General features: G+C 70.2%; 208 protein-coding genes and 3 tRNA genes (1 of these 211 cut by a window edge). 92 read left to right on the top strand and 119 right to left on the bottom strand.

Features of this window, described 5'->3' with window-relative positions:
- Positions 1-31, top strand: the 3' portion of a protein-coding gene (locus ACZ5J1_RS18525; RefSeq protein WP_464561204.1) for an MFS transporter. 1445 nt of this gene lie to the left of the window's left edge; 31 of the gene's 1476 nt are visible here — the last part of the coding sequence; the start codon falls outside the window, past its left edge; its stop codon occupies positions 29-31.
- A 137-nt stretch (positions 32-168) separates the two neighbouring features.
- Here the strand turns inward: ACZ5J1_RS18525 and ACZ5J1_RS18520 are convergent, their stop codons facing one another.
- The 8 genes from ACZ5J1_RS18520 to ACZ5J1_RS18485 all read right to left on the bottom strand — a co-directional run bounded on the left by ACZ5J1_RS18520 (position 169) and on the right by ACZ5J1_RS18485 (position 9156).
- The gene (locus tag ACZ5J1_RS18520; RefSeq protein ID WP_464561202.1) at positions 169-1509 is read right to left on the bottom strand and encodes an NAD-dependent malic enzyme; all 1341 of its coding nucleotides are present in this window, start codon (positions 1507-1509) and stop codon (positions 169-171) included.
- A gap of 203 nt (positions 1510-1712) precedes the next feature.
- The gene (locus ACZ5J1_RS18515; protein ID WP_464561200.1) at positions 1713-2807 is read right to left on the bottom strand and encodes a hypothetical protein; all 1095 of its coding nucleotides are present in this window, start codon (positions 2805-2807) and stop codon (positions 1713-1715) included.
- The gene (locus tag ACZ5J1_RS18510) at positions 2804-3256 is read right to left on the bottom strand and encodes an HtaA domain-containing protein (protein WP_464561198.1); all 453 of its coding nucleotides are present in this window, start codon (positions 3254-3256) and stop codon (positions 2804-2806) included. Before ACZ5J1_RS18510 ends, ACZ5J1_RS18515 begins: the two co-directional genes overlap by 4 nt.
- A 113-nt stretch (positions 3257-3369) precedes the next feature.
- Positions 3370-4818: an NAD-dependent succinate-semialdehyde dehydrogenase gene (locus tag ACZ5J1_RS18505; RefSeq protein WP_464561196.1), complete on the bottom strand. Its 1449-nt coding sequence runs from the start codon at positions 4816-4818 to the stop codon at positions 3370-3372.
- Between the two features lie 35 nt (positions 4819-4853).
- Entirely contained in the window at positions 4854-6236 is a 1383-nt protein-coding gene (locus tag ACZ5J1_RS18500) for an NAD(P)/FAD-dependent oxidoreductase (RefSeq protein ID WP_464561194.1), read from the bottom strand.
- A gap of 20 nt (positions 6237-6256) precedes the next feature.
- Positions 6257-6580 carry a 2Fe-2S iron-sulfur cluster-binding protein gene (locus ACZ5J1_RS18495; protein ID WP_464561193.1) on the bottom strand — a complete coding sequence of 108 codons (324 nt, stop codon included), beginning with the start codon at positions 6578-6580 and terminating at the stop codon, positions 6257-6259.
- A gap of 12 nt (positions 6581-6592) precedes the next feature.
- The gene (locus tag ACZ5J1_RS18490) at positions 6593-7852 is read right to left on the bottom strand and encodes a cytochrome P450 (protein ID WP_464561191.1); all 1260 of its coding nucleotides are present in this window, start codon (positions 7850-7852) and stop codon (positions 6593-6595) included.
- Positions 7849-9156 (bottom strand): alpha/beta fold hydrolase, encoded by a 1308-nt coding sequence (locus tag ACZ5J1_RS18485; RefSeq protein WP_464561190.1) that lies wholly within the window; start codon positions 9154-9156, stop codon positions 7849-7851. Before ACZ5J1_RS18485 ends, ACZ5J1_RS18490 begins: the two co-directional genes overlap by 4 nt.
- Positions 9157-9305: 149 nt before the next feature.
- Between ACZ5J1_RS18485 and ACZ5J1_RS18480 the strand changes: the two genes are divergently transcribed.
- The 5 genes from ACZ5J1_RS18480 to ACZ5J1_RS18460 all read left to right on the top strand — a co-directional run bounded on the left by ACZ5J1_RS18480 (position 9306) and on the right by ACZ5J1_RS18460 (position 16738).
- Positions 9306-9968 carry a TetR/AcrR family transcriptional regulator gene (locus ACZ5J1_RS18480; RefSeq protein WP_464561188.1) on the top strand — a complete coding sequence of 221 codons (663 nt, stop codon included), beginning with the start codon at positions 9306-9308 and terminating at the stop codon, positions 9966-9968.
- A gap of 1018 nt (positions 9969-10986) precedes the next feature.
- Positions 10987-13599 carry a MobF family relaxase gene (gene mobF / locus ACZ5J1_RS18475; RefSeq protein ID WP_464561186.1) on the top strand — a complete coding sequence of 871 codons (2613 nt, stop codon included), beginning with the start codon at positions 10987-10989 and terminating at the stop codon, positions 13597-13599.
- 232 nt (positions 13600-13831) lie between these two features.
- The gene (locus ACZ5J1_RS18470) at positions 13832-14056 is read left to right on the top strand and encodes a helix-turn-helix transcriptional regulator (RefSeq protein ID WP_464561184.1); all 225 of its coding nucleotides are present in this window, start codon (positions 13832-13834) and stop codon (positions 14054-14056) included.
- Positions 14057-14115: 59 nt separating this feature from the next.
- On the top strand, positions 14116-15279 hold the full coding sequence (locus tag ACZ5J1_RS18465; protein ID WP_464561182.1) for a tyrosine-type recombinase/integrase: 1164 nt from the start codon (positions 14116-14118) through the stop codon (positions 15277-15279).
- Positions 15263-16738: an ATP-binding protein gene (locus ACZ5J1_RS18460; protein WP_464561180.1), complete on the top strand. Its 1476-nt coding sequence runs from the start codon at positions 15263-15265 to the stop codon at positions 16736-16738. Before ACZ5J1_RS18465 ends, ACZ5J1_RS18460 begins: the two co-directional genes overlap by 17 nt.
- A 424-nt stretch (positions 16739-17162) precedes the next feature.
- On the opposite strand, the gene ACZ5J1_RS18455 is transcribed toward ACZ5J1_RS18460, so the two are convergent.
- Both ACZ5J1_RS18455 and ACZ5J1_RS18450 read right to left on the bottom strand, forming a co-directional pair.
- Positions 17163-18107: a 1,4-dihydroxy-2-naphthoyl-CoA synthase gene (locus ACZ5J1_RS18455; protein ID WP_464561178.1), complete on the bottom strand. Its 945-nt coding sequence runs from the start codon at positions 18105-18107 to the stop codon at positions 17163-17165.
- Positions 18108-18162: 55 nt separating this feature from the next.
- Positions 18163-18606 carry a nitroreductase family deazaflavin-dependent oxidoreductase gene (locus ACZ5J1_RS18450; RefSeq protein ID WP_464561176.1) on the bottom strand — a complete coding sequence of 148 codons (444 nt, stop codon included), beginning with the start codon at positions 18604-18606 and terminating at the stop codon, positions 18163-18165.
- 66 nt (positions 18607-18672) lie between these two features.
- Between ACZ5J1_RS18450 and ACZ5J1_RS18445 the strand changes: the two genes are divergently transcribed.
- On the top strand, positions 18673-20082 hold the full coding sequence (locus ACZ5J1_RS18445) for an aminotransferase class I/II-fold pyridoxal phosphate-dependent enzyme (protein WP_464561174.1): 1410 nt from the start codon (positions 18673-18675) through the stop codon (positions 20080-20082).
- A gap of 45 nt (positions 20083-20127) precedes the next feature.
- Positions 20128-20745, top strand: coding sequence for an ACT domain-containing protein (locus tag ACZ5J1_RS18440; protein ID WP_464561172.1), 618 nt, complete (start codon positions 20128-20130; stop codon positions 20743-20745).
- A 70-nt stretch (positions 20746-20815) separates the two neighbouring features.
- On the opposite strand, the gene recD is transcribed toward ACZ5J1_RS18440, so the two are convergent.
- The 7 genes from recD to ACZ5J1_RS18405 form a co-directional block, all read right to left on the bottom strand.
- Complete coding sequence (gene recD / locus ACZ5J1_RS18435) at positions 20816-22513, bottom strand: exodeoxyribonuclease V subunit alpha (RefSeq protein WP_464561170.1); 1698 nt, start codon at positions 22511-22513, stop codon at positions 20816-20818.
- A 7-nt stretch (positions 22514-22520) separates the two neighbouring features.
- Positions 22521-25730: a UvrD-helicase domain-containing protein gene (locus ACZ5J1_RS18430; RefSeq protein ID WP_464561168.1), complete on the bottom strand. Its 3210-nt coding sequence runs from the start codon at positions 25728-25730 to the stop codon at positions 22521-22523.
- Entirely contained in the window at positions 25724-29035 is a 3312-nt protein-coding gene (gene recC, locus ACZ5J1_RS18425) for an exodeoxyribonuclease V subunit gamma (RefSeq protein WP_464561166.1), read from the bottom strand. The genes ACZ5J1_RS18430 and recC overlap by 7 nt, the downstream gene beginning before the upstream one ends.
- Before the next feature lie 56 nt (positions 29036-29091).
- Positions 29092-29838, bottom strand: a complete 747-nt coding sequence (locus ACZ5J1_RS18420; RefSeq protein WP_464561164.1) for a glycosyltransferase family 2 protein — start codon at positions 29836-29838, stop codon at positions 29092-29094.
- Positions 29839-30043: 205 nt separating this feature from the next.
- Positions 30044-30466, bottom strand: a complete 423-nt coding sequence (locus tag ACZ5J1_RS18415; protein WP_464561162.1) for a PGPGW domain-containing protein — start codon at positions 30464-30466, stop codon at positions 30044-30046.
- Positions 30467-30651: 185 nt separating this feature from the next.
- A complete protein-coding gene (locus tag ACZ5J1_RS18410) occupies positions 30652-31056 on the bottom strand; it encodes a DUF805 domain-containing protein (protein ID WP_464561160.1) in 405 nt (134 codons plus the stop codon).
- 112 nt (positions 31057-31168) lie between these two features.
- Complete coding sequence (locus ACZ5J1_RS18405) at positions 31169-33013, bottom strand: phosphoenolpyruvate carboxykinase (GTP) (RefSeq protein ID WP_464561158.1); 1845 nt, start codon at positions 33011-33013, stop codon at positions 31169-31171.
- A 287-nt stretch (positions 33014-33300) separates the two neighbouring features.
- On the opposite strand from ACZ5J1_RS18405, the gene ACZ5J1_RS18400 reads away from it, so the two are divergent.
- A complete protein-coding gene (locus tag ACZ5J1_RS18400) occupies positions 33301-33774 on the top strand; it encodes a cation:proton antiporter regulatory subunit (protein ID WP_464561156.1) in 474 nt (157 codons plus the stop codon).
- A 33-nt stretch (positions 33775-33807) separates the two neighbouring features.
- Positions 33808-35001 (top strand): cation:proton antiporter, encoded by a 1194-nt coding sequence (locus ACZ5J1_RS18395; protein WP_464561154.1) that lies wholly within the window; start codon positions 33808-33810, stop codon positions 34999-35001.
- On the opposite strand, the gene ACZ5J1_RS18390 is transcribed toward ACZ5J1_RS18395, so the two are convergent.
- On the bottom strand, positions 34973-35425 hold the full coding sequence (locus ACZ5J1_RS18390; RefSeq protein ID WP_464561152.1) for a MarR family winged helix-turn-helix transcriptional regulator: 453 nt from the start codon (positions 35423-35425) through the stop codon (positions 34973-34975). The genes ACZ5J1_RS18395 and ACZ5J1_RS18390 overlap by 29 nt on opposite strands.
- Before the next feature lie 37 nt (positions 35426-35462).
- Between ACZ5J1_RS18390 and ACZ5J1_RS18385 the strand changes: the two genes are divergently transcribed.
- Positions 35463-35846 (top strand): hypothetical protein, encoded by a 384-nt coding sequence (locus tag ACZ5J1_RS18385; RefSeq protein WP_464561151.1) that lies wholly within the window; start codon positions 35463-35465, stop codon positions 35844-35846.
- 61 nt (positions 35847-35907) lie between these two features.
- Entirely contained in the window at positions 35908-37827 is a 1920-nt protein-coding gene (locus ACZ5J1_RS18380) for a PKD domain-containing protein (protein WP_464561149.1), read from the top strand.
- On the opposite strand, the gene ACZ5J1_RS18375 is transcribed toward ACZ5J1_RS18380, so the two are convergent.
- Together ACZ5J1_RS18375 and ACZ5J1_RS18370 are read right to left on the bottom strand one after the other, a co-directional pair.
- The gene (locus ACZ5J1_RS18375) at positions 37824-38945 is read right to left on the bottom strand and encodes a glycerate kinase (protein ID WP_464561147.1); all 1122 of its coding nucleotides are present in this window, start codon (positions 38943-38945) and stop codon (positions 37824-37826) included. The two genes, ACZ5J1_RS18380 and ACZ5J1_RS18375, sit on opposite strands and share 4 nt — an antisense overlap.
- A 70-nt stretch (positions 38946-39015) precedes the next feature.
- Positions 39016-39088, bottom strand: a tRNA-Arg gene (locus ACZ5J1_RS18370).
- Between the two features lie 127 nt (positions 39089-39215).
- On the opposite strand from ACZ5J1_RS18370, the gene ACZ5J1_RS18365 reads away from it, so the two are divergent.
- A complete protein-coding gene (locus tag ACZ5J1_RS18365; protein ID WP_464561145.1) occupies positions 39216-40223 on the top strand; it encodes a LuxR family transcriptional regulator in 1008 nt (335 codons plus the stop codon).
- 24 nt (positions 40224-40247) lie between these two features.
- Here ACZ5J1_RS18365 and ACZ5J1_RS18360 read toward each other — a convergent pair whose 3' ends face one another.
- The 10 genes from ACZ5J1_RS18360 to ACZ5J1_RS18315 all read right to left on the bottom strand — a co-directional run bounded on the left by ACZ5J1_RS18360 (position 40248) and on the right by ACZ5J1_RS18315 (position 47006).
- Positions 40248-40385: a hypothetical protein gene (locus tag ACZ5J1_RS18360; RefSeq protein ID WP_464561143.1), complete on the bottom strand. Its 138-nt coding sequence runs from the start codon at positions 40383-40385 to the stop codon at positions 40248-40250.
- A 248-nt stretch (positions 40386-40633) separates the two neighbouring features.
- Positions 40634-41635 (bottom strand): GTP 3',8-cyclase MoaA, encoded by a 1002-nt coding sequence (gene moaA, locus ACZ5J1_RS18355; protein WP_464561141.1) that lies wholly within the window; start codon positions 41633-41635, stop codon positions 40634-40636.
- Positions 41636-41684: 49 nt separating this feature from the next.
- The gene (locus ACZ5J1_RS18350) at positions 41685-41921 is read right to left on the bottom strand and encodes a MoaD/ThiS family protein (RefSeq protein ID WP_464561139.1); all 237 of its coding nucleotides are present in this window, start codon (positions 41919-41921) and stop codon (positions 41685-41687) included.
- A gap of 1 nt (position 41922) precedes the next feature.
- The gene (locus ACZ5J1_RS18345; protein ID WP_464561137.1) at positions 41923-42978 is read right to left on the bottom strand and encodes an ABC transporter ATP-binding protein; all 1056 of its coding nucleotides are present in this window, start codon (positions 42976-42978) and stop codon (positions 41923-41925) included.
- Positions 42975-43814 carry an ABC transporter permease gene (locus ACZ5J1_RS18340; RefSeq protein ID WP_464561136.1) on the bottom strand — a complete coding sequence of 280 codons (840 nt, stop codon included), beginning with the start codon at positions 43812-43814 and terminating at the stop codon, positions 42975-42977. The genes ACZ5J1_RS18345 and ACZ5J1_RS18340 overlap by 4 nt, the downstream gene beginning before the upstream one ends.
- On the bottom strand, positions 43804-44577 hold the full coding sequence (gene modA, locus ACZ5J1_RS18335; protein WP_464561134.1) for a molybdate ABC transporter substrate-binding protein: 774 nt from the start codon (positions 44575-44577) through the stop codon (positions 43804-43806). Before modA ends, ACZ5J1_RS18340 begins: the two co-directional genes overlap by 11 nt.
- Positions 44574-44999 carry a TOBE domain-containing protein gene (locus tag ACZ5J1_RS18330; RefSeq protein ID WP_464561132.1) on the bottom strand — a complete coding sequence of 142 codons (426 nt, stop codon included), beginning with the start codon at positions 44997-44999 and terminating at the stop codon, positions 44574-44576. The genes modA and ACZ5J1_RS18330 overlap by 4 nt, the downstream gene beginning before the upstream one ends.
- 93 nt (positions 45000-45092) lie before the next feature.
- Positions 45093-45182, bottom strand: a tRNA-Ser gene (locus ACZ5J1_RS18325).
- 85 nt (positions 45183-45267) lie between these two features.
- Positions 45268-45960 (bottom strand): response regulator, encoded by a 693-nt coding sequence (locus ACZ5J1_RS18320; RefSeq protein ID WP_464561130.1) that lies wholly within the window; start codon positions 45958-45960, stop codon positions 45268-45270.
- Positions 45957-47006, bottom strand: coding sequence for a sensor histidine kinase (locus ACZ5J1_RS18315; RefSeq protein WP_464561128.1), 1050 nt, complete (start codon positions 47004-47006; stop codon positions 45957-45959). Before ACZ5J1_RS18315 ends, ACZ5J1_RS18320 begins: the two co-directional genes overlap by 4 nt.
- A gap of 104 nt (positions 47007-47110) precedes the next feature.
- On the opposite strand from ACZ5J1_RS18315, the gene ACZ5J1_RS18310 reads away from it, so the two are divergent.
- Positions 47111-49009: an APC family permease gene (locus tag ACZ5J1_RS18310; protein ID WP_464561126.1), complete on the top strand. Its 1899-nt coding sequence runs from the start codon at positions 47111-47113 to the stop codon at positions 49007-49009.
- Positions 49010-49027: 18 nt separating this feature from the next.
- On the opposite strand, the gene ACZ5J1_RS18305 is transcribed toward ACZ5J1_RS18310, so the two are convergent.
- From ACZ5J1_RS18305 to ACZ5J1_RS18285, 5 genes are all read right to left on the bottom strand, one after another.
- Positions 49028-49504: a hypothetical protein gene (locus ACZ5J1_RS18305; RefSeq protein ID WP_464561124.1), complete on the bottom strand. Its 477-nt coding sequence runs from the start codon at positions 49502-49504 to the stop codon at positions 49028-49030.
- A gap of 1 nt (position 49505) precedes the next feature.
- Positions 49506-49590, bottom strand: a tRNA-Ser gene (locus ACZ5J1_RS18300).
- Between the two features lie 63 nt (positions 49591-49653).
- Entirely contained in the window at positions 49654-49899 is a 246-nt protein-coding gene (locus tag ACZ5J1_RS18295; RefSeq protein ID WP_464561122.1) for a biotin/lipoyl-binding carrier protein, read from the bottom strand.
- A gap of 46 nt (positions 49900-49945) precedes the next feature.
- Positions 49946-51376 (bottom strand): hypothetical protein, encoded by a 1431-nt coding sequence (locus ACZ5J1_RS18290; RefSeq protein ID WP_464561120.1) that lies wholly within the window; start codon positions 51374-51376, stop codon positions 49946-49948.
- A gap of 11 nt (positions 51377-51387) precedes the next feature.
- Positions 51388-52197, bottom strand: coding sequence for a carbon-nitrogen hydrolase family protein (locus ACZ5J1_RS18285; RefSeq protein WP_464561118.1), 810 nt, complete (start codon positions 52195-52197; stop codon positions 51388-51390).
- A gap of 48 nt (positions 52198-52245) precedes the next feature.
- Here ACZ5J1_RS18285 and ACZ5J1_RS18280 point away from each other — a divergent pair, with 48 nt between their 5' ends.
- Positions 52246-53229 (top strand): NAD(P)H-quinone oxidoreductase, encoded by a 984-nt coding sequence (locus ACZ5J1_RS18280; protein WP_464561116.1) that lies wholly within the window; start codon positions 52246-52248, stop codon positions 53227-53229.
- On the top strand, positions 53226-53753 hold the full coding sequence (locus tag ACZ5J1_RS18275) for a bacterial proteasome activator family protein (RefSeq protein ID WP_464561114.1): 528 nt from the start codon (positions 53226-53228) through the stop codon (positions 53751-53753). The genes ACZ5J1_RS18280 and ACZ5J1_RS18275 overlap by 4 nt, the downstream gene beginning before the upstream one ends.
- On the opposite strand, the gene ACZ5J1_RS18270 is transcribed toward ACZ5J1_RS18275, so the two are convergent.
- On the bottom strand, positions 53724-56000 hold the full coding sequence (locus ACZ5J1_RS18270) for an MMPL family transporter (protein ID WP_464561113.1): 2277 nt from the start codon (positions 55998-56000) through the stop codon (positions 53724-53726). The genes ACZ5J1_RS18275 and ACZ5J1_RS18270 overlap by 30 nt on opposite strands.
- Before the next feature lie 124 nt (positions 56001-56124).
- On the opposite strand from ACZ5J1_RS18270, the gene ACZ5J1_RS18265 reads away from it, so the two are divergent.
- Entirely contained in the window at positions 56125-56700 is a 576-nt protein-coding gene (locus ACZ5J1_RS18265) for a TetR/AcrR family transcriptional regulator (RefSeq protein WP_464561111.1), read from the top strand.
- 22 nt (positions 56701-56722) lie between these two features.
- On the opposite strand, the gene ACZ5J1_RS18260 is transcribed toward ACZ5J1_RS18265, so the two are convergent.
- Positions 56723-57298, bottom strand: coding sequence for a hypothetical protein (locus tag ACZ5J1_RS18260; protein WP_464561109.1), 576 nt, complete (start codon positions 57296-57298; stop codon positions 56723-56725).
- An 11-nt stretch (positions 57299-57309) separates the two neighbouring features.
- Complete coding sequence (locus ACZ5J1_RS18255) at positions 57310-58065, bottom strand: HAD family hydrolase (RefSeq protein ID WP_464561108.1); 756 nt, start codon at positions 58063-58065, stop codon at positions 57310-57312.
- A 92-nt stretch (positions 58066-58157) separates the two neighbouring features.
- On the opposite strand from ACZ5J1_RS18255, the gene ACZ5J1_RS18250 reads away from it, so the two are divergent.
- The gene (locus ACZ5J1_RS18250; protein WP_464561106.1) at positions 58158-59138 is read left to right on the top strand and encodes a GGDEF domain-containing protein; all 981 of its coding nucleotides are present in this window, start codon (positions 58158-58160) and stop codon (positions 59136-59138) included.
- Here ACZ5J1_RS18250 and ACZ5J1_RS18245 read toward each other — a convergent pair.
- Positions 59122-59940, bottom strand: a complete 819-nt coding sequence (locus tag ACZ5J1_RS18245; RefSeq protein ID WP_464561104.1) for an HAD family hydrolase — start codon at positions 59938-59940, stop codon at positions 59122-59124. The two genes, ACZ5J1_RS18250 and ACZ5J1_RS18245, sit on opposite strands and share 17 nt — an antisense overlap.
- A gap of 2 nt (positions 59941-59942) precedes the next feature.
- On the bottom strand, positions 59943-61226 hold the full coding sequence (serS, locus tag ACZ5J1_RS18240) for a serine--tRNA ligase (RefSeq protein ID WP_464561102.1): 1284 nt from the start codon (positions 61224-61226) through the stop codon (positions 59943-59945).
- A 40-nt stretch (positions 61227-61266) separates the two neighbouring features.
- On the opposite strand from serS, the gene ACZ5J1_RS18235 reads away from it, so the two are divergent.
- The 4 genes from ACZ5J1_RS18235 to ACZ5J1_RS18220 all read left to right on the top strand — a co-directional run bounded on the left by ACZ5J1_RS18235 (position 61267) and on the right by ACZ5J1_RS18220 (position 64645).
- Positions 61267-62826 carry a bifunctional phosphatase PAP2/diacylglycerol kinase family protein gene (locus ACZ5J1_RS18235; protein ID WP_464561101.1) on the top strand — a complete coding sequence of 520 codons (1560 nt, stop codon included), beginning with the start codon at positions 61267-61269 and terminating at the stop codon, positions 62824-62826.
- A gap of 63 nt (positions 62827-62889) precedes the next feature.
- A complete protein-coding gene (locus tag ACZ5J1_RS18230; protein WP_464561099.1) occupies positions 62890-63144 on the top strand; it encodes a helix-turn-helix domain-containing protein in 255 nt (84 codons plus the stop codon).
- A complete protein-coding gene (locus ACZ5J1_RS18225; RefSeq protein WP_464561097.1) occupies positions 63141-63776 on the top strand; it encodes a hypothetical protein in 636 nt (211 codons plus the stop codon). Before ACZ5J1_RS18230 ends, ACZ5J1_RS18225 begins: the two co-directional genes overlap by 4 nt.
- A 23-nt stretch (positions 63777-63799) precedes the next feature.
- Positions 63800-64645 carry a prephenate dehydratase gene (locus tag ACZ5J1_RS18220; RefSeq protein WP_464561095.1) on the top strand — a complete coding sequence of 282 codons (846 nt, stop codon included), beginning with the start codon at positions 63800-63802 and terminating at the stop codon, positions 64643-64645.
- A gap of 12 nt (positions 64646-64657) precedes the next feature.
- Here the strand turns inward: ACZ5J1_RS18220 and ACZ5J1_RS18215 are convergent, their stop codons facing one another.
- Complete coding sequence (locus ACZ5J1_RS18215; protein WP_464561093.1) at positions 64658-65404, bottom strand: hypothetical protein; 747 nt, start codon at positions 65402-65404, stop codon at positions 64658-64660.
- 120 nt (positions 65405-65524) lie between these two features.
- Here ACZ5J1_RS18215 and ACZ5J1_RS18210 point away from each other — a divergent pair, with 120 nt between their 5' ends.
- Genes ACZ5J1_RS18210 through ACZ5J1_RS18200 form a run of 3 tightly spaced genes read left to right on the top strand, consistent with a single transcriptional unit; the run spans position 65525 to position 67460 of the window.
- On the top strand, positions 65525-65893 hold the full coding sequence (locus ACZ5J1_RS18210) for a Crp/Fnr family transcriptional regulator (RefSeq protein ID WP_464561091.1): 369 nt from the start codon (positions 65525-65527) through the stop codon (positions 65891-65893).
- Between the two features lie 5 nt (positions 65894-65898).
- Positions 65899-66867: an adenylate/guanylate cyclase domain-containing protein gene (locus tag ACZ5J1_RS18205; RefSeq protein ID WP_464561090.1), complete on the top strand. Its 969-nt coding sequence runs from the start codon at positions 65899-65901 to the stop codon at positions 66865-66867.
- A 23-nt stretch (positions 66868-66890) separates the two neighbouring features.
- Complete coding sequence (locus ACZ5J1_RS18200; protein ID WP_464561088.1) at positions 66891-67460, top strand: GNAT family N-acetyltransferase; 570 nt, start codon at positions 66891-66893, stop codon at positions 67458-67460.
- A 5-nt stretch (positions 67461-67465) separates the two neighbouring features.
- On the opposite strand, the gene ACZ5J1_RS18195 is transcribed toward ACZ5J1_RS18200, so the two are convergent.
- Positions 67466-68284 carry a glycerophosphodiester phosphodiesterase gene (locus ACZ5J1_RS18195; RefSeq protein WP_464561086.1) on the bottom strand — a complete coding sequence of 273 codons (819 nt, stop codon included), beginning with the start codon at positions 68282-68284 and terminating at the stop codon, positions 67466-67468.
- A gap of 41 nt (positions 68285-68325) precedes the next feature.
- Here ACZ5J1_RS18195 and ACZ5J1_RS18190 point away from each other — a divergent pair, with 41 nt between their 5' ends.
- Positions 68326-69183, top strand: coding sequence for an Fpg/Nei family DNA glycosylase (locus ACZ5J1_RS18190; protein ID WP_464561084.1), 858 nt, complete (start codon positions 68326-68328; stop codon positions 69181-69183).
- Between the two features lie 5 nt (positions 69184-69188).
- Here the strand turns inward: ACZ5J1_RS18190 and ACZ5J1_RS18185 are convergent, their stop codons facing one another.
- The 5 genes from ACZ5J1_RS18185 to ald all read right to left on the bottom strand — a co-directional run bounded on the left by ACZ5J1_RS18185 (position 69189) and on the right by ald (position 73477).
- Positions 69189-70679 (bottom strand): hypothetical protein, encoded by a 1491-nt coding sequence (locus ACZ5J1_RS18185; RefSeq protein WP_464561082.1) that lies wholly within the window; start codon positions 70677-70679, stop codon positions 69189-69191.
- 125 nt (positions 70680-70804) lie between these two features.
- Positions 70805-71200 (bottom strand): arsenate reductase ArsC, encoded by a 396-nt coding sequence (locus ACZ5J1_RS18180; protein WP_464561080.1) that lies wholly within the window; start codon positions 71198-71200, stop codon positions 70805-70807.
- Positions 71197-71886: an aquaporin gene (locus ACZ5J1_RS18175; RefSeq protein WP_464561078.1), complete on the bottom strand. Its 690-nt coding sequence runs from the start codon at positions 71884-71886 to the stop codon at positions 71197-71199. Before ACZ5J1_RS18175 ends, ACZ5J1_RS18180 begins: the two co-directional genes overlap by 4 nt.
- A gap of 2 nt (positions 71887-71888) precedes the next feature.
- Positions 71889-72242 carry an ArsR/SmtB family transcription factor gene (locus ACZ5J1_RS18170; protein ID WP_464561076.1) on the bottom strand — a complete coding sequence of 118 codons (354 nt, stop codon included), beginning with the start codon at positions 72240-72242 and terminating at the stop codon, positions 71889-71891.
- 110 nt (positions 72243-72352) lie between these two features.
- Positions 72353-73477 carry an alanine dehydrogenase gene (gene ald, locus ACZ5J1_RS18165; RefSeq protein WP_464561074.1) on the bottom strand — a complete coding sequence of 375 codons (1125 nt, stop codon included), beginning with the start codon at positions 73475-73477 and terminating at the stop codon, positions 72353-72355.
- A 176-nt stretch (positions 73478-73653) separates the two neighbouring features.
- Between ald and ACZ5J1_RS18160 the strand changes: the two genes are divergently transcribed.
- Both ACZ5J1_RS18160 and ACZ5J1_RS18155 read left to right on the top strand, forming a co-directional pair.
- Positions 73654-74115, top strand: coding sequence for an Lrp/AsnC family transcriptional regulator (locus ACZ5J1_RS18160; protein ID WP_464561072.1), 462 nt, complete (start codon positions 73654-73656; stop codon positions 74113-74115).
- A gap of 22 nt (positions 74116-74137) precedes the next feature.
- Positions 74138-74470, top strand: coding sequence for a rhodanese-like domain-containing protein (locus tag ACZ5J1_RS18155; RefSeq protein WP_464561070.1), 333 nt, complete (start codon positions 74138-74140; stop codon positions 74468-74470).
- Here ACZ5J1_RS18155 and aat read toward each other — a convergent pair.
- On the bottom strand, positions 74458-75147 hold the full coding sequence (gene aat / locus ACZ5J1_RS18150) for a leucyl/phenylalanyl-tRNA--protein transferase (RefSeq protein ID WP_464561068.1): 690 nt from the start codon (positions 75145-75147) through the stop codon (positions 74458-74460). The two genes, ACZ5J1_RS18155 and aat, sit on opposite strands and share 13 nt — an antisense overlap.
- Before the next feature lie 64 nt (positions 75148-75211).
- Here aat and ACZ5J1_RS18145 point away from each other — a divergent pair, with 64 nt between their 5' ends.
- On the top strand, positions 75212-75904 hold the full coding sequence (locus tag ACZ5J1_RS18145) for an EcsC family protein (RefSeq protein WP_464561066.1): 693 nt from the start codon (positions 75212-75214) through the stop codon (positions 75902-75904).
- Here ACZ5J1_RS18145 and ACZ5J1_RS18140 read toward each other — a convergent pair.
- Positions 75865-77013 carry a hypothetical protein gene (locus ACZ5J1_RS18140; protein ID WP_464561065.1) on the bottom strand — a complete coding sequence of 383 codons (1149 nt, stop codon included), beginning with the start codon at positions 77011-77013 and terminating at the stop codon, positions 75865-75867. The two genes, ACZ5J1_RS18145 and ACZ5J1_RS18140, sit on opposite strands and share 40 nt — an antisense overlap.
- A 66-nt stretch (positions 77014-77079) precedes the next feature.
- Here ACZ5J1_RS18140 and ACZ5J1_RS18135 point away from each other — a divergent pair, with 66 nt between their 5' ends.
- Positions 77080-77997 (top strand): glycosyltransferase family 2 protein, encoded by a 918-nt coding sequence (locus ACZ5J1_RS18135; RefSeq protein WP_464561063.1) that lies wholly within the window; start codon positions 77080-77082, stop codon positions 77995-77997.
- 6 nt (positions 77998-78003) lie between these two features.
- Here the strand turns inward: ACZ5J1_RS18135 and ACZ5J1_RS18130 are convergent, their stop codons facing one another.
- A complete protein-coding gene (locus ACZ5J1_RS18130; protein ID WP_464561061.1) occupies positions 78004-80778 on the bottom strand; it encodes a DEAD/DEAH box helicase in 2775 nt (924 codons plus the stop codon).
- A gap of 76 nt (positions 80779-80854) precedes the next feature.
- Here ACZ5J1_RS18130 and ACZ5J1_RS18125 point away from each other — a divergent pair, with 76 nt between their 5' ends.
- The 3 genes from ACZ5J1_RS18125 to ACZ5J1_RS18115 all read left to right on the top strand — a co-directional run bounded on the left by ACZ5J1_RS18125 (position 80855) and on the right by ACZ5J1_RS18115 (position 83591).
- The gene (locus ACZ5J1_RS18125; protein ID WP_464561059.1) at positions 80855-81337 is read left to right on the top strand and encodes a glutathione peroxidase; all 483 of its coding nucleotides are present in this window, start codon (positions 80855-80857) and stop codon (positions 81335-81337) included.
- A 97-nt stretch (positions 81338-81434) separates the two neighbouring features.
- Entirely contained in the window at positions 81435-83015 is a 1581-nt protein-coding gene (locus ACZ5J1_RS18120) for a DHA2 family efflux MFS transporter permease subunit (protein ID WP_464561057.1), read from the top strand.
- A gap of 87 nt (positions 83016-83102) precedes the next feature.
- On the top strand, positions 83103-83591 hold the full coding sequence (locus ACZ5J1_RS18115; RefSeq protein ID WP_464561055.1) for a GyrI-like domain-containing protein: 489 nt from the start codon (positions 83103-83105) through the stop codon (positions 83589-83591).
- Positions 83592-83594: 3 nt separating this feature from the next.
- Here ACZ5J1_RS18115 and ACZ5J1_RS18110 read toward each other — a convergent pair whose 3' ends face one another.
- Complete coding sequence (locus ACZ5J1_RS18110; protein ID WP_464561053.1) at positions 83595-85676, bottom strand: RecQ family ATP-dependent DNA helicase; 2082 nt, start codon at positions 85674-85676, stop codon at positions 83595-83597.
- 84 nt (positions 85677-85760) lie between these two features.
- On the opposite strand from ACZ5J1_RS18110, the gene ACZ5J1_RS18105 reads away from it, so the two are divergent.
- From ACZ5J1_RS18105 to ACZ5J1_RS18075, 7 genes are all read left to right on the top strand, one after another.
- Positions 85761-86333: a hypothetical protein gene (locus tag ACZ5J1_RS18105; RefSeq protein WP_464561051.1), complete on the top strand. Its 573-nt coding sequence runs from the start codon at positions 85761-85763 to the stop codon at positions 86331-86333.
- Between the two features lie 108 nt (positions 86334-86441).
- Positions 86442-87650 (top strand): HNH endonuclease, encoded by a 1209-nt coding sequence (locus tag ACZ5J1_RS18100; RefSeq protein ID WP_464561050.1) that lies wholly within the window; start codon positions 86442-86444, stop codon positions 87648-87650.
- Positions 87651-87704: 54 nt separating this feature from the next.
- On the top strand, positions 87705-89330 hold the full coding sequence (locus tag ACZ5J1_RS18095) for a helix-turn-helix transcriptional regulator (RefSeq protein WP_464561048.1): 1626 nt from the start codon (positions 87705-87707) through the stop codon (positions 89328-89330).
- A 43-nt stretch (positions 89331-89373) separates the two neighbouring features.
- The gene (locus ACZ5J1_RS18090; RefSeq protein WP_464561046.1) at positions 89374-89643 is read left to right on the top strand and encodes a hypothetical protein; all 270 of its coding nucleotides are present in this window, start codon (positions 89374-89376) and stop codon (positions 89641-89643) included.
- 59 nt (positions 89644-89702) lie between these two features.
- Positions 89703-90329 (top strand): hypothetical protein, encoded by a 627-nt coding sequence (locus tag ACZ5J1_RS18085; protein WP_464561044.1) that lies wholly within the window; start codon positions 89703-89705, stop codon positions 90327-90329.
- 41 nt (positions 90330-90370) lie between these two features.
- Positions 90371-90934: a hypothetical protein gene (locus ACZ5J1_RS18080; RefSeq protein WP_464561043.1), complete on the top strand. Its 564-nt coding sequence runs from the start codon at positions 90371-90373 to the stop codon at positions 90932-90934.
- A gap of 67 nt (positions 90935-91001) precedes the next feature.
- The gene (locus tag ACZ5J1_RS18075; protein ID WP_464561041.1) at positions 91002-91532 is read left to right on the top strand and encodes a hypothetical protein; all 531 of its coding nucleotides are present in this window, start codon (positions 91002-91004) and stop codon (positions 91530-91532) included.
- Between the two features lie 3 nt (positions 91533-91535).
- On the opposite strand, the gene ACZ5J1_RS18070 is transcribed toward ACZ5J1_RS18075, so the two are convergent.
- The 3 genes from ACZ5J1_RS18070 to ACZ5J1_RS18060 all read right to left on the bottom strand — a co-directional run bounded on the left by ACZ5J1_RS18070 (position 91536) and on the right by ACZ5J1_RS18060 (position 96047).
- Positions 91536-93497 carry a M13 family metallopeptidase gene (locus ACZ5J1_RS18070; RefSeq protein WP_464561040.1) on the bottom strand — a complete coding sequence of 654 codons (1962 nt, stop codon included), beginning with the start codon at positions 93495-93497 and terminating at the stop codon, positions 91536-91538.
- Between the two features lie 158 nt (positions 93498-93655).
- The gene (locus ACZ5J1_RS18065; protein ID WP_464561038.1) at positions 93656-94720 is read right to left on the bottom strand and encodes a hypothetical protein; all 1065 of its coding nucleotides are present in this window, start codon (positions 94718-94720) and stop codon (positions 93656-93658) included.
- Between the two features lie 109 nt (positions 94721-94829).
- Positions 94830-96047, bottom strand: coding sequence for a M15 family metallopeptidase (locus tag ACZ5J1_RS18060; RefSeq protein WP_464561036.1), 1218 nt, complete (start codon positions 96045-96047; stop codon positions 94830-94832).
- A 76-nt stretch (positions 96048-96123) separates the two neighbouring features.
- On the opposite strand from ACZ5J1_RS18060, the gene ppgK reads away from it, so the two are divergent.
- Positions 96124-96867, top strand: a complete 744-nt coding sequence (gene ppgK / locus ACZ5J1_RS18055) for a polyphosphate--glucose phosphotransferase (protein WP_464561034.1) — start codon at positions 96124-96126, stop codon at positions 96865-96867.
- 21 nt (positions 96868-96888) lie between these two features.
- Here ppgK and ilvA read toward each other — a convergent pair whose 3' ends face one another.
- The 4 genes from ilvA to ACZ5J1_RS18035 all read right to left on the bottom strand — a co-directional run bounded on the left by ilvA (position 96889) and on the right by ACZ5J1_RS18035 (position 102723).
- Positions 96889-98142: a threonine ammonia-lyase IlvA gene (gene ilvA / locus ACZ5J1_RS18050; protein ID WP_464561032.1), complete on the bottom strand. Its 1254-nt coding sequence runs from the start codon at positions 98140-98142 to the stop codon at positions 96889-96891.
- Positions 98143-98162: 20 nt separating this feature from the next.
- Positions 98163-99611, bottom strand: coding sequence for an amidohydrolase family protein (locus ACZ5J1_RS18045; RefSeq protein WP_464561031.1), 1449 nt, complete (start codon positions 99609-99611; stop codon positions 98163-98165).
- Between the two features lie 100 nt (positions 99612-99711).
- Complete coding sequence (gene pntB / locus ACZ5J1_RS18040; RefSeq protein ID WP_464561029.1) at positions 99712-101178, bottom strand: Re/Si-specific NAD(P)(+) transhydrogenase subunit beta; 1467 nt, start codon at positions 101176-101178, stop codon at positions 99712-99714.
- A 12-nt stretch (positions 101179-101190) separates the two neighbouring features.
- Positions 101191-102723, bottom strand: a complete 1533-nt coding sequence (locus tag ACZ5J1_RS18035) for a Re/Si-specific NAD(P)(+) transhydrogenase subunit alpha (RefSeq protein WP_464561027.1) — start codon at positions 102721-102723, stop codon at positions 101191-101193.
- 222 nt (positions 102724-102945) lie between these two features.
- Between ACZ5J1_RS18035 and ACZ5J1_RS18030 the strand changes: the two genes are divergently transcribed.
- Positions 102946-103416 (top strand): MarR family winged helix-turn-helix transcriptional regulator, encoded by a 471-nt coding sequence (locus ACZ5J1_RS18030; RefSeq protein ID WP_464561025.1) that lies wholly within the window; start codon positions 102946-102948, stop codon positions 103414-103416.
- Positions 103417-103419: 3 nt separating this feature from the next.
- Here ACZ5J1_RS18030 and ACZ5J1_RS18025 read toward each other — a convergent pair whose 3' ends face one another.
- Positions 103420-104202 carry an alpha/beta hydrolase family protein gene (locus ACZ5J1_RS18025; RefSeq protein WP_464561023.1) on the bottom strand — a complete coding sequence of 261 codons (783 nt, stop codon included), beginning with the start codon at positions 104200-104202 and terminating at the stop codon, positions 103420-103422.
- 116 nt (positions 104203-104318) lie between these two features.
- Between ACZ5J1_RS18025 and ACZ5J1_RS18020 the strand changes: the two genes are divergently transcribed.
- Positions 104319-104852 carry an RDD family protein gene (locus ACZ5J1_RS18020; protein WP_464561021.1) on the top strand — a complete coding sequence of 178 codons (534 nt, stop codon included), beginning with the start codon at positions 104319-104321 and terminating at the stop codon, positions 104850-104852.
- Here ACZ5J1_RS18020 and ACZ5J1_RS18015 read toward each other — a convergent pair.
- The 3 genes from ACZ5J1_RS18015 to ACZ5J1_RS18005 all read right to left on the bottom strand — a co-directional run bounded on the left by ACZ5J1_RS18015 (position 104849) and on the right by ACZ5J1_RS18005 (position 107803).
- On the bottom strand, positions 104849-106363 hold the full coding sequence (locus tag ACZ5J1_RS18015) for a hypothetical protein (RefSeq protein ID WP_464561019.1): 1515 nt from the start codon (positions 106361-106363) through the stop codon (positions 104849-104851). The genes ACZ5J1_RS18020 and ACZ5J1_RS18015 overlap by 4 nt on opposite strands.
- A complete protein-coding gene (locus ACZ5J1_RS18010) occupies positions 106338-107060 on the bottom strand; it encodes an ABC transporter ATP-binding protein (protein WP_464561017.1) in 723 nt (240 codons plus the stop codon). The genes ACZ5J1_RS18015 and ACZ5J1_RS18010 overlap by 26 nt, the downstream gene beginning before the upstream one ends.
- A 125-nt stretch (positions 107061-107185) precedes the next feature.
- Entirely contained in the window at positions 107186-107803 is a 618-nt protein-coding gene (locus ACZ5J1_RS18005) for a hypothetical protein (RefSeq protein WP_464561015.1), read from the bottom strand.
- A gap of 94 nt (positions 107804-107897) precedes the next feature.
- On the opposite strand from ACZ5J1_RS18005, the gene ACZ5J1_RS18000 reads away from it, so the two are divergent.
- From ACZ5J1_RS18000 to dinB, 9 genes are read left to right on the top strand one after another with little or no spacing between them, the layout of a single operon-like run.
- Entirely contained in the window at positions 107898-108527 is a 630-nt protein-coding gene (locus ACZ5J1_RS18000) for a TetR/AcrR family transcriptional regulator (RefSeq protein ID WP_464561013.1), read from the top strand.
- Positions 108524-109312, top strand: coding sequence for a TIGR03084 family metal-binding protein (locus ACZ5J1_RS17995; protein ID WP_464561011.1), 789 nt, complete (start codon positions 108524-108526; stop codon positions 109310-109312). The genes ACZ5J1_RS18000 and ACZ5J1_RS17995 overlap by 4 nt, the downstream gene beginning before the upstream one ends.
- Entirely contained in the window at positions 109312-111006 is a 1695-nt protein-coding gene (locus tag ACZ5J1_RS17990; RefSeq protein WP_464561010.1) for an acyclic terpene utilization AtuA family protein, read from the top strand. The genes ACZ5J1_RS17995 and ACZ5J1_RS17990 overlap by 1 nt, the downstream gene beginning before the upstream one ends.
- 5 nt (positions 111007-111011) lie before the next feature.
- Entirely contained in the window at positions 111012-112148 is a 1137-nt protein-coding gene (locus ACZ5J1_RS17985) for an acyl-CoA dehydrogenase family protein (protein ID WP_464564816.1), read from the top strand.
- Positions 112145-113728, top strand: a complete 1584-nt coding sequence (locus ACZ5J1_RS17980; protein ID WP_464561008.1) for an acyl-CoA carboxylase subunit beta — start codon at positions 112145-112147, stop codon at positions 113726-113728. The genes ACZ5J1_RS17985 and ACZ5J1_RS17980 overlap by 4 nt, the downstream gene beginning before the upstream one ends.
- Before the next feature lie 5 nt (positions 113729-113733).
- Complete coding sequence (locus ACZ5J1_RS17975) at positions 113734-115665, top strand: acetyl/propionyl/methylcrotonyl-CoA carboxylase subunit alpha (protein WP_464561006.1); 1932 nt, start codon at positions 113734-113736, stop codon at positions 115663-115665.
- A complete protein-coding gene (locus tag ACZ5J1_RS17970; RefSeq protein ID WP_464561004.1) occupies positions 115662-116825 on the top strand; it encodes an acyl-CoA dehydrogenase family protein in 1164 nt (387 codons plus the stop codon). The genes ACZ5J1_RS17975 and ACZ5J1_RS17970 overlap by 4 nt, the downstream gene beginning before the upstream one ends.
- Positions 116825-117577: an enoyl-CoA hydratase-related protein gene (locus ACZ5J1_RS17965; RefSeq protein WP_464561002.1), complete on the top strand. Its 753-nt coding sequence runs from the start codon at positions 116825-116827 to the stop codon at positions 117575-117577. The genes ACZ5J1_RS17970 and ACZ5J1_RS17965 overlap by 1 nt, the downstream gene beginning before the upstream one ends.
- A gap of 31 nt (positions 117578-117608) precedes the next feature.
- Positions 117609-118811 carry a DNA polymerase IV gene (dinB, locus tag ACZ5J1_RS17960; protein WP_464561000.1) on the top strand — a complete coding sequence of 401 codons (1203 nt, stop codon included), beginning with the start codon at positions 117609-117611 and terminating at the stop codon, positions 118809-118811.
- Positions 118812-118895: 84 nt separating this feature from the next.
- Here the strand turns inward: dinB and ACZ5J1_RS17955 are convergent, their stop codons facing one another.
- The 4 genes from ACZ5J1_RS17955 to ACZ5J1_RS17940 form a co-directional block, all read right to left on the bottom strand.
- Positions 118896-120374 carry a DEAD/DEAH box helicase gene (locus ACZ5J1_RS17955; RefSeq protein ID WP_464560998.1) on the bottom strand — a complete coding sequence of 493 codons (1479 nt, stop codon included), beginning with the start codon at positions 120372-120374 and terminating at the stop codon, positions 118896-118898.
- A 262-nt stretch (positions 120375-120636) separates the two neighbouring features.
- Positions 120637-122817 (bottom strand): 3-hydroxyacyl-CoA dehydrogenase NAD-binding domain-containing protein, encoded by a 2181-nt coding sequence (locus ACZ5J1_RS17950; protein WP_464560996.1) that lies wholly within the window; start codon positions 122815-122817, stop codon positions 120637-120639.
- A gap of 11 nt (positions 122818-122828) precedes the next feature.
- Positions 122829-124040 (bottom strand): acetyl-CoA C-acetyltransferase, encoded by a 1212-nt coding sequence (locus tag ACZ5J1_RS17945; protein WP_464560995.1) that lies wholly within the window; start codon positions 124038-124040, stop codon positions 122829-122831.
- A 54-nt stretch (positions 124041-124094) separates the two neighbouring features.
- A complete protein-coding gene (locus tag ACZ5J1_RS17940; protein ID WP_464560993.1) occupies positions 124095-124688 on the bottom strand; it encodes a MerR family transcriptional regulator in 594 nt (197 codons plus the stop codon).
- A gap of 73 nt (positions 124689-124761) precedes the next feature.
- On the opposite strand from ACZ5J1_RS17940, the gene ACZ5J1_RS17935 reads away from it, so the two are divergent.
- Positions 124762-125910, top strand: coding sequence for an acyl-CoA dehydrogenase family protein (locus ACZ5J1_RS17935; protein ID WP_464560991.1), 1149 nt, complete (start codon positions 124762-124764; stop codon positions 125908-125910).
- A gap of 31 nt (positions 125911-125941) precedes the next feature.
- Here ACZ5J1_RS17935 and ACZ5J1_RS17930 read toward each other — a convergent pair whose 3' ends face one another.
- Complete coding sequence (locus tag ACZ5J1_RS17930) at positions 125942-129418, bottom strand: bifunctional proline dehydrogenase/L-glutamate gamma-semialdehyde dehydrogenase (protein WP_464560990.1); 3477 nt, start codon at positions 129416-129418, stop codon at positions 125942-125944.
- Positions 129419-129508: 90 nt separating this feature from the next.
- Between ACZ5J1_RS17930 and ACZ5J1_RS17925 the strand changes: the two genes are divergently transcribed.
- Positions 129509-130417 carry a LysR family transcriptional regulator gene (locus ACZ5J1_RS17925; RefSeq protein ID WP_464560989.1) on the top strand — a complete coding sequence of 303 codons (909 nt, stop codon included), beginning with the start codon at positions 129509-129511 and terminating at the stop codon, positions 130415-130417.
- Between the two features lie 267 nt (positions 130418-130684).
- Here ACZ5J1_RS17925 and ACZ5J1_RS17920 read toward each other — a convergent pair whose 3' ends face one another.
- Together ACZ5J1_RS17920 and ACZ5J1_RS17915 are read right to left on the bottom strand one after the other, a co-directional pair.
- On the bottom strand, positions 130685-132208 hold the full coding sequence (locus ACZ5J1_RS17920; RefSeq protein WP_464560988.1) for a flavin-containing monooxygenase: 1524 nt from the start codon (positions 132206-132208) through the stop codon (positions 130685-130687).
- A gap of 10 nt (positions 132209-132218) precedes the next feature.
- On the bottom strand, positions 132219-133388 hold the full coding sequence (locus tag ACZ5J1_RS17915) for a CaiB/BaiF CoA transferase family protein (protein ID WP_464560987.1): 1170 nt from the start codon (positions 133386-133388) through the stop codon (positions 132219-132221).
- 108 nt (positions 133389-133496) lie between these two features.
- On the opposite strand from ACZ5J1_RS17915, the gene ACZ5J1_RS17910 reads away from it, so the two are divergent.
- Together ACZ5J1_RS17910 and ACZ5J1_RS17905 are read left to right on the top strand one after the other, a co-directional pair.
- Entirely contained in the window at positions 133497-134027 is a 531-nt protein-coding gene (locus tag ACZ5J1_RS17910) for a PadR family transcriptional regulator (RefSeq protein WP_464560986.1), read from the top strand.
- Entirely contained in the window at positions 134024-136081 is a 2058-nt protein-coding gene (locus tag ACZ5J1_RS17905) for an oxidoreductase (RefSeq protein ID WP_464560984.1), read from the top strand. Before ACZ5J1_RS17910 ends, ACZ5J1_RS17905 begins: the two co-directional genes overlap by 4 nt.
- Here ACZ5J1_RS17905 and ACZ5J1_RS17900 read toward each other — a convergent pair.
- Positions 136078-137391, bottom strand: coding sequence for a glycoside hydrolase family 1 protein (locus ACZ5J1_RS17900; RefSeq protein ID WP_464560983.1), 1314 nt, complete (start codon positions 137389-137391; stop codon positions 136078-136080). The genes ACZ5J1_RS17905 and ACZ5J1_RS17900 overlap by 4 nt on opposite strands.
- A 99-nt stretch (positions 137392-137490) precedes the next feature.
- Between ACZ5J1_RS17900 and ACZ5J1_RS17895 the strand changes: the two genes are divergently transcribed.
- From ACZ5J1_RS17895 to ACZ5J1_RS17885, 3 genes are all read left to right on the top strand, one after another.
- Positions 137491-138129 carry a pirin family protein gene (locus ACZ5J1_RS17895; protein WP_464560981.1) on the top strand — a complete coding sequence of 213 codons (639 nt, stop codon included), beginning with the start codon at positions 137491-137493 and terminating at the stop codon, positions 138127-138129.
- Between the two features lie 73 nt (positions 138130-138202).
- Positions 138203-139216 (top strand): helix-turn-helix transcriptional regulator, encoded by a 1014-nt coding sequence (locus tag ACZ5J1_RS17890; RefSeq protein ID WP_464560980.1) that lies wholly within the window; start codon positions 138203-138205, stop codon positions 139214-139216.
- 168 nt (positions 139217-139384) lie between these two features.
- A complete protein-coding gene (locus ACZ5J1_RS17885; protein WP_464560978.1) occupies positions 139385-140833 on the top strand; it encodes an NAD-dependent succinate-semialdehyde dehydrogenase in 1449 nt (482 codons plus the stop codon).
- Positions 140834-140959: 126 nt separating this feature from the next.
- Here the strand turns inward: ACZ5J1_RS17885 and ACZ5J1_RS17880 are convergent, their stop codons facing one another.
- Positions 140960-142774 carry a DEAD/DEAH box helicase gene (locus ACZ5J1_RS17880; RefSeq protein WP_464560976.1) on the bottom strand — a complete coding sequence of 605 codons (1815 nt, stop codon included), beginning with the start codon at positions 142772-142774 and terminating at the stop codon, positions 140960-140962.
- A gap of 437 nt (positions 142775-143211) precedes the next feature.
- Between ACZ5J1_RS17880 and ACZ5J1_RS17875 the strand changes: the two genes are divergently transcribed.
- Positions 143212-143781: a YceI family protein gene (locus ACZ5J1_RS17875; RefSeq protein ID WP_464560974.1), complete on the top strand. Its 570-nt coding sequence runs from the start codon at positions 143212-143214 to the stop codon at positions 143779-143781.
- A gap of 81 nt (positions 143782-143862) precedes the next feature.
- Here the strand turns inward: ACZ5J1_RS17875 and ACZ5J1_RS17870 are convergent, their stop codons facing one another.
- Together ACZ5J1_RS17870 and ACZ5J1_RS17865 are read right to left on the bottom strand one after the other, a co-directional pair.
- Positions 143863-145149 carry an MFS transporter gene (locus ACZ5J1_RS17870; RefSeq protein ID WP_464560972.1) on the bottom strand — a complete coding sequence of 429 codons (1287 nt, stop codon included), beginning with the start codon at positions 145147-145149 and terminating at the stop codon, positions 143863-143865.
- 45 nt (positions 145150-145194) lie between these two features.
- Positions 145195-145698, bottom strand: a complete 504-nt coding sequence (locus ACZ5J1_RS17865; RefSeq protein WP_464560970.1) for a hypothetical protein — start codon at positions 145696-145698, stop codon at positions 145195-145197.
- Positions 145699-145746: 48 nt separating this feature from the next.
- Between ACZ5J1_RS17865 and ACZ5J1_RS17860 the strand changes: the two genes are divergently transcribed.
- A complete protein-coding gene (locus tag ACZ5J1_RS17860; protein ID WP_464560968.1) occupies positions 145747-147672 on the top strand; it encodes a M3 family metallopeptidase in 1926 nt (641 codons plus the stop codon).
- Between the two features lie 42 nt (positions 147673-147714).
- Positions 147715-147957, top strand: a complete 243-nt coding sequence (locus tag ACZ5J1_RS17855; RefSeq protein WP_464560966.1) for a hypothetical protein — start codon at positions 147715-147717, stop codon at positions 147955-147957.
- A gap of 79 nt (positions 147958-148036) precedes the next feature.
- Here the strand turns inward: ACZ5J1_RS17855 and ACZ5J1_RS17850 are convergent, their stop codons facing one another.
- From ACZ5J1_RS17850 to ACZ5J1_RS17840, 3 genes are read right to left on the bottom strand one after another with little or no spacing between them, the layout of a single operon-like run.
- Entirely contained in the window at positions 148037-148939 is a 903-nt protein-coding gene (locus ACZ5J1_RS17850) for a pseudouridine-5'-phosphate glycosidase (RefSeq protein ID WP_464560964.1), read from the bottom strand.
- Complete coding sequence (locus ACZ5J1_RS17845) at positions 148923-149867, bottom strand: carbohydrate kinase family protein (RefSeq protein ID WP_464560962.1); 945 nt, start codon at positions 149865-149867, stop codon at positions 148923-148925. Before ACZ5J1_RS17845 ends, ACZ5J1_RS17850 begins: the two co-directional genes overlap by 17 nt.
- Complete coding sequence (locus tag ACZ5J1_RS17840) at positions 149864-150430, bottom strand: TetR/AcrR family transcriptional regulator (protein ID WP_464560960.1); 567 nt, start codon at positions 150428-150430, stop codon at positions 149864-149866. Before ACZ5J1_RS17840 ends, ACZ5J1_RS17845 begins: the two co-directional genes overlap by 4 nt.
- Before the next feature lie 82 nt (positions 150431-150512).
- Here ACZ5J1_RS17840 and ACZ5J1_RS17835 point away from each other — a divergent pair, with 82 nt between their 5' ends.
- Positions 150513-151925 carry a DHA2 family efflux MFS transporter permease subunit gene (locus ACZ5J1_RS17835; RefSeq protein WP_464560958.1) on the top strand — a complete coding sequence of 471 codons (1413 nt, stop codon included), beginning with the start codon at positions 150513-150515 and terminating at the stop codon, positions 151923-151925.
- Here the strand turns inward: ACZ5J1_RS17835 and ACZ5J1_RS17830 are convergent.
- The 6 genes from ACZ5J1_RS17830 to ACZ5J1_RS17805 are packed head-to-tail and all read right to left on the bottom strand — an operon-like array spanning position 151922 to position 158762.
- On the bottom strand, positions 151922-152728 hold the full coding sequence (locus tag ACZ5J1_RS17830; protein ID WP_464560956.1) for an ABC transporter ATP-binding protein: 807 nt from the start codon (positions 152726-152728) through the stop codon (positions 151922-151924). The two genes, ACZ5J1_RS17835 and ACZ5J1_RS17830, sit on opposite strands and share 4 nt — an antisense overlap.
- Complete coding sequence (locus tag ACZ5J1_RS17825) at positions 152725-153663, bottom strand: ABC transporter ATP-binding protein (RefSeq protein WP_464560954.1); 939 nt, start codon at positions 153661-153663, stop codon at positions 152725-152727. The genes ACZ5J1_RS17830 and ACZ5J1_RS17825 overlap by 4 nt, the downstream gene beginning before the upstream one ends.
- Positions 153663-154472: an ABC transporter permease gene (locus ACZ5J1_RS17820; protein ID WP_464560952.1), complete on the bottom strand. Its 810-nt coding sequence runs from the start codon at positions 154470-154472 to the stop codon at positions 153663-153665. Before ACZ5J1_RS17820 ends, ACZ5J1_RS17825 begins: the two co-directional genes overlap by 1 nt.
- A complete protein-coding gene (locus tag ACZ5J1_RS17815; RefSeq protein ID WP_464560950.1) occupies positions 154469-155407 on the bottom strand; it encodes an ABC transporter permease in 939 nt (312 codons plus the stop codon). Before ACZ5J1_RS17815 ends, ACZ5J1_RS17820 begins: the two co-directional genes overlap by 4 nt.
- Positions 155408-155409: 2 nt before the next feature.
- The gene (locus ACZ5J1_RS17810) at positions 155410-157059 is read right to left on the bottom strand and encodes an ABC transporter substrate-binding protein (RefSeq protein ID WP_464560948.1); all 1650 of its coding nucleotides are present in this window, start codon (positions 157057-157059) and stop codon (positions 155410-155412) included.
- 44 nt (positions 157060-157103) lie between these two features.
- Entirely contained in the window at positions 157104-158762 is a 1659-nt protein-coding gene (locus tag ACZ5J1_RS17805; protein WP_464560947.1) for an amidohydrolase, read from the bottom strand.
- Positions 158763-158833: 71 nt separating this feature from the next.
- On the opposite strand from ACZ5J1_RS17805, the gene ACZ5J1_RS17800 reads away from it, so the two are divergent.
- Both ACZ5J1_RS17800 and ACZ5J1_RS17795 read left to right on the top strand, forming a co-directional pair.
- Positions 158834-159517, top strand: coding sequence for a TetR/AcrR family transcriptional regulator (locus tag ACZ5J1_RS17800; RefSeq protein WP_464560945.1), 684 nt, complete (start codon positions 158834-158836; stop codon positions 159515-159517).
- A complete protein-coding gene (locus ACZ5J1_RS17795) occupies positions 159514-159846 on the top strand; it encodes a cupin domain-containing protein (protein ID WP_464560943.1) in 333 nt (110 codons plus the stop codon). Before ACZ5J1_RS17800 ends, ACZ5J1_RS17795 begins: the two co-directional genes overlap by 4 nt.
- On the opposite strand, the gene ACZ5J1_RS17790 is transcribed toward ACZ5J1_RS17795, so the two are convergent.
- Entirely contained in the window at positions 159836-160456 is a 621-nt protein-coding gene (locus ACZ5J1_RS17790; protein WP_464560942.1) for a TetR/AcrR family transcriptional regulator, read from the bottom strand. The genes ACZ5J1_RS17795 and ACZ5J1_RS17790 overlap by 11 nt on opposite strands.
- Before the next feature lie 71 nt (positions 160457-160527).
- Here ACZ5J1_RS17790 and ACZ5J1_RS17785 point away from each other — a divergent pair, with 71 nt between their 5' ends.
- The 5 genes from ACZ5J1_RS17785 (at position 160528) to ACZ5J1_RS17765 (ending at position 165513) form a co-directional block, all read left to right on the top strand.
- Positions 160528-161466: a sterol desaturase family protein gene (locus tag ACZ5J1_RS17785; RefSeq protein WP_464560940.1), complete on the top strand. Its 939-nt coding sequence runs from the start codon at positions 160528-160530 to the stop codon at positions 161464-161466.
- 26 nt (positions 161467-161492) lie between these two features.
- The gene (gene chrA, locus ACZ5J1_RS17780; protein WP_464560938.1) at positions 161493-162623 is read left to right on the top strand and encodes a chromate efflux transporter; all 1131 of its coding nucleotides are present in this window, start codon (positions 161493-161495) and stop codon (positions 162621-162623) included.
- Between the two features lie 266 nt (positions 162624-162889).
- Positions 162890-163309, top strand: a complete 420-nt coding sequence (locus tag ACZ5J1_RS17775) for a DUF6318 family protein (protein WP_464560936.1) — start codon at positions 162890-162892, stop codon at positions 163307-163309.
- Between the two features lie 275 nt (positions 163310-163584).
- Positions 163585-164112 (top strand): PKD domain-containing protein, encoded by a 528-nt coding sequence (locus ACZ5J1_RS17770; protein ID WP_464560934.1) that lies wholly within the window; start codon positions 163585-163587, stop codon positions 164110-164112.
- A gap of 84 nt (positions 164113-164196) precedes the next feature.
- On the top strand, positions 164197-165513 hold the full coding sequence (locus ACZ5J1_RS17765) for an HNH endonuclease signature motif containing protein (RefSeq protein WP_464560932.1): 1317 nt from the start codon (positions 164197-164199) through the stop codon (positions 165511-165513).
- 12 nt (positions 165514-165525) lie between these two features.
- Here the strand turns inward: ACZ5J1_RS17765 and ACZ5J1_RS17760 are convergent, their stop codons facing one another.
- Entirely contained in the window at positions 165526-166209 is a 684-nt protein-coding gene (locus ACZ5J1_RS17760; protein WP_464560930.1) for a lysoplasmalogenase, read from the bottom strand.
- Between the two features lie 45 nt (positions 166210-166254).
- Between ACZ5J1_RS17760 and ACZ5J1_RS17755 the strand changes: the two genes are divergently transcribed.
- Positions 166255-166743 (top strand): carboxymuconolactone decarboxylase family protein, encoded by a 489-nt coding sequence (locus ACZ5J1_RS17755; protein ID WP_464560928.1) that lies wholly within the window; start codon positions 166255-166257, stop codon positions 166741-166743.
- Between the two features lie 3 nt (positions 166744-166746).
- Here ACZ5J1_RS17755 and ACZ5J1_RS17750 read toward each other — a convergent pair whose 3' ends face one another.
- From ACZ5J1_RS17750 to ACZ5J1_RS17740, 3 genes are read right to left on the bottom strand one after another with little or no spacing between them, the layout of a single operon-like run.
- On the bottom strand, positions 166747-167709 hold the full coding sequence (locus tag ACZ5J1_RS17750) for a hypothetical protein (RefSeq protein WP_464560926.1): 963 nt from the start codon (positions 167707-167709) through the stop codon (positions 166747-166749).
- 18 nt (positions 167710-167727) lie between these two features.
- Positions 167728-170547: a phosphoenolpyruvate carboxylase gene (ppc, locus tag ACZ5J1_RS17745; protein WP_464560925.1), complete on the bottom strand. Its 2820-nt coding sequence runs from the start codon at positions 170545-170547 to the stop codon at positions 167728-167730.
- A gap of 13 nt (positions 170548-170560) precedes the next feature.
- Positions 170561-171895: a cytochrome P450 gene (locus tag ACZ5J1_RS17740; protein ID WP_464560923.1), complete on the bottom strand. Its 1335-nt coding sequence runs from the start codon at positions 171893-171895 to the stop codon at positions 170561-170563.
- Positions 171896-171932: 37 nt separating this feature from the next.
- Between ACZ5J1_RS17740 and ACZ5J1_RS17735 the strand changes: the two genes are divergently transcribed.
- Positions 171933-172820: an LLM class flavin-dependent oxidoreductase gene (locus tag ACZ5J1_RS17735; protein ID WP_464560921.1), complete on the top strand. Its 888-nt coding sequence runs from the start codon at positions 171933-171935 to the stop codon at positions 172818-172820.
- A gap of 7 nt (positions 172821-172827) precedes the next feature.
- On the opposite strand, the gene ACZ5J1_RS17730 is transcribed toward ACZ5J1_RS17735, so the two are convergent.
- Positions 172828-174063 carry a lytic transglycosylase domain-containing protein gene (locus ACZ5J1_RS17730; RefSeq protein WP_464560919.1) on the bottom strand — a complete coding sequence of 412 codons (1236 nt, stop codon included), beginning with the start codon at positions 174061-174063 and terminating at the stop codon, positions 172828-172830.
- A gap of 257 nt (positions 174064-174320) precedes the next feature.
- On the opposite strand from ACZ5J1_RS17730, the gene ACZ5J1_RS17725 reads away from it, so the two are divergent.
- On the top strand, positions 174321-175358 hold the full coding sequence (locus ACZ5J1_RS17725) for a hypothetical protein (RefSeq protein WP_464560917.1): 1038 nt from the start codon (positions 174321-174323) through the stop codon (positions 175356-175358).
- On the opposite strand, the gene ACZ5J1_RS17720 is transcribed toward ACZ5J1_RS17725, so the two are convergent.
- Genes ACZ5J1_RS17720 through ACZ5J1_RS17705 form a run of 4 tightly spaced genes read right to left on the bottom strand, consistent with a single transcriptional unit; the run spans position 175345 to position 178267 of the window.
- Positions 175345-176127, bottom strand: coding sequence for a MerR family transcriptional regulator (locus ACZ5J1_RS17720; RefSeq protein WP_464560915.1), 783 nt, complete (start codon positions 176125-176127; stop codon positions 175345-175347). The two genes, ACZ5J1_RS17725 and ACZ5J1_RS17720, sit on opposite strands and share 14 nt — an antisense overlap.
- Positions 176121-176885 carry an ABC transporter permease gene (locus tag ACZ5J1_RS17715; RefSeq protein ID WP_464560914.1) on the bottom strand — a complete coding sequence of 255 codons (765 nt, stop codon included), beginning with the start codon at positions 176883-176885 and terminating at the stop codon, positions 176121-176123. The genes ACZ5J1_RS17720 and ACZ5J1_RS17715 overlap by 7 nt, the downstream gene beginning before the upstream one ends.
- Complete coding sequence (locus tag ACZ5J1_RS17710) at positions 176882-177655, bottom strand: ABC transporter ATP-binding protein (RefSeq protein ID WP_464560913.1); 774 nt, start codon at positions 177653-177655, stop codon at positions 176882-176884. The genes ACZ5J1_RS17715 and ACZ5J1_RS17710 overlap by 4 nt, the downstream gene beginning before the upstream one ends.
- Before the next feature lie 48 nt (positions 177656-177703).
- Complete coding sequence (locus tag ACZ5J1_RS17705) at positions 177704-178267, bottom strand: dihydrofolate reductase family protein (protein WP_464560911.1); 564 nt, start codon at positions 178265-178267, stop codon at positions 177704-177706.
- A gap of 68 nt (positions 178268-178335) precedes the next feature.
- On the opposite strand from ACZ5J1_RS17705, the gene ACZ5J1_RS17700 reads away from it, so the two are divergent.
- Positions 178336-178938 carry a hypothetical protein gene (locus ACZ5J1_RS17700; RefSeq protein ID WP_464560910.1) on the top strand — a complete coding sequence of 201 codons (603 nt, stop codon included), beginning with the start codon at positions 178336-178338 and terminating at the stop codon, positions 178936-178938.
- A gap of 3 nt (positions 178939-178941) precedes the next feature.
- Here the strand turns inward: ACZ5J1_RS17700 and ACZ5J1_RS17695 are convergent, their stop codons facing one another.
- From ACZ5J1_RS17695 to dnaB, 3 genes are read right to left on the bottom strand one after another with little or no spacing between them, the layout of a single operon-like run.
- The gene (locus tag ACZ5J1_RS17695) at positions 178942-180699 is read right to left on the bottom strand and encodes a YncE family protein (RefSeq protein WP_464560909.1); all 1758 of its coding nucleotides are present in this window, start codon (positions 180697-180699) and stop codon (positions 178942-178944) included.
- Positions 180700-180705: 6 nt separating this feature from the next.
- Positions 180706-181524, bottom strand: a complete 819-nt coding sequence (locus ACZ5J1_RS17690) for a lysozyme family protein (RefSeq protein WP_464560907.1) — start codon at positions 181522-181524, stop codon at positions 180706-180708.
- A 54-nt stretch (positions 181525-181578) separates the two neighbouring features.
- On the bottom strand, positions 181579-182982 hold the full coding sequence (gene dnaB / locus ACZ5J1_RS17685; RefSeq protein ID WP_464564815.1) for a replicative DNA helicase: 1404 nt from the start codon (positions 182980-182982) through the stop codon (positions 181579-181581).
- Between the two features lie 365 nt (positions 182983-183347).
- On the opposite strand from dnaB, the gene ACZ5J1_RS17680 reads away from it, so the two are divergent.
- A complete protein-coding gene (locus ACZ5J1_RS17680; protein WP_464560906.1) occupies positions 183348-184658 on the top strand; it encodes an MATE family efflux transporter in 1311 nt (436 codons plus the stop codon).
- Between the two features lie 10 nt (positions 184659-184668).
- The gene (locus ACZ5J1_RS17675; RefSeq protein ID WP_464560904.1) at positions 184669-185250 is read left to right on the top strand and encodes a DinB family protein; all 582 of its coding nucleotides are present in this window, start codon (positions 184669-184671) and stop codon (positions 185248-185250) included.
- A 61-nt stretch (positions 185251-185311) separates the two neighbouring features.
- Here ACZ5J1_RS17675 and rplI read toward each other — a convergent pair whose 3' ends face one another.
- The 6 genes from rplI to ACZ5J1_RS17645 form a co-directional block, all read right to left on the bottom strand.
- A complete protein-coding gene (gene rplI / locus ACZ5J1_RS17670) occupies positions 185312-185764 on the bottom strand; it encodes a 50S ribosomal protein L9 (protein ID WP_464560902.1) in 453 nt (150 codons plus the stop codon).
- Positions 185765-185777: 13 nt separating this feature from the next.
- On the bottom strand, positions 185778-186014 hold the full coding sequence (rpsR, locus tag ACZ5J1_RS17665) for a 30S ribosomal protein S18 (protein WP_008355445.1): 237 nt from the start codon (positions 186012-186014) through the stop codon (positions 185778-185780).
- An 85-nt stretch (positions 186015-186099) separates the two neighbouring features.
- Positions 186100-186636 (bottom strand): single-stranded DNA-binding protein, encoded by a 537-nt coding sequence (locus ACZ5J1_RS17660; protein WP_464560900.1) that lies wholly within the window; start codon positions 186634-186636, stop codon positions 186100-186102.
- Between the two features lie 83 nt (positions 186637-186719).
- The gene (gene rpsF / locus ACZ5J1_RS17655) at positions 186720-187007 is read right to left on the bottom strand and encodes a 30S ribosomal protein S6 (RefSeq protein WP_464560898.1); all 288 of its coding nucleotides are present in this window, start codon (positions 187005-187007) and stop codon (positions 186720-186722) included.
- A 102-nt stretch (positions 187008-187109) separates the two neighbouring features.
- Positions 187110-189176: a heavy metal translocating P-type ATPase gene (locus ACZ5J1_RS17650; RefSeq protein ID WP_464560896.1), complete on the bottom strand. Its 2067-nt coding sequence runs from the start codon at positions 189174-189176 to the stop codon at positions 187110-187112.
- Positions 189173-189475, bottom strand: a complete 303-nt coding sequence (locus ACZ5J1_RS17645) for a metal-sensitive transcriptional regulator (RefSeq protein ID WP_464560894.1) — start codon at positions 189473-189475, stop codon at positions 189173-189175. Before ACZ5J1_RS17645 ends, ACZ5J1_RS17650 begins: the two co-directional genes overlap by 4 nt.
- A gap of 73 nt (positions 189476-189548) precedes the next feature.
- On the opposite strand from ACZ5J1_RS17645, the gene ACZ5J1_RS17640 reads away from it, so the two are divergent.
- On the top strand, positions 189549-190319 hold the full coding sequence (locus ACZ5J1_RS17640; protein WP_464560892.1) for an MBL fold metallo-hydrolase: 771 nt from the start codon (positions 189549-189551) through the stop codon (positions 190317-190319).
- Positions 190320-190323: 4 nt separating this feature from the next.
- On the top strand, positions 190324-191349 hold the full coding sequence (locus ACZ5J1_RS17635; RefSeq protein WP_464560890.1) for an LLM class flavin-dependent oxidoreductase: 1026 nt from the start codon (positions 190324-190326) through the stop codon (positions 191347-191349).
- Here ACZ5J1_RS17635 and ACZ5J1_RS17630 read toward each other — a convergent pair.
- Genes ACZ5J1_RS17630 through ACZ5J1_RS17615 form a run of 4 tightly spaced genes read right to left on the bottom strand, consistent with a single transcriptional unit; the run spans position 191342 to position 197074 of the window.
- The gene (locus ACZ5J1_RS17630; RefSeq protein WP_464560888.1) at positions 191342-192373 is read right to left on the bottom strand and encodes an alanine racemase; all 1032 of its coding nucleotides are present in this window, start codon (positions 192371-192373) and stop codon (positions 191342-191344) included. The genes ACZ5J1_RS17635 and ACZ5J1_RS17630 overlap by 8 nt on opposite strands.
- On the bottom strand, positions 192370-193497 hold the full coding sequence (locus tag ACZ5J1_RS17625; protein ID WP_464560886.1) for a lipid II:glycine glycyltransferase FemX: 1128 nt from the start codon (positions 193495-193497) through the stop codon (positions 192370-192372). The genes ACZ5J1_RS17630 and ACZ5J1_RS17625 overlap by 4 nt, the downstream gene beginning before the upstream one ends.
- Positions 193494-194750 carry a glycosyltransferase family 87 protein gene (locus ACZ5J1_RS17620; RefSeq protein WP_464560884.1) on the bottom strand — a complete coding sequence of 419 codons (1257 nt, stop codon included), beginning with the start codon at positions 194748-194750 and terminating at the stop codon, positions 193494-193496. The genes ACZ5J1_RS17625 and ACZ5J1_RS17620 overlap by 4 nt, the downstream gene beginning before the upstream one ends.
- 56 nt (positions 194751-194806) lie before the next feature.
- Positions 194807-197074, bottom strand: coding sequence for a transglycosylase domain-containing protein (locus tag ACZ5J1_RS17615; RefSeq protein ID WP_464560882.1), 2268 nt, complete (start codon positions 197072-197074; stop codon positions 194807-194809).
- Positions 197075-197254: 180 nt separating this feature from the next.
- Between ACZ5J1_RS17615 and ACZ5J1_RS17610 the strand changes: the two genes are divergently transcribed.
- Both ACZ5J1_RS17610 and ACZ5J1_RS17605 read left to right on the top strand, forming a co-directional pair.
- Positions 197255-197818 (top strand): PadR family transcriptional regulator, encoded by a 564-nt coding sequence (locus tag ACZ5J1_RS17610; RefSeq protein WP_464560880.1) that lies wholly within the window; start codon positions 197255-197257, stop codon positions 197816-197818.
- On the top strand, positions 197818-198900 hold the full coding sequence (locus ACZ5J1_RS17605) for an inositol-3-phosphate synthase (protein ID WP_464560878.1): 1083 nt from the start codon (positions 197818-197820) through the stop codon (positions 198898-198900). Before ACZ5J1_RS17610 ends, ACZ5J1_RS17605 begins: the two co-directional genes overlap by 1 nt.
- Before the next feature lie 61 nt (positions 198901-198961).
- Here ACZ5J1_RS17605 and ACZ5J1_RS17600 read toward each other — a convergent pair whose 3' ends face one another.
- Positions 198962-199600, bottom strand: coding sequence for a TetR/AcrR family transcriptional regulator (locus ACZ5J1_RS17600; protein WP_464560876.1), 639 nt, complete (start codon positions 199598-199600; stop codon positions 198962-198964).
- A gap of 70 nt (positions 199601-199670) precedes the next feature.
- Here ACZ5J1_RS17600 and ACZ5J1_RS17595 point away from each other — a divergent pair, with 70 nt between their 5' ends.
- The 5 genes from ACZ5J1_RS17595 to ACZ5J1_RS17575 are packed head-to-tail and all read left to right on the top strand — an operon-like array spanning position 199671 to position 204551.
- Complete coding sequence (locus tag ACZ5J1_RS17595; RefSeq protein WP_464560875.1) at positions 199671-200504, top strand: alpha/beta fold hydrolase; 834 nt, start codon at positions 199671-199673, stop codon at positions 200502-200504.
- A complete protein-coding gene (locus ACZ5J1_RS17590) occupies positions 200504-201376 on the top strand; it encodes a metal-dependent hydrolase (RefSeq protein WP_464560873.1) in 873 nt (290 codons plus the stop codon). The genes ACZ5J1_RS17595 and ACZ5J1_RS17590 overlap by 1 nt, the downstream gene beginning before the upstream one ends.
- A complete protein-coding gene (locus tag ACZ5J1_RS17585; RefSeq protein ID WP_464560871.1) occupies positions 201373-202422 on the top strand; it encodes a PDR/VanB family oxidoreductase in 1050 nt (349 codons plus the stop codon). The genes ACZ5J1_RS17590 and ACZ5J1_RS17585 overlap by 4 nt, the downstream gene beginning before the upstream one ends.
- Positions 202423-202438: 16 nt before the next feature.
- Entirely contained in the window at positions 202439-203584 is a 1146-nt protein-coding gene (locus ACZ5J1_RS17580) for a zinc-binding dehydrogenase (protein WP_464560869.1), read from the top strand.
- 52 nt (positions 203585-203636) lie between these two features.
- A complete protein-coding gene (locus tag ACZ5J1_RS17575; RefSeq protein ID WP_464560867.1) occupies positions 203637-204551 on the top strand; it encodes a GGDEF domain-containing protein in 915 nt (304 codons plus the stop codon).
- 15 nt (positions 204552-204566) lie between these two features.
- Here ACZ5J1_RS17575 and ACZ5J1_RS17570 read toward each other — a convergent pair whose 3' ends face one another.
- The gene (locus ACZ5J1_RS17570) at positions 204567-205046 is read right to left on the bottom strand and encodes an SRPBCC family protein (RefSeq protein ID WP_464560865.1); all 480 of its coding nucleotides are present in this window, start codon (positions 205044-205046) and stop codon (positions 204567-204569) included.
- 10 nt (positions 205047-205056) lie between these two features.
- Entirely contained in the window at positions 205057-206532 is a 1476-nt protein-coding gene (locus ACZ5J1_RS17565) for a CCA tRNA nucleotidyltransferase (RefSeq protein ID WP_464560864.1), read from the bottom strand.
- A 75-nt stretch (positions 206533-206607) separates the two neighbouring features.
- On the opposite strand from ACZ5J1_RS17565, the gene ACZ5J1_RS17560 reads away from it, so the two are divergent.
- The 4 genes from ACZ5J1_RS17560 to trxB all read left to right on the top strand — a co-directional run bounded on the left by ACZ5J1_RS17560 (position 206608) and on the right by trxB (position 213202).
- A complete protein-coding gene (locus ACZ5J1_RS17560; protein WP_464560863.1) occupies positions 206608-208719 on the top strand; it encodes a DUF6049 family protein in 2112 nt (703 codons plus the stop codon).
- Positions 208712-210334: a murein biosynthesis integral membrane protein MurJ gene (murJ, locus tag ACZ5J1_RS17555; protein WP_464560861.1), complete on the top strand. Its 1623-nt coding sequence runs from the start codon at positions 208712-208714 to the stop codon at positions 210332-210334. Before ACZ5J1_RS17560 ends, murJ begins: the two co-directional genes overlap by 8 nt.
- A gap of 44 nt (positions 210335-210378) precedes the next feature.
- A complete protein-coding gene (locus ACZ5J1_RS17550) occupies positions 210379-212151 on the top strand; it encodes a protein kinase family protein (protein WP_464560859.1) in 1773 nt (590 codons plus the stop codon).
- Between the two features lie 61 nt (positions 212152-212212).
- Entirely contained in the window at positions 212213-213202 is a 990-nt protein-coding gene (gene trxB, locus ACZ5J1_RS17545) for a thioredoxin-disulfide reductase (RefSeq protein WP_464560857.1), read from the top strand.
- A 70-nt stretch (positions 213203-213272) separates the two neighbouring features.
- Here the strand turns inward: trxB and ACZ5J1_RS17540 are convergent, their stop codons facing one another.
- Positions 213273-214694: an MFS transporter gene (locus ACZ5J1_RS17540; RefSeq protein WP_464560855.1), complete on the bottom strand. Its 1422-nt coding sequence runs from the start codon at positions 214692-214694 to the stop codon at positions 213273-213275.
- Positions 214691-215998 (bottom strand): M20/M25/M40 family metallo-hydrolase, encoded by a 1308-nt coding sequence (locus ACZ5J1_RS17535; RefSeq protein WP_464560853.1) that lies wholly within the window; start codon positions 215996-215998, stop codon positions 214691-214693. Before ACZ5J1_RS17535 ends, ACZ5J1_RS17540 begins: the two co-directional genes overlap by 4 nt.
- Positions 215999-216183: 185 nt before the next feature.
- Between ACZ5J1_RS17535 and trxA the strand changes: the two genes are divergently transcribed.
- Positions 216184-216513, top strand: a complete 330-nt coding sequence (trxA, locus tag ACZ5J1_RS17530; RefSeq protein WP_464560851.1) for a thioredoxin — start codon at positions 216184-216186, stop codon at positions 216511-216513.
- Positions 216514-216534: 21 nt separating this feature from the next.
- Here trxA and ACZ5J1_RS17525 read toward each other — a convergent pair whose 3' ends face one another.
- Positions 216535-217095 (bottom strand): GNAT family N-acetyltransferase, encoded by a 561-nt coding sequence (locus tag ACZ5J1_RS17525; protein WP_464560849.1) that lies wholly within the window; start codon positions 217093-217095, stop codon positions 216535-216537.
- 49 nt (positions 217096-217144) lie between these two features.
- On the opposite strand from ACZ5J1_RS17525, the gene ACZ5J1_RS17520 reads away from it, so the two are divergent.
- Positions 217145-218461 (top strand): aminotransferase-like domain-containing protein, encoded by a 1317-nt coding sequence (locus tag ACZ5J1_RS17520; protein WP_464560847.1) that lies wholly within the window; start codon positions 217145-217147, stop codon positions 218459-218461.
- 68 nt (positions 218462-218529) lie between these two features.
- On the opposite strand, the gene ACZ5J1_RS17515 is transcribed toward ACZ5J1_RS17520, so the two are convergent.
- The 8 genes from ACZ5J1_RS17515 to rpmH form a co-directional block, all read right to left on the bottom strand.
- Positions 218530-219333: a ParB/RepB/Spo0J family partition protein gene (locus ACZ5J1_RS17515; RefSeq protein WP_464560845.1), complete on the bottom strand. Its 804-nt coding sequence runs from the start codon at positions 219331-219333 to the stop codon at positions 218530-218532.
- Between the two features lie 197 nt (positions 219334-219530).
- Positions 219531-220469: a ParA family protein gene (locus tag ACZ5J1_RS17510; RefSeq protein ID WP_464560844.1), complete on the bottom strand. Its 939-nt coding sequence runs from the start codon at positions 220467-220469 to the stop codon at positions 219531-219533.
- A 161-nt stretch (positions 220470-220630) separates the two neighbouring features.
- The gene (gene rsmG, locus ACZ5J1_RS17505) at positions 220631-221353 is read right to left on the bottom strand and encodes a 16S rRNA (guanine(527)-N(7))-methyltransferase RsmG (RefSeq protein ID WP_464560842.1); all 723 of its coding nucleotides are present in this window, start codon (positions 221351-221353) and stop codon (positions 220631-220633) included.
- A gap of 91 nt (positions 221354-221444) precedes the next feature.
- Positions 221445-221951 (bottom strand): Jag family protein, encoded by a 507-nt coding sequence (locus ACZ5J1_RS17500; RefSeq protein WP_464560840.1) that lies wholly within the window; start codon positions 221949-221951, stop codon positions 221445-221447.
- 60 nt (positions 221952-222011) lie between these two features.
- Positions 222012-222950 (bottom strand): membrane protein insertase YidC, encoded by a 939-nt coding sequence (gene yidC, locus ACZ5J1_RS17495; RefSeq protein WP_464560838.1) that lies wholly within the window; start codon positions 222948-222950, stop codon positions 222012-222014.
- Between the two features lie 6 nt (positions 222951-222956).
- Entirely contained in the window at positions 222957-223214 is a 258-nt protein-coding gene (yidD, locus tag ACZ5J1_RS17490; protein ID WP_464560836.1) for a membrane protein insertion efficiency factor YidD, read from the bottom strand.
- A complete protein-coding gene (gene rnpA, locus ACZ5J1_RS17485; protein ID WP_464560834.1) occupies positions 223211-223546 on the bottom strand; it encodes a ribonuclease P protein component in 336 nt (111 codons plus the stop codon). The genes yidD and rnpA overlap by 4 nt, the downstream gene beginning before the upstream one ends.
- Positions 223547-223592: 46 nt before the next feature.
- The gene (gene rpmH / locus ACZ5J1_RS17480; RefSeq protein ID WP_464560832.1) at positions 223593-223730 is read right to left on the bottom strand and encodes a 50S ribosomal protein L34; all 138 of its coding nucleotides are present in this window, start codon (positions 223728-223730) and stop codon (positions 223593-223595) included.
- 332 nt (positions 223731-224062) lie between these two features.
- Here rpmH and dnaA point away from each other — a divergent pair, with 332 nt between their 5' ends.
- Positions 224063-225583, top strand: a complete 1521-nt coding sequence (dnaA, locus tag ACZ5J1_RS17475; RefSeq protein ID WP_464560830.1) for a chromosomal replication initiator protein DnaA — start codon at positions 224063-224065, stop codon at positions 225581-225583.
- Positions 225584-225777 lie beyond the last annotated feature (194 nt).

The raw sequence follows: 225777 nt of genomic DNA, 5'->3' as shown, positions 1-225777 counted from the left end.
GGCTGTCGTCGCGGCAGCGGTCGAGGGCTGACACAGTCCGAAAGCACGAGCAGGGCGATGGCATCGGTTCGATGCCATCGCCCTGCTTGCGTGTTGAACTGTGGGGCCTGGAGGTCCGGGCCCGCGCCGATGGGCTGTTGCCCAGGCTCCGGAGTCGGGGCTCGGTGGTCAGGCGTCGCGGATGGCGGCAGCTACAACGCGGGCGACGTCGGGGTGGAAGACGGACGGGATGATGAAGTTGGGGTTCAGCTCGTCGTCGGTAACAACGGATGCGATGGCTTCGGCTGCGCGTAGCAGCATGGCGGTGGTGACTTCGATGGCGCGTGCGTCAAGGAGGCCGCGGAAGACACCGGGGAACGCGAGTACGTTGTTGATCTGATTCGGGTAGTCCGACCGGCCGGAGGCGACGACCGCAGCGTATTTGTCGGCCTCGGCTGGGTCCACCTCCGGGTCGGGGTTGGCGAGGGCGAACACGACTGCGTTCTGCGCCATGTCGCGGATCCATTCGGCCTTCAGTACTCCGGGGGCGGAGACGCCGATGAAGACGTCGGCACCGTTGAGGACGGTGTGGAGGTCGCCGCGGACCTGGCGTGGGTTCGTCAGCGAGGCGAGCCCGCGGTGAGCCCCGGTCAGCGACTCATCGTCGGACGACAGTGCACCGAGCCGGTCGACGACGATGATGTCGGCCACACCTGCGGCCAGGAGAAGCTTGACGATGGCGGTGCCGGCCGCGCCGCCGCCAGACACGACGACGCGGACGGCTGGGAGCGCCTTGTTGACGACGCGAAGCGCGTTGCTGAGAGCGGCGAGCACCACGATGGCGGTGCCGTGCTGGTCGTCGTGGAAGACCGGGATGTTGAGGCGCTCGCGGAGCTTGGCCTCGATCTCGAAGCAGCGCGGCGCGGCGATGTCTTCGAGGTTGATGCCCCCAAACCCGGGGGCGATGAGCTCGACGGCGCGGACGATCTCGTCGGTGTCTTGGGTGTCGAGGCAGATCGGCCAGGCGTCGATACCTCCGAACCGCTTGAATAGGGCCGCCTTGCCCTCCATTACCGGGAGCGCAGCGCCCGGACCGATGTTGCCGAGGCCGAGGACGGCCGAGCCGTCGGTGACGACCGCGACGGCGTTGCCCTTGATCGTCAGGCGCGAGATGTCCTCGGGGTGCTCGGCGAGCGCACGGGACACGCGGCCGACTCCCGGCGTGTAGGCCAGCGACAGGTCGTCCCGCGTCTTGAGCGGTACTTTCGAGGAGACCTCGATTTTCCCGCCGAGGTGGATGAGGAACGTGCGGTCGGAGACCTTGTACACCTCGACGCCCGCAACAGCGGCGACCGTGCCTTGTAGGGCGGCGGCGTGCTCGGCGTCGCCAGCTGAGCAGGTGACGTCGACGACGAGTCGGTCGTGACTGGAGTCGGTGACGTCGATGGCAGTGACGATGCCGCCGGCTTGAGCAATGGCCGTGGCGACGGCACCGACGACGCCGTGATCGGGGGCGGTGTGCAGCCGCATTGTGACGGAGTAGGAAGAGGCGGTAGCGCCCATGGGTGGGACCTTTCGTGAGGTGGGTGGAGATATGGAAAGGACCTGTGCCTCTGCGGTCTAGTCGCGGGAGGCACAGGTCCTGGTACTGGGGCAGTTCAACCTTGTGAGGTCGCCCCGGTTCGGGTCCGGCCCGGGTGAGGTGTCGGAATCGAATCGGGTCAGCGGTGCACTTAGGACTGCGCTTGAGGCTGCGCTCGGTGGTGGGCCTTGAGTGCGGTCTCGATGTAGGAGAGCTCCATCAGGTGCTCGGCGGTCTTCCAGTACAGATCGAGCAACTGCGGCTGCGGCGTGGCGAAGGTCGAGGGGGCCCATGCGCCATCGGGGAGTTGCCGTTCGATGAACCACTCGGCCATTCGCACGACCCACGGCAGGTGGCCGCCGGTCGGGTCCGCGGTCAGCATCGCGGCGGCACCCCAACCGAACTTGCAGATCTGGACCGAGGTTTGGTCGGTGAATTGCTCCTCGGTGCCGTCGGTAGACAGCCTGAGATAGTCACGGCCGAGCTGGAGTGCGGCCCGGTCACCGGTCTGCTGGAAGTAGCCAGCCGCGAACGCGGCGGCGATGCCGGGGTGGAAGTAGGTCTGGCGTGGAGCGTTGAGGTCGACGACTCGTAGGAACGCCTCGCTCTCGGGGAACTCGGTGATGAGCTTGCCTCCACGACGGGCGGTGTAGAGCTTGCCGGGCAGATGTGGCTGGTCGGCGAGGTTGGTGCTCAGCCAGCGGTAGACGCCGTCGGCCATGTCACGACGCCCGGTGACGAGAGAGGAGATCCCGAGCTGGGCGGTCTTGAGGTTCTCCTGCAGGTCATCGGCTGCGAAGTCGCGGTTGTCGTACACGCCTCCGGTCTCGGGGTCCTGGAAGGACTGGAGCTTGTCGTTGACCTGGGCGGCGGTGTCGTAGCGGGCCAGCAGCCAGGACGCGATGGCAAGCGGGGAGAGGTGGTAAGCGGGACTGGTCGGCCCGGGCGGGGAGTAGGAGCCGGGCCGCAGGTCGCCGTCGTCGGTGAGGGCTTGCCTTTCGGCCCACCCCATCATGGCCGCGGCGACATCGGGGGCACCGGCCACGCACAGCGCCCACGGTGCGCGCCACCACGAGTTCGCCACGTCGTAGCCCTCGGGGGCGCCGTCGTCAGCGACCCGGGCGGTGAGCCAGGTGGTGCCCGCTTGCTTCGCGGAGTGGATGCGGTCGAGTAGAGGCGTGAGGTCGCGCTCGCCCCGGTCGTCGAGCACCGCGTCTGCCGGGTTCGTGGTCGTTGTCTGGGTCACCGTGTCTCCTGTATGTGCGGGTGGTTAGGTTCGGAAAGGACGAGGGTGAAATCGTCGAGCGGCTCACGAGCTGGGTAGACGCTGTTGAAGATGTCGAGGGCGTCGCTGCTGAGCCGGACCGACGTTGCCGTGATCACCTGAGGCGACCCGCTGGCGGGAGGGGCGTCGATGTCGAAGTCGGCGAGAACCAGGCGATCGCCGGTGCCGTCCTCGGGTCCGGGAGTCGCGGCGATGGTGAGGTGTCCGCGGTCGCCTTCGAGGTGCACGACCGGGTCGGTGACGGCGACGAAGAGCATGCCGTGGTGGCCAGCGAAGCGGACGTCACCGCGGCATGTCACGACGCCCACTGCGTGAGCCGAGGTCAGGTCGGTTCGGTCCAGTGTGAAGTGGAACCGGCTGGTGTCGTCGACAGTAGCGCCGTCGGTGGTCGAGCACTGACCGTCGGGCATGCGGGCGATGTACTGCAAGAAGCGGCGCTTGATGCCCCAGTGGAGGCCGGGCTCATGCGCTTGCGAGGCCGGCTGCGTTGATGAAGTGCTGGGTGCGGGTTCCATCCCGGGCCTCAGTGCGCCAGGAGGGTGTACTTGGTGGAGAGGTACTCGTGGATGCCCTCGAGACCGCCCTCCTTGCCGATGCCGGACTGCTTGATGCCGCCGAAGGGTGCAGCGGCGTTGGAGACGACCCCGGTGTTCAGGCCCATCATCCCGGTCTCGAGTTCGTCGATGAGGCGGTGCCCGCGTGCCAAGTCGCGGGTGTAGGCATAGCTGACCAGGCCGTACTCGGTGTCGTTCGCGAGCCGGATCGCTTCCTCGTCGGTATTGAAGGAGGCGATGGCGAGGACAGGTCCGAAGATCTCGTTGCGCAGGATGTCGCTGCCGGGCTGAACGCCGTCAATCACCGTCGGTGCGAAGAACGTTCCGGGCCCGTCCAGCCGCTTGCCTCCGGTCGTAACTCTTGCGCCACGGTCGAGGGCGTCATCAACAAGGGCGGTGACGTTGTCGAGGGCGCGTGCGCTGATGAGTGGGCCGACGTTGACGTCGGCTTCAAAGCCGTTGCCGACCCTGAGGGCGGCAACCCGTTCGGAGATGAGGTCAGCGAACTTGCCGGCGACGGAGGCGTGCACGATGAACCGGTTCGCGGCGGTGCACGCCTGGCCGATGTTGCGGAACTTCGCCGCCATGGCGCCGTCGACGGCCCGGTCCAGGTCGGCGTCCTGGAAGACGAGGAAGGGGGCGTTGCCGCCCAACTCCATCGACATGCGCAGCACGTGCCGGCTCGCCTTGGCCATCAGTTGCCGGCCCACCGGGGTGGACCCGGTGAAGCTGATCTTGCGGAGACGCGGGTCTTCGAGCAGGGCGTCGCTGACAGAGGCCGGGTCGGTGGTTGTGATGATGTTGAGCACCCCGGCAGGTAAGCCGGCCTCAACTAGAAGATCGGTGAGCCGCAACGTGGTCAGGGGGGTCAGGTCGGCGGGCTTGAGGACGGCGGTGCAACCTGCGGCCAGGGCTGGCGCGATCTTGCGGGTGGCCATGGCGAGGGGGAAGTTCCACGGCGTCGCCAGGTAGCAGGGTCCAACGGGTCGGTGGCTGACGACGAGGTCACCGGTACCTTCGGGGTTTGTCCCGTAGCGGCCGGCGATGCGTGGGGCTTCCTCGGCGAACCAACGGAGGAACTCTCCTCCGTAGGCGACCTCGCCGAGTGCCTCGGCGTACGGCTTTCCCATCTCGGTGGTGATGAGGCGCGCGAACTCCTCGCGGCGCTGCATGAGCAGCGTGAATGCGGTGTGGAGAATCTCGCTGCGTCGCCGGGGCGGGGTAGCGGCCCACTCCGCGGCGACTGCTACTGCAGCGTCGAGGGCGGTGACTGCTTCCTTGGCGCCACCATCAGCGACCTGGGCGATCTGCTCGCCGGTCGCCGGGTTGTAGACCGGGAAGTCACGACCGTCCAGGCTCGGGGTCCAGTTACCGTCAATGAACAGGCCCTTCGGCCGGGTAGCTGCTGCGTTCGTCATGTTCTTCTTCCTGCGCAGTTCTCGGTGGTGGCGGGTCAGGAGGCGGCGGTGTGCGCCAAGAGTGCGGCGGCTAGTGCGCGGTCGCCGGGCAGGTCACAAACCGCCTTCTTCAGCGGCACTGCCGGGTCGCAGGCGGTGGCTTGGTCGATGGTTCGTCCGTTGGTGAGGGCGCTGCGCACCGCGAGAAAGTCTGCGGGACTGTTGACGCACTCGCCGGCAATGAGCCGGTCCTTGTCGTAGTAGAGGACGGAGAACTTCTCGGAAGTTACGTCGCCGCGGACTACGCAGTCGGCGGTGGCGCTGACGAGGCCGGCGGCTTGGAGCTTGAGGTCGAACTGGTCGGACCAGAACCACGGCACCGCCCGGTAGGAGTCGTCGCGTCCAGCCAAGGTGGCGGCGGCGGTCTTGGCCTGCTCGATGGCAGTGGAGACAGACTCGAACCGCATCCGCTCGGTGCCGGAGACGGCCGCGACCGGATTGGGAGAGTTGACGCAGTCACCGGCCGCGACAGTGTGCCCGTCGGAGGTGAGGCCACGTTCATCGATGACGATGCCGTTGTCCACGGCCAGGCCTATCTGCTCGGCAAGCTCGGTTCGGGGCGAGGCGCCGATGCCGACGACCACTACGTCCGCCTCGACGCTGGAGCCGTCACTCAGTTCGATGGCACGCACTAGGCCCAGATCGTTGGCGATTATCCGGACTGGGGTGATTGCCAGGCGGATGCTGACGCCGCGTCGCTGGTGGGCGCCGTGGAAGGCGTCGCTGATGTGCGGGCCGACGGCTCGCGCCATGAGCCGGTCGTCGGCGAGGACGACCGAGGTCTGGCAGCCGAGCTTGCGGGCGCTGGCGGCGACCTCGAGGCCGATGAATCCGCCTCCGACGACGAGCACCTTGGCGTCGGGAGTGAGCGCGGCGCGGAGGCGGTCGCTGTCGGTGGCGTCGCGCAGGTAGTAGACGCCGTCGCTGCCGGCACCAGGGATGGGGAGGCGTCGGGGCCGTGCGCCGACGGTAAGGGCGAGGCGCCCGAAGCCGATCACAGTGCCGTGCTCGGTGAGCGCCTCGCCGCTTCCGTCAGGTTCTGTTGCAACTGAGACCACTCGCGTCCCAAGCACCAGGTCGATGCGCTGGGCGGCGTAGAAGTCCTCGCTCCGGAAGTGCAGTGACTCCAGTGCTAGGGGACCGTGGAGGGCGGCCTTCGACAGCGGCGGGCGCTGGTAGGGCGGATGGGTTTCCGCTCCTAGCAGCGTGATTCGGCCAGCGAAGCCTTCTTCGCGAAGCGACACCGCGAGCTGGACGCCGGCCTGGCTGGCGCCGACGATGAGGACGTCGGTGTCCCGGCGCGGCGCGTCGCTGAGTCGATCGCCGTGCCCTTTGCTGGGCTCGCCGTTGGTCTGGGGACGCGAGTGGTCGTTGTTCATGACGGATCAGTCCTGCTCAGTCAGTCCTGGTACTCGGGCAGGGTGACGGCGAAGTCGCCCAGCTCCTCGGAGAGCCTGATCTGACAGGACAGCCGCGAACTCGGCTCGCGGTCGACAGCGGTGCCTTCCAGCATCTCGTCTTCGAGGTCGCTGACCGGGGGCAGCTTGTCCAGGCAGGACTCCTCGACGAAGACGTGGCAGGTGGCGCAGGAGAGCACGCCGCCGCACTCTCCGACGATGCCGGTGACGCCGTTGCGGACCGCGGTGGTCATCACGGAATCGCCGATCTCGCCGTCGATGACGGTGTTTGCTCCGTCGAACGCGGTGTAGGTGACCTTGGGCATGAGTCAGATTCCTTACTCGGAGGTGCCGGCCGTCGAGGGCGTGCCGGGGGTAAAGGTGACGGGGACGCGACCCCAGCCAGAGACCGCACCAGCGAGCGGGTAGGTCTCGACCTCGTCGCGCTTGATCTGGAAGTCACGTAGCCGCTCCGGGATGATGCTGAGCAGCTCGGCGAGCTCGATCTTGGCCAGAGGCGACCCCAGGCAACGGTGGTTTCCGGCGCTGAAGGTGACGTGCTCGTTGGCATTGGGCCGGTCCAGATGCACCGTGTTCGGGTCCGGGAAGCGCAGCGGGTCGCGGTTGGCGCCCGCGAACCACATGAGCACCCGCTCACCCTTCTTGATGGGCACACCCAAGAGCTCGGTGTCCTTCAGAGCGGTGCGTGAGGTGCCGGTCGCCGGAGCATGCATCCGGAGCAGTTCCTCGATCGCATTGCTGCGGAACTGAGCGTCCTCGGCGATGCGCGGGATGTGCTCCCGGTGTTGCTCGAGGTACTGCAGCCCGAACGCGGCGCTGGAAACGGTGGTGTCGAAACCGCCGAAGACTAGGGCGTTCATCATGCTCTCGCCGATGTCGAGACTGAGCGGCTCTCCGTCCTCCGCGGCTGTGGCGATGGCGGAGATGATGTCGCCAGTCGGGTTCGCGGCCCGTTCGGTGAGCATTTCACGGAACCGCACCCGCAGCCGTTCCATCTGCTCGCCCGGGAACTCGGGGTGGCCGGGAAGGAACATGGCGCCCTTGTGGCCGGCGTCGGCAGCGTCGCGCCAGTCGTTGGCGTCGTAGCCGAGGATGTACAGCGTGGTCCGCGACGTCGACGGGATGAGGATGTCGTCGATCAGGTCGGCCTCACCGGACTCGATGACAGCGTCGATGGCCTCATTGAGATGCCGCTGCATGACGGGGCGCCAGTTCCGCAGCGCCTTCGGGGAGAAGAAAGGCGCCTCGAGACGTCGGCGTCCGGTGTGCAGCGGCGGGTCGGACTCGCCGAGCTGGAGCCGGTACTGCATCTGCGGGATTGTCTGTCCGCGGCCGCCGTTCTCGGTGCCGTCCAGGTCGTTGACCGAGGTGAACAGCTCGTAGTCGGAGGCGACGTGGTGGATGGCGTCGATGTCGGCCAGGAGCCAGAACCCGTCATGGTGCTCGGTCCACGCCAACGGGGTGCCGGTGGCGTGGAGGTCGGCGGCGATCTGGGCCCAGTTCTCCTTGTAGAAGGGCGTGTGCTGGTCGAAGTCGATGGTCGGCCGGGCGCCGTCGACGGTCGTGGTGGCAGTCATGCGCTTGCTCCCGCAGGGCTGCCGGCGCCCGCCTTGGCCCGCTCGATGACCTCGTCGAGGATGGGCACGATAGCGTCGTTAAACGAAATCGGGTCGTCGCTCGGGGCGAAGTGGCCCAGGCGCGGCAGGTTGACGTGCTTGGCGCCGGGGATGTTGCGCTCGACAGCAGGTGCGCCGTGCTCCTCGTCATGGAGGGCGCCCTCGTAGTCGCCGGTGATGACGTAGACCGGCTTGGCGAATGCGTCGATCTTGTGACCGTTCTCCTTCAGGTCGTGGCCGTAGGCGAAGTAGTCGTTGTCGCCGGCGTAGACGCCCGGGAAGGAGGACCGGTAAATCCAGTACAGCTCGTGCGCGTTGGGCTCCGGGGCGGTCGGGGCGGTGCCACCGAAGTTGAGCTGTGGGGCGTAGTCGGAACTGATGGCCGGGGTGCGGAACATGTCGTTACTGAAGCCCGCGGGCAGGGACGGGGCGTCGTACCAGCCGTTGAGGGAGATGAACGCGCCGAACCGGTCAGGGTGCTCGGCGGCGAGGTCAAGGGCCATCTGGCCACCGACGGAGCAGCCCATGAAGTAGGGGTTGTCCAGGCCTAGGACGTCGGCCAGGGCGATGGCCCAGTTCATCAGACCGTCGCGGGTGGGGCTGTAGGCCTGCTCCCACCAGCGCACGCCGACCGGCGGGAGCGACTTGCCGTGGTAAGGCAGGTCGTAGGCGTACATGGTGAACCGCTCCTGCATACGCGGGTCAGCCAGCAGGTGGCGGTACTGGCGGCCGTCGGCGCCAGCGGTCGCCTGCAGCATCAACGGGATGGGGCCGTTGCCGGCCGTCTCGTAGTAGACGCGGGATTCCTGGTCGTTGGCGGTGATGTAGACGTAGCGGCCGATTGCGTTGTCGGTCTCGCGGTAGGGGTCGCGGAACGCCGTGCGCTCCACCGGACCGACGATGGCGGCGCGGACGACGATGTACAGGCGCTGCCAGCCGCCGAACCACGGGGCGACGACGCCGGTGAAGTCGCCGCTCAGGCTCAGGCCGCTCATGCCGGCACTGGTGACACTGTCGTATCCGTAACTCGGGGTCCGGGAGGCGAGGCTGTTGTTCCAGAACTCTTCGCTGCCTTCCATGGCGAAGTCGGCCTCGCCCGTTGGGGCCTCGAGGGTGGTCGCGGTGCCGTTCTCAAAGAGCAGGTCGAAGTTCTGCCCGAGGATGCCGAGCCGGACACGTCCGGTGAAGCCGCGCAGTTTGTATGCAAGCTCCTTGTCAGCGCGAGCCGTCTCGAAGATCTTCTGTCCGTCCACGTCAATCGGCATCGCGCCGTCTCCTTTTGATCGGGAGCAGGCCAGCCGGCTGCTCCTAGTTCCTTCGTGTCCGTATGTGACACGAATGTCAGAGTAGGACACGAAACCGTGACGTGCAACACTTCCGGGCGTTGTCTCTTGAGCCCGATAGGGTCTTCACCATGAGCAGCGAGACGCAGGTTGAGGCGGTGCATTCGGCTTTGCTTGAGGCTGCGGAGCGCGCTGTGCGGTCGAGCACGGCACGGCGGGGCACCCTCATCCGAGACACGCGCACGGTCGCATCGCGCCTGGGCGAGTCGGCCATCCGACTCTTCGCCGAGCGCGGCTTCGCGAACGTGACAGTCGCTGACATCGCTGCCGAGGCCGGCGTGACCAGTCGAACGTTCCACCGCTACTTCCCCAATAAAGAAGCGGTCGTGACCGACATCGCTGACGTGACCAACCAGCGCCTGGTGGACCTGATCCGCGCCAGCGACCAGCCGGACATGCTCTCCGCGCTGCAGGAGGCCGTCGCTACGTGGTGGGAAGAGTACGAAGACCTATTCGACTCCATCACCCGAATCACGCAAGAGTCCAACGATCTGATGGGCGCGATACTGCTCAACTCCGCGCTCTGGGAAGACCGAGTCGGGCAAGCTCTGCACGCTCGCTACCCCGAGACCGATCCTGTCGATGCCAGGATCATGGGTGCAGTCATGATGGGCGTTTTGCGGGTTGCAAACGTCGAAGCGGCCGCGCACGAACGCTCCGCACGCCTGGAGACGAACCGCCTGATGAAGCGGATCGGACCCCTCCTAGCGATCGGCGGCGCGGCCGAGCAGTAGACGTATCCGAGAGGCGGGTGTTCGTCCGCGTCGGGCGGTTCGCACCGGCCGCAAACGTAGCTAGTCGGCGCGGCGAGCTGTGCTGGACGTCGAGACCGGGGGGCTCGATGGTGGGCCAGTACCCGACCCACGGCGGATCGCGTTACTGAACGAATACCTCGTCGCCTCGGTCGGTGGTGGCGGTGAGCACTCGTGTCGGCGTCCCCTGACGTGACGATGTTGACTGAGAAGTTTCTCGCTGACGACACCTGGATGCATCAGCGGTCGACTGAGGTTGGCCGAACGAAGTCGTCACCGACGAATGACGATTTCTCGATGGCGGTTCAGCGTGTCCCGTTCGAGCGGGCCGCGCGCCAGGGACCGGGGCCGCGCGCGCATGTCTTCTACCACTTTGCCAAGACGATGGACCGGCGGGCGGCGTGCATTGTTCGGTGTTGCCGGCCCGGACTTGGACATCGTGAGAGCTGACGGAACCAGGTCCGGCATGCCTCCGTGGAAGCCATGCGAGCGTTGAAGCGACGGCTCTCGATCTTCGTCTACAAGTGCATGCTCGATGACGGGATCACCCACGTGGCCGAACGTGCAGCGACGGGCCCAGGAGGGCAACAGGGCAACGAATCTGACTCCACCGCGGTCGGCTCACAGCCCCACTCATCGGACAAGCCACTTCCCGAACTCATCATCGCCAGGCCTAAGACTCCAACTCAGACAAGCTTCTTGACACAGACGTGACGCCAGTCGAGGCGGTTGTCGCGTCGCCAGGTGGACGGGTCCACAGCTTTCGACTTACTGCTCGCCGTGCCAGTCTACTGGGAATCGTTGACTCTCGACGGTCCCCCGAAACGCCTGCCTTGACTGCCCTTGCCGCTCCTCCAACGTCTCCCATTTCTGTCGGCACGCATGCTACGAATGACGTAGATGGGTCGCCCGGTTTCGGGTGGCCCACGCGGCATTTCTAGGGGTCCGTTGGTTATCGACGGACACGCGCGGAGGCGGTGGTCACGGGATGCATGGCGGCGTGAAGTTCTACCGCGGCACAGCACGTGCCGCCCGCGCATATGTCGAGGCCGATCGCTCCCGGGCGGACGACTACTACCTCGCCGAAGGCACCGGTGTCGCCACCCTGCTGACCGCCACCGCGGACGGGCCGGTTGCGAACGCCGGCACCTTGACCGGCGATACCTATGAGGCCTGGGTTGCTGGCCTCGATGTGCAGACGGGCCGGAAGAAGGGGCGGGTCCGGGAGGACGCGAACGCCCTGCGGTTCGTCGAGGTCGTGGTCAACGGACCCAAGACCTGGTCGCTGGCCGCCGCCCTTCATCCGGAGGTCTCGGCAGCGTTGGATGCTGCTCAGGACAAAGCCGCGGCCGAGATCGTCGGCTGGGTCTCCGAGCACGCCACCACCCGGATCGGACCACGGGGACGCCAGGTCCAGGTCCCGGTCGAGGCCGTCGAGGCAGCAGTGATCCGGCACTACACCTCCCGCGCCGGTGACCCCCACCGGCACCTCCACTTGCAGATCAATGCCCGCGTCTGGGCCTCCGGTGCCTGGCGAGGCATCCACTCCGTCGGCATCCGCGATTCGATCGAGGCGATCAACGGGATCGGGCACGCAGCCGTCGCCGCCGACCCGACCTTTCGCATCGCCCTCTCCCAGCACGGGCTCACCCTCGACCCCGAAACCTCCGAGATCGTCCAGCTCAAACCCTTCGCCGGAGCCTTCAGCGCCCGGGCGGCACAGATCCGCCGCAACAGCGACGCCAGCGAAGCAGCCTGGCGGGCCGACCACCCCGGCGAAGAACCCGGCCCCAAACTCCGCGAAGCATGGGACCGGCAGGCATGGGCGAAGGCCCGACCCGACAAAGTCATTCCCAAAGACGGCCGTGAACTGGTGGAACGTTGGAACAGCGAACTCCGGGACCTCGGCTACACCGACCCCGACCGGGCGCGCTCAGGCGGACGGTCAGGTGGGCTCTCGGGTGTCCGGGTGGTCGATATCGACCGCGATGTCTGTGCGGACCTCGCGATCTCGGTCCTTGGGTCGAAGAAGTCAGCATGGAACGCCGCTGATGTTCGAGGGATCACTGAAGTCCTCCTCGCCGAGACCGGACTGATTGCCGGTACCGCCGCCCGCAGCGAACTAGCCGAAGACATCACCGCCCGCGGGGTCGCCCGCTGCACCCGTCTGTTGGATCGGCCCGATGTCCCTGAGCATGTCCGTGCACTGACCTCACCACGCGTCCTCGAGGTCGAGACCGACCTGATCCACCGGCTCGCCCGCCGCGGGACCCACCCTGCCCGACCCTCGGCGACGGCGCGGCGGTTGATGCTACAGGTCGACCCGTCCCGCGCCGACGTCGTCAGCACCCTGACCGGCGAGAGCCCACTGACCGTGATCGAGGGTGCCGCCGGGGCCGGGAAGACCACTCTGCTCCGGTACACCCAGCAGATCATGGCCCGCTTCCGACACCAGATGATGGTGGTCACCCCAACATTGAAAGCCGCCGAGATCGCGGCGACTGAGACGGGTGCGCAGGGACACTCCGCAGCTTGGCTGATCCACCAACACGGATACCGGTGGGACACCGGCGGACAGTGGACCCGCGACCCTGACTCCTTCCCCGGCCCTGCTGCGCAGCTTCGGCCCGGGGACCTGCTCGTGGTCGATGAGGCCGGGATGCTCGACCAAGACACCGCCCACGCCCTCCTCACCATCGCCGACGAATCCGGGGCACGGGTCGCGTTCATCGGCGACCGACATCAACTCCCCGCTGTCGGACGAGGCGGAGTCCTCGACCACGCTGTTGGCTGGGTACACCCCACCGCACTGATGAACCTCGAGACGGTCCACCGGTTCACCGATCCCGACTACGCAGGTCTGACTCTCCGGATGCGGAACGGCGACGACCCCGGAGCAGTCTTCGACCAACTCGTCGACCGCGGAGAGCTCGTCATCCATCCCTGCGACGTCGAACGCCTCGCGGCCCTGGCAGAGGTCGGAGTCTCGGGTGAACTCGTCGTCGCCGACACTCGGGAGCAGGTCGCCGACCTCAACGCCGCCATCCACGACCGTCGTCGCGCTGAGTCCGGTGACAGCCACGTGGTGACAACCAGTCGGGGCGAGCAGATCGGCCTCGGCGACCGGGTTGCGACCCGCCACAACGATCCGCAACTTCAGGTCGCCAACCGGCAGACCTGGACCGTCGCCGGAATCGGGGACGACGGCAGCCTCCTCCTCCACGGCCACGGCCGCGACCAGGGCGTCCCAGCCGACTACGCCAACCTCCACGTCGAACTGGCCTATGCCACCACCGTCCACGGCGCCCAAGGCGAAACCGTCAACACCGCCCACGCCCTCATTGGGGACAAGACCGGAGCCGCCGCCGCGTACGTCGCCATGACCCGCGGCCGGCACAACAACACCGCCCACCTCGTCGCCGACAGCGTCGACCACGCCCGCCAACAGTGGGTCGACGTCTTCAACCGCGACCGCGCCGACCTCGGCCCCAACCACGCCCGATCCAGAGCAGTCGAGGCCATCGATCGGTATGGAAACACCGTCCCTCCACGGCCGCTACCGCCGCCGGCGTACCGCCCACCAGCGCCCGAAACCCGCGGAATCGGGCTGTGACAAGCCCCCGAGACGAAAAAGTTGAACGACTTAGGGAACGCACCCTGACCTGCGGAAACGCAACGTACCCCCAGTTCGTACCCCCTACGTTCCCCCTATTCGTTACCAAATTCCGGTAACGCACCCAGTCCACGCTGACCAACAGACGTCACCACTAGTGCACCGCAACCCATGACAGCGAACCGCTGTCCGTTACCACACCACTCAGTCATCGATCAGCGAGGAGCCAGCCATGGCCACCGACGACGACACCGCACACCCGAACCCCGGCGACCAGATGCTCACCCTTAAGGAGACCTGCGCCTTCCTCCGCGTCCCTGAAGGGACGCTGCGCTATTGGCGCCATCTCGGCTCCGGACCCAAGAGCTTCAAGCTCGGCCGCCACGTGCGCTACTGGCGGACCGATGTTCTTACCTGGCTCGCCGGACAGGCCAATCGTCCACAGGGCGATCGATAAGTGCGACGGTCCGGCGCCCGTCCTACACACCATAAGCCGATCAGGAAAGGAGACTTCCCATGGCGGGAAGCATTGCCAAACGGCCCGATGGACGGTGGCGTGCCCGGTACCGCGACGACACAGGCCGCGAGCGATCACGTCACTTCGCGCGCAAGGTCGATGCAGCCGCCTGGCTCGACGACGTGACAGCGACGCTTCACACGGGAACCTACGTCAATCCACGGGCGGGAAAGGTCACGTTCCAACAGTTCTACGACGACTGGGCGCCCCGCCAACTGTGGCTCCCCTCGACCCGCGCTAACGCCGACCTCGCCGTTCGATCGGTGGCCTTCGGCGAGGTCCCGATGAAGGCGATCAGACGCTCGCACATCGAGACATGGGTGAAGGCGATGTCAACGAGGTGGGCGGCGACGACCATCAAGACGCGGTTCGTGATCGTGCGTTCGGTCTTCCGAGCAGGGGTCGCGGACCGCGTCATCGCCAACGACCCCACCGACGGAGTCCCCCTGCCACGCCGTCGGAAGATCGAGGCAGCGATGCGTGTCCCGACTGTCGCCCAGGTCGGAACGCTCCTCGCTCATGCAGACAGCAACCGCGTCTCGACCCGGCACGGCTTCCGCGCCTACGTCGCGCTCTGCGCGTTCGCCGGACTCCGCAAAGGCGAAGCGGCCGCCGTCCAAGTGGGCGACATCGATGTCGAGGCTCGTCGACTGACGATCTCGCGACAGCTCCAGCGCGACGGCGACACGTTCGCAGTCCGGCTTCCCAAGTACGGCTCCGAGCGAATCGTTCACCTGCCCGACGACCTCGTGTCGATGCTGCAGGCGCACATCGAGACCTTCCTCCCCGAGGAGCCGGCGCCGGACTCGTGGCTGTTCACCGTCGGTGACGGACCGATGTACGACAACGACATCGATTGGCGATGGCGGGCGACCCGGTCGTCAGCCGGACTTCCAGACGTGCGGCTCCACGACCTCCGCCACTTCTATGCGTCTGGGCTGATCGCGGCCGGCTGTGACGTCGTCACGGTGCAGAGAGCCCTCGGGCATTCCTCGGCGACGACCACACTGAATACCTACAGCCACCTGTGGCCAACAGCCGAGGATCGGACTCGGGCAGCTGCGGCTGAGTTGATGATCGAAGCCCTCGGACGCGAACACCCCGTCAGTCCCGCATTCTTGGCCACCGATGCGGGATCATTGGCACGTGGACTGGACGAATGACGACGACCTGCGCGGACTCGCGCATCGCCTCTGTCTGCTCCCAGCTGAGAACGAGTGGGTCGAATTCAAGATCAATAATAAGGATCCCGAGGAGATCGGCCAGTACGTCTCTTGCCTGGCCAATTCCGCAGCTCTGGCTGGCCAAGAGACCGGCTACATGCTTTGGGGCATCAATGACGGCGACCACACGATCGAGGGCACCAAGTTCCGACCCGAACAAGCGAAGAAAGGCAACGAGGATCTTTACCCGTGGATTCTCCGGCTTTTGGACCCGCAAGTGGACTTCTCATTCCATTCGGTCGAGATCGACGGCCTGCCAGTAGTCATCATGCGCGTCGACGCTGCCATGAAACTTCCAGTGAAGTTCAAACACATCGACTACATCCGTGTCGGTTCATACAAGAAGGAACTGGGCAGTTTCCCGGAGCACCAACGTCGACTGTGGAAGGTCTTGGACACCTACTCGTTCGAGGACCGCAGCGCTGCAGTTGGCCTCGACGTTGAGGAGGTCGTCCAACTCCTCGACTATCCGGCATATTTCAGCCTCCACAAACTGCCACTGCCAGAGAGCCGTTCTTCCGTCATCGAGGCACTTGAAGGCGCAGGTCTGATCCGACACAACGTCGAACACCGCTGGCAGATCACCAACGGCGGGGCGCTGTTGTACGCCAAGGACCTGAGCGACTTCTCGAAGTTGGCCCGGAAGGCGCCCCGTGTCATCCACTACGAAGGCACCTCACGGATCAAGACCAAGAAAGAGCAGGTCGGCAGGCGGGGATACGCCGCGGGCTTCCAAGGGTTGGTCGGCTACATCACCGATCAATTGCCGAACAGCGAAGTCATCCAGGACAGCATCCGCATGGATGAGCTCCAGTTTCCGCGCCTTGCCATCCGCGAGTTGGTCGCGAACGCATTGATTCATCAAGACCTTACGATCACCGGCGCCGGTCCGATGATCGAGATCTTCGCTGATCGGCTCGAGGTCACCAACCCAGGCCTTCCGCTGGTCGAGCCGCTGCGCTTCATTGACATGGCGCCGCGCTCGCGCAATGAGTTCATCGGCTCAGCGATGCGCCAGGTCGGCGTCGCGGAGGAACGAGGAAGCGGCTGGGACAAGATCGCTTTCGAGATCGAGTTCCACCAATTGCCGCCAGCGAAGGTCGAGGTGAAGGACGAGCAGACACGGATCACCTTGTTCGCACCCAAGCCGCTCACCAAGATGGACAAGCCCGAGCGCGTCTCTGCTGTCTACCAACATGCGTGCCTGCGTTACGTCAGCAACGAGTCGACCAACAACGCGAGTATCCGAGAGCGGTTCGGGATCCCCGAACGGAACAAGGCACTCGCCTCACGACTCATCAAGGAAGCAGTCGAAGAGAAGCTGATCGCGGTCTACGACCCGTCGGCAGGACCACGGTCGATTCGGTACGTCCCGTACTGGGCCGACCCCGAACGCTGATTGTTGATGGAAACCTACGCAACACCGGCCGGCGGCCGCGCACATGCGCTCTGACCTGCAAAAACACGGTTAGTTCTTTGTTGATGGAAACCCGCAAGCCGGTCCGCTATCGATCGGCTACCCAACGAGAACTGCTGCACGCACTTCGCCGACCCAGCAAAGACTCGACGGACGGGCACACAAGCTGTGAGAGGCAGCAGTCAAGCAAGCCGTTAAGGTGCCAGCCCTGGCATCGAGCTCCGCATTGACGCCCGGGGTGATCTCATCCCTCTCGCCCCGGGTCGCGAAGACACACCTGTGGCGCCCGTCGGCTTCGGTAACCGTCGATCTGGAACGGCCGGCGTCGAAATCTTGCGGACTTATTGCGGACTAGACGCGGATTCTTAACCACCAAATACTGTTTGACCTGCGCAAACGCGCCGGATCAGTAGTACCAGGGGAAGGGACTCCAGTCGGGGTCGCGCTTCTCCAGGAACTGGTCGCGCCCCTCCTGGGCCTCGTCGGTCATGTACGCCAGACGGGTGGTCTCGCCGGCGAAGAGCTGCTGGCCGACCAGACCGTCGTCGAGCAGGTTGAAGGAGTACTTCAGCATCCGCTGCGCGGTCGGGGACTTGCCGTTGATCTTGGCGCCCCACTCGAGCGCGACCTTCTCCAGCTGGGCGTGCTCGACGACCCGATTGACGGCACCCATCCGGTGCATCGTCTCGGCGTCGTACTCCTCGGCGAGGAAGAAGATCTCGCGGGCGAACTTCTGGCCGACCTGGCGGGCGAGGTACGCCGACCCGTAGCCGCCGTCGAAGGAGCCGACGTCGGCATCGGTCTGCTTGAACCGGGCGTGCTCGCGCGAGGCGAGCGTGAGGTCGCAGACCACGTGCAGCGAGTGCCCGCCACCGGCGGCCCAGCCGGGCACGACGCAGATGACGACCTTGGGCATGAACCGGATCAGGCGCTGGCACTCGAGGATGTGCAGCCGAGCCAGACGGGCCTTGTCGATCACCGAGGGCTCCTCGGCGCCGGTGTCGCCGGCGCCGATGGTCTTGTCCTCGTACTGGTAGCCGGCACGACCACGGATGCGCTGGTCACCGCCGGTACAGAAGGCCCACTTGCCGTTCTTGGCGCTCGGCCCGTTGCCGGTGAGGATCACGCAGCCGACGTCGGCCGACATCCGGGCGTGGTCGAGGGTGCGGAGCAGCTCGTCGACCGTGTTGGGCCGGAACGCGTTGAGCACGTCGGGCCGGTCGAACGCGATCCGGACGGTGCCGTGCGCCTTCGCCCGGTGGTAGGTCAGGTCGGTCAGGTCCTCGAAGCCGGGGACCTCGTCCCAGTCCTCCGGGTCGAAGATCTCGCTGACGCCCTCGATCGCACTCATGAACGACGAGGGTAGACGAGAGTGGAGCGGGGTTACTCCGCCGGTTCGAGCAGGCTCAGTTCGCCGGTTCCAAGAGGAACAGCGGGATCTGGCGCTCGGTCTTCTTCTGGTACTCGCCGTAGGTGCTCCAGGTCGCGACCGCGTAGTCCCACCACTCGTCACGCTCGGCACCGGAGAGCTCGCGGGCGACGTACGACTTCTTGACGGCGCCGTCCTGGAGCTCGACGTTCGGGTTGGCGCGCACGTTGTAGGCCCAGACCGGGTCCTTCGGGGCGCCGCCGAGGCTGGCGACGGCGATGTACTTGCCGTCGCGCTCGACGCGCATCAGCGGGGTCTTGCGGACCTTGCCGGTCTTCGCACCGATGTTGGTCACGACGATGATCGGATCGCCGCTGTCGCGCAGAGTGTTGGCGTCGGCGCCGTTGGAGGCCTCGAACGCCTCGACCTGGTCGCGGACCCACTTGGCCGTGCTGGGAACGTACTCGCCCGAAAGTGTCATGCAGGGTCAGCGCCCTCGGCCGGGGGAGTTATTCCGCGCCGACTTCGCTGGTGCGACACTGCCGGGATGGGCGAGACACCGGAACTGCACTCGGACCTGCACTCGGACCTGATGGCCGCCTGGTCGACCTGGGCGACCGACAAGGGCACCCCGTTCTACGTGCCGGGGCACAAGGGCCGTGCCGGTGAGCTGTGGCCCGCACTGGGGGCGGTGAACGCGACCGACGCCCCGATGTACGGCGCGATCGCGCAGATCAAGGCCGCCGAGGGCACCCTCGCCGCTGCCGAGGCCAAGGCCGCCGCGATCTGGGGCGCGGACTGGTGCCGCTACTCCACCGGCGGGTCGACGCACGCCAACGAGTCCATCGCCCTGGCCGTCGCCTCGCCCGGCGACGAGGTGCTGGTCGCCCGCAACGCCCACCGATCCGTGCTCTCGGGACTGATCCTGGCCGGGCTCACCCCGCGCTGGCTGGCTCCCGACGTGGTCGACGACATGCCGCAAGGGATCTCGGTCGACACCCTGACGGCGGCGATCACGGCACATCCGGAGGCCAAGGCGGTCTTCCTGGTCGAGCCGTCCTACGTCGGCACACTCTCGGACCGCCGCGCCCTGCTCGACCTCGCCCACGACGCCGGGATGGCGGTCATCATCGACCAGGCGTGGGGCGCCCACTTCGGGTTCAACGCCGCCTACCCCGAGCACGCGATCGCCCTCGGCGCCGACGCGTTGATCACCTCGGCGCACAAGACGCTGCCCGCGCACAGCCAGGGCTCGATCCTGCTGGCCCGCACCGAACGGCTCGACCCCGACCGCCTCGACCGCGCCTTCGACCTCACCCACACCACGTCCCCCGCCGGCGACATCCTGGCCTCCGTCGACGGCTCGGTGGTGCTGCTGGCCTCGGCTCTCGGGTCCGAGCGGCTGGGCCAGCTCGCCGAGGCGGTCGCCACCGCCCGACGTCGGCTCGAGGCGGTCGGGCTGCCGGTCCTGAACACGGCGGATCCGGCCAAGCTCGTCGTCTCGCTCCCGTACGGCGGCGGGCTGGCGATCGAGCAGGCCCTGATCGCGGCCGGGATGGGTCCCGAGCAGGCCGACGAGACCACGCTGATCCCGATCATCACGCTGGTCGACGAGCCGGCCGACGTGGAGCGGTTCGTGGACGTCGTACTGGAGAACCTGCCGGAGGCCCCCGAAGCACCGCCGGCGGCGGTCGCGACGACCCATGCGCTGCCGCCGATGCGGATGACGCCCCGGGAGGCGTTCTTCGCCGCGACCGAGACCGTCAGCGCGGCCGAGGCGATCGGTCGGATCAGCGCCGAGGTGATCGCCCCCTATCCCCCGGGCATCCCCGTGCTGGTGCCCGGAGAGGAGATCACCGCCGGCACCGAGGCGCTGCTCCAGCGGGCCGCCGTCGCCGGGGTTCGGATCGCCTACGCCGCCGACCCCACGCTCGCGACGTACCAAGTCGTGAAGTGAAGCTGGCGAAATGTGATCGTGATGACAGTCCGGTAGGTTCGAGCGGTGCCTTACCTGCTGCGCGTCGAGCTCCCCGACGTCCCCGGATCCCTGGGCCGACTCGCCACCGCGATCGGTGAAGCCGGTGGTGACATCGAAGCGATCGAGATCGTGGAGAAGTCCCACCAGGGCTGGGCGGTCGACGATGTCCTCCTCGAGACCGCGCCCGGCGCGATGCCCGATTCGATCGTCTCGGCCTGCAACGCCCTCGAGGGCGTGCGGGTCATCTGGATCTCGCGGTACGCCGCGGGCGGCAACCTCTTCCTCGACCTCGAAGCCGTCGAGAGCCTGACCGAGGAGCCCGAAGCGGCGCTCACCCGGCTCACCGACGTCCTCCCCCACACGTTCCGCTCGGACTGGGCGATGCGGATCCACCGCGCCAGTGGTGTCGTCGACCGGACCGAGTCGGCCCCCGAGTCCCTGCCGTTCCTCGAGATCGAGAAGGCCTGTGCGCTCGACGTGGACTCCGACCCGGAGCACCCCGACGAGACCGTTTACGCCGGCGCCCGGATCGACGGCAACGAGATCGTCGTCATCGGTCGTCGTGGCGGCCCCGACTTCCTCGACTCCGAGCTCGCGCGCCTGGGTCACCTGGTCTCGCTGGCCGCCTCGATCAGCGGCTGACCAGACCGGCCATCTCGGCGGGCCAGACCGGCCATCTCGACGGGCAGACCGGCCATCTCGGCGAACAAAGTCAGGACAAACGCGGGATCAGGCCGGTGGCGCGCTGCGCGCGGCGCTCGATCGCGGAGCGGATCATCGCGTCGCTGGCGACGACGGTCACCTGCTCCTGGGCGCGGGTGACCGCGGTGTAGAAGAGCTCGCGAGTCAGGAGCGGTGATTCCTCGGGCGGGAGCAGCACCGTCACCGCACGGGCCTGGGACCCCTGGGACTTGTGCACCGTCATCGCGTGCAGCGTCTCGACGTCGGCCAGGCGGGACGGTGCCCAGCTGATCCCGCGCGGACCGGCGATCCGCACCCGCAGCCCGGTCGGTGTCTCGACGGTGATGCCGGTGTCGCCGTTGAACAGGTCGAGGCCGTAGTCGTTCGCGGTCACCAGCACCGGCCGGCCGACGTACCACTCGGGCAGGCGCGGCAGGTCGAGCGCTTCGGCGAGGCGGCGTTCGATCCGGCGGTTCCAGAACGCCGCGCCGGCCGGGCCGTCGCGATGGGCGCAGAGCAGACGGTGCTCCTCGGCCAGCACCAGCGCTCCGGGGTCGTCGATCCGGCCGGCCTCGAAGAGCGCCAGCGCATGCGCGACGAGGCGGTCCTCGAGCTCGACCATCGCGGTCGCGTCCTCCGGATCGACCAGCCGCACCCCAGACCGGCCATCTCGAAGGACCAGAAGGGCCATCTCGGCGTCGCCTTGGCGCAGTGCGGTGGCGAGCTCCCCGATGTCGGCGCCGAACCGGTGCGAGGTGCGCAGGTGCGCCACGGCGGCGGGTGCCCGGGTCTGCAGTCCTCCGACCAGGTCGGCGAGCACGGCGCCGGCCTCGACCGAGGCGAGCTGGTCGGCGTCGCCGACCAGGATCAACCGTGCGGTCGGGCGGACCGCCTCGATCAGCCGGGCCATCATCGTCAGCGAGACCATCGAGGTCTCGTCGACCACGATCACGTCGTGCGGCAGCGTGTTGCCGCGGTGGTGCCGGAACCGGGTCGCGGAGCCGGGCCGCCATCCCAGCAGCCGGTGCAGGGTGGAGGCGGTGAGGTCCGCGCGTCCGACGGACTCCTGCAGACGCGCTGCCGCCTTCCCGGTCGGTGCGGTCAGAGCGATCCGCAACGGCCGGTCGGACTGTTCGGCGAGCAGCTCCAGCAGTCCGCTCACCGTGGTGGTCTTCCCGGTGCCCGGCCCACCGGTCAGCACCGTGGTCCACTGCCGCGCCGCCGCCATCGCGGCGAGCCGCTGCTCGTCGTAGGACTCCCCGGGGAAGATCCGGGCGGCGCTCTCGGCCAGCCGGGCCTCGTCGACCACCGGCGCGGGGGCGGCGAGCCGGGCGAGCAGGTCGTCGCGGACCTGTCCCTCCTCGCGGTGGTAGCGGTCGAGGTAGAGCAGGTCGCCCTCGATCCGGAGCACCTGCGTGGCCAGCGCCGAGGTCCGGCACCGTTCCCGCCAGGCCGCGGCGTCGTCGATCGGCCAGGGCAGGTCGGGGGCCTCCTCGAGCGGCACCCGCAGGTCGACACAGACCGAGCCCAACCGTGCCGCCCGGACGGCGAGGGCCAACGCCAGCCGGACCGCCTCGTCGGCCTCCCCCACGATCGCGGAGATGCGGGTGGCGACGTGCACGTCGGCGGCGGTGAGGACGCACAGCTGGTTGAACGTCGCCAGCACCCCCGTGGCCGACCGCGCGTAGCGGGCGTCGTGGGCGTCGATCGGCTCCCAGACCTCGATCACCGCGCGATCACCCCGTTCCCTCGATCAGGTCGGCCAACGCCACCACGAGGGCGGCCGGTGGGTGCCAGCTGAAGACCCCGGTCGGATGCCCGTCCACCACCGGCGTCGAGGCTCCGACCATCCCGCGCACGTAGAGGTACGCCACGCCGCCCAGGTGACGAGCGGGGTCGTAGCCGGGCAGACGCCACGCCAGGTAGCGGTGCAGCACCACCGAGTAGAGGATCGCCTGCAGCGGGTAGTGCGAGTGCAGCATCGCCTCGGCGAGCTTGTCCTGGGTGTAGTCCAGCGCCAGGTCGCCGAGGTGGTTGGTCTTGTAGTCGACCACCACGAACCGGTCGGGATCGCGCAGCCGGAGCACGACGTCGATCGAGCCTGACAGGTAGCCGCGGAGCAGCTGGTCCCCCAGCGCCGGGGGCTCCAGCCGGTCGGCGTAGTCGACAAGCGGGTCGTCGGCGGGCAGGTGGGCGCGCAGCAGCGGCGCCAGGTCACGGACCCGCACCGCCCCGCGCGGGCTCTCCCCGCCGGTGAGCGGGATCTCGAAGTCGAGCTCGCGCAACCGGTCGCTCATCGCGATGTCGACCAGCCGCAGGTCAGCGACCAGCGGTCCGAGCGGCGCCAGGTTGAGCGGCAGCAGCCCGTCGGCGAGGTCGTCGACGCTGACCTCGACCGGCCACCAGCGCAGCTGCTCGGCGATCTGGGTGGCCAGCTCGGCCCGCAGGTCCTCGGCCTCCGGGTCGGCGTGCTCCAGCACGGCGTGAACCAGCGACCCGAACGTGGCCCCCGCCGGCAGCTCGGCCATCGGCGAGACCAGTCCGTCGGTCGCCGCCTCGAGCACCTCGTCCTCAGCGCCGAGCTCAGCCGGCTCGTCGTCCTTCCCGGCGACCACGGGTTCCGAGCCGAGCGTCGGCGCGTGCTCCTCGACCCGGATCAGTCCCGAGTACGACGTCCGCCGCCAGGCCTCGTCGACCGACCGGTCGAAGTCCCGCACCGCCAGCGTGGGCGATCGGCGCGCGACCGCGGCCTCGTCGGCGGGGGCGACCGCGGCGAGCTCGTGCGCGGGACCGCCGAGCTGGGCCAGCGCGGTCAGGACGTGGGCGACGTAGTCGTCCTCGCGCGGCTCGATCCGCAACGGGACCTCGGGGGTGCCGGGCCGGCGTCCGAACAGGATCCGGTGCAGGCCGCTGGACGCGGTGTTCGCCGTCGGCGCCCACCAGGTCACGACCTGGGACTGGGCGCGGGTGAGGGCGACGTACAGGTTGCGGAGCTCCTCGCCGAGCGCTTCGCCCACGTGCGCGGCGACGTGGGTGGTCGCGCCGGAGACGTCGAGCCGACGGATCGCCCTGCCGTCCTCGTCGCGGCCGTGGAACCGGACGATGTCGGGGTCGCGCATCCACTTGTCGTAGGCGAACGGCAGGTAGGTGATCGGGTACTGGAGTCCCTTGCTGCCCCAGACCGTGACGATCTGGACGGCAGCCGCGTCGGAGTCGAGCCGGCGGGGTCGCTCCGAGGCGGCGGTGCGACGCCGCTCCTCGCGGAACCACTCCAGCAGGCCGGTCAGCCCGAACCCCTCGCGCACCTGGACGTCGTGCAGCAGGTGACCGAGGTGGCGCAGATCGGTCAGCTGGCGGTCGCCGTCGCTGGTCGCCAGCACGCGTGCGCTCAACCCGCGCTCCTCGGCGACCTCGACCAGGGCGGCGACGCCGCGACCGCGCAGCACGATCCCCCACCCGCGCAGGGTGTCGGCGACGTCGGCGGTCAGCGTCTCCCCGCCGGCGACCAGGTCGGCGGCGCTGGACCCGAAGAACGGGGTCAGGGCGGTGGCGCGGACCAGGTTGGAGCGGTGCGGCGACTCCAGCGACTCCAGCAACGTCATCCACGCGTCGGCGGCCGGGGTCTGGAAGACGTCGCCGCCGCCGGACATCACCGCCGGTATCCCGAGCCGGTGGAGCTCGTCCTGGACCAGCTTGCCGTGGTCGCGGACCGAGACGATGACGGCGATCTGCCGTGCCTGCAGGGGCTTCCCGTCCCAGGTCGCGCCGTCGGCGAGCACCCGAGCGATGTCGGCGGCGCAGTCACGGGCGATGTAGGCCCGGGCCGCGGCGGCGGGGATCAGCCCCTTGTAGAGCCGCTGTCCCTCCCGCTGGACCTGCCGCATCCGCCAGGGCGCGCCGGCCCCCAGCAGGCGGGTGCCCTCGTGGGTCGCACGGATCGGGACCACCGCGATCTCCGGATCGCCCAGCTGCGCCCCGTCGAGTACGACGCCCAGGGGGCGCAGCAGATCGGCGTCGCTGCGCCAGTTGTCGGCCAGGGTGGCCCGCGTGCTGGCCGCGCTCGCGGCGGTCAGGTAGGTCGCGACGTCGCCGCCACGGAAGCCGTAGATCGCTTGCTTCGGGTCGCCGATCAGGATCATCGTGGCGTGCCCGTCGAAGGCGCGCTGCAGCACGGACCACTGCACCGGGTCGGTGTCCTGGAACTCGTCGACCAGCACGATCCGCCAGCGTTCCCGCATCCGCAGCCGGGCCGGGGAGTCCTCGGCGGCGAGCGCCTCGGCGAGCCGGGAGAGCAGGTCGTCGTAGGACAGGATCCCGAGGCGGCGCTTGCGCCGCTCCAGCTCGGTGCGGACCTCGGCCGCGAACGCGACCCGCGCCTGCCCGGCGGTGTCGGCCCCGCCCGGAGCCAGCTCGGCGCACGGGTCCTCGACCGCGGCCCGGCTGACCATCAGTGCGACCTCGCGGGTGAGCGGCGGGACACCGTCGACCTCGCCGTAGTGCCGCAGGTAGAGGTCGTCGACGACCTCGATCAGCAGGTCGTCGACCGACTCGACCAGGGTGGTGGCCGGGTCGCTGTCCCCGGCGACGCCGAGGGAGCGCAGCACGATCTGGCAGAACTGGTGCGTGGTCGCGATGGTGGCGCCGTCGAACCCGGCCAGGGCGTCGGCCAGCCGACGTCGGCCGTCCGCGTCGGGCCACTCCCCGGCGGCGCGCACCAGGTGCTCGCGCACCCGCTCCCGCAGCTCCTGGGTGGCGGCACGACCGAACGTGATGACGAGCAGCTGGTCCAGCGTCGCGGCGCCCTCGGCGACGTACCGGGTGACCAGCTCCGCGACCGCGTAGGTCTTGCCGGTGCCGGCGCTGGCCTCGAGCAGCGTGGTGCCGGTGGGCAGCGGACCGGTCAGGTCGAACGGCGTCGGAGACGGCGTCGGGGTCGGGGTCACCATGAGCCCTGCTCCGCGTCCAGGAGCGGGTTCCAGACCCGGCCCGCCAGCTCAGCCAACCGGGCCGGTTCCGGCAGCGTCCGGGTCTCGCCCCAAGCGCGCACCTGCTCGGGATCGGCGCTCTCCCCGGCGAAGCGGCCACCGGTCCAGTCCTGCCCGGCCTTCATCAGCGCCTCGCGGTCGTCCATGCCGGTGCGCCGGTTGCGGGCGTAGGTGTGCGACGACTTCAGCGGCAGCGGCAGCGGCGTGGTCAGGCCCTCGTCGCGCAGGTCGACCAGGTCACGCAGCAGGGCGCGGGCGGTGTGGTCCAGCGGTCCGAGCTGGGAGCTCGCGACCGCCTGCCCGCGGGTGCCGCCGGCCCGACCGAGGGTGAGCGCGGACCAGGCCCGGTCCTCGTCGGAGGCGGCCAGGGCGAGCAGTCGGATCCAGGACTGGAGCCGGTGGCTGGCGGCGAGACGGCTGTAGTGCACGGTGACGATCCGGTCGCCGTACAGGTCGGTGACGGTGCCCCGCAGCCGCCGTCCGTCGCCGAGGTCGACGTCCACGTCGACCGCCCGCGGGACCGTGCCACCCCGCACCGTGAGCGCCTCGACGGCGATCGGGCGGGCCTTGGCCTCGATCTGGCCGAGCTGACGCCAGCCCAGCCACTTGGGCGGCATCACGCCGCGGCGGAACTCGCGCTGCTTGGCGACGTCGGGCCGTACCCCGCGCAGGATGTCGCCGAGGATCCGGTCGCCCGCACCCCACTTGACCAGGTCGTCGACCTCGACCGGCACACCGTCGGCGAGCGGCTCGACGTCGCGAGGCAGCGCGACGTCCAGGCTCTGCTTGAAGAATCCGCGCACCGGGGAGCGCCAGAAGTCGAGCAGCTCCTCCAGGCTGACGTCCCCGGTCGGTACGACGGCCAGCGGCTCGACCAACAGCGGCGGTGCCGGCGCTCGCACCCCGGCGGCGGCCCGAGCACCGGCGAGCGCGGCCCGGTCGAACGAGAACGCCCGGTCACCGACCAGCGCGCCGGGCTCGAGGTTGCGGGCGTCGAAGGGCTGCAGCGGGTGGTGGACGGTCACGGCCGCGGCGGCTCCGGCCGCGGTCAGGTCGAGGGCGTCGCGCAGCTCGCCCAGCGGCACCGCGGGGGGACGATCGAGCCCGGAGTAGATGTCGGCGCCGGTCCAGGTGACGACCAGGGTGTCGGTCGCCGCGAGGACGGCGTCGAGCAGCAGCTGTCGGTCCTCGGTGCGCAGGTCGCGCTCCCCGGTGAGCGGGGTGCGGGCCAGCAGGTCGTCGCCGTCGAGGGAGCCCACCCGGGGGAAGACGCCGTCGTCGAGACCGAGCAGGACCACGACCCGGTGCGGCACCGAGCGCATCGGGACCAGGGTGGAGACGGTCAGCGAGCCGGTCCGGAAGTTGGCTCGGGTGGGCCGCCCGGCGAGCCGATCGGCGAGCAGGGCCCGGACGTCGGCGAGGCGCAGGTCGCCGCCACCCTCGCTCGCCCCGTGGGCCGCGTCGATCAGTCGACCGAACTCGCGGCCGACCTGGCCGCGCTGCCAGCCCTCGGTGGCGTCGAGCCGGGTGAGGGCGTCGATCCCGTCGAGGAGGGCGGTGAGCCACTGCTCCAAGGGGCGGGTCCCGGTCAGTCCGTCGGCGACCGTGCGGAGCCGATCGACCAGCTCGACCAGCCGTCCGGCGAGGTCGATGGTGCCGCTGCCGACGTCGTCCAAGGGCAAGGTGGCCTCGAGCCAGGCGCCGGAGTCGTCCGACAGCGCGACCCCGCTGAGCAGCCGGTCCAGGCCGAACTGCCAGGTGTTGGCGGTGTAGTCGGCCAGACCGAACGGCTCGCGGTGGGCGGCGTCGAACCCCCACCGGACCCCGGTCCTGGTCGCCCAGTCGGTGAGCTGCTCGAGGTCGTCGTCGCGCAGCCCGAACCGACGGCGGACCGGTTCGGCGTGGGCGAGGTCCAGGACGGCGCCGACCCCGGCCCGTCCGCCCGCGAGGTCGAGCAGGTCGCCGGCGAGGCCGAGCAGCGGGTTGGTCTGGTCCAGGGCTCGGTCGGCGAGGCTGACCCGGAGGCGGTGCGCCGGATGCCCGGCGTCGCCGACGATGTCGTGCAGCCCGAACCCGGCGGCCAGCAGCGGCGCATACGTCTCGATGTCGGGGCACATCACGACGATGTCGCGCGGCTCGAGGGTCGGGTCGTCGGCGAGCAGGCCGAGGATGACCTCGCGCACGACCTCGACCTGTCGGGCCGGCCCGTGCGCGGCGTGCAGCTGCACGGATCGGTCGGAGCCGGCGAGGACCCGACCCTCCTGGGCGCCGACCCGGTTGTGCCGCAGGTCGTCCTGCAACCACCCGAGCAGGGTGGCCGGAGCCTCGATCGGTCCGCCCACGGCCCGGTCGTCGGCCAGGGTCGGGGCCAGCGCACCGAGTGCACGCTGCACCTCCCGCACGTCGCGGCCCAGCGTGGCGAGCAGCGGATGGCCGACCAGCTCGTGGGAGCGGTCCTCGGCCCGGGGCACGACCCCACCGGCGCCAGCAGCACCCCCGGCACCCAAGCCGGCACGCAGCGCGTCCCACAGCTCTGCCGAAGGGTGCGGCAACCAGAGGTGGACCTCGCGGTGCATCCCGAGTGCCCCGATCAGCTCGATCTCCGGGGCCGCCAGTCGGGTGTGACCGAAGAGTGACACCCGGGCCGGGAGGTCACCGGCCGGCCCGTCGGCCAGGTGGGCCAGCACCGCCTCCTGCCGGGCGTGCGGGGGCAGCACCGGCACCCGGGTGAGCAGTCGGCGCCAGAGCTCGGGCTGCCAGGCCAGGTCGGGCGGCACCTCGCCACCGGCGCCGTCGCCCGATCCGCCCGCGGTCCAGTCGGCGAGGAGCTGGGGTCGTTGGCCGGCGTACGAGGCGAAGAGCCGGGCGAGACGGCGGGCCAGGGCCAGGCGACGACCCGCGCGCAGGTCGGCCTCCTCACCCGTCCGGTCGCGGCCCAGGTGGCGGGCGAGGGTGAGGGCCCAGGCCTCGTCGAGCGAGGCGTCGAGGGTGGCCAGGACCTGCCAGGTGAGCCGGTCGGGCGCCCAGGGATCGTCGTCGCCGGTGCCGAGGATCTCGGCGATCAGGGACGGCGGCGTCCGGAACTCGACACCCGCGCAGATCCCGAGCCGATCGGCCAGACGCTGGGAGAGCCACCGCTCGACACCGCGCGCGGGCACCACGACGACCTCGGTCGCGAACGGGTCAGGCAGCGGCACGGCGAGCAGCTCGCCGAGTCCGTCGGCCAACCGGTCCGTGCGCGCGGCCCGATGGAGATGGACGGCCACGGCTGCAACCTACCGGCGCCCGCCGACGCTGTGCCCCGATGAGGGACGCGCGTCGCTCAGTGGGCGAGCGCGGGGTGCAGCACGCCCGCGAAGATCGGGTCGAGGACCGGGCCGCGGTGGGGCTCGACGCTCGCGAGGCGGACCTCCGCCTGGGCGGCCCGCACGCTGCGGACCAGCATCACCAGACCCCGCGCGCGGCGGGCACCGAAGAGACGGTGCCGCTCGACGACGGGGACCTCCACGATCGTGGCGCCGGCCCGCGCCGCGCGCAGCGTGATCGCCAGGCCCGGACCCTCACCGTCGGTCCACGCGGGACGCTCGCCCAGGGCGAGCCGCGGGCGCTGGTCGGCCCAGAAGGCCAGGTAACCGAAGGCCGCGTCGGTGAGCTGGACCCCGGTACGTCGCCGGGCGACCGCTCCGACGACCAGGCTGGTCAGCGAGTCCATCAGGGTCGCCTCGGCCGAGCCGGCACCGGGCAGGAACCGCGAGCCCTTGGCCACGTCGGCGCCGGCCACCAGGGCGTCGACGAGGGTCGGCAGGGTGGCGGGGTCGACGCTGCCGTTGAGCGGGAGGGTGGCGATGATGTCGCCGCTGGCGTGGGCGACGCCGGTCGCGATGGCCTCGGCACGGGACGCACCGACATGGGTGAGGACGACCGCGTCGGGGACCGCTTCGCGGACCAACCGGGGGGTGCCGTCGGTGGATCCGGCGTCGACGACGATCACTTCGTGCACGGTCGGCAGCTGCCGCAGCACGAAGCGAGCCTTGATGGCCTCATTGAGCACCGGTACGACGATGCTCACCCGAGGCCCGAGAGTGTGCCTCATCGGATGTGTCCCTCCTGGGTCGTCCATTCCCGGTCCCCACCGGAATGTTCAACTCATCCAGGGTAAAGGGCCTGCGAAGCCGCCGGGACCGACGTCTCGGCCGGTTTGGGACCATCGGTGCAGGTCAGGAGGCCATCTCGGGACCTTCGCCCTGAGTTCACGCCGGGCGGTGTGAGTGTCGTCACATCATCCGGCGGTCGTGCCGGAACTGCACGATGGAGACCACGATCAGGGTCAGGGCGAGCACGCTGGAGAGCACCAGGCTGACCCCGGTGCCGACTCCGCCGACCAGCCACCAACCCTCGTCGAGGGGCCACCAGTCCGGGGCTTCGGGCCCGACCAGCCAGAGCACGCCGAGTGCCCCCAGGCTCAACGCGCCGAGCACGGAGACGGCGATGCGGGGGACGGTGGCGACACTCTCGTGACCGACCTGGCGGGCACGGATCCGCATCGGTTCGAGGCGCTTCTCGGCCCACTCGTACTGCTGGGACAGGAGAGCGAGTCCGGCGACGAGCATGATCAGCCCCGGGCCCGGCAGCACCAGCGCGGCGAGACCGACGACGACGAGGATCCAGCCCACCGTCTCCAGGACCAGCCGCTTCACAGGAGCGAGGTTAACCCCGGCCGGGTGAGCGGCGGGGCGGAGAGACGTCGTCAGAAATGAAGTGTTCCCCTGGAGTCTCGGGTCTCCAGGGGAACGTGAACGACGATAGCAGCGGAAATTGGCCCCGATACCGACTTCGCAGAATTTTTTTCTGATCTGTTTCCGAGTGCGACGTCGCTCGTGGATCAGACGTTGAAGCGGTCGCCCTCATCCTTCGGCCGCGTGGCGAACCAGGCGATCAGGATGATGAACCCGATGCACGGGATCAAGTAGATCAGCTGCCACCACCCCGACTTGCCGATGTCGTGCAGGCGCCGAGACCCGATGGCCAGGCTCGGGACGACGGTGGCGAGGATGAAGACGAAGTTCAGGATCGCGAAAGCGTCGGCGGCCTGCTCGAGCACGGTCAGCGCGATGCTGATCAGTGTCAGGACGAGGAAGACGTACCAGTATTCCGAGCGACTGGCCCGGCCGGAGAACGTGCCGTACTTCTGGAAGAAGCGGCCGACCGCCTCCTGCAGGCTCGCGGCCCTCAACGGTTGGCTCAGGTCATCGGCGGACGGCGTGACAGGTGACTGCGGAGCAGACATGGGGAGATCTCTCTTCAACGATTGAAATATGGCACCGAAGGTTAGAACAGGCAGAGGCCCTGCGCTCCCAGAATGGGAGTGCAGGGCCTCTCGCGGGGTGCGGTGCTGAAGATCAGGCCTTGTCGAGGGCGTCGGCCACGCGACGGTGGGCCTCCCAGATCTCCTCGGGGAGCGTCTCGAACTGGGCCAGGTGCTCCTCGCGGAACTTCATCTCCTGGCGCCAGCGGTCAGCGTCGATGCTGAGCAGCTTGGCGAGGTCGTCACCCACGAAGTCCATGCCCTCGAGGTTGAGCTCGTCCGCCGTGGGCAGCACGCCGACGGCGGTCTCGACACCGGAGACCTCACCGTTCTTGTACTGCAGCAGCCAGAGCAGCGCGCGGACGTTGTCGCGGTAGCCGTTCCACAGGAAGTGGCCGTCCTGCGGGTCGCGCTGGAACCAGTTGACGTGCGCGAAGATCGGCTTCTCGGTCGCGGCGTTGATGATGTCGAGCCAGTGCTTGGCGTAGTCACCCTCGGCGTAGGCCATGAAGGGGCGCATCGACATCGGGTCGTAGCGCAGCTGGCCCTCGACGCCCTCGGCGGCGAAGGTCGCCTCGGCGCCGAGCGTCAGACCGTCGTAGACACCCTCGGCGACGTCGTTGATCGCGCGGATCAGCGGCTCGCGGTCGCGGGTGCGGCCACCGAAGATGATCGCGTCCACGACCACACCGGCCGGGTCGTTGTAGTCATCGGCAGCGTTCGGGACGTTGGCGATGGTGGTGGTGAAGCGGCTGTTCGGGTGCGCCCACGGGTCGCCGGCCTCGTCGCTGATCCGGTCGGCGATGCGCTCGCCCTTCCAGTCGATCCAGCCCTCGAGGTCGTCGGGGTGGTGCTTGGTCTTGCCCTCCCACCACACCTCCTGGGTCTTCTCGTTGTAGGCGACGTTGGTGAAGATCGCGCCGGAGCCGGGGACGATCGCCTCGACAGCGCCGGGGTTGGTGGCCTCGTTGGTGTCCTTGGCGACACCGAAGACGCCGTTCTCCGGGTTGAAGGCGTAGAGCTTGCCGTCGTCGCCGACCCAGATCCAGGCGATGTCGTCGCCGTAGAAGGTGACCTCGTAGCGGTCGCCGAGGGCGTCCGGGGAGAGCGTCATCGAGAGGTTGGTCTTGCCCGAGGCGGACGGGAAGCCACCGACGACGTGGAACGTCTTGCCGGTCTCCTTGTCCTTGATCCCCAGCAGCAGGAACTGCTCGGCGAGGAACTTGCCCGAGGCGCGGCCGTCGTAGCAGGCCTGGCGCAGGCCGTGGGCGATCTTGCCCAGCAGTGCGTTGCCGCCGTACGACGACCCGTAGTGCAGGATCGTGCGCTGGTCGGCCACGGTGGCGAAGAGACGCTGGTCGTCGGCGGTGCCCTGACCCAGGTTGGGCAGGTCGCCGGTGACGTGCACGGCGCGGACGAACGACTCCGGCTGCGCGAGGTTGTTGATGTAGTCGACGCCGACGCGGGCCATCCGGATCATCTGGTTGACGACAGGACGGCAGTCGGTGAGCTCGACACCCGCGGCGTACGCCTCGAGCGGAGATCCGGCCGGAGCCATCAGGTAGGGGATGACGTACATCGTCTTGCCGGCGCTCGCGCCGGTCATCTTCGCGGTCTGCGCGGCGACGACCTCGTCGGCGGGCTGCCAGTTGTTGTAGGCACCCTTGTCGGCCGGGTTGCTGGTCGCGACGACGGTGCGCTCCTCGGAACGCGCGGTGTCCTTGAAGTACGAGCGGCTGTAGAAGCGACCACCGGAGACGGGGAGCAGCTCACCCGCGTCGAGGGACTCCTGAAGCAGGCGTGCGTCGTCGGAGGCACTGACGACCTCGACCCGCTCGGCTCCGGTGATTCCTGCCCAGTGCGTCACGAACTCGCGGACGTGAGGGTTGGTCAACCCTGCGTCGTCGAGCACCTTCAACACGTTGTCCACGTCCACCATCACATGTCCTTCACAGTCGCACGGCCCCTCGCAAGGGGCCGTGTTCGTTCGCCGTCGGCTGCGAACGTTCCCGGCACGCTACCCGACCTAACGACGCTGTTGGGGGGGCGGTGCAAGGCCCAGCGTGAGGGGTTTATCACGTCGGAAGCGAGTGGATCGATCAAACGTCCACTTAGGTCTTCGGAAGGCCCCGGAAGGCCTTCTGAGCAGGGAAGATTCGGCCTCTGGCTAAGGTTGAACAGAGGTGGTCGCACCCAGCGATCACGCACGGTTGACCAGGAGGATCGGTGGAGGTCGAGGAGACCAAGCTGCCCGGGATCGGGCTGCGCCATGACTTCATGACGGCTGCGGGAACGCGGGTCGGAGTGGTCTCGACCAAGTCCGGCGCGCGGCACCTGGCCATCTACGAGAGCGACGACCCGGACTGCGTGGACTCCAGCATCGAGCTCACCTCCGAGGAGGCGAGCGTGCTCGCCGAGCTGCTCGGTGCTCCCCGCGTGATCGAGCGGCTCGCCAAGCTGGCCGAGCAGGTCGAGGGGCTGCAGACCGCCGGGGCCCGGATCGGGGCCCTGCTCGCCGGCCGCCCGATGGGTGAGGCCGCGATCCGCTCGCGCACCGGCGCCTCGATCGTGGCGGTCTTCCGCGGCGACGACGTGACCCCCTCCCCCGCTCCCGACTTCGAGTTCCGCATCGGCGACAAGGTGGTGATCGTCGGCACTGAGGACGGGGTCCGCAACGCCTCCGCGATCCTCGAGGCGTGACCGCCCTCGTGACCGTCCGATGAACCACGCTTCGTGAACCACACCGCCCAAGTCCTCGTCGAGCTCGGCGCCGTCCTCTTCACCCTCGGGGTGCTCGGCACGCTCGCGGCCCGGATCGGGCTCTCCCCCATTCCCCTCTACCTGCTGGCCGGACTCGCCTTCGGCGAGGGCGGGCTGCTCGACCTGCAGGCACCCGAGGGGTTCTTCGACACCGGCGCCGACATCGGCGTGATCCTGCTGCTGCTCCTGATCGGCCTGGAGTACACCGCGGCCGACCTGGTCGGGACGCTGCGCACCCAGGCCCGCACCGGCGTGGTCGACCTGATCCTCAACGGCCTGCCGGGCGTGCTGTTCGCCGTGCTCCTCGGCTGGGGACCGACCGCGGCCGTGGCGATGTTCGGCGTCTGCGCGATCAGCTCCTCGGGGATCATCTCCAAGGTCCTCAGCGACCTGGGTCGGCTCGGTAACCGGGAGACCCCGACCATCCTGGGGATCCTCGTGCTCGAGGACCTGGCCATGGCCGTCTACCTGCCGCTGGTCACCGCGATGGCCGCCGCGGCCGGCGGCTGGGGCACCGTGCGGGCGGTCTCGATCGCCCTCGTCGTGCTGGCCGCGGTCCTGCTGGCCGCGCTGCGCTACGGCAACCACATCACCCGGCTGGTGTTCTCCGACTCCAACGAGGTGATGCTGCTGCGTCTGGTCGGGCTCGCCCTGCTCGTGGCCGGCCTGGCCGAGGCGGCGCACGTCTCCGCCGCGGTCGGTGCCTTCCTGCTGGGCATCGGACTCTCCTCCGACGTGGCCGACAAGGTGCACACCCTGCTGGAGCCGCTGCGCGACATCTTCGCCGCCGTCTTCTTCGTCTTCTTCGGACTCTCCGCGGATCCGTCCGTGGTGGCCAGCGCCTTCCTTCCGGGCCTGGCCCTCGCCGTCCTCGGTGTCGGCACCAAGCTCGCCACCGGCATGTACGCCGCCCGCCGGGCCGGCCTCTCCCCGCGCGCCGGGATGCGTGCCGGCGCGACCCTGGTGCCGCGCGGTGAGTTCTCGATCATCGTCGCCGGGCTGGTCGGGGCGGCGGTCACCTCTGAGCTGATCCCCACCGTGACGGCGTACGTCCTGATCCTGGCCGTCGTCGGACCGTTGGCCCCGCGCCTGCTCGAGCCGCTGGCCCGCCGGTTGCCCGCCACGTCCGCGGGGTGGACTACGTGGCGGCTGCGATCAGCTTCGTGAGCTGATCGCGCATCGCGGTCAGCTCCTCGATCGGGAGCGCGAGCCGGTCCACGATCGCGGGTGGGATCTCGAGGGCCCGCTGGCGCAGCGCGCGGCCCTCCTCGGTCAGCACCACGGCCAGGGCGCGCTCGTCGCGCGGGTCCCGCTCGCGGCGCAGGTAGCCGACCGCCTCGAGCCGCTTGAGCAGGGGCGACAGCGTGCCGGGGTCGAGCTGGAGCACCGCGGCCAGGTCGCCGACCCGACGCGGCTCGGACTCCCACAGCGCCAGCATCACCAGGTACTGCGGATGGGTCAGGCCCATCGGTTCCAACAGCGGTCGGTAGCAGGCGATCACGCTGCGGGAGGCGACGGCCAGGGCGAAGCAGACCTGCTGCTCGAGGGCCAGGGGGTTCTCCGGGAGCCCGGTCGGTGCACTGGTCGCCATGTTGCGAGTGTACCAATGATTGGGGTACAAAGTATTTGTGTCCTCGGAAGCCCCGGTCCCCGTCACCCCTCCGGTCAAGCCGCCGGTGAAGCGCCCCAAGCACCTGATGGACCCCGACAACCTGCAGCGCCCGGTCAACGACCACCGGCTCACCAACGTCCAGCGCTGGGTGTGGACGATCACCCTGGTGTTCATCGTGACCCACCTCGCGATCGGGCTGGCCGTCGCCTCGATCGCCCTCGACGACGACGCGACCGGCGGGATCATCGGGCTCAACGTGATCGCGGCCGTGATGGGGGTGCTGAGCCTGGTCGCCGGGTTCGCCCTGCACGACAAGAACCCGCTGCACTGGCCGTACTGGCCCTGGCTGCTGCTCGGTCTGCTGCCCGGCGTGATCGGCGCGTACGTCGCCCTGGCCTGACCCGCCTGCGTCACCAAATCAGGCAATGGCGAGGAGGCTCCGAGGCTCGTAGCCTCGAAGGATGCGCCGTACCGCGGCAGTGCTGTTCGCGGGTCTGATCGTGATCGTGTCGACCTTGCTCGGGCCGAGCGCGCCAGCCGTGACGGGGGCCGTCCACTTCACCGCGGTCGGCGACCTCAACTCGACGGCGAACACGTCGTCCGTGCTGACCGGGATCGCCGCGACCGCACCCGACTTCAGCATCGCGCTGGGCGACCTCTCCTACGGCACCACCGGGCAGGAGCAGACCTGGTGCGACTTCGTCACCACCCGGGTCGGCGCCGGCTACCCGTTCGAGCTGATCTCGGGCAACCACGAGAGCAACGGCGAGAACGGCAACATCAACGACTTCACCGCCTGCCTGCCCAACCAGCTCCCGGGCGTGATCGGCACCTACGGCCGGCAGTACTACGCCGACTACCCGAAGTCCGACCCGCTGGTCCGGATGATCGCGATCAGTCCCGCCCTCATGTTCCCCGACGGCACCTACAGCTACACCGCCGGGTCGGCCCGCCTCGCCTGGGTCGCCGCCGCGATCGACTCCGCGCGCGCGGCCGGGATCCCGTGGGTGGTCGTCGCGATGCACAAGCCCTGCCTGTCGGTGGGCAACTACACCTGCGAACCGGGCCCGGACCTGGTCAACCTGCTGCTCAGCAAGAAGGTCGATCTCGTCCTGAGCGGGCACGAGCACTGGTACGGCAGGACGAAGCAGATCGGACTGGGCACCGGCTGCGGGCAGCTGGCGATCGGCTCCTACGACGCCGACTGCGTCAAGGACGGCGACAACGACCTGGTCCAAGGAGCCGGCACCGTCTTCGGCACAGTCGGCACCGGTGGCACCCCGCTGCGTGACATCAACTTCAGCGACACCGAGCTGCCGTACTTCGCCACGACCAGCGGCCTGAACTCCAACCCCACCTGGGGATTCCTCAGCGTCGCGGCCGACGCCGACTCCCTCACCGGCACCTTCACCCGGGCCGCCGGCGGCGACTACACCGACTCGTTCGTGATCCGTCGCGGACCGCCACTGCCCAACGAGCCACCCACGGCCTCGTTCACCTCCAGCTCGACCGACCTCACCGCGACGTTCAACGCCGCCGCGTCCACCGACAACGACGGCACGATCACCGGCTACGCGTGGACGTTCGGTGACGGCACCACCGGCACGGGCGTCAACCCCAGCCACCCCTACGCGACGGCCGGGACCTACCCGGTGACCCTGACCGTCACCGACGACGACGGCGCGACCGCGACCACCAACGGCCAGGTCGTCGTCACCGCCCCGACCGGGCCGACCGTGCTGGCCTCCGACGACTTCGCCCGGACCGTCGCCTCGGGCTGGGGGGCCGCTCCGACCGGCGGTGCGTGGACCACGTCCAGCGGCGCGTCGGTGGCCGCCGGCGTCGGTCGGTTGTCCATGACCGCCGCCGGCAGCACCCCCACGGCGTACCTGCCGTCGGTGACGTCCTCGGCGACCGATGTCCTCGTCGAGACCAGCCTGGACAAGGTGCCCGTCGGCGGCACCACCGGAGCGATCGTCTTCGTCGTCCCACGCCGGGTCACCGGCCAGGGCACCTACCTGGCGAAGGTGTACGTCAATCCGAACGCCTCGGTCAGGCTCCAGCTCTTCCGGACCGCAGCCAACGGCACCGAGACCTCGCTGCTGGCGGTGGCGATCGTCAACGGCATCACCTACACACCCGGGCTCAAGCTCAGCGTCCGTGCGCAGGTGGTCCAGCAGGGCGGCAGCGCCCTGGTGCGGGCGAGGGTCTGGCCGACCGGGACCACGGAGCCGTCGGCCTGGCGACAGTCGATCTCCGACTCGACCGCGGGGCTGCAGGCGGCCGGGGACGTCGGGGTCCGGGCCTACCTGTCGGGCACCAGCACCAACGCGCCGATCGTCGCGTCCTTCGACAACCTCCAGGCGACCGTCGTCCCCTAGACCGACAGCTGGTCCGGCAGTCCCCGACCCAGGTCGCGGCCGACGTCCTCGAGCAGCTCGATCACCCGAGCCATCGCGCGCTCCGGATCGGGCTCGCGCTCGACCAGGGCCGTGCGCGAGACGACGTACGGCGGGAAGGCGGTGCCCGGGGCGATCCGGCCCGCCACCACCGCGACGGGCACCCCGTGCCGACCCGCTCGCTCGAGCACGCGGCTCGGCGCCTTGCCCGCGTCGGTCTGGGTGTCCCAGGATCCCTCACCGGTGATCACCAGCGCGGCACCGGCCACGCGCTGGTCGAAGCCGGTGCTGTCGAGGACGAGGTCCGCTCCGCTGACGACGGTGCCACCGAGGGCTGCGACGACCGCCGCGCCGACGCCACCCGCCGCTCCGGCTCCCGGCACGTCGGGCTCACGGCCGGAGGCCTCGAGGAGCAGCCGCGCCCAGCGTTCCAACCCCTGCTCCAGCAGGGCCACGTCGTGTGCGGACGCGCCCTTCTGCGGAGAGAAGACCCGCGCGGCACCGAGAGGCCCGGTCAGCGGGTTGGTGACGTCCGTGGCCGCGACCACCGCGACGGCGCGCAGCCGCGGGTCCAGACCGGTGAGGTCGAGCAACGTCGCGGCCGCCATCCCGCTGGCGTCGGGATTCGCGGTCTCCCCGTCGGCACCGGTGACCCGGGCACCCAGGGCGAGGAGCAGGCCGATCCCGCCGTCGGTCGACGCACTGCCACCGAGCCCGAGGAGGAGACGCCGGGCGCCGTGGTCCAGGGCGGCGCGGACGACCTGACCCAGGCCGAACGTGCTGCTGGTCCACGGATCGAGGGTTCCGCGAGGCAGGAGCTGACTGCCGCACACCTCGGCCAGCTCGATGAAGGCGACGTCGCCCTGGAGCCCGAACCTGGTGCGGCGCTCCTCACCGAGCGGGCCGCACGCCACGACCGGCACGGCGGTGAAGCCCGAGGCCACCAGTGCCGCCAAGGACCCGTCGCCGCCGTCGGCCACCGGGACCGGGACGACGTCGAGGTCCGGCCGGGCCGAGCGCAGTCCGCGGGCGAGTGCGGCCGCGGCGTCCGGGCCGGAGGCCGAGCCCTTGAACTTGTCCACCGCGACGACGACCCTCACGAAGGATCATGGAAACAGAACGACCCGGGCCCTGGCGAGGGTCCGGGTCGGCATCTCCGAAGAGACTCTGCGCGCCTGTAGGGATTCGAACCCCAAACCTTCTGATCCGTAGTCAGATGCTCTATCCGTTGAGCTACAGGCGCTTGTCACGAGGACTGGATGAGAATAGCCGATCGCTTCGACGATGCCGAAATCGGTGCGCCGCCTTGTCGAGTTGTTCGGTATGGAATCATCGTCACCCGGGGGATCGGACGGGGAGGGACAGACGACGTGGGTGACTTCGGCAGCGACGAGCGGGTCCTGTTCGAATCAGCCGGGATCGCGCTCTACGAGGAGATCGTCGCGATGGGCGGGATCGCCGTCGACGATCCGCGGCTCGCCTCCGACAGCCCTGAGCGCACCACCTTCGACCTGCTGATCGATCTCGGCCTGCTGCACGCCGACGGCGACACCCTGATCCCCGAGGATCCGACCACGGCCCAGGCCCGGGTGGTCAGCCCGATGTCGGCCGAGGGCGCCCGCCTGGTCGATGAGTCCTCGCGGTGGAGCAAGGGGTTCGCGAGCGTCGCCCAGACCTGGCGCAGCTCGGCCACCTCGGAGGAGCGCGGCCCCTTCACCTACCTGCGCGGCAAGGCGATCGGCCCGTACCTGTTGGGGCTCGGGGCCGAGTGCCAGACCGAGCTGCTCACGGCGCAGCCGCAGACCGGCCGGGAGACCGGACAGGCGTACTCCGTCAACGTGACCCAGGTCGAGAAGGACCTGCTGGGCCGCGGAGCACGATCCCTGACCCTGTACCAGCACAGCGCTCGACGCAGCCCGGTGACACGGGAGTACGCCGCCGCCGTGGCGGAGCTGGGCGGCGAGGTCCGGACGCTGGACGAGTTCTTCAACCGGATGATCGTCGTGGACCGCCGGGTCGCCGTGATCCCGGCGCCGGACGACCTCTCGGTCGCGCTGACGATCCGCGAACCCACGGTGGTCGCCTACCTGGTCGACGTGTTCCTGCGCGCCTGGGAGCGGGCACGCCCGTTCAGCTCACGCGACGACAAGGCGATGCGTCAGATCGCGGAGGAGCAGCGCGCGATGACGATGCGGATGCTCATCGAGGGGCACTCCGACCCGGTCTCGGCCAAACGGCTCGGGGTCAGTCCTCGGACGTACGCCGGCTACATCGCCGACCTCAAGGAGGAGTTCGAGGCGGAGACCCGGTTCCAGCTGGGCTACACGATCGGGCAGCACGGCATCACAACCGAGTCTCTCGCCTCCGACGACTCCTGAGTCGTCACCCCTGGTGGGGTCAGCTCACTTGGTCTTGCTGAGCTTCACGCTGTAACCCCAGCTGAGGTCCATCGCGTGCGCCTGCGGTGCGTTCAGACCGATCAGCCCGAGGCTGATCACACCGGAGATAACGGCAGTGGCGGCAATACGAACAAGCTTCATGAGTCGAGGTCCTTCCAACGCGACTGATGTGATTGGCCCCGAGAGAATCCCGCGAGAGACACGGTGGAAACCCTCCCCCTGAACAACATCTCTCAAACCGGAACGACCACTATTCTTGCCGCCCGCGAACGGCACCCGCGACCAGATGCCGGGTCAACTCTGTGCATTGCACAAAACTGCAGTCGCCGAGAGCAAACGAACGCCACCCGAAGGGATCGGCATCCGGATCCTCGATCTGAGGGATTCGATCAGCCGCCGATCGCGCTCATCGAGCGCGATGCCAGCGCGAAGGTCTCGGCCGCGTCGTCGCCGCCGTGCGCGCGGGGTTTGCCCCACATCGCCTCCGCCCAGCGATGCGCGACGGCGAGGTCGTCGGCACCGCTGCGCAGCAGCCCGCGCAGATCGGTCTCGCCGGTCGCGAACAGGCAGTTGCGCACCTGGCCGTCGGCGGTCAGCCGGGTCCGGTTGCAGGCTCGGCAGAACGGCCGGGTGACCGAGGCGATCACGCCGACCGTGGTCGGGCCGCCGTCGACGAGCCAACGCTCGGCTGGCGCGCTCCCCCGGGCCTCGACCGCCGGGGCCAGGGTGAACCGCGTGCCCAGCCGTTCGAGGATCTCCTCGGCGGCGACCAGGTTCTCCCGGCTCCAGAGCCGGTCGGCGTCCAACGGCATCTGCTCGATGAACCGCACCTGGTAGCCGTGCTCGATCCCGAAGGCGAGCAGGTCGGGTGCCTCGTCCTCATTGACGCCGCGCATCAGGACGGCGTTCAGCTTGATCGGCGCCAGGCCGGCGGCCCTCGCCGCCTCCAGCCCCGCCAGGACGTCGCCGAGCCGGTCCCGTCGGGTCAGCTGGGCGAACCGCTCCGGGTCCAAGGTGTCGAGGGAGACGTTGAGCCGGGTGAGGCCGGCGTCGCGCAGGGCCCCGGCGTTGCGCTGCAGGCCGAGACCGTTGGTGGTCAGGGAGAGATCGAGGTGGTCGCCCAGGGCACGCACCCGCCGGATGATGTCGACCAGGCCGCGACGGAGCAGCGGCTCGCCGCCGGTCAGCCGGATCCCTTCGACGCCGTGGTGCTCGACGGCGATCCGGATCAGCCGGACCACCTCGTCGTCGGTGAGCTGCTCGTCGGTCGGCATCCAGGCCAGACCGTCGGCAGGCATGCAGTAGGTGCAACGCAGGTTGCACCGGTCCGTCAGCGAGACCCGCAGGTCGGTCGCGCGTCGGCCGTACGCGTCAAGGAGGGGAACGGCCATACCCCGAGCCTAATCCGGCGTCCCGAGGCCGCGGTTCGGAAGGGCGGGATCAGCCGCCAGCGAACGGCGGCAGGACGTGCACCTCGGCCCCGGCCGGGATGGGTGCGTCGTCGTCGGCCTGGCCGCCGTCGACCAGGAACGAGGAGGCCAGGCAGATCGCCTCGAAGCCCTCGCGGCCGGCGAGGATCGACTTCACCTCGCCCAGGGTCGCTGCGTCGACCCGTTCGAGCTCGGTCCCGGCGGCGGCACGGGCCCCGGCGAAGTAGCGGATCGTCACCTGCGGCACGTCACGCAGGATATGCCTCCAGGTCGGTGGCCTTCACGCTGAGCCAGATCGGTCGGCCGACGATCAGCCCGAGCTCGGCCACGGCATGGGCGGTGACGTCGACCTGCAGGTCCGGTGGCCCGGCCACGCTCACCCGGACCCGGTCCCCCAACGGCGCCAAGCCGGTCACGGTCCCGGCCCACCGGTTGCGGGCGCTCGAGTCGATCGGTTCGTGCAGGTGGAGGGTGATCGCCGAGGGCCGCACCGCCACCAGCACCGGCCCGTCGGGCGCCCCCGGGACGAGCACGTCGCCGCCCGCGGCCAGCCAGACCTGGCCGGCGCGAGCCTTCCCGGCCAGGAGGTTCATCCCGACCAGCCGGGCGACGTACGGCGTCGCGGGCTGTCGGGTGACGGCGGCCGGCGTCCCGGTCTGCACGACGGCGCCCTCCTCGAGGACGACGATCCGGTCGGCGAGCAGGACCGCCTCGATCGGGTCGTGCGTGACGAGCAGGGTCGGGCCGTCGAAGTCGGCGAGGTGTCCGCGCAGCTCGCCCTGAACCTCGGCGCGCGTCTGGACGTCGAGGGCGGCGAGCGGTTCGTCGAGCAGCAGCGCACGGGGCTGTGCGGCCAGCGCCCGGGCCAGTGCGACCCGTTGGGCCTGACCGCCCGACAGCGCGGCCGGGCGCCGGTCGGCGTGGTCGGCCAGGCCCAGCCGCTCGAGCCACTGCCGGGCCTCGCGGTGCGCCGCGGTCCGCGACCGGCCCCGCGCCCGGGCCGGGAAGGCGACGTTGTCGATGACCTTCAGGTGCGGGAAGAGCCGGTGGTCCTGAAAGACCACACCGAGCCCGCGCCGGTCGGCGGAGACGAACCGGCCGGTGGCCGCGTCGTCGACCACCACCTCGTCGACCTCGATCACGCCCGTGCTCAGGGCGGTCAGTCCGGCGGCCGCCCGCAGCAGGGTCGACTTGCCGGCGCCGTTGGGACCGAGCAGCGCCACCACCTCGCCGCGAGCGATCCGGAGGTCGGCGGCGACGGTGAAGTCACCGCGCTGCACGGTGCCGTCGATGTGCAGGCTCATCCGGCCACCCCGGGACGTAGCCAGCGATCGCGCAGCGCGACCAGCACCACGAGCGCGATCAGCATCATCGGCAGGCTCAGCGCGATCGCCTCGGCGGGGCTGGCCTGGAACGCGGTCAGCACCCCGGTCGGCGCGGTCTGGGTGTGGTCCATGACGTTGCCGGCGAAGAGCACGGTGGCCCCGAACTCGCCGAGGGCCCGCGCCCAGCACAGCACCATGCCGGCGGCCAGGGACGGCACGATCAGCGGCACCGTGACCCGGGTGAAGGTGTACCAGCGGCTCGAGCCGAGCGTGGCCGCCGCCTCCTCGAGCCCCCGGTCGACGGAGCGGAACGCTCCCTCCACGGCGACGATCAGGAACGGCATCGCGACGAACGTCTGGGCCAGCACGACGGCGAGCGGGGTGAACGCGATCGAGGCCCCGGTGGCGTCGTACCACCATCCGCCCACCACCCCGCGGCGCCCGTAGGCGATCAGCAGGGCCAGCCCACCGACCACGGGAGGCAGCACCAGCGGCAGGGTGACGAACGCCCGGACCAGCGCACGGCCCGGGAACCTGACCCGGGCCAGCACCCAGGCCAGGGGGACGCCGATCACGACCGCGATCGCGGTGGTGACGAACGCGGAGACGACCGAGAGCCTCAGCGCGGAGGCGACGTCGACCCCGGAGGTGGTGTCCGAGTTCGCGTAGATGTCGAGCAGGTCGCCCCAGGGCGCTCGGACGAGGAGCGCGATCGCCGGGACCGACAGGAAGAGGACGGCGATCAGCGCCGGCGGCACCAGCAGCCACGGGGGCCGGCTGCCGACGGCGGCGCGGGCGGAGCGGTCACGGGCCACTGAACCCCGCGGCCGTCAGCACGGCCTGGGCGTCGTCGGAGCCGACGTACTCGACGAAGGCCTGCGCCACCTCGGGATGCGTCGACGCGGTGAGCGCGGCGATCGGGTAGGCGGTGGTCTCGTTGAGGTCGTCGGGGATCTCGACCCCGGTGACCTCCTCGCCCGCGGCGAGCACGTCCGTGACGTAGACGATGCCGGCGTCGACCTCACCGTTCTGCACCACGGCGAGCGTCGACCTCACGTCGGGCGCGCTGACCTTCGCGGTGAGGTTCACGCCTGCATTCTGCAGGATGTCGGCCGCGAGCACGCCGCACGGCGCGGTGACGACGCAGAGCGCGACGCTCACCCCGGAGCGGCCGAGGTCGGCGACGGTCTTGATCCGCAGCGGGTTCCCGGGCGCGGTGACGATCTCACCGGTGTTGGTGGCGAAGACGTCGGCGTCGTCCGCGTCGCCGCTGGCCTGGACCGCCTGCATGTTCTTGGTCGAGGCCGAGGCGAAGACGTCGGCGGTCGCCCCTTCGCTGATGCTGGTGGCGAGCTCACCGCTCGAACCGAACTGGAAGACGACCTTGGTGCCCGGGTGGGCCTTCTCGAAGTCCTTGCCGATCTGGGTGAACGAACCGGTCAACGAGGAGGCGGCGAGCACCGTGATGGTGCCGCTGAGGTCGCCGCCGGCTGCGTCGTCACTGCCGCAGCCGGCGAGGGTTCCGACCGGGAGGGTGAGGATCGCGGCGGAGGCGAGGGCGGTGAGGCGACGGTTCATGAGGACTCCCGGGGTAGCTCGATGACGACGTTGGTGGACTTGATCGAGGCGACGGCGAGCACGCCGGGCTGCAGCCCGAGCTCGTCGGCGGCCTCGCGGCTGACGAGGGACACGACCCGGAACGGGCCGCACTGGAGCTCGACCTGGGCCATCACGGTGTCGCGCACGACGTGGGTGACCAGGCCGACGAAGCGGTTCCGGGCCGACTCACGGCCGCGACCGCCGAGCTCGGCGAGCCCGTCCCCCTCGGCCTGCTCCTGGGCGAAGGCGGCCAGCTCGACGCCGTCGACGACCTGGCGGCCCGACGCGTCGGTGGAGGCGGTCAGCCTCCCGGCGCTGATCCAGCGTCGGACGGTGTCGTCGGAGACACCGAGCAGTCGGGCTGCATCGCGGAGGCGATAGGACGGATGTTCCGAAGACACGGAAGAAACCTAGCGGAAGAACCGCATCTGCGAATCGGACTAGGTCGTGAACGAGAAAGCCCTCGGGGAGCTGGTGCTCCCCGAGGGCTTCGGTGGCGGAGATGGGGAGATTTGAACTCCCGATGGGTTACCCCAAACCGCATTAGCAGTGCGGCGCCATAGACCGGACTAGGCGACATCTCCACACTGCCCCGCCGAGGCTGGGCAGCCCGGACAGGCTACCCGGACCACCGCCCGACCTGCCAATCAGGGTCGCTCGTCGCCGTACTCAGGGCTCGAACCGGTAGCCGAGGCCCGGCTCGTTCCGGAAGTGGATCGGGCGGCTCGGGTCGGGCTCCAGCTTGCGGCGCAGCTGGTTGATGTAGAGCCGGAGGTTGCCCTGCGCGGTCTCGTAACCCGGCCCCCAGACCGCACTGAGGAGCTCGCGCTGGCTGAGCAGCTGACCCGGGCGCTGCACCAGGTACTCGAGGAGGTGCCACTCGGTCGGGGTGAGTCGGACCTCGCTGCCCCGGACGCTGATCCGGCGGGCTTGGGTGTCGACCTCGATCTCGCCGAAGACGACTGTCTCTTCCGAGGGCTTGGCAGAGCGACGCAGCAGGACCCGGATCCGCGCCAGCAGCTCGTCGAGCCCGAAGGGTTTGGTCACGTAGTCGTCAGCGCCGGCATCCAACGCATCGACCTTGTCGATCCCCTCGGACCGACCGGACAGGACCAGCACTGGAACCTGGCTCCACTCCCTCAACCGACCGATCACCATCACCCCGTCCTGGTCGGGGAGCCCGAGGTCGAGCAGCACCAGGTCGGGCCGGTGCTCGGCCGCGGCGGCCAGCCCCTCGGCGCCGTCGCCGGCCGTGACCACCCCGTAGCCGGCTGCTCGCAGGTTGATCGCGAGCGCCCGCGCGATGTGGGGATCGTCCTCGATCACCAGCACCGTGCCCGTCGAGCTCGTCGTGCTGCTCATGTTCGACCCTCGGCGATCCGGAGTGCGACCACCATCGTCAGACCACCGCCCGGCGTCTCGGCCGGGAGCAGCGTCCCGCCCATCGCCTCGACCAGCCCCCGTGCCACGGCCAGTCCCAGCCCGACTCCGGTGTCGTTGTCGGTGTCGCCGAGCCGCTGGAACGGCACGAAGATCTCCGCTCGCTGGTCCCGCGGCACGCCGGGGCCCGTGTCGATTACCCGGAGGATCACGGTGCTGGCATCGCGGACCGCCGTGAGCAACGGCGGCCGGCCCGGCGGCGCGTACCGCTGCGCGTTGGCAACGAGGTTGACCAGGACCCGCTCCAGGAGCCCTGGATCGGCGGTCACTGTCGGCAGGTCCGCATCGAGGTCCACCACGACGGGGCCGCCGGAGACCGTCGGGTCGTCGAGGACCCGGCTGAGGATCTCCTCCAGGTGGGTCGGCTCGACCAGCACGGGCATGGCACCGACCTGGAGGCGCGACATGTCGAGCAGGTTGTCGACCAGGCCGGCGAGCTTGTCCAGCGCCGCATCGGCCGTGGCGAGCAGCTCGGTGCGATCGGCGTCGGTGAGCGTGACCTGCGGACTGCGCAGTCCGGAGATCACCGTCTTCACGGCGGCGAGTGGGGCCCGCAGGTCGTGCCCGACCGCGGCCAGGAGCGCGGTGCGCACCCGATCGGCCTCCCGCAGGGGGATCGCTTCGGCCGCCTCGCGGGTGCGACTCGCGGCGATGTCGACGACCCAGCCGACGAGGATCGCCACCAGGACGAAGACCACCAGCGCAACGACGTTCTCGCTCCGTGCGACGGAGAAGGTGTGGAACGGCGGCGTGAGGAAGAAGTTCGCCAGCCCGCTGCCCAGCAGCGCACTCAGCAGCGCCGGACCGAATCCGCCGATCAGCGCCACCACGACGACCAGCAGCTGGTAGCCCAGCAAGGCGCTGGCCAGGCTGACATCGTCACGCCCACGGAGCGCCACCAACCCCATTGTCAGGGCGATCGGCAGTGCCACCGCCAGGGCATAGCCACGGTCGCGGCGCACTCTCATGCCGCCATCATCGCGTGCGTCCCCACCCCGAACGGGCCACGGCGTCGCGGACGGCTGTTAGGAAGTTGTCAGTGTCCCGCTTCCGCCCCGGATGACGGTCAAGCATGGATGCCGTGACGACCACCCTTCCTGCGGCACGCCCCACCGGCACCACCGCCCCTCGCGAGAAGACGCACTCCTGGCTGAAGGTCATGTGCCTGACCGGCGTCGACTACTTCTCGACGCTCGGATACCAGCCCGGCATCGCCTTCCTGGCCGCCGGCCTGCTCTCCCCGATCGCCACCGTCGTGCTGGTCCTGCTGACCCTCCTCGGCGCCCTGCCGGTCTATCGCCGGGTGGCGGCCGAGAGTCCCCGGGGCCAGGGATCGATCGCGATGCTCGAGCGCCTGCTGCCGTTCTGGCGGGGCAAGCTGTTCGTCCTGATCCTGCTCGGCTTCGCCCTGACCGACTTCATCATCACGATCACGCTCTCCGCGGCGGACGCCAGCGCGCACGTGGTCGAGAACCCCCACGTGCCCGAGTTCCTGCACGGCCAGGAGCTCTGGATCACGCTCGGCTTCATCGCGCTCCTCGGCGCGGTGTTCCTCAAAGGATTCACCGAGGCGATCGGTGTCGCCGGCATCCTGGTCGCCGGCTACCTCGGCCTCAACGCCGTCGTCATCGGCGCCAGCGCGATCGAGGTCGCCCAGCACGGCCACCTGGTCGGTGACTGGTCCAACGCGCTGCACAGTGAGCACGGCTCGGTGTTCGCGATGGTCGCCGTCTCGCTGACCCTCTTCCCCAAGCTGGCATTGGGCATGTCCGGCTTCGAGACCGGGGTCGCGGTGATGCCCCACGTCGCCGGGGATCCGGACGACACGGACCGCGTTCCGGCCGGCCGGATCCGCAACACCAAGAAGCTGTTGACCACGGCCGCGATCGTCATGTCCGTCTACCTCATCGCCTCCTCGTTGGTGACCACCTGGCTGATCCCGGCGCAGGAGTTCGAGTCCGGCGGCCAGGCCAACGGGCGAGCCCTGGCGTTCCTGGCCCACACCTACCTCGGCGAGGGGTTCGGCACGGTCTACGACGTCTCCACGGTCGCGATCCTCTGGTTCGCCGGCGCCTCGGCCATGGCCGGGATGCTCAACCTGATCCCGCGTTACCTGCCGCGCTACGGGATGGCACCCGAATGGGCCGGCGCCACCCGCCCCCTCGTCGTGGTCCTGACCGTGGTCGGTTTCGGCATCACCTGGTACTTCGACGCCGACGTCGACGCCCAAGGTGGCGCCTACGCCACCGGTGTCCTGGTCCTGATGACCTCCGCTGCGGTCGCCGTCGCCCTGGCGGCCCGGAAGGCGGGCCAGAAGAAGCAGACGTTCGCGTTCTGGGTGATCACGGCCGTGCTGACCTACACCACGGTCGACAACGTCCGCGAGCGTCCCGACGGCCTCCGGATCGGCGCCTGCTTCATCCTCGCCATCGTGATCGTCTCCCTGGTCTCGCGGATCGCTCGGGTCTTCGAGCTGCGGACGACCGAGATCAGCTACGACGCCAAGGCGGAGACCTTCGTCCGGGACTGCTCGCGTCGCGCGATCCGTCTGGTCGCCAACGAGCCGGGTGCGTGCGACGTCGCCGAGTACGAGGAGAAGCTGCGGCAGATCCGGGACGACCACGACCTCACCAACGACGCCGACCTGATCTTCGTCGAGGTGCAGGTGCTCGACTACAGCGACTTCGAGGGCGCGCTCGAGGTGCACGGCGTGGTCCGGCACGGTCGCTTCCGGGTGCTCACCGTGGTGGCTCCGTCGGTGCCGAACGCGCTCGCCGCGCTGCTCCTCGACCTGCGCGACCGCACCGGGGTCCGGCCGCACATCTACTTCGAGTGGACCGAGGGCAACCCGGTCTCGAACCTGCTCAAGTTCCTGTTCCTCGGAGCCGGCGAGGTGGCCCCGGTGACCCGCGAGGTGATGCGGCAGGCCGAGCGCGACCGGACCCGCCGCCCGCACATCCACGCGGGCTGAGGGGTCGAGCCGAGGGCTCTACTTCTTCAGCTGGCCGCGCTGCAGGTAGCCCTGCAGGTCCCGGACGAACTGGTCCTTGTCGACCTCGAGCAGGTCGACGGGGATGGTCGTCGTGGTGCCGTCCTTGAGCCGCAGCACGACGCAGTCGATGCCGTGCGGGGAGCTGGTCACCGCGTCCTCGACGGCTGCCCAGCGGCCGACCTTGGTTCCGGCCGAGCGGACCAGGCGGATCTCGTACCCGTCGGCGGTGGCCTTGACCACGTAGGCGCGGGCGTGCAGCCACCAGCCGAAGACGGCCAGTCCGACCAGCCCGAGGAACGCCACGATCAGCATCACCTCGGGGGTGAGGCTCGCCAGCAGCAGGACGAAGGTCAGAGCGAAGACGATCAGCGCCAGGCCGACCAGGTAGAGGCCGATGAAGCGCACCCGGACGTGGGCCGCCAGGCGGTACAGGGTCGGCTCAGCACCGGTTGCAGGGGTCGGGTCGCTCGCCATGCGGGTGGTGAGGGATTCGAACCCCCGGTTGCTTTCACAACTTCGGTTTTCAAGACCGACGCAATCGACCACTCTGCCAACCACCCTGGACCCGTGCGGGTCACCCGGAGGATATCGGGGCGGGCGGAGCCGGCCCAAGACGGCGTCGGTCAGCCGAGCACGACGAGGACGTCGCCGTCCTGCACCTGGTCGGTCGGCGCGACCTTGATCTCGAGGACGGTTCCGGGCGCCTCGGCGAGGACCGGGATCTCCATCTTCATCGACTCGAGCAGCACGAGGGTCTCACCGGCCTCGACCTTCTGGCCGACACTCACCTCGACGTTCAGCACGACGGCGACCAACTCGGCTGCGACCTGCTGCGTGCGCGACAGACCGCCGCCAGTACTCCCTGCCATGCGCTTCACCGTAGGCCCCCGGAGCCGTGAACGGCGTGGAGGTTTCCTACAACAATGCGCCGGTGCGTTTGGGTTCGGGCCGCACGGCCTTCTCGCGTTCCTCGGCACGACGACCGCGACGACCCACCGCGCGACGGCCACCGCCGGAACCGGTGAGGGCGAGGTCGACCCGGATCAGGACGGCGCCGATGCCGAGACCGATGACCAGGGCGTAGACGACCGAGAGGATCACCTCACGCAGCCCGATCTCGGGGTTCATCAGCGCGACCGAGACGGCCGCGGTGCCCGCGACACCGAACGCGCAGACCCACCAGCCCTGCCGACGACGGGCCCGCATGTGGGTGCCCCAGACCAGCGCCGGGACGCCGAGCAGCGCCTCGATCGGTCGGGGGAACGCACCCAGGTGGGTGCGGCACCAGCGGACGAAGTCGAGTCCGGAGTCGAGGACCGAGGAGTCGGTGTAGCGCCGCAGTGCCTCGGCGTAGATCAGGATCGCGAGCAGCACGACGCCGCCCAGCATCACCACGACCGCGCCACGGCGACCGAGCCCGTGCAGGCCGGCGCCGAGCCGGTAGACGAGGGTGAAGGCGCCGCCGAGGCTGCAGATCAGCACCAGGTAGGTGAACCGGTCGAGGTCGACGCTCGGTCCCCACCCGACGGTGACGACCGCACCGCCGGCCGCGACGGCGATCGCGAGCGAGGCCTCCCGGAACGCGTCGCGCTGCCGGACCGCCGGCACCGTGATCGCCATCCCGAGGACGGCCGCGACGATCGCGCTCACCATCGCCGCTCCGGTCGCCAGGACGGGTCGGTCCAGCACGATCGCGGTCACGCCGGCGGCGGCCGCCAGGACGCTGAAGACCACCGGTCGGCCACCGGTCCGAGCGACCAGGACCCAGACGTAGACGACCGTGACGACGAGGGACCCGAACGGACCCAGCCAGCGCGGGCCGAGGTCGAACCCGTTGCCGAGCAGGAGCAGGAGGCCGCCGACGGCGGCGCTGGTGAAGCAGGCCAACAGCTCCCGGCGGCTGGCCTCGACGGAGTGGCTCGGCTCGACCGCGGTCGGCGAGGGACCCTCCAGCGCGACCTGACGCCGCGGGACGCGGGACAGGGCCGGGAGGATGAAGGTGCCGGTGAGGAACCGGGAGCTCGGGGCCGCCAGCGGGGCGGGCTCGACCTCGCGCTGCGGAACCGGTGCGGGCTCCGGAACGGGGGCGGGCACCGGCGTGGGCTCCGGGGTCGGCACGGGTGCCGGGGTCGGCGTGGGAGTCGGCGGGGTCGGAGTCGGCGGCGGGGTGGGAGTCGGGGTGGGAGTCGGGGCCGGCGTCGGAACCGGGTCGGGCTCGATCTCGACGTAGGCGGGGATCGAGCGGGTGTCGTCGGGTCGCGCGGCGCGCTTGCCGCCCTTGACCCGATCTGCCCGTCCGTTGCGACGGGAGACCGGTTCGGCGCGACGCCGTCCTGATTCGCCCACGGTGCGCGACCTTACATCCGCCGGTTGAGCAACGAAGGATTCGTCGACCGGGCCTCGACCAGCCGGTCGCGCTCGAGCACGGCCCGGATCGTCTCCTCCCCGGCCCCCGCCTCGGCGAGCACGTCGCCCAGCGGGTCGACCACCATCGAGTGCCCGCTGTAGCGCGGCGCGGGCTGGCCGGCGGCCACGACGAAGACGGTGTTCTCGATCGCCCGGGCCCGGACCAGCGTGCGCCAGTGGTCGACCTTCCGCTCCCCGGCGACCCAGGCCGCGGGCACGACCAGCACCTCGGCGCCGGCCTCGACCAGGGCGCGGGCGAGCTCGGGGAAACGCAGGTCGTAGCAGGTCATCAGGCCGACCGGGACTCCGCTCATCTCGACCACGGTCGGGGTCAACGGGCCTGCGCTGAGCCGGTCGGACTCGCGGTAGCCGAAGGAGTCGTAGAGGTGGATCTTGCGGTACGTCGCCGTCGTACCGCTGCGGCCGTCGGCGGCGACCAGGGTGTTGAACGGGGGCGCTCCCTCCTCGGAGCGCTCGATCCCTCCGGCCACGACGTGGGCGCCGCGGTCGGCGGCGATCCGGGCCAGCTCGGTCGCGAACGGACCGTCGGTCGGCTCGGCGAAGGGCGCCAGGTCGTCGGTGGTCGCGCCGAAGTCGCGCTGGAACACCTCGGGCAGCACGACCAGGTCGACACCGCGCGGGGTGAGGGGTTCGAGGCGCAGCCGGTTCTCGACAGGGTCGAGACTGGCCGCGGCCTGGACGACGGCCACCTCGAACCGGTCCCAGGCCCGGCCGGTGCCGGGCATGCGGACGGAGCTCATGGACCGAGCCTAGTCAGCCGCCACACACACCGCGCTAGCCTCGCAGCCATGCATGCGGTGATGGCCACGGAGCCCGGCGGACCCGACGTCCTGACCCTGGTGGAGGTGCCGGACCTGGTGCCGGCCGCGGGCGAGGTCGTCATCCACGTCGCGGCGGCCGGGGTGAACCGTGCCGATCTGCTGCAGCGCATGGGTCTCTACTCGCCCCCACCCGGTAGCAGCGACGTGATCGGGCTGGAGGTCAGCGGCACCATCGCCGCCCTCGGCGACGGTGTCTCCGGCTGGTCGGTCGGCGACGAGGTGTGCGCCCTGCTGGCGGGCGGCGGCTACGCGACCCAGGTCGCCGTGCCGGCGGGCCAGCTGCTGCCGATCCCGTCGGGGATCGACCTGGTCAGCGCCGCAGCGCTGCCCGAGGTGGCCTGCACGGTCTGGTCGAACCTGGTGCTGCACGCCGGCATCGGCAGCGGCGACCTGCTCCTGGTCCACGGCGGTGCCGGCGGGATCGGCTCCTTCGCCATCCAGTACGCCCACGCCCGAGGGATCCGGGTGGCGACGACCGTCGGGTCGGACGAGAAGGCGGCGTACTGCCGGGAGCTGGGCGCCGAGACCACGATCAACTACCGCGACGAGGACTTCGTCGAGGTCGTGGCCGGCCTCGGGGGCGCCGACGTGATCCTGGACAACATGGGCGCGAAGTACCTGACCCGCAACCTGGCGGCGCTGGCCGACGCCGGCCGGCTGGTCGTGATCGGCCTGCAGGGCGGGATCACGGCGGAGATCGACCTGAACGCGTTGATGCGCCGCCGGGCCAGCGTGGTCGGGACGACGCTGCGCAGCCGACCGACGGAGGGACCGCGCGGCAAGGCGGCGATCTGCTCGGCGGTGACCGAGGAGGTCTGGCCGCTGGTCGCCGCCGGCCGGATCGTCCCGCAGGTCGGTCGGACCTTCGACCTGGCGGAGGCCGGCGCGGCCCACACCTGGATGGAATCGGGCGACCACACCGGGAAGATCGTCCTTAAGGTGGGCGCATGAGCGAGTCACCTGAGACCGAGATCGCCCCCGACGTCACGATCGTGGACGCGGACGGAGAGGACTCCGAGCGCTCCATCGTCGACCTGGTCGAGCAGCCGGCGAAGGTGATGCGGATCGGCTCGATGATCCGGCAGCTCCTCGAGGAGGTGAAGTCGGCCCCGCTCGACGAGGCCAGCAGGGCCCGGCTCAAGGAGATCCACCAAGCCTCGATCAAGGAGCTCGAGCAGGGCCTGGCTCCCGAGCTCGTCGAGGAGCTCGAACGGCTGACCCTGCCCTTCACCGACGCGGCCCCGAGCGAGGCCGAGCTGCGGATCGCGCAGGCGCAGCTGGTCGGCTGGCTCGAGGGTCTCTTCCACGGCATCCAGACGGCGATCTACGCCCAGCAGATGGCGTCGCGGGCGCAGTTCGAGCAGATCCGTCGAGGGCTGCCGCCAGGAGCGACCCTGCTGCCCGCCGCGGGAGACGCGGCGGGCCAGCAGGACCAGTCGGAGGCGTCAGGCCCGACCGGCGGGCTCTACCTCTAGCTCGACCACGGAGCTGCTGCTCCGCTGGGCCGGCACGTCGAGGCGGCGGGCCAGCTCCTCACCCTCGATGTCGAGGTTGGGCACCAGCGGGGAGAGCCACTTCGGCATCCACCACATCCGCTCGCCGACGATCAGCATCACCGCGGGCACGATCAGCATCCGCACCAGGAACGCGTCAGCGAGCACGCCGACCGAGAGCGCGAAGCCGATGGTCTTGAGGATCGGGTCGTCGACGAAGGCGAAGCCCGCGAAGACACCGACCATGATCAGGGCGGCGGCGACGACGACCCGGGCGCTGTGCGCGAAGCCGTCGATGACCGCCTGGCGGGCCGGGGTGCCGTGCACGTAGGCCTCCCGCATCCGGCTGACGAGGAAGACCTCGTAGTCCATCGCGAGCCCGAACAGGATGCCGGTGAGCAGGATCGGCAGCAGGAACAGCACCGGTGAGGTGGTGTCCAGGCCGAGCAGCTCGTTGAGCCAGCCCCACTGGAAGACCGCGACGGTCGCACCGAGGGAGACACCGACGGACAGGATGAATCCGGCGGCGGCCTTGATCGGCACCCAGATCGAGCGGAAGACGGCGATCAGCAGGAAGACCGCGAGTCCCATCACGATCAGCAGGTAGCGCGGGAAGACGCTGCTGAGCTTGTCGGCGATGTCGACACCGACCGCGGTCTGGCCGGTCACCAGCACGGTGGCCCCGGTGGTCGCAGGCTCGTCGGCCACGGCGGCGCGGATGTCGGCGACGAGCTCCTTGGTGGACTCGTCCGACGGGCCGGAGGCCGGGATGACGGTGATGGTCGCGAACCGTACGGCGTCGAGCTGCTGGGTCAGCGCTGCGGCGGCCTCGGGTGAGTCACCGGCAGCCGGGACGACGGCGGCGATGTCGGAGCCGTCCTTCGCGGCGAGCGCCTGCAGCTTCGCCGTCACCTCGCCCACTGCGGCGGTGGGGTCGTCGGCCTTCGCGGTGTCGACCACCACGACGAGGGGGCCGTTGGCGCCGGGTCCGAAGGAGTCGGCGATCAGGTCGTAGGCGACCCGGGCGTCGGTGCCGGCGGGCTTGCTGGCGTCGTCGGGCAGGGCGAGCTGCATCGAGGCGACGGGGATCGAGGCGATCACCGCGAAGGCGACACCGGCGACCAGCGCGGGCCAGCGGAACCGGCTGACGGTCTCGACCCAGCGACGACCGGCGGTCGGCTTGCCAGCAGTGCCGGCTTCCTTGTCCCGCCCGAAGATCCGGTTGTGCCGGATCGCCCGGTGACCGGCGAAGCCGAGCAGCGCCGGCAGCAGGGTGAGCGCGATCAGCACGGCGAGGAACACGGTGAAGGCGCCGCCGAGACCCATCTGGGTGAGGAAGCCGACGCCGCAGGCCGAGAGGCCGACCAGCGCGATGATCACGGTGAGCCCGGCGAAGACGACGGCCGAACCCGCCGTTCCGACGGCCCGACCGGCGGCCTCAGGCAGGGACCGTCCGGCGCGGACCTCGGCGCGGTAGCGCGACATGATGAAGAGCGCGTAGTCGATCCCGACCGCGAGCCCGAGCATCGTGCCGAGGGCGGGGGTGGTCGAGGAGAGCTCGACGAAGCCGGTCAGTGCGGTGATCGAGACCATGCCCAGGCCGACGCCGATGATGGCGGTGAGCAGCGGCATCCCGGCCGCGAAGAGGGATCCGAAGGTGATCGCGAGGACGACGAACCCGACGGCGATGCCGATCAGCTCGGCGATGGGGGTCTCCTGCTCACCCTGGAGGGCGTCCCCGCCGATGGCGACGTTCAGCCCGGCCGCCTCAGCGGTGTCCTTCGCCTGCTCGAGGGCGGCGATGTCGGTCTCGGACAGGTCGACGGCGGTGGCGGTGTAGCTGATCGACGCGTAGGCGACCCGGCCGTCCTGGGAGACCGTGCCGACGGCGTACGGGTCGGAGACGGACTGCACGCCGGCGGTGGAGAGGGTGCTGAGCGCGTCGGTGACGACCCGCTTGTTGGCGGGGTCGGTCAGCGACTCCCCCTCTGGGGCCTCGAAGACGACCCGGGCGGTGGCGCCGTCCGGCGAGGCCTGGGGGCTGCGCTCCTTGATCAGGTCGAACGCCTGGGTCGACTCGATCCCCTTCATCTCGAAGTTGTCGTTGGTCTGACCCGAGAGTGTGACCGACCCGATCGCCATCACGGCGAGCAGGACGACCCACACCCCCGCGACGAGCTTGTGGTGCACGAACGACCAGCGTCCGAGCCGGAACAGGTGCCACGCCATGGCGTCTCCCTCAGAGATTTAAGTGGACCTCATGGTCCGGTTACCCACTCTAAGCGATTCGGACTCCTGGGTCCACTTCTGCGAGAGTGACATGAGCAACATCGGGACAGGGGAGGATGGGGACATGACAACGACGTCGGAGACCGCGTGGGACGGCCGTCGCGCCGACGCCCGACGCAACCACGAGCGCGTCCTCGCGGCCGCGATCGAGGTCTTCACCGAGCACGGCCTCGACGCCACCATCCCCCAGGTCGCCGAGCGGGCCGGGGTCGGCAAGGCGACGGTCTACCGCAGCTACCCGACCAAGGCCGACCTGGTCCGCGCGCTCGCCCAGAAGCACGTCGAGGTGCTCGAGGCGCTCGCCTCCGACGCGCTCACCGCCTCCGAGGAGGACGCGTTCGGAGCGATGAGCGGCTTCCTGGCGGCCGCGTTCACCCGTCTGGCCGAGGACCGGTTGATGGTCGAGGTGCTCAAGGGCGGTCACCTCCCCGAGGACGAGAAGGCCCAGGGCGGCGACGAGTTCTTCGACCACATGCTCCAGCTCGGGATCACCCAGGGCACGATCCGGGCCGATGCGACGGCCCGGGACGTGATGGTGCTGGTCTCAGGATGCGCGCGTGCCCTGATCGAGCTCGACGAGCGGAACCCGGAGGTGTGGCGCCGCTACGCCTCGCTCGCGATGGCGGCGCTGCGTCCCTGAGGTCCCCTGACGCGGGTCGCGCTCAGGTGAAGCGACGGACGAAGAGCCAGCCGAGGAACCCGGCCAACGCCAGCGCCAGCCCGGGTGCGGCCGCCCGCAGCAGCGGCGTCGGCTCGGAGTCGCCGACCTGGGTGAACTGCACCTCCACCGGCGCCGTCGTCGTGCCGTACGGCGTCCCCTCACCGAGGACGGCGGTGACCCGGGTGAGCAGCTCCTGGCTGGCGAGCGCGGTGCCCGAGTTGCCGGCGGCGACGAACTGCCCACCGGCCTCGGCGACCATGACGACGTACACCCGGCCGACGGCGAGCGCGCCGAGCCCGCAGGCACCGCCGGCCGTGGTCACCTGCACCGACGCGGCCGGGACCGAACCCTTGTAGATCCGATCGACCGCGACGGTGTTGACGAATCCGGCCTTGGCGCCCGCGGTGCTGGCGGTGACAGTGCCGGTGAAGACCGCATCCGCGGTCGCCATCGCCGCCGCGGGCAGCGGCTTGGCGCAGTCCGCGGCCGAGGCCGGCGAGGGCGCACCGATCGCCAACCGACCGAGAGCGACGATCAGCAGGGCCAGCAGGCCGAGCCGGGACACGAGACGGGACACGGGACCCATCCTCACAGATCCATCAGCCCGGCCAGGATCTTCGCCACGCCGTCCTCGTCGGGACCCGGCGCCACATCGGTGGCGCAGCCGAGCACCTCGGCGTGCCCGCCCGCGATCGCGAACGACCGTCCGGCCCAGCGCAGCATCGGCAGGTCGTTGGGCATGTCACCGAACGCGACCACCTCGTGCGCACCGATGCCGAGGTCGGCGCACAGCCCGGCGAGCGTCGACGCCTTGGTCACCTCGCGGGCGCTCATCTCGAGCAGGGGGAACGAGGAGTGCGTGACCTCGACCAGGCCGCCGACCAGAGCGACCGCCTCGGCCAGGAACGCATCGGCGTCGGCACCGTCCCGCTTGGCCAGCAGCTTGAGCACCGGCTGGTCGAAGACCTCGGTCGACCAGCCCTCGGCGGTCTCGACGGAGAAGGCGAGGTCCGGCATCGCGGTGCGCAGGGCGTCCATCACCTGCATCGTGGTCTCGCCCGTGATGGGGTGCTCCACCAACGGTCGGTCGGCAGCCACGTCCCAGACCATGGCGCCGTTGGTGACGATCGCCAGGCCGTGGCTGTCGACGTAGGGGAAGACCGGCCGGGCCCAGCGCAGCGGGCGCCCGGTGACGAAGACGACCCGGATGTCGCGCCGGTCGAGCTCGGCCAGGACCTCGGCGGTGTAGGCCGAGACGGTGCCGTCGGAACGGATCAGCGTCCCGTCCAGGTCGGTGGCGACCAGGCGGATCGGGGCGGCATCGGAGACCGTTCGACGTGACATCGAGGACCATTGTCCCCGAGCCCGGTGACCCAACGGCTGCGACCTCCCAGAACTCCCCCCACATCCGTCGTCCGGATCCGTACGCTGGGGCCATGGGACCAGAAGGGGAAGGCCTGGACCGCCTGCTCCAGGCAGTGCAGGAACTCGCGATGGCGCGCAGCCTCGACGAGGTCGTCGATGTCGTGCGGATCGCCGCGCGCGAGGTGACCGGCGCCGACGGCGCGACGTTCATCCTGCGTGACGGCGACCAGTGCTTCTACGTCGACGAGTACGCGATCGAACCGCTCTGGCGCGGCCAGCGGTTCCCGCTGGAGAACTGCGTCAGCGGCTGGGCGATGCTCAACCGGGACACCGCGGTGATCCCGGACATCTACGTCGACGACCGGGTGCCGCACGAGGCCTACCGACCGACGTTCGTGCACTCGATGGTGATGGTCCCGATCCGCTCGATCGACCCGGTCGGGGCGATCGGCAACTACTGGTCGGAGGTCCACGAGGCCACCGACACCGAGGTCCGGTTCCTGCGTGCCCTGGCCGACGCCACCTCGGTCGCCCTGGAGAACGTCTTCGTGCGCGAGGAGCTCAACACCCGGGTGAGCCTGGACGACCACTACGAGCGGCTCAGCTCGACCGACGAGCTGACTGGCCTGCTCAACCGCCGGGGCTTCTGGGACCGGACACCTGACGCGATCGAGGTCGCCCGCTCGGAGGGCATCCCCGTGGTGATGGCCTACCTCGACCTCAACGGGCTGAAGGAGCTCAACGACACCGCGGGGCACGCCGCCGGCGATGCCGCGATCATCGGTCTGGCCGAGGCGCTCCGTGCCGTCGGTGGACCGACCGCGATCCTGGGCCGACTCGGCGGGGACGAGTTCACCGGGGTCTTCCTCGGCGTCGAGGTCGACGACCTCCGGACCCGCCTGGAGTCAGCGATCCGGTTCCGGCACGCTCCCGGCGCCTCGATCGGACTGTGCCCGGTCGGACCCGATCAGAACCTGGCGGTCGACGAGCTCGTCGCGATCGCCGACTCGCTGATGTACGCCGAGAAGCAGCGGGTCAGAACCAGCGCCTGATCTCGGTGGCGGCGCCGTCCTCGTCGACGGTGCCGGTGATCGCGTCGGCGACCTCCTTGACGTCGCCGGTGGCCTGACCCATGGCCACACCGCGCCCGGCCCACTGCAGCATCTCGATGTCGTTGCGGCCGTCACCGATCGCGAGCACGTCGCTGGGTTCGAAACCGAACTGGTCGATCACGTAGGACAGGCCGGCGGCCTTGTTGATCCCGACCGGGGCGAGGTCGAGCCACGCGGTCCAGCCGACGTGGTAGCTGATCCCCTCCAGGCCGACGCTGCGACCCAGCTCGATGAAGTCCTCCGGGGTGGAGTCGGGGTCACGGATGACGACCCGGGAGACCGGCTCGGCGACCATCTCCTCGACCGGCGCGATGATCTGCTCCCCGGTCAGCTCCCCCTCGGGGAAGGGGCGGTTGACCCGGTAGCCGAGGTTCCGCTCCTCCACCGCGACCAGGGCGTCGGGCCGTGCGGCCAGGATCCGGGTGACGGCGTCACGGGCGTCGAAGAGCTCCTCGTGCACGACCTCCAACGGGGGGTAGCGCGTCACGACGGCGCCGTTGGACGCGACGATCCAGAGCCGCTCGGCGTCGACCAGCGGGATCCCGATCCGGTCGGCGATCGGGGTCATCGCGTGCGCCGAGCGCCCCGAGGCCAGCACGATCACGGCACCGGCCTGCGCCGCCGTACGGATGGCGTCACGGACGGGCTCGCTGACGATCTCCCGGGTCTGGCCCAGGCCCTCGATCCACTCCAGCAGCGTGCCGTCGATGTCGAGCGCGATCAGCTTCGGCTGCCAGGCCACGGTCAGCTCCCGGCGATCGGGGTGAGGACCTCGCGACCCATCCACTTCTGCAGCGCCTTCGGCACCCGGACGGAGCCGTCGGCCTGCTGGTGGGTCTCGAGGATCGCCACGATCGCGCGGGTGATCGCGGTCAGCGTGCCGTTGAGGGTGGCGACCGGGACGGTCGCCTTCTCGCCCTCGGGGCGGGTGCGGATGTCGAGGCGGCGGGACTGGAACTCGGTGCAGTTCGAGGTCGAGGTCAGCTCGCGGTACTTGCCCTGGGTCGGGATCCACGCCTCGCAGTCGAACTTGCGCACCGCGCTCGCGCCGAGGTCGCCGGCGGCGACGTCGATCACCCGGTAGGCCAGCTCGAGCTTGTCCATGAACGCCCGCTCCCAGGCGAGCAGCCGCTCGTGCTCGGCGGGGGCCTGGTCGAGGGTGGTGTAGACGAACATCTCCACCTTCTCGAACTGGTGGACCCGGATGATGCCCTTGGTGTCCTTGCCCGCCGAGCCGGCCTCCTTGCGGAAGCAGGAGCTGAAGGCGGCGTAGCGCCGCGGCAGCGTGGCCGCGTCCAGGATCTCGTCGGCGTGGTACGCCGCCATCGGCACCTCGGAGGTGCCCACGAGGTAGAGGTCCTCGCCCTCGATCCGGTAGACGCCCTCGTCGACCTGGTCGAGGAAGCCGGTGCCGGCCATCGCCTCGGGGCGGACCAGCGCCGGCGCGATCACCTGGGTGAAGCCAGCCTCACGAGCCTGCTCCATGGCCAGGTTGATCAGCGCGAACTCGAGCTCGGCACCGACGCCGGTGAGGAAGTAGAAGCGCGAGCCCGACACCTTGGCGCCGCGCTCGAGGTCGATCGCACCGAGCAGCTGGCCGAGCTCGACGTGGTCGCGCGGCTCGAAGCCCTCGGCAGCGAAGTCGCGCGGGGTGCCGACGTGCTCGAGGACCACGAAGTCGTCCTCGCCACCGGCCGGGGTCTCCTCGGCGGTGATGTTCGGGATCGCCTTGAGCGCGGTCTCCCAGTCGGCCTCGGCGGCGCGGTTGACCTCCTCGAGGGACTTGACCTCGGCGGAGAGCTCCTTGGTCCGGGCGAGCAGGGCCGCCTTCTCGTCGCCGGCGGCCTTGGCGACCTGTCCGCCGAGCTGCTTCTGCTCGGCGCGCTTGGCCTCGAACGCGGAGATCGCGGCACGGCGGGCGGCGTCGGCGGCGAGCGCGGCGTCGACCGGCTCGTCACTCAGTCCGCGCTTGGCCTGGGAGGCGCGTACGCGGTCGGTCTCGTCGCGGAGGATGCGGGGGTCGATCACACGGTGAGCCTATCGGCCCCCATCGCCTATCGTTGCGCCCGTGCGCGGACGACTCATGACGTTGAGCTGGGGCGCGATGTGCCTCGGGCTCACGATCCTCGTCGGTGTCCTGGTGGCGACCGGCGTCACCGACGACTTCGACGACTCCTTCCAGGGCTGGGTCGTCTACGACGGCTTCTGGCACTCCTTCGCCCGGGTGGTCGAAGAGCTCTTCAACACCTGGCCGATGGTCGTCTTCAACGTCGTCCTGGTCGGCGCGCTCGTCTTCAAGGGCTACCGCCGGGCCGCGATCTACGCCGCCGGGGTGAACATCGCCGCCGCGATCATCTCGCCGCTGCTCAAGTTCGCGGTCGGTCGCGAGCGTCCGCCGTGGCAGTCGATGGTGCACCCCTACCTGGGCGACACCTCCTTCCCGAGCGGGCACGTCACCCACGCCACCGCGTTCTTCGGCACCTGCATCGTGCTGGCGCTGACCTTCATCCGGAAGAAGTCGCTGCGCCGCCTGATCGTGACGCTGTGCGTCCTCGCGGTCGCGCTGGTCGCCGTCGACCGGCTGCTGCTCGGCCGGCACTACGCGACCGACGTGATCGCCGGTGCCCTGCTCGGCGCCGGGATCGTGCTGGTCGGGCTCGCGATCTACAGCCCGGTTCCGAAGCTCACCCCGCCCGCACCGCTGGCCCTCCCGGCCCCGGTCGCGCGCCCGCTGCGGCGCTGCGCCGTCGTGCTCAACCCGATCAAGGTCGAGTCGGTGCCGGCGTTCCAGGCCACCGTCGACGAGATCGCCGAGGCGAGCGGCTGGGAGAGACCGACCTACTACTTCACCACCGTCGAGGACTCCGGCACCGGACAGGCCGGCCAGGCCGCGGTCGACGGGGCCAACCTGGTCCTGGTCTGCGGCGGCGACGGCACCGTCCGTGAGGTCTGCGCCGAGCTGGCCGGCACCGGGATCTCGGTCGGGATCATCCCCGCCGGCACGGGCAACCTGCTGGCCCGCAACCTCGAGATCCCGCTCTACCTGCGCAACGCGATCGACGTCGCCTTCAACGGTCAGGACCACGCCGTCGACATGGTCGAGGTCTCCGGCGACGAGATGGAGACCAGCCACTTCCTGGTGATGGCCGGGATGGGCTTCGACGCCGCGATCATGGAGGGCGCCAGCGAGCAGGTGAAGGCCAAGGTCGGCTGGCTGGCCTACGTGCTCTCCGGACTCAAGGCGCTGATGTTCCCGGCCGTGAAGGTCGAGATCTCCATCGACGGCGGACCCTTCACCAAGCACCGCGCCCGCACCATCGTGGTCGGCAACGTCGGCACCCTGACGGCCGGGATGCCGCTGATCCCGGACGCCGCGATCGACGACGGCCTGCTCGACGTGGTGCTGCTCTACCCGCAGCGGTTCTGGTCGTGGATCCCGCTCTCCTTCCGGATCCTGACCAAGCGCCCGCACACCGACGACCTGATCAACCGCTTCACCGGCCGCGAGGTCTCGATCCGCGCCGACCGCGACACCCCGCGCCAGCTGGACGGCGACTCCGTCGGCTCCGGCCGCGAGCTGCACATGCGCAACATCCACGGGCGGCTGCTCGTCCGCGTGCCCCGCTGACGACGTCGACGAATAGCACGCACGCTATAGACAGGACGGCACCGAAGTCATAGCGTGCGTGCTATGACTCGGTACGTCGACGACGCGGACTTCTACGCCGCGATCGCGCGCCAGGTGATCGAGCAACGTCAGGCCCGGGGCCTGTCCCAGCGTGAGCTCGCCGAGCTCTGCGGCACCACCCAGTCCGCCATCGCACGCTTCGAGGCCTCGGCGCGACCGCCCAAGCTCGACACCCTGCTGCGCATCGCCGCAGCCCTCGACTGCGAGCTCGAAGTCCACTTCCGACCCCGCACCATCGTGTCCAAGGAGAAGCCATGACGACTCGAGCACCCTCGACCCAGGTCGACGCCGAAGAGCTGACCACCACCCGCAGCGAGCGGGCACTGGCGGTGGTGCTGGCGGTCTTCCTGCTGATCGGCACGATCTGGTTCTACGAGGAGGTCGCCGACTGGGTGGCTCCTCAGTCCTACGGCGACGCCTGGCACGAGCGGTCGGACTCCGAGGAGTGGGTGATCGGGCTCCTCCGGCTGGGCTTCATCGCCGGGTGGGCCTGCGGTTCCCTGGTGGTCCTGCAGCAGGTGCGCCGGGCGAAGCCGCGGTTCCTCCCGCTCGCCATCGCCGGAGTCCTGACGGGCGCCGTGATGGCGGTGGTCTTCGCCTTCGACTACATCGGGGACTACCTCGAACCGCTCGACCTCGGCCCGCTCGTGCTCTCGGTGATCGGCGTGGTCGCCACGATCATCGCCTTCGTGGTCCTGCAACGCTGGCTCACCAGCCGGATCCCCGGCCGCCGGGTGCGCAAGGGCGAGTGCCCGTTCTGCGGCTACCCGCTCCGTGGCGGTGGCAGTCACTGCGAGGGCTGCGGCCGCGAGACCATCGCGAGCTGCGCGACCTGCGGGGACGACCGCCGGGTCGGATCTCAGCACTGCGTCGCCTGCGGCGCAGCGTGATCTCGCGTCCCTAGACTGACCCGGTGACCGGCCTGCGCATCGCCTACCAGGGAGAACCTGGCGCGAACTCCCACATCGTGTGCGCCCAGCACTATCCCGACGCCGAGGCGGTGCCCTGCGCCTCGTTCGAGGACGTGTTCGCGGCGGTGGAGAGCGGCGACTGCCAGCTGGCGATGATCCCGATCGACAACTCCCTGGCCGGCCGGGTGGCGGACATCCACCACTTCCTGCCCGACTCGAGCCTGCACATCGTGGCCGAGCACTTCCTGCGGATCCGGTTCCACCTGATGGCGCTCCCGGGCACGGGCATCGACGAGATCAAGACCGTGCACTCGCACGTGCACGCCCTGGGCCAGTGCCGCAACCTGATCCGTGAGCACGGCTTCATCCCGGTGATCTCGGGCGACACCGCCGGCGCGGCACGTGAGGTCAAGGAGTCGGGCGACCGGACGATGGGGGCGATCGCACCGCCGATGGCCGCCGAGATCTACGGCCTCGACGTGCTGGCCACCGACGTCGAGGACGAGGACCACAACACCACCCGGTTCGTGGTGCTCTCCCCCGAACCCGTCGTCGCGCCCGCCGGCAACGGTCCGGTCGTGACCAGCTTCATCTTCAACGTCCGCAACCTGCCGGCCGCGCTCTACAAGGCGCTCGGCGGTTTCGCGACCAACGGCATCAACATGACCAAGCTCGAGTCCTACATGGTCGGCGGGGAGTTCACCGCCACCCAGTTCCTCGCCGAGGTCGACGGCCACCCCGACGACATCGGGCTGGCGCGCGCGTTGGAGGAGCTGGCCTTCTTCACCACCGAGATCAAGGTCCTCGGGGTCTATCCCGCGGACCCGTTCCGGGCGACCGCGGACTGATCCAGCGCCGGTTCAGGAGCAGCTGGCGAGCAGGGCCGCGTCGCTGGCGTTGGCCTTCTGGCCACCCACCGCGACCAGGCCGACCCCGGCGGCGTACCACTGCACGCCTCCGAGCGCGGAGACGTAGGAGCGGGCCGCGTCACGGACCGTGCTCTTCGCCTCGGCCTTCACGTTGGTCGGGTTGATCGAGCCGACGGTGATCCGGACCCCGATGCCCTGGACGCCGCCGACGGTGCGACGACCCAGGCCGGTGACCTTGAAGCCCACCGAGAGCTGCACGTGCGACCCGCGGGTCAGGTACGGCTTGACCTGGGCCTCCTGGGACGGCGGCAGCACGACGGTCATCGCGACCGTGCTGGAACGGGACGTCTTCTTCTTGACCCCGGCGACGGTCGGGTAGACGACCGGCTCGCTCATGCTCACCGTGGTGCCGCCGGACTTCAGACCGGTGACCTTGAGGCCGAGACGGCCCGAGGACGGCAGGGTGAAGGACTCCGTGGCGCGGACCGAGCCGGCCTTGATCTTCGCCGTCGCCTTGGTGCCGGTCCGCTTCGTCACGCGGTACGTCGCCGCGGTCCTGCCCGGCTGGCCGGCGGGGCTGTAGGTGCACAGGCCGGTCTCGGGCCACAGGTAGGTCGACCAGGCGGACTTCCCGGCGGCGTGCGCCGGCGCCGGCGTGGAGACGGTGGCGACGAGGAGCGAGGCCAGGACGGCGAGGAACGCCACCAGGGCGGCTGATCGGGGAGCACGGATCGGCATGGGCCTACCCTAGGGACGAATCCGGATCCGCGCAGCCGCTCGGCCGGGTCCGTATCCCGGCCGCGTCTGCCTCGTTGAGCCGGTGCCGGAAGTTCCATCCAACCCCCGACGGAGGGCCCCGTGACCGACTCGTTCTTCTCCCTGTTCACGCCGCAGGAGATCGCGAAGATCAGCTCCGCTGGTACGCGGGTCTCGCTTCCCGAGGGCTGGTCCCCGATCTGGGAGGACACCCCCGCGGACAAGGCGTACATCATCCTGTCCGGCACCGTCTCGGTCCGCCGCGACGGCGACGAGGTCGCCCAGCTCGGCTCCGGCGACATCGTCGGCGAGGCAGCGATCCTCAACCGCTCGCTGCGCAACGCCTCGATCGTCGCGCTCACCCCCCTGGACCTGATCCACCTCTCCTCCGAGGCACTGGTCCGGCTCGACGTCGAGATGCCCGCCTTCCACCAGGCGCTGGAGCAGATCGCCGCCGCCCGGGTCTCCTGACCACGATGGGCTCGGAGGAGGAGCTCCGCGACCTCCAGGCCCTGATCGACCTGGAGCTGCTCGGAGCCGCACCCAGCCTCACCCGGCAACAGGTCGCCGACGCCGCCGGGATGCCGGTGGCGCTCGCCGACGAGCTCTGGCGCCTGCTCGGCCTCCCTCAGCCGGGACCCGACGAGGCGGCGTTCACCGAGGCCGACGTCGAGGCGGTCAAGCACACCCGCGAGCTGATCCTCTCCGGGATCCTCTCCACCGACGAGCAGTCGGCACTGGTCCGCACCTGGGGGCGGTCCTTCGCCCGGCTCGCGGAGTGGCAGGTCGCGCTGCTCGCCCAGGTCGCCCAGGAACGGCCGGGAGATCTGGCCACCGAGGCGACGAACCTGGCCACCACCGTGATCCCGCGGGTGGAGGCGTTGCAGTCCTACATCTGGCGCCGTCACCTGGCCGGCGCGGCCGGGCGGGTGCTGAACCTGACCGGCGGGGAGTCCCAGCGGTTGGCCACCTGCTTCGTCGACATCGTCGGCTACACCGCCCGCAGCCGCACCCTGGCCGAGGACGAGCTCGTCGCCTGGGTGGAGAAGTTCGAGTCGACCGCTGTCGGGGTGGTGCTCGACCACGGCGGCCGCGTGATCAAGACCCTGGGCGACGCGGTGCTCTTCGTCGCCGACGACCCGGTGGCCGCGGCCGAGGTCGCCCTGACGCTCACCGAGCTGGGAGCCGACGGGACCGACGGGTTTCCGCAGGTCCGCGCCGGGCTGGCGGTCGGTGACGTCGTACCGCGGCTGGGTGACGTGTTCGGGCCGACGGTCAACATCGCCTCCCGGCTGACCTCGATCGCCCGCCCGAACACGGTGGTCGTGGACGAGGGTGCCGCCGAGGCACTCGACGGCGGCTACTCGCTGCAACGCCTGCGTCGGGTCTCGGTCAAGGGGTACTCCCGGCTCCAGGCCTGGGCCCTGCGCCGCGCCGCGCTCTGAGGACCGTGTGGAAGGCTCACGGGATGGAGATCCGTGGGCAGTACGACGACGAGGCCGGTGCGGTCGCCGAGGTGATCGCTGCCGCGTTCGCCGACGGCGGTCAGGTCGCCCGGCTGTGGGACGACGTCCGGGCCGGCGGGCACGACCGGGCCAACCTGGTCGCGGTGGACGGCGGTCGGATCGTCGGGCACGTCGGGCTGAGCCATGCCTGGCTGGACGCGCGGCGCGAGCTGGTCGACGTCCTCGTCCTGAGCCCGCTCAGCGTCGTGCCCGACGCGCAGGGTGGTGGCATCGGAGCCGCGCTGGTCGCCGAGGCGATCCGGGTGGCCGGTGACCTCGGAGCACCGGCGCTCTTCCTGGAGGGGAGCCCGGCCTACTACGGCCCGCGCGGGTTCAGCCGGGCCAGTGAGTCGGGGTTCGAGGCGCCGTCGCGTCGTACCCCCGACCCGGCGTTCCAGGTGGCGCTGCTGCCGCGGCACGAGGACTGGATGACCGGGCGGGTGATCTACCGCGAGGTGTGGTGGGCGCACGACGCGGCCGGGCTGCGCGATCCCGACCTGGCCGAGATCGAGCGCGCGTTCGGCCTGGACTGACCGGGTCAGCCGGTCTGGCGGCAGGTCAGGCCGCGGGCGTCGAGCCAGCCCTGCATCACGGCCGGCTTGTCGGTGATGACGGCCGAGACGCCGAGGCCGAGGCAGAGGTCGAGGTCGGACTGCTTGTTGACCGTCCACACGTGCATCTCGTGGCCGGAGGCCCGGATCTTCTCGCCCAGCCGCGGGTGCTCGCGCAGCTCCTTGATCCCGGGGCCGATGATCCAGTTCTCGCCGACCACGCTGCGCAGCAGTGGCCACGACCGGGAGCGCTCGACCAGCTGCACCAGCGGCAGGTCGGGGGCCAGTCGTTCGACCCGTTGAAGGGCGGTGAAGCTGAAGCTCATCACCCGCACCGGGGAGTCGGCGCCGTCCCACTCGAACTCGCGCAGCAGCTCGACCAGCTTCTTCTCCACCAGCCCGCCGTAGCGGGTCGGGTGCTTGGTCTCGATCGCCAGCTCGATCCGCCGCCCCGTCGCGGAGGTGAAGTCGCGGACCGTCTCCAGCAGGCTGCGCAGCGTCAGCACCCGGTCGAGCCGTTCGTCGCGCATCGGTGCCTCGTCGTCGAGGTCGTTCCAGGGGTTCTTCCACTTGGCGAAGTCGAGCTCGGCCAGGTCGGCCAGCTCCATCGCCGAGACCACGCCACGATGGCCCGTGGTCCGGCGGATGTCGCGGTCGTGGACGCAGACCAGGTGACCGTCGGCGGTGAGCCGGACGTCGCACTCGAGTCCCTCGGCTCCCACGGCGAGGGCCTCGATGTAGGCACCCAGGGTGTGCTCGGCGACGGTGGCGCTCGCGCCCCGATGGGCGACCACCTGCGGTCTCATAGCCTCCATTGTGGCCGCGGATCGGCCCCTAGAGTGGAGGCATGCCGGAACTTCCCGAGGTCGAGGCGCTCGCCCAGGATCTCGGGCGACGCCTCGACGGGCACGCCATCACCGCGATCCATCTCGCCCAGTTCGCTGCCCTCAAGACCTTCGATCCGCCGCTCACCGCGCTCAACGGCGCCTTCGTCGACGACGTACGTCGCCACGGCAAGTACCTCGACATCAGCGCCGGCGGCCTGCACCTGGTCACCCACCTGGCTCGAGCGGGCTGGATCCACTGGAAGGCGTCGGTCCCGGCACTCCCGCCGAAGCCGTCCTCGAAGTCGACGATCGCCGCCCGGGTGGTGCTCGACGACGACACCGGCTTCGACCTGACCGAGGCCGGCACCAAGAAGTCGTTGGCGATCTGGGTGGTGCGCGATCCGCTCGACGTGCCCGGCCTGGCCACGCTGGGACCCGATCCGTTGACCGAGGAGTTCACCGTCGACGTCCTCGCCGGGATCCTGGCCGAGGGCGGGCGCAAGCAGATCAAGGGGATCCTGCGCGCCCAGGGGATCATCGCCGGGATCGGCAACGCCTACAGCGACGAGATCCTGTGGGAGGCACGGCTGAGCCCCTACAAGCCGGCCGACACGATCGACCCGGCCGAGCTGTGGACGGCGATCCGGTCCACGCTGACCGACGCGGTCGAGCGCTCCTCCGGGCTGGCGGCCAGCGAGCTGAAGGCCGAGAAGAAGTCCCACCTCGCCGTCCACGCCCAGACCGGAAAGCCCTGCCCACGCTGCGGTGACACGGTGCTCGAGGTCAGCTTCGCCGACTCGTCCCTGCAGTACTGCCCGACGTGTCAGACCGGCGGGAAGCCGCTGGCGGACCGGCGGATGTCGAAGCTGCTCAAGTGAGCGAGCTACTCCGGGGCTGACGGCCGGCCGTAGAGCCTCCGCAGCTCGTCCTCGGACATCGGCGGCCCCGGCGGGCGGGGGAACGGGTCGGCGTACGCCGCCTCGGCCGCTTCCTCAGCGACCGGTTCCTCGACCGCTTCCTCGGCGACAGGCGAATCGACCGGTTCATGGACCGGCTCATCGACCTGCTCCTCGACCGGGACGGCCGTGGTGCTGAGGACGCCCAACCCGGGGATCCTGAGCGTGAGGTCGGGGACGAGGCGCACCGCGGCGGGGGTCAGGACGATGCGGAGTCCTTCGAAGAGCGCGCCCCAGGCGGCGAAGACGGCGAAGGTCCATGCGGGCAGGCCCAGGGTGAGGCTCACTCCACCGGAGAACCCGTCCCCGTCGAACGTCTCGGCCTCCGAGAGCCGTGCCAGGAGACTCAGCACGAGACCCAGCAGGGCCCAGGCCGCCGCGCTGGCGACGACGTTGCGGATCGCCTCGGCGCGGGCCTTCGGAGCCGGGACCCGTTTCGCCGAGACGACGGCTGCCAGGATGAAGACGGCGGCGACTCCGACCAGAAGGATGGTGCCCCACGGCGAGAACTCGTCCTGGAAGACCATCCAGCGGGAGGTCTCGGACTGGTTGCCCGACATCAGCTCACCGGTGAACGTCGACCGCAGCTCGGCCGGACTGAGATGGCCCATGCCGAGCGCCCACACGACGAGATTCCCGAGGACGAGCGGAACGGCGAGCACGCTGGACGCGTCGAGCGGACCGAACAGCGCGAAGGCGACCGCCACCACGAGGGTCAGGGCAGTGACAGCGCCGACGTAGTGGGCGAGGTGTCGGCCTGCGGCAGCCATGCGCGTGGTGAAGGCACCCACGGTGCCGGTCGGCCTGGGCGGGCGCTCGCCGGTCGATGCGACCACGGCGATGACGGCCAACGCCACCAGGCCGAACACGAGCAGGACGGTGAGGAAGCCACTGACCGAGGCTGCCTGGATGGTGAGCGCGTCCTGCTCTCCGTCCACCATGAGGGCGCTGCCGAGCAGGTCGCTCGACCCGGTCACGCGGTAGGGGAACGCGGCGGCGGCCGCTGTCGCCACGGCAGCGAAGACGGTCCCCGCGACGAGGGCGGCGACCGAGCGCTCGGCGAGGGTGGTGGCACGCCACGCCGTCGCCCGACGACGGGCCCGGAAGGCGGCGCCGAACGCCGCAGCCGCGAGCACGCTCAGCACGGGGAGGTGGGCCGTGACCTCGCCAGCGAGGTCCACCGACGCACCGGCCGAGGACGCCACCAGCTGGCACGCGCCGGTGAACGAGTTCACCGATCTCTTCCCGACGTTGATCAGGAGCAGCCCGAGGAACGCCGCCACCCAGGCGGTCACGAACGCGACCCCGCCGAGCTCGGCCCCGGCGAGCGCGATCCGGGGTCGGATGGACGGCACGAGGGTGCGCGGCCCGAGGGCGCGCGCGTCAAGCACCGTCGCCTGGTGTGATGGGTCCGTCATGCCGCCTCTCCCCCGTGCACCACCTCGCGAGCCTTCGAGCAAGGCTGTCGGTGTCCGCGCACTGTGGGCGCATCCTCGCGCATGATTCCTGGCTCCGGCCGCGATTCCGGCAATCTCCCGACGGCTCAGTGCAGTGAGTCGATGAGCTCCTCGATCCGCGCACGGATCGCGTCGCGGATCGGCCGGACTGCCTCGAGGCCCTGGCCGGCCGGGTCGTCGAGCGTCCAGTCCTCGTAGCGCTTCCCGGGGTAGAAGGGGCACTCGTCGCCGCAGCCCATCGTGATCACGACGTCGGAGGTCCGCACCGCCTCCGGGGTCAGCACCTTGGGCTGCTCGCCGGCGATGTCGATACCCACCTCGGCCATCGCGGCCACCGCGGCCGGGTTGATCCGGTCGGCGGGCTGGGACCCGGCCGAGAGCACCTCGATCCGGTCGCCGGCCAGGTGCTGGAGGAAGCCGGCCGCCATCTGGGAGCGGCCCGCGTTGTGCACGCAGACGAACAGGACGGTGGGACGGCTCATCGTGCTTCCTCCAGGACGGGGGCGGGGGTGGCGGGATGGAGCACGCGGACGAGCGCGAGACCGAGCGCGCCGCCGACGAGCTGCATCAGGACGAACATCGGCACCGAGGACGGCGCGATCCCGGCGAAGGTGTCGGACACGGTCCGAGCGATCGTCACGGCCGGGTTGGCGAACGAGGTGGACGAGGTGAACCAGTACGCCGCCGCGATGTAGCCGCCGACGGCGAACGCGAGCGTCTCGGTGCGGCCGGAGCGGATGCCACCGAAGACGACCAGCACCAGCCCGAGCGTGGCCACGACCTCGGCCACCCAGAGCGGACCTCCGCCGCGCTCGCGCGTGGACCAGGTGACGGCGTCGAGGTCGAACATCAGGTTGGCGACCACAGCTCCCAGGGCTCCTCCGGCGACCTGGGCGAGCGTCAGCACGCCGGCGGTGCGCCAGGTGATCGAGCCCAGCGCGGCTTCGATCCCGGTGACCACGGGGTTGAACGACGCCGAGACCGGCTGCAGCGTGAGGATCAGCGCGACCAGCACCGCCCCGGTCGCCAGGCTGTTCTGGAGGAGCTGCAGACCGACGTCGTCCGGGGAGAGCCGGCTCGCCATGATCCCGGAACCCACGACGGCGCAGACCAGGAAGGCGGTGCCGACGAGCTCCGCCGTCGCCCGCCGGACAACGAGAGGGGCCACCCTCACAGCCCCCCGCCGATGAGGGCGGCGAGGTCGGCCAGAGCGGTGCGACGAACCGAGTAGTAGACCCACGTGCCGCGCTTGCTGCGGTCGAGCAGTCCCGCCTCGTGCAGCACCTTGAGGTGGTGGCTGATCGTCGGCTGGGAGAGGTCGAAGGCGTCGTTGAGGTCGCAGACGCAGGCCTCGCCGCCCTCATGGGCGGCGACGAGGGACAGCAGTCGGAGCCGGACGGGGTCGGCCATCGCCTTGAGCAGGGGCGCGATCCGCTCCGCCTGCTCGCCGGTCAGCGGCGTGGAGGTGAGCGGCGAGCAGCAGGCGACCGCTTCGACCGGGGCCAGCTCCCAGGACTTCGACATGGATCAATATTGACAGTGATCGATATAGGGAGCAATGACCGTTCGTGCAGCAGAACGCCCCGACATGCCGAGGGAATCGGCGTGTCGGGGCGAACCGGCGCAGGAACGGGTCAGGCGAGAACCTCGTCCAGGCTGACCGCGGCGATCCCGGTCGCCTCGCCGACGGGTGCGTTGGTCAGCTGTCCGGCGTGCGTGTTCAGCCCGAGGGCGAGCGAGTGGTCGGCGCGCGAGGCGTCGGCCCAGCCCTTGTCGGCCAGCGCGACGGCGTACGGCAGGGTCGCGTTGGTCAGGGCGTACGTCGACGTGTTCGGCACCGCACCGGGCATGTTCGCCACGCAGTAGAACGTCGATCCGTGCACCTGGTAGGTCGGGTCGGCGTGCGTGGTCGGCCGGGTGTCCTCGAAGCAGCCGCCCTGGTCGACGGCGATGTCGACCAGCACCGAGCCGGGCTTCATCTGGGAGACGAGCTCGTTGGAGACCAGCTTGGGCGCGGCGGCACCGGGGATCAGGACCGCACCGATCACCATGTCGGCCTCACGCACCTGCTGCTCCAGGGCGAGCTTCGACGAGGCCAGGCCGTGGACCTGGTTGCTGTAGCGCCAGAACGACATCCGGAGCTTGTCCAGGTCGGTGTCGAGGAGGGTGACGTCCGCGCCCATGCCGAGCGCGATGTTGGCCGCGTTCTGGCCGGAGACGCCGGCGCCGATGATGACGACCTTGGCGTTGGCGACGCCGCCGACGCCACCCATCAGCACGCCGCGGCCGCCCTGGGCCTTCATCAGGTTGTAGGCGCCGACCTGCGGCGCGAGGCAGCCCGCGACCTCCGACATCGGGTAGAGCAGGGGCAGCCCGCCGGAGGGCAGCTGCACCGTCTCGTAGGCGATCCCGGTGACCTTGCGCGCGATCAGCTCCTCGGTGAGCGGCTTGTCGGCAGCGAGGTGGAGGTAGGTGAAGAGGGTCAGCCCCTCCCGCATCCGGTGGTACTCCTCGGCGACGGGCTCCTTGACCTTGAGCACCATGTCGATGCTGCCGTCCGTGCCCCAGGCCGCGTCGGCGTCGGGGACGATCTGCGCACCGGCGGCGACGTACTCCTCGTCCGGGATGGACGAGCCCACGCCCGCACCGGTCTGGATGAACACCTGGTGGCCCCGAGCGACGAGCTCATGGACACCGATCGGGGTGATCGCCACCCGGTACTCGTGGTTCTTGACTTCCTTCGGAACACCAACCCGCATGACGCTCTCCCCGATTGAGTGGACGGCCAGAAGGTTCTTCGACCGGAACTCGATCTTCATCCCGTTGATACCGGAAAGGGAAGACGTTCCGTAGAATTCGATGAGTTCAGCAACGGATTTCGAAGATCATTCGATCTCGGGCAACCGAATTCGCGGTTCAGACGAAGGGATGACGGATGGATCCGATCGACTCTCAGATCCTGTCGATCCTGGCCGTCGACGGACGGATCACCAACCAGGCGCTCGCCGACCGGGTCGGCATCGCCCCCTCGACCTGCCTGCAGCGGGTGAAGTCGCTGCGCACCCGCGGCATCCTGCGCGGCTTCGCCGCCGACATCGACCCGGCCGCCCTGGGCTACCCGGTCCAGGCCATGGTCGCGGTCCGGATGCAGTCCCACGCCCGGGCCAAGCTCACGGCGTTCATGGACGACGTCCTCGAGCTGCCCGGCGTGCTCAACGCCTACCTGCTGGGCGGCTCCTCGGACTTCCTGATCCACCTGGCCGCCGGTTCGGTGGAGGAGATGCACAACTTCGTCATCGACCGACTCAGCGGGAACCCCGACGTCGCCTCCACCGAGACCAGCCTGATCTTCCAGTACGCCCGGGCCACGCGCCTCCCCGTGACTTCGCGACGCTGAGCCCGGATGGGACGATGGCGGGGTGAGCATCCCGACCATCACCATCGACCAGCTGCCGAACCCGCTGCCCGAGGGCGTCGCCGTCCTCGACGTGCGCGAGGAGGCCGAGTGGGTGCACGGGCACATCGACGGCGCGCTGCACATCCCGCTCTCGCTGATCCCGATCCGCGCCGACGAGATCCCGGCCGCTCAGATCCTGGTGGTCTGCAAGGTCGGCGGCCGCAGCGCGCAGGCCACGATGTTCCTCTCCTCGAACGGCCACGACGTGGTCAACCTCGACGGCGGGATGCTCGACTGGGAGGCCAGCGGCCGCCCCATGGTCAGCGAGACCGGCGGCACGCCTCAGGTCGTCTGACGGCTGAGCCACTCCACGTCCGGGAGCGTCAGCGCGACCCGGAGCCGGGCCAGGTACGTCGCCCGCGGGATCTCGACCACGCCGAGCGTGGCGAGGTGGTCGGTCTGCCACTGCACGTCCAGCAGCCGCTGCTCCGCAAGCGGCGCGGAGCGGAGCAGGTCGACCAGCCCGACCAGCGCCACCTTCGAGGCGTCGCGCCGGTGGTGGAACATCGACTCCCCGGCGAAGAGCCCACCGATCGCGACACCGTAGAGACCGCCCACGAGCTCACCCTCGGGGGACCACGCCTCGACCGAGTGCGCCCAGCCGCGACGGTGCAGGTCGCCGTACGCCGCCTTGATCGCGTCGTCGATCCAGCCGTCCTCGCGGGCGGGATCACCGCAGGCCGCGACCACCGCGTCGAAGGCGGTGTCGACCCGGATCTCGAAGTGCGCCAGCGACTTGCGCAGCGACCGGGTGACCCGCAGCCCGTCGAGCGGGAGGACGCCGCGCCGGACCGGTGAGAACCAGTTCACCGGGCTGCGCCGACCCTCGCCCGGCATCGGGAAGAGCCCGGCACGGTAGGCGGCCAGCAGGGTGCCCGGCTCCAGATCGGCGCCGATCGCGACCAGGTCGTCGACCTCGGGCCGGTCCGGGCTCTCGAAGACCCACGGCGAGGCGGGAGGTTCGACGGGCACGCGACGACGCTACCGGTCCCCCGATCGCGGCCAGCACCAACCAACGCTGCCCTACGCTCGAAGGATGAAGGGCACGACGAGGAAGGCCGCCACGGCTGCCGGGGCTGCGCTGGCCCCGAAGGCGATCGCGCTCGCTCCGACCATGACCAGCACCGTGATGCACCGCGTGCTCACGATGGCGATCGCCGGCGTGGGCGCGATGCCCGGTGCCGTCGCGGCCGCCGAACGGGACCTGGCCGACGCCGGCAGCCGGGAGAAGGCGGTCAAGTCGCTGATCCGGTCCCACGTCGCCTACGCCAGCGCCGAGGGCTTCGTCACCAACCTCGGCGGGATCGTCGCGGCCGTCGTCACCATCCCGGCCAACATCGCCGGGCTCGCCTTCGTGCAGTGCCGGATGCTCGCCGGGATCGCGCACCTGCGCGGCTACGACCTCAACGACCCGCGCGTGCGCAACGCGATCCTGATGCTGATGCTCGGTGAGGGCACCGTGAACACCAAGATCCTCACCCGACGCCTGCCGGGGACCCCGATGGCGGTGGCGACAGCGCCGACCTACGACGCGATCCTCGACCAGACCGTCGCCGGCGAGGTCGCCGCCGAGATGCTGGCGCGGATGACGGGCAAGCGGCTCGCCGCCACCGTCGCGAAGAAGACGCCGGTGATCGGCGGCGTGGTCGGCGCCAGCGTCGACGGCTGGGAGACCTACCAGGTGGGTCGTTACGCCCGGCGCGAGCTCTTGCCGCGCACGGCCGCATAGCCGGACCGGAGCTTGGCCCGGGTGGCGTTGCGGAGCCCGGCGACCTGCTGCAGCTCGGCCACCTGGGCGGCCAGCGCGTCGCGCTCCCGCATCACGCGCGCGGCCTCCTCGAGCAGGGCCGCGGTCGCGTCGGTCCCGATCGAGGCGATCCGGACCGGGTCCGGGACGTCGGGGTCGCGGAACTCCTCCGGCTCCGGGGCACGCCCCTCGAGCTCGGTCAGATCGCCGACGACGTCGTAGCCGCGGTCGGCCAGCTCCTTGATCCACCGCTGCGACGTCTCGGCCACCCACGGCACGTGGGCCGGGGGCACCACGATCCGGCGCTTGTTCGTCCGGGTCGCCAGCGTGCGGTGGGCGAGGAGCTCCATCACCAGCCAGCGGTACTCCGGCGCGGTGAGGAAGTCCGGCGTGCGCTGGTTCAGGCTGCGCACGAAGGCGGTCGCGTTCGCGCCGAGTGACTCGTTCGCCCGGTCGGTGTCCGGGGCGATCCCCAGTCCGGACAGGCCGAACGTGGACTCCAGCCGCTCCCACAGCACCGACGGGTCGGTGCCACGCGCCGGCAGCGTGACGACGTGGACCCGTTCGGGCGGCAGGTCGCCGACCCACCGGTCGAGGATCGCGGGCAGGTCCTGGACGCCCCAGAAGAGGTCGGCCGTGCGACCGGTCCGGTCCTGGATGGAGGTGAGGAAGTCGGCGTACCCCTCGGTGCCGAAGTGCTTGACCGTCTCCTGCCACTCGGCGGGGATCTGCCGGAACAGGTCGCGAGCCGTCACGACCAGGTGGACCTCCGCGTCACCGAAGGACGCGAGAGCGCGGGCGGCCTGTTCCCGGGTCGCGCCGGCCAGGATCTCGTTGCTGAGGATGACCGTGCCCTCGGCGGCTCGCACCTGGGCGGCGAGGGCGTCCCACTCGCCGACGACCTCGTCCTCGAGGCCGCCCCACTCGCGCCGGATCAGGTCCAGGGCCGCCCGGAACTGCGCGTCGAAGCTCTCACCGGGATACGAGATCCCACGCGAGGCGAGCGCTGCTCGGTTGCTGAACAGCAGATCCTGGAAGAACGTCGTCGCCGTCTTCGGCGTCCCAATGTGAAGCAGCACCCCTGCAGCCATGGCGACCACCCTAGGCACACGCAGCCAATACCCGCGCAACGGGACGACTCGCCTACGATCCAGGGCATGGCTCAGGTCGGGATCATCGTGCGCACCAAGGATCGACCCCACTTCCTGACCCGGGCACTCGGCAGCATCACCGGCCAGACGTTCACCGACTGGCACGCCTACATCGTCAACGACGGTGGCGATCCTGCCGTCGTGCGTGATCTCGTCGCCGGCCTCGCCGAGGAGCACCGGGCGAAGTTCACCGTCATCGACCACCCGACGTCCCTGGGCCGGTGGCCCAGCGCGAACGCGGGCGTCACCGCCGGCGAGACGCCGTACCTGGTGCTGCACGACGACGACGACAGCTGGGCACCGACGTTCCTCGAGGCCGGCACCGCCTATCTCGACGCGCACCCGCTGGCGCCCGGCGTGGTCAGCCGGATCGAGATCATCTGGGAGGAGCGCGGAGCCGGGGACGACTTCGTCGAGACCGGCCGCGAGATCTTCCAGTCCCAGCTGCACGACCCGCTGCTCGGCTCGACGCTGCTGTTCAACCGGTTCGTCCCGATCGGGTTCCTCTACCGGCGCGAGCTGCACACCGAGGTCGGCCTCTACAACGAGGACCTCGCCGTCGTCGGCGACTGGGACTTCAACCTCAAGATCCTGTCCCGCTGGTCGCTCGCCTACCTGGAGGGTCCGCCGCTGGCCTTCTGGCACCAGCGCCCGGCCTCGGCCGGCGCCGACGGCAACTCGGTGATCGGGGCCGGCGGGGACCACGAGAAGTACGACGCGCTGATCCGCGACGCGGCGCTGCGCCAGTACGTCGGCGACAACGGGCTGGGCCTGGTGCTCTACCTGACCAAGTTCATCGACCAGCGCTTCGTCGACGTCGAGAACGGGCTGCGCCGCGACATCCTGTCGGGCCAGTCCGGGGTCGTCGCCGCCCACCGGCTCAAGGACAGCGCGCTGCGCAAGCTCGGCCTGCGCCGGGGCTGAACCGGCTCAGCGCCAGCTGCGGTCGAGGGTGACCAGGTCGCGCAGCTCCGCGTTGGAGAGCTCGGTCAGCGCCGACTCACCCGCCCCGAGCACGGCCTCGGCCAACGAGCGCTTGTGCTCCAGCAGCAGGGCGATCCGCTCCTCGAGCGTGCCCCGCATCAGGAGCCGGTGGATCTGCACCGGTCGGGTCTGACCCAACCGCCAGGCACGGTCGGAGGCCTGGTCCTCCACCGCCGGGTTCCACCACCGGTCGACGTGCACGACGTGGTCGGCGCGGGTGAGGTTCAGCCCGGTGCCGCCGGCCTTGAGCGAGAGCAGGAACACCGCCGGTGCCTCACCGCCCGACTGGAAGGTCCTCACCATCGCCTCGCGCTCGCGCACCGACGTCCCGCCGTGCAGGAAGAGATGGTCGAGTCCGGTCTCGGACCAGTACCGCGAGAGCAAGCGGCCGAGGGCGACGTACTGCGTGAAGACGAGCACCGCTCCGCCCTCGCTGGTGGCGGTGTCGATGATGTCGTCGAGGAGCTCGACCTTCTCCGAGCGGCCCGCGATCTTGCCGGTGTCGTGCCGGAGGAACTGCGCCGGGTGGTTGCAGATCTGCTTCAGCCCGGTGAGCATCGCCAGGATCAGACCGCGGCGCGACGAGTCGTCGCCGGGCAGCCGCTCGATCCGCGTCATCGTGTCGCGGACGAACGCCTCGTAGAGCACCGTCTGCTCACGCGTCAGGCTGAGCAGGTGGTCGGTCTCCGTCTTGGGCGGCAGCTCGGGGGCGATCCCGGGGTCGGTCTTGCGGCGGCGCAGCAGGAACGGCGCCACCATCGAGGCGAACTGCTTGGCCGCGTTCTCCACCCCGGACTCGATCGGGGACGCCCACGCCTTCCGGAACGCCTTCCTGCTGCCCAGCAGACCGGGCACGCACCAGTCGAGCAGCGCCCACAGATCGGCGAGGTTGTTCTCCACCGGGGTGCCGGTCAGCGCCACTCGCGCCGCCGACGGGATCGTCCGCATCGCCCGCGCCGTCGCCGAGGCCGGGTTCTTCAGGTGCTGGGCCTCGTCGGCCACCACCAGGTCCCAGCCCTGGGGGGCCAGCAGCCGGGCGTCGCGCCGCGCCGTCCCGTACGTCGTCAGGACGAACCCGGGATCTCCGAGACCCAGGTCCAATCCCTCGCCCTGCTCGGACTGCTCGGGCAGCACCCGACCGGGGCCGTGGAACCGGTGCACCGGCACCCCCGGCGCGAACCTGCGGATCTCGGCCTCCCAGTTGCCCAGCACGGTCGCCGGGCAGACCACGAGGGTCGGGCCGCTCGCCCCGTGGGCCTGCCGGTGCAGGTGCAGCGCGATCAGGGTGATCGTCTTGCCCAGCCCCATGTCGTCGGCCAGGCAGCCACCCAGGCCCATCGCGGTGATGTCGGCCAGCCAGGTCACACCCCGGCGCTGGTAGTCGCGCAGGGTCGCGTCCAGCCCATGCGGCTCGGGCAGCAGGTCGCCGTGCCCCGCACCGGCGACCCGGTCGCGCAGCCGCTCGAGCGATGCCCCGACGATCACGTCGGGCAGGCCGGGGCCGGTCGTGTTGGGCAGTGCGACGGCCGCATCCCCGGCGAGCACCGCACCCAGCGCCTCGACGCCGGAGATCCGGCGCACCAGCCGGTCCTTCGCCTTGCGTGCGATCGCGGGGTCGACGATCGTCCAGGAGCCGCGCAGCCGAAGGATCGGGGAGGCGGCCTCGGCCAGCTGGGTCATCTCCTCCTCGGTCAGCTGGTCCCCGCCGAGGGCGACGTGCCAGCGGAACGCGGCGATCTCCTCGGTGGCGAGCAACCCGGTGCGCAACGGCGCTTCCCAGCCGGAGCCGGCCTCGCCCTTCGGTGCGGTCTCGGGGGCCAGGTCCAGCACCGCCTGGGCGCGCAGCTCACGCCCCAACGACCGCGGCCAGAGCACGTCGACACCGATCCCGCGCAGCGCTCCGATCCCCACGGCCAGCAGCGAGACCAGGTCGTCGCCCTCGAGGATCAGCTCGGTCGGGGTGGCGGCGAAACGCATCCGGTCGAGGACCGGCCAGGCCGCCGCGGCCTCGCCGAGCCGGACCGCGATCTCGGAGCGCACCCGCGGGCCGAACCCGTGCACCGACGGGTCGTCGTGCCACAGCACCGACGCGTCGGCGAAGTGCAGCGGATCGGCCTCGTCGTGGACCTGCAGCACCATCCGCACGATGCCCTCGGTCAACGACTCCTCGTCGGCCTCGATCCGCAGGGACAGCGAGACCCGTTGCTGACGTTCGGTCGCCCGCGCGAGCCGCGTGCCGCGACGCACCGGGATCCCCGGCGGCGGACCGTCCTTCGGCGCCGACCGGCGTGCCGTCAGTCGGGCCGCGCCCGGAGTCGCCATCGAGTCCACCGCGGCAGCGACCATCGCCCACACCTGCGCCTCGGCTGCCTCGGCGTCCAAGCCGTCGTACGACCGGAACTCGGCGAGCAGCCGGAGCCGCTCGACGTCGTCGCCGACGACCACCGGGAGCCAGCCGTGGTCCTCCCCGTCGAAGGTCGTCGCCTCGTACTTGCCGGCCGTGACGAGCCGCAGCGCGAAGTGCGCCGAGGCGGCGAGCAGACCGACCGTCGGGTGCAGCGCCTCCTGGCCGAGCGCCTTGGTCAGCACCGGGACCGCGGCCACGATCGGCAGGTCCACCCGCCGGCTGCCCTCGGGCCCGTCGCTGAAGGTGATCACGCCCGCCCGCGGTCGCGCGCCGACGGCCAGCGTGGCCGGACCGGTCAGCGGGACGAAGCTCACCGTCCGAACCTAACCGTCGAGACCGACAACGCGAGATCCGGGACGGCCGTGTCCGGCCGGTCGGTAGGCTCGCGGCATGAGCATCCTCGGCGCGTCGATCGCGACCCTTGACGGCACCCCGACCACCCTGGCCGACCTCACCGGCGGCAAGCCGGCCCTGCTGGTCAACGTCGCCAGCAAGTGCGGCCTCACCCCGCAGTACGAGGGCCTGGAGCGGATCGCCAAGGCGAACCCGGGCCTCGCCGTCGTCGGCTTCCCGTGCAACCAGTTCCTCGGCCAGGAGCCCGGCACAGCCGACGAGATCGCCGAGTTCTGCTCCGTGACGTACGGCGTCTCCTTCCCGCTGACGGAGAAGATCGACGTCAACGGCGAGGACCGCCACCCGATCTTCGCGACCCTGACCGAGGCCCCGGAGCAGACCACCGGCGAGGCCGGCGACGTCACCTGGAACTTCGAGAAGTTCCTGATCGACGCCGAGGGCACCGTGGTCGCGCGCTTCAGCCCGCGCACCGAGCCCGAGGACGCCGCCGTCCTCGGGGCCATCGCCGCCCTGGTCTGAGGCTCCGCCCTCGGCGGGGTGTGACCTTGGCCACCAGCCCCGCCGCGGGCAGATTTAACAAGTTGGGACAGTTGTATCGGGCAACTAGTCTCGCTGGGTGAGCACTGACCTTTCTTCGACCTCCAACGCGGAGGCAGCCCCAGCGGGCTCTGACAAGCTCGACAAGAGCGTTCTCGTCATCGCGGGCGTCGTGGTGCTCGGATCGATCATGGCGATCCTCGACATCACCGTCGTCTCGGTCGGCCTGAAGACGTTCCAGGAGACCTTCGATGCCACGGCGGCCCAGGTCGCCTGGACGATGACCGGCTACACCCTCGCCCTGGCCGCGGTGATCCCGCTGACCGGGTGGGCCTCCGAGCGGTTCGGCACCAAGCGGCTCTACCTGGCCGCGATCGTCCTCTTCACCGTCGGCTCCGTGCTGTGCGCGACGGCGACGTCGCTGCCGATGCTCGTCGGCTACCGCGTGCTCCAGGGCTTCGGCGGCGGCATGTTGATGCCGATCGGCATGACCATCCTGACCCGCGCGGCCGGCCCGGAGCGCGTCGGACGCGTCATGGCCGTCCTCGGTGTCCCGATGCTGCTCGGCCCGATCTGCGGCCCGATCCTCGGTGGCCTGCTGATCGACAAGGTGAGCTGGCACTGGATCTTCCTGATCAACCTGCCGATCGGGATCATCGCGTTCATCTACGCCTTCCTCGCTCTGCCCAAGGACTCCTCGACCGTCCGGGAGAAGTTCGACTTCCTCGGGATGGCGATGCTGTCCCCGGGCCTGGCCCTGCTGCTCTACGGCGTCTCCTCCGTCCCGGCGGAAGGCACGTTCTGGGCGACCAAGGTGCTCGTGCCGACCATTGTCGGCGCGGTCCTGATCGTTGCGTTCGTCTTCTGGGCGTTGGCCAAGGCCAACCAGGTCCCGTTGCTCGACCTGCACCTGTTCCGGCACCGGAACCTGACCGTCTCGATCATCACGATGTCGCTCTTCTGCGTCGCGTTCTTCGGCTCCAGCCTGTTGCTGCCGCTGTACTTCCAGCAGGTCCGGGGCGCCACCGCGCTCGAGGCCGGCCTTCTCCTGATCCCGCAGGGCGTCGGCGCGATGCTGACCATGCCGATCGCCGGCGTCTTCGCGGACAAGATCGGCCCCGGCAAGATCGTCCTCACCGGCATCACGGTGATCACGATCAGCTTCGCGATGTGGGTGCCGCTCGGGGCCGAGACGCCGTACTGGTACCTGCTGCTGGCCCTCTTCATCCAGGGCCTGGGCATGGGCGCCACCATGATGCCGACCTTCTCGGCCGGTCTCGCGGCGCTCCAGGAGCACACCATCGCGCGGGGTTCGACCCTGCTCAACATCATCCAGCAGGTCGCCGGCTCCATCGGGACGGCGGTCTTCACCGTCCTGCTGACCAACGGCTTCCAGGACAGCCCGAGTGTCGTCGTGGCCGGTGCCGTCGAGGAGGCGAAGGGTGACCAGAGCAAGATCGACGGCATCCTCCAGGCCTTCGGCCTGAGCGTCGACCAGCTCCAGTCGCTCCTCGCCAGTGCCCCCGAGGCGATGGCGAACGCGTTCGGCAACGTCTTCGTCGTGGCGACGATCCTGTGCGCCCTCTGCCTCATCCCGGCTGCGTTCCTGCCGCGGACGAAGTCGGAGACGACCCACGACCAGCCGGTGATGATGCACTGATCGGCAGCTGATCCTCGACCGACCCCGGCCGGGCAGCCCGCACTGAGCGGGCTGTCCGGCCGAGTCGTTCGCGGGCATGATGGCCAGGTGACCGCTCCGATGATCCTCTCCGACGCGCCGATCACGAGCCTGACCGAGCTCACCCTCGATCCGCTCCCCACCGCAGCCATCCGACACTCCCAGGTGACGATGGCCGATCTGCCCGGGATCTTCGACACCGGCTACTCGACGCTCGCCCAGCTGGGCCCGATCGGACCGGGCTACGCGATCTACACCGGCGACCCGGCGTCGACCTTCGACATCGAGATCGGGTTCCCGATCGCTGACCCTTCCGCAACGGAGGGCGCAGCGGAGGGCGTCGTGCCGAGCACGTTCCTGACCGGCCGGGTGCTCGCGATCAGCCACCTCGGCAGCTTCGACGGCCTGGGTGAGGCGTGGGGCGCCTTCATCCACGCGGCCATGGCTGGCGGCCACGTCCCGGGTGGTCGCATGGCCGAGATCTACGTGACCGACCCGAGCACGGTCACCGACCCCGCCGACCTGCGCACCGATCTGGTGCTGAGGCTGGGCGGCTGATCCTCAGCCGTTCACAGCCAGACACAGCGGGAGGACGGCGGCGGCGCCCGCCTCCCGCAGTGCTTTTCCGGCCAGGGTGAGGGTCCAGCCGGTGACGACCAGGTCGTCGACGAGCAGCACCCGGGCGCCCTCGGGGATGTCCCCGCGCAGCGCGAACCGGTGCGAGACCACGCCGACGCGCTGGGCGGAGTTGGTCGCCCCGGCCCCGGACGGGATGTCGGAGTCGACGATCGTCCAGGCGCCGACGATCGGGATCTGCAGGTAGCGCGAGAGGCCCGACGCCAGGTCGTTGATCAGGCTCGACCGGGTCGCCGAGTCGACCGCGACGATCACGTCGACCTGGGGGCGCCAGTCGCCGAGGATCTCGACCACGGCACGGACCAGGTTCGTCGGCACGGTCGCGACATCGCCGGACCGGAAGAGATCACGCAGCGCCGGACCGTGGCCGAGGTCGGTGAGTCGGGCGATCGCCCGGCCCTCCTCGCAGCCGCCGCTGATCCGCCCGCGCGCCTCCAGGCCGAGCACCGACAGACCCGAGGGCCACATCTTCTTCGGCTCGATGGCGACCCCGGGCCGGTGCAGACGCTTGTCGGCCTCCTCGACCGCCGCGGCGGACACGCTGGTGGCGAGGGTGAGACCGCCGCAGCTGTCGCAGCGCCCGCAGTCGACCGCTGCATCAGGGGAGGGATCGTCGAGCTGCTCGCGCAGGTAGCGCATCCGGCACTCGGTCGTGGTCAGGTAGCCGAGCATCGCCTGCTCCTCGCGGCGACGTGCCTCGGCGACGCGGGCGTAACGCTCGGCGTCGTAGCTCCAGGGCTCCCCCGTCGCCACCCAGCCGCCCTGGACACGGCGGACCGCACCATCGACGTCGAGGACCTTGAGCATGGTCTCCAGGCGGGTGCGGGACAGGTCGACGTACGGCTCCAGGGCCTGGGTGCTCATCGCCTGGCCGTGCTCGGTCAGCACCGACAGGGTCCGTCGGACCTGCTCCTCGGGCGGGAACCCGAGCGAGGCGAAGTAGGCCCAGATGTCGCGGTCCTCGATCCCGGGCAGCAGCACCACCGCGGCGTCGTGGCCGGTGCCGCGTCCGGCGCGACCGACCTGCTGGTAGTACGCCACCGGCGAGGCGGGCGCACCGAGGTTGACCACGAACCCGAGCGGGGCGTCGTACCCCATGCCCAGGGCGCTGGTCGCGACGAGCGCCTTGATCCGGCCGGCAGCCAGGGCTTCCTCGAGGGCGAGGCGTTCGGCGGTGTCGGTCTTCCCGGAGTACGCCGCCACGTCGAGGCCCCGCGAACGCAGGAAGTCGGCCACCTCCTCGGTGGCGGCGACGGTGAGGCAGTAGACGATCCCCGAGCCGGGCTGCTCGGCGAGGTGGTCGGCCAGCCAGGCCAGCCGCTGCTCGATCGTGCTCAGCCGCACCACGCCGAGGCGCAGGGACTCACGATCGAGGGACCCGCGCAGCACCAGGGTGTCCTCGCCGAGCTGCTCGGCGACGTCGGTGGTGACCCGGGCGTTGGCGGTGGCGGTGGTGGCCAGCACCGGGATGCCGGTGGGGAGGTCGTCGAGCAGGGTCCGGATCCGGCGGTAGTCGGGGCGGAAGTCGTGCCCCCAGTCGGAGATGCAGTGCGCCTCGTCGACGACCAGGAGGCCGCAGGTGGCGGCCAGTCGCGGCAGCACGGCGTCGCGGAAACCCGGGTTGTTGAGCCGTTCCGGGCTGACCAGCAGCACGTCGACCTCGCTGTTGCGGATCTGGTCCTCGATCCCGGACCACTCCTCGATGTTGGTCGAGTTGATCGTGACCGCACGGATCCCGGCCCGGCGGGCGGCCTCGATCTGGTTGCGCATCAGCGCCAGCAGCGGGGACACGATGATCGTCGGCCCGGCTCCGGCCTCGCGCAGCAGCAAGGTCGCCACGAAGTAGACCGCCGACTTTCCCCAGCCGGTGCGCTGGACGACCAGGGCCCGGCGGTGGTCCTCGACCAGGGCGGCGATCGCGGTCCACTGGTCCTCGCGCAGGGTCGCCTCCGGGCGCCCGACGAGGGCGGCCAGGTGCTGCTCGGCGCGGGCGCGCAGGGAAGTCATGCGACCTGTCTATCAGGCAGCGCAGACAGTGATTACGCGCGATCCCCCATGCGCGGCAGGGGTCGTGCGTTCCACAGTGTCCGCATGTTCGCGTCGCTCCGTTCCGTCGCTGTTCCCTGCGCCCTCGGCCTCGTCCTGCTCACCGGTTGCGGAGGTGCCTCCGACGGCGGCTCCACCACCCCGGTCGCCGACGGCACACCGGCCGGCGGAGCTTCGGCAGCCCCCGTCGACGTACCGACGCCCGTGCTGTGCGACCTGCTCACGGCGGCGTCGGTCAGCGCCGCCGTCGGGGTGCCGGTGAACCTGGAGCTCGGCCCCTTCGACGACTGCGAGTTCTCCGAGGCCGATCCGCGGGGGATCAGCGGATCGCTCGGGACCATCGACGTCGACACCGACAACGGCGGCTACGACGGGTACGTCGCGGGTGCCGGCGCTGCCCTGACGGACGCCGTGGTGCAGGACCTGTCCGGCGTGGGTGACGGCGCGTTCGTCTCCACCGGGACGATCGGTGGCGGCGAGAGCATCCAGCTGGCCGGCGGTGCCCTGGTGGGCGACCAGGTGATCACGGTCAACCTCTCGCAGGCGAAGGGCATGAGCGCCGAGGAGCTCACGGCGATCGCATCGGCCCTGCTCGAGCTCAGCCTCGACGCGCTCTGAGCACCGGCCAGTTCTCCCCAGATGTCCCGACTGCTCTTGACCTTCGTTTGCGGCCCGGAGTAGACTCGGCGCATCGGCTTTATCACATCGCCGAACTCGGGAGACAGCATGAACCAGCTCATCGACACCCTCGTCGACGAACTGCGTGCCCTCGAGATCCAAAAGGCTGCGATCGAAGCCCGCCAAGCGGCCCTCGCCCTCGAGTTGGACCGTGCCGTCCGTGACCGGGCCGCCCACCGCGGCGAACCGCCAGCACGGCAAGGCCGCGGAGTCGCCGAGATCATCGCCGCCGCACGCCGGATCACACCGACCCAAGGCCGCGTCGTGCTCGCCGCAGCCAAAAGGATGGAGTCACTGCCCCAGGTCCGCGAGCTCTGGGACGCCGGCGAACTCAACGAGTACCGCGTCCTCACGATCCTCCGCGAAGCAGCCGACCTCGACCCCGACGACGTAGCCGAGCTCGACACCCGAATCGCAGCCAAGCCCGACCTCGGGGAACTCGCACCGAAGAAGATCGCCCACGCCACCCGTGCGATCGCGACGGAGCTTGACGGCGCCACCGTCGAAGCCCGCCGCGCCCACGCCATCGAAGACCGCCACACCTCATGCCGCCCCACCGACCGCGGCGACGGAATGGGCTGGCTCCACGCCCTCCTGCCCATCGAACAGCTCTACGCCGTCAAAGGCGCCCTCGACGCCGCCGCCGACACCGCCGTCGCAGCCGGGGTCGCGACCAGCCGCGGCCAAGTCCGAGCCGACACCCTCATCGCACGGATCACCGGCTCCGATGCGTTGGGTCTCGACCAGCCCGTCCACGGCGTGAAGCTCAACCTGATCATGACCGACACCGCCCTCCTCGGCGGATCCAAGGCAGGCGCCGATCCTGCCTGGCTGGCCGGGATGGGTCCCATCCCTCCCGACCTGGCCCGTGATCTCGTCCGCCGGTCTGGAGCCGGCACGACGTTGCGTCGCCTCTACGCCGACCCCGCTACCGGGCAGCTGGTCGCGATGGAATCCAAAGCCCGCCGCTTCCCACCCGCCCTGGCTGAGTTCATCAAGCTCCGCGACCAGTACTGCACCACCCCTGGCTGTGGCGCCTCGATCGCCCACATCGACCACCACCAGGACTGGGCCACCGGTGGACCCACCACCGTCGACAACGGCCACGGGAAATGCCGCCAGTGCAACTGGGCCAAACAGAACCCCGACCTCCACCCCGCCACCGGAAGCCCACCCGGTCTGCATCCACCCCGGGCCGAGATCCACAACAGCCCACGCGAACGTCTCCTCGCCACGGACTACGTCCGCGCCGCCTGAGCGGGATCGGTCATTCCCTGAACAGGGCGCAAGCCCGCGATTATCGTCGCGAGGGTGGACCGCACACTCCTGGTGGGGCAGGTGTTCGGCGTTCTCGCCACGGGGGCGTCACCCGATTCAGCGCTCGGTCGGGAGCTCGCTGCCTCCGACGATCCGATCGCGCCCGGGCTGCAGGCGCTCCTCGCGTTCTGGCTGGGCGACTTCAGGGCCGCGACGGAGCACGCCGACCGAGCCCTCGCGTCGGCCACGTCCGAGGAGGAACGCTGCCTCGCCCTCGCGGCCCAGGCCTTCGCCCGCGCCGGTGACCCGACCTGGACCGGCACCGACCCGGTCCCCGAAGCACTGGAGCTCCTCGCCCGTCACCGCGGTGAGGACCGCTGGTGGGCGGCGATGCGCTACCTGGTCGCCGAGAGCGCGTTGGACAGCGCCCGCCTCGGCGAGGCGGCCGAGGCACTCACTGCCAGCGCCGCGCCGGACGAGGTCTGGCAGGGACATCCGTTCGCCCTGGTGATGGGGGCCTGCGCGGTGCGGATCTCAGCGTTCACCGGGGACATCCTGGGGGCCACCGAGCGGATCGAGGCCCTGCGCGGACAGCCCGGCTCAGACCTGCTGCACGACGTCCTCGATGCGCTCAGCTACCTCCTCCTCGGCAATGCCAACGACTCGTCGGTCATCACCGCGATCCAACAGGAGCCTCGCCCTCCAGCGACACGCAACGACTTCGTCAGCCGCGGCCGCAGCTTCCTCCGCGCGTACGGCGCGACCGCGCTCGGCGATTCGGCGACCGCTGCCGCATGCGTCCTCGAGGCGGGCGGCGACGAGGGACTGCGCCAGTGCACGATCATCGACCGGGTCCTCGGGCTGGAGCTGCTCGCCGTCGCCGCACTCGACCAGGGTGACGTGGAAGCGGCCGAGTCCTGGGCCCTCGGGGCTGACGATGTGGCGGCCAACCCGATCGCCCGGCCTACCCTCGATCGGCTGGAGGCACGGCTCGCCCTGGCGCACGGTGACCTGTCGACAGCGATCGCCTTGGCCGCGCGGAGCGTGGAGACGTGCCGACAGACCGACCGGAAGGTTGAGGCCGCCGAGTCCGAGATCGTGCTGGCGCAGTGCCAGATCGCGGCCGACGAGGTCGCCGCGGCCGGCCGGATGCTGCGGGTCACGGTCCAGGCGAGCGACCTCACCGGCCACCACGCAGTACGGCGGGCTGCGTCCCAGACCCTCGCCACCGCCCGACGCCGGCTGCCGCCCGTGGCCGGGGGCGGGTGGGAGGCGCTGTCGCCGACCGAGACCGCCGTCGCGCACCGGATCCTGGCCGGCGCCGAGGTCGACGCGATCGCGGCCGACCTGGTGATCTCCCCCCACACCGTGCGGGTCCACGTGTCTCGGGTGCTCTGCGCCTTCGGGGTCGCCTCCCGGATCGGGCTGCTGGCCTCGGAGGCCGCCCGCGGCCGCGCGACCGACGACACGGCCGCGGACCGGTGCCTGGCCTCGCTCACCGTGCGCCAGCAGGACGTGGCTCGGCTCGTCGCCGTCGGCACCTCGAACCGGCTGATCGCCGAGGAGCTCGGGGTCTCGCTCAAGACTGTCGAGAAGCACGTGGCCGACATCGGCCAGCGCTGGGAGACCCCGACCCGGTTCGGGATCGCCCAGCTGTGGCAGGCCTCCGACTACGCCTGATCCCTACTAGTTCGGGGCCGTCGCACTTCCTAGCCTCGGAGCCATGAAGCTCCGCCAGTCCTCCCTCGGCACCGCGAGCGGGCTGGACGTCGTCACGGAGTCCGTCCCGGTCGAAGCGGGTGCGGCGACCAGCCTGTCGCTGCACTGCCCCGACGGGAAGCGGATCATCTCCGCGCTCGCCTTCTGGAAGACCTCTCAGCAAGCGGTCCAGGTCCACATCGGGCCGAACTGCGCCACCGCCCACGCTCGGAATCCGTCCGGGAGCACCGCCGACGTCCTCTATCTCAAGCTCGTCTGCGTGAGCGCGGGCTGACCGCGGTTACGCCTGATCCCTACTACTCGGGCGACATCGCGCTCCCTAGGTTCCGAGGCATGACCCTGCGCAAGCCCTCCCTCGGCACCGTCCTCGGTGCGACCGCCCTCACCGTCGCTCTCGTCAGCAGCGGAGGGGTCGCCGAAGCCGCGAAGCTGATCAACGGCAAGCTGATCAAGCCCAACACCGTCACCAGCAAGCAGATCAAGGACGGCACCATCACGTCGACCGACCTTGCCCCGGGGGTCAGGACGACGGGACCCGCCGGACCACGAGGCAGCGACGGCGCGCCGGGGGCTCCGGGGGCTCCCGGGGTGCCCGGGGCCGCTGGGAGCTCGCTCGCCTCCGGAAAGGTCGCGGGAGCCGACGGCTCGCTCGACATGGCCGTCACCCGGGTCGACGGGGAGCTGCTCGCCTGCGGCGGATGCTCGCCCCTGCGACGGGTCAACGTCACCAGGACCGGCGTCGGCAGCTACTGCCTGACGGTCGAAGCGCGCGCGACCACCGGATCCGCGTGGGCTCCGTACGCGTCGGCGGAGTCGCACGTCGCCGTGGTGAGTCCGAACAGTGGACTCACGGCCACGGCCAAGCAATGGCTGCGGTGCAACAACAACACCGGCTACGACATCCGCACCTCCGACGCGGGAGGCTCCGCCGACGTGACGTTCAACTTCGTCATCAACTGACATCCGCTGCGCCGTCGGTCGATGCGGGATACCGTCCGCCCATGACGATGCGAAGGCCCGCTCTGGGCACTGTCCTGGGGGCGACCGCCCTCGCTGTCGCCCTCGCCAGCAGCGGCGGCGTCGCCGAAGCCGCCAAGCTGATCAACGGCAAGCTGATCAAGCCCAACACCGTCACCACGAAGCAGATCAAGGACGGCACCATCGCCCCGGCCGACCTCAGCGCTGCCGCCAAGGTCGCAGGTGCCCCCGGTGCACCCGGGACGTCCTTGGCCTCCGCGATGGTGAGCGCCGATGCCCAGACCGTCACCAAGGCCCGGGTCAAGGGAGTCACCGTGAACTCCTCGTCGGCCTATCGGGTGACGGCGTCGAAGTTCGGCACCGGGCGATATTGCGTCGGGGTCGACAAGAACGTGGGCACCGCCGCTTCGCCCACCTGGCAACCGTTGGCGACCGACGTCGACCACGTGGCTCTGGCCATGGCGGACAACGTCGCCGCCACGGCAACGACGGACTCCCTCGCTGATTGCGGTGGGGACTTCTTCATCGCGTTCGTCGGGACGGACAACCTCTTCAAGAACGCGGCGTTCGCCGTCGCGATCTTCTGAGCGAGCCAGCACGACTACGCCGGATCCCTACTAGCCGACGGGATCCGGCGTACCTACGTTCCGAAGCATGACCCTTCGCAAACCAGCCCTCGGCACCGTTCTCGGTGCCACAGCCCTCGCCGTCGCCCTGGTCGGCAGCGGTGGCGTCGCCGAAGCCGCCAAGCTGATCAACGGCAAGCTGATCAAGCCCAACACCGTCACCACGAAGCAGATCAAGGACGGCACGATCGCCCCAGCCGACCTCAGCGCGGCCGCCAAGGTCGCCGGTCCGAAGGGCGCCCGGGGTAGCGCGGTCGCCTCCGGCCACGTCGCCAACTCGGGAGGAACCACCACGGTGACCCTGGCCAGCGGGGTGAGCGGGACGACGGCCAACCACCCCGGTGCTGGCAAGTTCTGCGTCACGGTCCCCGGCTACCCCTCGACCACGCACGTCATCGTCGTGGCTCTGGACTACTCCGACGCCTCCACCACGATCAGTGACAGAGTCATGGTCTGGAGCAAGCCGGAGGCGTCCTGTGCGGCCGGATCCTTCCTCGTCCTCACCACCGACTCCGGCGGAACGTTCGCCGACGCGGGCTTCACCTTCGTGGTGAACTGAGGCTCACCAGATCCGGATGCGGTCGTCGGGGTCGAGCCACAGCCCGTCCCCGGCGGCCGTGCCGAACACCTCGTGGAACTCATCGAGGTTGCGCACGATGTTGGCGCGGAACTCCGGCGGCGAGTGCGGGTCGACGGTGAGGTACTGCTGCTCCTGCTCGGTGCGGCGCTTGGTGCGCCAGCAGTAGGACCAGTTCATGAAGAGCCGCTGGCGCGCCTCGGTGGTCGCCTCGGGGTTGGCGATCATGAACGCGGTGTGAGCGATCGTGAGACCGCCGAGGTCACCGACGTTCTCGCCGACCGTGAGCGCCCCGTTGACGTGCTCACCGGGCAGGTTGCGCGGCTCGAAGGCGTCGTACTGCGCGATCAGCGCCTTGGTCTTGGTCTCGAAGGCAGCCTTGTCGTCCGGCGTCCACCAGTCGTTGAGGTTGCCGGCGCCGTCGAACTGGGCGCCCTGGTCGTCGAAGCCGTGCCCGATCTCGTGGCCGATCACCGCACCGATGCCGCCGTAGTTCTCCTCGAGCAGCGCCTCGGGGGAGAAGAACGGCTCCTGCAGGATGCCGGCCGGGAAGCAGATCTCGTTGGTGCCCGGGTTGTAGTAGGCGTTGACCGTCTGCGGCAGCATGAACCACTCGTCGCGGTCGACGGGTCCGCCGATCTTGCCGAGCTGGCGGTCGGTCTCGAACGCCGACGCGGCGAAGACGTTGGCGAGCAGCTCACCCGGCTCGATGACGAGCGCGGAGTAGTCGCGGAACTTCGTCGGATAGCCGATCTTGGGCCGGAAGGTGTCGAGCTTGGCGTAGGCCCGCTCCTTGGTCTCCTCGGTCATCCAGTCGAGCTTGGCGATCGAGGTCCGGTAGGCGGCGAGCAGGTTGGCGACCAGGTCGTCCATCATCGCCTTCGACGCCGGCGGGAAGTGCCGGGCGACGTACTCGCGACCGACCGCCTCACCGAGCGCTCCCTCGACGAGGGAGACACCGCGCTTCCAGCGCGCGCGCAGCTCGGGGGTGCCCGAGAGGGTGCGGCCGTAGAAGTCGAAGTTCGCCTCGACGATCTCGTCGGTCAGGTACGGCGCCCCGAGCCGCAGCACGTGCGCGGTCAGCCAGGTCCGCCAGTCGGCGATGTCGACCTCGGTCAGCACCGTCTCGAGGTGGCTGAAGAAGCTGGGCTGGCGCACCGTGGTCTCGAAGAGCAGCGCCTCGGCGGTGGTGGACCCGGCCGAGAGGTTGCGGACGTAGATCTCCCAGTCGAACGACGGGGTGAGCGCGACGACGTCGTCGTAGGGCAGCAGGTTGTAGGTCTTCTGAACGTCGCGGGTCTCGGCGCGCTCCCAGTGTCCGGCGGCGATCTTGGTGTCGATCGCGAGGATCGTCTCGGCCTTGGCCTCGGCGTCACCGATGCCGGCGAGCTCGAGCAGCCGCGCGAGGTAGGCGACGTACTTGGTCCGGATCTCGGCGAACTTCTCGTCCGAGTAGTAGCTCTCGTCGGGCAGACCGAGGCCGCCCTGGAGCAGGTTGACGACGTAGCGGTCGGAGTTGCGGTCGTCGTTGTCGATGTAGGACCCGAAGACACCGCGGCCACCGAAGCGCTCGAACTCACCGAGGAACGCGGCGAGCTCACGCAGGTCGCTGATCGCCGCCACGGCGTCCAGGAGCGGCTGCACCGGGGTGAAGCCCCGCGCCTCGATCGCGTCGGTGTCCATGAAGGCGGCGAACAGGTCGCCGATCTTCTGCGCCTCCGAGCCGGACGCCGCCTCGCCGCTGGTCACCCGGGCGGTCAGGTCGGCGATGATCTCGCGGACCTGCTGCTCGGCGCCGTCGGCCAGCTGGACGAAGGGCCCCCAGCTCGAGCGGTCCGAGGGGATCTCCTCGGTCTCCAGCCAGGTGCCGTTGACGTGGCCGAACAGGTCGTCCTGGGGACGGACCGCGTTGTCCATGCCCGGGCGTGCGGTGTCGAGAATGCTCACGACCGGCACTCTATAGAGCGCTCATGACACTGGTGCCGCAGAGTCGGAATCGTTACGAAGGCTGACTCGCGCTCGGGTCCTGCGGGTCACGCTCGGGAAACAGTGGAGCGCCACGGTCACCCTATGACCGTGGCGCTCCACACTTCAGACGAATCGGCTCAGCGAACCTTGCGGATGACCGGGCGAGCCTCACCGACGTTGAAGAGCTCGTCGAAGGCGCCCGCCTGGATCTTCAAGGTTCCCTTCTTCAGCCCCTTGATCGCCGGCGCCTGCCACGAGCCGTTCGCGGAGATGCGCGCGACGCCGGGCTCGGCCTTGGTCTTGGCCTCGGTCTTGGTGGCACTCGTGTAGCCCTTGAGCCACTTCTTCTTGCGGAAGTCGTAGGCGTACCAGGTGGCGCCCCGCTTCTCCATCACGAAGACCATCGCGGCAGCCACGCCGGTCTCGGCGTCGGTGGCGGTGCCGCGGATGACCCGCCACGAGGAGCTCTTGGTGGGCTTCGCCGGGGTGGTGATCGAGACCCGCGGGGCCACCCGGTCGATCAGCACACGCACGGTCGGGAGCTGCTCGACGGACTCGTTGCCGAAGACGTCGGTCACCGTGACGGTCGGCTTGAACGTGCCGTCCTTGTGGTAGGCCAGAACGAAGGGTCCGTTGGAGGTCCAGGCCTTGGCTGCCGTGCCGTCGCCGGCCCTGACCATCCGGGTGGCCGTCTCACTGATCGACGTCTGGGTGAGCACGACGTTGGCGACGTAGATCTCCTCCAGCGAGGTCGCCGCCAGGTTGACGTCGGCGTACACCGACGTCTTGTTGAGCTTGTACTCGCCGTCGGGGGCCGTCGTGTCCAGCGTCCCGGTGTGGAACGACGTCGCCACCGCGTCGCCCGTGAACGGCGCCGCCGGCGTCACGACGATCCAGTAGTCCTGGTCGTCGCCGAGCCCGTCGACGACGACCTCCGCACTGGTCGTGCTGACGTCCTTGACCTTGTACGCGGTCGTCGCGTGGTCGTCGTTGCCGATCTTCACGGTGAAACGCAGCGCCGCCGAGGTCGCCGACCACGACGACGTGACCTTCCAGCTGTCGTTCTTGCCCGGGGCCTGGGCCACCTCGACGGTCAGGTCGCTGATCGTCGTCGGGGTGTCGGCCTGGGCGCTCGGCGTCACGCCGACCGCAAGGCCTGCGGCCAGCAGTGGCGCGACCAGCAGGGCGGGTGCGAACTTCACGGGGGAACCTCCGAGATGCAGGGGTGGGTGCGCGCCATGATCACAGCAGGGGCACAGGGTGTCCCAATCATGATGGAGCGTGCGTCACCGATCCGCAGCGGAACGGGCTTTAGCCGGGGTGGACGATCCGGTTCATCTCGAAGTGCATCGGGTCGGTGAACTTCCAACGTCCGCCCCAGGTGAAGCCCCAGCGTTCGAAGATCGCCACCACCGACCGGTCCATCTGGCCGGCCGTGCCGCGACCGTTCTCGGGGGCGTTGATGTCGATCGCGAGCCCGAAGGCGTGGTTGGAGATCGAGTTCGTCCCGGCGATGAAGCGTGGGTAGTAGCAGCCGGCCGTGGAGTGGATCGTCGAAGCGAGACCCTGCGCCACGACGTCGGCCAGCGCCGCCTTGAGCTGCGGGAAGATCGCGGTGTTGCAGGTGAGCGAGCCCAGGATCGGGACGACCTGGGTGGAGATGTGGCTGCGCACCCAGGCTGCGGCCGGGGTGATCCGACCGCCGCCGGCGACCCGGTAGGTGTAGCTGCCGACGGCCGAGGCGACGGACCCGACGACGACGGCCGTCTGCACCGCGTTGATGTCGAGGCCCTCCTGGGCGACCACGTCGAGGCGCTGCACCGAGGCGTCGGGGCCGGCGATCCGCTGGATCGGCTTGACCACCCGGTCCGGGGCGAAGGACGTGGTGGTCACCAGCAGGGCGTTGTCCTCGACCATGCCCAGAGCGACACCCCACTTCTCGTTGACCACCGCGTCGACGCCGCTGACCTGCGGGGCCCACGCGCCGACGTGGATCCGCGGTGCGTCGGCCTGGGCACCCAGGGTGAGCGAGCCCTCGTCGTCGGTGGCGATGACCTGCTGCAGCGAGGGGTCGACCGCGATCTCGCCGCCGGCGACCCGCTCCCACAGCGGCAGGTTGTCGGCCGCCTGGACCGGGGTGAAGTTGCGGTACGTCGCGGGGTCGACGGCCATCACGCGCATCAGCCGGTCCTCGACGGGGATGCTGGCGACGGAGACCGGGGTCAGTCCGGTGACACCCTTGATCTTGCGCACCCGGTCGATATCGACCTGCGACAGCGGATCGGCTGCGACGACGAGGACGTCGGCCGGGACCAGCGCTCCGGTGCGGGGGCCCGGCGGGTCGACCGCGTGCTCGGGATCGGCGATCGTCGTGGCGCTGGGGGTCGCGCTCGTGCTCGTGCTCGCCGTGGGGTCGGAGGCGGTCGAGGGCCCGGCCTGCGGGTCAGCGCCCGAGCCGCACCCGCTCGCCACGACGGCGAGCAGCACACAGCCGACCGTCGCGGCACGCAGCCGCACCCCATGCTTCATTGGAACGAACCTCCCCGACCCACCACGGTAACGCACCGGCCCGCACCGCCCGCCCGATTCGGGTTAGGTTGGCGCCATGACCACCGCGTTGGGAATCGACTTCGGCGGGACCGGCATCAAGGGTGCTCCGGTGGACGTGTCGACCGGGGCCTTCACCGCCGAACGACAGCGGATCAAGACGCCCGACGGAGCGTCCCCCGATGATGTGGTCGACGTCTTCGCCGAGCTTCTGAGCGGTTTCGACGGGGTCGACGGTCCGATCGGGGTGACGGTGCCCGGCGTCGTACGCCATGGAGTGGTGCACTCCGCGGCCAACATCGACAAGCGCTGGATCGGCACCGACGCCGATGAGCTCTTCACCTCCCGGCTGGGTCGCGACGTGCACGTGGTCAACGACGCCGACGCCGCTGGCCTGGCCGAGGTCCGCTTCGGAGCCGCGCAAGGACGTTCCGGCCTGGTGATCGTGACGACGCTCGGCACCGGGATCGGCTCCGCCTTCGTGTACGACGGCGTGCTCGTGCCCAACACGGAGCTGGGCCACCTGGAGATCGACGGTCACGACGCGGAGACCCGTGCCTCCAACCGGGCGCGCGAGGACCACGACCTCTCCTGGGAGCACTGGGCCAAGCGGCTCACGACGTACTACCGGACGCTGGAGATGCTCTTCTCCCCCGACCTCTTCCTGGTCGGCGGCGGGGTCTCGAAGCACTTCGACGAGTTCGGGCCGCTGATCGACCTCGACACCGAGATCATCCCCGCGACGCTGCGCAACAAGGCCGGCGTGATCGGGGCGGCGCTCTACGCCACCGAGCACGCCTGAGCCCACCCCGTCGGTCGGCGCTCAGCGCAGGAACGTGAACAGCTCGGAGTCGTTGTCGATCTTCTCGATCAGCAGCCCTGAGGCAGCCATCCGCTCCAGCAGCGGCGCGAGCCGGTCGGCCGACTCGAGGTCGATCCCGACCAGCGCCGGACCGTTCTCCCGGTTGGAGCGCTTGATGTAGTCGAAGACCACGATGTCCTCGCCCTCGGAGAGCACCTCGTCGAGGAAGCCCCGCAGCGCGCCGGGCTCCTGCGGGAACGAGACCAGGAAGTAGTGCCGCAGTCCCTGGAAGACGATCGCCCGCTCGACGATGTCGGGGTAGCGGGAGACGTCGTTGTTGCCGCCGGAGATGATCACGCCGACGCGCCCACCCAGGTGCGAGCCCTGGGCGAGCTGACCCAGCGCCGCTGCCGCGAGCGCCCCGGCGGGCTCGGCGATGATCCCTTCGGTCTGGTAGAGCTCGAGCATCTCGACGCAGATCGCCCCGACCGGGACCTCGACGATCTCGTCGACGAGCTCCTTCGCGATCGCGTACGGCAGCGACCCGATCAGTCCGACCGAGGCACCGTCGACGAAGGTGTCGAGGTGGTCCAGCTTGACCGGACCACCGGCCCGCAGCGCTGCCTTCATCGAGGCCGCGCCGACCGGCTCGGCGCCGATCACCCGGCACTCGGGCCACACCGACTTCACCCAGGTGGCCACGCCACCCATGAAGCCGCCGCCGCCGATCGGCACGATCACCGTGTCGAACGGGGCGCCGACGACCTCGACCGCCTGCTCGGTCAGCTCGACGGCCACCGTCCCCTGACCGGCGATGGTGCGCTCGTCGTCGAAGGCGTGGACGTAGGTGGCACCGACGTCGTTCGCGTAGGCGTGCGCGGCGGCCGCAGCCTCGTCGTACGTCGAACCGATCATCGTGAGGGTGACCGCGTCGCCGCCGAGCGCGAGGATCCGGTCGCGCTTCTGCCGGGGCGTGTTGGTCGGGACGAAGATGTGTCCCTTGGCGCCCAGCCGGGCGCACGAGATCGCCACGCCCTGGGCGTGGTTGCCGGCCGAGGCGCACACGACACCGCGGGCCAGCTCCTCCGGGGTGAGCGAGCTCATCAGGTGGTAGGCGCCGCGCACCTTGTAGGAACGGCCGCGCTGCTGGTCCTCACGCTTGAGGTAGACCTCGGCGCCGGTGGCGGTGCTCAGGCGCTCCGAACGCTCCAAGGGCGTGCGGTGCGCGATGGTGCGCTCAGCGGCGGCGGCGATCTGTGCTGGAGTGACACTCACCGGCCCAGTCTCCCGCATCGCTACAGCAGTCGTCGCGCGACTATCGATCCGGACGTCCAGCCGGCCAGTGTCTCGGCGACCGAGCCGGCCTGTCGGTGGGCCTCCGTGCGGGACTCGGCCGTCTCGTCCCACCACTCGCTGGCGAGCTGGCGGAACCGGGCGTCGAGGCTCTCCAGGTCGATCCCGGGGAACGTCCGCTCCTGGTAGACGAACCGGCCGCCGACCATCACGTCGGTGACGTCGTGGGCGCGGGCGGCCGAGACCACCTGGTTGGCCAGGTCGACCGCCGGACGGAACGCCCGCGAGCCGAGGTCGAGGAAGGTCAGGTCGGCACGCCACCCGGGTTCGATCCGACCGACGTCCTCCCAGCCGCACGCCCGGGCGCCCCCCTCGGTCGCTGCGGTGAGCGCCTCCTCGACGCTCATCCACTCGCTCGAGGGGCGGTCGAAGGCACGGGTGAGGAGCGAGGTCAGCCGGGTGGCTTCCAACATGTCGAGCAGGTCCGCCGACCCGGCTCCGTCGGTGCCGATCGCCAGCCGTACGCCGGCCTTGCTCAGTGCCCGCACGTCCGCGACGCCCGAGCCCTGCCGCAGATCGGTGCCCGGCATGGTGACCACGGTGACGCCCGCGGCCCCGAGCGAGATCAGGTCGACCTCGGAGAGCCAGACCCCGTGCGCCGCGGTCAGCCGTGGGCTCAGGGTGCCCAGCCGGGCGAGCTCACTGACCAGCGAGTGCCCGTAGCGCTCCTCACCGGCATCGGCCTGGGCACGCGACTCGGCGAGGTGGACGTGGATCCGGAGGTGGTGCTCGACCGCGAGGGACTGCATCCCCCAGATCAGGTCGGAGGTGCACTGCGTCGGCACGGTCGGCGCGACGGCGGGACTGACGTCAGACAGCGCCGGGAAGTCGGCGATGAAGCGTCGGACCTGGCTGAGGATCGTGGGGGTGTCCGTCATCGTCGGGTTCACGCCGCAGCACTCCCCGATGACCGGGATCGCCTCCTGCACCGACCGGTCGGCGACCTGGGGGGCGACGACGGCCCGCATCCCGACCGCGGCGTACCCCTGCGCGGTCGCCCAGAGCGCCTCCGGGTCAGGGCCTGCGGCCTGGCCGACGAGGTCGAACGCCCCCGTGGCCCCGGCCGCGATCATCTCGGTGGCGGCCAGGGAGGCGGCGAGCTCGCTCAGCTCGGCGGCACGCGGACCCGCCGTCCAGGCACCGTGCAGCATCGCCTGCTCCACCGCGACCGAGCGCAGCGCACCGCGGGCCGGCAGGGAGTGCGAGTGGGTGTGGGCATTGACCAGTCCGGGGATGATCAACCGGCCGGTGACGTCCAGCTTGGCAGCCCCACCGACGGTCCCGGGCTCCCCGAGCGCCTCGATCCGGCCCCCGTTGATCTGCACGTCCAGGGCCCGCGGGATCCAGTCGGGTCCGGTCAGCACGATGCCACCACTGAGCAGGAGGTTCATGCCGGTGTTCCCTCCGATCCCTGTCCGGTGTGCGCTTTGAGCGACATCATGCCGCCTGCGTCAACCGGATCCGCGCACCTGTGTCGTGGGTGTCGACCCCTCAGACCTTGACCGGCAGAGCCGCGAGGATGTCGTTGACCCGGTCCTTGGCGTCCCCGAACAGCATCTGCGTGTTCTCCCGGAAGAACAGCGGGTTCTGCACACCGGCGTAGCCCGAGGCCATGGAGCGCTTGAACACGATCACGTTCTTGGCGTTCCACACCGTCAGCACGGGCATGCCCGCGATGGGGGACGCCGGGTCCTCCGAAGCGGCCGGGTTGACGGTGTCGTTGGCCCCGATGACGAGGACGACGTCGGTCTCGGCGAGGTCGTCGTTGATCTCGTCCATCTCGAGCACGATGTCGTAGGGCACCTTGGCCTCGGCCAGGAGCACGTTCATGTGTCCCGGGAGACGACCGGCGACCGGGTGGATCCCGAACCGGACGTTGATCCCGGCCTCGCGCAGCTTGCGGGTCAGCTCGGCGACGCCATACTGCGCCTGGGCCACGGCCATCCCGTAGCCGGGGGTGATCACGACCGACGAGGCGCCGGCGAGCAGCTCGGCCGCACCGGCGGCGTCGATCTCGCGGTGCTCGCCGTAGTCGACGTCGGCGCCGCTGGCGGCCTCGATGCCGAAGCCGCCGGCGATGACGGAGAGGAACGACCGGTTCATCGCCTGGCACATGATGTAGGACAGGTAGGCACCACTCGACCCGACCAGGGCGCCGGTGACGATCAGCAGGTCGTTGTTGAGCAGGAAGCCCGAGGCCGCCGCGGCCCAGCCCGAGTAGCTGTTGAGCATCGAGACCACGACCGGCATGTCGCCGCCGCCGATCGAGGCGACCAGGTGCCACCCGAAGGCGAGCGCGACCGCGGTGACGACGGCGAGGATCCACAGCTGCGGGTCGACGATGAACCAGACGGTCAGCGCCGCGAAGGCGAGCAGGGCGCCCGCGTTGAGGGCGTTCTTGGCCGGCAGCACGAGCGGCTTGGAGTTCAGCCGCTCCGACAGCTTGCCGAACGCGACGATCGATCCGGTGAAGGTGACCGCACCGATGAAGATGCCGATCACGACCTCGGCGTTGTGGATGTTCTCCAGCGAGGTCGAGGCGAAGACACGGTCAGCGACGGGGCCGCCGATCAGCTCCTCGATGTGACGCACCTCGAGGTAGCCGTTCCAGCCGACCAGGACGGCCGCGAGACCGACGAAGGAGTGCAGCAGCGCGATCAGCTCGGGCATGCCGGTCATCTCGACGATCCGGGCACGCCACAGGCCGATGGCCGCACCGATGACGATCGCGAAGACCAGGATCACGACCGAGGCGGTGCCTCCGCCGATCAGGTTGGTCTCGCTGGTGGCGTTCTTGATCACGAGCGCGACGGTCGCCCCGACGGCCAGGGCCATGCCGGCGACGCCGAAGGCCCACCCCCGCTGGGCGGTCTCGTGCTTGGACAGTCCCGCGAGGGACAGGATGAAGAGCAGTGCGGCGATCAGGTACGCCGACGTGGCGATGGATTCGATGGACATCTGGCGTACCTCTCAGGCCTTCTGGAACATCGCGAGCATGCGACGCGTCACCGCGAAGCCGCCGAAGATGTTGATCGAGGCCAGCAGGATGGCGATGCCGGCGAGGATCTGGATGACGTGGTCGTTCGAGCCGACCTGGATCAGGGCACCGACCACGATCACGCCGCTGATCGCGTTGGTGACGCTCATCAGCGGGGTGTGCAGGGCGTGGGCGACGTGTCCGATCACGTAGAAGCCGACGACGATCGCCAGCGTCAGCACGGTGAAGTGCTGCGGGATCGGGGCCGGTGCGGCGGCGATGACGAAGAAGTAGACCACCATCCCGGCCAGGATCAGGCCGAGCTTGGCCTCCTTCGACATCGTCTTCTGCTCCGGCTTCGCGACCGGCTCGGCAGCGGCAGCGGCCGGCGCCGCCGAGACCTGCACCGCGGGCGGGGGCCAGAGCACCTCGTTGTCACGCGTGACGGTCAGGCCGCGCTGGACGACGTCGTCGAAGTCGAGCGTGAGCACGCCGTCCTTCTCGGGCGTGACGAGCTTGAGCAGGTTGACCAGGTTGGTGCCGTAGAGCTGGGAGGCCTGCGCGGGCAGGCGGCCCGCCAGGTCGGTGTAACCGATGATCGTGACCCCGTTGGGGGTGACGACGACCTCGTCCTTGACCGAACCCTCAACATTGCCACCCATCGCGGCGGCCATGTCGACGATCACCGAGCCGGGCTTCATCGAAGCCACGTCGGCGGCGGTGATCAGCCGCGGAGCGGGCCGGCCCGGGATCAGCGCGGTGGTGACGATGATGTCGACGTCGGCGGCCTGGTCGGAGTAGAGCTGCGCCGCCGCGGCGTCGTACGCCTCCGACGTCGCCTTGGCGTAACCGTCGGAGGAGACCTCGGCGGTCTCCTCGGGCACGACGACCGGGAGGTACTCCCCGCCGAGGGACTTCACCTGGTCGGCGACCTCGGGACGCGGGTCGGTGGCACGGACGATCGCACCGAGCGACGACGCGGCGCCGATCGCGGCCAGGCCGGCCACACCGGCGCCGGCGATGAGGACCTTGGCCGGCGGCACCTTGCCGGCGGCGGTGACCTGACCGGTGAAGAAGCGGCCGAAGACGTGCGCGGCCTCGACGACGGCGCGGTAGCCCGCGATGTTGGCCATCGAGGAGAGCACGTCGAGGGACTGGGCGCGGCTGATCCGCGGGACCGCGTCCATCGCCAGCGCTGTCACGCCCTGGGCGCGCAGCGCCTCGAGGAGCTCGGGGTTCAGCGCCGGAGCGATCAGGGAGACCAGGATCGTGCCGCTGCGGAGCTGGGCGACCTCACCGATCGCGGGAGCGTTGACCCGGAAGACGATGTCGGAACCCCACGCGTCCGCGGCGCTGCCGACGGTCGCACCCGCATCGCGGAACGCCTCGTCGGAGAAGGAGGACAGCTCCCCCGCGCCCGCCTCGACGACGACGTCGTACCCGAGGGTGATGAGCTGTTTGACCGTGGTGGGCGTGGCAGCGACTCGGGTCTCCCCGACGCGCTCGCGTGTGACACCGATTCGCATCGGATCGACTCCTTCGTCTTGGTGCTGTCGTCCAGGCGCGCGACCATGCGGCGGCTCGTCCCGGCGGTGACCGGAGACACTGCCAGTCCGGGCGCAGGGTGGGAAGGGATCTCTTGACGACGAGACTTATTCAGCGACCTCGGAACGATCAAAGTTACCTATCTCACACTGCTATCTCAGTCCGCGAGCGGGCGCGGCCCCGGTCGGCCTACAGTGACTCGGGTGTCGTCCGAACCGCGCTGGCTCTCCCCCGATGAGCTCGAGACCTGGATGTCCCTCACCGTGATGCTGGCCCTGCTCCCGGGCGAGCTGGGTGAGCAGCTGCAGCGCGACGCCCAGCTCTCCTTCACCGAGTACTACGTCCTGGCCGGTCTGTCCGACGCCCCGGAGCGGACGATGCGGATGAGCCGGCTGGCACTGTTCGCCAACGCCGAGCTGTCCCGGCTCTCGCACATGGTCTCGCGGCTGGAGAAGCGTGGCCTGGTGCGGCGCGAGCCCGATCCGACCGACGGTCGGTACACGAACGCGATCCTCACCGACGCCGGAATGGCGCACATGGTCGAGGTCGCTCCGGGCCACGTCGCCCGGGTGCGCGAGCTGGTCTTCGACGCACTGACGCCCGCCGAGGTGGCGCAGCTGTTCGCGATCACCGAGAAGGTCAACCGTCGGATCAACCCCGACGAGTGCCTCTGAACCTCAGCTCGCCTGCGGCACGGCCAGCGTCGGGCGGAGGTAGGGGCCGGCCCAGGCGCTGATCACCTTCGCGGCGCGTTGGGCCCGGCCCGCCCTGGTGAGCAGGTGGTCGGCCTCCTCCAGGGAGACGAAGCTGCGCGGGTGGTGGGCGGCCATGAAGAGCTCGGTGGCGTGGTCCAGCCCGACGGTGGCGTCGACGGGTGAGTGCATCACCAGCAGCGGCCGTCCCAGCGTCGCGACCTGATCGAGGATCCGGGCCCGCCGGACGTCCTCGACGAACGCCCGCTTGAGGCTCAGGCACCTGCCGCCGACGTTCCACTCCACCTCGCCCTCGGCGATCGCCCGGTCGACCAGGGCTGCGTAGTGGTGCTCGACGTGGCTGGGGTCGCTCGGCGCGGCGATGGTGGCGACCGCGGCGACGCTCGGGGTGACGGCGGCGGCGGCGATCGCCGCGGCGCCGCCCCAGGAGTGGCCGACCAGCAGCCCGGCCGGCGTGCCCCGCTCGGCCATGAAGTCGATCGCGCGGACGGTGTCGGCGACCTTGACCGAGAAGGAGCCGTCGCCCCAGCTGCCCTCGGACTCGGCCAGGCCGAGCGCGTCGAAGCGGAGCATCCCGATGCCCTTCTCGGCGAGCTGACGGCAGACCCGGGCCGCGGCCGGACAGTCCTTGCCGAGGGTGAAGCCGTGGACGAAGACGCCCCAGCCACGGACCTTGCCCTCGGGCGGATCGATCAGACCGGCGAGGGTGGCGCCGGTCGAGCTGGTGAACCTCACGTGTTCTGGCACGCGACCGACTGTGCCGGACTCCGATCACCGGAAGGTGTGCTCGAGGTAAGGCCTTGCTCACACTTTCACTTGTGCGTGTCTTCACAAGTCGCGCGGGGATCGGCAAGGTGTCATCCATGAGCTATCCGCCGCCGCCCGTGCCCGCTCCCGCGCCCGTTGCTGCTCCCGCCTACGCCAGCTGGTTCTCCCGGGTCGGGTCGTTCCTGATCGACGTGCTCTGCTCCTGGATCGCCGGCATTCCGGCAGCGATCGGTGCCGTCCTGTTCTTCGCCGGCGCCGACACCGTCACCCACGAGGACGCGGACGGGATGACGGTGATCGACGAGTTCACCATGACCAACGCTGCGTGGGCCGGCGCGGTGATCGCCATCCTCGGCGTCGTCTTCATGATCGGGTTCCAGATCTGGAACCTGTGCGTCCGGCAGAGCCGCACCGGTTCCAGCCTGGGCAAGAGTGCGATGGGCACCGTCCTGATCAGGTCGGCCGACGGCCAGCACCTGGGAGTCGGGATGTGCTTCCTGCGCCAGATCCTGCACTTCCTCGACAGCCTGGTCTGCTACCTCGGCTACCTCTGGCCGATCTGGGACAACCAGCGTCAGACGTTCGCCGACAAGCTCGTCAGCTCGGTCGTGGTGAAGAAGCAGGCCTAACCGGCGACCGTCATCACGACCCGGGCTCGCCGGGTCGGGTCGATCCAGCGGTCGCGCTGGTGCAGCAGCCGCGCCATCGACCAGCCGGCCATCGGTGCGGCGACCAGCAGCGACGCCGGCCAGAGGTCGAGCTGGGCCAGCCCGCTGAAGACCATCCCGGTCAGGGTGGTCACGACCGCGAGCCGCGCCGAGTAGGCGACCATCGCCGCCGGCGGGGCGGGGGTGGCGCGGGCGGAGCGCAGGTCGACGGCGTACGGCGAGCGCTGGCTCCAGCGCAGGCTCCCGGAGACCACCTGCAGGACCACCACGATCCAGCAGCTCACCAGCGCGACCAGCTGGGCGGCGTCGGGACGACCGGCACGGAGCACCCCCAGTCCGAGGGTGATTGCCGAGGCGATCAGGAGGAACTCGGCCAGCACCCAGGCGCGGGCGGCGAAGACCAGGTCAGGATCGACCGGGAGGGTCTCGCGCCACAGGATCCCGCGGCCCTCCAACGTCCAGGCGTTGACCCCGAAGAGCAGCGCGCCGCCGGAGACGACCAGGCCGGGCAGGATCGTGAGCTGGTGCCAGGGCAGGGCACCGATCAGGGCGACCATGCCGGGGCCGAGGGCGAGCACCAGGACCCCCCGCCGCATCGGGACACCGCGCCAGACCGAGCTGCGGTCCATCCGGACGAGCATCCCGAGGTCGGTGCGCCCCGTCGGACGGGCCCGCAGGTGGCCGGTCTCGGCGCTGACCTCGTCCAGCGGCAGGTAGTGCGCGGCCAGGCTCGCCGGGATCGCACCGACCAGGGCGGCGACCACGAAGAGGACGAGGGTGACGGCGCAGGTGACGGCGCACTCCCACCCTCCGGCGACGTAGTGCACGAACAGGGTGCGGGTCCAGAAGCTGTCGAGGGCGTCGCTGAGGCGGTGGGTGATCAGCAGGACCGCGATCGCGGCCAGGCCCGCGCCGCCGATCAGGCGGACGACGAGGAGTCCGCGGGGCAGTCGGCGGATCAGCTCGACGGTCCAGGCGACCACCTGGCCGAGTGCCGTCGCGGCCAGGATCCAGCAGACCAGCCCGGCGAGCAGGGGTGGCGCGGTCTCGGGTCCGGCCGCGTACGAGGCGGCGCCGAGGAGCAGCCAGGTCTGGATCAGCCAGCCGATGTTGAACGGCGCGAGCAGCAGGGCACCGAGGTGGTCCGTGGTCGGCGAGACCGGGAACGCGACCAGCTGGTCGCGGGGGACGAGCTCGCGGCCACCGCCACTGGCGATCGCCGAGGCGATCGCGAGCAGCGCGAACCCGGCCATCGCGCTGGGGATCAGCAGCAGCGTGGTGAAGGCCCGACCGTCCTCTCCCGCTCCCGGCATGAGGGCCGGCACCACCATCGCCGCCAGGGTGATCGTGGTGAAGGTGAGGACCACCGCGATCCTGCGGCCGCGGTGGCGGGACGCCGTACGGAGGCGGAGGAGGTGGCGGACGTCGACCGCCGCCCGCAGGAACTCAGTCGAGGAGGCCGCGATAGACACGCGCGCCGTCCTCCCCGGCCATCTGGGCGGCGTCGAGGGTGGCGATGCCGGCGCCGCCGCGCAGCACGACGACGCTCGAGCAGGCCTCGATCGCGAGCTCGCGCAGGTGGGTGGAGACGAGCACGCAGGCGCCCCGGGCACGGGCGTCGTTGATCGTCTCCAGCGTGGCCTCGACGCCGATCGGGTCGACCCCGTCGAAGGGCTCGTCGAGCAGCAGGACGAAGGGTTCGTGGAAGGCGGCGAGCAGCACCGAGAGCCGGCGACCCATCCCGTGACTGAACCCGGAGGTCACTCGATGGGTGACGTCGCCGAGCTCGAAGCGTTCGAGGAGGTCTCGGGCACGGGTCTCCCATCCCGGCCCGAGACGCCGCAGTCGCGCCGACAGCTGCAGGTGCTCCCACGGGGTGGCCCGCGGGACCAGTCCTCCGATGTCGGGGCAGTAGCCCACGACCTGCTTCACCGCCAGCGCATGCGTCCCCACGTCGTGCCCCCCGACGACGACGCGCCCCGCGGTGGGTGGGACCACCCCCGCGAGCACACGCATCGTCGTCGACTTGCCCGCGCCGTTCCTCCCCAGGAGCGCGGTACTGCGACCAGCGGCTGCCGTGAGGTCGACGCCGGTTACGGCCTCGACCTCGCCGAAGCGGACGTGCAGACCCTCCACGTCCACCGCTGGCTCGGGGACTTGCTCTCTCATGACTGATCCTCCCGTCCGAGGCAGGTCGGTCACCACGGTCGCACGGTCGAAGGTCGTCTGACCATGGTGACTAGTCCCGTCGACCGTTCGGAGGACCTAGGTCCCGGCAGGGGGGGTCAGTCGGGTCAGTCGCAGGAGGCTGAGCTGACCGACCCGAGCAGGCCTGCCTCGCCGCCCTCCACGAAGGTGATCCGCGCCGAGCAGGCGCCGTGGTGGACGACCACCGACTCGCCGGGCACGATCTCGCCGAGCGTCATCGGCACGTCCACGACCTGGGGCGTGCTGACGTCGGCGGCGGCGCTGGCGAGGTCGAGGTCGGCGTAGGACTGACCCCGGTCGCTGCTCACCATCGCGAACCGGCGCGCGAGCTGGATCGCGCCCTTCTCGGTGGCCACGGCGCCGGTGGGGTCGGGGAGCGCGGCATAGAGCGCGGCGAGCTCGTCCTGGGTGTACTCCTGCTTGCCACAGGTGAGGCGCTGGCCGCCGTCGTACGTCCCGGTGAGCACGCAGCCGGTCTTCTCGTCCTTCCAGCCGCCGTCGCCGTTCTGGTCGGTGACGTCGGTCAGGCCGTCCGTGATCACCGGCGTCCCGACGTCGGCGAGGTCTCCGGAGAGCGCGAGGAACGCCTGCGCATCGGCGTCCGGGTTCGGTGCCGCCTCGTCCGAGGAGGAGCAACCGGCGAGAGCGATCACCGCGGTCAGGGCAGCGACGGCGGTGACGTGAGAGATGCGGGAGCAGCGCATGCCCGGATCGTGTCAGGGCACGGCCCTCGTTCACCGAGAAATCGGATCATTCATTAACAATCAGTCTTGACTGTTTGTTCGAACGGGCTCCAAGATGGGTGATGTGACCCAGGCCACCGTCCGCCTCTCGCAGGAGGAGCGCACCCGCGCGATGCGGGCCCGACTCCTCGATGCCTGCGTCGAGGTCGTCGTGGAGCGCGGATTCGCCGGGACGACGACGACGCTCGTCTCCGAGCGGGCCGGGGTCTCCCGGGGCGCCCAGCTGCACCACTTCCCCACCCGCAACGACCTGGTCTTCGCCGCGGTCGAGCACATCATGACCACCCGCGCCGCCGAGCTGGCGGTCGTCGGGGAGCGGCTGCCGCGCGGCTCGAAGCGGGTGCGCGCGGTGCTCCAGCTCTTCTCCGACCACTTCACCTCGCCGATGTTCACCGCCGCCCTCGAGCTGTGGGTCGGCGCCCGCACCGACCCCGACCTGCTCGCCCTGGTCGGTCCGCTGGAGCAGCAGGTCGGCCGCGACGCCCACCACCTCGCCGTCCGCCTGCTCGACGTCGACGAGTCCGTGCCCGGTCAGCGCGAGCTGATCCAGGCCACGCTCGACCTGATCCGCGGGCTCGGGCTCGCCTCGACGATCAGCGACGACACCCGCCGGCGCAGCCAGATCCTCGACCAGTGGGCCGTCGTGCTCGAGTCCCAGATCGTCCACCCGGAGGAGCGCTCATGAGCGTGCTCGACGAACTGCTGCGCGACCTCGCAGGAGAAGGTGACCGGCTCCGCGCCGCCGTCGCCGACCTCGACGAGGCGGGCTGGCGGACGCCTACCCCCGCCGCCGGGTGGGACGTCGCGACCCAGATCGCGCACCTGGCCTGGACCGACGAGATGGCCGTGCTCGCCACCCGCGCCGCCGGCGGCGACAAGGACGACTGGGACGCCGTCGTGCTGGAGGCGATCGGCGACCCTGAGGGATACGTCGACACCGAGGCGTTGGCAGGCGGCCTCGCCGCTCCCGCCGACCTGCTGGCCCGCTGGGACGCGTCCCGCTCGTCGCTGCCGGTGGCACTGCGCGCGACCGAGGGGAAGATGCCTTGGTTCGGGCCGCCGATGTCCCCGCCGTCGATGGCGACCGCCCGGCTGATGGAGACCTGGGCGCACGCGCTCGACGTCCACGAGGCGTTGGGACTCACCGCGGAGCGGACCGACGCGGTGCGCCACGTCTGCCACCTCGGCGTGCGCACCCGGGGCTTCTCCTACGTCGCCCGCGGGATGAACGCGCCCGACGTCGAGATCCAGGTGACGCTGGTGCTGCCGTCCGGCGACGTCGCGGTGTGGGGCCCCGACGACGCCCCGCAGACGGTCACGGGCTCCGCCTGGGACTTCGCCTGCCTCGTCACCCAGCGGGTGCACCGCACCGACACCGACCTCGTCGCCACCGGTGACGACGCCGAGGAGTGGCTCAACATCGCCCAGGCCTTCGCCGGCCCTCCGGGCACCGGAAGGGATCCCCGCTGATGACTGCACCTCTGATCGTCGCCAACTGCTCCGGCTTCTACGGCGACCGGCTCTCCGCGATGCGCGAGCAGCTCGAGGGCGGCCCGGTCGACGTCATCACCGGCGACTGGCTCGCCGAGCTGACCATGCTGATCCTGGGCAAGGACACGATGCGCGACCCGTCGCTGGGCTACGCCAAGACGTTCCTGACCCAGATGCGCGACTGCCTCACCCTCGCCCTGGAGCGCGGCGTGAAGATCGTCAGCAACGCCGGCGGCCTCAACCCGCGCGGGCTGGCCGAAGCGCTCGACCAGCTGGGCACGGGCGCGAGGATCGCCTGGGTCGACGGTGACGACCTGCGCGGCTCGGGCCTGTTCCCCGGCGCGCTGACCGCCAACGCCTACCTCGGCGCGTTCGGCATCGCTGACGCCCTCGCGGCCGGTGCCGATGTGGTCGTCACCGGCCGGGTGACCGACGCCTCGATCGTCGTGGGGCCGGCGATCTGGCACCACGGCTGGACCCGCGACTCGCTCGACGAGCTCGCCGGCGCGGTCGTGGCCGGGCACATCATCGAGTGCGGCACCCAGGCCTGCGGCGGCAACTTCGCCGGTCTCTTCGACGCGATCGCCTCCCGTCGCCTGGTCGACCCGACGGTGCCGTTCGGGTTCCCGATCGCCGAGATCGCCGCCGACGGATCCTCGGTGATCACCAAGCACGCCGGCACCGGCGGCCTCGTCACCGTCGACACCGTCTCGGCCCAGCTCTTCTACGAGATCCAAGGCACGTCCTACCTGAACCCGGACGTCACCACCGACCTGACCAGCATCGCGTTGGCCGAGGCCGGCCCCGACCGGGTGCTGGTCAGCGGCGTCACCGGGTCGAACCCGCCCGAGAAGCTCAAGGTCGCCGTCAACGAGCTCGGCGGCTGGCGCAACCAGGTCGAGTTCGTGCTGACCGGGCTCGACATCGAGCGCAAGGCCGAGCTGGTCCGGCTCCAGGTCGAAGCGAGCCTGCCCGCCGACCTGCGGCGGTCGTGGTCGTCGTACCGCGTGCCGGCGACCGACTCTGCGACCGAGGAGGGTGCCGCCACCCTGCTGCGCCTGACCGCCTGGTCCACCGACGCCGACGCCGTGGGCCGCGCCTTCACCGGCCCCGCGATCGAGCTCGTCCTGGCGTCCTACCCCGGCTTCCACGTCACCGCGCCTCCCGGGAAGCCCAGCGCCTACGGCGTCTACCGCCCCGAGTACGTCGCCCGCGACGCCGCCGTCGAGACGGTCCACTTCCTCGGTGAACTTGAGGAAAGTAACGTCGCAGGGCCGGTGAGCTGGGGCGAAGTCACCGACCCGACGCCCGTGCCGGCTGCACCGTTCGAGGGTGAGCTGCGCCGCGGCCCGCTCGGCGACCTGGTCTACGCCCGCAGTGGCGACAAGGGCGGCAACGCGAACATCGGGCTGTGGATCCCGGCCGACCGGCCCGACGCGGCCGTCGACTGGCTGCTCGCCACCGTCACGCCCGCGTGGATCCACACCCTGATGCCGGAGACCCGGAAGCTCGACGTGGAGGTCGTGCCGCTGCCCAACCTGCGCGGGGTCAACGTGATCATCCGCGACATCCTCGGCGCCGGCGTGGCCGAGGGCGTCCGGTTCGACCCGCAGGCCAAGGCCCTGGGCGAGTGGCTCCGCAGCAGGTACGTCGACCTCCCGGTGCTGCCGTGAACGACCTGTTCCACCTCGGAGCCACCTTTGCGACCCGTGAGGTGATCGACCACCTCGACGGCTGGGAGGACGCGGGTGAGATCCCTCGCTCCCTGCACCTCGCGGCGGGCAAGCAGGGGCTGCTGGGGATCGGCTTCGACGAGGCCGTCGGCGGTGAGGGCGGCACGCTGCTCGACAGCGTCGACCTGACCGAGGGACTGGTCTCGGCTGGCGCCAGCAGCGGCCTGCTCGCCGGGCTGTTCACCTGCGGGATCGCACTGCCTCACATCGCGAACCACGGGTCGGCGGAGCTGATCGATGACTACGTCCGTCCGACCCTGGCCGGCGAGAGGATCGGTAGCCTGGCGATCACCGAGCCCGATGCCGGCTCCGACGTCGCGCACCTGCGCACGACCGCGGTGCGCGACGGCGACCACTACGTCGTCAACGGCACCAAGACCTTCATCACCTCCGGCGTGCGGGCCGACTTCGTCACCGTCGCGGTCCGCACCGGCGGCACCGACCGTCCCGGGGCGAGCGGGATCAGCCTGCTCGTGATCGACAAGGACTCCCCCGGCTTCACGGTCACCCGCGCGCTGGCCAAGATGGGTTGGCACTGCTCCGACACCGCCGAGCTCTCCTTCGTCGACGTCCGCGTCCCGGTCGAGCACCTGGTCGGATCCGAGAACGAAGGGTTCGGCTACATCGCGGAGGCGTTCGTCTCCGAGCGGATCGCGCTGGCCGTCCAGGCGTACGCGATCGCCGCCCGCAGCCTGATGCTGGCGACGGCGTACTGCCGCGAGCGGGAGACGTTCGGGAAGCCGCTGATCAGTCGGCAGGTGGTGCAGCACAAGCTGGTCGAGATGCACCGCCAGGTGGAGGTCGCGCGCAGCTACACGCGCTCGGTCACCGAGCGCTACGTCGCCGCCGGATCGGTCGCCACTCCGCAGGCGATCGCCGACGCAGTTCTGGCTAAGCAGACAGCCGTTGAGGCCTCGCAGGCAGTCTGCGACGCCGCCGTACAACTCCACGGAGGGGCCGGGTATCTGCGCGGCACCGAGGTGGAGCGCCACTACCGGGACACCCGGATCCTGCCCATCGGAGGAGGAGCAACCGACGTGATGACCGATCTCGCCGCCAAGCTGTTGGGGCTGACCGCATGAGCACCGAGCAGCTCAGCAACCGGGACGCGATGCTGGACAAGCTCGCCGACCTCGACGCCGAGCACGCCAAGGCGGTCAACGCCGGTGCCAAGTACGTCGACCGGCACCATGCTCGCGGCAAGCTCACCGCCCGCGAGCGGATCGAGCTGCTGCTCGACGACGGCAGCCCGTTCCTGGAGCTGATGACCCTCGCCGGCTGGGGCACCGAGTTCACCGTCGGCGGATCGACCGTCACCGGCATCGGTGTCGTCTCCGGGATCGAGTGCATGATCGTGGCGCACGAGCCGACCGTGAAGGGCGGCACGATCAACCCGATCTCGATGAAGAAGACCGGCCGGGCGATGCAGATCGCCGAGGAGAACCACCTCCCGACCGTCACGCTCGTCGAGTCCGGCGGCGCCGACCTGCCGCACCAGAAGGACATCTTCCTGCCCGCGGGGCGGGGTTTCCGTGACATCACCCGGGCCAGCGCGCGCAAGCAGCCGACGGTCGCGCTGGTCTTCGGCAACTCGACCGCGGGTGGCGCCTACATCCCCGGGATGAGCGACCACATCGTGATGGTCGACGGCGGTGCCAAGGTGTTCCTCGGCGGTCCTCCGCTGGTCAAGATGGCCACCGGCGAGGAGTCGACCGACGAGGAGCTGGGCGGTGCGCAGATGCACGCCACCACCTCGGGCCTGGCCGACTACCTCGCCACCGACGAGCACGACGCGATCCGGATCGGTCGCCGCATCGTCGCCCGGCTCAACGTCTCCAAGAAGGGCGCACGCTTCACCGGCGCCTACGCCGAGCCGCTGCACGACCCCGAGGGCCTGCTCGACCTGATCCCGACCGACCTCAAGGAGCCGTTCGACCCCCGCGAGGTGATCCTGCGGCTCGTCGACGGTCCGAGCGAGACCAACGCCGTCTCGTTCGACGAGTTCAAGCCGTCGTACGGCCCCTCGCTCGTCACCGGGTGGGCGCGGATCCACGGTCGTCCGATCGGGATCCTCGCCAACGCGCAGGGGATCCTGTTCTCCAAGGAGGCGCAGAAGGCGACGCAGTTCATCCAGCTCGCCAACGCCACCGACACCCCGCTGCTCTTCCTGCACAACACCACCGGCTACATGGTCGGCAAGGAGTACGAGCAGGGCGGGATCATCAAGCACGGCGCGATGATGGTGAACGCGGTCTCCAACTCGTCCGTCCCGTCGATCTCGATCCTGATCGGTGCCTCCTACGGGGCCGGCAACTACGGCATGAACGGTCGCGCCTACGACCCGCGCTTCCTGTTCACCTGGCCCAATGCCAAGTGCGCCGTGATGGGGCCGACCCAGCTCGCCGGGGTGATGTCGATCGTCGCCCGCGGCGCCGCCGAGGCCAAGGGAGTGCCCTTCGACGAGGAGGCCGACGCCGCCACCCGCGCGTTCGTCGAGTCGATGATCGAGGAGCAGTCGCTGCCCTACTTCCTGTCCGGGATGGTCTACGACGACGGGATCATCGACCCGCGCGACACCCGCAACATCCTCGGCCTGTGCCTATCCGTCATCGAGAACCAGCCGATCGAGGGCACCCTCAACTTCGGCGTCTTCCGGATGTGAGATCTGTGTCTATTACTCGAGTCCTCGTCGCCAACCGCGCCGAGATCGCCTCGCGGGTCTTCCGCACCTGTCAGCGTCTGGGCATCAGCACCGTCGCTGTGTTCTCCGACGCCGACGAGGAGCTGCCGTACGTCGGCCACGCGGACCTCTCCGTCCACCTGCCCGGCAACACCCCGGCAGAGACGTACCTGCGCGGTGACCTGATCATCGCCGCGGCGCTGCGTGCCGGTGCCGACGCGATCCACCCCGGCTATGGCTTCCTGTCCGAGAACGCGGAGTTCGCCGCCGCGGTCGAGGAGGCCGGGCTGATCTGGATCGGGCCGTCCCCCGAGTCGATCGTCTCGATGGGCTCCAAGGTCGGTTCCAAGGAGATCATGCGCGCCGCCGGCGTCCCCGTCCTGGAGGCGCCCGAGCACCCGACCGAGGCCGACCTGCCCCTGCTGGTCAAGGCGTCCGCCGGTGGTGGCGGGCGCGGGATGCGGATCGTCCGCGAGCTCGCCGACCTGGAGAGCGAGATCGCGAAGGCGGCGGCCGAGGCCGAGTCCGCCTTCGGTGACGGCACCGTCTTCGTCGAGCCGTACGTCGAGGAGGGCCGCCACGTCGAGGTGCAGGTGATGAGCACCTTCGTCATCGGCGATCGCGACTGCTCGGTCCAGCGTCGCCACCAGAAGGTCGTCGAAGAGGCTCCTGCCTTCGGACTGCCCGACCACGTCCGCAGCGCGCTGCACGACGCGGCCCGGCACGCGGTCGAGGCGATCGACTACCGCGGCGCCGGCACGGTCGAGTTCCTCTACGACCCCGCCACCGAGCGGTTCTTCTTCCTCGAGATGAACACCCGTCTCCAGGTGGAGCATCCCGTCACCGAGGAGGTCACCGGCTTCGACCTGGTGGAGCTCCAGCTGATGGCTGCGTCGGCGCTCTCGATGCTGGTCACCGTCGGTGAGCCGAAGGGCCACTCGATCGAGGTCCGGCTCTACGCCGAGGACCCGGCCAACGACTACGCCCCGCAGACCGGACTGCTCACCGCCTTCGACATTCCCGGCGGTCCGGGGATCCGGGTCGAGACCGGCTTCGAGGCCGGCAGCACGGTCAGCACGTTCTACGACGCGATGCTGGCCAAGGTGATCAGCACCGCGGACACGCGGACCGACGCGGCACGGGCTCTGGCCGTCGTACTCCGGAAGGCGCGGATCCACGGGCTGACCACCAACCGTGACCAGCTGGTCGCGATCCTGGAGTCGCCGGAGTTCCTGGCCGAGGAGATCTCGACGAAGTTCCTCGCCACCGATTCCCGGGTCTCGACCCACCAGAACCCGGGACTCGGCACCCCAGAAGCCGCGACTCGGCTGGCGGCGGCGCTCGCGCTCACGGCGCGGGCCGACGCGCGACGGTCCGTCGCCACGGCGATGCCGACCAGCTGGCGCAACGTGCCCAGCCAGCCGCAGCGGATCGACTTCACCGACGAGACCTCGGCGGAGTTCCACGGCACCCGGACCGGTTTCACCTCCGAGACCGCCCGCGTGATCAGCGCGACGCCCGAACGCGTCGTGCTGGAGATCGACGGGATCCGCACCCGCTTCGACACCACGGTGCGCGGCCTGCCCGGCCACGAGCACGTGGACGTGGAGTCGGTGCACGGCCACGTCGCCCTCACCCGCACCCCGCGCTTCACCGAGCCCGGCGACCGGATCGAGGCGGGCAGCCTGCTCGCGCCGATGCCGGGCGCGGTCGTCGCCGTCCACGCTGCCGTCGGCGACGAGGTCGCCGAGGGTCAGCCCCTCCTCGTCCTCGAGGCGATGAAGATGCAGCACACCATCGCGGCGCCGCACGCCGGCGTCCTGGCCGAGCTCGACGTCAAGGTCGGCGACCAGGTCACCGGCGGCACCGTCCTCGCCGTCGTCCACCAACCCGAAGAGTCCACGCAGGAGCAGTCATGACCGCAACGTTCACCGAACCCGAAGAGCGCATCGAGCTCCGCAAGGCCGTCGCCAAGCTGGCCTCGAAGTACGGCCACGACTACCTCCTGACGAAGGCGCGCGCCGGGGAGAAGATGACCGAGCTCTGGCTCGAGCTCGGCAAGAACGGCTACCTCGGCGTCAACCTCCCCGAGGAGTACGGCGGCGGGGGCGGTGGGATCGGCGACGTGTCGGCGGTCCTGGAGGAGCTCGGCGCTGCTGGCTGCGGGACGCTGATGATGGTCGTCAGTCCCGCGATCTGCGGGACCGTGATCACCAAGTTCGGCACCGAGGCCCAGAAGCAGAAGTGGCTGCCCGGCATCGCCGACGGCACCGAGACGATGGCGTTCGCGATCACCGAGCCCGACGCCGGCACCAACAGCCACAACATCATCACCACCGCACGCCGCGACGGTGACGAGTGGGTGCTCAACGGCAAGAAGGTCTTCATCTCCGGCCTCGACGAGTCCAAGAACGCCCTCGTCGTGGCGCGCACCGAGGACGCCAAGACCGGCAAGCTCAAGCCCTGCCTGTTCATCGTCCCCACCGACGCCCCCGGCTTCGAGTGGACCCCGATCCCGATGGACTTCGTCATGCCGGAGACCCAGTTCCAGGTCTTCTTCGACGACGTCCGACTCCCTGCCGACGCCCTGGTCGGCGACGAGAACGGCGGCCTGGTGCAGCTGTTCGCGGGCCTCAACCCGGAGCGGATCATGGCGGCGTCCTTCTCCACCGGGATGGCACGCTACGCGCTGGCCCGCGCCGCCGAGTACGCCAAGGACCGTGAGGTCTTCGGCGCCCCCATCGGCTCGCACCAGGCGATCGCGCACCCGCTGGCCCAGGCCCACATCCAGGTCGAGCTGGCCCGGCTGATGACGCAGAAGGCCGCCGCGCTGGTCGATGCCGGCGAGGACATGGCGGCGGGCGAGGCGGCCAACATGGCGAAGTACGCCGCCGCCGAGGCGGGGGTGTTCGCGGTCGACACCAGCGTGCACACCTTCGGCGGCAACGGCCTGACCCAGGAGTACGGGATGGGGTCGCTGCTCGCGGCTGCTCGCGTGATGCGGATCGCACCCGTGAGCAAGGAGATGATCCTCAACTTCGTCTCGATGCACTCGCTGGGTCTGCCAAAGTCCTACTGATGGGCACTGAGACGACCGAGCTGGTCCACCTCGCGATCGCCGACGGGGTCGCCACGATCACGCTGGACTCCCCGCACAACCGCAACGCGCTCTCGCGTCAGCTGCTCACCGAGCTGAACACGGCGCTCGAGACGGCGGCTGCGGACGAGTCGGCGCTGGTCGTCGTCCTGACCAGCACCGACCGGGTGTTCTGCAGCGGCGCGGATCTGTCGGAGGCGAGCTCCACCCCGATGATCGAGGGGGCGCGGGCGATCGTGGCCCTGCAGCGCGCGATCCTCGCGCACCCGCTGCCGGTCGTCGTGGCGCTGCGCGGACCGGTGCGGGCGGGCGGCACTGGGATCGTGGCCGCCGCCGACATCGTGATCGCCAGCGAGGAGGCGAACTTCCAGCTCACCGAGGTGAAGCTCGGCCTGGCCCCGGCGGCGATCTCGCTGACGCTGCTCCCCCGGCTCAACAGCCGGGAGGCGGCGTACACGTTCCTGGCCGGTCAACCGTTCACCGCCGACTACGCCCAGCGTGCCGGACTGGTGACCAAGGTCGTCCCCGCCGCCCAGCTCGAGGCCATCACGGCTGCGGCCTGTGACGAGGTCACGACCGGCTCAAGGCAGGGGCTGCGCGAGACCAAGGGGCTGCTCAACGCCGCGATGATCGCCGACATCGATGCCCGGGGCGAGGAGATCGCCGCGCTCTCGGCGCGACTCTTCGACTCCGAGGAGGCGCACGCCGCGATGGCGAGGTTCCTCGCGCGTTGACCTGTTCGAACATCTGTTCGATCATGGTCGGGTGATCCTGCACGCCGACCTCGACTCGTTCTTCGCCTCGGTGGAGCAACGCGACGACCCCCGGCTGCGGGGTCGGCCGGTGATCGTCGGCGGAGGCGTGGTGCTCGCGGCCAGCTACGAGGCCAAGGCCTACGGCGTGAAGTCGGCGATGGGCGGTCGGATGGCCCTGGCCCGCTGCCCGGACGCGATCGTGGTGCCGCCCCGGTTCGAGGCGTACACCAAGGCGAGCAAGCGGGTCTTCGAGATCTTCAACGACACCACGCCGCTGGTCGAAGGGATCTCGATCGACGAAGCCTTCCTCGACGTCACCGGGCTGCAGCGCCTGGTCGGTCCCCCCGAGCAGATCGGCGCCACCCTGCGGACCCGGGTGAAGGACGAGGTCGGACTGCCGATCAGCGTCGGCATCGCCCGGACGAAGTACCTGGCCAAGATCGCCAGCGCGGTCAGCAAGCCCGACGGACTCCTGCTCGTCCCGGCCCACGGCGAGGAGCACTTCCTGCACCCCCTGCCGGTGGAGCGGCTCTGGGGCGTCGGCGCGATCACCGCGGCGAAGCTGCACGCCGAGGGCATCCGGACCATCGGGCAGCTCGCCCGCCGCGAGGAGACCGAGCTGGCGTTGTCGGTGGGCAAGGCGTCGGGCCGTCACCTGCACGCCCTGGCCAACCTGCGCGATCCGCGACCGGTCGAGGTCGGGCGGCGGCGCAGCTCGATCGGCTCCCAGAGCGCGCTCGGCAAGGGCCGGCGCAGTCACGAGGAGCTCGAGGTCATCCTGGCTGCCCTGGTCGACCGGGTCGGCAAACGCCTCCGGAAGGGCGAGCGCACCGGACGCACCTTCACCCTGCGACTGCGCTTCGACGACTTCACCCGCGCCACCCGCTCGGCGACCCTGGCTCACACGAGCGGTGCGACGCAGGTCTGGCTCGACACGGGCCGACGGCTGCTGCGCCAGGCCCAGCCGCTGATCGACGAACGCGGCTGCACCCTGCTCGGGATCAGCATCTCCGGCCTCAGCACCCGCGAGTACGAGCAGCTCGAGCTCCCGCTCTTCCCCGCCGCCACCCAGGGCGAGCAGCTCGACCGCACCCTCGACCAGCTCAAGGACCGCTTCGGCAAGGAGTCGGTCACCCGCGCCGTCCTGCTCAAGCAGTACGTCGGCCACGAAATGCCGACGCTCCCCGACCCAGGACCGACCACCTCTCCATAGTCAGGCAGAGGGGCAAGGCGTCTCCGCCGAAATGCCGAACGCTCCCCGACCATCAGGTCGAGGAGCGTCAGCGTGTCATCAGGATCAGCGGGCGCTGAAGGAAGCGGCGCTGTGCGAGCCGCCACCCTGGCCGCCGGAGCGACGCTGGCCGCCCCCGCCACCACCGGAGCGACGCTGGCCGCCACCGTTGCCACCGCTCTTGGGAGCACCGGACTTGGCGCCGCCGTTGCGGCTGCCACCGGAGCGCTGACCGCCCTGGCCACCGGACTTCGGAGCGCCGCCGCCGTTGCCGCCGGTGCCCTCCGTGGCCTGACGCTTGCGCGCGCGGCTGCCGGGACGGGACTTGCGGGTCGAGTCGCGCTCACCGGCGGGACGACGCGCGGGCTGCGGAGCCTCAGCGACCTCGAAGCCACCGGGACGCTCACGCTCGCCGGGGGCGACGGTGATCAGGATCGGGTGACCGACACCGTCGACGCGGGTGATCTGCGGCTTGATCCCGGCAGCCCGGGTCAGGTCGCGGACGTCCTTGACCTGGTCGTCGGTCATCAGCGTGACGACGGTGCCCGAAGCGCCGGCGCGAGCCGTCCGACCCGAGCGGTGCAGGTACGCCTTGTGCTCCGACGGCGGGTCGGCGTGCACCACGAGGGCGACGTCGTCGACGTGGATGCCGCGCGCGGCGATGTCGGTGGCCACCAGCGTGGTCGCCGTACCGGCGTGGAAGGCGTCCATGTTCCGGGTGCGGGCGTTCTGCGACAGGTTGCCGTGCAGGTCGACCGACGGGATGCCCTTGCCGTTGAGCTGGCGGGCGAGCGCCTTGGCGCCGTGCTTGGTGCGGGTGAAGATCACCGTGCGGCCCGGCGCGGCAGCCAGGTCGGCCAGCACCGCGACGCGCTGGTCACGGGCGCTGAGGTGGAAGACGTGGTGCTCCATCGTCGCGACCGGCGACTGGGCCGAGTCGGCCTCGTGCGTCACCGGGTTGGTCAGGAACTGCTTGACCAGCGTGTTGATGCCGTTGTCCAGCGTGGCGCTGAAGAACAACCGCTGGCCGCTCTTCGGCGTCTGGGACAGGATCCGGCGCACGCCGGGCAGGAAACCGAGGTCGGCCATGTGGTCGGCCTCGTCGAGGATGGTGACCTCGACCTGCGACAGGTCGCAGTGACCCTGCTTGATCAGGTCCTCGAGACGACCGGGGCAGGCCAGCACGATGTCCGCGCCGCGCTGCAGGCCGTTGACCTGCGGCACCTGGCCGACACCGCCGAAGACGGTCTGGAGCTTGAGCCCGTGCGCCGCAGCGAAGGGCTCGAGGGACTCCTTGATCTGACCGACCAGCTCACGCGTGGGGGCCAGGATCAGCGCACGCGGCTTGCGAGCGGCGGGGCGCTTGCCCGACTCGACCAGGCGGGCGACGAGCGGGATGAGGAAGGCGTAGGTCTTACCCGAACCGGTCCGGCCGCGGCCGAGGACGTCGCGTCCGGCGAGGCTGTCCGCCAGCGTGGCGGCCTGGATCGGAGTGGGGGTGGTGATGCCACGCTCGTCGAGAACGTGGACAAGGGAGGTGGGCACGCCGAAGCCGGCGAAGCCCTCAGAAACGACTGAAGACAAGAGAGATCTCACATCTGGCATGTCTCGCCAGGCATCCAACCTCACAGAATCGTGAGGCCGGGGGTCCGGGGATCCGGACTCTGGTCCGTCGAGCTCGTGGACCGAAGCTGGCAGCCGGAGGCAAGACTGGTGCCGACTGCTCTTCGACAGTACAGCGACGGGGGCGCCCTGGCCGAAACCAGGACGCCCCCGACGACGTGAGATGCGACTCACTCAGCCACCATCAGGCCGGGAAGGACTCGCCCTTCGCCGCCATCTCGAGCAGGTACGGCGTCGGCGCGAACCGCTCACCGTAGGCCGCCGCGAGCTCGTTGGCCCGCTTGATGAACGCGTCCAGACCGTACGTGCCGTCGGCCGCGTCGTAGCCCGTGATGAACTGCGCCGCACCACCGGTGGAGGCCGGGAACCCGATGCCGAAGATCGACCCGATGTTCGCGTGGGCGGCCGAGGTGACGACCCCCTCCTCGAACGTCTTCGCGGTCTCGATGGCCTCGATGAACATCAGCCGGTCCTTGATGTCGGCGATGCTCGGCTGGACCTCGGCCGGCGGGAACAGCTCAGCCAGGCCCGACCAGATCGAGCCCCGCTTGCCGTCCTCGTAGGTGTAGAACCCGGCGCCCTTGAGCTTGCCCGAGCGGCCGGCGGCGATGAGCTTGTTGGCCACCTTCTCCATCGCGCCCTCCTCCTCGATGCCGGCAGCCTCGCGGGTGGTCTTGGCGATCTTGACCATCAGCTCGAGGTTGAGCTCGTCGGCCAGCTGCAGCGGGCCGACCGGGTAGCCGGCCTGGGTGGCGGCGCGCTCGATCGAGTACGGGTGCACACCCTCGGCGAGGAGCTGGATGCCCTCGTTGATCGTGGTGCCGATGACGCGCGAGGTGTAGAACCCCCGCGAGTCGTTGGCGATCATCGGGGTCTTGCGGATCGCCAGCACCACGTCGTACGCCTTGGCGAGCGTCTCGTCGGAGGTCTCGGCGCCGCGGATGATCTCGACCAGCGGCATCTTGTCGACCGGCGAGAAGAAGTGCAGACCGATGAAGCGGCCGGCGGCGTTGGTGCCGTCGACGCCCTTGGCCAGCTCCGTGATCGGCAGGGTCGAGGTGTTGGAGCACAGCAGTGCGCCCTCGGCCAGGTGCGGCGCGATCTCGTTGAAGACCTTCTGCTTGAGCGCGACGTCCTCGAAGACGGCCTCAACGACGAGGTCCGCGCCGGCGGCGTCGGCGGCGTTGTCGGTCGCGGTGATCCGACCGAGCAGCTCGGCCGCCTTCTCAGCGGTGAGCTTGCCGCGCGAGACGGCCTTGTCGTTGATCCCGGCGGTGTAGGCCTTGCCGCGCTCGGCCGCCTCCAGGGAGACGTCCTTGAGCACGACCTCGACGCCGGCGCGGGCGAGCACGTAGGCGATACCCGCACCCATCATCCCGGCACCGAGCACGACCGCCTTGGTCGGCGTGTACTTCTCCACGCCGGCCGGGCGCAGGGCACCGGAGTTGATCGAGGACAGGTCGAAGAAGAACGCCTGGATGAAGTTCTTCGCCTGCTGGGACGTGACCAGGTTGACGAAGTAGCGGGTCTCGATCCGCGAGGCGGTGTCGAAGTCGACCTGCGCGCCCTCGACGACCGCGGAGAGGATCGCCTTGGGCGCCTTCACGTCGGCCTGCTTGAGCTGCTTGCGCAGGATCGGGGTGAGCGCGGGCAGGAAGCCGACCAGCGCCGGCGACGTCGGAGCGCCACCGGGGAGCTTGAAGCCGGGCTTGTCCCACGGCTGCAGACCGGCGCCCTCGACGCCGGCGTTCTCCAGCACCCACGCCTTGGCGCGAGCGACCACCTGGTCGGCGGGGACGACCTCGTCGACCAGACCCTTGGCCAGGGCGGCCTCGGGCTTGAACCGGGTGCCGGGCCCGACGATCTCGGTGAGGGTCTTGATCAGACCGAACATCCGGACCGAGCGGGTCAGACCGCCACCGGCGGGCAGCAGGCCGAGCGAGACCTCGGGCAGACCGATGTCGTAGCGGCCCTCGGCCGCGATCCGGCGGTTGGTGGCCAGCGTGATCTCCAGGCCACCGCCCAGGGCGGCGCCGTTGATCGCCGAGGCGACGGGCTTGTCGAGCAGCTCCAGCTTGCGCAGGGTGGCCTTGATCCCCTCGCACTCGGCGAAGATCTCGGCGCTGTTCTCACGGCGAGCGCCCATCATGTTCTTCAGGTCGCCACCGGCGAAGAAGGTCTTCTTCGCGCTGGTGATGACGACGCCCTTGATCGAGTCGGCCTCGGCGACGACGCGGTCGATCGCCGCCTCCATCGATGACTTGTAGAGGGCGTTCATCGTGTTCGCCGACTGGTTCGGGTCGTCCAGCGTCAGGGTGACGATGCCGTGCGCGTCGACGTCGTACTTCACTGCGGTTTCAGTCATTGTCATTCCTCTCAGACCAGCTCGACGATCGTGGCGATACCCATGCCGCCGCCGACGCAGAGCGTGGCGAGGCCACGCTTCTTGCCGCGACGCTGGAGCTCGTCGACGAGCGTGCCCAGGATGATGGCGCCGGTGGCACCGAGCGGGTGACCCATCGCGATCGCACCACCGTTGACGTTGGTGACGTCGTGGCTGATGCCCATGTCGCGCATGAAGCGCATCGCGACGGCGGCGAACGCCTCGTTGATCTCCCACAGGTCGATGTCGTCGACGGTGAGACCGGCCTTGGCCAGCGCCTTGCGGGCGGCCGGGGCCGGACCGGTCAGCATGATCGTCGGGTCCGCGCCGGAGACGGCGGCGGAGATGATCTTGGCGCGCGGGGTCAGCCCGAGCTCACGCCCGACCTCCTCGGACCCGATCAGGGTCAGTGCGGCGCCGTCGACGATGCCGGAGCTGTTGCCGGCGTGGTGGACGTGGTCGATCTTCTCGATCCAGTGGTACTTCGACAGCGCGACGTCGTCGAAGCCGGCCTCCTGGCCGGGGGTGACGAAGCTGGGCTTCAGGCCGGCGAGGCCCTCGGCGGTGGTGCCGGGGCGGACCAGCTCGTCGTGGTCGAGGACGACCTGACCGTTCTGGTCGACGACGGGGATGACGCAGTCCTTGTAGTAACCGGCCTCCCAGGCCGCGGCGGCACGGGCGTGCGACTCGGCGGCGTAGGTGTCGACGTCGGTGCGGCTCCAGCCCTCGATCGTGGCGATCAGGTCGGCGCCGATGCCCTGCGGGATGAAGTCGGTGGCGAGCGCGGTGGCCGGGTCGAGCGCCCAGGCGCCGCCGTCGGAGCCCATCGCGACGCGGCTCATCGACTCCACGCCGCCGGCGATGATCAGGTCCTCGAACCCACCGCGGACGCGCGAGGCGGCCTGGTTCACGGCCTCGAGGCCGGACGCGCAGAACCGGTTGAGCTGCACACCGGCGGTGGTCTCGGGCAGACCCGCGGCGAGCGCGGCGGTCTTGGCGATGTCGCCGCCCTGGTCGCCGATCGGGCTCACGACGCCGAGAACGATGTCGTCGATCCGCTCGACGTCGAGGGAGGGGTTGCGCTTGCGCAACTCGTCGATCAGCCCGACCACGAGGTCGACGGGCTTGACCTCGTGGAGGCCCCCGGTCTTCTTGCCGCGGCCGCGGGGCGTGCGGACGTGGTCGTAGATGAATGCTTCAGCCATGCGGCCAATCATGACACCAAAACTGTCAGGATCAACCCCGAGTCGGTGAACGTCTCAGGGAACGCGGGACAACGAACGGGAGATCGCCCGGTTCATCGCCCCCTGGAACGCCACGACGATCGCCTGCACGGTGAGCTCACGCAGCCGCGGCACGCCCTTCTCCATCAGATCGGCCTCCTCGGGGGTGTGCTCGATCTTGACGAAGGGGGCGACGATCTGGCTGCGGAAGATCTGGTCGAGCTCCTCGGCCAGGTCGTCCATGTGCCGCTGGGTCGCCTCGTGAGCGGCGGCGAGGGCATCACGTGGCAGGCCCAGGGCACGCAGCTCGCGGGCGATGTCGGCCTGGATCTCGCGCGCCGACCCGTTGGTCCACGACGTGATCATCGCCCGCTGCATGGAGAGGTCCTCGGGCGTCGCACCGACGCCGCGGTGCTCGAGGTAGCGGCCGATCGCCTCGAGGGTGAATCCGTGCACCTGGAGCGCGGTGATCAGCTCGAGCCGGGCGCGGTGCAGGGCGCCGTACACCGCGACGCGTCCCTCGCGACCAGGAGCGGGCAGCAGGCCGAGTCCGGTGTAGTAGCGGATGTTGCGCACCGTGTGACCGGTGAGCTCCGCCAGCTCCTCGACCGTGTATCGCTCCACTCCCATGGCCGTGGACGCTAGCATCGTGACAGTCCTACTGTCAGTCTCCTGGCCGTGACCCGGCCGACGAAGGAGTGTCATGCCCATCACCCCGACCATCTACGAAGCCGAGCACGAGGACTTCCGCTCGACCGCGCGAGCCTTCCTGGAGAAGGAGGTCGTGCCCTTCCACGACCAGTGGGAGAAGGACGGCATCGTCCCGCGCGACCTCTGGATCAAGGCGGGCGACGCAGGGCTGCTCTGCTTCGACGTCGCCGAGGAGTACGGCGGCCCGGGGATCAAGGACTTCCGGTTCAACTCGGTCTTCCACGAGGAGATGAGCAAGGTCGGCGCGAGCGGACCGGGCTTCTTCGTCCACACCGACATCATCGTTCCCTACATCTCCCACCTCGGGACCGAGGAGCAGAAGCAGCGCTGGCTGCCGGGCTGCGTCTCGGGCGAGATCATCACCGCGGTCGCGATGACCGAGCCCGGTGCCGGCTCCGACCTGCAGGGCATCCAGACCCGCGCGGTGCTCGACGGCGACCACTACGTGCTCAACGGGTCGAAGACGTTCATCTCGAACGGGATCCACGCCGACCTGGTGATCGTGGTCTGCAAGACGGACCCGAGCGCGGGCGCCAACGGGGTCTCGCTGCTCGTCGTCGAGCGCGGCATGGAGGGCTTCGAGCGCGGCCGGAACCTGGACAAGATGGGGATGAAGGCGCAGGACACCGCCGAGCTCTCCTTCACCGACGTCCGCGTCCCCAAGGAGAACCTGCTCGGGCCCGAGGGCTCCGGGTTCATCTCGTTGATGACGCTGCTGCCGCAGGAGCGGATCTCGGTGGCCTCCATCGCGGTGGCCGCGATCGAGTCCGCGCTGGAGCTCTCGCTCGACTACGCCCGGACGCGGACCGCGTTCGGCAAGCCGATCGGTCGCAACCAGTCGATGGCGTTCACGCTGGCCGAGATGGCGACCGAGGCGCACATCGCCCGGGTCTTCCTCAACGACGCGATCACGCAGCTCAACGCCGGCACCGCCGACACCGCGCTGGCGTCGATGGCGAAGTGGTGGACCACCGAGCTGCAGAAGAAGATCATCGACCAGGGCGTCCAGATCCACGGCGGCTACGGCTACATGATGGAGTACCCGATCGCGAAGGCCTACGTGGACAGCCGGATCCAGACGATCTACGGCGGCACCACCGAGATCCAGAAGCTGATCATCAGCCGCTCCCTCAACCTCTGAGGGAGCGGCCGACGGGCTCACCGACCGGCGGTCAGAGCAGGTTCTCGACCAACGGGGTCGGTGAGCCGAACCGGTGCGCGGTGACAGCGATCGCCTGCTCGTGCAGGAAGGTGAGCAGCTCGATCCGGCCGGACTGGACGGCGGGCTGGGCGTAGAGCGCGATGTCGACGCGACCGTTGCTCGCCTCGGCGAACGCCTGACGGCTGCCGCCGATCAGGCGCACCCGCGACGGAGCGTGGGGACCCTGCAGGCGGGCGGCCCACGCGGCGGTGTCCTCGACCACGACGGTCGCGCCGATGCCCTCGAGCGCGGCGTGCACGGTCGCGTCGATGGGGGCCGCCGTGGAGACGGTCAGCGTCGATCCGGCGAGCAGTCCGGCCGCAGCCACGCGGACCAGCTCGCAGGTCGCCTCGGCCTCGTGGGTCGACACGTCCTCCATCCGGATGGTCACCGGGACCGGGCAGTAGCGGAACAGGTTCTTCTCGGCGAGCAGCGCGCTGGGGTCGCTGACGACGCCGTACTCGGCCATCCACGCCGCGGCGTCGGAGCCGGCCGCCTGCTCGAGCTTCTCGCAGACCGGACCGGCGAACCCGGTCGCGTCGAGGAACGCCGCGACCGCCGGGCTGATCGGCTCCCCGTGCTGCGCGGGAGCGGGAGCCCAGTCGCTGAGCCCGATCAGGTACTGCGGACCACCGGCCTTGGTGCCGGCACCGACGGCCGACTTCTTCCAGCCGCCGAACGGCTGACGGCGTACGACGGCGCCGACCGTGGAGCGGTTGACGTAGAGGTTGCCCGCCTGGACACCGGTCTCGGGGTCGAGCCACTGCTCGATCTCGGTGCGCTCGAGCGAGTGCAGACCGGCGGTCAGGCCGTAGTCGCTGCCGTTCTGGAGCGCGATCGCCTCGGTCAGGGACTCGGCCTCCATCAGACCCAGCACGGGGCCGAAGTACTCGGTGCGGTGGAACTCGCTGCCGGGCTTGACGCCGATCTTGACGCCCGGGGACCAGAGTCGCCCGGTCTCGTCGAGCCGGCGCGGCTCGACCAGCCAGGACTCACCCGGCGCGAGCGTGGTCAGGGCGGAGAGCAGCTTGCCCGACGCCGGCTCGATGAGCGGACCCATCTGCGTCGTGGCGTCGCTCGGCAGGCCCACCCGGAGTGACGAGACGGCGTCGACGAGCTGGTGGCGGAAGCGGTCCGAGCGGGCGACCGAGCCGACCAGGATGCCCAGCGAGGCGGCCGAACACTTCTGGCCGGCGTGACCGAACGCGGAGTAGACGAGGTCCTTGACCGCCAGGTCGAGGTCGGCGTGCGGGGTGACGATGATCGCGTTCTTGCCCGAGGTCTCGGCCAGCAGCGGCAGGTCGGAGCGGAAGCGACGGAACAGCTCGGCGGTCTCGAAGGCACCGGTGAGGATGAGGCGGTCGACCTCGGGGGCTTCGATCAGCGCCTGACCGACACCGTTCTCGGGAGCGTGCACGAGGGTGAGGACGTCGCGCGGGACGCCGGCCTCCCAGAGCAGCTCGGCGACCATCGACCCACAGCGCGCGGCCTGCGGCGCGGGCTTGAGGATCACGGCCGACCCGGCGGCCAGCGCCGCGGCGACGCCGCCGGTCGGGATGGCGACCGGGAAGTTCCACGGCGGGGTGACCACGGTGAGGCCGACCGGGACCGCGGTCGCGCCGTCGACGGAGTCGAGCTCGACGGCCAGGTCGGCGTAGTAGCTGAGGAAGTCGACGGCCTCGGAGATCTCCGGGTCGCCCTGGTCGATGGTCTTGCCGGCCTCGGAGCCGGAGACCTCGAGCAGGTCGCCCCGGCGGCGCTCGAAGAGCACCGCGGCGGCACGCAGCACCTCGGCGCGCTCGGCACCGGTGCGGGCCGCCCAGGCCGTGCCGGCCTCGCGGGTGGAGGCGATCTTCGCCCTCATCGTCGGGACGTCGGTGACGGCATGCGCGGCGACGAGGTCGACGCCCAGCTGGGAGTCGGCGATCCGGTCGATGATGGCCGCGGCCCAGGCCCGGTTGGCCGGGAGCGCCGGGTCGGTGTCGGAGGCGTTGCTGAAGCCGGTCGGGGCTGCGAGCGCACCCGGGGCGGCCTCCCAGGCGCGGTTCTGCGTCCGGTTCGGCGGCGGCACCGAACCGTCGACGGCGGTCAGCGAGTCGACGAAGCGCTGCGACTCGCGCAGGAACAGCGCGGAGTCGGTGTGCAGGTCGAAGACGGCGGACATGAAGTTGTCCTGGCTCGCACCCTCCTCGAGGCGGCGCACGAGGTAGGCGATCGCGACGTCGAAGTCACGCGGGTGCACGACCGGCACGTAGAGCAGCAGCCCGCCGACGGTCTCGCGGACCGCCTCGGCCTGGCCCTCGGCCATGCCGAGCAGCATCTCGAACTCGATCCGGTCCCGGACGCCGCGCTGGCCGGCGAGCACCCAGGCGTAGGCGATGTCGAAGAGGTTGTGGCCGGCGACGCCGAGACGGACGTTGGCCATCCGCTGCGGGGTGAGGGCGTAGTTGAGCACGTTCTTGTACGACGTGTCGGAGTCCTGCTTGGAGCCCCACGTGACCAGCGGCCAGCCGGTCAGCGAGCTCTGCACCCGCTCCATCGGCAGGTTGGCGCCCTTGACCAGACGGACCTTGATCGCGGCGCCACCGTTCGCGCGGCGCTCCGCGGCCCAGTCCTGGAGCCGGATCATCGCGGCCATCGCGTCGGGCAGGTAGGCCTGCAGCACGATGCCGGCCTCGAGGTGCTGCATCGCGGGCAGGTCGAGGATGCGGGTGAAGACGTCGATCGTCAGATCGAGGTCGTGGTACTCCTCCATGTCCAGGTTGATGAACTTCGCCCGCCCGTGGTGCGCCTCGGTGGCGGCGTACTCGTAGAGCGGGAGCAGCCGGTCGACGATGTGGTCGACGGCGTCGTCGTAGGCCCACGGCGAGTGCGGCGCGACGGGCGAGGAGACCTTGATCGAGACGTAGTCGACGTCGGGGCGCTCGAGCAGACGCTTGGTCCCCTCGAGGCGACGGTTCGCCTCGGCCTCACCGAGCACGGCCTCGCCGAGCAGGTTGAGGTTGAGACTGACGCCGCGATCGCGCAGGCGCTTGATCGCGCTGCCGAGACGGCGGTCCGAGGCGTCGATCAGCAGGTGACCGACCATCCGGCGCAGCGCGAGCCGGGCGAGCGGGATGACGAACCACGGAGCGACCACGGAGAGCATCGCGCCGAGCTTGAGCGCGGCGCGCAGGTGCCAGGGCAGGAACTTCGGCGCCAGCGGGACGAGCTCACGCAGTGCCGCGGCAGCGACGTCGAGGTCCTCGGGGCGGATCACCCGGTCGACGAAGCCGACGGTGAAGTCGAGGCCCTGCGGGTCCTTGAGCACGTCGGCCAGGCGGCGTGCCGACGGATGGACCGGGTACTGCGCGGCGCTCTCCAGCCAGGCGGCGACCTGGGCCTCCACCTCGGGGAGGCTCTCGGTCCCGAGGATCTCGAACTGCGTCGGCGGCGGGGCGATGCTCATCCTCCCATCCTCCGTCCCTAGACTCATCAGGTAAAGCGATGTTTGGTGACCGATAAGCATCATTGGAACTGACTGATTGGACGTGCCTTCGTGCTCGATGTCCGCCGCCTGCGCCTGCTGGCCGAGCTCTCGGTCCACGGCACCCTGGCCGCGGTCGCCGAGACCCTGCACCAGAGCCCCTCGTCGGTCTCGCAGCAGCTCACCCAGCTCGAGCGCGAGGTCGGCACCGAGCTGCTGCGCAAGGCCGGGCGACGGGTCGAGCTGACCGCCGCCGCGCAGGTGCTGGTCGAGCACACCCAGCGGATCCTGACCGAGCTCGAAGAGGCCGAGGCGGCGGTCGCCGCCCTGAGCGACGACGTCTCCGGCGCCGTCCACATCGCCGCGTTCCAGTCCGCGGCCCTGGCCTTCATGCCGCAGCTGCTGACCCGGTTGGCGGCCGAGCACCCCCGGCTGCGGGTGACGATGTCGCAGCGGCTGCCCGAGGAGGCACTGCTCGAGGCCCGCACCAGCGCGCTGGACCTCGTGATCGCCCAGCAGTACCCGCACCACCCCGCCCCGCTCCACGCCGGGCTCGACCGCACCCCCCTGACCACGGACCGCCTCCGGCTCGCGGTGCCGGCCTCAGGGGATCGCTGGGACCGGATCGTGTCGTTGGCCGATGCCGCCGACGCCCCCTGGGTGATGGAGCCCCGCCCGGCCGGATCCCGGGTCTGGGCCGAGCACCTGTGCCGCGGGGTCGGGTTCGAGCCCGACGTACGGTTCGAGACCGATGACCTCGAGGCCCACCTCGCCCTGGTCGAGACCGGCAACGCCGTGGTGATCGTGCCCGAGCTGATGATCGTGCGGCGTCAGCCGAACGTCCGCTGGGTCGACCTCCCCGGCAACCCCCGCCGCGAGGTCTTCACCTCCACCCGCGCCGCCATCGCCGACGCTCCGCCCATCCGCGCCTGCCGCTCCGCCCTCGCCGACATCGTCCCCGCGGACCTGAGCCTCGACTAACGCCGACTTGAGGGTTCCTACCGCCGAGTTGAGGGTTCTGGGCGCCGAGTTGCGGGTTTTGGTGGGTCGAATCCCGCCTTCTCGGGCATCGAGATGTACATCGTCTCCGACTGCTCCGCGTCAGCGACCCAGTCCACACCCGCATGGGTCTGTTGTGAGCCTCCACGCTGACCCAGAACCCGCGACTCGGCCGCCAAAACCCGCAACTCGGCTGCAGGAACCCTCAACTCGGCGCCCTGAACCCTCAAGTCGGCGAAGGGGTCGATCTCAGGAGAAGAGGAGGTGGCCGTCGGCGTGGAAGTTGCCGGGGGCCATCCGGCGGGTGTCGAGGAAGTAGTTCTGCTTCGCCTCGTAGGCGCCGGAGCCCTGGAGCGGCATCTGGGCGGCACCGCGGAGCAGGTAGCCGGACTTCATGTCCATCAGCGGCCGGGATCCGGGGACGTCGGGCTCGGCCACCCGGACGACCCGGTGGCCGTGCCTGTCCATGTCGCCCAGCAGCCCCGCGACCCAGGCCGAGACGAGGTCGGCCTTGAGTGTCCAGGAGGCGTTGATGTAGCCGATGGTGAAGGCGAAGTTCGGGATCTGGGTGAGCATCGCGCCGAGGTACGTCGTGGTCTGGCCGGGGTCGACCTCCACCCCGTCGACGGTCATCGTGGCGCCACCGAAGATCTGGATGTTCAGCCCGGTCGCGCTGACGACGATGTCGGCCTCGAGGGTGTCCCCGGACTCGAGCTCGATCCCTTTCGCGGTGAAGGTCGCGATCCGGTCGGTGACGATCGTGGCCTTCTCGTTGCGGATCACCTTCCACAGGTCACCGTCGGGGACGGCGCACAGCCGCTGGTCCCACGGGTCGTACGGCGGGTTGAGGTGGGTGTCGACGAACGCCTCGGCCTCCTCCGCGGTGAAGCCGGTGCTCCCCTCGCGGGCGGTGAGCTGGGCGATCTGACCGTCGCGGATCAGCTTGCGGGCGAGCTTCGGCGCCCGCTGGGCGAAGAGGTACAGCCCCAGGCTCAGGCCGAGGTTCTCCCAGCGCAGCGCCTCGTGCAGCGCCTTGCCGCGCGCCTTCCTGAACGGCAGCAGGCCGGTCAGGGGGAACTTGCTCGCGCCGCCGGCGAGCGGGTCCTTGCCCGGTCGGGACACGATGTACGACGGCGTGCGCTGCAGCATCGTCACGTGCGCGGCCCCGGTGTTGGCCATCGCCGGGACCAGCGTCACCGCGGTCGCTCCGGAGCCGATGATGACGACCTTCTTGCCGGTGTAGTCGAGGTCCTCGGGCCAGTGCTGCGGGTGCAGGAAGGTGCCCTCGAAGTCGGCCAGCCCCGGGAACTCCGGCTGGAAGCCGGCCGCGTAGTCGTAGTAGCCCGTGCAGTTCCACAGGAACCGTGCCGTGATCTCGGAGGCCACCCCGTTGATCTCGACCGCGACGGTCCACAGCTCGGCGTTGCTGTCCCAGGAGGCCGAGGTGACCCGGTGGCCGTAGCGGATCAGGCGGTCCACGCCCTCCTCCGCCGCGACCGTGGTCAGGTAGTCCTTGATCAGCGGGCCGTCGGCCAGCGTCGTCGCCGACTGCCACGGACGCCACTTGAACGCGAACGTGAACATGTCCGAGTCCGACCGGATCCCCGGGTAGCGGAACAGGTCCCAGGTGCCACCCAACGACTCGCGCGCCTCGAGGATCGCGATCGACCGGTTGGGCTGGGCGCGGAGCAGGTTCGCCGCTGCGTCGATGCCGGAGAGACCGGCACCGATGATCAGGACGTCAACGTGGGGAGCACCGTCAGGCTGCGTCATGAAGGGCAGGTTACCCCTCGGTAACCCGCTGCACAGCCGCTCCTGAGGCGATCAGCGCCTCGGCGTCGGAGATCCCCCAGGCCGCCAGCGCGTCCCGGGTGTGCTCGCCCGGACCCGCGGCGGGCGGCGTGGTCAGCGTCGGCACCGTGCGCGAGAACCGAGGGGCCGGAGCGGGCTGGACGACACCGTCGACCTCGACGTACGTGCCGCGCGCGACCAGGTGCGGGTGCTGCGCCGCCTCGGGGAGGGTGAGGACGGGAGCGACGCAGGCGTCGGTGCCCTCGAAGATCTCGGCCCACTCCGCCATCGTCTTGGTCTTGAACGTCGCGGTCAGGGTGGCGCGCAGCTCGTCGAGCCGGTCGAACTCGAACTGACCGGGCAGGTCGAGCTCGAGCAGCCGGCCGAGCTCGGCGTAGAACTGCGACTCCAGCGCCCCGACCGAGACGTGCCGACCGTCGGCGCACTCGTAGACGTCGTAGTACGGCGTGCCGCCGTCGAGCAGACCGCCGACGCGCTTGTCCCTGGGAAGGATCCCCATGTCCTGGTGGGCGACCGACATCGCACCGAGGTGGGCGACACCGTCCACGATCGCGGCGTCGACGACCTGGCCCTGGCCGGAGACCTTCGCCTCGAGCAGCGCCGCCAGGACACCGATGACGAGGTAGGCCGAGCCGCCGCCGAAGTCGCCGGCGAGGTTGAGCGGGAAGTGCGGGCGGGACTCGTCCTGGCCGAGGTTGAAGAGCGCACCGGCGATCGAGATGTAGTTCATGTCGTGCCCCGCGGCCTGCGCGAGCGGACCGTCCTGGCCCCACCCGGTCATCCGGCCGTAGACCAGGCGCGGGTTGCGGGCGAAGCAGTCCTCGGGACCGAGGCCGAGCCGTTCGGTCACCCCCGGGCGCATGCCCTCGATCAGGACGTCGGCGCCCTCGACCAGGCGCAGCACCGTCTCGACGGCCTCCGGGTTCTTCAGGTCGAGCGCGACACTCGGGCGACCCCGGTTGGTCAGGTCCTGCGCGCCGCCGCTGCCGAGCCCGCCCGGCTTCGGGCGCTCGACCCGGATCACGTCCGCGCCGAGGTCGGCCAGGATCGTGCAGGCGTGCGGCCCCGGGCCGATCCCGGCGATCTCGACGACCTTGACCCCACGCAGCGGGCCCGTGCCCTGTCCCAGAACGATGCTCATGGGGCCAGATCCTGCCAGCACCACTGTCACCTTCGACAGGGTTCTCATGAACGATCGCTAAGGCGACGGGGGTTGCAACTAGTTGCATAGCCGGGCAGGATGCGCCGCATGGCCCTCGACCACGCGCTCCTCGTCGCCCTGAGCGAGCAACCCGCCGCCGGGCTCGATCTGGCCAAGCGCTTCGAGCGGTCGATCGGCTTCTTCTGGAGCGCCACCCACCAGCAGATCTACCGCGTGCTGGGGCGGATGGAGTCCGACGGCTGGGTCGTGGCCGAGACGGTCAGCCAGACCGACCGCCCCGACAAGCGGGTCTACTCCGTGACCCCCTTCGGCACCGACGTCCTCGCGGCCTGGCTCGCCACCCCGAACGACCTCGAGCCGGTCCGGAGCAGCCTGACGGTCAAGATGCGCGCGGCGTCGTACGGCGACAGGGCGGTGCTCCTGGAGAACGTCCGGGCCACCCGGGCCGATCACGAGGTGCGCCGCGACCACTTCCGGCACCTGCTCACCCGCGACTACCCCGACCCGAGCGTGCTCACCGACCAAGCGCTCGACCACTACCTCGTCCTGCAGGGAGGGATCCGGCTGGAGGAGTTCTGGATCGCCTTCCTCACCGACTACCTGGAGGCCCACCGATGACCGAGACGATGACCGACGCGACCTACCCGCACCTGCTCGCCCCGATCACCCTGGGTGAGGGCGAGGGTGCGGTCACCCTGCGCAACCGGGTGGTGATGGGCTCCATGCACACCGGCCTGGAGGACGGCCGGCACCTGCAGTCGAAGCTGACCGCGTACTTCGCCGAGCGCGCCCGCGGCGGCACCGGGCTGATCATCACCGGCGGCTACGCGCCGAACAAGCGCGGCTGGCTCAAGCCGTTCGCCTCGGAGATGTCGAACCGACTGCACGCCGCACGGCACCGCGACACCACCGCGGCCGTGCACGCGGAGGGCGGGGCGATCGCCCTGCAGGTGCTGCACGCCGGGCGCTACGGCTACTCCCCGTTCAGCGTCGGGGCGAGCACCGCCAAGAGTCCGATCACGCCGTTCAAGCCGACCGCGCTGTCGACCAAGGCGGTCGACCAGACCGCGTCCGACTTCGCCCGCAGCGTCGAGCTGGCCGCCAAGGCCGGCTACGACGCGGTCGAGATCATGGGCTCCGAGGGCTACCTGATCAACCAGTTCCTCGCCGAGCGCACCAACGAGCGCACCGACAAGTGGGGCGGATCGGCCTACAACCGGATGCAGTTCCCGCTCGAGATCATCCGGCGCTCCCGCGAGCTGGTCGGTGCCGGCTTCCCGATCATCTACCGGATCTCCCTGCTCGACCTGGTCGAGAACGGCCAGAGCTGGGAGGAGATCCTCGACCTCGCCGCCGCCCTGGAGGAGGCCGGCGTGACGGTGTTCAACACCGGCATCGGCTGGCACGAGGCCCGCGTGCCCACGATCATCACCCAGGTCCCCCAGGGTGCCTGGGTCGACGTCACCGCCCGACTGAAGGAAGCGGTCTCGATCCCGGTCTGCGCCTCGAACCGGATCAACACCCCCGAGCTGGCCGAGCAGATCCTGGCCGACGGACACGCCGACCTGGTCTCGATGGCACGCCCCCTCCTCGCCGACCCGGCGTTCGTGAACAAGGCGGCCGCGGGTCGCGCCGACGAGATCAACACCTGCATCGCCTGCAACCAGGCCTGCCTCGACCACGCCTTCAGCAACAAGCGCGCCTCCTGCCTGGTCAACCCCCGCGCCGCGCACGAGACCGAGCTGGTGCTCTCCCCGATCCGCACCGCGAAGAAGCTCGCCGTCGTCGGCGCCGGTCCCGCCGGCCTGGCCACCGCGGTCGCCGCCGCCGAGCGCGGGATCACGGTGACGCTCTTCGAGCAGGGCTCCGCGATCGGCGGCCAGTTCCGCTACGCGATGGAGGTGCCCGGCAAGGAGGACTTCCGCGAGACGCTGCGCTACTTCACCCGTCGGCTGGAGATCCTCGGCATCGACGTCCGGCTCTGCACCACCGCCACCGCGGGCGACCTGGCGGCGTTCGACGACGTCGTGCTCGCGACCGGCGTCACCCCGCGGATCCCGCAGATCCCCGGAGTCATCGACGGCCTCGCCGACGGCACCGTGGTGACCTACGCCGACGTCCTGTCCGGCCGCAGCATCCCCGGCCGCCGGGTCGCGGTGATCGGCGCCGGCGGGATCGGGGTCGACGTCTCGGTCGCCCTCACCCACACCCCGGAGACGACCGCCGAGTGGAAGGCGCGCTGGGGCGTCGGCGACCCCGAGACCGACCGCGCCGGCCTCACCACGCCGGTGCCGCGGGTGCCGGCCCGCGAGGTCACGCTGCTGCAGCGCAAGACCACGCCGATCGGCCTCGGGCTGGGCAAGACCTCCGGGTGGGCCCATCGGGCCGTCCTGAAGCAGGAGCGCGTCCGGATGATCTCCGGGGCGACGTACGACGCCATCGAGGCGACCGAGGACGGGGTCACGTTGCGGGTCACGGTCGACGGTGAGCCGCAGGAGCTGGCGGTCGACACGATCGTGCTGTGCGCCGGCCAGGAGTCGGTGCGCGGCCTGCTCGAGGACCTCGGGACCGCCGGCATCGACGCGACCGTCATCGGCGGTGCCGACGTCGCGGCCGAGCTCGACGCCAAGCGCGCGATCCACCAGGGCACCACCCTGGCGGCCTCGCTCTAGGACTCAGCGGCGGCGCGTCGGTCGCGGATCAGGTCGCGGTAGGCGGCGAAGGAGTCCTTCGGCGTCCGCTTCCCGGTCTCGCGATCGACGTGCACCAGGCCGTACGGCGCCGTCCACCCGTTCGACCACTCCCAGGCGTCCAGCAGGGTCCAGAGGTAGAACCCGCGGACGTCGACCCCCCGCTCGATCGCCTCGGCGACGGCGTCGAGGTGCGACGCGAGGTAGTCGATCCGCTCCGGGTCGTGCACGACACCGTCCTCACCCGGCTGCTCGGCCCAGGACGATCCGACCTCGGTGATCACCAGCGGCGGCAGCGCCGCCCGGAACCGGGCCCGGGTCAGGATCAACCACTCGCGCAGAGCTCCCGGGGCGACCGCCCAGCCGCTCGCCGTCCGTTCGTGGCCGAGGACCTCGACGAACCGGAACGGCAGGTCGGCATCCTCGTCGCTGGCCGCGACCCGGATCGGGCTGTAGTAGCTGATCCCGTAGAAGTCGAGCGGCTGACGGATCACCGCCATGTCGCCCTCCTGCACCGCCTCCTCGAGCAACGGCGCCAGGTCCTGCGGGTAGCGGCCGAGCAGCATCGGCTCCATGAAGGAGCCGTTCCAGAGGGCGTCGAAGAGCTTGGTCGCACCGACGTCGGCGGGATCCTCGCTGGCCGGCCACATCGGCGAGTGGTTGTTGGCCGAGCCGATGCTCCGCGCACCCGCGGCCCGGAGGGCGGCGACGGCTCGACCGTGGCCGAGCAGCAGGTGGTGCACCACCGGGACGACGTCGAAGTGGAGCCGCTTTCCGGGGGCGTGCACCCCCAACGCGTAGCCGAGCATCGCGATCACGTTGGGCTCGCTGATCGGCACCCACTGACCGACCCGGTCGGCAAGGCGCTCACCGACCACGGCGGCGTACTCGCCCAGGGCGTCGGCCGTCGCCCGGTTCTGCCAGCCGCCGTCGTCCTCGAGCGCCTGCGGCAGATCCCCGTGGTAGAGCGTCACCATCGGGTCGATGCCGGCCTCGAGCAGCTGGTCGACGAGGCGGTCGTAGTGGTCGAGGCCCGCCCGGTTGACCCGACCGCGCCCCTCCGGCAGCACCCGCGACCACCCGATCGAGAACCGGTAGGAGTCCACCCCGAGGTCGCGCAGCAGCGCCACGTCCTCGTCGACGTGGCGGTAGTGGTCGACCCCGATCCCCGGACGGCTGCCGTCCTTGATCGTGGCGTGGAGATCGGCGAACGACTCCCAGATCGACGGACCCCGTCCGTCGACGTCGGAGGCACCCTCGACCTGGACGGCCGAGCTGCTGACTCCGAACACAAAATCTTGCGGCAGGGCGAGGCCCTGGGGACTTCTCGCACCCGGCACGCGACAATTGTGGACGTGGCTGTCGACATTCGCCGGAGTTCGGCTCGATTCATGCAGAAGGTCCCTGGGCGGGCGACCTGGCACTCGCTCTCGTTCGGGGAGTTCTACGACCCCGAACGGACCCGGATCGGGTCGATGGTCTGCCACGACGAGCACCTGCTCGCCGAGGGCCAGGGCTTCGACGAGCACAGCCACGACGGGGTCGACATCGTCAGCGTGGTGATCACCGGTGCCGTCCAGCACACCGACTCCACCGGATCCTCGGCGATCCTCGAGGCCGGCGAGATCGGCTGGCTGCACGCGGGCGACGGCGTCCGGCACAGTGAGGTTGCGGTAGCCCCGCAGACGCGGTTCATCCAGGTCTGGCTGCAGGCGGACGACGCCGACGGCACGCCGCTGTGGCAGCGGGTCACCGGCAGCGAGCTGACCGTTCCGGGCGGCACCCTCCGGGTGGTCCGTCTGGCCGCCGGCGAGCTCTACGACCTGCCCGTCGTGTCCGACCAGGAACAGGTCCACCTCTTCATCGCCACCGGCGCCCTGACCCGGAACTCGATGGCCGAACCGCTCGCTGCCGGCGACGCGATGATCCTCGACAGCGCGGGCGCCCAGGCGGCCACGAGCATCCAGGCGGCGGTCCCGACGACCGCGCTGGTCTGGACCGTTCGGGCCGAAACAGGGGTCCCGGGCTAAGGATTGGGCATAACGGCCCACTCCGCACCCCAGGGTCCCTAGGCTTCCGGACGTGGTGAGGACCGAGGGAACAATGACATTGCCGCGCCCGAGCTCGCTCTACGACGGGCCCTTCGCGGAGGCATGGGGGGAGGTCCGGACGGGACGACTGCGGCGTGCCGCGTCGCTGCTGGCGGCGACCGACCCCGCCACGCTCGCGCCGGCCGACCTGGCGAAGCTGAACGCGTTGCTGCTGCTCTGCCGTCTCGGCCTGGGCGACCTCACCTCCGCGGCGATCACCGGCGACGAGATGAACGTCTTCCTCGACGAGTCGTACGGCGGCCCCGAAGCGACCACCATCGCGCTGATCTCGCACGGCGAGCTCACCACCGCGCTCGGCCACCACGAGGCGGCGCTGGCCCACTTCCGTGCGGCCGGCGCCCACGCGGCTGCCGACGACCCTGACCTGATGCCCTGGCGCGCCGGGGCCGTGATGGCGCTGGTCCGCACCGGCCGCCGGGCCGAGGCGATCGTGCTGGCCCGCGAGCTGATCGCCGTCGCGGAGGACTCCACCGACCCGCACCTGCTGGCGATCGCGCTGCGCACCCTGGCGACCGCCGACCCGGCCGTGGACACCTTCACGATGCTGCGCCGTGCCCGCGGTCTGGCGGTGCACAGCAACGACCTGCGCCTGGTGGCCCAGATCAGCACCGACCTGGCCGGACTGCTGCTCCTGACCCAGCTCCCGGCCGGTTCACCGGAGGCCGCGACGGACCCGCGTGAGCTGTTGCGGGAGGCCGAGCAGTTCGCCTCGAGCGAGGGTCTGTGGCCGTTGCACGCCCGGATCACCCGGCTGCTCGACCGCGCCGGGGAGCGCCCCGAGCCGCTGAGCGGCGACGCGTTCGCCGCCCTGACCAACGCCGAGCAGCGGGTCGCCCGTCTGGCCGCGCAGGGCCTGACCAACCGCCAGATCGCCGAGCAGCTGACCGTGACGGTCAAGGGCGTGGAGTGGCACCTGTCGCGGGTCTACCGCAAGCTCGGCATCGAGTCGCGGGCCGGGCTCACCCGGCTCGGCGAGCGCGCGCCGGCCGTCTCTCGACTCGCGTAAATAGGAGCGGGCCCCTGTCTGCATGGGGTCAGACGAGGGGCCCTGTCGGCTGTGGAGTGCTCCCTCCTCAAGTCGACGGCACAACCTTACACATGCCAGCACAACCCCCGCCACCAGGGGCCGGACGAGTCTGTCGCCAGAGTGGCGTCGTGGTGGCAGGCTGGCCCCATGGCTGGCATCGACCTCGTCAGGACCGGACTCTTCATCAACGGCGAATGGCGTGAAGCCACCGGCGGCGAGACCTTCGCGGTGCTCGATCCGGCCGACGGCTCCGTGCTCGCGCGAGTGAGTGACGGCACCATCCACGATGCTGTCGACGCCCTCGACGCGGCCGCCGCCGTCCAGGCCGACTGGGCCGCGACCGCTCCGCGGGAGCGCGGGGAGATCCTGCGTCGCGCCTTCGAGCTGATCAACGCCCGGGCCGACGACCTCGCCGAGCTGATGAGCCTGGAGATGGGCAAGACCGTCGCCGAGGCGAAGGGCGAGGTCGCCTACGGCAACGAGTTCTTCCGCTGGTTCAGCGAGGAGGCCGTGCGGATCCACGGCCGCTGGATGAACGCTCCGGCCGGCACGTCGCGGCTGCTCACCATCCGCAAGCCCGTCGGGCCGTGCTACTTCGTCACGCCGTGGAACTTCCCGCTCGCGATGGGCACCCGCAAGATCGGTCCGGCGATCGCCGCCGGCTGCACGATGGTGGTCAAGCCCGCCGAGCTGACGCCCCTCACGATGCTCGCCCTGGCCGACGTCCTCACCGAGGCCGGGTTGCCTGCCGGCGTGCTCAACGTGGTGCCGACCTCGTCCTCGGCGACGCAGTCGAAGACCCTGATGGCCGACGACCGGCTGCGGAAGCTCTCCTTCACCGGCTCGACCCCGGTCGGGAAGCTGCTGGTCAGGCAGAGCGCCGACCAGCTGCAGCGGGTCTCGATGGAGCTCGGCGGCAACGCGCCCTTCATCGTCTTCGACGACGCCGACATCGATGCCGCAGTCGACGGGGCGATGATCGCGAAGATGCGGAACATGGGCGAGGCCTGCACCGCCGCCAACCGGTTCCTGGTGCACGCCGACGTGGCGGCCGAGTTCGGCGAGAAGCTGGCGGCCCGGATGGGCGCGCTGACGGTCGGTCGCGGCCAGGACGCCGGCGTCGACGTCGGTCCGCTGATCGAGGAGAAGGCGGTCGAGTCCGTCCACCAGCTCGTCACCGACGCGATCCACGACGGCGCACGGGTGCTGACCGGCGGTTCGGCGCCCGACGGTCCGGGGTTCTTCTACTCCCCCACCGTGCTGGCCGACGTGCATCCCGAGTCCGAGATCAACGGTCAGGAGATCTTCGGGCCAGTCGCACCGATCAGCGCGTTCACCGACGAGGCCGAGGCGATCCGACGCGCCAACGCCACCGAGTACGGCCTCGCGGCCTACGTCTACACCCGCGACCTGGCCCGCACGATCCGGCTGGCCGAAGCGCTCGAGTACGGCATGGTCGGGGTCAACACCGGGCTGATCTCCAACCCCGCCGCCCCCTTCGGCGGCATGAAGCAGTCCGGCTTCGGGCGCGAGGGCGGGTTCGAGGGCATCGAGGAGTATCTGGAGACGACGTACGTCGCGATCCCGGCGGGCTGAACCGTAGGCGGAGCGTCCGCCGCGTTGTCGGCCCTCGACGGCCCGCTTCGCTCGAAGGCCGCCTTCGGACCTCCGCCTTGCGACCACACTCGCCCACGGTCCATCCCACTCGGGACGAGACGAGACTCAGCTCTTGTGGCGCGGCTTCTTGCGAGGCGCGTCGTCGAAGTCGCGCGGGGCGCGGTCGGATCGGCTGCCACGGTTGTTGCGGTCGTAGCTGCCGCCCTCACGACGGACCGGGCCGCCCTTGTCGACCTGGAGCTCGATCAGCTTGCCGCTGATCCGGGTGTTCTCCAGCGCGGACCAGGTCTCGGGGGCGAGGTCGGCCGGCAGCTCGACGAGGGAGAAGTCGGGGCGGATCGAGATGTTCCCGAAGTCGCCGCGACGCAGGCCGCCCTCGTTCGCGATGGCACCGACGATCTGGCGCGGCTCGACCTTGTGCCGCTTGCCCACGTTGATCCGGTACGTCGCCAGCGGCTGGTCGGTCTGGCGCGAGTTGCTCGAGACGCGCGGCTCACGGCCCCGGCCGGCACCGCGGTCGTTGCGGTCACCGTCGCGGTCGTCGCGACGCTCGCGCTGCGGGCGGACCGGCTGGGCACGCTCCTCGAGCAGCAGCGGCTCGTCACCGTGCAGGAGTGAGGCCAGCGCGGCGGCGACCTCGAGCTCCGGGACGTCGAACTCGTCGACGTAGTGCCGCACCACGTCGCGGAAGAAGGCGATCTTGTCGCCCTCGGTCAGCGCGGTGGTGATGCCCTCGTCGAACCGGCTGAGCCGGGTCGCGTTGACCTCGTCGACCGAGGGGAGCTGCATCTCAGCCGGGGAGGCCTTGGTGTGCTTCTCGATCGCCTTGAGCAGCCAGCGCTCGCGCGGGGTCACGAACGAGATCGCGTCACCGCTGCGGCCGGCGCGGCCGGTGCGGCCGATCCGGTGGACGTAGGACTCCACGTCGGTGGGCAGGTCGTAGTTGACGACGTGCGAGATCCGCTCGACGTCGAGACCACGGGCCGCGACGTCGGTCGCGACCAGGATGTCGAGGGTGCCGTCCTTGAGCTGGTTGACGGTCTTCTCGCGCTGGTTCTGCGCGATGTCACCGTTGATCGCAGCGGCGGCGTACCCGCGGGCCCGCAGCTTCTCGGCGAGGGTGTCGGTCTCGGCCTTGGTCCGGGCGAAGACGATCATGCCCTCGAAGTTCTCCACCTCGAGGATGCGGGTGAGCGCGTCCAGCTTCTGCGGGTAGGAGACCATCAGGTAGCGCTGGGTGATGTTCGTCGCGGTGGCGGTCTTGGACTTGACCTGGACCTCGGCGGGGTTGCGCAGGTACTGGCCGGTGAGCGCCTTGATCTGGCGCGGCATCGTCGCGGAGAAGAGCGCGACCTGCTTGTCGACCGGCGTGGTGGCGAGGATCGTCTCGATGTCCTCGGCGAAGCCCATGGAGAGCATCTCGTCGGCCTCGTCGAGGACGAGGAAGCGCAGCTCGGACAGGTCGAGCGTGCCCTTGTCGAGGTGGTCCATGATCCGACCCGGGGTGCCGACGACGACGTGCACGCCGCGACGCAGAGCGGTCAGCTGCGGGCCGTAGGCCGAGCCGCCGTAGATCGGGAGGACGCGGATGTTCGGCAGCTGGGCGGCGTACTTCTCGAACGCCTCACAGACCTGGATCGCCAGCTCGCGCGTGGGAGCGAGGACGAGCGCCTGCGGCCGCTTGGTGTCGTAGGGGTCGATGTTCGACAGCACCGGCAGCGCGAACGCCGCGGTCTTGCCGGTACCGGTCTGAGCGAGACCGACCACGTCGCGGCCCTCGACCAGCAGCGGAATGGTGGCCGCCTGGATCGGGCTCGGCGTCTCGTAGCCGACCTCCCGCAGCGCGGCGAGCACGCCCTCGGAGAGGCCGAGGTCGTTGAACGTGGGCTGGTCAGCCGCGGGGGAAGTCTTCTCACTCACCCGTCCACGGTAGTGCGATTGTGATCGTTCCGGTCATTCGAGAGCGCGGTGGGCTTGATCACGCACGCTCACGTGGTGCGCCGGTGGAGTGTTTGCCGCCGATTGACCCTCCAGGTGGGGAACTAGGTCCCAAGCCACTCGGAAAGATTGCGGCCCAGTGGGGAATCGGCTACATTGGTGAACACAAGGTGAACAGGAGGTGGACAACCATGAACGACAAGCAGCTCACCTGCCACTGGGTTCCGGTGGTTGACGCTGACGGACGCGAGCGTGTCGAGGCGGTCTGGATGACGGCCCACGCGGCGAGCCACGCGCCCCACGCAGCCTGACAAAAGAATTTTCAGCGTTTTTCCATCTCGATGGAATGAATGTTCAAGTCAATGGGTTGGAGTCTTCGTACGGCTCCAGCCCATTGATCTCATTTCAGGAGAAACGCCATGACGAACACCAGCAACGAGACCAGCACCGTGCTTGACGACATCGCCGGCACCTACGTCATCGACGCGTCGCACACCCACATCGGGTTCAGCACGCGGCACGCGATGGTGACGACCGTCCGCGGCTCCTTCAAGGAGTTCGAGGGCACCGCGACCATCGACACCGCCACCCCGGCCAGCTCGACCGTCCAGCTCAGCATCACCGCCTCCTCGATCGACACCGGCAACGCCGACCGCGACGGTCACCTGCTCTCCGGCGACTTCTTCGAGTCCGAGGCCAACCCGCTGATCACCTTCTCCTCGACCGCGGTCGCGTTCGACGGCGAGACCTGGGAGATCACCGGCGACCTGACCATCAAGGGCGTGACCAACTCCGTCACCGTGCCGTTCGAGCAGACCGGTTCGGCGCAGGACCCGTGGGGCCAGACCCGCGTGGGCTTCGAGGGTGCGACCACGATCAAGCGCTCCGACTGGGGCCTGTCCTGGAACGCCGCGCTCGAGACCGGCGGCGTGCTCGTCTCGGACAAGATCAAGCTGACCTTCGACATCAGCGCGATCAAGCAGGCCTGACCACCCACCGGGTCCCAGCCCTGACGCTGAGCCGGGGGAAAGTAACGCGAACGGCGTTACCTTCCCCCGGCTCAGGGCGTTTCAGGCGTTACTTTGCTCAGGTTCACCTGAGCCGGAGCGGATCGTGACCCGGTAGGCGACGAAGCTCGGCACCGCGAGGGCGGCGATCACGGTGCCGACGATCACCAGCACACCACCGCCGATGGCCGTCGCGGACACTCCGACCGAGGTGGCGGCGACCGCACCGTGCAGGGTGTCGGCGATCCGGGGGCCGCCGGCGACCACGACGGTGAAGACACCCTGCAGGCGTCCGCGGACCGCGTCGTCGGCCGCCGACTGCAGGATCGAGGTGCGCAGCGAGGCGCTGAACATGTCGGCCGCACCCGCGACGGCGAGGCCGAACAGCGCGACCGCGAGCATCAGCTGCCAGTGGATGTGCACCGCCAGTGCGTCGGCGACGCCGTAGACGACGATGCCCAGGCCCCAGACCAGGATGCAGATGATCACGGCCAGGCCCTGGCGGGAGACCCGGGAGAGCCAGCCACCGAAGACCCCACCGACGACGGCACCGGCCGGGATCGCGGCGAAGAGCAGCGCGAGCGCCAGTCCGCCCTCGGTCGAGCCGTGGAAGTGGGTGTGCGCCTGCTCGGGGAACAGCGCGCGCGGCATGCCGAAGACCATCGCGATCAGGTCGACGACGAAGCTCATCATCAGGATCGGCTGACCCTTGAGGTAGACCAGACCGTCGATCACCGAGCGCAGCCCCGGTGACTGGGTGACGCCCTCGACCGGGAGCTTCGGCAGTCGGATGACGGCGTACAGGGTGGCGAACATCGCGACGGTGTCGAGGAAGTAGAGCCAGGCGAACCCGGTGATCGGGATCAGCACGCCGGCCAGCAGCGGTCCGGCGATGCCGCCGGCCATCGCGACCGTGTAGTGCAGCGAGTTCGCCGCCGGCAGCACCTCGTCGTCGACCAGCTTGGGCAGGATCGCCCCGCGGGTCGGCATGTTGACCGCAAAGATGGCCTGCTGCACAGCGAACAGCACGAGCAGGCCCCACACGTTCATCCCGCCCGCGGCGGCCTGGAACCAGAACAGCGCGCTGGTGATGATCAGCCCGACGGTGGTGATCTGCAGGATGGTGCGGCGGTCGAAGGCGTCGGCGAGCGCCCCGCCGTAGAGGCCGAACACGATCAGGGGGATCAGGCCGAACAGACCCGTCAGGCCGACGTACGCCGACGAGCCGGTCTGGACGTAGATCTGGACCGGGATCGCGACGACGGTCAGCTGGGCTCCGACGACCGTGATGATCTCGGCGAGCCAGAGACGGCGGAAGTGCGGGTTCTGCAGGGGACGGGTATCAGCCAACAGATCCTTGAGCGCCATAACCGGGGTGAACTTACCCGTCGCGGGTCAGATGACGTAGTTCCCCACGATGTAGAGCCGCTCGCGCTCACCGTGACGGACCACGTACTGCAGCCGCACCTCCTCGCCCGCCCAGCTCTTGGGGAGCCGGATCAGCGCCGGCAGCTCACCGAACTCGGTGGCCTGGTAGTTCACCCGGGCGTCGTCGAGCTCGATCGTGCAGGTCGCCATCGTCGCGTCGCCCTGCGACTCCAGCGGGCACACCCGGACGTCGGGGCGACCCAGCGGGCGACCGACCTCGATCAGGGCGGAGAACTCCAGGACGGAGCCCTCGACCGCCTTCGGCACCCACACCCGGATCGGGTACCAGGTGCCCGCCTTCGGCGTCTCCGGCAGCCCGGAGACCAACGGGCCCGCGTAGGACAGGGCGCCCGAGTCCGGGTCGACCCGGTAGTCGACGTCCTGGTTGCCGCGCGTGACGATGACGCCCAGCGCCAGCACCAGACAGGCCACCAGCACACCGGCCAGGATCAGCACGCGCCGCGATTTCATTGCCGAACACTAGAGCCCCCTTCACGAGTGCGCGGCTACTCTCGCGAGGTGACGTCGATCGAGCCCCTGGCCCTCCCCGCACCCGATGCCTTCACGAGCTGGCTCACCGCCCGCGGCGCGGCCAAGCTCGATCACGCCCGGGCCCTGGCCGACCGGCTCCGCAGCGAGACCCCGTCCTCGACCGAGGAGGTGCTGGAGGTGTGGAACGCGGTCGAGACCGCGCTGAGCAACGTCAGCTCCCCCGCGTCGCTGCTCTCCTCGGTGCACCCCGATCCCGCCACCCGTGAGGTCGCCGAGGGCCTGCTCGTCGAGGTCGAGCGGCTGAGCACCGGCTTCAGCCTCGATCCCGAGCTGTTCGCCGCGTTCGACGCGTTGTCGGCCGACGACCTCGACCCGACCGCGGCGCGGTACCTCGCCCGGATCCTGCGCGACTTCCGGCGTTCCGGCGTGGACCGCTCCGAGGCCGACCGCGCCCGGGTCGCGGAGCTCAACGAGCGGCTGACCGAGCTGGGCATCGAGTTCTCCCGGGTGCAGCGCGACGACGTCCGGTCGCTGCGGCTCACCCCGGCCGAGCTCGCCGGTCTGCCGGCCGACTGGATGGAGGCGCACCCGGTCGACGAGAACGGCATGGTCACGGTCACCACCGACTACCCGGACGCGTTCCCGGTGCGCACCTTCGCCACCGACCGCGCCACCCGGGTGGCGATGCTCACCACCATGCAGAACAAGGGCTACCCGGTGACGGAGCGGCTGCTGGGCGAGATGTTCGACCGGCGCCACGAGCTCGCCACGCTGCTGGGGTACGCCGACTGGCCGTCGTACGACGCCGAGGTGAAGATGATCGGCTCCGGGCCGGCGATCCCGGAGTTCATCGACCGGATCGCCGCCGCCGCCGAGGCCCCGATGCAGCGCGACCTCGCCGTCCTGCTCGAGCGGCTGCGCGTCGACCACCCCGGAGCCGACCAGGTCACGGGTGCCGACACCGCCTACTACTCCGAGGTCGTGCGTCGCGAGAAGTACGACGTCGACGCCCAGCTCGTGCGCACCTACTTCGACTTCGCGAAGGTCCGCACCGGCCTGCTCGACGTCACCGGTCGGCTCTTCGGCCTCGAGTACGTCCCGATCGATGACGGGTCCTGGCACCCCGACGTGGTGGGCTTCGACGTGCTGCGCGACGGCGAGCGGATCGGACGACTGCGGCTCGACCTGCACTCGCGCGAGGGCAAGTACAAGCACGCCGCGCAGTTCACCCTGGCCGACGGTCGCGCCGGCGAGCAGCTCCCCGAGGGCGTGCTGGTCTGCAACTTCCCCCGTGGCCTGATGGAGCACGACGACGTCGTGACGCTCTTCCACGAGTTCGGCCACCTGCTGCACCACATCCTCGGCGGCCACTCCCGGTGGACCCGCTTCTCCGGGGTGGCGACCGAGTGGGACTTCGTCGAGGCGCCCTCGCAGATGCTCGAGGAGTGGGCCTGGGACGCCGCCGTCCTGGCGACCTTCGCCACCAACGCTGACGGCGAGCCGATCCCCGCTGACCTGGTCGCCCGGATGCGGGCGGCCGAGGAGTTCGGCACCGGCATCCAGGCCCGGCAGCAGATGTTCTACGCCGCGATCTCCTACTGGTTCCACGCCGACGCGGCCGGTGGCGCGCGAGCCGACCACACCGGCCGGATGATCGAGCTGCAGGAGCGCTACGCGCCGACGCCGTGGATCGAGGGCACCCACTTCTACGCCGACTTCGGTCACCTCGGCGGCTACTCGTCGGCGTACTACACCTACATGTGGTCGCTCGTGATCGCGAAGGACCTGTTCTCCGCCTTCGACCCCACCGACCTCTTCGACCCCGCCGTCGCCGGGCGCTACCGCGACCGGATCCTCGCCCGCGGCGGAGAGGCGGACGCCGCCGACCTGGTCGCCGACTTCCTCGGCCGCCCCTTCAGCTTCGACGCGTACGCCGCCTGGCTGGCGCGCTGATCCTGTTTCTGCCGCGCGCGGACAGCCGGGGCTGGATCCTTGATGCGCACCCGTCGGGCGTTGATCCGGATGCTGACGGTCGTGCTGATCGGCACGGCGGCGATCTGGGTGGCCTCAGGAACGTGGATCGGCGCGGCCTTCTACCTGGTCGTCATGATCGCCCTGCTGATCCCGGTCCGGATCATCCGCTTCACGAAGCAGCTCCGACAGAGCCTGCCGGTGGGGACGGTCATGGAGACGACGTTCACGGCCGACGAGGTCGCGCGCATCCGGGCCCAGCACTAACTGGTCTTGAACCACCGCCCGATCGCCCGATCCGGCCGGTTTCAAGACCAGTTAGTTTCCTAGGGCGGCGGGCCGGCGCTCAGCCGGCGAGGGCGACCGCGACGGCGGTGCCGAAGGCTGCGTTGTTCTTCACCAGCGCGATGTTGGCCGTGAGTGAGGCGCCGTCGGTGAGCTCGACGATCTTGGCCAGAAGGTAGGGCGTGATGTCCTTGCCGGTGACCCCGTCGGCATCGGCGGCAGCGAGGGCGCGGTCGATGATCGCGCCGATCTCCGCGGCGGGGATCTCGTCGGCGACCGGGATCGGGTTGGCGATCACGACACCGCCGGTGAGCGCGAGGCCCTCCCACTTCGCCCGCAGCACGTCGGCGGTCTCGACCGCGCCGTCGACCCGCATCGGCGAGGCGAAGCCGGACTCGCGCGAGTAGAACGAGGGGAACTCGTCGGCGCCGTTGACCAGCACGGGCACGCCGAGGGTCTCCAGCGTCTCGAGGGTGAGACCGATGTCGAGGATCGACTTCACGCCCGCACTGACCACGGCGACGGAGGTCTGGCCGAGCTCGGTCAGGTCGGCTGAGACGTCGAACGACTCCGAGGCACCGCGGTGCACGCCCCCGAGGCCGCCGGTGACGAAGACCCGGATCCCCGCGAGCGCAGCGAGCCGCATCGTCGAGGCGACGGTCGTCGCTCCGTGCATCCTGCGCGCGACCACGAACGGCAGGTCCCGCACCGACACCTTGGTGACGTCGGGGGCGGAGCCGAGCAGCTCGAGCTCGTCGTCGCTCAACCCGATCCGGGGGACGCCGTCGAGGATCGCGATCGTCGCGGGCACGGCACCGCCGGCGCGGACGATGGCCTCGACCTCGCGGGCCATCGCCACGTTGCGCGGGTAGGGCATGCCGTGGCTGATGATCGTCGACTCGAGGGCGACGACCGGCCGGCCCTCCTCGAGCGCGGAGCGGACCTCCTCAGTGAGCTGCAGCACGGACGATCCTCTCCAGGGTCGGTCGGTCCAGGTCGGGGGCGACGGTGTGGGTGCTGGCGATGGTCACCGCCGCAGCGGCGTGACCGAGCCGGGCCGCGCGCTCCAGCGGCACCCCGTCGACGAGCGCGGCACAGGCGACCCCGACCATCGCGTCGCCGGCGCCGGTCACGTCCACCACCGTCGTCGGGTACGGCGCCAGCGCGATCTCCTCGCCGGGGCCGATGAGGAGCGCACCGGACTCACCGAGGCGGACCCAGACCCAGCTGGTTCCCCGCTCACGCAGGACCGCAGCCGCGGCCCGGACCTCGTCGAGCGTCGTCGTGGGCAGCTGCGTCAGGGCGGCGAGCTCCGCCCGGTTGGGCGTGATCACGAACAGCGGACGGGCGCGGGTGAGCAGCGGGGCGAGGCGTTCGGCCTTCGGCACCGAGACCGGGTCGAGGACGACGCGGTGCATCCGGGTGGCGGCCACCTCGATCAGCTCGGCCAACGTGGCGGCGGCGAGGTTGCCGTCGACCACGACCAGCGAGCCGGCCGGAGCCTCGCGCAGGACCCGGAGCACGGGGGCGGGATCGAAGTGGTCGATCGCGGTCATGTCGGCGACGGCGCCGATCAGCTCACCGCTGGCGGTGAGGAGCGCGGTGTAGGTGCCGGTCGGCTGCGCACCGACCTGGACGAGGTCGACGTCGACTCCGGCGGATCGGGTCGTGACCAGCAGCTCCGAGCCGAGCGCGTCGTCACCGACGATGGAGGCGAAGGTGACGGAGGCGCCGTACCGGACGGCGTTCTCGGCGATGTTGCGCGCCACCCCGCCCGGGGCGAGCGTGGTGCTGCCGGGGTTCGAGGTCGCCGGCACCCAGGTCGCCGCCGGACGCGCCTTGAGGTCCATGTTGGCGGCGCCGATGACGACCAGGATCCCGGGGAGGGTCATGCGGTCGTGCCCGGCCAGCCGTCCGGGATGCAGGCCGCGACGAGCTCACCGATCGGCCCCGCGCTCGCGCCGAAGGCACCCATCGAGAGCAGCACGTTGAGCAGCATCCCCTGGGCGATGAAGTCGCGCACCCGCTCGTCCTCCCAGCCGGTGCGGCGCAGGGTGAGGAAGATCCGCCCCATCCCCTCGCGGGCGGCGGCGGAGATCTCGGGGGTGGAGGAGGCGAAGCCGTGCATCATCACGTGCAGGAAGTCGCTGTCGGCGAGGAGCTCGAGGTAGGCCGCACCGAGCCGGTCGCCGCCGTCGCCGTCGGGATCGGGGTCGAAGCCGTCGTCGACGATCGCGACGAAGGCGTCGTCGATGCTGGCGCAGGCCCGGTTGAAGACCTCGAGGAAGAGGTCGAGCTTGGTGCCGAAGAGGCGGACCACGTAGGGCTGGCTGACCCCGGCCTCCTTGGCGACGTGGTCGGTGCTGGTGCCGGCGTACCCGCCGCGGGCGAAGGCCCGGGTCGCGGCTTCGAGGATGAGCTCTCGGCGCTCCTCGGCAGGCATCCGCACATTCATGGTTGACATGTTATCAGTCGATTACTTACGCTCGTCGAGGCTTAGTAATCATTCAATGCCAACAACAGCTTCGGGAGTCTCGATGTCCACCACGCTCACCCGCCCCGCGGAGCGTGCGGCTGTCCGCACGAGTCCGCTCTGGCTGACGATCCTCGCCGTCAGCCTCCCCATGTTCATGGCCACGCTCGACAACCTGGTGATGACCACCGCGCTGCCGGTGATCCAGGTCGACCTCGGCGCCAGCGTCGGCGAGCTCTCCTGGTTCCTCAACGCCTACACGTTGGCGTTCGCGACCTTCATGCTCCCGGCCGCCGCGCTCGGTGACCGGATCGGACGCCGCCGCGTGATGATCGTCGGCATCGTCGTCTTCACCCTCGCCTCGATCGGCTCGGCGCTCTCGACGACGTCGGAGGCGCTGATCGCTGCCCGCGCGGTCCAGGGCATCGGCGCGGCGGCGATCATGCCGCTCTCGCTCTCCCTCCTCGCGGCCAACGTGCCCGACAAGATGCGCTCGGCCGCGATCGGGATCTGGGGCGGCGTCTCCGGCCTCGGCGTCGCGCTCGGCCCGGTGATCGGTGGCGCGGTCGTGGACGGGATCAACTGGCAGGCGATCTTCTGGATCAACGTGCCGGTCGCCATCCTCGCGATCCCGCTGATCCTGGTCGCGGTGCGCGAGTCCCGCGGCGCGTTCGTCCGGCTCGACCCGCTCGGCACCGCGATCCTCGGCGGCGCCGTGCTGCTCGGGATCTGGGGCATCGTCCGCGGCAACGACGACGGCTGGACCTCCCCCGAGGTGCTGATCCCGCTGATCGTCGCAGCCCTGCTCATCCCGGCGTACGTGCTGCACGCCTCCCGGCGTGTCGACGCCGTGCTCCCGCTGCGCCTGTTCCGCTCGCGCCAGTTCAGCCTGGCCAACGTGATCGCGCTCGGCTTCACCGCCGGCATGTTCGGCGCGGTCTTCCTGCTCTCCCAGTACCTCCAGGTGGTGGAGGGCTACTCACCACTCGGCGCCGGCGTGCGGACCCTCCCCTGGACGGCGGCGCCGATGGTGATCGCCCCCATCGTCGGGATCATCGCCCCGCGGATCGGGGTCCGACCGATCCTGATCGTCGGCCTCGCCTTCCAGGCCGCGTCGCTGATCTGGTTCGCGGCCCTGACCGAGAACGGCTCGCCCTACCCGCAGTTCATCCCGGCGCTCGCGCTGGCCGGCATCGGGATGGGCATGGTCTTCCCGTCGATCTCCAACGCCGTGATGAACGACCTGGCCGAGGACGACTTCGCGATCGCCAGCTCCTCGAACTCCACCATCCGTGAGTTCGGCGTCGCCGTCGGCATCGCCCTCCTGACCGCGGTCTTCCTCGGCAACGGCGGCACCATCTCGCCCAGCGGGTACGACGGCGCGATCGGGCCGGCGCTCCTCACCGGCGCCGGCCCGGTCCTGGTCGGGCTGGTCGCGGCGATCGCGCTGCCCCGCCGGGCCAAGCAGAACGCCTAACGACTCGTCCGGTGCACCGGACGCCACCCGGGCCTCGGCGTCGAGTCGACGAGGACCCGGGTGTAGTCGTCCTGGGGCCGGTCCAGCACGTCGTCGGCGGTGCCGGTCTCGACCACCCGCCCCCCGCGCAGCACCACGACGTCGTCGGCCAGCTGGCGCACGACGCCGAGGTCGTGGGTGATGAAGAGGTACGCCGTCCCGAGCTCGCGCTGCACGCTCGCGAGCAGGTTCAGCACCTGGGCCTGGACCGAGACGTCGAGGGCCGAGACCGCCTCGTCCAGGACCAGCACCGACGGACGGGGGGCCAGGGCGCGGGCGATCGCGACCCGTTGCCGCTGCCCTCCGGAGAGGTTGCGAGGACGCAGCCCGGCGTGCCGGTCGGAGAGACCCACCCGCTCGAGCAGCTCGACCACCTCGTCCCGGCTCGCGCGACGGTCGAGCGAGATCGCCTCGGCGATCGCGTCACCGATCCGCTGACGGGGATCCAGGGTCTGGAACGGATCCTGCGGCACCAGCTGGAGCTGCCCACCACGGCGCCGTCGGTCAACCGCGGACCGGGCAGCGACGCTGCGCTCCTCCCCGCAGACCACGACCCGTCCCGAGCTGGCGGAGGTCAGCCCGGACAGCACCGCCCCGACGGTCGACTTCCCGGCGCCGGACTCACCCACCAGCGCGGTCGTCCGGCCGGGGAGCACGGTCAGCGAGACGTCGTCCACCGCACGGCGCACCGTCCCGCCCGTGCCCGGGTACTCCTTGACCAACCCGTCGACCTCGATCACCGGCTCGATCGTCGCGTCGTTCATGCGGCCAGCTCCTCGGCTCGGTGGCAGCGGACCTCGGACCCGGCGACGTGTCGCACCACCGGCAGCTCGGCGGCACACACGTCGATCGCCAGGGGGCAGCGGCTCGCGAACGGGCAGCCCCCGCCCGAGGCGACGGCCGTCACCGGAGTGCCGGGGATGACCGGGAGCTCCGGCAGCCTCCGGTCCAGCGGAGGCCGGGAGGCGAGCAGGCCCCGGGTGTAGGGGTGCACCGGCTCGAGGTCGGCCGGCATCGTCTCCAGCACCCGACCGGCGTACATCACCACGATCCGGTCGCAGACCGCGCGGGCCAGGTCGAGGTCGTGGGTGACCAGCAGCATCGAGCTGCCGGCCTGGCGGCGCAGGTCGTCGGTGAGCGCGATGACGTCGGACTGGGTGGTGACGTCGAGCGCGGTCGTCGGCTCGTCGGCGAGAAGCAGGCTCGGCCGTTCCATCAGCACCGACGCGATCATCACCCGCTGCAGCAGCCCGCCGGAGAGCTGGTGGGGGTACTGCTCCATCCGCGCCGCGGCGTCGGTGATCCCCATCGAGGCCAGCATCGCCGCCGCCCGTTCGCTCGCCTCAGCGACGTCGTCGCCGAGGTCACGCGCACGCTCGGTGAGGAAGGCGCCGATCGGGTGCACCGGGTTGATCGCGGCCCGCGGGTCCTGGAAGACCATCCCGAGCGCCTGCCGGTGGCGGCGCAGCGCCTCGCCCCGCAACGCGAGCACCGAGGTGCCGGCGACCCGGATCGATCCGCCGGTCGTGGCGCCGTCGGGCAGGAGCCGTGCGATCGAGCGCAGGGTCATCGACTTGCCCGACCCCGACTCGCCCACCAGGCCGACGGCCTCGCCGGCCTCGACCGCGAGGCTCACCCCGCGCAGCAGCGGAACGCCCTGGACGGCCAGGGTCAGGTCCTCGATCTCCAGCAGGCTCATCAGTCCTCCTCCCCGCTCAGCTTCGACCCGAGCACCAGCAGCGACATCACCGTGATCACGACCAGCGCACCGGCGGCGATCACGCCCATCGGGTGGCCGCGCAGCAGCGCGTCCTTGTCGCTGGCCAGCACGCCCCAGTCGGCCTGCGGCGCCTGCACCGCCAGCCCGAGGAAGGACAGCGCGGCCAGGTCGATCAGGGCGTAGGCGAACGCGATGCTCGCCTGCCCCAGCAGCAACGGGGCGATGTTGGGCAGCACGTGCCGGGCGTTGATCCGGAACGCACCATGACCCTGCACCGACAGCACCTGCACGTAGGGCAGGTCGCGTTCGCGCTGGGCGGCGGTGACAGCCACCCGGCCGACGTACGGCAGGTAGGCGACGGCGAGCGCGATCACCGCTGCGCTGAGCCCGGCGCCGAAGACCGCGACGGCCAGGATCGCCAGCAGCAGAGCGGGAAGCGCGAACAGGATGTCGAAGACGCGGGTGATCGCCCACGACCCCCACCCGCCGCGCCAGGCGGCAGCCAGCGCGAGCGGGATGCCGATGCCCAGGGCGAGCAGCACGATCGCGGCCGGACCGACCAGGCTGGTCCGCGCGCCGTAGATCAGCCGCGAGGCGATGTCGCGGCCGGTCGCGTCGGTGCCGAGCCAGTGCGTCGGCGAGGGACCGAGGTAGGAGTCGAGCAGGCTGGCCTGGTTCGGGTCGTGCGGTGCCAGGACGGGTGCCAGCACGGCCAGCAGTACGACGGCCACGACCGCGACCGCGGCCACGATCCCGGCCGTGCCGAGATGCCTCTGCAGACGCCTCATGCCGCACGCGTCCGGGGGTCGAGCGCGGCGGCCAGCAGGTCGGCGAGCAGGTTGAGCACGAGGAAGGCGCCGACGACGATCAGCGCGATGGCCTGGACCACGGGGAAGTCCTTCTGCTGGACCGAGGAGATCAGGAGCTGGCCGAGGCCACCGAGGCCGAAGGCCTGCTCGACCACCACCGCGCCTGCGATCAGGCCGGCGATCTGGAGGCCGGCGACGGTGATGATCGGTGGGGCCGCGTTGCGCAGCACGTGGTCGCGGACCAGCCGGCTCGAGGAGATCCCGCGCATCTGCGCGGTGACGACGTGCTCGGAGCCGAGCTGACGGCGGGTCTCGGCCCGGGTGACGCGGGAGATCAGGCCGCTGGCGATGATCGCCAGCGCGATCGCCGGGAGCGTCAGCGAGTGCAGCGCTCCGAGGAAGCCGTCGCCCATGCCGTAGGCGGGGAACCAGCCCAGCCGGACGGCGAAGAGGCTGATCAGCACGCTGGCCGCGACGAACGCCGGCAGCGCGGTCGCCACCGAGGTGAGCGCCGTGACCGCACCGTCGACCGGACCGCGACGCAGCCCCGCGAGGAGCCCGCTGCCGACCCCGAAGATCAGGATCAGCACCGAGGCGTAGGCGATCAGGCTGAACGTCACCGCGGCCGGGTGCCCGATCCGGGCGGTGACCGGCTGCCGGGTGATCATCGAGATCCCCAGGTCGCCACGCAGCACCCGACCCAGCCACTCGACGTACCGGAGCACCACGTTCTGGTCCAGGCCGAGGTAGTGCCGCACCTGGGCCTGCACCTCGGGCGAGGGCGGCCGGGAGCCGAAGAGCACCTGCTCGGGACTGCCCGGCGAGGCGTAGACGCTGAGGTAGACCACCAGGCTCGCGACCAGGAGGGCCACGAGGACACCGGCGATCTTGCGCCGCACCTGCCGGGCAGTCACGACTACTTGGCTCCGACCGCGGCGGCCCACGGCGACGTCATGTACGAGAACGTCAGGGTGGAGCCGGTCAGGCGGGAGTTCTCGAAGAGGAGCGTGCGCGGCTGCACGATCGGGATGATCGGCAGGTCCGTCGCGAGCTGCTTCTCGGCGGCGATGACCAGGTCGGCGCGGGCGGCGTCGTCCGCGGTCGCGTCGGCCTGGGCCAGGTTCTCCTCGACCGTCGGGTTGGAGTAGCCGCTGAAGTCCATCACTCCGGCCTTGGTCCCGACGAGCTGGTCGAGCAGCAGCGGCTCGGGCAGCTCGACGTAGTTCTTGGTCAGGATCAGGTCGTAGGGCTCCCGCGCCGACGGGTCGGCGAAGATGGCCCCGTACTGCTGGTCCGGGATCCCGACGAGCTTGATCGTCACCCCGATCGAGGCCGCCTCCTGCTGCACGACCGTGGCGATCTGGCCGGACTCGACGTCGCTGGCCGGGTAGCCGAACTTCAGGGTCGGCACGGTGATGCCCTCGAGCAGCGCCTTGGCCGCGGTGGCGTCGGGCTTCGACTCGAAGGTGTCGTACGCCGCCTTGAACGTGTCCTGCGCGTAGCCCCAGACACCGGGACCGGAGACCTTGTAGAGCGGATCGGCGGTGCCGCCGTAGACGGTCTTGGCGATCCCGGCCCGGTCGATCACCCCCGAGAGCGCCTGCGCGATCGTGGAGTCGACGGGCTTGGTGAAGAGCAGGTCGACGTTGATCGGCGTGGAGCCCTCCTGGCCGACGTACAGCTTGCCGTTGGCGGCGTTCTGCAACGGGGCGGCGAGGTTGCTCGGCAGGGTGAGTCCGCCGTCGATCTTGCCGCTGGTCAGGCCGTTGGCCAGGGCAGAGGGGTCAGCCGGGTAGACGAAGGTGAACGTCGAGGCGTGTGCCGCGTTGTCCTGGTCCCAGTACTTCTCGTTCTTGGTCAGCACGAGCTTGCTGGTGCCGTCGTAGGACGTGAACTTGAACGGGCCGGTGCACATCACGCCGTCGGTCGGGCTGCCGAACGCGGGGCCCTTGGCCTCGGCGAACTTCTTCTCCACGACCGCGCCCGCCAGCGTGGCCAGCGCGGTGCTGAACGCCGCCGAGCGCTGCTTGAGGGTGACCGTGACCTCGTGCGGGCCGGTGGCCTTCACGTCGGTCACCTGGGCGAAGGTGCCGGCGTAGTTCGACAGGTACTTCGGGTCCATGTTGCGGCCGAGGCTGTAGGCGACGTCCTCGGCGGTCATCGGGGTGCCGTCCCAGAACGTGACGTCGTCGCGCAGCGTGATCACGTAGTGGGTGTCGTCGGTGTAGCCGAACTTCGTCGCCAGGCCCGGGGTGAGCTGGTAGTCGGGGGTGACCCGGACCAGCGGCTCGCACATGTTCGGGATCGCGGTCTCCTCGGGGTAGTCGGCCAGGCCGATCGGGTCGAGGGTGATCACGGGGCGGTAGCCGCCGTACCAGGTGACCGCGTCGACGTCTCCGGTCGCGGTGCCGGTGGTGGTCTCGGTCAGACCGACCTGGGTGACGGCCTTGCCCGACGGGGCGGCAGCACCGTTGCTGCCGCCGGAGTCGGAGCAGGCGGTGAGGCCCAGAGCGAGGAGGCTCGCCGTGGCCACGGCCACCAGCGGGCGGGAGGTGAAGGGGTTCATCGCAGTTCTCCTGGGGTCGTGGTTCGGTCGTGGCTGGGTCGTGGTCAGAGGGCGTGGTGGACGAGCTGGCCGTCCACGTAGGTGCGCGCGACGGCGGTGTCGGCGATCCGTGCGGTGTCATCGGCGGCGTCGAAGGGGTTCCGGTCGTGGACGACGACGTCGGCGTCCGCTCCCGGGGTGAGCTGGCCGGAGCCGAGCCGGGTGATCCAGGCCGAGCCCGACGTGTACGCCGCCAGCGCGACGCCCAACGGGATCGACTGGTCGGCTCCGAGGGCCGGGGTGCCGGCGGGGGCCTCGGCGCTGATCCGGTGCACGGCGGTGTGGATCGCCGCCCACGGGTCGGGGGTGCTGACCGGCCAGTCGCTGCCCATCACGAGGGTGGCGCCGTCGCGGTGCAGGGCGCCGAACGGGTACTGGCTCTCGGCCCGGTCGCCGAGGAACGGGATGGTGAGCTCGTCCATCTGCGGCTCGTGGCAGGCCCACAGCGCCTGCGCGTTCGCGGCGGCACCGAGGTGACGGAAGCGAGCGAGGTCGGCGGCGTCGACCAGCTGCAGGTGGGCGAGGTGGTGGCGTCGGTCGGCGGTGCCGTTGAGTCCCGCCGCCCGCTCGAGCGCGTCGAGGACGTCGCGCACGGCCTGGTCGCCGAGCGCGTGGGCGTGCACGCCGAACCCGGCTCCGTCGATCGCGGCGATCACGTCGTCGAGGTGGGCCGGCTCGAAGAAGCGCAGCCCGGTGCCGCCGCCGTGGTCGCCGTGCTGGCAGTAGGGCGAGAGAACGGCGGCGGTGAAGGTCTCCATCACGCCGTCCTGCATCACCTTGACGTGCGGCAGCGTGTAGCGGGCCGCCTCGCCGTCTGCTGCGGCCGCGGCGGCCGCCTCGGCGCGGAGGTCGACCAGGTGGGCGAGCTGCTTGGCGATGTCGTCGGCGTGGTCGCCGCCGTCGCGCTCCCACCACAGCGCACCGGCGACCCGGGCGGTCAGCCAGCCCGCGTCCTGGGCGGCGAGGTAGGTCCGGTGCTCGATGTCCTTGACCATCGCGTCCTGCCAGCCGGTGACGCCGAGGCTGTGCAGGTAGGCCTGTGCGGCGCGGAGCCCGGCCAGCCGGTCCTCGGCGGTGTCGGCCGGGACGAACCGCTCGACCAGGGTCATCGCGCCCTCGTGCAGCAGACCGGTCGGTCGGCCGTCGGCGTCGCGCTCGATCCGACCGTCGACGGGGTCGGGCGTGGTGGCGTCGATCCCGGCGACCTCGAGGGCGCGGGTGTTGACCCAGGCGGAGTGGTGGTCGCGGTTGGGCAGGTACACCGGGCGGTCGGCGACGATCGCGTCGAGCTGGGCAGCGGTCGGACGGCCGCCGGGGAAGGCGGCCATCGACCAGCCGGCACCGAGGATCCAGGCGGCGTCGGTGCTGTCGGCGTAGGCGGCCACCAGGGCGTCGTACTCCTCGGCGGTCTCGGCGCCGGTGAGGTCGCAGCGGATCCGCTCGAGGCCACCGACGATCGGGTGGACGTGCGCGTCGACGAAGCCCGGGGTGACCAGGCGGCCCTCGAGGTCGACCACGTCGTCGGCCCCGGCGAGGTACGGCGCCACCTCGGCGTCGCCGCCGATCGCGACGATCCGGCCGTCCCGCCAGGCGATGGCGCTGGCCCAGGAGCGCGCCGCGTCGGAGGTGAAGACTGCGCCGTTGCGCAGGACCGTCGTCGTCATGGGACGGTAGACAACTCCTGATTTACGGTGTTGTCAACAGTGTGGACAACACTTTGTGATAGATGTTTCGCATGGCAGAACGGAAACGGAGCGTCACCCTCACCCGGGAGGCGATCGTCGACCAGGCCCTCGTGCTGCTCGAGCGCGACGGCCTCGGGGCGCTCAGCATGCGGGCGCTGGGCAAGGAGATCGGCGTCGACGCGACCGCGTTCTACCGCCACTTCCGCGACAAGGACGAGCTCGTCCTGGCGATCTACGACCACGTCACCGAGGAGCTCGCCGCCGGGCTGCGCGACGTCCCCTCCGACCTCGGCTGGCGCGAGCGGCTCCTGGTCCTCGCTGACGGATCGTGGACGCTGGCCGAACGGCACCCGGCGGTCTTCAGCCTCGGCTTCGCCCGCACGACCGGTGGAACCGCCGAGCGCGAGATCGTCGAGTTCATCCTGTCCACGCTGGCCTCGACCGGGCTCTCCCCCGAGCTCGCCGTGCTGCACTACCGGGTCCTGGGCGATGCCATGCTCAGCGCCGGCGGCGCCCAGGCGACCGTGGCCAGCCTGGATCCGGCGCTGCGGGAGAAGGACGCCAACGCCTGGTCGCGGATCTACGCCGTCCTGCCCGAGGCCGACTACCCCGCCGCGCGTGCGCACGCCGCCGAGCTGGCGGTCGTCGACGAGCGCGCGATCTACGACGCGATGGTCGAGGCGATCCTCGACCGGATCGAGGTCGCCGTCAGCCTGTCAGGATCGTTCGCATGAGCGCGCGCAGCTTCGACACCCTGATCCACTCGCTCGAGGACCTCCCGCTGGAGGACGGCACGGTCGTGGCCGGCGCTCCGTCCGCCGGACTCGTCACCCTCGCTGCCCTCGGCGGGGTCGAGGTCGGCGTGTGGGAGCTGACCGAGGGCACGGTCACCGACACCGAGGTCGACGAGCTGTTCGTCGTCGTCGCGGGCCAGGGAACGGTGTCGTTCGAGGACGGCGAGACGATCGCGCTGCGCCCGGGGGTGCTGGTGCAGCTGCGCGAGGGCGAGCGGACCACGTGGGTGATCACCGAGACCCTGCGGAAGGTCTGGATCAGCGGCTGAGCGTGGTGCCGGCGGTCGCGCCGACGGTGGCGCCGACGAGGCGCAGGCAACGCTCGGTCATCGCGGCGGCCGACTCCTCCTGGTGCTCGAGCCACCAGTTGACCAGCGAGTCCACGATCCCGATCCAGACGGCGGTCATCGCCGAGACGTCGATGGGGTCGTCGATCCCGCTGAGCGCGAGCATCTCCGAGACGCCGTCGACGGCCAGTGCGGTGATCTGGTCGGTGTAGCGCGCGATCTCGGCGGCCACGTCGGCCTCGGACCGCGGCGCGGTCGGGTCGAAGAAGAGCCGCCACAGCCAGGGCCGGTCCTCCAGCGTCGTGAAGATCCCGGCCAGGGTGGCCACCCCGCGCTCGAGCCCGACGACACCGGAGTGCGCGATCCGCTCGATCTCGCCGACCAGGACGGCACCCGCGTGGTGCAGGCAGCCGCTCAGGAGGCCCTCCTTGGAGCCGAAGTACGCATAGACCAGCGGCTTGGAGATCCCGGCCCGCGCGGCGACGTCGGCGACCGAGGTGGCGGCGTACCCACGGGTGCCGAAGACCTCGCAGGCGGCGAGGAGGATCTGCTCCTCGCGCTCCTCGCGCGGCACGCCCTTGGTTCCGGCCATGGTCGAGAGTCTAGACATCGAATTGACCCGGGGGTAACTTACCCGAGAGTCAATTCAGTTCGGAGGGCCCCGTGAACGATCTCCTCGACCCGGCGAAGAACCCGGTCACCTACGCGATCCCGTTCTTCATCGCCTCGCTCCTGATCGAGCTCGCCGCGCTGCGGTGGCTGGACCACGACAACACGACCCTCGCCGGCGCACCCCGGACCGGGTACGAGCGCCGCGACTCCCGCACCTCGATCCTGATGGGCCTCGGGTCGCTGTTCTTCTCCCTCGCGCTGAAGATCGCCAGCTTCGGCGTCTTCGCCTGGATCTACGTCGAGATCGCGCCGTTCCACCTGCCGACCGACACCTGGTGGTCGTGGGCGCTGATGATCCTCGCGGTCGACTTCGCCTACTACTGGCAGCACCGGTTCGTGCACCGCGCCCGGGTCGGCTGGGCCGCGCACCAGGCACACCACTCCAGCGAGTACATGAACTTCGGCACCGCGCTGCGGCAGAAGTGGAACCCCTGGTTCGACTTCTTCTTCTGGCTGCCGCTCCCCCTGCTCGGCGTCGCGCCGTGGGCGATCTACTTCGCCTTCGGGATCAACCTGATCTACCAGTTCTTCGTGCACACCGAGCTGGTCGACAAGATGTGGCGCCCGATCGAGCTGATCTTCAACACCCCCAGCCACCACCGCGTGCACCACGGCTCCGACGCGATCTACCTCGACAAGAACTACGCCGGGATGCTGATCATCTGGGACCGGATGTTCGGCACCTTCCAGCCGGAGATCGCCCGGCCGACGTACGGCCTGACGAAGCAGGTCACCACGCACAACGTGATCAAGCTCGAGTACGGCGACTACCGCGCGCTCTGGGAGGACCTCAAGCGGGCGGAGAGCTGGCGTGAGCGTCTCGGCTACCTGTTCGCTCCGCCCGGCTGGGCGCCGGCGGGAAAGACTCCGACGCTGTCGACGGCGATCGAGCCGCTCCCCCGTCCGACTCGCGAGCACGCCACCTCCTAGTCACTCCGGTGCGGCAGGCTGTGCGCGTGCCGAGCCTGCTGACGATCGCCCGCGAGTGGGGTCGGATCGGCGTGCTCGGCTTCGGCGGGCCCCCGACGCACATCCGGATGCTGCGCGACCTCACGGTCGAGCGCGAGGGGTGGCTCGACGACCAGCAGTTCGAGGACGCGGTCGCCGCCTGCAACCTGCTGCCCGGGCCTGCATCGACGCAGATGTCGATCTTCACCGCCTGGCACCTGCGCGGGGTCGCCGGTGGGCTGGTCGGCGGGCTCGCGTTCATCCTGCCCGGCCTGGTCGCGATCCTCGCGCTCTCGGCGTTCTTCCTCGGTGATCCGCCCGCCTGGGTGGCTGGCGTCGGCCTCGGTGCCGGCGCTGCCGTCCCCGCTGTGGCCGTCCATGCCGGCTGGGGTCTGACCCCGCCGAGCTGGAGGCGCCGGGCGTCGTGGCGCTGGCTGGCCTATGCCGTTGCCGGTGGGGTCGGTGCCGTGGTGCTCGGTGCGTGGTTGGTGGTGCTGCTGCTGGCGTGCGGCCTGATCGAGGTCGTCGCGCGCCGCCCGGTGCGGGCGGGCCGTGTCGAGCTGGCCGCGCTCCCCCTGCTGCTGGCCCGGGGAACCGTTCCCGCCATCGGCACCGGCGTCGTCGGTGCCCTCGCCTGGACCTCCCTCAAGGTCGGGGCACTCTCCTACGGCGGCGGCTTCGTGATCATCCCGCTGATGCAGGCCGACGCCGTCGACCGTCATGGCTGGATGACGCAGTCCGAGTTCCTCAACGCGGTCAGCCTCGGCCAGATCACGCCCGGCCCGGTGACCCACACCGTGTCGGTCGTCGGCTGGGCGGCTGCTGGTCTCTGGGGCGCGCTGCTGGCCGCGGTGGTGGCGTTCGCTCCGTCGTTCGTCTTCGTGCTCGGCGGCGGGCGGCACTTCGACGGGCTGCGCTCGAACACCACCGCGCGGGCGTTCCTGGACGGCTCCGGTCCCGCGGCGATCGGTGCGATCTTCGGTTCTGCCGTGCTGCTGGCGATGGCGTTCGGTGTCTGGTGGCAGGTGCTCGTGGTGGCCGGAGCCCTGGTCTGGCTGCTGTTTCTGCGTCGCGGTGTCGTGAGTGTTCTGCTGCTGGCTGGGCTGGTGGGACTGGTGATCACACAGTTCTCCACGTAGGTCTCCACAGGGCCACCCGAGCCTCTGGCGGGTCCGCTCGACGTGACTTAGCCTCGAGAACATCGCCCTGTCTGGTCGGGGCGAATCTCGGGAGGCCAGAGCCAATGGGGAAGTCGCACATCGCCATCACGGCGCTGATGCTCGCCTGCTCGGCGTCCTTGGCCGGGTGCGGGTCCTCGGATCCGTCCAGTTCTCCGACCCCTTCGGTGTCCCCGTCCCCCACGGCTTCGTCGTCTCCCTCCCCCAGCGCGCCCGCCGCTCCCGTCATGCCCGCCGCAGCCAAGGAGCACTCGAAGGCTGGGGCCGAGGCGTTCGTCAGGTACTTCTGGGAGGTCGTGAACTACGCGCAGGCGACGGGGGATACGGAGATCCTTGCGGCCCTCTTCAGCTCTGGCTGCGCTGGTTGCCTGGGTGGCGTGGCGGCCATCGAAAGCACGTACATCGGCGGCGGCCATGTGGAGGGCGGCCGAGCCGATATCCGGGACCTTCGTGTCGAAGTTGGGTCGGCCGGCCAGACGTTTGTCGTCGCAGATGTCACTGTGAAGGTTCGGACAGCTCCGTCGAGGGTGATCTATCCGGACGCAGCCAAGAACCGCACCTTTCCAGGCGGGACGACCACCTACCACATGAACACCAGCGCCTCCTCGGACGAATGGTCAGTCAGCAAGTTGGAGGCCGCGACATGATTGCGAGGGCATTGGCGCTACTGGCGCTACTTCCGTTGCTGCTTCTGATTGCTCCCCCTGCAACAGCCGGATGTGACGTCAACTCAGGCCATGAGGTTTCGGGCGGCGATGGGTTGTTCAACGCTGGCGTGACAGATTCGACGAACTGCGATGAACCGATCAATGAGACCGGAACCACGCCGTCGGGACACTGGGTCTATCTCCCCGTCTGCAAGCTGGGCGGCACCGCCACCTGCGACGTTGATGCACAGGCGGTCTGCAGCGATGGAACGCCCATGGAGTACATCTACTTCCAGCCCGACGATGGGCCCGCCTGGGCCGGAACGACCAACTGCCCGGACGAGGCCGACCCTGATCCGGGCCCCACACTCGGCGACATCCTGCGCGCCTTCCGCAGCATCCCGCTCCCGGACTCCACCATCCAGATCGAGCCGCCGGACGGCGAGACGCTGGTGAACTTCAAGACCAACTTCCTCACCACGGCTCCGGCGTTCAACAGGACCGTGACCCTGCTGGGGCACGAGGTCGACTTCCGCATCCGGGCGACGTCGTACGCCTGGCACTTCGGGGACGGGACGAGCACGACGACACACTCCCCCGGCCGGCACTACCCGCACCTGGACAACACCCACGAGTACACCCGCAAGGGCAGGGTGCGGGCGAGCGTCGACACCACGTGGAGCGCGGACTACCGGGTCGACGGGGGCGCGTGGGCGCCGGTGCCGGACACCGTCACGATCGCCGGCGCCGGCCAACCGCTCCGCGTCCGGACTGCGACGCCGGTGCTCGTCACCGCCGACTAGAGGCTCAGAAAACAATTCGAGAAATGTTCTCGGGCAGGGTCTTCCAGCCCCGGAAATGTCGGTGCCCGTCCGTAGATTCGTCCCATGATCTCGGGAGGATCAGCAGTCATCGAGAAGCCCGAATCGCCCTCAACCAAGGGTGATCCGGCAGCGGTGCTGCGTGTCTTCGCCGAGTCCCAGACCGCCGCCCGGCGTGAAGAGGTGCGCCAGATCGCGTTGGCCGCCGCATTCGCTGAGTGTCACGAAGTCACCGACTGGCAGGCCGCCGCATCCTCGGTGGACGAGGCCGGTCCCGGTGCCGGCGGGGAACGTGTCCTCCTGCTCGGCGGGGACGGATCACCGTGGGTGGCCGAGTTCTGCGTGGTCGACTTCGCCGCCGCGACCGGGCGCAGCACCGCCTCGGCGCGAGCGTTCCTGTCGACCTCGCTGGCGTTGATCCATCGCCTCCCCCGCACCTGGGCCCGGGTGAAGGCCGGTGGGGTCGACGGGTGGCGTGCCCGCCGGATCGCCGAGACCACCCTCACCCTGTCCGCTGAAGCAGCCGCCTGGGTCGATCGTGAGGTCGCCGCCCGGGTCCAGAGCGTCGGCCTCCGGACCCTGGACCGGCTCGTGGGCGAGGCGATCGCCCGGTTCGACCCCGAACAGCTCGCCGCCCAGGAAGAGCTCGATCTGGACCGACGCCGTGTCGAGATCCTGCCGACCGTGACGGGCCGAGCGGTGACGACCGACGTGATCATGAACCTCGACACCCCCGATGCGTTCGACCTCGACCACGCCCTCGACGTCATCGCCGACCAGCTCCTCCTCGCCGACGGAGTGTGGGAGTCCAAGGCAGTACGACGAGCCCGCGCTGTCGGGATCCTCGCCCGCGGCGAGGCAGGCGGACTACCCGGTGCCGCACCAGCCCGGAAGGTCGAGCTGCAGGTCCGGATGGTCGAGGGCGACCCGGTCGCGACCCTCCACTCGCTGACCGGGCAGCCGTTGGGGATGGTGTCGGTCCCGCAGATCCAGGAGTGGTGTGCCGGGGCCCGAGTCGTCGTCCATCCCGTCCTGGACCTCGCGATCGAGGCAGCCTCGAACGGCAGGTACGCGTCGGTCAGGGTCCGCAACCAGGTCAGGATCACCGCAACCACGTGTGCGTTCCCCTACTGCGAGCACCCCGCCGAGACCTGCGACCTCGACCACATCGACCCTTGGGACCCCCAGGGGCCACCCCAGCAGTCCTCGACGAGGAACCTCGCGCCCCTGTGCCGCCTTCACCACCGGATCAAGACCTTCACCGCCTGGCGCTACCACCAGGGACTACCCGGGCTGTACTACTGGAAGAGCCCCGACGGCGACTCCTACCTCGTCGACCGCGACGGCACCCACATCCTCAGCCGCGGCGACCCACCACCCTGATCGGATCGCGCCTCAGGCGCGAGCTGCTCCGTCGGCGATCAGGTACTGCGCCGCCGTGTAGGTCGCCATCACCGCCGACTCGAGTCGCGCCGGCGGGTTCTTGAACAGGAACGTGCTCGAGCCGAGCATCGAGTCCGATGCCAGGAACAGTCCCGTCCCGACAGCGAGAGACCGCCGGGCTCGCGGCGACATGGCGGGGTCGAGATTCTGCGCCGCGGCCACCGTGCCCGACAACAGCGCCGAGTACGTCAGCACGGTCGCGCCCAGACCGCGGTTCTCACGCCAGGCGGCGCGCGCGATCACCGGAGCTGAGGCGAGCCAGGTCGCCGCGATCACCCGCGGCGCATCCCGCGAGGCCAGCGCACGAGAGGGGTCCTGGTGGCGCAGGAAGCCCGACGAGTACGCGGCATGCCCGACCCCGAACGCAGCCGAGCCCGCCATGAACGAGCGAGGGCCGTGACCGAGCAGCGCGATGTCCCCGATCCAGCCGGACGCCAGGCCCGCGAGGGTCGACGTCCGCAGCGGGGACGTCCGTGCCTGCTCGTCGACGGCCAGGGCGCCGGCCAACGTCGGCATCAGCAGCGGCTTGGTCACCCGCCGCGCCCGATGGGCCCACGGCTTGGTCGATCCCGCGAGGACGAGGTCGGTCACCGCGATCGCGGCAAAAGCGATTCGCAGCCTCGAGGACGTGGTCATGGGGGCAATATAGGGGCGGCGCATCTCCGACCAGTGAGGATCCCGATGATCATCGACGTTCCCGAAGGCAAGGACCCGATCATGTTCGTCTGGGGCGAGCTCGTCCCGGGGATCGGACCAGCGGCGTCAGCGTTCGCGATGAGCATCTACGAGCACAGCACCCTCGGGCTGCGCGAGTTCGAAGCGGCCCGGCTGCGGATCGCGCAGATCAACGGTTGCGTCTTCTGCCAGGACTGGCGCACCGAACGCGACGGCGTCACGGTCGAGGACACGTTCGCCACCGCCGTCGAGCAGTGGCCCACGACCAATGACTTCGACGACCGGACCCGCCTCGCCGCCGAGTACGCCGAACGCTTCGCCCTCGACCACCACGGCCTGGACGACGCGTTCTGGCAGCGGATGAAGGCGCACTACGACGACCGGGAGATCGCCGAGCTGTCGATGTGCCTTGGCTCGTGGATCTCGTTCGGCCGACTCAACCGGGTGCTGGGTCTCGATGTCGCCTGCGTGCTGCCCAGCCACCTCACGTCCTGAGGGTCACTCCGGGGCCCGCGTCGGCTCCTCGGTCGGGTCTTCCCAGTAGCCCTGGCAGGGTTGCTCGCCCTGGGTGGCACGGCACAGTGGCACGTACCAATCGGGGGGCGTGCTGTCGAAGTACGGCGGCACCGACCCGCGGCCGTTCCGGGGCACCCAGGTCACGGTCGCGACCTTCTGCGGGCCGACCGCGACGGCATACCGGGCCCGCGCCTTGGCCCGCGCCCGACGTTCGGCGGCCGCCGTCGGTCGCCGGTGTGCTTCGCGCAGCGCAGACTTCAGCTTCTTGCGTGCGATCCGCTTCTCCCTCGCCGAGGCCGGGCGCGTCGAGATCTCGGTGTTGCGCATCGTCGTCGAGACCGACCAGGACGCCGAACTGTGGTGCGACTCCCACCGCCTCCCGGTCTCCGGGTCGGTGCTGGTGACGACCGGTTCGTAGACCTCCGCGACCACCACCGCGGTCCGAGCGGGCACGACCCCAGCGTTGCCCCGGAAGGACCGGGGGAACCGGGAGAAGAGGTGCTGACCCTCCTGCACCACCCTGCCGGGCCCGGGATCGGCGTAGATGATGCCGCCGTCCTCCGACCAGGACTGTCCGAAGTGACTGGTCCGCACCGAGAACGCGCCGAACAGCGGCCCGGGACGCCGCGCCGAGGTGGTGGCGACCACGAGATCGCAACGCCGACCTGTGCCGACGACCTGGTAGGAGACGGCCTGCACGCTGAGTGAGGCGTCGGTGCCCTCTCCCGCGCGAATCCCCGCGCTGGCCGACCCGAGCCGCTGCAGTGAGCTGCTGGCCAGCGTGGTCCCTGCCTCGATCGAGCAGACCCGGGCGTGCCAGGCCGGAACCGTCGACGCAGCAACAGCTGACGACACAGCGGCAGCCGACGACGGCCCGAACGCTCCCAGGGAGAGGATCAGCGCCGACGCGAGGATGCCGGCCGGCACCCGTGGTGAGAGGGACATGGCCGGCATCCTTGCGGATCAGCCGGTGTTGCGTAGCCCGGCAGCGATTCCGTTGATGGTCAGCAACAAGGCGCGCTCCAGCTCGGGGTGCGGTTCCTCGTCGGCGCGGGTGCGAGCCAGCAGGGAGACCTGCAGGGCGTGCAGCGGCGCGAGGTAGGAGTTGCGCAGCTCGAGCGTGTGCCGCAGCACCGGGGCCGTCTCCAGCAGGGTCGACTGCCCGGTGATCGCCATCACCTCGGCCACGGTCCGGGCGTGCTCGGCCTTGATGATGTCGAAGACGTGCTGGTGCTCGGCGGGCACGAGCCCGGCGACGTACTCCGCCGCGAGGTCCAGGTCGGTCTTGGTCAGCGTCATCTGGACGTTGGAGAGGAAGGTGCGGAAGAAGGCCCACGAGCCGTACATCTCCCGCAGCGTCTCCTCGCGGCCGTCGGCGCGTGCGGCCGCGAGACCGGAGCCGACACCGAACCAGCCCGGCAGGTTGATCCGGGCCTGCGTCCAGCCGAAGACCCACGGGATGGCGCGCAGGTCGTCGAGCCCGCCCTCGCCGCCGGGGCGCTTGGAGGGACGCGATCCGATGTTCAGCTTGCCGAGCTCGTCGACCGGGGTGGAGGCGACGAAGAACGGCACCAGTGACCGGTCGGCGACGAGCGCCTCGTAGGCGACCTGACCCTGACCGGCGACCAGGTCCATGGTCTGGTTCCACCCGTCGAGGACGTCGGCGGGCAGCAGCGACGTGCGGTGCAGCAGTGACGCCTCGACGACGGCGGCCAGCGCACCCTCGAGGTTGTGCCGACCCAGGCCGGGCAGGGCGTACTTGTCGGAGATGACCTCGCCCTGCTCGGTGATCTTGATCGGACCCTCGAGGCTGCCGTACGGCTGGGACATGATCGCCTCGGCGGTCGGACCGCCACCGCGACCGACGGAGCCGCCACGACCGTGGAAGAGCCGCAGCACGACACCGTGCTTGCGGGCCACGTCGCGCAGCGCCCGCTGCGCGCGGTGGATGTTCCACTGGCTCGCCGCGATCCCGGCGCCCTTGGAGGAGTCGGAGTAGCCGAGCATGATCTCCTGGACGTTGCCACGTGCGGCGACGATCCGGCGGTACGTCGGCTCCGAGAGCAGGGCCTCGAGCAGCGGTCCGGCCGCCTCGAGCTCGGCGACGGTCTCGAAGAGCGGGGCGAAACCGATCCGCGCGGTGGCCGGGGTCTCGTCGTTGCCGGGGTCGACCAGGCCGGCCTCCCGGGCCAGCACGACGACCGCGAAGAGGTCGTCGACGTCGTGCGTCATCGAGACGATGTAGGTCTCGACGACGTCGGGACCGAACGTGTCGAGGGCGACCCGGATCGTGTCGAGCAGCTCGAGCGACGCCTCCGCGGAGGCACCCAGGCCACCGCGGACCGCACCGACCAGAGGACGACGGCTGGCCATCTCCTCGCCCAGCGCGAGGATCCGCGCGGGACGGTCGAGGTCGCCGTACGACGTCGTGCCGGGCTCCTCGATGCGAGCGAACAGCTCGGCCAGGGCCGCGTGGTGCTTGCCCGAGTGCTCCCGGACGTCCATCGTCGCCAGGCCGGCACCGAACGCGACCGCGGTGCGCAGCGTGCGCAGCAGGGCCCCGTTGGCGGTGAGCTCGTCCCCGCTGGAGAGCAGCGAGTCGCGGATCAGCTCGAGGTCGGCGACGACCTCGCTGAAGTCGAGGTAGTCACGACCGGCCTCGTGCGCCCGGCCCTCGGCCAGCCGCAGCGCGGTGGACTGGAGCCGGACCTTGATGAAGGTGAGCTTGCACCGGTACGGCTCCTCGGCGTTGAGCCGCTTGATCCGGTTCCAGGTGATCGGCAGCGCCGCCGCGTCGACGACCAGGCTGGCGGCGAGCTCGTCGCTCACCGGGACCACGCGGGTCGACGAGGTGAGCTGCTCCAGGAGTCCGTCGACCAGCTCGACGAGGGTCTCGAGGCCGGCCTGGAACTGCAGCCGGAGCACGTCGAGGGTGACCGTCGGGGTGACGTTCGGGTTGCCGTCGCGGTCACCGCCGGCCCAGGTGCCGAACCGGAGCGGTCGGGCGGTGGCGGGCAGCGTGATCCCGATCGAGCCGAGCTCGGCGTCGAGGTCGGCCAGCAGGTCGGGGACGACGTCGGTGGCCAGCGAGGTCAGGTAGTAGACCGCGGTGCGAGCCTCGTCGATCGGCTCGGGGCGGGCGACGCGAAGCTCGTCGGTCTGCCACAGCAGGTCGACCAGCTCGGCCAGCCGTCGCTCGTTCGACGCGCTGCCGCGGGGGTCGCCGAGGTCGTCGACGACGTCGCTCAGCATCCGCAGCAGGCGCAGCACGCTGCGCCGGCTGGCCTCGGTCGGGTGGGCGGTGAAGACCGGCCGGTACTCCAGGCGTCCCAGCACCTCGTCGACCAGCGGCCGGTCGAGGTCGCCGGCGATCAGGGCCTCGTCGATCCGTCCGACGGTCGCGGCGAACGGCCGCTCCTCGGTGGCGACGATCTCGCGCCAGCGGTGCAGCTGCTCGGTGGTGTTGGCCAGCTGGAAGTACGCAGCGAACGCTCGTGCGAGCGTGACCGCGGTGTCCTCGTCGACCTCGGCGAGGAGCTTGCGCAGCTCGTCGCTGTCGGGCTGACGGGCCAGGTGGCGGACCCGCTCGACGAGCTCGAGCAGCTCGGGTCCTTCGTGTCGGGCGAGCGCCTCGCCCAGCAGGGTGGAGAGCTGACGGACCGAGGCCCGCAGCGCGGTGTGGCGCTCGTCGGAGGCGACGCCGCCTCCGAAGACCGCAGGGTCAGGTCGGCGGCGGTCAGCATCGAGGATCTCCTCGACGGTCCGCCCGGTAGGGGTCGCCATGCAATGTCCTTGGTTAGACAGGTGCGCCGGTGGGCGCGAGTGCAACCGGCAGGGTCTGGTAGCCCCGCAGGATTCTGGTCGGACGCCTCGTTGCGCCTGGTTCCAGTCTCAGCTCAGGGAATCGGTCGAACAGGGTACGAAGACCGATCTCCCCCTCCATGCGAGCGAGCTGAGCGCCCAAACAGTAGTGCCTTCCGCCGCTGAAAGACAGATGCTCTCGCGCATTTGGACGCAACACGTCGAAGCGTTGCGGGTCCTCGAAGACCTGCGGATCGCGGTTCGCCGCCGCCAGCGAGACGGTGATCGGGATGCCTGCCGCGATGCGTGCCCCGCCGATCTCGGTGTCGACCGCGGCGGTCCGTCCGGTGAGCAGGACCGGCGGGTCGAGGCGCAGGATCTCGTCGACCGCGTTGGGCCACAGCTCGGGATCCTCCCGGAGCGTGGCGAGCTGCTCGGGATGCGCGGCGAGCAGCGCGATCCCGTTGCTCAGCAGGTTGACGGTGGTCTCGAAGCCGGCGGCCAGGACCAGCCCGGCGGTCGCCTTGAGCTCCAGCTCGGTCAGCCCGACGCCGTCCTCCTGGGCGGCGATCAGCTGGCTGAGCAGGTTGTCGCCGGGGTGGGCGCGGAGCCACTCCAGGTGGCCGGAGAGCCACGCGTCGAAGTCGATCAACGCGCGATCGACGTTGCGGTACGTCGACCAGGGCAGGCCGAAGTCGAGCGAGGCAGCTGCCCCGTCGCCGTACTCGAGAATCTTGTCGCGGTCGGCGGCAGGGACGCCGAGGATCTCGCTGATCACCGTGATCGGCAGGAGCCCGCAGTAGGCGGTGACCAGGTCGACCGGCCGGGTCGGGTCGTACCGGTCGGCCAACCCGTCGAGCAGCTCGGTGGCGACCTGCTGGGTGCGTTCGCGCAGCTGCTCCACGGCGCGCGCGGTGAAGACCCGGGTGACGAGCTTGCGGTAGCGGGTGTGGTCCGGCGGCTCGGTGACCAGCAGGCTCGGCGGCTCGATCGGGGAGAAGACCTCGCTGGCGACGGCCGCGTTGAGGCGGGCCATCCAGCTGTTCTGCACCGTCGGGATGCCGGCGTGGACGTCGTTGCTGGTGAGCACCTCCTTGACCAGGGCGTGGTCGACGGCGATGAAGCTGAACTTCCCGCGGTAGATCCCTCCGGCGGCGCGGATCCGGTCGAAGATCGCGTCCAGCTCGGGGCCCCGGGTGGGGTCGCTCGCGGTGAGGATCAGCTGGCCCTGCAGGTCGCCGGCCTTGGCGCCGCGCATGATCACCATCCGCAACAGGCCGTGCGAGAGTCCCCAACGGGCGAACGCCTTCGGTGGCCATGGCGGCTGCATGCGACCAATCTACGGGCCGCTGGATAGGCTCGCGAGGGTGAAGATCTCGCTGTGGCCGCACTCCTCCACCCCCGTCTCGGAGATCCTCGCCGAGGCGGCCTGGGCCGAGGAGAACGGCTGGCACGGCGTCTGGGTGGCCGACCACTACATGCCCGACACCGGCTCCACCGAGCGCAAGGACGGGCCGTACCACGAGGCCTGGTCGCTGCTGCCGGCCCTGGCCGTGGCCACCTCGCAGGTACGGGTCGGAGTGCTGGTCGCACCCACGACGGTGCACCACCCGGCGCTGATCGCCAAGCGTGCCGCGACGATCGACCACCTCGCCGAGGGTCGGATGGTGCTCGGCCTGGGTGCCGGGTGGCAGATCAACGAGCACGCCGCCTACGGCTTCGACCTGCGCGAGCCCAAGGACCGGGTCGACCGGTTCGAGGAGGCGATCCAGATCGTGCGGTCCTTGACCAGCGAGCAGCGGACGACCTTCCACGGCACGCACTTCCAGATCACCGACGCCCCCGCCGACCCCAAGCCGGTGCAGGAGCGGCTCCCGATCCTCGTCGGTACGGCGGGCCCGCGGATGCTGCGGATCACCGCGCGTCACGCCGACGAGTGGAACTCCTGGGGTGGCCCGTCGACCGCACTGCCGAAGCTGACCGCGCTGCGCGATGCGTGCGACGCGGTCGGGCGCGATGCCGGCACGATGTGGAAGAGCGCCAACATCATGTTCGACGTCGACGGGCGCCGACCGGCCGCGCCGGGCCGAGCCCTGACCGGGTCGCCCGACCAGCTGGCCGAGGCGTTCGGTGAGCTGGCCGAGGCCGGGTTCGACGAGCTGATCCTGCCGAGCTGGAACCTCGGCGAGGAGCTGGCGGAGCGGCTCGACGCGCTGACGGAGATCCGGACCGACGTCCTGGGTCAGCTCAGCTGATCCCTGATCAGTCCTCGGTGCGCGCCGCGGTGTCGTCCGGGGTCGGGTTCGCCGACGGCTGATCGGTGGGCTGCTCGGTCGGCTCCTCCGCGGGCTCCTCGCAGCTGTCGTCGACCGTCTCGTCGGCGGGCTCCGTGGTGGGCTCGTCCGTGGCCGGCTCGGTCGTGCAGGTCTCGCCGGGGTCCGTCGCCGGCTCGGTCGGCTGCTCCGTGGGCTCCTCCGACGGCTGCTCGGAGGGCTGCTCAGAAGGCTGCTCCGTCGGCTCCTCGGACGGCTCCTCGGTGGGCACGGTCGCCTCGGTCGGCTGGTTCGGCACTGCGGGCGGCTTCACCGCGGCCGTGTTCGTCGTCTTCAGCTTCTTGGTCTTCTTCGACTTCGCGACTACGGGCTGGTCGATCCGGGCCGAGGCGTTCACGACCGGTCCGAGACCCGGGTAGGCGAGCGCGCTGATCACCGTCCCGCCGCTGCCGAACCCGGTCGCGTAGGCGGCCGCATCGGCGAGCACGAGGTCGACGTACTTCTCGGAGTGGTTGTAGGTGAAGACGGCCGTCCGCTGATCCGCCGGGTCGGCGAGGTCCTCAGCCCCGGCGCACAGGTAGACGGCCGCGGCGAGCGCGGCGTCGTCGACGTCCTGCGGGTTGCGCTGACCGTCACCGTCGGCGTCGACCCCGACCGTGGTCCAGGTGGCGGGCAGGAACTGCATCGGCCCGACCGCCCGGTCCTGAGCGGGGTCGGCGTCGACCGCTCCGGCGTCGGTGTCGGCCACCACGGCGGGACCGTAGAGGGCGGGGGTGGCGAGGCCGGTCGGCGAGAGCTGGCCACCACCGGTGCGGCCGTGGTCGGACTCGACCTTGCCGATACCGGCAAGGAGCGACCAGTCCAGGTGGCAGGTCGGGTCGGCGCCGTTGATCACCGTGGCCGCGCGCTGGTAGGCGGCCAGGGCAGCGGCGGGGACGTCACTCCAGGACGCGGCCGCCGAGATCGTGGTCGACGTCGCCACGGGAGTCCACACGCTCGCCTGCGTCGTGGTCGCGACGGGCACCTGGAGCGCCGGGGCCGGCGTGGGCGTGACGACCTCGGTCGGAGCCTGCGGCGTCGTCGGTCCGGCCACCCGAGCCGGGTCGCCCCCGGGCCGGCTGACCCACCCCGTCGCGCAGAGCGCCACGATCGCGGTGGCGGTCAACAGCTTCGGTGCCAGACCGAGTCGCTGCCCGGCCGGGGCTCGGTGGTCGACGGGGTTCATCGGAGTCTCGCTTTGCAGTGGTGGTGCGGGTGGAACGCTGCGCCGCGGGGCCGAGAGGTGCAGACGCTAAAAAGTAAAGCAGCCAAGTAGACATTGGGTGAACAGGGGCCCAACCCGTGGTACGAACTCCTGTTGTCCGGTCCCCAAATTGTCCCGCGAATATGTGCCGACTCCAGACCGAAACGCAACCTCCCCCTATTTGGGGACCGTCCCGCACTACAGTTCGCGGATCACACGCTTGATCTCGGGAGGAAAGCATGAAGAAGAGCATTGCCGGACTGGCAGCAGGGAGCCTGCTGGTCGGCGCCATCGCGATCGGAGCCACGACCGGCCTGGCGCCGGCCGCCACCGCCGGAGGAGTGTCCTGCTCCCCGGCGACCGAATCGGCCCTGTTCCCGATGGACTCCAAGGCCCGCACCAAGGTCTCGGCCGCCCACGTCAGCCGGGTCGGCAACGCCTACGTCGCCACCGTGCGCCTGACCGCGGTCGCCGGGTCGGCCACCGCGGAGGTCACCAAGACGATCTGCCCCGACGGCAGCGGCGGCTACCCGTCGTCGGCCACCCAGTCCGCCTGGGACGTCCCGGGTGTCGCGACCAAGACGGTCACCCGACGCGCCGGATCGGCGAAGAAGGCAGCCAAGGCGGCCCGCACCGCGGCGGTCCGGGCGAAGGCGGCCTTCACGCGGTCCACGACGCGGCGCTCGGCCGATCTCGCCTCCTCGGCCGCACTCGCCCGCGCGGTCACCCTGGTGAACCGGGACCTGGTCACCTCCCGCGTCGTCTACCTGGTCCGTCGCGGCACCAAGCTCACCCTGGAGTCGCGCTCGATCGACGGGGCGTCGACCCTCAAGGTGCTGCCCAACGGCGACCTCGCCCTCACCGTGAAGCAGTGGAACGCCAAGGTCGACCCGGGCGCGACGCCGTGCATCACCAAGGCGCCGTCCTGGAACAACGCCTTCCTCGGCGGCGGTGGAACCGTGACCTGGTCCGGCGCGACGCCGACCGGCGTGACCGCACCCGCGGTCGCGGTGCAGAACATCGCCTTCTGGTCGGGGATCAGCCTGGCTGACTTCTCCGAGAACATCAGCGCCTCGTGGACCTATCGCACCGACTCCTCGGCCGGGGTCGCGAACCAGAAGGCGACGCCGTCGTCGCTGCTGTGCTTCAAGCCGACCGGTGCGGGCACCGACCCGGCGGGCACGCTGGTCATCCACGGGTTCCGGATCGGCACCGCGCAGAACGCGCTCGCTCAGGTCCTCGGCGCGCGCGTGCCGGCGATCCTCAACGCCGGCTGACGTCCTCGATCCGACGGATGTCGGTCCATCCGGTCCATCCCCGCTGCTCGACCAGCTCGAGCAGGTGGCCGGCAGCGGGGAAGGACTCGAGGAAGGCCGTGTCCAGCAACGCCACCAGCTCCGGGCTGATCGGGTGGTCGGGGACGTCGACGTCGGCCGCCTCGGCGGCAGCGGCCTCGATGAACGCGACCACCCGATCGGCCATGTCCGGCAGTCGCGGGTCCGAGGGCGTGCAGTCGGCCAGGTCACTCAGGTCGAGGTACAGCCGGCGCAGCTCCTCGTTCTCCAGGACCGCGTGCTTCATCGCCATCAGGTCGGCGACCTCGCCCGGCATCTGCGCGACGATCAGGATCCAGGAGTCCCGCTCGATCTCGACCAGCGACTCGGGGAAGCCGAGCTCCCGCATCCGGTCCAGGTAGGCCACGGCCTCGGGCGGCAGAGCGAGACTGTCGCCGGCCGCGAGCTGGGCGATCCGCTCCCGGTGGCGCTGGATCTCCCGCGCCTGGGCCCGCAGCCGCCGATCGATGTCCCCGATCGCCGCCGCGAACTCGTCATCACCGGCATCGAGGAGCTCCTCGACCCGCGCGAGCGGGACACCGGCATCGGCGAGGGTGCGAATCTTGATCAGCTCGACCACCGCGGCGGCGTCGTACCGCCGGTAGCCGGAGTGGTCCCGCTCGGGCTCCGGCAGGAGCCCCTTCGCGTGGTAGTGCCGGACCGCGCGCACCGTCACGCCGGCATACGCCGCGAGCTGGCTGATCGTCAGCACCTCACCCTCCTCCGGTACGTCGCCATGGCCAGTGTGTACGCCACGACCAGCAGGAGCACGCACCAACCCACGGCGATCCAGCCTTCGGAGCCGACCGGCTGCTGGGTGAACAGGTCCCGGATGGTGTTGACGATGGGCGTCACCGGCTGGTGCTCGGCGAACCACTCCACGGGTGCGGGCATGCCGTCGGTGGGCACGAAGGCGGAGCTGATGAAGGGCAGGAAGATCAACGGGTAGGAGAACCCGCTGACCCCGTCGACCGACGAGGCGGTGAGCCCCGGGATGACCGCGAGCCAGGTCAGCGCGAGCGTGAAGAGACCCAGGATGCCGAGCACGAGCAGCCAGGCGCCGAGGCTGGCGCTGGTCCGGAAGCCGATCGCGAACGCCACCAGCACCACGAGCGCGAGCGAGATCAGGTTGGCGACCAGCGAGGTCAGGACGTGGCCCCACAGCACGGCGGAGCGGGCGATCGGCATCGACTGGAGTCGCTCGAAGAGGCCGCTGGAGACGTCGGTGAAGAGTCGGAACGCGGTGTAGGCGATCCCGGAGGCGACCGTGATCAGCAGGATCCCCGGCAGCAGGTAGGTGACGTACTTCGTGCTGCCGACGTCGATCGCGCCGCCGAAGACCCAGACGAAGAGCAGCAGCATCGCGATCGGGGTGATCGCGGTGGTGATGATGGTGTCGGGGCTGCGGCTGATGTGGCGCAGGGAACGGCGGGTCAGGACGACGGTGTCGGACAGGGCGTGGTTGCTCATGCTGCTTCTCCTCCCACGATCGCCAGGAAGATCTCTTCCAGGCTCGGTTGCTTCTCGACGTACTCGACGGTGGCGGGCGGGAGCAGGCCGCGGAGCTCGGCCAGCGTCCCGTCGGCGATGATCCGGCCCTGGTGCAGGATCGCGATCCGGTCGGCGAGCTGCTCGGCCTCGTCGAGGTACTGCGTGGTGAGCAGCACGGTGGTGCCGCGGCCGGCGAGCTCGCGGACCGTGGCCCGGACCTCGTTGCGCGACTGCGGGTCCAGCCCGGTGGTGGGCTCGTCGAGGAACAGCACCGGCGGGTCGCCGATCAGGCTCATCGCGATGTCGATCCGTCGCCGCATCCCTCCGGAGTACGTCGCCACCCGTTGGTCGGCGGCCTCGACGAGGTCGAACCGGGCGAGCAGGTCGTCCGCGATCGCGCGCGGATCGGCCAGGTGTCGCAGCTGGGCGACGAGGATCAGGTTCTCCCGGCCGGTGAGGACCTCGTCGACGGCGGCGAACTGGCCGGTCAGGCTGATCACCTGGCGCACGGTCTCCGGGTCGGCGGCGACGTCGGTGCCCATCACGGTGGCCGTTCCCCCGTCGGCGGCGAGCAGCGTCGCGAGGATCCGGATGGCGGTCGTCTTCCCGGCCCCGTTGGAGCCGAGCAGCGCGTAGATCGACCCGACGGGCACGGTCAGGTCGACACCGCGGAGCACGGCCTGGTCGCCGTACGACTTGGTGAGTCCGGTGAGTTCAATGGCTGCCGGTCCAGCTGGTGTGGAGGTCATGGAACAACCCTCCAACCCTGACGCTAGGTCAAGGTCAAGCACCTCTTTTCAGCGTCGCACCCGGTAACGCAGCGCGAGCAGTCCGGAGTCGAAGGTGCGCGAGCCCACGAGCTCCAGATCGACCCGTCGCTGCTGGTGGGCGAAGAACGGGGTCCCGCCTCCGACGAGCACCGGGTGGACCCGGACCCGGTACTCGTCGATCAGGTCCGCCGCAGCGGCCTCGGCCGCGAGCACGGCACCGCCGATCGCGATCTCGCCCTCGTCGGACTCGGCCCGCAGCCGGGCGATCTCCTCGACCACGCCGCCCGTGGCCAGGCGCGTGGCGTCGCCGGCGACCTCGGTCAGCGTGTGGGAGAAGACCACCTTGGGCAGCGGGTTCCACAGTCCCGCCCACTCCCGTTCGGTGTCGTCGAACGTCGCCGGATCAGCCGTCTCCCAGTAGCGCATCGTCTCGTAGAGCCGGCGACCCATCAGGTGGACGCCGACGCCGCGGATCTCGTCGAGGGCGAGCTGCATGACCGTGTCAACCGGTCCGCCCCAGTCGATGCCGCCGTCGGCGTCGGTGATGAATCCGTCCAGGCTGGAACTCATCGAGAAGGTGACCTTGCGCATCGGGGCCTCCGGGCGTGAGGTGGTCGGTGGGGGGAGATCACCACCAACCTTCGGCCTGAGGGGGCCACATGTCCATCACCGCGTCCATCGCATCATCCATCCGTCGACACCCGCACGTGATCGGCTACACGCTGGTCATCCTGCTCGCCACCAGTGGCACCGCCACCGCTGCCGGCGCGCTCCACATCCACTCGCGCGACATCGTCAACGGTCAGGTCAAGACCGCCGATCTCGGCAAGAACTCCGTCACCAGCGCCAAGGTCCGCGAGAACGCGCTCACCGGCGCCGACATCAACGAGCTGTCGCTCACCAACGTGGGCAACTCGGTCGCCCTGGCCGGGCTGCCGGGGGCGGCGTACGCCCGCGCGCCGCGCGTCGTCTTCAACGTCGGGGTGGCGAACACCATCCAACCCGCCGAGTGCCTCGTCGTCTTCGCCTTCGGCGTGGGTGCTGCCGGCGACGCCGGGAAGATCGTGTCCGGCTTCATCACCGACGCGGGTGGAACGAACCCACCACCTGACCTCAACAACCTGACGCTGTTCCTGCCGGGGACGGTGTTCAAGACCAGCCAGGGCGGCACGATCGGGTTCATCCAGGTCTGCAACCCGACCACCTCGGTCAAGAACCTGCCGGCCGGGTGGCAGCTGAAGACCAAGACCTTCGTCGGCTGATCCTCAGCCGAGGAACCTCGCCGGGATCGTGCCGTACCGCACCCGCTGCGGGTGGTTCCCCACGTCGAGATAGGCCAGCTCCTTGCCCGTCTTGAAGTCGATCACGGCCACCGCATCGGCGTCCGACAGCGAGGCCCAACAGGTGTCGCCGAGGCCTTCGGTGGTCCAGTACGGCTTGCCGTAATAGTGCCCGGTCGTCTTCTGGTCGAGCGTGGTGAAGCGCCCCGACGCCCGGTCGACCATCGCGACGTAGTCGTCCATCGTCCCGGCGGCGCAGAGCTTGGTGCCGGCCTCGTTGATCGACAGACCGTGGTGCGCGGAGTCGTTGACGTACTGCTCGGGCAGGGCCTTGGTCCGCTTCGGGAGCGGGATCACCCGCTTGACCGCACCGACGCGCGGCTCGGGGATGTCGCCGGTGGAGTAGTCCACCTTCCCGTTGAGATCCTTGGCCTGGGTGTCGAACTCGACGATCCCGTGCAGGAACGACATCTGGAAGTAGATGTAGCGCTCACCGGGGGCGATCGCCATCGGCCGGACCGCCGACGACACGGTGTCGTAGCCGGCCTCGGCCATCTCCTTGCCCATCTCCCAGCGCTGGAGCACCTTGAAGGACTTGTTGTCGACGATCTCGAACCAGCGGTCGCCCTTCACGGCGTCGTGGATCGGCCCGATCTTGATCGGCGGCAGCTTGTCGGTCCCCGGGATGAGGCCGCTCGGCAGACCCAGCGGGTTGAGCAGGTAGTCGTCGAGGGTCTTCCCGGACAGGGCGGTGGTGTCGCCCGGCAGGTACACCCGGCCGATCGAGGCGTGGTAGATCCGCTTGCCGTCGTCGGAGTAGTTGTTCTCGTGCGGGGTCTCCCCCGACTCGAAGGTCCGCAACCGCTTGCCCGTGGTCGGGTCACCCAGGCCGCCCATGGCGAACTCGATCACCTGACGCTGGGTGGAGTCGGAGACCAGCAGTCGGGTCCCGTCCGGGGAGACCCCCATGTGGTCGGTGCGGAAACCGTCCATCTGCTGCTCGGCGACAACCTTGGCCACCCCGGTCTTGAGCGCGGTCTCGAGGTCGAGCCACACGACGTCACCCAGGCTCGGCCGCGACACGGCGAGGAGCCGGCCGTCGTTGGTGGTGAACATGTCGTCGACGAGCTGGTCGTTGCCCTCACCGGGGCCGTAACGAACCAGGTAGTAGAGCGCCAGCCGATCCGGCTTGGACCGGATCGCGGCGATCTCCGCGTCCTTGTCGGGCACCAGGTTGATCCCCTTGCGCAGCACCTTGAACGTGGTGGCGTCGACGATGGAGGCGGTGCCGTCCCAGTTGTTGCCGACGATCATCACCTCGCGCATGCGCGCGCCGACACTGACCGTCCGGGAGGGGGAGACCCGGGCGAGGTACGTCGTCCCGTGGGCCTTCAGCCGCTGGACCCGTGCCCGGTAGAGGCTTTTGCCCTCCCCCGGAGAGACGAGCCGGCCCGCGAAGCGTCCGCCCTTGCCGGTGCGGACTGTCTTCACGGTGCGCCAGGTGACGCCCTTGGTGGTGGTGTACCTGCGCTGCAGGTGGACCTTGGTCCCCACCGGCGTGCGGGTGACCCGGCCCTTGAACGTGACCGGGCTGCCCTCGGTGGTCGTGGCCGCGACCGTCAACGAGATCGTGCGGCGGACGTCGGCGCTGGCCGAGTCGACCCCGACCACACCGACGATCGTCGCCACCAGGACGGCGACGACGAGGAGAGCTCCGTATTTCCAGGTGGCACGAGTCAGCACAGGGGTCTAACGACGAGCGTGCCGCGAGGACACTCCGCGCGTGGCCCTGGCGTGCTGTTCCGCCTTCGGCTTCTTCGGTGGATCCTCGAGCAGGATGGTCGAGAAGCCGCGCGGCGCCTGCTCCGCCCGCGCCCGGGCGTAGGCACGCATGATGCGTCCGACGAGGTCGACGTACGTGGTCGAGCTTCGGTAGCTGCGCACCGCAGCCTGTCGCCCTGGCTGCTTGGCGAGGTCCTGATCGGCGTTGCAGAGCAGGACGCTCAAGCCCAGGGCGGCGTCGTCGAGGTCCCGTGGGTCTCGGCGCCCGTCGTCGTCGGCGTCGACCGCGATCCGGGTCCAGGTGGCCGGTTGGATCTGCATCGGACCGACCGCACGGTCATAGGTCCGCTTGCGGTCCCACCGCCCCGCGTCGGTGTCGGCGGTCCGGACTCCGCCGTTCACCGGACGGCGACCGTGGTCGGACTCAACCTCCCCGATCGCGGCCACCAGCGTCCAGTCCAGGTGGCAGTCCCGGTCGGCCGCGTTGACCAGGGTGGCCGCGCGCTCGTAGGCGGCTCGCGCCACCTCCGGGAGGTCCGATGCCAGGCTGGCCGGCTTCGTCCAGGCGGCGGGACGCGTCTCTGTCGCGCTGGCGACCTCGATCGGGTACGCGACGAACGGCGGCGGTGCGGCGATGACCGGCATCGGCGCGACCTGAGGCGGCGCGATCGGCGCCTCGGGGCGCTGGCTCCAGCCGAACAGGCACAGCGCGGCGACCGGGAACACGGCGAGGAGCTGGGGGCGCACCTCGAAGGGCTGCACCTCCAAGGACCGTGACCGTGTCATGGAGGAACGTTCGGCGTCGAGCATTCACCCCTGAGGGGTCGGGGCAGAGGTCGGTCAGTGCGCCATGTCGACGAAGCGGCTGTAATGACCCTGGAACGCGACGGTGATGTCGCGGGTGGGGCCGTTACGGTGCTTCGCCACGATCAGGTCGGCCTCACCCGGGCGGGTGGACTCCTTCTCGTACACGTCCTCGCGGTGCAGCAGGATGATCATGTCGGCGTCCTGCTCCAGCGAGCCGGACTCACGCAGGTCGGCGGCCATCGGCTTCTTGTCCGCGCGCTGCTCGGGTCCACGGTTGAGCTGCGACAGCGCGATGACGGGGCAGTCGATCTCCTTGGCCAGCAGCTTGATCTGGCGGGAGAACTCCGAGACCTCGAGCTGACGGGACTCGACCTTCTTGCCGGACGACATCAGCTGCATGTAGTCGATCACGATCAGCTTGAGGTCGTGCTTCTGCTTGAGCCGACGGGCCTTGGACCGGATCTCCATCATCGTCATGTTGGGGGAGTCGTCGATGAACATGGGCGCCGCCGAGACGTCGCCCATCTTGCGGGCCATCTTGTCCCAGTCCTCATCGGTCATGTTGCCGTTGCGGATGTGGTTGAGCGGGATCTTCGCCTCGGCGCTGAGCAGACGCATCGCGATCTCCGCGCGCGTCATTTCGAGGGAGAAGAAGACGCTGGCCAGGTTGTTGTGGATCGACGCCGCCCGGCAGAAGTCCAGGGCGAGTGTCGACTTACCCATGGCGGGACGCGCGGCGACGATGATCATCTGGCCGCCGTGGAAGCCGTTGGTCAGCTCGTCGAGGTCCGCGAACCCGGTCGGCACCCCGTAGATGCCCTGCTCCCGGTTGGCGATCGCCTCGATCTCGTCGACCACGTCGTGCATGAAGTCGGCCAGCGGCGCGTAGTCCTCCGAGGACCGCTTCTCCGCGATCTTGAAGACCTCGGCCTGGGCCTCGTCGACGATGTCGTCGACGTTGCCCTCGGCGGCGTACCCGATCTGCACGATGTGGGTGCCGGCCTCGACCAGACGACGGAGCACGGCCTGCTCGCGGACGATCTCGGCGTAGAAGCCGGCGTTGGCAGCGATCGGCACGTTGGCCGTGAGGGTGTGCAGGTACGGCGCCCCGCCGATCTTGAGCAGCTCACCGCGGCGCTCGAGCTCGCGACCGACGGTGACGATGTCGACGGGCTCGTTGCGACCGTAGAGGTCGATGACGGCGTCGTAGATGGTCTCGTGCACCGGCCGGTAGAAGTCCGGCCCACGGAGCACCTCCGCGACGTCGGCGATCGCGTCCTTGGAGATCATCATCGCGCCGAGGACGGACTGCTCGGCGGCCATGTCGTGCGGCGGGGTGCGGTCGCCCTGCTTCGTCGGGCGCTCACCCGGCTCGTACGGCGCGGGACCGTCGCCCCAGTCGTCGTATGCGGGCTCGACCAGATCCCCATCGGTCATGCTCATGCGCGAGACGCTAGAGCCCGGCACCGACCAAAGCGAACTTGCGCGTCATAAATCCCGAAAGTTATCCACAGGGGGGTGGGGATAACTGGGGACAACGTGGGGACGACACGCGAGGCACTGTGCACAGACTGGGGAGGACGGTGTGGAAGTAGTTGTAACTGGCGTCACATTCAACTCTCTGACCTGCGGAAACGTGTGTCACTCGGTGTGGATCTCGAATACATTCGGGCGTGTCGCGTTCACCGTCCCGTCAACTGGCCGTTAACCGCCTGTTTGTCGACAATGAGGCAAGGACCGTCCCAATCCACAGGTTCGGCCCACTTATCCACCGGCGTGACCAGCACCGATAACCTGCCGTCATGAGACGGGGGATCGACCGTGAGATCGCCCGCCTGGCGCTCCCCGCCTTCCTCGCGCTGGTCGCCGAGCCGCTCTTCCTGCTGGCCGATGCAGCCATCGTCGGCCACCTCGGCACCGCCCCGCTGGCCGGACTCGGCGTCGCCGGCGTCGTGCTCCAGTCGGTCGTGGGGATCTGCGTCTTCCTCGCCTACGGCACCACCGCGAGCGTCGCGCGGCGGGTCGGCGCGGGGGACCGGCGCGGAGCCCTGAGCCAGGGCATCGACGGCCTCTGGCTGGCGATCGTGATCGGGGTCGCGATCACGATCCCGACCGCCCTCTTCGCCGAGCCGCTGGTCCGGCTCATCGGAGCGGAGGGGGAGGTCGTCACCCAGGGGGCGACGTACCTCCGGATCGCCGCCTTCGGGATCACTCCGCTCCTGATCATGCTCGCCGGCAACGGGGTCCTCCGCGGCCTCCAGGACACCCGGACCCCGCTGGTCGTCGCCGTCGGCGCCAACCTGGTCAACATCGTGCTCAACCTGGCCCTGGTCTACGGCCTCGACCTCGGCATCGGCGGCTCCGCCCTCGGCTCCGTGATGGCCCAGGCCCTGGGGGCCGCCGCCTTCCTCGTCGTCGTGGTCCGCGGCGCTCGCCGCCACCAGGTCGGCCTGCGCCCCGACGGTCCCGGCATCCGGGCCGCGGCCCGCGGCGGTGTCGCCCTGGTGATCCGGACCCTCACCCTGCGCGCGGCGATCCTGATGACCGCGTTCGCCGTGACCCTGGCGCACGGCCCGCAGGCCGCCAACCTGGCGGCGTACCAGATCGCCGGAACGCTGTGGACCTTCCTCGCGTTCGCGCTCGACGCGATCGCGATCGCCGCTCAGGCGTTGACCGGTCGCGCTCTCGGCGCAGGGGACCGGACCCTCACCCGGGAGCTGACGAACCGGATGATCCTGTGGGGCGCTGTCAGCGGGGTGGTGACCGGGCTGCTGCTCGCCGCGTCGATCCCGTGGGTCGGTCACGGGTTCACCTCCGACCCAGCGGTGCTCGACCTGCTCCCCGGGGTGCTGCTGATCGCGGCGATCTCCCAACCGCTGTGCGGCGTGGTGTTCGTGCTCGACGGTGTGCTGATCGGCGCGGGCGACGGTCGCTACCTCGCGGCGGTCGGGCTCGTCCTGCTCGGCGTCTACGCGCCGCTGATCCTGCTGTGGCACCCGACCCTGGCCGCCGTGTGGGCGGCGTTCAACTTCGTCTTCCTCGGCGGCCGGTTCCTGGTGCTCACGCTGCGGGCCCGCACGGAGACCTGGATGCGGGTCGGCGCCGCGGCCTAGTCTCGAGTCCATGCGCCGCGACCTGACCGGACACCTGATCTTCCAGCTGAACAACCAGCGCGACGCGCTCCTGTCGAAGCTCGACGGCCTCCCCGAGCGCGAGCTGCGACTGCCCCGGACACCGACCGGCACCAACCTGCTCGGGATCGTGAAGCACTGCCTCAACGTCGAGCACGGCTACTTCGGCCCGACCTTCGGGACGGTGATGCCCGACCCCGCGGGCCTGCTCGAGCTCAGCGACTACGACGCCGACCCCCAGGTCGACTGGTACGCCAGTGAGGACGAGACCGCCGCCGGCCTGATCGAGCTCTACGGCCGGGTGCGCGCCTTCGCCGACGCCCGGATCACCGAGCTCGGCCTCGACGCCCCCGGGGTGGTGCCGTGGTGGGGCGAGGAGCACCGCGACGTCACGATGGGCCAGATCGGTCTCCACGTGCTCGAGGACCTGGCCCGGCACGCAGGCCAGGCCGACATCCTGCGCGAGCAGGTCGACGGAGCGGTCGGGTTCTGGGGCGACGGGGACAACCTGCCCGCGGGCTACGACTGGCCGGCGTACGTCGCCAGGCTGACCGCGCTCGCCGACCAATTCTGAGGCCGGAAATGACACGAGGCCCGCCCCCCGAAGGGAGCGGGCCTCGCGTGCGTCAGACGATTCAGCCAGCGACGACGTTGAGGGCGACCTGGGCCGACACCTCGTCGTGGAGCTTGACCGAAACGGTGTGCGAACCGAGCGCCTTGATCGGGTTGCCGAGCACGATGCCCCGCTTGTCGATCGCCTCGCCGGCAGCAGCCGAGAGAGCCTCGGCGACGGCGGTCACGGTGACGGAGCCGAAGAGACGACCCTCCTTGCCAGCCTTGACCTTGAGCGCCACCGGAGCGGCCTCGAGCTTGGTCTTGACCTCGCCGGCGTGGTCGGCGTCGCGCAGGGCACGAGCGGCACGAGCAGCCTTGATGGTCTCGACGGTCTTCTCGCCGCCACGCGTCCAACGGATCGCGTCGCCACGCGGGACGAGGTAGTTACGGGCGTAGCCGTCCTTGACCTCGACGATGTCACCGGCGGAGCCGAGACCGGCGACCTCCTGGGTCAGGATGATCTTGGTAGCCATGTCAGAACTCCTCTCAGCGACCGGTGGACGTGTAGGGCAGCAGGGCGACCTCGCGCGCGTTCTTCACCGCGATGGCGACGTCCCGCTGGTGCTGGACGCAGTTGCCGGTGACCCGACGAGCACGGATCTTGCCGCGGTCGGAGATGAACTTGCGGAGCAGGGTGGCGTCCTTGTAGTCGACGCCAGTCGCCTTCTCCTTGCAGAACTGGCAAACCTTCTTCTTGGGCTTGCGAATCACTGCCTTGGCCATTGTGGTGCTTCCTCTCTAGAAGCCCGGCCCCAGATCTGGGTTGTGCCGGAATGGGTAAGGATTCGAATAAGGGTTGATCGAAAGATCAGAACGGGGGCTCGTCAGAGCCGACGCCGGGTGCGCCCCACGGGTCGCCCGCGGCAGCAGCAGGTGCCGCCGGGGAGGCCTGGGTCGCCCAGGGGTCGTTGGAGACCGGAGCAGCGGATCCACCGGCGGGCTGACCGCCACCGAATCCACCGGACTGGCCACCGGACTGACGGCTGGCGCGAGTCACCTTGGCGGTGGCCCACGTCAGCGACGGGCCGACCTCGTCGACCTGCAGCTCGTTCACGGTGCGCTTCTGGCCCTCGCGGTCCTCGTAGGAACGCGACACCAGTCGACCCTGAACGATGACCTTGGTCCCACGCGTCAACGACTCCGCCACGTTCTCAGCAGCCTGGCGCCAGACCGAGCAGCGCAGGAACAGGGTCTCCCCGTCCTTCCACTCATTGGTCTGCCGGTCGAACTGCCGAGGCGTCGAAGCCACGGTGAAATTGGCAACCGCGGCACCCGAGGGGGTGAAGCGGAGCTCGGGGTCGTCGGTGAGGTTGCCGATGACGGTGATGATGGTCTCGCCAGCCATGTTCTCGTCCTTCGTCTCGATCAGTGGTCCGTGTGGGGCCCATCATGTCGGACACGTCCGACAGGTCCACCCGGACCGGGGGATCACTTGCCGGGGCGGATGACCTTGGTGCGGAGGATCGACTCGTTCAGCGTGAGCTGACGGTCGAGCTCCTTGACGGTCGCAGGCTCGGCGTTGATGTTGACGATCGCGTAGATGCCTTCGGCATTCTTCTTGATCTCGTACGCCAGCTTGCGGCGGCCCCAGACGTCAACCGTGTCGACGGTGCCACCGTCGTTGCGGACCACGTTGAGGTACTTGTCGAGCGACGGAGCGACGGTGCGCTCGTCCAGGCTCGGGTCGAGGATGACGACCACTTCATATGCGCGCATATGCGTTCCTCCTCCTTCGGACTCATTCGGCCACGGGATCTCCGCGGCAGGAGGTGCGATGCGTTGTTCCCGGTCGGATAGGCCGACTGAGAACGGTTCAGGCTACTTGAACCGTCGGAGGCGCAGCGAATTGCCGATCACGAAGACCGACGAGAACGCCATCGCGGCACCCGCGATCATCGGTTCGAGCAGCCCGGCCATCGCGACCGGGATCGCCACCACGTTGTAGGCGAAGGCCCAGAACAGGTTGCCCTTGATCGTCGCCAGCGTGCGCCGGGCGAGCCGGATCGCGGTCGGCGCCTTGCCGGGGTCCCCGCTCATCAGCGTCAGGTCGGACGCCTCGATCGCGACGTCGGTGCCCGTCCCCATCGCGATCCCCAGGTCGGCGGTCGCCAGGGCGGCAGCGTCGTTGACCCCGTCACCGACCATCGCCACCACCCGGCCCTCGGCCTGCAACGCCTGTACGGCGGCGACCTTCTGCGCCGGGAGCACCTCCGCGATCACGTCGGACTCGGCAATGCCGACCGTGGCAGCGACCCGGAGCGCGACCGAGCGGGCGTCGCCGGTGAGGACGATCGGGCGCAGCCCGAGTGCGACCAGGTCGGCGACCGCGGCCGCCGCGCCGGGCTTGATCTCGTCGCGCACCGTGATCGTCCCGCGCCAGCGGCCGTCCCAGACCACGTCGACCGCGGTCTCCCCGACGGCGGCGGCGGAGCGGGCGACGCTGACCCGCACGCCCTCCACGGTCCCCTCGACGCCGACCCCGGCGGTCGCCCGGAACTCCGAGACCGGGGGGATCGGCCCGTCAGCGGCCTCGACGATCGCCCGGCCGATGGGGTGCTCGCTCGCGGCCTCGACGGCCGCGGCTCGCCGCAGCACGTCGGCCGCCTCGATCCCGCGGGCCGGCTCCACCGAGGACACGGCCATGACGCCGGTGGTGAGGGTGCCGGTCTTGTCCAGCACGACGGTGTCGATCGTCCGGGTGGACTCCAGCACCTGCGGCCCCTTGATCACGATCCCGAGCTGGGCGCCGCGCCCGGTCCCGACCAGCAGGGCGATCGGCGTGGCCAGTCCCAGCGCGCACGGGCAGGCGATGATCAGCACCGCCACCGCGGCGGAGAAGGCGTCGGCCCAGGAGTCACCCAGGATCGCCCAGCCGGCGAAGGTGGCCAGCGAGAGCGCGATCACGACCGGCACGAAGACGCTCGCGACCCGGTCCGCCAGGCGCTGCACCTCGGCCTTGCCGGTCTGGGCCTGCTCGACCAGTCGCGCCAGCTGGGCGAGCTGGGTGTCGGCCCCGACCGCGGTGGCCCGCACCACGAGCCGGCCGCCGCTGTTGATCGCCCCGCCGACCACGGCGGAGCCGACGCCGACCTCGACGGGGACCGGCTCCCCGGTCAGCATCGAGGTGTCGACCGCGGAGGCCCCCTCGATCACCTCGCCGTCGGTGGCGACCTTCTCGCCGGGTCGGACCACGAAGACGCTGCCGACGGTCAGGTCCCCGACGTCGGGGGCACCGAGCTCGAGCAGGGCCCGCAGCGCCGCACCGGCGCGGCGCTTGGTCCGCGACTCGGCGTACTTGCCGGCCAGGATCAGGGTGGTGACGCCGGCGGCGGCCTCGAGGTAGACCGCCTCGGAGCCGACCACGATCGCGACGACCGACCAGCCGAAGGCGGCCAGCACCCCGACCGAGACCAGCGTGTCCATCGTGGCCGCGCCGTGGCGGGCGTTGCGCAGCGCGGCGGCGTGGAAGGGCCACGCACCCCACAGCGCCACCGGGGTGGCCAGGGCCAGCGAGACCAGCTCCCACCCGTCGAAGTGCAGCGCGTGCACCATCCCGAGCAGCACGACCGGCACGGTCAGCACCGCGCTGAGCAGCAGCCGGCGCAGCAACGCGCGGCCGGGCTCGGCGGACCCGGCGGAGTCATCGGGCGACACCGCAGCGGACGTCCGCACGGACGCGTCGTACCCCGCCGCGCTCACCGCCGCGAGCAGGCGGTCGACGTCGTACCCCTCGGGGATGTCGACGTGTGCCTTCTCCAGCGGCAGGTTCACCGTGGCGCTGACGCCGTCCAGGCCGTTGAGCGCGCGCTCGACCCGTCCGGCGCAGGACGCGCAGGTCATCCCGGTGATGTCGAGATCGACGCCCGGGGACACGGGGGCACTCATGAGCGCACCAGCCTCGCGATCGCGTCACTGGCCTCGCGGATCTTGGCGTCCGCCTCGGGGCCGCCGTGCTGGATGGCTTCCGCGACGCAGTGCCCGAGGTGCTCGTCGAGCAACCCGATCGCCACCGACTGCAGCGCCTTGGTGGCCGCGGAGATCTGGGTGAGCACGTCGATGCAGTAGGTGTCGGACTCGACCATCCGCTGCAGACCGCGGACCTGGCCCTCGATCCGTCGCAGCCGCTTGAGGGTGTCGTCCTTCTTGCCTGCTGCGACGTATCCGACGTGCTGGTGCTCGGTCATGCGTTCCACAATACCCCCGGGGGGTATCAAATCAAGGGCTGACGGAAACGCCTCGACCGCCTACGATCGCGCTATGGATCCCGCGAAGGGCTCACTCGCCCTCACCTGGTGGGGGCACGCGTCGGCGACCGTCGAGCTCGGGGATGCGAAGGTGGCGTTCGATCCGCTGCTGAGCGACCGGCTGATCCACCTGCGTCGGTTGACCCCCAGCCCACCCCCGGAGGCGCACGAGGCCGACGTCATCCTGATCTCGCACCTGCACCTCGACCACCTGCACGTCCCGTCGTTGCGCAAGTACGCCCCCGACGTACCGATCCTGGTGCCCCGGGGCGGGGAGGGGATGCTCCGCAGCCTCGGCAAGGACCGGATCCACGGCGTCGCCCCCGGCGAGAAGCTGTCGATCGGCGGTGTCGACGTCAGCGTCCTCACGGCCGAGCACGACGGGGGTCGCGGTCCGCACTCGCGGTACAAGGGTCCGGCGCTCGGCTACCGCGTCGACGGTGACGGGCGTTCCTGCTGGTTCCCCGGGGACACCGAGCTGCACGAGGACATGAACGACGTCGGCCACGTCGACCTCGCCCTGGTCCCGATCGGCGGCTGGGGGCCCAACCTCGAGGACGGGCACATGGACCCGGTCGACGGTGCCCGCGCGGTCGAGATGGTCGGTGCGACCACGGCGGTGCCGGTGCACTGGGGCACCTTCTGGATCACCGGCCTGGAGCACATCCGCAAGCAGAACCACCACCGGCTCTTCACCACCCCGGGCAAACGCTTCGAGGCCGAGCTGGCGGACTCGGAGATCGAAGCCCTCCTCGCCCCGCATTGTGAGCGCCTGGAACTCTAGGCATGTGGCACTCACCAAGCTCGGCTTCCTGACGCTCGGACTCTTCGACCCCGCGGACCCCCGCGCCGGCCACGAGGAGCTCCTCACCATGATCGAGCTGGGCGAGCAGCTCGGCTTCGACTCGGCCTGGCTGCGCCACCGCCACCTGCAGTACGGCGTCTCCAGCCCCGTCACGATCATGGCCGCGGCCACCCAGCGCACCAGCCGGATCGAGATCGGCACCGCCGTCACCCCGCTCGGCGCGGAGAACCCGTTCCGCCTGGCCGAGGACCTGGCCACCGTCGACATCTTGAGCGGGGGCCGGATCAACCCGGGCTTCTCGGTCGGGCCGCCGATGAACTACGACCGCTACAAGGACGCGCTCTACCCCGACACCGCCGGCCTGCTCGAGCTCGGCTTCCCGCGCCTGGAGCGGCTGATCGCCTACCTCGACGGAGCCCCGGTGAGCGACTTCGAGGGCACGATCGGGATCGAGACGTTCGACCGCCGCATCCAACCGCAGTCACCCGGGCTGGCCTCCCGGATCTGGTACGGCGGCGGCTCGCTGTCGAGCGCCACCAAGGCGGGCTCGCTCGGGCTCAACTTCCTCACCTCGAGCGTGGTCAAGGCTGACGACTCCTTCACCCCCGGCCGTCCCGACGGCTCCGAGTTCGCCCGGATCCAGCGCAGCCAGCTCGACGCGTTCTACTTCGCGCACCCGGCCGGGAGCGCGGCCCGGGTCTCGCAGGGGCTGGTGGTCATCCCGACCGACTCGGCGACCCCGGAGCAGGCGGCAAAGTACCGCGCCTATCGCGACGCACGGATCGAGCGCACCCGCTCGCCGCAGGGCCCCGGTCTGCTGTTCGCGCCCGACCTGGTCGGCACCAGCGACCAGCTGGCCGAGGAGCTCGAGGCCCACGCCGGGTTCAAGGCGGTCGACGAGGTCGTCTTCGCGCTGCCGTTCACGTTCGAGCACGACGACTACGTGCAGATCCTCACCGACATGGCGACCCGACTCGGCCCCGCCCTCGGCTGGAGCCCGGCTAGCTGAGCCGGATCTCGTCGAACGTGGTCGCGGTGTAGCGCACCGTCACCTCGAGCGCGTCCCCGACGGCGGGCACGGCGGCACCGCTCGGCAGGAGCAGCATCGAGGCCTGCATGTGCGGGGGCTCGGCGAAGTCGAGGCTGCGCCCCTGCCAGCGGTACGGCGACCTCAGCCTGCCGGCGGCTTCGAGACCGCCCTTGGCCAGAGCCACGGCGCGGCCGCGGGCGCTGGTGTCCCCGGCGGGAGCGACCATCCCGAGTCCGTGCGCGGTGCCGCCGCTGGCGATCACCAGGTGGCCGGACGCGCCGCGCCCCTGCCGGTAGCCGAAGTGGTCCGTCCGGGCAATCGGGTGCACGTCCTGCACGGTCGCGCTGACCTGCATCGCCTCCCGGTCGCCCAGCCAGAGCCGGGTCCCGATCCGGGGCCGGATCACGAGGTCGGGGAAGGAGGTCCGGATCCGGTGGAGCTCGGCCTCGGTCAGGTGGGAGACCCAGACCCGGGTCTCCTCGGCGCCGATCACGTCCTCGAGCAGGCGTCGGGCCTCGGCCTCGTTGGCGCCCTGGATCGGCAGGTGGATCGAGATCCCCTCGACCCGCAGCCGACGACGGGCGGTGGGAACGAGCGTCCACAGCTCCGTGGCGCTCATCCCGTAACGGCGCATCGAGGTGAGCCGCTCCAGCACCACCCGCGAGCCCGGTGCGAGCACGGACAACGCGTCGGCGTCCTCCGGCCGCGAGACGGTGTGGATCACCCGGTCGGCCAGCGCCGCCGGCAGCGCCGGCACCCAGGGACGCCACGGGGTCAGCACGAGCAGGTCGCCACCGAACCGGTCGGCGACCTCGGGGAGCTCGTCGTAGGTCCCGACGGCGAGGGTGTCGACGCCGAGCCAGTCGCTGCGCCGGGCCAGCGACGCCAGCCCGAGGCCGTACCCGTTGCCCTTGGCGACCGGGACGACGCCCGGCGTGGCGTCCGCGACCGAGCGCAGGTGCTCGCGCCAGCGGTCGCCGTCGACGGTCAGGATCAGGCTCATCGGGCTCGACGCTCCATGTACATCGTGAACGCGCGGTAGAGCAGCGGCCGCAGCGGCAGGTCCCACTCGCCGGCGTACTCGACGGCCTGGCCGCCGGTGCCGACCTTGAACTGGATCAGGCCGACGTGGGAGTCGTCCGCGTCCAGCGTCGGGGTGATCCCGCGCAGGTCGTAGACGGTGCAGCCGGTGGCGATCGCGTCGCGGATCATCGCCCACTGAAGCGCGTTCGAGCCGCGCACGTCCCGCTTCTCGGTCGACGAGGCGCCGTAGGAGTACCAGGCGTGCGTGCCGACCTGGACCAGGATCGTGGCGGCGACGAGGTCGCCCTCGTGCCGGGCCAGGAAGAGCCGGATCCGGCGCGGGTCCTCGGCGGAGAGCTCGCGGAACATCTCCTCGAAGTACGACAACGGACGCGGCGTGAAGTGGTCGCGCTCGGCGGTGTGCACGTAGAGCTCGTGGAAGGCGCGCAGGTCGCCGAGGTCGAGCGAGATCCGGACCTCGACACCCTCCTTCTCGGCGCGCTTGATGTTGCGCCGCCAGAGCTGGTTCATCCCCGCCAGGACGTCGGCCTCGGTCCGCCCCGCGAGCGGGATCTCGAAGGTGTACTGCGGCTGTCCCGCACCGAAGCCGTCCTCGGGGGACTGCAGCTGCCAGCCCGCGTCCCGCAACTGGGAGACGACCCGTGCCCCGGCGGGGTCGCGGTGGGTGGGCGGCAGGTCGCCGAGGCGAGCGACGGCCTCGTCGGCGACACCGGCCTTGACCACGGCGGCGTCCCAGGTGGCGGTGCGGACCGGCGGACCGATCCGGACCGCGAAGGCGCCCTCGCCGCGCAGGTACGCGGTGAGCGGGTCCAGCCAGTCCGACAGCGTGCCGGTCCAGTCGATCGACGGTCCCTCGGGCAGGTAGGCGAGCGTGCGCCGCTTGAGCTTGGGCACGGGGCGGTGCAGCACCAGCGCGGCACCGACGGGACGGTCACCGCCGGGCTCGAACCAGCCCAGCGATTCCGAGCGCCAGTCGGCCTTGACCTGCGCCCAGGCGGGCGTCTGGAGGAAGCTGACCGAGGGCTGGGAGCCGATGAAGTCCAGGTGCTCCTGGGTGCTGATGCGACGGACGGTCAGGCTCACGCCATGACCCTAACCGGCTCCGGCGCGGGAACGGGATCCGGATCGGGCTCGCGCCACCAGGATGTGACGATCCTCCCGACCAGCCAGAGCTCGCCACCGACCCGGATCGCGATCGCGAGCCAGTAGAACGGCGCGTCGTCGCTGCCGGCCGAGGCCAGGAAGCCGCCGAGGTACCACCAGCAGGCGGCGAAGTAGACGAACTCGCTCGCCTGCCAGACCACCTGGTCGAGAAGCTTCGGCCGGGCCAGCGCGGCCAGCGGCAGCAGCCACAGCACGTACTGGGGGGAGTAGACCTTGTTGACGATCAGGAACCCGGCCACGATCACGAAGCCGAGCTCGGCCAGCGTCGGCGTCCGACGGGCCGCCAGACCGACCACGAGCACGACCGCGCACCAGGCACCGAAGATCACCCACGACCAGACGTTGATCGCGTGCGGGGTGAAGGTGTGGCCGGTCGCCTGCTGGACCAGCAACCACAACGAGCCCAGGTCGGCGCCGCGACCGGCGTTGAACTGCCAGAACACCTTCCACTGGTCCAGGCCTCCGACCATGGCCGGGGCGTTCACCAGGAACCAGGAGCCGACCGCCGCGGCGGTGGCGGCGAAGAACGCCGATATCCGGCGCTCGCGGAAGCAGATGATCAGCAGGGCACCGAGCAGGAAGAGCGGGTAGAGCTTGACCGCCGCACCCACCCCGATCGCGACACCGGCCCACCCGGGTTTCCCGCGAGCCCAGGCGGCGAGCGCACCGGCGACGCAGGCGACCGCGAGCATGTCCCAGTTGATCAGGCCGGTGAGCAGCAGCATCGGCGAGGCGGCGAAGGCCAACGCCGCCCAGGGGCGCCGGGGTCGGGCGAGCACCAGCAACCACGTGGTGGCCAGGGCGAGCAGCGCGAAACCGAGCGCGTTGATCAGCACGTAGGGGCCGATCTCCCGGTGGACGCTCGGCATCCCCCAGAGCTCCTCGACGGGCGCGGCGTAGCGCTCCTCGAGGTCCGGGGACCCGGCGACCAGGTGGGTCACCCAGGCGGTTCCCCAGGCCCAGTAGGCGATCCCGACCGGGTACTCCATCACCTCGTAGCGGGCACGGGTCTGCTCGTCACCGGAGTACGGCCAGGACAGCTCGGCCAGACCCCGGCCTGTGTAGAGGTAGGGCAGGTCGGAGTAGCACATCTGGACGTAGCGTCCTTCGCTGTTCTCCCAGGTCTGGGAGTAGCAACCGGACTTCTGCACCATTCCGAGGGCAAACGTCACCGCAGTGATCAGCAGAAGGATCCGCAGCGGTGACCACCAGGCCTGCCCCCCGTGCTTCATGGGGTCGCCGTTGTCCCGGGGCAGCCCAGCAAGCCACACGGACTCGTGGACGTCGTCGGTGAGGGCGGCTCGGAGGAGGCCGGTGCGGTCGGCGACGGATCCACCGACGGCGGCGCCGTGCTCGGGGTGACGGTCGCCGACTTGGTCGGCTTCGGCGTCTTGGACGGCTTCGGCTTCTTGGTCGGCTTCACCAGGCTCGGGGAGTGCCCGTGGTCCGGGGCCTCGCCGTCGACCCAGGCCGGCGGTGCGAACTGCTCGACCTCGGTGCCCTCGAGGTCGCGCTGCATCACGTTGAGCCACGTCCGGGCCGGGTAGTCGGCACCGAAGTACGACGGCATCCAGCCGTCGAGCTGCTCACGACCCTTGCCGCGGACGTACATCACGGCGGTGGACAGCTGCGGCGTCATCCCGACGAACCAGGCCGAGGAGACCTCGCCGTCGTCGTTGGTCGCGGTGCCGGTCTTGCCACCGACCGGCCGACCGAGGGCCAGCGCCTTGCGACCGGTACCGGCCTTGACCACCTGCTGCATCGCGTAGGCGGTGTCGGCGGCGACGTCCTCGTCGATCGCCTGGGTGGTGTGGGACTTCCAGTTGTAGCGCTCGACGCCGTTGCGGTCGACCACCTTGGTGATGACGTGCACGTCGGCCCGCTTGCCGCCGTTGGCGATCGAGGCGTAGGCGTTGGCGATGTTGATCGGGCTGACCTGCGCCTTGCCCAGCGTCAGCAGGGTGTCCTCGGGGTAGAGGTCCGTGGTCGTGCTCGGCATGCCGGGCAGGTCCTGCTGGGCCTCCTCCGGCGCGATGCCGAGCTCGGTGGCGACCTTGTAGATCGCCTTGGACTTGTCCGGGATGGCCTCGGACATGTCGACGAACGCGGTGTTGACCGACTGCTCGAGCGCGGTCAGCGCGGTGATGTGCGCGCCGTAGTCGTGGCCGCTGTAGTTGCCGGCCTGCTCACCCTCGTTGCGCACCTCGAGGCCGCCACCGGGGAACACGTAGGGCGAGTTGCCCTCGAAGGTGTCCTTGAGCGAGAAGCCGGACTCGAGGGCGGTGGCCAGCGTGAACGGCTTCATCGTGGAGCCCGCCATGCCGCCGGCGATGGCCCAGTTGATCTGCGACTTGAGGTAGTCCTGCCCGGCGTAGAAGCCGACCAGCGCACCCGTGCCCGGGACGACCGAGGCGACCGCGGCGTGGAGCTTCTTGTCGGTGATCTTGGAGCCGTCGCGCGCGGTGGTCGGGGCCTCCTGCTTCACGGCCTGCTCGGCGGCGGTCATCGCCTTGCGGTCGAACGTGGTGGTGACACGCAGCCCACCGCCGGTGATCTCGGCGTCCTTGAAGCCGAGGGCCTTCAGCTCGTCGTTGACCATGTCGAGCATGAAGCCCTTCTGGCCGCCCTTGGCCGAGGACTGCTTCTGCTTCGGGAACTTCGGCAGCGCGGCCGAGGCGGTGGCCGCCTCGGCGTCGGTGATGTCACCGGTCGCCTCCATCCCGGCGAGCACGTAGCGGTAGCGCGCCAGCAGGGCGTCGTTCACCCCGGACTCGTCGACGTTCTCGGGGGCCATCCGGGTCGGGTTGTTCAGCACCGAGGCCAGGACGGCGCTCTGCTCGAGGGTCAGCTTCTTGGCCGGCACGTTGAAGAACGCGCGGGAGGCGGCCTGGATGCCGTAGGCACCGCGGCCGAAGTAGATCGTGTTGAGGTAGCCCTCGAGGATCTCCTGCTTGCTGGTCTGGCGCTGCAGCTTGAGCGAGAGGAACGCCTCCTTGATCTTCCGCGTGTAGGTGCGCTCCTGGTTCAGGTAGAGGAGCTTCACGTACTGCTGGGTGATCGTGGAGGCACCACCGGTGATCTCACCGGAGGACGCGTTGGAGAAAGCCGCGCGCATGATGCCCTTGGGGTCGATGCCCTTGTCGGTCCAGAACGAACGGTTCTCGGCCGCGACGACCGCGTCCTTGATCGAGTCCGGCATTTCGGCGTACGAGATCGACTCGCGGTTCTGCTCCGCGAACTGGCCGACCTTGGTCTTGCCTCCGGCGTAGTAGATGTACGTCGTCTGGGTCTGGAACGCCTTGTTCGGGTCCGGGATCTCGGTCTTCTTGTAGGCGATGAAGCCGGCCACGGCGACGAGGAGTACGGTTGCGACGCCGGTGATCAGGCCCCACTTGAGGGCCCACCGCGCCCAACCACGGACGCCTTGGGGTCGACGCGACGGCTTCGCGCTGCGTCGCGTCGTCGCCTTCTTCCGGGCAGGGGTCTGCTTACTCACGAGGAGAGAGAGTACGCATCCGACGGGAGCCCCACCGATTCTCCGGCCACCCTGAGCGTGGTATTTCCGGCCACTTCAGGGATCCCTCAGCGAACTCCCAGGGTGCTCTCACGTCCCAGGACCGGACGCGCTGATGTGTCGTAGATTCGCAACGAACGGATATATCGCTACGATGTATCCATGGCACGTCGCGGAGAGACCATCGAGCTGGCAGTCCTCGGACTGCTGCACGAGGGTCCGATGCACGGCTACGAGCTGCGCAAGCGGCTCAACCTCATGCTCGGCTGGGGTCGGGTGCTCTCCTACGGATCGCTCTACCCCACTCTGAAGAAGATGTTGCGCGCCACCCTCATCGAGGAGGTCAGCGCCGTGGCGACTCCGGTCACCCGACGCCCGCGCATCGTCTACAAGGTCACCGAGGCCGGTCATCGAGAGTTCGAGCGGCTGATGTCGGAGGTCGGTCCCACTGCGTGGGAGGACGACAACTTCGACATCCGCTTCGCGTTCTTCTCCTCGACCGACATGGAGATCCGGTTGCGCGTCCTCGAAGGGCGCCGTACTCGCCTCCAGGAACGGCTCGACCGCGTCCAGCGTGAGCTGTCCATGACCCAGCAAGAAGTCGACCGGTACGCCGCCGAGTTGCAACGACACGGCGTCGAACAGGTCGAGCGCGAGGTCCGATGGTTGTCGGACCTCATCAATGCCGAACGGAATGATCCGGTCGCAGTAAGGAAGGAGCCCTGATGGGTTCGATTCGCGTAGCAATCGCGGGTGTTGGTAACTGCGCCAGCTCCCTCGTCCAGGGTGTCGAGTACTACAAGGACGCCGACGCATCGAGCACCGTGCCGGGGCTCATGCACGTCCAGTTCGGCGACTACCACGTCTCCGACGTCGAGTTCGTCGCCGCGTTCGACGTCGACGACAAGAAGGTCGGCAAGGACCTGTCCGAGGCGATCAACGCTTCGGAGAACAACACCATCAAGATCGCCGACGTTCCGTTCGCGAACGTCGAGGTCCAGAAGGGCCCGACCCTCGACGGTCTCGGCAAGTACTACCGCCAGACCATCGACGAGTCGGCTGCCGCTGACGTCGACGTCGTCCAGGTCCTCAAGGACGCCAAGGTCGACGTGCTCGTCTCCTACCTCCCGGTGGGTTCCGAGGAGGCCGACAAGTTCTACGCGCAGGCCGCGATCGACGCCGGTGTCGGCTTCGTCAACGCCCTGCCGGTCTTCATCGCCTCCGACCCCGAGTGGGCCGCGAAGTTCGAGACCGCCGGTGTCCCGATCGTCGGCGACGACATCAAGTCCCAGGTCGGCGCCACCATCACCCACCGCGTGATGGCGAAGCTCTTCGAAGACCGTGGCGTCCGGCTGGACCGCACCTACCAGCTCAACGTCGGCGGCAACATGGACTTCAAGAACATGCTCGAGCGCGAGCGTCTCGAGTCCAAGAAGGTCTCCAAGACCCAGGCCGTGACGTCCAACCTGACCGGCCCGCTGGCCGGCCTCAAGGACGACAAGAACGTGCACATCGGTCCGTCGGACTACGTCGCGTGGCTCGACGACCGCAAGTGGGCCTACGTCCGCCTCGAGGGCACGACGTTCGGTGACGTCCCGCTCAACCTCGAGTACAAGCTCGAGGTGTGGGACTCCCCGAACAGCGCCGGCATCATCATCGACGCCGTTCGCGCCTGCAAGATCGCCCTGGACCGTGGCATCGGTGGCCCGATCCTCCCGGCCTCGGCGTACCTGATGAAGAGCCCGCCGGTTCAGATCGAGGACACCCTCGGTCGCGCCCAGCTCGAGGCGTTCATCATCGGCGAGTGATCTTCGGATCAACCTGCTCCACCAGTTCGGCCCCCGCACCACGCGGGGGCCGTTCTGCATTTCACGCCGTCGAGCAGGTCAGTGCCGCCAGCAGCACCGTGACCGAGACGATCGCCGCCTCGACGTCGAACCCGTCGGGGTCGAGCAGGAGCTGGCGACCCAGCTCCTCCAGCGCCCCGAGTGCGGCGTGCGCCCCGATCACCGGGTCGATCCGCGGCCCCGTCCCGCCCACCAAGGAGCCCGCGATCACCTGCGCGATGATCTCCTTGATCGCGGCCCGACTCTGCTCGATCCGCGCCGAGACCACGTCCGGCGTCCCGGGCAACAGGGTGAGGATCGGCCTCCAGGTCTCCCGGTCGGCCCGGACCACCTCGATCAGCTGGCGCAGCCCGCTCGGTGCCCATCCCGCCAGGTCCGCCCCGGGCTCGAGCAGGGGAGCGAGCACGCCCACCACCTGGGCGACGGCGCGCTGCTGGGTGCGGTCCAGCAACGTGATCGCGAGCGTCTCCAGGTCCTCGAACGCCCCGTAGACCACCGGGCGGGTCACCCCGGCCTCGTCGGCGATCCGAGCGATGCTGAGGGCGGCGTAGCCCTCGGAGTTGAGCACCCGCAGCGCGGCGTCGAGCAGCTGCTCGCGCCGGTCAGCCAACGGGACGCGGGCGGCGTACGGCCGTCGACGTCGCTCTGCCTGCTCGCTCACACCGGAGAGGATAGGGGACCGAGCGGGCACCTCCTGACAATTACTACATGGTTGTAGTAATTTGCCGAACGTGTACCTCCAGCACAGCGTGACCACCAGCGACGGACTCACCCTCGCCGCGTACGAGGCGGGCCCGTCCGCCGCGGACCCGGCTGTTCCGACGATCGTGCTCGTGCACGGTTACCCCGACGACCACCGGGTCTGGGACGGGCTGATCGCCGAGCTCTCGGGCACCTTCCGCGTGCTCACGTACGACGTCCGCGGGGCCGGGGCATCGGACGGACCGTCGACCCGCGCGGGGTACCGGATCCCCGCCCTCGTCGACGACCTGGGCGCGGTGCTCGACGCGCTGGCGCCGGGGGAGCGGGTGCACCTCGTCGCCCACGACTGGGGCTCGATCCAGTGCTGGGACGCGCTCGCTCCCGAGGCGCTCGGCCCGCGACTGCTCTCCTACACCTCGATCTCGGGGCCGAGCCTCGACATGGCAGCACGCTGGCTGCGAGACCGCTCCCACCTCGGGAGCTCCGCGCGCCAGCTGGCCGCGTCGTTCTACATCGGCCTCTTCCAGCTCCCGGCCCTGCCCGAGCTCGCCGTCCGCCGCGGGGTGCTCTCCCGGGCGACCCGCCGCACCGTCGCCGAGCGCGACGGGGTGAACGGGCTCGAGCTCTACCGAGCCAACTTCGTCGGGCGGATCGCTCGCCCCCGGATCTCCTCGATCGAGGTGCCCGTCCAGGTGCTGGCCCCGCGCGCCGACCCGCACGTGACCACGGCGCTCCAGACCGAGGCGCCCCGCCCATACGTGAAGCGGCTGCGCACCCAGGTGATCGAGGGTGGCCACTGGGTGGTGGAGCAGGATCCCGCCCTGATCGCCGGTCACGTCCGCAGCTTCATCGGAGCGCTCTGATGCCCCGGCTCTCCCAGCGCCGTCACGAGCCGGCCAAGGTCGCCCTGACCGCACGCGACGTGCACTTCGACTGGACCGGTCTGCCGCTGGTCTGGATCCCCGGCGAGGTCTTCGCCTCGCACCTGATCAACGTCCTGCACCTGCTGCTGCCCGAGGGGGAGCGGTGGTTCGTGAAGGTCTTCTCCGAGGCGCTCCCCCTGATCGAGGACGAGCAGCTGCGCGAGGAGGTGATCGGCTTCATCGGGCAGGAGGGCGTGCACGCCTCCTCCCACCAGGGGGTGCTCGACCACTTCGACGAGCACGGCCTCGACACCCGCGACTACGTCGCCCAGGTCGCCACGCTGTTCCAGAAGATCCTCGGGGACCGCGACCTGACCGGCCGTGCCGCCGAGGAGTGGCTGGTCCAGCGGGTCTCCGTGGTCGCCGCGATCGAGCACCTGACCGCCGTGCTGGGCAACTGGATCCTCAACGCCGACGGGCTCGACGCCGCCGGTGCGGACGAGACGATGCTGGACCTGCTGCGCTGGCACGGGGCCGAGGAGGTCGAGCACCGCGCGGTCGCGTACGACGTCTTCCAGCACCTCGACGGCCGCTACAGTCGACGGATCCTGGCCTACGCCGTCGGCGGTCCCGCCCTGGTGTGGCTGTGGATCGCCGGCGTGCGCCACCTGATGGAGCACGACACCGTCAATCCCGGCCACCGACCGCGGTTCAGCTCCCTGGTGCGCACCGCCCGACGGGGCATCACCCCCGGCTACGGGCTGCTGGCGACGTCGTCGTTGAAGTACTTCTCGCCCTGGTACCACCCCGACAAGGAGGGGAACACCTCCCAGGCGGTCGCCTACCTGGCGAAGTCGCCGGCCGCCCGATGACGACGTCCCCCGTGCGGGTGCCGCCGGCGGACGAGCCCAACCGGACGATGCGGCTGATCGACACCCTGGTCGAGCAAGCGTTCCTGCCGCTCGCCCGGTCGGACTGGTCACGGCGCCGGCCGGTGGGTCACGTCGATCGCGATCTCGCCGTCGTGGTCAGCGAGGTCGAGCCGGTCGCCGACGACGTCGTGGCCGTCACGTTGGCGAGTGCCACCGGCACGCCGTTGCCGCGCTGGTTCCCCGGCGCCCACATCGATCTCCTGCTCCCGTCGGGCAGGATCCGGCAGTACTCTCTGAACGGACGTCGCGACGATCCGACGCACTGGCGGATCGCGGTGCGCCACCTGCACGTCGACGAGGGCGGTGGCGGCGGGTCCGCCGAGGTGCACCGCCTCCGGGTCGGGGACCGGTTGGTCGTGCGCGGGCCCCGCGAGGCGTTCCCGTTCGTCTTCTCCCCGCAGGGCTACCTCTTCGTCGCCGGCGGGATCGGGATCACCCCGATCCTGCCGATGCTGCGCCGCACCGCCCGCCTGGACCGGGTCCCGTGGACGCTGGTCTACACCGGCCGCAGCCGCGCCTCGATGCCGTTCCTCGACGAGATCGCCGCGATCACCGCCGCCCACCCCGACCGGGTCCACGTCCTGCCCGACGACGAGTACGGCGTCCCGCAGCCCGACCGGATCCTCGCTCTGGCCCCGCCCGGCGCGGCGCTCTACACCTGCGGACCGCCTCCCATGATCGACGCGCTCCGGCTCGCGATGCCCGACCCCCAGATCGACTCCCTGCACTACGAGCGGTTCTCCGCGCCCCCCGTGATCGGTGGTCGCCCCTTCGAGATCCGGCTCGCCCGGACCGGGGTGACGGTCGAGGTCGGAGCCGCCGAGTCCGCGCTCGCGGCGGTCCGGCGGGTGCGTCCGGCGCAGGCCTACAGCTGCCAGCAGGGCTTCTGCGGGACCTGCCAGGTGCGGGTGCTCGACGGCATCGAGGACACCCACGTCCGGCTGTGCGTGGCGCGCAGCGAGGGAATGATCACCCTTGACCTCTGAGACGAAGGAGCCCGCGATGCGAGCCGTGACCTGGACCGACGGCGACCTGTCCGTCGCCGACGTCGAACGCCCCCAGCCCGGCCCCGGGCAGGTGCTCATCCGGGTGGTGCGCACCGGCATCTGCGGATCGGACCTGCACGCGAGCGTGCACGCCGCCGAGCTCGCCTCGATCGCCGGCGAGATGGGCTACGAGACCGTGATGGCTCCCGGTCGTCCCGTGGTGCTGGGCCACGAGCTGCTCGGTGAGGTCGCGTCCTACGGACCCGGCACCCGGCAGCGCTGGAAGCCCGGCACCCTGGTCACCGCCCTGCCGGTGCGGCGTGACGCCGGCACCGTGCACATGATCGGCTTCGAGGCCGACGCCCCCGGCGGCTTCGCCGAGTACACGGTGGTGCAGGAGTCCTTCACGTTCGCGGTGCCCGACGGCCTCGACCCCGACAAGGCGGCGTTCACCGAGCCGCTCGCCGTCGCCTGGCACGCCGTCCGACGCGGTCAGGTCGGCAAGGGCCGGCCCGCGATCGTGATCGGGTGCGGCCCGATCGGGCTGGCGGTGATCCTGATGCTCAAGGCGGCCGGGGTGAAGCAGGTGATCGCCTCCGACCTGTCCCCGGCACGACGCGAGCTGGCTCGCACCTGCGGCGCCGACGTGGTCGTCGACCCGACCGAGGAGTCCCCCTGGTCGGCGTACCGCCCGAAGCGCTCGCTCAGCTCGCTGCCGGCGTACGTGAGCTACGGGATGGATGCGGTCGCGGCCGCCCGGCGGGTGCCGTTCCTGCCGTGGGAGCAGCTGTTGCTGCACGCCGACAAGCTGGGTCAGGCACCCGCGGGACCGGTCATCTTCGAGTGCGTGGGCATCCCCGGGATGCTCGAGCAGATCTGCACGGCCGCGCCGCTGCACTCCCGGGTGGTGGTCGTCGGGGTCTGCATGCAGCCCGACACCTTCCGGCCCGCGGTGGCGCTGCACAAGGAGCTCGACCTGCGCTTCGTCTTCGGCTACGACCCCGCCGAGTTCACCCAGACGCTGTCGATGATCGCGAGCGGCAAGGTCGACCCGTCACCGCTGCACACCGGCACGGTCGGCCTCGACGGGGTGGCCGGGGCGTTCGAGGACCTCACCCATCCGGAACGGCACGCGAAGATCCTGGTCGACCCGTCCCGCTGAACAGGCGACGAATCCGCCACAACGGGGCTCGCTCGGGCCTACCATCGCCTTGATGATGCGAGGGCTGAGCTGGCGGGACCGCGCCGCGCGCGTGCGCGCCGGCGAGTCGGACCTCGCCGACGCCGAGGTGGACGAGCCGATCGACTCGTACCGCCGGCTCTTCTCCGCGCTCTTCGAGCACTCCTTCGACGCGGTGGTGCTGTGCACCTCCGAGGGCGAGTACCTCGCGGTGAGCGACTCGTTCTGCACCCTGACCGGGTACGGCCGCGAGGAGCTGCTCGGCCAGACCTCGCTCTCCTTGAAGCTGGTCGAGCCGCAGACCCGCGAGGCCACGAAGCGCGACGTCGAGGCCGGCCGGCCGGGGCTGTACGAGAACGTGATCGCGCGCAAGGACGGCACCCGGTGCGACGTCGAGTTCTCCCAGCAGTTCCTGGGGACCGACTACACCCTGGTGATCATCCGCGACGTCACCGAGCGCCGGCGGGAGGAGCTCGAGCTGCTCGAGCTGGCCTCCACCGACCCGCTCACCGGCCTGCTCAACCGACGCGGCTTCTTCACCAACGCCGAGCCCTACCTGGCGGTGGCGCGAGCGCCCAGCCACCTGGTGCTGGCCGACCTGGACCACCTCAAGACGATCAACGACACCTACGGCCACGCCCGCGGTGACAAGGCGCTGCTCACCTTCGCCCGGACGCTCTCCGACGTGGCGGCGGGCCTGGGTCGACCGACGATCGTGGCCCGCCTGGGTGGGGACGAGTTCGTCGTGATGATCGCCCTCGCCGTCGAGGGCGACGTCGAGCGTCTGATCGAGCAGGTCGAGACCCGGCTGGCCCGGACCGGCTCGGACGGGCACCAGCTGAGCGCGACCTGCGGCGTCGCGATCCGGCAGGACCGCGAGGACGCCACGGCGATGCTGCACCGGGCCGACCTGGATCTCTACGAGCGCAAGCGCGCCCGCACCCGCTGAACCGGGAGGCCCGGCTCAGGCCTCGGCGTCGGCCTTGATCCGCTCGAGCGTCCGGCTCATCCCCTCGAGCATCTCGGCGGTGAAGGCCTCCTTGCCGCCGAGGAACGCCTTGGTCAGCGACGAGGACACACCCGAGATGCCGTCGGGGGTCTCCCGACGGTGGGTGACGGCCGTGCCGCCGTCGGCGGTGGGCTCGAGCTGGAACGACCAGACGGTCTTGTTCTCCACGACTCGGAAGGCGAAGTCGCTCTCCGGGGTGAAGCGGACGATCTTGGCCGAGGTGGGCCAGCGCTTCCAGTCCTGCCGGTTGAGGTTGATGAAGCGCGAGCCGAGCTTCGCGGGGCCACCGAGCACGACCGACTTCACCACCTGCGGGCTCCACTCCCGCATCCGGGTCGGGTCGCTGATCATGCCCCAGAGCTTCGCGGGCGAGGCGTTGATCGTGATCCGGGCAGTCAGGTCGGTGCCGACGGCAGCGGCGGAGGCTTCACTCATGACCGACAAGTTACTTGCCGGTAGCCCGCTCTGACCACCAGGTCTGCAACCTGTTCTCGGCCTGCTCCTCGGTGAGGACGCCCTCGTCGAGGCGCAGGTCCATCAGGAACCGGTAGGCCTCGCCGACCTCGCGGCCGGGCGGCAGGTCGAGCAGCTCCATGATCCGGTTGCCGTCGAGGGCCGGACGCAGCGAGGCCAGCTCCTCCTCTTCGGCGAGCCGCTCGATCCGGTTCTCCAGCTCGTCGTAGGTCCGGGCGAGCCGGTCCGCCTTGCGCTTGTTCCGCGTCGTGCAGTCGGCCCGGGTCAGGATGTGCAACCGGTCGAGCTGGTCGCCGGCGTCACGGACGTAGCGGCGCACCGCCGAGTCGGTCCACTCCCCGTCGCCGTACCCGTGGAAGCGCAGGTGCTGCTCGACCAGCTGGGTGACGGCGTCGATGTCGGCGTTGGAGAACTTCAGCGCCTGCATCCGCTTGCGGGTGATCTTGGCCCCGACCACGTCGTGGTGGTGGAAGGTGACCACGCCCCCATCGACGAAACGGCGCGTCTTCGGCTTGCCGACGTCGTGCATCAGCGCCGCGAACCGGCTGATGAAGTCCGGCTCGTCGAGCCCGAGCCGCCCCTCCAGGTCGATCGACTGCTCGAGCACGGTGAGGGTGTGCTCGTAGACGTCCTTGTGCCGGTGGTGCTCGTCGCGCTCGAGCTGCAGCGCCGGGAGCTCGGGCAGCACCCGGTCCGCGAGCCCGGTCTCGACCAGCAGGGCCAGTCCCTTGCGGGGGTACGGCGCGCAGATCAGCTTCACCAACTCGTCGCGCACCCGCTCGGCACTGATGATCTCGATCCGGTCGGCCATCGCGGTCATCGCGGCGGTGACCTCGGGGGCCACGGAGAAGCCGAGCTGGGCGGCGAACCGGGCGGCGCGCATCATCCGCAGCGGGTCGTCGGAGAAGGACTGCTCGGGCGTGCCCGGGGTGCGCAGCACGCCGGTGGCCAGGTCGACCACGCCGCCGTACAGGTCGACGACGCTGCGTTCGACCCCTTCGGGACCGGCGAGCCGGACGGCCATCGCGTTCACGGTGAAGTCGCGGCGACCCAGGTCGCCGGCGAGCGTGTCACCGAAGTTCACCTCGGGCTTGCGGGAGGTGGGGTCGTAGGACTCCGAGCGGTAGGTCGTGACCTCGACCTGCCACGGGCCCTTCATGCAGCCGATGGTGCCGAAGTCGCGACCCATGTCCCAGGTCGTGCCGGCCCACCGCTTGAGGATCCGCTCGGTGTCGTCGGGGCGCGCCGACGTGGTGAAGTCCAGGTCGTGGTGCGGCCGGCCGAGCATGGCGTCGCGCACCGGGCCACCGACCAGGGCGAGCTCGTGACCGGCCGCGGCGAACACCTCGCCGAGGGAATCGATCACCTCGCCGATGCGGTCGAGCTCGGCCTCCACCCGACGTTGGACGTCGGCGATCGTGATCGCTGCTGACGACGTCTCGGACACGAGGAGTCAGTTTAGGCGGCCCCGAGGGTGGGCAGGAAACGGGCGAGCACCCGTCCGGTCGATATCGTGACCCGCATGCCCCGAGCCCTGCCCTGCGCCTTCGCCGCGCTCGCAGGACTCCTGATCACCGCACCGGCCCTGGCCGGGGTACCGGCGAACGCGGTCGCGGCCAAGCACCACCGGGCCGACGACTCGACGCCGCTGCAGGTCTCGATCTCCGGCCTCGGGCCGAGCGTGATCCCGCGGCAGGGCTCGATCACCGTCTCCGGCACGGTCACCAACACCGACGACACGGTCTGGCTCGACGTCGGCATCTACCCGTTCGTCTCGGCCACCCCGATCACCAGCCAGGACGACCTCGAGGCGGCGGCGGAGACCCCCGCCGACGCCGAGGTGGGCCAGCGGATCCTCAACGAGGGCGACTACCAGCGGGTCGACCGGATCGAGCCCGGCGCGTCGGTGCCCTACACGCTGACCATCCCCCGGGCCGACCTCACCGCCCAGGGCGTCGGCGCCGCCGGCGTCTACTGGTTCGGGGTGCACGCGCTGGGCTCCGGCCCGGACGGGTCCGACTCGGTGGCCGACGGCCGTGCCCGCACCTTCCTCCCGCTGCTCCCGGCCGACGCCGCCACGGTGCCGACCACGGTGATCGTCCCGGTCCGGGCGCGGGTCGACCGCGCCAGCGACGGCTCGATCGACGACCTGCCCCGGTGGGCCAAGCTGCTCCAGCCGGAGGGGCGGCTCGGCCGGCTGGTCGAGCTGGCCACCACCCCGTCCGCGCACGACCTCAGCTGGCTGGTCGACCCGTCGGTGCTGGCGGCGGTCCGGCAGCTCGCCGACGGGAACCCCGCCCGACCGCTGCTCTCCTCGGACCCCGGTTCCGGCGAGGGCGACGGCGAATCGGCGTCGCCGAGCGCGTCGACCGAACCCGATCCCGACGACGGCGACACCCCCGACGAGGAGACCCAGCTGCTCGCCATCGCGGCGGCGGACTGGTGGACCCGGATGTCGACCTCGTTGCGCGGCGCCGACCTGCTCGCCCTCCCGTACGGCGACCTCGACCTGACCGGTGCGGCAGCGAACAACCCCGGCAGCTACGACCTGGCCCGGACCCGGAGCCAGGAGAACCTCTCGGCCTGGGCGCTCTCCGGGACGCCGGTGAACGCCCCCGCCGACGGCACCCTCGACACCGGCGCCTCCGACCTGCTGGCGGCGGTCGCCCCGACCACCCCGGTGATCGTCAGCGACACCGCCCTCCCCGGCGACCCGACCTCTCCCGTCGCCGAGCTCGGCGACCTGCGGCTGGCCGCGATCGACTCCGACGCCAGCTCCGGCGGCCCAGGACCGGATGCGCCGCTGGCCGCGACCGCGCTGCGCCAGCGCGTGCTCGCCGAGGCCGCGGTCCGCTCGCTGGCCGGCGACACCGACCCCCTGCTCGTGACCGTGCCCGACAAGTGGTCGGTGCCCGACGCGACCCAGCTCGCCGCCGGACTGCGTCAGCCCTGGTTGGCCCCGCAGAGCCTCACCTCCGACCTGGTCGGCACCGTCCCCGGCACCGTCGACCACCTGGTCCAGCCGACCGAGGGCACCCCGATCGGGCGCCGTACCTTCGAGGCGGCGACCAGCCTGGTCCGTGCCGGCCGGTCCCTGCAGCGGGTCCTGGTCGGCAACACCGAGGTCGCCAACGCCACCCTCGACGAGTCCCTGACCACGGTCGCCTACGCCCGCCGCGGAGCCACCTCGCAGCCCGCCGCGGCCTCCGCGGCGGAGATCAACGCCACGCTGGGGCGGATCGAGATCCGGGCACCGCGCGCGGTCACGCTCTCGGGATCGACCGGACCGTTCGCGGTGACGGTGGTGAACCCGTTGCCGGAGCCGGTCTCGGTGACCCTGCGCGTGGTCAGCGACCCGGGCATCACGATGGAGCAGCCGGAGCCGGTGCAGATCGAGGGCAAGAGCTCGGCGACGATCCCGATGAAGGCCTCCGACGCCCACGTCGGGGTGCACAACGTGCAGCTGCTGCTGACCGACAGCGCCGGGGCCCGGTTCGGCACCCCGGTCTCGGTCCCGGTCCGGGCCTCCCAGGTCTCCAACATTATCTGGGTGTTCCTCGGCGTCGGGTGCGCGCTGCTCTTCGGTGCGATCGGGACTCGACTGTTCCGTCGGTGGAGGGCCCGTCGTGGCTGAGAACGCGACGATCCTGCGTCAGAGCGCGGTGATGGCGTCCGGGACGATCGTGTCCCGGCTGAGCGGGTTCGTCCGTTCGGCGCTGCTGGCCGCGATCCTCGGTGCCCAGCTGCACGCCGACATTTTCAACATCGCCAACACGATCCCGAACATGCTCTACATCCTGCTGGCCGGCGGCGTGATCAACGCGGTGCTGGTGCCACAGCTCGTCCGCGCGATCGCGCACGACGGGGATCGCGGGCAGGCCTACACCTCCCGGGTGCTGACGCTGGTCACGGTGTTCCTCACCGTCGTCACCGTCGCCCTGATCGTCTTCGCACCGGTCGTGATGCGGCTCTTCGTCGACGCCGACTGGTCCGACGAGGCGTTCGACTCGACCGTCCTGTTCGCTCGACTGTGCCTGCCGCAGGTCTTCTTCTACGGCATGTTCGTCCTGGTCGGCCAGGTGCTCAACGCCCACCGCCGGTTCGGCCCGATGATGTGGGCCCCCATCGCCAACAACATCGTGTCGATCGGGGTGCTGCTGCTCTACCTGGTGGTCTTCGGGTCCGGCGATCCCACCTCACCCAGCTTCGACACCGGTGAGGCGCTGCTGCTCGGTGCCGGCTCGACCGTCGGCATCGCCGTCCAGCTGGCCGTGCTGCTGCCGTTCCTGCGCTCGGCCGGGGTCTCGCTCCGGCTGCGCTGGGACCTGCGCCACACGGGGCTCGGCCACACCTTGCGGCTGGGCGTGTGGACGGTCCTCTTCGTGATCGTCAACCAGGTCGCCTACACGGTGGTGGTCAAGCTCGCCGGGACCGGAACGGGCAGCGGGTCGGACAGCGGGACCGGGTACACCGTCTACTCGGCGGCGTTCCTGATCATCATGGTGCCGCACTCGGTGGTGACGGTGTCGCTGGCGACGGCGATCCTGCCGCGGATGTCGAGCGCCGCCTCGGAGGCCGACCACCGCGGGATGGTCCGGCTGCTCGCCCCGACGATGCGGACGGCGCTCACCCTCGTCGTCCCGTTCGCCGCGGTGCTCGCCGTGATCGCGCCGATGGTCGCCCAGGTGATGTGGGGCTACGGCGCGGCCAGCGACTCGGTGGACAACTACGTCACCACGCTGATCCTGTTCGGCCCCGGTCTGGTCTTCTTCACGATGCACTACCTGGTGCTGCGCGGCTTCTACGCCCGCGAGGAGACCCGGGCCGTGTTCTTCATCCAGTGCGTGGTCGCGGCGATCAACATCGTCACCGCGGTCGTGCTGGTCACCCGCACCGACGCCGCGTGGACGGCCCCGTCCCTGGTGATCGCCTACACGGTGTCGTACGGCGTCGGGGCCTGCCTGTCCTACCTCGTGCTGTCGCGCCGGCTCGGCGGGATGCACACCCCGGTCCTGATCCGGTTCCTGGTGCGGCTGCTGCTCGCCGTCGCGGTGCCGCTGGCCGTCTGCGTCGTGCTCGAGCAGGCCTGGCCCTGGCTGGACAGCAGCGCCGGCACCGCGGTCTCGCTGGTCAAGGTCGTCCTCGTCGGAGGCGTCTTCGGCGTCGGCTACCTGGCGATGGCGCGGGTGCTCCGCATCGCCGAGGTGGGGGAGCTGGTCGAGACGTTCGGGGCGCGACTGCGTCGTTAGGACCTACGATGCGGGCGACGGCAGGTTTCACGGGAGGAGGTGCGATGGACGAGCAGGACGAGTCCGCGTCCCCACCGCACCGCTACGGCATGCTGCTGGCCAGCCGCTACCGGCTCGACGACCTGATGAGCGAGACCGGGTCCGGCCAGTTCTGGCACGGCTACGACACGATCCTCGAGCGCTCGGTCGCGATCCACGCCATCCCGGCCGACGACCCCCGCGCCGACTCGGTGCTGCGGGCTGCCCGCGACTCGGCCCGGGTCACCGAGAGCCGGTTCCTGCGGGTGCTGGACCTCGACACCCGGGACGGCATGACGTTCGTGGTCAACGAGTGGGGCACCGGCACCTCGCTGGACCAGGTCCTGGCCGTCAACGGTCCCCTCGCCCCGCGCCGGGCCGCCTGGATCGCCGGCGAGGTCGCCAGCGCCCTGGCGGTCGCCCACGAGGCCGGGATCGCCCACGGCCGGCTCGCCCCCGAGAACGTCCTGCTCGACACCGCCGGCTCGGTCCGGATCATCGGTTTCTCCGTCGAGGCGGCGCTGCACGGTCTCGACGGCGATCGGATCGGGATCGACGTGGTCGACCTGGCCGGCATCCTGCACGCCCTCCTCACCGGCTTCTGGCCGGGACTGTCGGAGTCGTCGCTGCCGCGCGCCGCCCGGGAGAGCGGTTCGATCCTGGAGCGCGACCGCAGCCGGTTCCTCACCCCCCGCCAGGTCCACGCCGGTGTCCCGACCGCCCTGGACGAGCTGTGCAACGAGGTGCTCAACCGGCCGCACGGCCGCCATGCCGGGATCAACAGCGCCGACGAGATCCGCGAGACCCTGACCGCGTTCGTCGGGGACCCCTCCGACCTCGAGGCGGTCGCGGTCGAGCTGGCCGGGGTCGGCGGACGTCGTACGTCGCCCCGCCCCGATCCGGAACGGACCGGTCCGCTCGCGCTGAGCGACGTGCCCACCGAGCTCGGCACCCCGATCTTCGACGACACCGGCGAGGTGGAGTGGTTCAACCCGCGCTCGGGCGCCGCGCCGACCCCGGCGACCCCCCCGCCGGCACCGACGAGCCCGGAGGAGCGGCCGCTCTTCGCCCCGGAAGGAACCCGGAAGCCCCGCACGACGGTGCCGCACCCGGTCTCCTCGGCGGGGCTGGCCGCCGACTCGGAGTGGCTGTTCAGCGCGCCCTCGGGGATCGACGAGGACACGCCGCCCGGCCGCTGGCTGCGGATCTCGCTGACCATCGGGGTGGTGGTGCTTCTGGTCCTGGCCGGGCTGCTCGCCTACGCGCTGACGAACGAGGACTCGTCCGACAGCCCGACCGATCCGGGCTCCTCGAGCGCCGCTCCGGCGGTGCCGCGGGCGATCTCCGGGATCACCGCGACCTCGTTCGATCCGTTCGCCGATCCGCCGACGGAGTACCCCGAGCTGGCCCAGCAGGCCGTCGACGGCGACCCGAAGACGGCCTGGCGGACCCAGAACTACTACCAGCAGCTGGGTCCGAAGGGACTCAAGTCCGGGCTGGGGCTGATCCTGGACCTGCAGGACGAGCACAGCGTGGCCTCGCTCACCATGCGGATGAAGAACGCCGGCGCGAAGGTGTCCGTCTACGTCACCGACACCAAGCCGACCAAGGCTCCGACCGAGATCGACGGGCTCGACCCGGTCGCGGCGCTGACCTCGACCGCGAACCAGACGATCACGCTGGTCACCCCGGCGACCGGGCGGTTCGTCACGCTCTGGTTCACCGCGCTGCCGGAGGTGGGCGACGCGTTCCGTCTCGACCTGACCGAGGCGACGGTCCGCGGGAACACCGCCAACTAGACTCGCGTTGCATCCTCAGCAGCACTTCACCAGCACCGAACAAGCAGAGAGTGGTCCCTCCATGACCCACGGCACCGAAGCCACCGACCCGCGCAACGTGATCATCATCGGGTCGGGCCCGGCGGGGTACACCGCTGCGGTCTACGCCGCCCGCGCCTCGCTCGCTCCCCTCGTCTTCGAGGGTTCCGTGACGGCCGGTGGCGCCCTGATGAACACCACCGAGGTGGAGAACTTCCCGGGCTTCCCCGAGGGCATCATGGGTCCGGCGCTGATGGAGAACATGCGCGGCCAGGCCGAGCGGTTCGGTGCCGAGCTGGTCGCCGACGACGTGATCGAGGTCGACCTGAGCGGCGACGTGAAGAAGGTCGTCACCTACGGCGGCACCTTCTACGCCCGCGCCGTCATCCTGGCGATGGGTTCGGCCTACAAGAAGCTCGACCTGCCCGACGAGGACCGTCTCTCCGGTCGTGGCGTCTCCTGGTGCGCGACCTGCGACGGCTTCTTCTTCCGTGAGCAGCACATCGCCGTGGTCGGCGGTGGCGACTCCGCCGTCGAGGAGGCCACCTTCCTCACCCGCTTCGGCTCCAAGGTCTCCCTGCTGGTCCGCCGCGACGAGCTGCGCGCCTCCAAGGTGATGCAGGAGCGCGCCTTCAACGACCCGAAGCTCGAGATCATCTGGAACAGCGCCGTCGACTCGATCAACGGTGCCGACTCGCTCGAGTCCCTCACCGTGGTCGACACCGTCACCGGCGAGAAGCGGGACCTGGACGCGACCGGTCTGTTCATCGCGATCGGCCACGACCCGCGCTCGGCGCTGGTCGTCGGTCAGGTCGACCTCGACGACGAGGGCTACGTGCTCACCCAGGGCACGGCCGGCAAGCCGTCGACCGCGACCAACCTCCCCGGCGTCTTCGCCTGCGGCGACCTGGTCGACCACACCTACCGTCAGGCGATCACCGCCGCCGGCTCCGGCTGCTCCGCCGCCCTGGACGCCGAGCGGTTCCTCGGCCACCTCGAGCACGCCGAGCAGGCTGCCGCGGTCACCGTCTGACCCCCTCGACGACCGAACCCGCCACAGTGTCCCGGTGACACGGTGGCGGGTTCGTCGTCTGTGGGCGGCGTCAGACCGCCACGGCCTCCGAGGAGCGCCGCTGGTGCACGATCGCGAGGATCAGGGCGGCAGCGAGGGCGCTGCCGGCGCAGATCAACCAGACCGTGATGTAGCCCGACAGGGCGGCGTGACCGGTCTCCGGGTCGTCGATCGACCCGGTCGTGGCCAGCGCGATGGCGAAGATCGCCGAGGCGATCGCCCCACCGAGCGTCTTGATCCCGTTGGTCATCCCGGTGCTGAAGCCGACCCGGTCCGGGGGTGAGGCAGCGGCAGCCGCAGCGGGCAGCGCCGCGACCAGCGCACCCGAGCCGACGCCGGCGACCATCATCACCACGACGGTCATCGTCCGGCTGTCGTGGAACGGCACCCAGCCGGCGTACCCCAGCGCGATCAGGACGCTCGAGGTGACCATCGCCCGGGTGACCCCCAGCCTCCGCGCGAGCAACGGGTAGGTGAGCGCGCCGATCATCAGGCTGACGACGTAGAGCCCGATCCGGGTGGCCGTCTCCGAGGCGGTCAGGCCGAAGCCGTAGCCGGCGACGTCCGGGTCGCTGCGCAGGAACGTGGACAGCGGGATCTGCGCACCCAGGATCGAGATGCCGAACAGGAACGCGGTCAGCTGGATCGGCCACTGCGCGGGCTCGCGGAGCAGCCGGATGTCGACCATCGGGTCGGTCAGGCCCATCTCGACCCGGTACCACGGCACGCTGAGCACCGCGGCGAGCGCGAAGAGCAGCCACGGCCACATCGAGCCCGGTCCGTCGAGACGGATCGCGATCAGACCACCCATCACCGCACCCACCATCGCGGTGAGCAGGCCGAACCCGGGCCAGTCGAAGCCACCGCTCGACGTGCCGGCCATCGGTTCGACGCCGAACCAGATCGCCACCAGCGCGAGCGTGACCACGATGGCGGGCAGCGACAGCACGAACGTCATCCCGTAGTTCTCCACGAGCGCACCCGACGTCAGCGCGCCCACGATCACCGACACCTCGAGCACGGCGACCAGGATCGCCGCGGCCCGGCGGGTGAGCAGCTCCTGGCGGCCGGTGCCCGCGGTCCGGCGATGGATGATCGCAACCTCGAGCGGGAGCCAGACGACGTACGCGCCCTGGAGCGCGCAGCCGACCAGGAAGGTGGCGAAGTTCGGGGCCAGGGCCATCACCCAGGAGCCGATCGCGGTGACGAGCGTGGCGATCAGCAGCACCTTGCGGTGCCCGACCAGGTCACCCAGCCGCGCCAGCGGCGGCACCACCAGGGCGGAGACGACGAGCTGGGCGGCCTCGAACCAGTTGATGTCGGCATCGGCGATGTCGAGGTGGTTGGCCATGTCGCTGAAGATCGGGGTGTAGTACCCCTGCAGGATCCCGCTGGCGAACTCGACCACCGCGAGGAACCCGATCACGGCGAGCAGACTGCGAGCGGCGCTCATCGGGTGGTCTCCTTCTCGGCGGTGGAGGTGTTCTCCAGGAAGCGGCGGTACCAACGGATCCCGTCGAGGTAGTCCTCGACCCCGATCCGCTCGTCGGCGCCGTGGATCGCGATGCGCTGGGCCCGGGTCATCCGGAACGGCCCGAAGCGGTAGACCCGCTCGGAGATCTCGGTGAAGAACCGGGAGTCGGTGGCGGCCAGCATGATGTACGGCGCCGGGATGGCGTCCGGGTAGATCTCGGCGATGGTGCGCTCCATCAGGGCGAACCCGGGATCGTCCTGCCACGGCGAGACGGGGCTCGGCTCGTTGGCGTCGACCAGGTCGATCGTGACGCCGTCGTCGTCGATCGCACGGCGCAGTCGCTCCACCACGCCGGCGACGGTGTCGCCGACCATGATCCGCAGGTTGATCCCCGCGCGCACCCGCGAGGGGAGCACGTTGATCGCCTTGGAGCCCTCCAGGGTGGTCAGCGCGACGGTGGTGCGCACCATCGCCGCCGCCTCCGGGCCCGCGAGAGTCAGCGCCCGCGCCGAGACCGGGCCGAGGCGGCCGATTTGGCTGGCCGCGACCCCGATCGGCTTCGGCAGGGCCGGAGCGACCCGCTTGAACAGCTCGGCGGTGACCGGGTGCATCCGCCGCGGCAGCTTCACCCCGTCGACGGCCACGAGCGCCTTGGCGAGCCGAGCGGCCGGACCGCCGGGCATCGGGGTGGATGCGTGTCCACCGTCATCGCTCACGGTGAGGGTGAGCGAGGTGGTGCCCTTCTCGGTCACGCCCACCACACCGACCGGGGCCGCCACGCCGGGGAGGGCCTCGTGCGCGATCGCGCCGCCCTCGTCGACGACCAGCCACGGGCGCACGCCCTGCTCGGTCAGGAAGGCCACGGCCGCCTGGGCGGCGGTGCCGTGCGTCTCCTCGTCGCAGCCGAAGCTCAGCCAGACGTCCGAGCTCGGCACGAACCCCTCACCGAGCAGCGTCTCCACCGACTCGCAGATCGCGGCGACGCAGCCCTTGTCGTCGAGGGTGCCGCGGCCCCACATCTCGCCGTCGATGATCGCGGCGCTGAACGGCGGGTGGGTCCACTCGTCCTCGACCACCGGGACGACGTCGAGGTGGGCCATCAGCACGATCGGGCGCTCGCCACCGGTGCCCGGCCAGCGGATCAGGAGTCCGTGGTGGCCCATCCGGTGCTGCTCCAACGCGTGCACCCCGGGCCACTGGGCGGCCATCGTCTCCAGCAGGACGTCGAACGGATCACGACCGTCGTCGGTCAGGACCGGCTCTCGTCCGGGTTGTCGGGACACGGTCGGTATTTGGATGATCGCGGCTAGTCTTTCGACAGCCGGTGTGATCTGGCTCTCCCTCACCGGCACAGGTTACCCACCAGTATTCGGGAATCGTTTCGGGCGGTAGGCCGTTGAGGAGTCAGACGTTCCGTTCATGGAATCGCCACAGGGGCGAACTCCATCCACCTGAAGGGTTGCCATCCATGGCTGACAACATCGCCGCCGTGACCGACGCTGAGTTCGACACGTCCGTCCTCCAGTCCGACAAGCCGGTCCTCGTTGACTTCTGGGCCGAGTGGTGTGGCCCGTGCAAGCAGGTCGCTCCGATCCTCGACGAGATCGCTGGGGAGCACGGTGACAAGGTCACGTTCCTCAAGATGAACGTCGACGAGAACCCGGTGACCCCGAGCAACTACCGCGTCACGGGCATTCCCACGATCAACGTCTACCAGGGCGGTCAGGTCGTGAAGAGCATCGTCGGTGCCCGCCCGAAGGCGGCCATCCTCAACGAGCTGGCTGACTTCATCAAGTGATCAGCGACGGCTGATCACCGATCAGCCGCCCGGCTGTGCCCCAGTGCCCTCGCGGTGCTGGGGCACAGCTGACTTCGGGGGCCGGACGATCCCGACGAGCCGTTCGACCGCCTCCTCGATCTCCGAGCGCCAGGTCACCAGGGAGCGCAGCTCCATCCGCATCCGCGGGGAGATCGGGTGGCGCCGTACGGTCTTGAAACCGACCCGGGCCAGGAAGCTGGTCGGCGCACTGCGCCCACCGAAGGCCTCGATGGCCCGGAATCCGCCGCGCTTGAGCACGTCGGCAGCCATCGCCCGCACCAGGCCCCGTCCCACCCCGAGATCGCGGTGCTCCGGGTCGACCCAGAGCTCGAGCATCACCAGGGCGTCCTCGCCGACGGAGGCCAGCGCCAGGTGGGCGTGCTCGGGGATCAGGCCCGCCGGCGCGTAGAGCACGAAACCGATCGCCTGGTCGTCGATCAGCGCGATCCGGCCGCACGACCCCCACTCGCGCAGCATGGTCGAGACCCAGACCTCCAGCTCCGGGTCGTCGCGCATCTCGGCGAGGTGGTCGAGTGTGATGGGAAGAACCTTGTGTCCCATGTGAACCGCCTTCACGCTCAGGGGCTTCATGGCTCAGAATAGGCGGATCATGTCTATCGAACCCGCGCGCGCCCGGCCCGTCCTCGACCCCTACGTCGATCGGTACGCAGCCAGGACCGCAGGGATGACCGCTTCGGAGATTCGAGCGCTCTTCGCGGTCGCCTCCCGGCCCGAGGTGGTCTCGCTGGCCGGCGGGATGCCGAACATCAGCGGGCTCCCCCTCGACGTGGTCGGTCACGCGATCAACGACCTGGTGCTCACCCAGGGTCCGGTGGCGATGCAGTACGGCTCGGGCCAGGGCACGCCGGAGCTGCGTGAGCAGATCACCGAGATCATGCGCCTGGAGGGCATCGAGGCGCATGCCGACGACGTCGTCGTCACGGTCGGTTCGCAGCAGGCCGTCGACCTGGTCACCCGGATCTTCTGCGACCCGGGCGACGTCGTGCTGTGCGAGGCCCCGTCGTACGTCGGCGCGCTCGGTGTCTTCAAGTCCTACCAGTGCGAGGTCGTGCACGCGGAGATGGACGCGGACGGCCTGATCCCCGACGCGGTCCGCAACGCCATCCGCGCCACCAAGGCGGCGGGCAAGACGATCAAGTTCCTCTACACGATCCCGAACTTCCACAACCCGGCCGGCGTGACGCTGACCGTCGAGCGCCGCCGCGAGATCGTGGAGATCTGCGCCGAGGAGAACATCCTCATCCTGGAAGACAACCCGTACGGTCTGCTCGGCTTCGACCAGGAGCCGATGCCCGCGATGCGCTCGATGTCGTCGGAGAACATCATCTACCTGGGGTCGTTCTCCAAGACGTTCGCTCCCGGCTTCCGGGTCGGCTGGGCGCTCGCCCCGCACAGCGTGCGGGAGAAGCTCGTCCTGGCGCAGGAGTCGGCGACGCTGTGCCCGCCGCAGTTCAGCCAGATGGCGATCTCCGCCTATCTCGCGAACCACGACTGGGAAGCCCAGATCAAGGACTTCCGCGAGATGTACCGCGAGCGTCGCGACGCGATGATCGGTGCGCTCTCGGACATGATGCCGCCGTCGGTCCGCTGGAACGTGCCGGACGGCGGGTTCTACGTCTGGATCACGCTGCCCCCGGGGATCAACGCCAAGGCGATGCTGCCCCGCGCCGTCACCGCCCGGGTCGCCTACGTCCCCGGCACCGCCTTCTTCGCCGACGGCTTCGGCTCGTCGTCGATGCGGCTCTCGTTCTGCTACCCCACCCCCGAGCGGATCCGTGAAGGCGTACGACGCCTCGCCGGCGTCCTCGAGGCGGAGATGGAGCTGCAGAGCACCTTCGGCATCGACGACACCACCGAGATCCGTCTGGGCTCCGGGCCGGACAACCCCACCACGAACACGCTGTAACCGGCCTCCGAAAAGCGTTAAGCCGATAAGTCGACAAAACGACTTATCGGCTTATTGCTTTTCTGGGGTCAGCGAGCGTCGCGATCGATGATCTCGGTGATCCGCTGCAGGTCGGCCAGGGTGGCGAACTCGATCGTGACCTTGCCCTTGGCCTTGCCCATGTCGACCTTCACCCGGGTCTCGAGACGGTCCGAGAGTCGGTCGGCGATGTCGACCAGGCCCGGGGCCTTGAGCTTGGGCAGGCGGGCGCTGCGCCGCGGGGTGGTGCCGTGCTCGCCGATGGCGACGATCTCCTCGAGGGAGCGGACGCTGATGCCCTCCTTGACGACGCGCTCGGCCAACCGGTCCTGCGCCTCGGAGTCCTCGATGCCCAGCAGGGCGCGAGCATGCCCGGCCGAGAGCACGCCGGCAGCGACCCGGCGCTGGACGGCGGGGCTGAGCTTCATCAGCCGCAGCGTGTTGGAGATCTGCGGGCGGGAGCGGCCGATCCGGCTGGCGAGCTCCTCGTGGGTGCAGCCGAAGTCCTCGAGCAGCTGCTGGTAGGCGGCCGCCTCCTCGAGCGGGTTGAGCTGCGAGCGGTGCAGGTTCTCCAGCAGCGCATCGCGCAGCATGTCGGTGTCGTCGGTCTCGCGGACGATCGCGGGGATCGTCTCGAGGTCGGCGAGCTGGGTGGCACGCCACCGGCGCTCACCCATGACCAGCTCGTAGCGGTTCGACCCGGCCGGGCGGACCACGATCGGCTGGAGGAGACCGACTTCCTTGATCGAGGCGACCAGCTCGTCCATCGCCTCGGGCTCGAAGACCGTCCGCGGGTTGACCGCGTTCGGGGCGATCGAGGTGACCGGGAGCTCGGCGAAATAAGCGCCCTCCACCGGCTTCAAGTCGACATTTCCGATCTGAGGGCCTGTCGCAGGAGCGGCGGGCACCGGGTCCGGGGCAGGGCTGTTCGTGCGCTCAGCAGGAATGTCCGCATTCTGGTCCACCGGGTTGACGGAAGCTTCCACTGGCGGAGCGGTCGGAATCAGGGACCCCAGACCCCGGCCGAGACCGCGCTTGTTCGGACCTGCCATCAGAGTGAAACTCCCTTGGTTGCGATCTCACGGGCCGCCTCGAGGTAGCTCAGAGCACCCGGCGAACCTGGATCGTAGGTCATCACCGTCTGGCCGTACGACGGCGCCTCCGAGACGCGGACGGACCGCGGAATGTACGTCTTGATCACCTGGTCGCCGAAGTGCGCCTTCACCTCGTCGGCCACCCCGGAGGCGAGCCGCGTCCGGGCGTCGAACATGGTGATGAGGATGGTGCTCACCGCGAGCGTCGGGTTGAGCGCAGCCCGGACCATGTCGATCGTCTTGAGCAGCTGGGAGAGTCCCTCGAGCGCGTAGTACTCCGCCTGGATCGGGATCATCACCTCGGCGCCCGCGACGAGGGCGTTGACCGTGAGCAGGCCCAGCGAGGGCGGGCAGTCGATGAAGACGTAGTCCCAGCGGTCCTCGCCCGCCGTGGCGGCGTCCCCGACGCGGGGGTGGCTCCGGAGCGCCTTGTGCAGCCGCTGCTCGCGAGCGACCACGCTGACCAGCTCGATCTCGGCGCCGGCCAGGTCGATGGTCGCCGGGACGACGTCGAGGCCCGGCACGTCGGCCGCGGGGACGACCACGTCGGCCAGGGGGACGGCGTCGACCAGGAGCTCATAGGTCCCGGGCGTGCCCTGGTAGTGGTCGATGCTGAGTGCGGTCGACGCGTTGCCCTGCGGGTCGAGGTCGATGATCAGGACCCGCTGGCCGAGCTGGGCGAGGGCCGCGGCGACGTTGACCGTCGAGGTGGTCTTGCCGACGCCGCCCTTCTGGTTGGCCACGACGAAGATCCGGGTGGCGTCAGGACGCGGCATCGCCGGGCGCTGGGAGGCGTCCATCCGAGCGAGCACGCTGTGCTCCGCGGCCTTGGCCAGCGGCGTCTCGTCGTCACTGATCCGGTCGGGGAGATCGGCGAGGTCCGAGGCCCGCCGCACCTGGTACGGCGCGCTGGTTTCACGTGAAACGTCGTCCGTCGTCGGCTGTGGATGAGACCCGCCGATCTGTGGAGAACTGGCCGTTTCACGCTCAGGGTGACCGGTGGAAAACTCTTGACCGATCGACTGGCCGGACCCCGCGACGGGGTACTGATCCTGGCTCACGAGCGACGCCTTCCGTGCTTGCTCTTCGTGGAACTGGTCCGCCTCGCGGAGACGGGCAACGATACGCGGGTCGGATCGGCCCAAGCCACCCGAACAGCCACAGTCGTCTCCTCCAGCTGCCCCTCACCGAGGAGCAGCACCTCCGGTGCCGCGCAGCCGAAGCGTGCCAACGTCGGAGCGGCGGTCTCGATCTCCGCCTCGATCGAGGAGCCCTTCATGGCCACCAGGGCGCCCTCCGGGGACACCAGGGGCATCGACCACTCCAGCAGCCGCTCCAGCGGAGCCACGGCACGGGAGGTGACGACGTCGAAGGACCGCTCGCCGTGCAGCGCGTCGGCACGTCCACGGACCACCTCGACGTTCGCCAGCTCGAGCGCCTCGCAGACCTCGGTCAGGAACGTCGTACGGCGCAGCAGCGGCTCGACCAGCGTGACCTGGAGATCAGGCCGGACGATGGCCACCACGAGGCCAGGGAGGCCGGCCCCGGAGCCGATGTCGGCCATGGCCACCCCGGCCGGGATGACGTCGGCCAGCGACGCGCAGTTCAGCAGGTGGCGGTCCCAGAGCCGCGGAACCTCGCGAGGCCCGATCAGGCCGCGCACGGTGCCGGCGTCAGCCAGCCAGGCGGCGTACGCCTCGAGGACCGGGAGTCGGTCCGCAGCGATCATCGCCGTGGCAGCTGTCGGGGTCGGTGGGGGAGCGATGGGGTCATCGGTCATCGGGGAGCTCCTGTTTCACGTGAAACGACGGGAGGGGGCAGGAATGACGAAGGGCGCTGTTTCACGTGAAACAGCGCCCTTCATCGGAACCTCAAGCAGGCTGGACGACCACGTACCGACGCGGCTCGGCGCCCTCGGAGGAGGAGACCAGGCCGGCAGCGGCGATGGCGTCGTGGACGACCTTCCGCTCGAACGGCGGCATCGGGTCGAGCGAGACCGGCGAACCGGACTCCTTCACCTGGGCCACCGTCTCAGCGGCGAGCTGCTCCAGGACGGCGCGCTTCTCGGCGCGGAAGCCGGCGACGTCCAGCATCAGGCGGGAGCGCTCACCGGTCTCGCGGTAGACGGCCAGGCGGGTCAGCTCCTGCAGAGCCTCGAGCACCTCACCGTTGCGGCCGACCAAGTTGGAGAGATCTCCACCCACGATGGAGACCGAGGCACGGTCGCCGTCGACGTCCATGTCCAGGTCGCCGTCCAGGTCGGCGATGTCGAGGAGCTCCTCGAGGTAGTCCGCGGCGATGTCGCCCTCGTTCTCCAGCGCGGCGACCCGTCCGTCCACCGGTGCGGTCGTCTCGATCACGTCGTTGTCTTGCGTCACTTCACTGTCCTTCTCGGGAGTGGAGGCCGGCGAACCGGCCCAGGTCTGTGGGGGAGCGCCTCAGCGCTGCGGACCCTGGTTCTTCTTGCGGTCGGCCTTCGACTGCCGCTTCGGCTGCTGGCGCGGAGGCGTCGGCTTCTCGTCCACGATCTCCGTCTCGACGACGTCGGTCAGCTGGCCCTTGGCCGCCGCCTTCGCCCGGTCGCGCTTCTCCTTCTCCTTGGCAGCAGGAGTGCCGGGAGCGGGGTTGTTCCGGATGACGTAGAACTGCTGGCCCATGGTCCAGAGGTTGGAGGTCGTCCAGTAGATCATCAGCGCGATCGGGAAGGCGATACCACCGACGGCGAAGACGACGGGGAGCACGTAGAGCAGGATCTTCTGCTGCTGGGCGTAGGGACCGCTGAGCGCGTCGGCCGGCATGTTCTTGCTCATCAGCTGACGCTGGGTGACGAACGTGGTCACGGTCATCGCGATGACCAGGATGATCGCGAGCACGACCACGTTGGTCGTGGTGTGGTTGGTCAGGGACTCCGAGATCTTCGCTCCGAAGATCTCGCTGTTCTTGAGCCCGTTCGCGTCCTGCTTGTCCAGGAAGCCCTTCGGGACGCCGTCGGCCGCGTTGTTGATCAGGTGGAACAGCGCCAGGAAGATCGGCATCTGGATGATCAGCGGCAGGCACGAGGCGAACGGGTTGGTGCCCGACTCCTTGTACAGCGACATCGTCTCCTGAGCCAGGCGCTCACGGTCGTGGCCGTACTTCTTCTGGAGCTCCTTGACCTTCGGCTGGATCAGCTGCATGTTCCGGCTGGAGTTGATCTGCTTGACGAAGAGCGGGATCAGCATCGCCCGGATCGTGACCGTCAGACCGACGATCGACAGCGTCCACACCCAGCCGTTCTCCGGGTCCATGAACAGGCTGAACAGCCAGTGCCACGCCAAGAGGATCGCCGAGATGGCGTAGTAGAGCGGCGTGCCAATGGCAACGATGATGTCTCCCACGAGGGATCAGACTCCTTGTTCGACGGGGTCATGCTGGTGATCCAGCAGAGGCTTCTTCGGGACCGGGTCATAACCACCCGCGGCCCAAGGATGGCACCGGGCCAAGCGACGCGCAGCCAACCAGCTGCCGCGCAGCGAGCCGTGCACCTGCACGGACTCGAGCGCGTAGGCGGAACAGCTGGGGTGGTACCGGCAGACCTGCCCGTAGAGCGGGCTGATCAGGAACCGGTAGGCGCGGAGCAACCCGATGAGCAGGTACTTCACGACGCCTCCCGGTGAAGACGTTCGAGACAACGCGACAAATCAGCGTTGAGCTCGGCCGAGGAAGCCTCGGCCGAGGCAGGAAGTGCCCGGACGACGAGCACAACAGAGCCCGGGAGCGCAGTGAGCAGCTCCCGGGCCTGGTGACGAAGACGGCGCTTCACGCGGTTGCGAGTGACCGCTGATCCGACAGCCTTGCTGACCACGAAACCCACCCGGGGCGGGTGCGTCATCCCGTCCGATGCCGACTCAGGGAGCCAGGCATGAACCACGACGGTGCGCGACGCCGCACGGCGACCTCGACGGACCGCGGCTGAGAAGCCGTCCGGGTCCACGAGACGCTGCGACCGGGGAAGCACGGTCAGCGGAGGCTGTCGAGCATCAGACAGCGAGTTCGCTGCGGCCCTTGCGACGACGGGCCGAGAGGATCGCGCGGCCGGCACGGGTACGCATGCGCAGGCGGAAACCGTGCGTCTTGGCACGACGACGGTTGTTCGGCTGGTAAGTACGCTTGCTCACGAGGATGTCCTTTGATCAGTTCTTGGGAAGTGTCCGCCCGAGCGACATCCGTGCGTGTAGCACTTCTCGTCATTCCAGCGACCGCCAAACGGTACGCGTTGCCGAATGACAGGGTCAAACCCTCGACGACACCCCCGTCCGAGCCGCCGAAGAGCCTGTGGACAACATGTTGCTCCGGCACCGACGGGAGAGTTAAGTTCACGGCCTACTCCAGACCCTTTCAGCGTGAAATACGCTCCACAGCTTGTGGACAAAGGTGTGGAGAGACTCGAACCCACCACACGGCGCCTTCGCATCGCGGAGGTCGCTTTGTCGACACGGAAGGCCGTTGCATGGACGCCGACGCCGCCGGGGACAGCACCGCTGACACCCCTTTGGATCGAGCCTGGCGGGCGGTCGTCGCGGGACTCCAGCCGAGCCAGCAGGCCTGGGTCCGTACCAGCGCCCCGGTCGCCATCCACGGTGACACGGCGATCGTCGCGGTGCCGAACGACTTCACCCGGAACCGGCTCGAGGGTGCCCTGCGCGGCCAGCTCGAGGAGGCGCTCTCGATCGAGCTCGCCGCCGAGGTGCGGATCGCCGTCACGGTCAACCCCGAGCTCGAGACCGAAGCCGTCGAGCCCGTCGCCGCCCAGCCGGCGGTTCCCGCGACCTCCGGTCTGCCGGCTCTGCCCGGGGACGACGAGACCCTCGCCACGTCGATCCCCTCCGAGGACAACGACTACCTCGCGCCCCGCCGCGATGCGCCCGCACCCGGCCTGGTGCCGACCCCGCCGCGTCCGCAGCGACCCGAGGAAGCCGCGCAGAGCTCGCTCGAGACCCGGCTGAACCCCAAGTACACCTTCGAGACGTTCGTCATCGGGTCCTCGAACCGGTTCCCGCACGCGGCCGCGATCGCCGTGTCCGAGGCTCCCGGCCGCGCCTACAACCCGCTGCTGGTCTACGGGGAGTCCGGGCTGGGCAAGACCCACCTGCTGCACGCGATCGGTCACTACGTCCGTTCGCTCTACCACGGGGCGAAGGTGCGCTACGTGAGCTCGGAGGAGTTCACGAACGAGTTCATCAACGCGATCCGTGACGACCGGCAGGACCGGTTCAAGCGTCGGTACCGCGACGTCGACGTCCTCCTGATCGACGACATCCAGTTCCTCGAGGGCAAGACGCAGACGCAGGAGGAGTTCTTCCACACCTTCAACGCGCTGCACAACGCCAACAAGCAGATCGTGCTGACCTCCGACCGGAGCCCGAAGCGGCTCGAGGCGCTGGAGGACCGGCTGCGCAACCGGTTCGAGTGGGGACTGATCACCGACGTCCAGCCGCCGGACGTCGAGACCCGGATCGCGATCCTGCGGAAGAAGGCCGCCATGGAGCGCCTCACCGCACCGCCGGACGTGCTCGAGTTCATCGCGACCAAGATCCAGACCAACATCCGGGAGCTCGAGGGCGCCCTGATCCGGGTGACCGCGTTCGCGAACCTCAACCGCCAGGACGTCGACATGCCCCTGGCCGAGATCGTGCTCAAGGACCTCATCCCCGACGGCGGCGAGCCGGAGATCACGACCGGGCTGATCATCGCCCAGACCTCGCAGTACTTCGGGATCTCGATCGACGAGATCACCGGGCCGTCCCGTGGGCGCCACCTGGTGATGGCCCGGCAGATCGCGATGTACCTGTGCCGTGAGCTGACCGACCTGTCCCTGCCGAAGATCGGCGCCCAGTTCGGCGGCCGCGACCACACCACGGTCATGTACGCCGAGCGGAAGATCAACCAGCTCCTCGCGGAGCGTCGTGCGGTCTTCAACCAGGTCACCGAGCTCACCAACCGGGTCAAGGTCACGGCTCGTCAGGGCTGATCCAGCCTGTGCACAACTGCGGTCAGACAAATGAATTACACGGTGGTGAGATGCGGAACTACAACGTCCGAGTGCACAGGGCGCCGCGCCGTTCCACACCAGAACGTGTAGTTCCCCGAGTTCATCCACACCCCCTGTGAGTCATCATTTCGAGGGCTGACCTGCGGAAACACCGGTTGTCCACAGTTTCCACC

The sequence above is a fragment of the Nocardioides sp. JCM 18999 genome (genome assembly GCF_055391175.1).
This window is presented reverse-complemented; position numbering and strand designations above follow the sequence as displayed.

Bases quoted from the DNA above. Each gene is read 5' to 3' on its own strand.
- ACZ5J1_RS17750 (WP_464560926.1), bottom strand. From the start codon at position 167,709: ATGTCCCTCTCACCACGGGTGCCGGCCGGCATCCTCGCGTCGGCGCTG.
- ACZ5J1_RS17990 (WP_464561010.1), top strand. From the start codon at position 109,312: ATGACTGCACCTCTGATCGTCGCCAACTGCTCCGGCTTCTACGGCGAC.
- ACZ5J1_RS18200 (WP_464561088.1), top strand. From the start codon at position 66,891: ATGGAGATCCGTGGGCAGTACGACGACGAGGCCGGTGCGGTCGCCGAG.
- ACZ5J1_RS17660 (WP_464560900.1), bottom strand. From the start codon at position 186,636: ATGGCTGGCGAGACCATCATCACCGTCATCGGCAACCTCACCGACGAC.
- ACZ5J1_RS18295 (WP_464561122.1), bottom strand. From the start codon at position 49,899: ATGGCAGGGAGTACTGGCGGCGGTCTGTCGCGCACGCAGCAGGTCGCA.
- ACZ5J1_RS18100 (WP_464561050.1), top strand. From the start codon at position 86,442: ATGAACCAGCTCATCGACACCCTCGTCGACGAACTGCGTGCCCTCGAG.
- moaA (WP_464561141.1), bottom strand. From the start codon at position 41,635: ATGGCCGTTCCCCTCCTTGACGCGTACGGCCGACGCGCGACCGACCTG.
- ACZ5J1_RS18390 (WP_464561152.1), bottom strand. From the start codon at position 35,425: ATGGCGACCAGTGCACCGACCGGGCTCCCGGAGAACCCCCTGGCCCTC.
- ACZ5J1_RS17740 (WP_464560923.1), bottom strand. From the start codon at position 171,895: ATGCAGCCGCCATGGCCACCGAAGGCGTTCGCCCGTTGGGGACTCTCG.
- ACZ5J1_RS18125 (WP_464561059.1), top strand. From the start codon at position 80,855: ATGAGCATCCTCGGCGCGTCGATCGCGACCCTTGACGGCACCCCGACC.
- ACZ5J1_RS18225 (WP_464561097.1), top strand. From the start codon at position 63,141: ATGACGACTCGAGCACCCTCGACCCAGGTCGACGCCGAAGAGCTGACC.
- ACZ5J1_RS18035 (WP_464561027.1), bottom strand. From the start codon at position 102,723: ATGCGAATCGGTGTCACACGCGAGCGCGTCGGGGAGACCCGAGTCGCT.
- ACZ5J1_RS17820 (WP_464560952.1), bottom strand. From the start codon at position 154,472: ATGAGGCGTCTGCAGAGGCATCTCGGCACGGCCGGGATCGTGGCCGCG.
- dnaB (WP_464564815.1), bottom strand. From the start codon at position 182,982: ATGACCGATGGGGATCTGGTCGAGCCCGCATACGACGACTGGGGCGAC.
- ACZ5J1_RS17895 (WP_464560981.1), top strand. From the start codon at position 137,491: ATGCAGAAGGTCCCTGGGCGGGCGACCTGGCACTCGCTCTCGTTCGGG.
- ACZ5J1_RS18285 (WP_464561118.1), bottom strand. From the start codon at position 52,197: ATGAGCTCCGTCCGCATGCCCGGCACCGGCCGGGCCTGGGACCGGTTC.
- ACZ5J1_RS18180 (WP_464561080.1), bottom strand. From the start codon at position 71,200: ATGAGCCGTCCCACCGTCCTGTTCGTCTGCGTGCACAACGCGGGCCGC.
- ACZ5J1_RS17775 (WP_464560936.1), top strand. From the start codon at position 162,890: ATGCCCGCCGCAGCCAAGGAGCACTCGAAGGCTGGGGCCGAGGCGTTC.
- ACZ5J1_RS17790 (WP_464560942.1), bottom strand. From the start codon at position 160,456: ATGGCCGGAACCAAGGGCGTGCCGCGCGAGGAGCGCGAGGAGCAGATC.
- ACZ5J1_RS17910 (WP_464560986.1), top strand. From the start codon at position 133,497: ATGGCCCTCGACCACGCGCTCCTCGTCGCCCTGAGCGAGCAACCCGCC.
- ACZ5J1_RS18230 (WP_464561099.1), top strand. From the start codon at position 62,890: ATGACTCGGTACGTCGACGACGCGGACTTCTACGCCGCGATCGCGCGC.
- trxB (WP_464560857.1), top strand. From the start codon at position 212,213: ATGACCCACGGCACCGAAGCCACCGACCCGCGCAACGTGATCATCATC.
- ACZ5J1_RS17855 (WP_464560966.1), top strand. From the start codon at position 147,715: ATGCGCACCCGTCGGGCGTTGATCCGGATGCTGACGGTCGTGCTGATC.
- ACZ5J1_RS18145 (WP_464561066.1), top strand. From the start codon at position 75,212: ATGAAGGGCACGACGAGGAAGGCCGCCACGGCTGCCGGGGCTGCGCTG.
- ACZ5J1_RS18275 (WP_464561114.1), top strand. From the start codon at position 53,226: ATGAGCGAGTCACCTGAGACCGAGATCGCCCCCGACGTCACGATCGTG.
- ACZ5J1_RS18280 (WP_464561116.1), top strand. From the start codon at position 52,246: ATGCATGCGGTGATGGCCACGGAGCCCGGCGGACCCGACGTCCTGACC.
- ppc (WP_464560925.1), bottom strand. From the start codon at position 170,547: ATGGCGACCCCTACCGGGCGGACCGTCGAGGAGATCCTCGATGCTGAC.
- ACZ5J1_RS17760 (WP_464560930.1), bottom strand. From the start codon at position 166,209: ATGACCACGTCCTCGAGGCTGCGAATCGCTTTTGCCGCGATCGCGGTG.
- ACZ5J1_RS18430 (WP_464561168.1), bottom strand. From the start codon at position 25,730: ATGGTGACCCCGACCCCGACGCCGTCTCCGACGCCGTTCGACCTGACC.
- rpsR (WP_008355445.1), bottom strand. From the start codon at position 186,014: ATGGCCAAGGCAGTGATTCGCAAGCCCAAGAAGAAGGTTTGCCAGTTC.
- ACZ5J1_RS17935 (WP_464560991.1), top strand. From the start codon at position 124,762: ATGCCCATCACCCCGACCATCTACGAAGCCGAGCACGAGGACTTCCGC.
- ACZ5J1_RS18265 (WP_464561111.1), top strand. From the start codon at position 56,125: ATGACAACGACGTCGGAGACCGCGTGGGACGGCCGTCGCGCCGACGCC.
- ACZ5J1_RS17540 (WP_464560855.1), bottom strand. From the start codon at position 214,694: ATGAGCGCCGCTCGCAGTCTGCTCGCCGTGATCGGGTTCCTCGCGGTG.
- ACZ5J1_RS17840 (WP_464560960.1), bottom strand. From the start codon at position 150,430: ATGAATGTGCGGATGCCTGCCGAGGAGCGCCGAGAGCTCATCCTCGAA.
- ACZ5J1_RS17570 (WP_464560865.1), bottom strand. From the start codon at position 205,046: ATGAGTGAAGCCTCCGCCGCTGCCGTCGGCACCGACCTGACTGCCCGG.
- ACZ5J1_RS18315 (WP_464561128.1), bottom strand. From the start codon at position 47,006: ATGAGAGTGCGCCGCGACCGTGGCTATGCCCTGGCGGTGGCACTGCCG.
- ACZ5J1_RS18215 (WP_464561093.1), bottom strand. From the start codon at position 65,404: ATGCCGATCCGTGCTCCCCGATCAGCCGCCCTGGTGGCGTTCCTCGCC.
- ACZ5J1_RS18510 (WP_464561198.1), bottom strand. From the start codon at position 3,256: ATGCCCGACGGTCAGTGCTCGACCACCGACGGCGCTACTGTCGACGAC.
- ACZ5J1_RS18075 (WP_464561041.1), top strand. From the start codon at position 91,002: ATGACCCTTCGCAAACCAGCCCTCGGCACCGTTCTCGGTGCCACAGCC.
- ACZ5J1_RS18345 (WP_464561137.1), bottom strand. From the start codon at position 42,978: ATGAGCCTGCACATCGACGGCACCGTGCAGCGCGGTGACTTCACCGTC.
- ACZ5J1_RS18505 (WP_464561196.1), bottom strand. From the start codon at position 4,818: ATGACGAACGCAGCAGCTACCCGGCCGAAGGGCCTGTTCATTGACGGT.
- ACZ5J1_RS18080 (WP_464561043.1), top strand. From the start codon at position 90,371: ATGACGATGCGAAGGCCCGCTCTGGGCACTGTCCTGGGGGCGACCGCC.
- ACZ5J1_RS17970 (WP_464561004.1), top strand. From the start codon at position 115,662: ATGACCGCAACGTTCACCGAACCCGAAGAGCGCATCGAGCTCCGCAAG.
- ACZ5J1_RS17890 (WP_464560980.1), top strand. From the start codon at position 138,203: ATGACATTGCCGCGCCCGAGCTCGCTCTACGACGGGCCCTTCGCGGAG.
- ACZ5J1_RS17575 (WP_464560867.1), top strand. From the start codon at position 203,637: ATGATGCGAGGGCTGAGCTGGCGGGACCGCGCCGCGCGCGTGCGCGCC.
- ACZ5J1_RS17550 (WP_464560859.1), top strand. From the start codon at position 210,379: ATGGACGAGCAGGACGAGTCCGCGTCCCCACCGCACCGCTACGGCATG.
- ACZ5J1_RS17915 (WP_464560987.1), bottom strand. From the start codon at position 133,388: ATGAGCATCGTTCTGGGACAGGGCACGGGCCCGCTGCGTGGGGTCAAG.
- ACZ5J1_RS17520 (WP_464560847.1), top strand. From the start codon at position 217,145: ATGTCTATCGAACCCGCGCGCGCCCGGCCCGTCCTCGACCCCTACGTC.
- ACZ5J1_RS18205 (WP_464561090.1), top strand. From the start codon at position 65,899: ATGGGCTCGGAGGAGGAGCTCCGCGACCTCCAGGCCCTGATCGACCTG.
- ACZ5J1_RS18360 (WP_464561143.1), bottom strand. From the start codon at position 40,385: ATGAAGCTTGTTCGTATTGCCGCCACTGCCGTTATCTCCGGTGTGATC.
- ACZ5J1_RS17645 (WP_464560894.1), bottom strand. From the start codon at position 189,475: ATGACCGAGCACCAGCACGTCGGATACGTCGCAGCAGGCAAGAAGGAC.
- ACZ5J1_RS17715 (WP_464560914.1), bottom strand. From the start codon at position 176,885: ATGAGCAACCACGCCCTGTCCGACACCGTCGTCCTGACCCGCCGTTCC.
- ACZ5J1_RS17920 (WP_464560988.1), bottom strand. From the start codon at position 132,208: ATGACGCAGCCTGACGGTGCTCCCCACGTTGACGTCCTGATCATCGGT.
- ACZ5J1_RS17800 (WP_464560945.1), top strand. From the start codon at position 158,834: ATGGCAGAACGGAAACGGAGCGTCACCCTCACCCGGGAGGCGATCGTC.
- ACZ5J1_RS17885 (WP_464560978.1), top strand. From the start codon at position 139,385: ATGGCTGGCATCGACCTCGTCAGGACCGGACTCTTCATCAACGGCGAA.
- dnaA (WP_464560830.1), top strand. From the start codon at position 224,063: ATGGACGCCGACGCCGCCGGGGACAGCACCGCTGACACCCCTTTGGAT.
- ACZ5J1_RS18160 (WP_464561072.1), top strand. From the start codon at position 73,654: ATGGATCCGATCGACTCTCAGATCCTGTCGATCCTGGCCGTCGACGGA.
- modA (WP_464561134.1), bottom strand. From the start codon at position 44,577: ATGAACCGTCGCCTCACCGCCCTCGCCTCCGCCGCGATCCTCACCCTC.
- ACZ5J1_RS18085 (WP_464561044.1), top strand. From the start codon at position 89,703: ATGACCCTGCGCAAGCCCTCCCTCGGCACCGTCCTCGGTGCGACCGCC.
- ACZ5J1_RS17675 (WP_464560904.1), top strand. From the start codon at position 184,669: ATGCGCCGCGACCTGACCGGACACCTGATCTTCCAGCTGAACAACCAG.
- ACZ5J1_RS17725 (WP_464560917.1), top strand. From the start codon at position 174,321: ATGAAGAAGAGCATTGCCGGACTGGCAGCAGGGAGCCTGCTGGTCGGC.
- ACZ5J1_RS17590 (WP_464560873.1), top strand. From the start codon at position 200,504: ATGCCCCGGCTCTCCCAGCGCCGTCACGAGCCGGCCAAGGTCGCCCTG.
- ACZ5J1_RS18110 (WP_464561053.1), bottom strand. From the start codon at position 85,676: ATGACTTCCCTGCGCGCCCGCGCCGAGCAGCACCTGGCCGCCCTCGTC.
- ACZ5J1_RS18520 (WP_464561202.1), bottom strand. From the start codon at position 1,509: ATGCGGCTGCACACCGCCCCCGATCACGGCGTCGTCGGTGCCGTCGCC.
- ACZ5J1_RS18410 (WP_464561160.1), bottom strand. From the start codon at position 31,056: ATGTCTGCTCCGCAGTCACCTGTCACGCCGTCCGCCGATGACCTGAGC.
- ACZ5J1_RS17755 (WP_464560928.1), top strand. From the start codon at position 166,255: ATGATCATCGACGTTCCCGAAGGCAAGGACCCGATCATGTTCGTCTGG.
- ACZ5J1_RS18465 (WP_464561182.1), top strand. From the start codon at position 14,116: ATGGCGGGAAGCATTGCCAAACGGCCCGATGGACGGTGGCGTGCCCGG.
- ACZ5J1_RS17805 (WP_464560947.1), bottom strand. From the start codon at position 158,762: ATGACGACGACGGTCCTGCGCAACGGCGCAGTCTTCACCTCCGACGCG.
- ppgK (WP_464561034.1), top strand. From the start codon at position 96,124: ATGACCACCGCGTTGGGAATCGACTTCGGCGGGACCGGCATCAAGGGT.
- rsmG (WP_464560842.1), bottom strand. From the start codon at position 221,353: ATGACCGATGACCCCATCGCTCCCCCACCGACCCCGACAGCTGCCACG.
- ACZ5J1_RS18170 (WP_464561076.1), bottom strand. From the start codon at position 72,242: ATGTCGAAGTCCTGGGAGCTGGCCCCGGTCGAAGCGGTCGCCTGCTGC.
- ACZ5J1_RS18495 (WP_464561193.1), bottom strand. From the start codon at position 6,580: ATGCCCAAGGTCACCTACACCGCGTTCGACGGAGCAAACACCGTCATC.
- ACZ5J1_RS18090 (WP_464561046.1), top strand. From the start codon at position 89,374: ATGAAGCTCCGCCAGTCCTCCCTCGGCACCGCGAGCGGGCTGGACGTC.
- ACZ5J1_RS18500 (WP_464561194.1), bottom strand. From the start codon at position 6,236: ATGAACAACGACCACTCGCGTCCCCAGACCAACGGCGAGCCCAGCAAA.
- trxA (WP_464560851.1), top strand. From the start codon at position 216,184: ATGGCTGACAACATCGCCGCCGTGACCGACGCTGAGTTCGACACGTCC.
- ACZ5J1_RS17580 (WP_464560869.1), top strand. From the start codon at position 202,439: ATGCGAGCCGTGACCTGGACCGACGGCGACCTGTCCGTCGCCGACGTC.
- ACZ5J1_RS17795 (WP_464560943.1), top strand. From the start codon at position 159,514: ATGAGCGCGCGCAGCTTCGACACCCTGATCCACTCGCTCGAGGACCTC.
- ACZ5J1_RS18445 (WP_464561174.1), top strand. From the start codon at position 18,673: ATGGGCGAGACACCGGAACTGCACTCGGACCTGCACTCGGACCTGATG.
- ACZ5J1_RS17940 (WP_464560993.1), bottom strand. From the start codon at position 124,688: ATGGGAGTGGAGCGATACACGGTCGAGGAGCTGGCGGAGCTCACCGGT.
- ACZ5J1_RS18380 (WP_464561149.1), top strand. From the start codon at position 35,908: ATGCGCCGTACCGCGGCAGTGCTGTTCGCGGGTCTGATCGTGATCGTG.
- ACZ5J1_RS18480 (WP_464561188.1), top strand. From the start codon at position 9,306: ATGAGCAGCGAGACGCAGGTTGAGGCGGTGCATTCGGCTTTGCTTGAG.
- ACZ5J1_RS18185 (WP_464561082.1), bottom strand. From the start codon at position 70,679: ATGACGGACCCATCACACCAGGCGACGGTGCTTGACGCGCGCGCCCTC.
- ACZ5J1_RS17810 (WP_464560948.1), bottom strand. From the start codon at position 157,059: ATGAACCCCTTCACCTCCCGCCCGCTGGTGGCCGTGGCCACGGCGAGC.
- ACZ5J1_RS17710 (WP_464560913.1), bottom strand. From the start codon at position 177,655: ATGACCTCCACACCAGCTGGACCGGCAGCCATTGAACTCACCGGACTC.
- ACZ5J1_RS18320 (WP_464561130.1), bottom strand. From the start codon at position 45,960: ATGAGCAGCACGACGAGCTCGACGGGCACGGTGCTGGTGATCGAGGAC.
- ACZ5J1_RS17995 (WP_464561011.1), top strand. From the start codon at position 108,524: ATGAGCGTGCTCGACGAACTGCTGCGCGACCTCGCAGGAGAAGGTGAC.
- ACZ5J1_RS18455 (WP_464561178.1), bottom strand. From the start codon at position 18,107: ATGAGTGCGATCGAGGGCGTCAGCGAGATCTTCGACCCGGAGGACTGG.
- ACZ5J1_RS17830 (WP_464560956.1), bottom strand. From the start codon at position 152,728: ATGAACGACGCGACGATCGAGCCGGTGATCGAGGTCGACGGGTTGGTC.
- ACZ5J1_RS17905 (WP_464560984.1), top strand. From the start codon at position 134,024: ATGACCGAGACGATGACCGACGCGACCTACCCGCACCTGCTCGCCCCG.
- ACZ5J1_RS17945 (WP_464560995.1), bottom strand. From the start codon at position 124,040: ATGGCTGAAGCATTCATCTACGACCACGTCCGCACGCCCCGCGGCCGC.
- ACZ5J1_RS17875 (WP_464560974.1), top strand. From the start codon at position 143,212: ATGACGAACACCAGCAACGAGACCAGCACCGTGCTTGACGACATCGCC.
- ACZ5J1_RS18255 (WP_464561108.1), bottom strand. From the start codon at position 58,065: ATGTCACGTCGAACGGTCTCCGATGCCGCCCCGATCCGCCTGGTCGCC.
- ACZ5J1_RS17965 (WP_464561002.1), top strand. From the start codon at position 116,825: ATGGGCACTGAGACGACCGAGCTGGTCCACCTCGCGATCGCCGACGGG.
- ACZ5J1_RS18105 (WP_464561051.1), top strand. From the start codon at position 85,761: ATGTTCGCGTCGCTCCGTTCCGTCGCTGTTCCCTGCGCCCTCGGCCTC.
- ACZ5J1_RS18020 (WP_464561021.1), top strand. From the start codon at position 104,319: ATGAGCTATCCGCCGCCGCCCGTGCCCGCTCCCGCGCCCGTTGCTGCT.
- ACZ5J1_RS18305 (WP_464561124.1), bottom strand. From the start codon at position 49,504: ATGGCGAGCGACCCGACCCCTGCAACCGGTGCTGAGCCGACCCTGTAC.
- ACZ5J1_RS18485 (WP_464561190.1), bottom strand. From the start codon at position 9,156: ATGCCGATTGACGTGGACGGACAGAAGATCTTCGAGACGGCTCGCGCT.
- ACZ5J1_RS17650 (WP_464560896.1), bottom strand. From the start codon at position 189,176: ATGAGTGCCCCCGTGTCCCCGGGCGTCGATCTCGACATCACCGGGATG.
- ACZ5J1_RS17765 (WP_464560932.1), top strand. From the start codon at position 164,197: ATGATCTCGGGAGGATCAGCAGTCATCGAGAAGCCCGAATCGCCCTCA.
- ACZ5J1_RS18190 (WP_464561084.1), top strand. From the start codon at position 68,326: ATGCCGGAACTTCCCGAGGTCGAGGCGCTCGCCCAGGATCTCGGGCGA.
- ACZ5J1_RS17585 (WP_464560871.1), top strand. From the start codon at position 201,373: ATGACGACGTCCCCCGTGCGGGTGCCGCCGGCGGACGAGCCCAACCGG.
- rpsF (WP_464560898.1), bottom strand. From the start codon at position 187,007: ATGCGCGCATATGAAGTGGTCGTCATCCTCGACCCGAGCCTGGACGAG.
- ACZ5J1_RS17640 (WP_464560892.1), top strand. From the start codon at position 189,549: ATGGATCCCGCGAAGGGCTCACTCGCCCTCACCTGGTGGGGGCACGCG.
- ACZ5J1_RS18250 (WP_464561106.1), top strand. From the start codon at position 58,158: ATGGGACCAGAAGGGGAAGGCCTGGACCGCCTGCTCCAGGCAGTGCAG.
- ACZ5J1_RS17610 (WP_464560880.1), top strand. From the start codon at position 197,255: ATGGCACGTCGCGGAGAGACCATCGAGCTGGCAGTCCTCGGACTGCTG.
- ACZ5J1_RS17845 (WP_464560962.1), bottom strand. From the start codon at position 149,867: ATGACCCTCCCCGGGATCCTGGTCGTCATCGGCGCCGCCAACATGGAC.
- ACZ5J1_RS18140 (WP_464561065.1), bottom strand. From the start codon at position 77,013: ATGGCTGCAGGGGTGCTGCTTCACATTGGGACGCCGAAGACGGCGACG.
- rplI (WP_464560902.1), bottom strand. From the start codon at position 185,764: ATGGCTACCAAGATCATCCTGACCCAGGAGGTCGCCGGTCTCGGCTCC.
- ACZ5J1_RS18135 (WP_464561063.1), top strand. From the start codon at position 77,080: ATGGCTCAGGTCGGGATCATCGTGCGCACCAAGGATCGACCCCACTTC.
- ACZ5J1_RS18450 (WP_464561176.1), bottom strand. From the start codon at position 18,606: ATGACACTTTCGGGCGAGTACGTTCCCAGCACGGCCAAGTGGGTCCGC.
- ACZ5J1_RS17630 (WP_464560888.1), bottom strand. From the start codon at position 192,373: ATGAGCCTGATCCTGACCGTCGACGGCGACCGCTGGCGCGAGCACCTG.
- ACZ5J1_RS18060 (WP_464561036.1), bottom strand. From the start codon at position 96,047: ATGAAGCATGGGGTGCGGCTGCGTGCCGCGACGGTCGGCTGTGTGCTG.
- ACZ5J1_RS17705 (WP_464560911.1), bottom strand. From the start codon at position 178,267: ATGCGCAAGGTCACCTTCTCGATGAGTTCCAGCCTGGACGGATTCATC.
- ACZ5J1_RS17525 (WP_464560849.1), bottom strand. From the start codon at position 217,095: ATGGGACACAAGGTTCTTCCCATCACACTCGACCACCTCGCCGAGATG.
- ACZ5J1_RS18045 (WP_464561031.1), bottom strand. From the start codon at position 99,611: ATGAACCTCCTGCTCAGTGGTGGCATCGTGCTGACCGGACCCGACTGG.
- ACZ5J1_RS18270 (WP_464561113.1), bottom strand. From the start codon at position 56,000: ATGGCGTGGCACCTGTTCCGGCTCGGACGCTGGTCGTTCGTGCACCAC.
- ACZ5J1_RS18310 (WP_464561126.1), top strand. From the start codon at position 47,111: ATGGATGCCGTGACGACCACCCTTCCTGCGGCACGCCCCACCGGCACC.
- ACZ5J1_RS17770 (WP_464560934.1), top strand. From the start codon at position 163,585: ATGGAGTACATCTACTTCCAGCCCGACGATGGGCCCGCCTGGGCCGGA.
- ACZ5J1_RS17835 (WP_464560958.1), top strand. From the start codon at position 150,513: ATGTCCACCACGCTCACCCGCCCCGCGGAGCGTGCGGCTGTCCGCACG.
- ACZ5J1_RS18005 (WP_464561015.1), bottom strand. From the start codon at position 107,803: ATGCGCTGCTCCCGCATCTCTCACGTCACCGCCGTCGCTGCCCTGACC.
- ACZ5J1_RS17825 (WP_464560954.1), bottom strand. From the start codon at position 153,663: ATGAGCCTGCTGGAGATCGAGGACCTGACCCTGGCCGTCCAGGGCGTT.
- ACZ5J1_RS17680 (WP_464560906.1), top strand. From the start codon at position 183,348: ATGAGACGGGGGATCGACCGTGAGATCGCCCGCCTGGCGCTCCCCGCC.
- ACZ5J1_RS17930 (WP_464560990.1), bottom strand. From the start codon at position 129,418: ATGAGCATCGCCCCGCCGCCGACGCAGTTCGAGATCCTCGGGACCGAG.
- ACZ5J1_RS18010 (WP_464561017.1), bottom strand. From the start codon at position 107,060: ATGAGAGAGCAAGTCCCCGAGCCAGCGGTGGACGTGGAGGGTCTGCAC.
- ACZ5J1_RS17700 (WP_464560910.1), top strand. From the start codon at position 178,336: ATGTCCATCACCGCGTCCATCGCATCATCCATCCGTCGACACCCGCAC.
- pntB (WP_464561029.1), bottom strand. From the start codon at position 101,178: ATGTCCATCGAATCCATCGCCACGTCGGCGTACCTGATCGCCGCACTG.
- ACZ5J1_RS17730 (WP_464560919.1), bottom strand. From the start codon at position 174,063: ATGAACCCCGTCGACCACCGAGCCCCGGCCGGGCAGCGACTCGGTCTG.
- ACZ5J1_RS18000 (WP_464561013.1), top strand. From the start codon at position 107,898: ATGGGTGATGTGACCCAGGCCACCGTCCGCCTCTCGCAGGAGGAGCGC.
- ACZ5J1_RS17560 (WP_464560863.1), top strand. From the start codon at position 206,608: ATGCCCCGAGCCCTGCCCTGCGCCTTCGCCGCGCTCGCAGGACTCCTG.
- ACZ5J1_RS18470 (WP_464561184.1), top strand. From the start codon at position 13,832: ATGGCCACCGACGACGACACCGCACACCCGAACCCCGGCGACCAGATG.
- ACZ5J1_RS18195 (WP_464561086.1), bottom strand. From the start codon at position 68,284: ATGAGACCGCAGGTGGTCGCCCATCGGGGCGCGAGCGCCACCGTCGCC.
- ACZ5J1_RS18405 (WP_464561158.1), bottom strand. From the start codon at position 33,013: ATGGTGGACGTGGACAACGTGTTGAAGGTGCTCGACGACGCAGGGTTG.
- ACZ5J1_RS17605 (WP_464560878.1), top strand. From the start codon at position 197,818: ATGGGTTCGATTCGCGTAGCAATCGCGGGTGTTGGTAACTGCGCCAGC.
- ald (WP_464561074.1), bottom strand. From the start codon at position 73,477: ATGCGGGTTGGTGTTCCGAAGGAAGTCAAGAACCACGAGTACCGGGTG.
- ACZ5J1_RS17950 (WP_464560996.1), bottom strand. From the start codon at position 122,817: ATGACTGAAACCGCAGTGAAGTACGACGTCGACGCGCACGGCATCGTC.
- ACZ5J1_RS18490 (WP_464561191.1), bottom strand. From the start codon at position 7,852: ATGACTGCCACCACGACCGTCGACGGCGCCCGGCCGACCATCGACTTC.
- ACZ5J1_RS17690 (WP_464560907.1), bottom strand. From the start codon at position 181,524: ATGACACGGTCACGGTCCTTGGAGGTGCAGCCCTTCGAGGTGCGCCCC.
- ACZ5J1_RS17865 (WP_464560970.1), bottom strand. From the start codon at position 145,698: ATGAAATCGCGGCGCGTGCTGATCCTGGCCGGTGTGCTGGTGGCCTGT.
- ACZ5J1_RS17980 (WP_464561008.1), top strand. From the start codon at position 112,145: ATGAGCACCGAGCAGCTCAGCAACCGGGACGCGATGCTGGACAAGCTC.